The following is a 230686-nucleotide window of genomic DNA, read 5'->3' as shown; positions in this document are numbered from 1 at the left end:
AAATCCCTTGAAATATTCAAGGAAAAACAGGTGGATGGCATTATCCTATCAGCCATCCATACGACCGAACGGCATGTAGATTGGATAAAGGCAAATAAGATTCCTGTTGTAGTGGTGGGGCAGAAAATCACTGGGCATAATATTCCCTGGGTAGATGTGGACAACTATACGCCGATTACAGAAATGGTCAGGTATCTGGTCCGCTGCGGCCATGAAAAGATTGGCATGATCCATGGACCATTGCATGATGAATCAGCGGGCTATTCACGGTATAAGGGCTTTCTTGAAGAAATGGACCGCCACGCTCTTCCTGTCAATCACGACTATATCGCTGAAAGCAATTTTTCCTCCGGGGATGGATATGAGGCGATGGAAAACTTGCTTAGAAAACGGGATCTTCCGACTGCGATTCTTTGTGCATCGGACACGATTGCTATTGGCGCTAAAAACTGTGCAGAGGACCAGGGATACAGGGTGCCGGAGGATATCTCCATCGCGGGGTTCGACGATATTGAACTGGCAATTCTTGTGCGCCCTAAGCTGACAACTGTACGGGTCGACTTTGAAACGATGGGATCTAAAGCAATGGAGGCTTTACTGCAAAATATATCTCAGCCAGGCACCAGCAATCTGGAGCACTATGTTGATTATCGGCTCAGCATTCGGGACAGTGTCAAAAAACTCCTTTGACAGTATATGAGGCAGCATTGCATTTTTGGATATAAATTCTTTTAGGAAATCGTTTTCAAAAAAGCTTGTCAAAGTATTAAATACTTACTATAATTGTAAATGTAAGAGCTAGGAAAACCTTTTCACAAAATATGCAGAAAGAGAGATTATCGCTTTTATCTGCTAAACCATTCTCAAATAGAGGGGAAGTAAAAAAATGTTCAATTTCTCGAAATCAGGAATTTTCAAAAAGACGGCCGCTGCCGGAATGGCAGCCGCATTAACCTTTTCTCTAGCAGCCTGCTCAGGCAATTCAGCTGAAGAAGATTCAGGCTCAAAAGATGGCAAAGTCAACATTATTGTTACAAACGGCAAAGGTGAGATCGATGCCCAGTTCAAGCAGGCCGCAAAGGATTTCATGGCCGATCATAAGGATATCAATGTGCAGGTTGAGTCAGTGGCGGTCGGAGATGCTTTGAATGTGTATGATAAGCTTTCCGCTTCTGGGAAAACGGTTACATTGGCAATGTTCTCTCCTTATGATGCTACTCATAAATATAAAGATGTAGGAATCGATTTATCAGGTGAGAAATGGAACGAAGAAACAAGCGATGCAATCAAGGATGAAGAAGGAAATGTAATCGGTTTCCCATTCGCCCTCGAAGGAATGGGCCTTGTTTATAACCAGACAGTGGTCGAAAAAGCAGCAGGCGGCAGCTTTGATCCATTCTCAATCAATACACGCGACAAACTGACAGATCTTTTGGATAAAATCAAGGAATCTGGTGTGAAGCAGCCTGTGGCCTACCAGACTGAAGCCTGGTCAGTTGCGAATCATTACAGCTCTCTGTTTCTTAATCAGACAGAAGATCCGACAGAAACTTTGAAAGAAGTGCAAGCCGGAGATTTTGATTATAACAAGAATGAAGCTTGGAACGGCTATTATGACACATTGGATGTGCTGATTTCCGAGGATTACAACATGTTTGGTGCCCGCCCGACAGGCCAATATTATGATGCTGCGCACGTAGCGGTCGGAAAAGGCGATTCTGCGATGCTATTCAACGGAAACTGGGCTTTCGATTCTCTCAAAGCACTTGAAGGCACAAATTTCGGATTCATGCCTGTACCGGTTGACAACAATCCGGATAACCCGCTGAACAACAAGATTGCAGCTGGTCCTACACAAGCATTTGTCGTTAACAAGAAGGCTTCAAAAGAAGAACAGGATGCTGCAAAGGAATTCCTGAATTGGCTGGTATACGATGAAGCAGGACAAGATTTCATCGTTAATAAATCCCAAATCATTTCAGCATTCAAAAACAATCCTAACAAAGTAACCAACCCGCTTGGCATTGCCATCAGCGATGCACTTGCTGCCGGCAAGACAATGCCTTTCAGCACGAACTATATCAATACAGGGGACTGGACTACCATTCTTGGAGCTGAGGTTCAGAAGTATATTGCGAATCAAAGCAAAAGAGAAGATCTTGCAAAAGCATTCGAAACGTATTATAAGACACACCAAGAGTAATTCCAGACACAGCGAAAACAAAAAAGCAGGCGGAGAGTACCTTATCCTGCCTGCTTTTTTTACCTAACAGACAGGATGTGGAAGCATGAAAAGAAATAATAAATTGGGTGATATCGGCAATTCGCTTTTATTCCTGGGCCCTGTTTTCCTTTTTTTCTGTATCACCGTACTGGTCCCATTTGCATATGGCCTTTTCCTCACTTTCAATACAATGCAGACTCCGGCTGATCCGGTAGTATTTGCAGGCATGATGAATTATGTAGAAGCTGTCAAAGACACGGAATTTTGGAAATCGCTTTGGCTGACACTTAAGTTTGTATTGGCAACCGTGTTTTTTGTCAATTTGTTCGGCTTTGGTCTGGCGTACCTGGTTACTTCCGGCCTAAAGATCCAGAATTCATTAAGGACTGCTTACTTCACCCCGAATCTGATCGGCGGACTGGTCCTCGGTTATATCTGGCAGTTCATCTTTGTCCAGTCGCTTCCTTCATTAGGCTCAAAGCTTGGCATCGAATGGCTTGAGCTTGGCTGGCTCGGGGATCCGACAATGGCTTTCTGGTCGCTTGTCATCGTAACCATCTGGCAGACGGCAGGCTATATGATGATCATTTTCATCGCCGGATTGATCAGTGTTCCAAGAGAGCTGATTGAAGCGGCCAAAATCGATGGAGCCGGCCCGATGAGAAGGCTTCTGAATGTCACGCTGCCTTTGATGATTCCTTCATTCGTAGTGACAGGATTCCTTTCTTTAAAAAATGCATTCATGGTTTATGACTTGAATTTCGCACTCACAAATGGAGGCCCTTTTGGCAGCACGAAAATGGTATCCATGCATGTCGTCAACAAAGCCTTTATTGAATCCAACTATGGGACAGGACAGGCTGAGGCGATTATCCTGTTTGTGATTGTAGCCGCCGTAACCGGTTTTCAGGTTTATACCAGCAAGAAAATGGAGGTTGAGGCATAATGGCCAGACAAAAAATTGTCACTACCACTTTTCTCTACCTACTGGCAATCATTGCTTTAGTTAGTTTCATTTTTCCTTTTATTTTGCTCATCATCAACTCATTCAAAACCAATGGGGAAATCCTGACCAGTCCATTCGCCCTTCCGGAAAACTGGAATTTTGCCCATTTTGCTGATGTGATCAATATGATGAACTTTGGTGTCACATTCAGGAACTCGTTCATCGTTACCACCCTGAGCACATTGTTCATTGTCTTTTTCTCCGCCATGGCGGCTTACCATCTTGTGAGAAGGCCGTCCAAATTCAATAAAATCTTTTTCACCGTGCTGGTGGCATCAATGGTAATCCCGTTTCAGTCGCTCATGATTCCGCTGATTTATATCTATGGCGCGAAACTGCAGCTGATCGATGCGATTCCCATTCCGCTATTGATCATTTTCTACCTGGGATTCGGAAGCGCGCTTTCCGTATTCATGTTCCATGGCTTTATCAAATCGATCCCGATTGAAGTCGAGGAAGCAGCAAGAATCGATGGCTGTAATTCCCTGCAGATCTTCTTCCTGATCGTCCTTCCGATGCTGAAGCCTATCGCAGTAACGATTTCAATTTTGAACGTGCTGTGGATCTGGAACGATTACCTGCTGCCATCACTGGTGCTGAACAATGAATCTGTGTACACCATGCCGGTTCAGATGAAAGTATTCAACGGCACATATATGAATAACTGGGAACTGCTGATTCCGGCAATTCTATTGACCGTCATCCCAATTTTGATCATGTATATAATCGGCCAGCGTGCGATTATTAATGGCGTGATGCAGGGATCTATCAAGTAGATTGTTTCAAGCAATTTTATAAAAAGGCAGTATGTTTGGCTGAATGGCCATCTGTTTTTGGGAGTATATGTAAACAGGAATGATTATCCCGGAAACTAGGGAGAATCCCCGCAATTCTAGGGAGAAAAAATAGAAATCAAGGGTGAATCACCACATAAGTGGGTTGAATCAGCGTAAATTGGCGGGGGGATTTTTCAATATAAACCGGATCTGCCGGAATATAGTTGAATTCCCGCCGTAATCAGGCAGAATATCTGCTGATCATGCGGCAATACCATGATTCAGCGGGAGCCTCAGCGCTTTTTGCACATAAACCAAGCAGGCATTTGCGAGAAAAATTGCAGGTACAACGAAAGGATTGCAGCGAGATGAAAAAAACATGGTGGAAAGAAGCGGTAGCATATCAAATTTACCCGCGGAGCTTTATGGACAGCAATGGCGATGGCATCGGTGACTTAAAAGGGATCGTCGCCAAGCTTGATTACCTCAAAGACCTGGGGATTGATGTGATCTGGATCTGCCCGATGTATAAGTCGCCTAATGATGACAATGGCTACGATATTTCTGATTATCAGGATATCATGGATGAATTCGGCACAATGGAAGACTTCAATCTTCTGCTCGAGGAAGTCCATAAGCGCGGGATGAAACTGATCCTGGATCTGGTGATCAATCATACAAGCGATGAGCATCCATGGTTTTTAGAGTCCCGCTCTTCAAAAGATAACCCGAAAAGGGACTGGTATATCTGGCGCGACGGAAAAGATGGCAAGGAACCGAATAACTGGGAATCCATTTTCAGCGGTCCGGCGTGGAAATATGATGAGGAAACGAAACAATATTTCATGCACATATTCTCTGCACGCCAGCCGGATTTGAATTGGGAGAATCCTGAGGTAAGGGAAGCGCTGTATGACATGGTCAACTGGTGGCTCGAAAAGGGGATTGACGGATTCAGGATTGATGCCATCTCACATATCAAGAAAGAGCCCGGTTTCCCTGATATGCCAAACCCGGACAATCTGGATGTGGTCCCATCTTTTCCGAAGATGATGAATTTCCCCGGGATTGATGATTTCCTGACCGAGTTTGCTGATAGGACGATCCGCAATTATGATGTCATGACCGTTGGTGAAGCGAACGGAGTGGGCATTCCGGATGCTGACAAGTGGGTCGGCGAGGAAAATGGCTATTTTAATATGATTTTTCAATTTGAATTCCTTGACCTTTGGGATAAGGACACTAAAGATACTGTTGATGTCAGGGCGCTAAAGAAGGCATTGACCAAATGGCAGGAAGGCCTTGAAGGAAGAGGCTGGAATGCCCTGTTCATCGAAAACCATGACCAGCCGCGCCGTGTCTCATCCTGGGGCAATGACCAGCAGTACTGGAAAGAGAGCGCAAAAATGCTTGGGGTGCTTTATTTCCTGATGAAGGGCACACCGTTCATTTATCAGGGCCAGGAAATCGGAATGACCAATGTAAAGTTCCCTGCCATTGAAGATTATAACGATGTTGGAATGGTGAACTATTACAAAGTGGAAGCCGCAAAAGGCGTGCCACATGAGGAGATAATGGAAGTCGTCTGGAAACAGGGCCGCGACAATTCACGGACTCCGATGCAGTGGGATTCCTCGCATATGGCCGGCTTTACGGAGGGAAACAAAACGTGGCTGGGCCTTAACCCGAATTACCGTACCATCAATGTTGAAAGCCAGCTAAAGGATGAAGATTCGATTCTCCATTTTTATAAAAAGTTGATCACCCTCCGCAAAGAGAATCCAGTCTTTGTATATGGAGAGTACGAGCTTTTCCTTCCTGACCATCCGAATCTGTTTGTTTACACCAGGACAATGGGAAGCGACAAGGCCCTTGTGGTCTGCAATTTCCATGAAAAGCCTGAAAAAATGGAAGTGCCGGAGGCTATCCAATACGCTTCAAGTGAACTGGTTTTAAGTAACTATGATATTCCTGGACAGAAGCTGGAAAAGGAATTCACATTAAAGCCTTTTGAAACAAGAGTGTATTTCTTAAAGTAAGATGGGGGCAGCAGCTCCTTTCTTTTTTCCTGCTGAAAGAATGAAAGTATTCTCCTGTAGAAGGTTTAGTCACGGGGACTGCCTGGCGGCTGGGATTGGACAGGCTGCCTGAGAGAACGGGGCATGTCCATGGAAAAAGAAGCTTGTTCATACCAGTCACGGCAAAGCACAGCAATGGAGGAATACGATGCTTAAATTAAATGAAAAAATTGAGTTTCAGCCGAAGAGCAACGATATCTTAACAATAGGCGAGATCCTGATCGATATGATTTCGGAAGAATACAGCCAGGCAGACGAACCGGCCGTATATCATAACTATTTTGGCGGATCCCCGGCCAATATCGCCATGAATGTGAAGAGGCTGGGGATTCGTTCCCTGGTCGCATCGGCAGTGGGAGAGGACAGGCTGGGTACTTTCCTGATCAGCCATCTGCGTAAAACAGGGATTGACCCGGGACTTGTTCAGCGGGTGGATTCTTCCACCAGTATGGTTGTCGTCGCAAAAAGCAAAGGAACGCCGGATCCCATCTTTTACCGCGGAGCAGACTATCAGCTCCAATACACAGAAGAGCTTGAAAAGGCTTTGCTGGATTCAAAAATCGTCCACTTTTCCTGCTGGCCGCTTTCCATGGCACCGGCCTGCCATACTATTGAAAAAGTGATTGAAAAGGCGAGGAGCCAAAATATTCTGGTCTGCCTGGATCCGAATTACCACGAGATGGTGTGGAAAAAAGGCACGGAAGGAATTGAGTACGTTAAATCCATAATTGGAAAAGTCGATATTGTGAAGCCTTCGGAGGACGATGCGGAGCGGCTGTTCGGGAAAGACACCCATGAAAATCAGATCCGCAAATTCCTTGAACTTGGAGCCAAACTTGTCATCATGACGATCGGGAAAGACGGCGCGATTGTATCCAATGGCGAAGAAACTCTCCGCCTCAAGCCGCTGGCGACTGATGTAATTGATACAACCGGTGCAGGGGATGCATTCTGGTCAGGCTTTTATACGGCGCTTGTTAAAGGGTTTACCGTAAAGGAAGCCCTGGAGCTGGGTTCGGCAGCAAGCGCCTATAAATTGAAATTTACAGGTGCGGTCTGCAGCATGCCGCCGCTTGAACAACTAAAAGAATTGTACGGATTGTAGGAGGGGTAGACATGGCAGTTAAAAATCAAGTACAGCTTATTACGTATCCAGATTCCCTCGGCGGAGATCTGAAAATGCTTAATAAAGTCCTGACAGAACATTTTGCGGAAATTTTTAAAGGCGGAGTCCATATTCTGCCGCCTTTTCCTTCCTCAGGCGACCGGGGATTTGCACCCCTGACTTATCTTGAAATCGACCCGGCATTCGGCGGATGGGAGGATATCCGGAAGATCGGGGAACAATTCGATGTTCTGGTCGATCTGATGGTCAACCATATCTCGCAGAAATCCGAGTACTTCCAGGACTTTCTGGCAAAAGGGCGCAGCTCCAAATATGCCGATCTGTTCATCACCCTCGATAAGCTTTGGGAAGACGGAAAGCCTGTCCAGGAAGATATTGATAAAATGTTCCTCCGGAGGCCGCTTCCTTATTCAACTTTTACAATAGAGGAAACAGGAGAGCAGGAAACGGTGTGGACCACTTTTGGCAAAACAGATCCCTCCGAACAGATTGACCTTGACATCAAATCAGAGCAGGTCAGGCAGCTGTTAACCGACTACTTCACCAATTTCAAGGAGCAGAACGTGAAAATTGTCCGCCTTGATGCAGTCGGCTATGTAGTGAAAAAGCTTGGCACCAGCAGCTTCTTTGTCGAACCGGACATTTATGAGTTCCTTGACTGGATCATGGATCTGGCGGAATCCCTCGGCATAGAGCTCCTGCCCGAGGTTCATTCCCATTATTCGATCCAGTATAAGCTTGCCGAGCACGGCTTCTGGATTTATGACTTCATCCTGCCTTACCGCGTCCTTGAGACACTGATCAACAAATCAAGCAAGAACCTGGCTGATTACCTGAAAAACCGTCCGCACAAGCAGTTCACGATGCTCGACTGCCATGACGGCATCCCGGTTAAGCCGGACCTTGACGGGCTGATTGATACAAAAGAAGCGCAAGACATTGTAGATGTCTGCCTTGAAAGGGGATCCAACCTGAGCCTGATTCTTTCAGACGAGCATAAGGCGGAAGACGGATTTGATGTCCATCAGATCCGCTGCTCCTACTACTCTGTCCTGAACAGCGACGATGATGCCTATCTTGCAGCAAGAGCCATTCAATTCTTCACGCCAGGCGTACCGCAGGTGTATTATGTCGGCCTTCTTGCCGGTGAAAATGATGTGGAAAATGTAGAGCGGACCGGCGAAGGACGGGAAATCAACCGCCACAACTTCACTCTTGATGAAATTGAACAATCCTTGGAAAAGCCAGTTGTCCAAAGGCTTCTCAAGCTCATCCGCTTCCGCAATGACTATGAAGGATTCGGCGGCGAATTCAAAGTCCTCGACTCACCAGACAGCGAAATCCGCCTTTCCTGGCATAACGGCAGCAAACACTGCACATTGTTCATCGACCTGCAAACGAACAAGAGTATCATTGAGTATGTTGATGACAGCGGGGAAATGGTAGAGTATATCGTATAACATGAATACTAGGTACGCTAAGGCACCTGGCACCCCAAACAAAAGGCAGAGCTGCGGCTCTGCCTTTTGCCTTAGGATAGCGGAATGACAATGGGTAATGCGAATGGAGGCTGCTGAAAAGCGCCTCCTATTTTAGTACAGTTTCCCGCATATTATATTGGCTGGTACATTCATTAGATTGTTGACACCACTTATCTGAACATTTAGAATAATGTGTAACCGGTTACATAAAGTAATCGGCGGTATTTTAATGAATAATGTAACCGGTTACATATTTCAATCATAGAAACACGTTAATCGTCATAGTTGATAATAGAGGTGATGAGAATGAAGGAAGTCAGAATCCTTTCTCCATGCGGGATGCTGGGCTATGGTTTTCCGGAGAGCTCGTTCAGGCGGGGGATGGAAGCGGAGCCGCATGCAATTGTGGTGGATGCCGGTTCAACGGATGCGGGTCCCCATAAGCTTGGTGCCGGGGTTTCCATTGTGAGCAGGCGTGCGCTGAAAAAAGACCTGGAAATCATGATATCCCAAGGCGTCCCAGCCAAGGTTCCGATAATCATTGGCTCCGCCGGAGGTGCAGGGGCTAAGGTGCATGTAGAATCGACCTTGGAAGTGATTCGGGAAATCCTTGAAGAAAGAGGTTTTTCTGTGAAGCTTGCCGTCATTTGGGCGGATATTTCAAAGGAACAGGTCATAGAAGCACAGCAGAATGGAAAAGTCAGGGCGATGAGTCCCAATGTCCCGGATCTTACAGGCAAGAGAATTCAGGAAACAAACGGGATTGTCGCCCAGATGGGACATGAACCTATTTTAGAGGCATTGGAGGGCGGTGCCGATATTATTGTATGCGGCCGCGCCTATGATCCTTCTCCATTTGCAGCCGTCGGCATTTTTCATGGCAAGGATGCCGCGCTTTCCTATCATTTAGGGAAAATCCTTGAATGCGGAGCGCTTTGTGCGGAACCCGGCACGACTAAGGACAGCATTCTTGGCACCATCAAAGATGATTGCTTTACCGTCAGGTCATTGAATCCATCCCGCACCTGCACGAAGATTTCCGTAGCGGCCCATACGTTTTATGAAAAAGAGCATCCATTCCTGCTTCACGGCCCTGGTTTTTTACTTGATTTGGGTGATTGCCGATTTACGGAACTGGGTGAAGGAGAGGTTGAGGTATCGGGCAGCCGCTATATCCCGGCCGAACAGCATTTCATCAAGCTGGAGGGAGCAAGGAAAACGAGCTACCGGACGATTGTTTTTGCCGGCATCCGCGATCCGATTCTGCTTGAGAATATCCATGACATCGAGCTGCAGGTAGAAAAGCAGGTAAATGCCTACTATCCGGAGATTTCCCCGGAATCCTATCAGATCCGTTTTTATAACTACGGAATGGATGCTGTGCTTGGAAGCCGGGAGACAGAGGTGTTCAGCGGCCATGAAATCGGTGTGCTCCTTGAGGTAACCGCCGAAACACAGGAGCTTGCAAACAGCATTTGTGCGACAGCGCGGTCGACCTTTCTCCATTATGGGCATGAAGGGCGTAAATCAACGGCAGGAAACCTCGCCTTTCCGTTTGCCCCTAGTGATGTGGAGTGCGGTCCTGTCTATGAATTTTCCGTTTATCATTTAATGGAGATGTCCGAAAACCCTTTCAGGATCGAATTCAGGCAGGAGGGACCCTGATGGATAGCTTATATACATTGGCGAAGGTTCTCCGCAGCAAAAATTCCGGCCCGTTTGAACTGACATTGGATGTCCTTTTTGAATCGGAGGAGTCTTATGAAAGAGTAAAGAATTCAGGCAAACTGACGCCGGAGACCGTGTGCAGGCTTTATGGAATCAATGAGAATCAGCTGCGGCATTTTGTTTTTTTCGATCAGGCCCTCGGGATTAAGATCACCATTTTAAGAGAAATTTCCTCAGGATCAGCAGGCGACAGGGATGTGTATGGTGCCCAGCAGCATGCCCCGCTGATGAACTTACTAATAGATTAGGATGTTGAAATATGAAAAAAATTGCAGTGGTAGGCAGCCTGAACATGGACTATTTTGCAGAAACAGACCAGTTTCCGGCTGCAGGAGAAACAGTGATGGGCCGCGATTTCTTTATGTCACTCGGGGGGAAGGGCGCCAACCAGGCAATAGCGGCCGCACGCCTTGGAGGCAGGGTGTCGATGTTCGGCTCCATCGGAAATGACGAAAACAGCCGGCTGGTCAGGGAAAAAATGCTTTCTGAAAATGTGGACATTACTATGCTGCAGGAGGCGGATGCCCATACAGGCGTGGCCTTCATTGAAATCTGCCGTTCTGATAACCGCATCATCGTGATTCCCGGTGCCAATCAGCATACGGATATTTCCTATATTGAGAGAGTGGCAGATTCCCTGCTGGGCCACGATATCATTGTTCTTCAGCTGGAAACGCCGCTGTCTATGATTGAACATATCGTGCCCAGGCTTCATGACAAAGGGAAGGTTATCATCTTAAACCCGGCGCCCGCTCAAAAATTAAGTCCTGAGCTGATCGGACAATTAACCTATCTGACTCCTAATGAGCATGAATACAAAATGGTGCTCAGCACAGCTGAGACAAAAGAGGAAGCTCTTGCCCGATATCCGGAAAAGCTGGTCATTACTTGCGGTACAGAGGGCGTTAAATTCCATGACGGCAGCAGCATCGTCCATGTTCCGGCTCTGAAGGTGAAGGCCGAGGATACAACCGGAGCTGGAGACACCTTTTGCGGGGCCATGGCTGTCGGACTGTCCGAGGGGTGGACCCTGGAGGAGAGCATCAGGTTTGGGAGTGCGGCAGCGGGGCTTTCCGTCAGAAAAAAGGGGGCCCAGACCGGAATGCCGGCAAGGGCTGAACTGGATGTCTATATGAAGGGAGGGGAGCAGGATGGTGCAGGGAGTTTTTAAAAAGCTGAAGGCGGACTGGGTGCTGTATGCGATGCTGCTTCCTGCACTCGTTTACTTTGGCATATTCCATGTGATTCCCCTTATTGGCATGAAGCTGGCTTTTCAGGATTACCGGATTATCGGGGACAATGTCTGGGTGGGGCTGAAGCATTTTAAAGTGCTTTTCAGCTCGCCGGCATTTTTCGATGTCCTGCGGAATACAATCATCATTTCTACGATGAAGATGATATTCTTTTTTCCGGTTCCGATTATTCTATCGCTTATGATCAACGAAGTCCGGAACGGCCCATTCAGGAAATATGTCCAGTCTGTCGTCTATCTTCCGCATTTCCTGTCCTGGGTGGTCATTGCAGGGGTGTGGATCGCATTCCTGAGCCCGGTTGATGGGGGAGTGAATACACTCCGGAATTTCTTTCAGCTCCCATCGCTCGACTTTATGACGAGCAAAGACCATATCCGCTGGGTGCTGGTTTTCTCGGAAATGTGGAGAAGTGCCGGCTGGGATTCGATCATCTATCTTGCGGCCATCATGAAAATCAGTCCGTCGCTATACGAAGCGGCAAGGATTGACGGCGCATCCCGGCTGCAGCAGATGAGGTTCATCACGATCCCTGAGCTTTACGGGACCATCATAACCGTATTCATCCTGAATCTCGGATTCTTCATGAACGCAGGCTTTGACCAGGTGTTCAACCTGATCAACGATTCGGTCATTTCGGTTATCGACATCCTGGATACCTATGTGTACCGGATCGGGATATTGAATGGCCAATATGCTTATGCCACGGCGGCAAGTCTGTTTAAAGGCGTCATCGGTGTCGTGCTGATCCTGAGCACGCATTTTATCGCAAAAAAAGTCAGCGGAAAAGGAGTCTGGTAGGAGGTGGAGGACAATGAGAAAAATTAGCATATCCATGGTTATTATTTATACAGTTTTGATTATCATTTCGCTCCTGGTCCTTGTGCCGATCCTGAATCTGCTGGCCATGTCACTATCAGATCCGCTTAAGGTGCATGAACTGAAAGGCCTTGATATTCTGCCGAAAGGCTTCTCGCTCATCAATTATCAGGTGCTGTTCTCCAATCCGCTGATTGTAAAGAGCATTTTTAACAGCCTGCTGATCACCATCTGCGGTACAGCATTGAATCTGTTTTTGACAGCCATGGCTGCTTATGTGCTCGCCAGGACGAATTTTATCGGGAAAAAGCTGGTCATTCTATTTCTGATTGTTGTTATGGTATTTGAGCCGGGGCTGATTCCTGAATACCTGCTGGTCAAGGATCTTGGCCTCCTGGACAGCTATCTATCGCTGATCCTGTACAAAGCCATCAACGTATTTTATCTGTTCATCATGATGCGCTTCTTTGAGGATGTGCCGGACAGCATCCTGGAAGCGGCAAGGATTGACGGGGCAGGGCATTTTAAAATCTTTACGAAAATCATGCTGCCGCTCTCAAAGCCGGCACTTGCCACAATGGGGCTTTTTTACGGGGTATATCACTGGAATGAATATTTCCGGGCAACGATTTACCTGACTACCCCTGACAAATGGCCGCTTCAGGTGGTTCTGAGGCAGTTTGTCGTCGAGAGGGATAATACCTCCCTGCTTGGTGCGCAGAATGTTCTTTCCTACGATCAGATTGCTGCCCTGGATTTTGGATCGCTTCAGGCCGGAACGATCATCATCTCAATCGTTCCCCTGCTGATCTTTTATCCTTTGATCCTGAAATACTACGCGAAAGGAGCGCTTGAAGGGGGTGTTAAGGACTGATCATCCTTTTCCTGCAGCATACATTCCTATTAATATTCATTAAATGAAAGAGGGGGAAACACAATGAAGAAGTATTTGCTGTTATTCATGTCGCTCATGCTGATCCTGGTCACTGCCTGTTCAAAGGAATCCGATACGGGTGAAGAAGAATCAAAAGATGGTTCAACAACACTAAGGGTCGTCTATAAGGATGAAGGTCCATCCAATCCGGTTGCACAGAAGTATTTTGAAACACTTTCCAAAGCCTTGAAAGAGGATAAAGATATGGATGTAAAGTTTGAACTGGTAGAGATGCCGCAGGGGAATTATGCAGAAAAGCTGAATCTGCTCCTGATGAGCGGTGACATTCCTGATTTGATCTATTTCCAGGGTGGAGACCAGCAGATTGCCGACCAGGATCTCCTGGAGGATCTGGGCCCTTATATTGAGAAATCTGAAAATGTGAAAAATATCCTGGAGCCGCATAACGAGAAAAGGCTGGCTAATTATCCTTATCTTCTTTGGATCAAGCCTTTGGACAGCAAGACTCCGGTCATCCGCAAAGACTGGTTTGATAAAACAGCCGGATCTAAAGAGCTGATAGAAAATCCGACGATTGACAACTATTATAACTTCTTTAAGGAGCTTGTAGAAAACCCGCCTGGAGGAAGCAAGCCGGCGAATGCCATCACGGCAGCAGGAGATATCACAGAGCTTGACTATATTTTTGAAATGGCATTCGGCCTGAATCAGACATGGCTGAAGGAAGGCGATGGATATGTCTATTCGAAGGTATCTGACAAGGAAAAAGAGAAGCTGGAATTCTACAACAAGCTTTATGAAGAAGGGCTGCTTGATCAGCAGTATCTGACAAAGCAATGGGATACAAAGGAAAAAGCTTTCTATGATGGAGAAACAGCCGTAATCGTAGGCACCAATGGAAAGGTCATTGATATCTATGATGGAAAAATGAAGCAGGTCAACGGCGATGAAGCGAGCCTTGTCGTTCTCCCGCCGGCCAAAGGCGAGGACCAGGGCTTTACAGCAACCGATATCACAAAAGAATCGCGCGGAATGGCGATTTCATCACAATCCAAGCATAAAGATGCTGCGTTTGAGGTGCTCGATTATCTGGCCAGTGATAAAGGGCAGCTCCTGGACAGGATTGGATTTGAAGGAGAACATTATAACGCAACAGACAGCGGCATCGAGCTGACTGACAAATATTACAGTGAGTGGTATGCGAGGTTCTGGGAGCCGGCTGAATTCAACACTGAAAAAGCATTGAAAACACCGCTGCTGAGTGAGCCTGCACAGAAATCAAGAGACCTGGCCAATGAGTTTTATAAGGAAGACAATAGCTTCATCCTACCGGAGCAGTATATTTCCAACTGGGATGCGATGGAGAATCTTTATAAGGAATATGCCACAGATATCATTACCGGCAAGCGCCCTGTCAGCGATTTCGATAAGTTTGTGGACGAGTGGAACCAGGCGGGCGGAAAAGAAATCACCAGCTATGCGAATGAAAATATCAAGTAAGGAGACTTTCATGATATCTTTTCAAAAAAGAGTAATAGGCGCAATTTTCGGGGCTGCCCTGGGCGATGCCCTTGGAGCGCCTATTGAGAAGCTGAGCTATGAGCAGATCAAGGAAAAGTACGGGCGAGTCGAATCGCTTCGGACAGAATGGTACAAGGCAAACTCTCCCGAGATTAATCTCGGGAGAAAGCGCGGCAATGGGATCGTGACAGATGACACCCTTATGATGCGTGCTCTGATTTATGTCTATCTGAAGGAAAAAAGGCATCTTGATGCATATGATATGGGGAAGGAATTCATCAAGGAGATTGCATTCCGAAAAACGTATATTCCTGAATTCGGCAAAGAAGGGCTTATCATTGACAGGCTTTTTTATCCGGAAAAGCATATTTTTCTCCGCCATGTCCTGGCCAATTGCGAGCCGCGTGAAGGCGGCCATGGCAATATGGTCAACTGCGGTGCCGCCATGTACTGCACGCCGATAGGGATCGTGAATGCTGGCAATCCGAAGGCTGCCTATGATGAGGCGATCCTGTTTGCCATTGGCCACCAGGTCAGCTATGGACTGGAGGCAGCCGGGGTGTTTGCCGCCTGTGTGGCGAGGGCGTTCGAGCCTGGCGCCGGAGCGGCTGATATTGTTGAGACGGCGCTGCTGTATGCAAAGGACGGCACCCAAAAAGCAATCCGTGATCTGACTGAAGCGGCTTTTGAGCTTCGGTCAAAAGAAGCAGGGATGGACGAAGTGGTCCGGACGCTGCAGGAGAAAATGGCCCCATATTCGCCGATGGGAGATGATGTCCACCGGAAAATGGAGAAAGCTGGGCTAGCATCCAATCATTATACGCCAAGTCGCCTTTTCTCAATAGAAGAGCTGCCAATGGCACTGGCCTTTATTGTCCTGAATGACGGGAATTTCTATCATTCTGTTTATGACGGCATCAATTCCGGGCGTGATACCGATTCGATAGGGGTCATGGCAGGTGCGATCCTTGGGGCGATGCATGGAGAAGATGTTTTGGCCCAGCAGGATATTGAGCTGCTGGAAGAGACGAATAAGATGGACCTCATGGAGCTTGCTGATGAATTCGCCATGCTGGCTCAGGAGCTGATCCGGGAGGATATTCTGCTGAACGAAAAGAGACAGAGATTGCTTCAGCAATAGAAACGGGAGTGAGGAATTGATTTCTGACAACTATCTGCATAAGGTCTATGCCGGTTTTCTGGGTATGAATGCCGGCATCAGGCTGGGTGTCCCGGTGGAGCCGACAGAATGGACAGCAGAAAGAATCCAGGCCGTATATGGAGAAATCAAGGGGTATGTAAAGGACTACAAAACATTCTCGGCAGATGATGATGCTAATGGACCTGTGTTCTTTATCCGGGCGCTTTATGATGATGCTGCAGACAGGGAGCTGGAGCCGCAGGATGTGGGAAGGGCCTGGCTGAACTATTGCCGCGAAAATGTCGGGATGATCTGGTGGGGCGGAGAGGATATCAGCTCAGAGCACAGGGCATACATGAACCTGAAGAACGGCATCCCCGCCCCAAGGTCAGGATCTGCTGAAGAAAATGGAATCATTATGGCTGAGCAGATTGGCGGCCAGATATTTGTGGACAGCTGGGGACTTATTTTTCCCGGCAATATAGAGCGGGCTGCGCATTATGCCGAGATGGCGGCAAGTGTTTCCCATGATAAAAACGGGTTATATGGCGCCCGCTTCATGGCTGCATGCATCGCAAAGGCTTTTGAAACCGGAGCGGTAGATGAGGTGATTGAGGCAGGCCTGAGTGTCATACCTGATGATTCGCTGTACAGCAAGGTTGTGAATGCGGTCATGGACTGCCATCGGGAGAATCCGGATGATTTCCGTGCCTGCCTCCGCTACCTGCATGAGGACTGGGGATATGATAAATATACAGGAATCTGCCATATCATCCCGAATGCCGGAGTATGTGCACTTGCCCTTATATATGGAAAAGGCGATTTCGCAAGAACCATTGAGATTGCAGCCATGTGCGGCTGGGATACCGACTGCAACGCCGGGAATGTCGGTACGATCGTTGGTGTGATGAACGGCCTTGAGGGAATACCGGTCCATTACCGGAAGCCGATGAATGATTATATCGTCGCTTCCAGCGTATCCGGTTATCTTAATATCATCGATATGCCGACCTTTTCAAAGGAGCTGGCCCTCCTCGGATACAAAATGGCCGGCGAGACTCCTCCTGATGGGCTTGAGGCCAGGAAGGGAGAGGTGTACTTTGATTTTGCTCTTCCGGGTTCCACCCATGGATTCCGCACCAGCAATTCCTTCAAGATTCCGGCCCTCCGCCATCATTCCGGAATAGGGGGCGGCTCGCTTGAAGTCATCTTTGACCGTATGGTTGATGGGGACTTTGGAAAGGTTTTTTATAAGCCATATTACCGCCGGTCGGATTTCAATGATGAAAAATACAAGCCGGTCTTTTCCCCGCAGGCATACAGCGGGCAAACGGTGACTGCAGAGCTTTATCTTGATAAATGGCAGGGGTCGGGCATTTATATCACCCCTTATGTGAGGGACACCTCCACACAGGAAGACATCGTGATGGATAAGGTGCTGTTAAAGGAGGGGACATGGGAGAAGCTCGAGTTTATCATTCCGGATACAAAGGGCAGGATGATCGATGAAATCGGCTATAAAATTGAAAGCCCTTCCATATTGACTGCCCGCGCTTTCGGTGCCCTATATATCAGTTCATTCCATATCCATGCTAGCGCCGACTATGAAATCGATTTTTCCAGACTGGAAAGGGAGTTTCTCAGCCTTATGCCTTTTTCCCACAGCGGAGGAGAGTGGACGGTTGAAGGAAATTCCATCAGATGCATAAGTGAAGGTGACAGTGCTTCATTTACCGGGAATTATTACACCCGCAGCCTTGTGCTGACCGCAGAAGTTGAGCCGGTGAGAGGCGGCAGCCATCTTTTGCTGTTCCGGGCACCCGGAATAAAGCGCGGCTATTATGCCGGTTTTGACGGGGAGAATAAGGTTTCGCTCATTCTGAATGACTTCGGGCAAAAGCGTCTTCTGACAGTCCCTTATGAGTGGCAGCATGGAAAGCCGTATACATTCAGGGCAGAATGCAGGGGCAGCTCTATTAAATTTTATATCAACGGTCTGACTGTTCTGTCCTATCAGGATGAAACCCTTGATTATGGAATGTATGGCTTCGGCTGTATGGATGAAGGGGAAATGGTGGTCCATTCTTTTAAAGTGAAAGCAGAAGGATAATTTTTAAATAAGCGAAGCTCTTTTCATGTCTGCCTGTATTCCGATGGAATCCTGCAGAACGGAAAAGAGCTTTCCGCTAAGAGGGGAATAGCTCCATGAAAAAAAACAGCACCATCCGGGATGTTGCCAGTAAAGCCGGAGTTTCGGTGGCCACTGTCTCACGCTATATAAACAGCAGCGGATATATCAGCGGAAGGACCGGAGAGAAGATCCAGGAAGTAATGCTGGAGCTGGATTACCGTCCCAATGAAATAGCCCGCGGCCTGGCCAGGAAAAAAACGGATACCATTGCTTTGATCATCCCGGAGATCACCAATCCCTTTTTCCCGGAACTTGTTGTGTCGATTGAAAAAAAAACGAAGGAAAAGGGGTATTCGCTCATCCTGATTCATGCGGATGAAGAAAGCCTGCAGGACAGCGTCTTCTGGAGGAATCTTGAAAGCCGTTATATTGATGGACTGATCCTTGCCTCATTTCAATTCAGCCAAAAAATCCTCAATGAGCTGGATGCACTTCATGTTCCATTTGTCCGGATCGACCGGGCAGCCGACCATGATTCTCCTAACAGCATCGGGATGGATCACAGAAAGGGGGCAAGGCTTGCGGTCAGCCATTTGATTGAGAGCGGCTGTAAGAAAATTGCCCATATTAGCGGGCCGCATACATTTCCTCCTTCGATTGAACGCCTTCTGGGATATAAAGAGATACTGGCAGAGCAGCTGCCGGACGGGAGCCCCATCATTATGGAGGGGGATTTTACCCTGGAAAGCGGCAAATCTTTAACCGGAGCACTGTTGAAGCAGCACGGCGATATTGACGGCCTGTTTCTTGCCAATGATATGATGGCCATCGGTGCACTGAAAACATTGAAGCAGCTTGGGAAAAAGGTGCCGGAGGATATTGCCGTCATTGGTTTCGACGGAATCAAGCTTGGCGAAATGGTTGAACCTGAGCTGAGCACCATTGAACAGCCGATCTTCAGCATCGGGACAGTCGCTGCTGCCCGTTTGGTTGGAATGATTGAGAACAAAGGGGAATACGAAAGCCAGACCGTACTGGATGTCCGCCTCGTCATAAGGGAATCGACCAAAAGGAAGGTATAGGCGGGATGACGGAATATATTTGAGGAGGGTATGCATGGCCAGGAAGGTAAATATCGCAGCATTACTGATTCTTTTTGTATTGGCGTCCATCGCACCGGACGCATTTGCTTTTAAACAGAAGCAGGAAAGTGTCCAGATTACAGATTCCATTGCCTCACAAGCACTCATCCATGATGAAACCCTAAAGCAGCATAAGTTATCCTACAAGGTTTATTTGCCCGCAGGCTATGATAAAAAACGAAAAGAAGGCTATCCGGTCCTTTATCTGCTCCATGGCAGCAATGGGGATGAAGACAGCTGGGATGAATTTTGGCCTAAGCTGGATGAAATGATTGCAAAAGGGGTGATCGACCCGGTCATCGCCGTTGTCCCATCCACAGGGAACAGCTATTGGGTCGATTCCAAAAAGTATGGCCATTATGAATCAGCCGTTATCCAGGACCTTATCCCGATGATCGATAAAAAGTATCATACGAAAAAGGACCGCACAGGCCGCTATATCTCCGGCTATTCAATGGGCGGCTACGGGGCATTGAGATACAGCCTGACCTATCCGGATCTATTCTCCGGCACTGTGCTCCTCAGCCCGGCCATCCAGAACGGCGAACCGCCTGCTACTTCAGGAGCGGTGGAAAGGGGGAGCTTTGGAGATCCATATGATCCCGAGGCCTGGACCAGCAAAAATTACCCGACAGGCATCGACTCTTATGTGAAACAGCCGCACCGCCTACCGATCTACATCGTCACAGGAGATGATGATTGGAACCACTTGAGCGAGAAGGAAGATCTGCCGGCAGATGCTTACAAATATAATATGGAAGTCCAGGCTGTCCAGCTGTATCAGGAGCTGCACAGGAAAAACCTTTTTGCTGCCGATTTTGAAAAATGGGAGGATGTGCCGGCCAATCCTGCCGAACTCCGGATCATCAACGGCGGGCATGGGATGGATGTCTGGCTGAAAGGGTTTGAAGAGGGGCTGAAATATCTATTTGGGAAGCCGGAAGCACCGGAATTTTCACCCGTTTATGATGCTTCTCAATATATTTCCAAAAGGAAAGGAACCGTCACGTCCAAAATCCTTGGAGAAGTTGCTGGAGATGGCGGCGGTTCCCTTCCTTATCAGGTCTATTTGCCGTCAGGCTACGATGCTGAAGAAAATAAGCATTACCCCGTTTTATATCTTTTGCATGGAAGCTGGGGAGACGAAAAGAGCTGGAATAAGTTCTGGCCTATCCTGGATAAGAAGATAGAAAGCAAAGAAATCGGCCCTGTCATAGCGGTAGCCCCGATTACAGGGAACAGCTATTGGGTTGATTCAGAAAAATTTGGTGCTGTCGAGACTGCAGTGGTTTCAGACCTGGTAAATGAAATTGATGAGAACTATAAAACCATCGCATCGCGGGAAGGGAGAGGCCTTGTCGGTTACTCCATGGGAGGATATGGCGCTTTAAGATATGCTCTGACCTATCCGGATAAATTTGCCGCTGCCTCATTGCTGAGTCCTGCCCTCCAGCATGATGAGGCACCTGCAACATCCGGAGCTGTTGAACGGGGGTCGTTCGGTGAGCCGTTTGATCCGGCCACCTGGGATGCTCTTAATTATCCTGCCGCTCTTGAGCAATATGGAGAGCAGCCTTATGAAGTGCCAATCTATATTTATGCCGGCGATGATGACTGGAACCATGTGAGCGAAAAGGAAGACCTGCCTGAAGACTCCTACACATACAATATGGAGGTTCAGGCAGTCACCCTTTATCAGCATCTTCATCGCTCCAACGTTTTTAACCGCTCCTTCGAAAAGTGGGAGGAAGTCCCGGGGAGCCCGGCAGAACTCAGAATCTTAAACGGCGGGCATGATACAAATTTATGGGGCCTGGGTTTTGAGGAAGGCCTGGAATATATGTTTGATAATGGGCTGAGCGGAGCAGAAACGGGTAATTAGAAGAACGGGTTTGTAACCGGATTTGCAAAACGGACCGGCAGCATAATGCAGCTGCCGGTCCGTTTTTTGTTAACCGGGGATATTTACTGGTTTACCAGGTCGAGTTTTTCTTTAGAAGGCGTCTCATATTTTAAATTTTTCTGCATATATTCACTTCCATCTTTTCGAATGCTGCTTCTATACGCATATAAGTTTCCGCCAAGAGCATAATTGGTTGTATTCGCATCTTTAACAATCCCGTATACCCGAAATGTTTCTCCCTTATTTACATGTCTTGCAGGCACCATTTTTCCATCCTCATATTTAAAGATAGAAAATCCGGATTCCAGCGTGGTGACTCTTCCGACCTGCCCTTTTTTCAGTTCCATATCGCCCCACATAACAGGACTGTGGGAAACATTGTTCAATAATGCGAGCTTCCGTTTAGAAGGTGTCTCATATTTAATATAGCTGTCATTGTCATCACTATCATTTTGAATGACATACATGCTGCCGCCCAGCCCATATAACGGAATAAAACGGATAGTTTTAGTGTTATAAACACGGAATTCTTCGCCCGGCTTAAGCATCCTGACAGGTTCAATATATGATTTCTTTAACTGAAACAGCATAACCTCCTTCATGACTGTCACTTTACCGAGCTGGCCTTTTTTTAACTCTGTTTTTCCCCACATGACAGGAGCAGCAGAGGCTTGGCCGTTGAATGCAGTGAGTGAAAGGGCTAAAAGACAAAGCACCATCATCATTCTTATTTTCATTCTATTCCCTCCTTTTTCCATCTACTAAAAAGATAACAAATATAACTAGTAATTTACCAATATTTATTAGTGGTAAAATTATCTATTTTTGAACTTTTCATCCTTCTTATACGTAAAAGAATAGCAGGAAAAAAGAGAAGGAGGAAAATGTATGAAACTGCAAACTTATGGGAAGTGGATTTTAGCAGGAATGATCAGTCTGGGGGCTGTTTCGGAAGGCGCGATGCGCATGGGCGAACCAGTATATGCCCAGGCAGATCAGCAAGATAGCCATAAAGATAGGGCAAAGGAATTCCTTGCTCTAACTGATTCAGGCAAGTGGAACAATGCACAGGCACTGCTTGGAAGCAATCTTAAAGAATCTCTTTCGAGTGAGGTCTTACAGCAGCTCTGGACAGGGCTTCTCGCTCCATTTGGCAGATTAAAGGAAACCAGATTTAAGAAATATGAAGATAATGGGGTCCATACGAATGTCACTTTCTCTGCAGAAGCAGAAAAGGGTGCCTTTAGTATCATCATTCGTCTTGATAAAGAAGGGAACATCGATGACTTTTTATTTGATCCGATACAGCCGTCAAATGTTCCTGTCCCCGCCTATGATCAACAAAACTATATTGAAAAGGAAATTGTGATCGGAAGCGGCAAGTTCGCACTCCCTGGCTTGCTGACTGTTCCAAAAGGAAAAGGACCTTTTTCTGCTGTGGTTCTTGTCCATGGGTCAGGAGCCCACGATAAGGACGAGACAATGTATAACTTTAAACCTTTTAGGGATATAGCTGCCGGGCTGGCCAATGAAGGCATCGCTGTTCTCCGATATGATAAGAGGACCAGGGTGCATACGGTGAAATCTGCACTGGACCCAAAGTTCTCTCTTCAGGAGGAGACTGTTCTCGATGCGAATCTTGCAGTGGAGAGGTTGAAATCAATCCCGGAAGTGGATAAAAAACAGATCTTTATCTTTGGCCACAGCCAGGGAGCCTATGCATCACCCCTAATAGTTGAAAATGACAAAAAAGGTGATATAAAAGGCGTCATTAATGCAGCTGGGCCAGCAAGCAAATTTCAGGATTTGGTGATATGGCAGATGAAAGAGTCTGTGGCTCGGGCAAAGGAACTGAAAGCACCTGAAAATCAAGTACAAACCATGGAGAAGGAGCTGGAATTCTATACGAAGCAATTTAAAATCCTGGAAGATCCAAAGCATACAAAAACGTTGATTCCGCCAGGTTTCATGCTGCAGAATCCTTACTGGTGGTTCAGCCTGAGAGATTATAAGCCTGCGGATTTAGCTAAAACTCAGACTGTCCCCATGCTTTTTCTTCAAGGGGAAAAAGATATACAGGTGCCAATGTCTGAATATGAGGCACTTCAGCGGGAACTTAAAAATCTCGAAAATACTGAATTTAAATCTTATCCAGATATGTTCCACATGCTTGCTGACATCAGTGGGGAGCCTAATGGGATAACTGAATATATGAAGCCTGGAAATGTAGCAAAAGAGCTTATTCATGACGTTGCAAAGTGGATCAAGGAAGGCAGCATAGGTCCGAAAAAAGAGAAGCAGGGCAAGGAAGTATATTGGGATGGCTTACTTATGAAGAAAGGTCAGATTGGAAAAGTCACTATTAAGAAGCCTATTAATCTTTGGAAAAGAGAAGGCGGCAAGCTGGTGTTTGCCCGTGTGCTGGCTGCTGGAGTTCAATATAGGGTTTACCGCTATGATGATCACTTTGGTGGCCAGTATGGATTAGGGGGAGGATATTATGTTACAGATATGGAAGGGTATATCACCTATCAAACTCCATCCAAAGCAAAGCTGAAGGAATTAGAATAGACTATTTAAAGCCGTGACCGCCTTAACTTTGGCGGTCATGGCTTTTCTTTTGCACATCTGGGCCTTAAGCAGCTCCATCTGTTATATTACAAAAACACATTTCAGCATCATATTTTGTAACACAATTAGCAATCTATTGAAATATTCCTGTTACCTTTAACTGTTAACATGTTCCTATGAAAGAAGTTAAAGGAGAATCGGTTTGAAAAAAATACTATTAGCACTTACAGCATCTATTGTTTTGTCCTTTGGATTTTCAACCGCCACTCTTGCCTCTGGAAATACATATCAAGTTAAGAAAGGTGACACGCTTTGGGCAATCGCCAAAAAGTATCATGTCACAGTTCAGCAAATCAAGACCTGGAATAAGCTAAGTTCAGATATAATTAAAATAAACCAAAATCTGGCAATTTCAGCCTCTGCCCCAGCCAATTCTGTAAAGTCGGCCAAGGCTCCTGCACCTGCCAAAAAAGCTACTTATAAAGAAATCACTGTGAAAGCCACTGCATATACTGCCAGCTGCAAAGGCTGCAGCGGCATTACCGCCACAGGTTTAAATTTAAAGAAAAATCCCGGCCTTAAGGTAATTTCAGTAGATCCGAAGATTATTCCGCTCGGTACAAAAGTGTATGTACCCGGCTATGGAGAAGCTGTTGCTGCCGATAAAGGATCTTCTGTAAAAGGCAATAAGATTGATGTGTTCATTCCAAACCGCCAGCAGGCCCTGCAGTGGGGCAGCAAGACTGTTAAAATTAAAGTATACGCGAAGTAGTGAATCGAGAGCCTAATCAAGGCTCTTTTTTGTTTTTACAGGAAACTATTTTTCCAAGGATTCCTGTATCTTATATTTCCACGACCCAGACCAAACATTTTCATCAAACATAAAAATATCAATTTAGTATATTTTGGTTTTTTCACGTAACTTATTACCTAACTAAGCTAAAGGGGAAGTCACCACATTTAAGGAAGCAGTTATCAAGAAATATGGGGAAAAATATTCTGGATTATTCTGAAAATTAAACATAAAAAGATATCTAGTGAAATATTTGGAATAACAAAAGGTGCAAACAGTACCATTTAATATATTTTCCTCCCAAATTGTATTGGGAAAATTTTAGACATTTTTCTAATAATCTATCCATATCAGTCAATATAGGGATGCTGGGTATATTGGTTGATTGCTAGCCTTGATCTGCGAGACTAGAATTATCCCTAACACGTGTAGCAATGGATTAGCTGATCCTAAATAATAGCTGAAAAGGGGATAATTTTATGCCAAAAAAGTTAACAGCAATCGTACTTGGTACTTCCTTAGCCTTAAGTGCCGCATTTCCGGCAGCCACTGCCTACGGTCTATCTCCCTCAGAAAAACTGCAGAACCAGATGGAGCTTCAGCAGAAGCAGGATGAAAAAGGCAAGCATGCCCCTAAATTCATAGCAGGAAAGCTATCGAAAAAGAAGATTAAAAATAAGGATGAAGTCAAACAATTCATCCAGGAAAACAAAGACCTGTTCAAAGTGGATCCAGCCAAGGAACTGACATTGCTTGAAACACAGACAGATGATCTTGGGATGAAGCACTACAAATTTTCTCAGGCCATTAATGGAGTGCCCGTGGAGGGAGCTATCTTCAGGGTGCATACAGATAAAAATAATGATGTAACTGCAGCGACAGGGCAATTATTTGAAGATGCTTCCGAAAAGGTGACAAACACAAAAGCAGCAATCAGCAAAAAGGAAGCGGTTGATCTTGCCTGGAAAAATATCAATCTGACAGAAGCGGATACAAACGGCAGCAGCGATCAGGCTGTGCCTGCTGACCTCGAAAAAGCCGGCAAAAAGAGTGAAGTGAAAAATACGCATGTGAAAAATGACCTTGTCATCCATGAAAAGGACGGGGTGTACACTCTCGCTTATAAGGTCCAGCTGCAGTTCATCGAGCCGTACGGGGCGAACTGGCAGATCTTCGTCGACGCGAAAAACGGCAATATTGTTGAAGCCTATAATGCTGTGGCAGATGCGGCTGCAACAGGAACAGGCACTGGCGTGACCGGCGGCTCCAAAACATTGAATACTTATTCTTCTGGCGGAACTTATTACTTATATGATGTTACAAAGCCAATGAATGGAGTCATTGAGACCTTCACAGCCAATAACGGATCTTCCCTGCCAGGCTCGCGTTCCGCCGACAGCAATAATGCATGGACTGCGACCAATCAGAGGGCGGATGTGGATGCGCATTATTATGCCGGCAAGGTTTATGATTATTTTAAAAACACGCATAACCGCAACAGCTTCGACAATAACGGGGCAACCATCCGATCAACGGTCCATTACGGATCACGCTATAATAATGCGTTCTGGAACGGTTCGCAGATGGTGTATGGAGACGGTGATGGCTCCCAATTTACCTCTCTCTCTGGAGCCCTTGATGTAGTGGCCCATGAAATCACCCACGCGGTCACTGAAAGGACAGCCAATCTGCAGTACCAGTATCAGTCCGGTGCCCTGAACGAGTCCTTCTCCGATGTGTTTGGATATTTCCTTGATCCAGGCGACTTCTTGATGGGTGAGGATGTGTACACCCCAGGCCGTTCCGGCGATGCTCTCCGCAGCATGTCCAACCCGACATTGTACGGGCAGCCTGAGCATATGAACCAGTATGTGAACACAAGCTCCGATAATGGAGGCGTCCATATCAACAGCGGAATCCCGAATAAAGCTGCCTACTATACAATCAGCAGCATCGGCAAGGCCCAGGCCGAAAAAATCTACTACCGTGCCCTGACTGTCTATCTGACGCCGACGAGTAATTTCAGCTATGCACGCGCAGCGCTCCTGCAGTCTGCAGCTGACTTATATGGAAGCGGAAGCTCTGCTTATAATGCGGTGAGAACTGCCTGGGATAATGTTGGAGTCTATTAAAAATTTTTCGATAAGCATCGCAGATAGTTCACATACTTAAATAGAAAGAGAGCTGCTTCTAGTGAAGAAGCAGCTCTCTTTTCAGTGAAGGGAGGAATATGACGGAGGAAAAATATTAGAGGAACTGTAATCTTAACTGTCTTCCTTTAAAGGGGGCTGGATGGGACGGTCATCAGTATTTTCTAATGCGGCAAAGGAGCTTTTGGATGCAGAAGTGGCGGGATCACTGTAATGAACCAGGAAACCAAAAGCAGCAATCAGCAGAAACATATATTTTTTCTTCATACTAATGTAATTCCTCCCTGTATTTTGAGATGTAATGGATGGCCTGTTCGTACTCTCCGGTAAGGACCAGCTGCCTTGCAAGCATCTGATAGAATTCCAGAAGCTCATTTTCGTGCTCATGTGTCTTCTCGAGAAAGGGCAGAAGCCTTTCCTGCAAAAACTCAATAGCCTTGCTTTCATCCACAAAGATGGTGAGGTAATAATGGGCCATCAGTTCGTATTTTCTGGAGCTGACTTTCTGTGAGATCATTTTCAGTTTTTCAAAATGAATTCTGCTGTCATTATCGCCGAATTTATAAAGCGTCTCGGCATAGGCATACAGGCTGATCAAATAGTAGGGCGATTCGGCCGAATGAAGGTCCAGGCTTTTTTTGTAATACAATGAGGCCTTCTTCAGGTCATTTGTCCTTCTGTAAAGATAGCCCATATTATGATAAATCTGCGGCAGCAGGGCTGCTTCAATCTTCAAAGCCTCGATGTTCCGGAGCAGATGCCTGAAGCACTCAGCTGCCTCATTGTAAATGCCCGCATGCGTATAATTGATTCCCAGCAGCATCAAGGTGTGGAGGATCCGCTTAAAATTGAATTGGTCCGAAAAATGTGCCAAGGCTTTCTTTCCATAATGGACGGCTGCCCCGGACTCTTCCTTAATGCTTTTGACAAGTCCGAGATGGTAAAACAAATCACCGGCCCCGATAGCGCTTTCCTTCACTTTATCCTCAATCAGGCTGCTGAGGATTTTGTCTGCTTTTTCCTGCTGACCTGCCTGTATTAAAGATAACGCATTGAAGTAGCTGTATAAATAGGTTTCATGTTGGGAAAAATTCTTTTTTATCTTACTAAGATGGTCTTTCTGGGCCGCTGCTCCTTTTATGTCGCCAATGAAGATAAGATAGCGGAATTTCCAGAGAGAATAGTAGTTTATGTATGGAGTAAAGGTGATCAGCTCTTCTGCTTTATGCAGGGTTTGGAAAGCTTGTTCGGCCTCTTCCTTCTGATAGTAGGTGAGTTTGGTGATAAGATCCTCAATCTGGGATTCAATCTGTTCCTGTTTATCTTCTGCATGCTGTAAAGTGATGCCAAGCTTGTTCAGCAATAAGTTGATCGTGCCATCATGGGCTTCTTTTGAGTTGTTTTCTATTTTGCTGAGGTGGGAGATGGAGCAGATCCCCTGGGCCAATTCCCTTTGGGTCATCCCTTTTTTTGTACGGTAATACTTTATAAGCGCTCCGATTTTCATGCTTTTACCTCCTACTTTTCCCGTAGGATTAGTATACCAGCAAAGGGCTTCAAGTGTAAGAATATTCTATTAATCAAACGTTTGATTAATGGCGGGGGTGCGGATCTGGAAGGTTTGCGGGTCTTTGGAACTATCATACAATAATAGGTAAAAAGTTACAATTATGTAAAGTTGGGAAAATTTTTCAATCAGCGTTACATGGTACGGATGGTGCCCCGAAAAATCTGTAAAAGAATTGCCATGTGTTTAACATCTTTCTGTTATCTTATCCTGATAGAATGCTTATATAAGAAAAAAGCATTAAATTTTCAATGAAAATAACCAATAGACATTTTTTTACAAATGGTCTATGATTATACCATCTTTCTAGAAAAGGACACTATGGTGACAGAAATGGCTAAAGACGAACAATTTGTCCAAGTGATGCAGCATGCACTTGACAAGGCGCAGGCAGAACAGAAGCTCACTGTTGCTGAACTGATGGCAGAGATTACAGAAAAGCTGAAGCTGATGGTTAAGAAAAATGAATAGATAGCATTGGAGCGGCCCAGTTTTGGAAGCCGTTTTTTTTCTGTAATAAAATAACTGTTGCTGGGCAGCTACATTTTTTTGTGCAGACCTAAATTTTTCCACTGTTATACCGATATATCTATTAAAGCTACTATTTAAATAAGGGATAGGGGATTGTAATGGGGCAGAAAAAGAAGGATATTATCAAGAAAATAGCTGTATATATGCTGAATGTGGCAATTCAGGCGGCAGTTTCAGGCATCATTATCATAGCCATCTATTCACTGATTTTTAATGAGCCGATGATCTCGGCCAAAACGGCTGCACTGCTGGGGCTGATCATCATCGGGTTTGTGCTATCGGGTTTCATTAACTTTACTTCTTATGCCAAACCGTTCAATGAGATTCAGCGTTTTGTGGAACGGGTCAGCCAGGGGGACTTGTCACAGCCGGCTGACATCAAGGAGCTTGGTCCGCTGAAAAGCATCAGTGCACCGCTTGAGCATATGAGGAGCGGCCTTCAGGAACTTATCGCACGTGTAAAGGACACTGGAGGGAATGTGTCCGAGTCTTCTTATTCACTGGAGAAAAAAGTGGCAGAGACAAATGACAGCCTGCAGGGAATCAAGACACAGATCATGGAATTTCAGCATACAGTCTTTCAGCAGCTTCAATCGGCCAATGAAGTTGCTGTCACGATGGATGAGATGTCGGTTGGCGTCAGCAATACCGCTGAAACATCAAGCCTTGTCAATCAGGCATCAGCCGAGACCGCCAGCCTTGCGGTTTCAGGCAAGCAGCAGGTGCTTGAGGCAGCAGAAAAGATGCATGGCATCGATCAGTCCTTTAATTCACTGGAAGCTGCCATTAACGGATTTCTTGAAGGTTCCAGCAAAATTGCTATTATTACAAAGGAAATATCGGATATTGCCGGCCAGACAAATCTGCTGGCGCTGAATGCAAGCATTGAAGCAGCCAGGGCCGGGGAGCATGGAAAGGGGTTTGCTGTGGTCGCCCATGAAGTAGGGAATCTGGCCAGCCAGACCAATCAGTCGGCCTCCAATATATCCGCCATCATCCAGCAGCTCAAGGAGGATGCGGACGCCACATCGGCAGCCATGAAAAAGACCAATCAGGATGTTATCGGCGGCAAGCTCTCCATTGATGCTGTCGTGCAATCTTTTGAAAGTATCTTAGGCTCTGTTGATAATGTGAACGGACGCATCCAGGAAATATCGGCTGTCAGTGAACAAATGGCGGCAGGAAGCGAAGAAGTGGCCGCCAGCGTTGAAGAGCTATCCTCGCAATTCCAGCATGTCAACGAACGCCTGGTGGAAGTGGTCAGCCAGGTCGACGGCCAGACCGGAGATATGGAAACAGTTAAAAAGGAATCAGAGGCGCTTAATGAAATCGCAGCAGACCTTGATGGACTGCTTCAAAAATTTAAAATTGAAAGTTAAAGAAAGAGGACAGCGGCATTTGCCGCTGTCCTTTCTATATATACGAATTGCAGTACACTCTATCATTCATGCAGGTTCCCACATTTTAAGCGGGGACATACTGACTTTCTGGTACAGGTCGCTGATTTCTTCATGAAGCCTGGTGTCCTCAGAGGACAGCTTCATGAGGAGCTGCATATCGTTCAATGCTTCTGAAATTTCCCTCAGATGCAAGTGCTGCTTATAGGTTAGATTCAGCAGCCTGATGATGGATAGCTCCAATTCCCGGCGGTATTCGTCTGCCCATTTGGCCTTGAACTGCGGGAGCAGCTTTGGCGGAATTTTGCCAGCGGCTTTTGATTTCAAAATCTTCATGGCTGTCCAGTCCTCTGCTTCCAGTGCCTGTTTGAGCAGGCGGCTGAACTGCAGGGCGTCAATTTCAATATCCCGGTTCATTGAGATAATATTGTTTTCAATCGTGAATGGATCAAGAATCCCGCCTCCTTGGAATGTCTTTCGCAGGTGGGTCAGGCTGACTCGGAGCTGGTTCTGCGCGTTGGCAACCGGCAGCCCAGGCCAAAAGGCCTCTGCTACAATATTCCTTGAAACCGGGCCATGAAGGCACAAGTAAGCCAGGATTTCCTTTGCCTTGCGCTGGTTCCATTTCCCTTCAATCACTGTGTTGCCTGCTGTCACTTTAAATTCATCAAGCATACAGACTTGAATCTTATCTTCGTTTGGAGGAGGCGTCTCGAATGCTGCCTCTAATTGGAGAAGCAGCTTTTGCGTATAAGAACTCCCTGCGTCGGGCTTTACTTCTGCCATTGCTGCCGGCTGGGCTAAGAACTCCCTGCATTTGGACAGCGTCAATTCCGGCTGGTCCAGTTGAATCAGATGAGATGCAGAAGGGATGATGTACTTTCTGCTCTGCCTGATATAGTCGCTGCTCAGCATGACAAGGGAAGATGGATAGAAGTGGTCGAATTCCCCCGCTAAAAACAGTACGGGTATATTCATATGCTTAAAATTGATTATGGATGATCCGGAGATTAAATCCCTTGCTAAAAAATAGGTGTGCAAATCAAGCTTCGAGCAGGCTTCCTTCAAAAGAAAGTAATGAGGGCCGATAGATTTATAAAGAAGGTGGCTTATCCAGAAATCTGCCAGACTTTCTTTACCAAGAAGCGGCATGCTGTTTTCTGAAGGCGATTTCCTGATGCAATCAGCTAAATTTACGGCAGGGGTCGAAAAGACAATGAACGAAAGGATGCTGCCCGGGTTCAATTCCTGCCATTGGGAGCCGAAGTATGCCCCAAGGCCCTGCCCGATAAAGTGGAAAGAAGAGGATCCTGTCTCTTCCAGGATGGACTCAAAATCTTCATTTAAAGTATTCCAGTCCAGAATTCCCTCTGCAATGCTGCTGTGTCCGTGTCCCCTAAAGTCGAATGTTATAGTATGGTAGTCTGCCAACTGTGGAAGAATAAGCTTCCAAACAGTGCGGTCCAGACCCAGTCCATGTGCAAGGATCAATGTCTCTGCATCAGGATTGGCTGAACTATTCAACTCAAAGCTTATTCCTCGTTTAGTCGTATTCATGCTGCCCCTCCGATATTTCATTGTGGCAATAGCCATTTATAATATTATCGGCACATCTATCCCTTTTATTAGGAAAAATAAATATACTTCCTTCAGCAGTTAGATTCTTATTGCCTATATTTTATAAAAATTAAAATCTGCAATTGATATAAAGGGCCAAAAGTAATATGATAATAGTATGAAAATTGAAAAAGGCAAACTTGTTGAAAAATAAGGACGCAAAGCCTCGAGTCTAAGGCGCAAGCTATGATCGTCGGGCTGCCAGGGTGAATATGTGGATGGCTTTGAATTCTGTGCTTAGTACTTTCAGAGCTAATCGGCCGAACCTTTTGGCGCAGTTACTGGAAGGAAAGGATGGAGAAACATGAATTTTTTTGGCACAGCAGAGTTTTTTGAGGAGCAGCTGAAAAAGGCTGCAGAGAGCGGAAAGAATCTATCAGCGAGCATCTCCCAGATTGAGTATGAGCTGAACTTTAATTTCATCTGTACAGACAGCCTCCGCAAGGAATGCCTGGCCAACCTGATGGCTGCAGGCAGGAAACTGGATCGCCAGCTGTCATCATATAGCGAGAAACATGCTGCAGTTGTGTAGCATTAAAAGAGGGTGGAGGAACTAATTCCTTCACTCTCTTTTGTTATTCTGGACCTGTTTAGCCGGGTTATCTTTTGTGCTGGTTCGACAAATTTCGATTGGGGGGTTGTAACCAATCGAAAAAGGCACCATATCGATTGGTTTGAGTCTTACTTCATGAGGGTAGATATTCCCATCTTTACATTTTGTGAAATGCAAACTTATTGAAAAATAAGGACGCAAAGCCTCGGGTCTAAGGCTCTGCAGAGCTATGACGGCCGGGCTGCCGCAAATAGGGAGAAGTTGAGATGATGTTGCCGGAAAAGGTTGACAGGGATTGGCTTGAATTGATCTTAGAAGCAAAAAGCAGCGGGATTTCATTAGGGGAGATCCATAGCTTCATCAATGGCACTCACCTATATTGGAGCTCAGCAGAGAGCAAGAAGCAGGACGAAGAAAAACAATAAGCAGCAATTGACTATACATATGATAACTTAAGTGTTAAATCTTTGGATTTGACACTATTTTTATGAGCTAAACTTTTCGACAGAAAACAGCAATAATCGGAAGGCAGCGGTGCCAGCCTTTCTACGCCTCAAGACCTACCCCATCTTACAGTCCTGGTCTATGGAAAAGAGGAGTTTTATCGTGTATTGTTGAATTAAATAAGATGATCTTACTTTTTCTGTCAGTGCGGGAGATTGGGTGAAACCTATTGTCTTTATACGTATGTACAGGTAAAGCAGGATTTTATGTCAGGAGTCGATATGAATGAACCGGATTGTTTCGTTTCTTATAGGCACGGTACTGGCTGTCCCGTTCGCCGGGTCGGTCTGGACGGTCAGCTATTTCGGATTTGACCAGACGTTTTTCTTGTCGGGGCTGATAGCAGGCGGTGCGGCCGTGCTGGTGTATCTAACCGCATTCCAGATCGGGCGCGTCCGTTTCCTCAGGAAGCACGGGCTGACGCGGAGGGAATATAAGTATATTAAGACAAACCTTGCAGAAGGGAAAAAGAAAATTTCCCGACTGCACATGTCCTTGTTTGCGATCCGCCATCTTCCTTCTTTGAAGCAGCGGATTGAGCTGATGAGAATCACAAGGAAGATTTACAGGCTGACCAAGAAAGAGCCGAAGCGTTTTTACCAGGCGGAGCGGTTTTATTTTTCCCATCTTGATTCTCTTGTGGAAATGAGCGAGAAATATGTGTTCCTTTCCACCCAGCCGAAGAAGAACCTTGAAATCGACCAGTCGCTGCTGGAAACCCGAAGGACCATCAATGAACTCTCCCAGACGGTAGAGAAAGATTTGTATGAAGTGATTTCCGATGATATAGACAATCTGAATTTTGAAATAGACGTAGCAAAGAACTCGATTAAGACATGGAAGGAAAACCGATTACCTGAAGAAAGCAGGAGGCTGAAATGAGCGAACAAAACCCATCATTAACGAAAAAGACGGGCAGTCTTATGGATGATATCCTTGCCGACCCGTTTGGCGACAGTAACGGCGGACCTGCCCTCGAGCTTGCAAAGGAAGATAGACCGGTGAAGCTAATAGACGTGATCCCGGAAGAAAACCGGGCGCGGGCCTATCAGATCGCAGAGCAGATCGACCCGAGCAACCATCAGGCCATGATTGCCTATGGCACCCAGGCGCAGACAAAGCTGCTCACCTTCTCGCACAGCATGCTCGAGCATGTCCAGAAGAAGGATATCGGCGAGGTTGGTGATATCATCAATGACCTGATGAAGCGCCTCAATGATATGAACCCGGATGAACTGAAGCAGGGCAAGCAGTCTCTGTTTTCCCGCATGTTCGGAAAAATCTCCGATTCTGTCCAGGAGATTCTCTCCAAATATCAAAAAACAGGAGCGCAGATTGACCGGATCAGCGTAAAGCTGGACCGCAGCAAAAATGTCCTCTTGTCTGACATCCATATGCTGGAAAAGTTATATGACACGAACAAGGAATATTTTCACGCTCTCAATGTCTATATCGCAGCAGGCGAGATCAAGCTCGAGGAACTGCATGATCAGACAATCCCGCAGATGAGGAAGGAAGCGGAAACGTCAGGCGACCAGATGAAGTTCCAAGAAGTCAATGATATGCTCCAATTTGCAGACCGGCTTGACAAGAGGCTGTACGATCTGAAGCTGAGCCGGGAAATCACGATCCAATCCGCCCCGCAGATCCGCCTGATCCAGAACACAAACCAGGCCCTTGTCGAAAAAATCCAGGCTTCCATCAACACCGCCATCCCCCTTTGGAAAAACCAGGTGGCGATTGCCTTGACCCTAATCCGCCAGCGCCATGCTGTTGAAGCACAAAAGCAGGTCTCAAAGACTACCAATGAGCTGCTCTTGAAAAACGCGGAAATGCTGAAAACCAATACCATTGAAACCGCCAAGGAAAATGAGCGCGGCCTCGTGGACATTGAAACCCTCAAGAAAACCCAGGAAAACCTCATTTCCACCCTGGAAGAAACACTCAGGATCCAGGAAGAGGGCCGCAATAAGCGGCGCCAGGCAGAGAGTGACCTTGCCTCCATGGAAAATGAGCTGCGCCAAAAGCTGCTTGATATAAAAAGTTCGTAAGAAGCCTGCATTGCAGGCTTTTTTTTATTGAGTGAACAGGTTTATTTTCTAGAGAATGGGGTAATTATCCACAAGCCTTCGGAAAGTGGCGATTTTTGTATATAAATAATAGGGTCATAAGTCACTCATTATTGCTGGTAAAATACATATTTTCTTAAGAAATTTGACAAAATACCGCAAAATAGGACAAAAGTCTGTTAATATGGTTAAGGATTTACCGATATTAAAGCTGTATGTCTTTTCTAAAGGCAAAATCACTGAAAAGTGATGACGCAAAGCTATAGGGGCCTCTGCCAAACCGGCAACGCCAGCCAGCTGCCATCATACTAGAAGGAGTTATGAGTTGATGTCAAAATATTGGATGACACCTGAAGAAATTCAGAAGAAGAAAGCAAGAAACAAAACGCTATTATACATCTCTTTTTTTACAGCTACAGTTTTAATCAGTGCGATTGTGACCTTGCTTGCCAATCAAATTTAATGAACCACAGTAAAAGAATGGCCTCTTTGAGGTCATTTTTTTGTGGGGAAATACAGCTCGAGTGTGCTGCACACCCCTTCTCCCGCGTCTATAATAATCCGTCACCTTCCACTTTATTAATTGTCAAAATTTTTGTCGAATAAATCCTCCTAACTGTCCGGGCCTATAGTCAGTGTTCTGGCATAGAATTCGCATCGACTAGGTCCTCTTTGGTATAGACATCTATACACTTATTTCGCTAATCTAAAGATGTAATTATTAGAATTTTAAAAATAAAAGGAGGGCAGAGGGAAATCCGTTCAGTTCAGAGATGATAAAAGGAGGAATAAGATGAAGAATAAGTCTGTGAAAATGACATTGGCTGCGATCCTGAGCCTCAGCGCTGTGGCACCTGCAGTTATGGCAAGCGACAGTTCTGAAGCAAAAGAAAAAGCGGGTGATCTTGAAATGAGTTCTTCAAAGTTCATGCCTCCTGTTCCATTTCCATGGGACCATCCAGGCAAGTCATCACCGGTGCTTCACCCGGGATCTGCCAGGGGAGCCGGCATGGTAGAAGGGCCGCTCAATGAAATTGACGGAATCATGGAGGAAATGATTGATTCCAAGGTGATGCCGGGTGCCGTGGCGCTTGTGGCCCGCCGCGGCCATATCGTCAAGCATGAAGCATATGGAATGGCTTATCAGTACAAAGATGACGGAATGACAGAAGCTGATCAACCTATCTCCATGACGAAGGACACCATCTTTGACCTTGCGTCCATCAGCAAAATCTTTACGACGACAGCTGCCATGCAGCTGTATGAAAAAGGATTGTTCGGCCTTGACGACCCGGTGGCTGATTTTCTGCCGGAGTTTGCAGCAGGCGGCAAGGAAGAGGTGACCATCAGGCAGCTGATGACCCATACGTCAGGATTCACGGCATGGATCCCTCTCTATTCACAAGGAAACAGCCGCGAAGAACGGATCTCGATTGCCCTGCAATATCCGCTTGCCAATGAGCCGGGGAGCACTTATACATACAGCGATCTCAACATGATTGCCCTCGGAGCTCTTATTGAAAAACTATCAGGCAAGCGCCTTGATGAATATGTAAAAGACCATATTACCAAGCCTCTTGGAATGAAGGATACCATGTATAACCCGCCTGAAAATCTGAAGAATAGGATAGCAGCGACTGAATATCAGCCAGCTCTTGGGCGCGGCCTTGTCTGGGGCGAGGTTCATGATGAAAACGCCTGGTCGCTTGATGGCGTCGCCGGCCATGCAGGTGTCTTTTCTACAGCGGGAGACCTGGCGAAATTTGCCCATATGTACGTAAACGAAGGCACGTATGGGGGCAAGCGGATCTTGAAAAAGGAAACAGTCAGGATCCTGACGGAAAATCAGATCCCGCAATTCCCTGGTGATGACCATGGCCTCGGCTGGGAGCTGAACCAGGGCTGGCTCGGAGATGCGCTGACAGATAAGGACTCACTCAGCCATACCGGATATACGGGCACCTCGGTTGTCATTTCCCAGAAAAATGATACGATCGCCATCCTGCTCACCAACCGGGTCCACCCGACACGGAATACCGTTTCAACGAATCCTGCCAGAAGGGCATTTGCTAGACAGGTAGCAGACAGCATCCCAGTAAACATCCCTGGCAAAAAGCCGGCTTGGTTCTCGGGTTATGGAGATAACACAGAAAAGAGCCTGACAGCTGAAGTCAATCTGCATTCGCAGGCAGTTCTTTCTTTTGAAACCTGGCATCGGATTGAAGAAAACAGCGATTATGGCTATCTGGAAATCTCAGCAGACGGCACAAATTGGACTGAAGTCAAGTCCTTCACCGGAAACAGCGAGAGATGGAGTACGGTTAAAGCTGAGCTTCCTGCGGATACTAAGCTCATTCGCTTCCGCTATAAAACCGATGCAACCGTCAACGGCAGAGGCTGGTATCTGGATGATATAAAAATCTCGCCTAAGAAAGGCAAAGTCATAAAGCCTGAGTTTGCGAGTGAAGACTGGCAAAAGCGCAGTTATTAAAAGTTGAGGAGGAATGGCTTTGAAACAGCTCAAAACGATTATAATGACTTTTCTGGTTCTGATCCTTGGGTTCTCCGCCTGGCTGCAGCCTGCAGCAGCAGCGGGCAAGAATAAGGTGAAAGATCTTGTCCTTCTGCAGAACCTGCCGGAGTCAGAGGTGCAATTCAGCGGACAAATATTGCAGCTTAAAGCATTGCATGTCTATAAGGACGGCCATTTTCTAGGAGTCTCCAAGAATCTTGACTGGAAATCCTCCAATAAAACGGTCGCCAGGGTATCTAATGACGGAACTGTAACACTCTCAGGAAAAAATGGCCGCACTTTCATTACCGTAACAGATGGAAAAAATAAAGACCGCATCGCCATTGATGCTAAAAATCGCAAATCCGGGTTTCAGGCAGAAATCCGCAAGGAAAAATCAAAACGCTATCAGCTGGTCGATGATGCTGTCAAAGCAATGAAGCTTGAAGAAAAAGTCGGGCAGATGCTTATGCCGGATTTCCGGACTTGGAAAGGCCAGAATGTAACAGAAATCCAGCCGGAAATTGAAGCGCTGGTGAAAAAATACCATCTCGGCGGCGTCATTCTTTTTCGCGAGAATGTCGTGACAACCGAGCAGACAACCAAACTGGTTTCACAATACCAGGAGGCGTCGGAAAAATACGGGCTCCTGATGACGATTGACCAGGAAGGCGGCATTGTTACCCGCCTGCAGTCGGGAACTGATATGCCGGGCAACATGGCCCTCGGTGCTGCTCGTTCCCCTGAAACCGCTGAAAAGGTAGGGAAAGCCATCGGTGAAGAGCTTGCAGCCCTCGGCATCAATACCAATTTCGCGCCTGTCATGGATGTGAATAATAACAGTGACAATCCTGTCATCGGCGTCCGCTCTTTTGGGGAAAATCCGGAGCTTGTAGCTGAGATGGGCGTGGCTTATACAAAGGGGCTGCAGTCTGCAGGCGTCGCGGCAACAGCGAAGCACTTCCCTGGCCACGGCGACACAGCAGTCGATTCCCACCTTGGATTGCCAGAGGTCCCGCATGATAAAGAAAGATTGAAGGAAGTGGAACTGTATCCTTTCCAAAAGGGGATGGAAGCAGGCATTGATGCCATCATGACGGCTCATGTCACCTTCCCGAAAATCGATGATACAAAAGCCATTTCACAGAAAACGGGTGAAGAAATCGCCATCCCGGCAACCCTTTCCTACAAAGTTCTCACGGAACTGATGAGAGAGGAAATGGGCTATGAGGGAGTCATCACGACAGATGCGATGAACATGAATGCCATCGCAGAGCACTTTGGGCCGGTTGATGCAGCGGTCCGCTCCGTCAAAGCAGGAACGGACATTGTCCTGATGCCGGTCGGACTTGAAGCCGTTGCAGAAGGGCTGCTGACTGCCGTTAAATCAGGAGAGATTTCGGAAAAACGGATCGAAGCTTCCGTAAAGCGGATTCTGACCCTAAAGCTCAAACGGGGAATCATCAAAGAAGAAACACCGCAGGACCTGAGCGGAAAGATTGCCAATGCCCTTGAAGTCGTAGGCTCTGCCGAACATAAAGCGGTTGAAAAGGAAGCAGCGCAGAAATCAATCACGCTTGTGAAAAATGAAGGTGCCCTTCCGCTATCAGCGGCAGACAGCGATTCTATCCTCGTTATCGGAAACACCTATATCAATGATCTGGGGAAAGCAGTAAAAGCCCGGCACGCTAATACAGAAATCATAGCATCAGCTGACTACAGCCTCACGGCAGAACAGCTGGAAAAGGCCAAAAAAGCAAGTGCAGTCATCGTCGGCTCATACACATACAATGTTTCCGGCCGCTCGCCTGACAGCGCGCAAATGAAAATGATCAACAAGCTGATCAGCGAAACAGATGCACCGGTCATCACAGTGGCTATCCGCAATCCTTACGACATCATGGCCGTGCCAGGCACAGATGCCTATCTTGCACAGTATGGCTTCCGTCCGGCAAGCTTTGAAGCATCTGCAGCTGTCATTTTCGGAGAGTTCGCGCCGTCAGGGAAGCTTCCTGTGACCATCCCTTCGCTTGAAGGCGGAACTTTGTATGAATACGGCCATGGCTTGAGCTACTAAGGAGAAAAGGCAGGAAGAAGGTTATCTGCCGAAGTTCTTTTTCAATAGAAGGGTTTCGGTGCCGGGCTTTGAGCAAGGCACCGGAGCTTTTCAACAAACCAGGGAGGGGTAACATTGAAAAAACGCTTGATCATTATGCTGTCACTGATTCTTGTACTGTCCGCCCTGTCAGCCGCTGCTTTTGCGGATAACGGGAAGCATAAAGGAAGAGATAAGAAAGGAAAGAAATTCGAGCTGGGCATCGAGGTGCTGCTCGATGATCAGAAGGAACTGATAGAAGGAAAGCGTGTTGGTTTGATCACTAATCCAACCGGCGTCGATCAGGAGCTTAATAGTATTGTAGACCTGCTTCATAATGATCCTGAAGTAGAGCTTACCGCCCTGTACGGACCTGAGCATGGTGTTAGGGGAAGCGCGCAGGCCGGTGAATATGTCGAGTTTTATAACGATGAAAAGACGGGTCTTCCAGTATACAGCCTCTACGGGGCAACCAAAAAGCCGACCCCTGAAATGCTGGAAAACGTCGATGTCCTGCTGTTTGATATCCAGGATGTCGGGACCCGCTTTTACACCTATATCTACACCATGGCCTATGCAATGGAAGCCGCAAAAGAAAACGATATCCCATTCATCGTCCTTGATCGCCCGAACCCGCTTGGCGGCACTGAGGTGGAAGGGCCGGTATTGGAAACACCGTACAAATCTTTTGTCGGCAATTACGAAATCCCGCTCCGCCACGGAATGACCGTCGGTGAGCTCGCCAAACTGTTCAATGAAGAATTCGGTATTGGCGCAGACCTGACAGTTGTCAAAATGAAGGGCTGGAAGCGTGATATGTATTATGACGAAACCGGGCTCCAATTCGTCATGCCATCACCGAATATGCCGACATTGGATACCGCTCTTGCATATCCGGGAGCTGCCTTGATCGAAGGCACCAATGTATCGGAAGGCAGGGGGACGACCAAGCCGTTCGAGCTGATCGGTGCACCGTTCATCAATGCCGATAACCTGGCACAGCAGCTAAACAGCTTGAACCTGAAGGGAGTCAGCTTCCGTGCGGCATCTTTTACACCTTCCATCTCCAAGCATGCCGGCAAGCTGTCCCATGGCATTCAGATACACATTACAGATCCTGACGAATACCTGCCGGTCAAAACCGGACTTCATATCGTTAAAAGCATCCATGACCTGTATCCAGAGGATTTTGCATTCCGTGCAGAAGACAGCAAAGGCATCTCCTTCTTCGACCTTCTTATCGGAAATGGCTGGGTCCGTGATGCCATTGAAGAAGGAAAATCTGTTGAGTGGATTGAATTACAGTGGGAGGATGAGCTTAAAGACTTTAATAAAGTGCGTAAGGAATATTTGATGTACTAAGCTGGTGCCAGGCACCGCCGCTTGTGATGCGGCGGTGTTTTTGCGTTTTGCGGGGGATGGTGCCAAACACGCTCAGCTCTATCCGCTTTTATAACCTCCGAAACCGGGTAAAAATAATATAAAAATAATCATCGAGGACGTGATACTATGCCGCAGAAAGCCTACCTGATCAACACAAATCGGTCAGGCTGCCCGAATGGGAGGGATGAGAGAGATATGCTGGTTCATGCGAAGTGTGCGGCCTATTTTTCGCCGTGGAAAGAAAAGATTAAGAAGCTGCAGGAGGGGGATCTTGTTTTTTTATACAGCAACAAAAGGGGAATCATTGCACGGGGAGTAGCAACAGGAATTGTCCAGGCAGCCGATCATCAGGATGAGAACGGCGTCCACTGGGATGAGGAGTATTACATGAAGCTCCATGACTTCGATGTTCTATCTTCCCCTATGCCTGCGTCTAGAATCTGCCAGGCTGCCGGACAGAGAATCGTGTTTGGGCAGACTGTGACACCGGTGAAAGGTGAGAGCGGGAAAGCGATTTGGGATGAAATTACAAGGAATTATATGAACACATAGAATCTTCCTCAAGCCCTGGGAAGGTGCAAACCAAAATTAATAACCGGGTATAAGGCTTCATTTTATGCCCGGAAAATAAATAAAATAGCTTAGAAGCCGCTCCCGGTTTCTAAGCTATTTTTAAGGTTTATTCATCATCTGTATGTTTAGAACGTTCGCTGATAATTTTCAGTAGAAGGAATTTGTCCTGTGGGGATAGCATGGCCCAGCTTCCTGCTTTGATTTTCATTAGTACCACTCCTTGTTTTTTTGTTTGATAAAAAACGAATATTATGCGGCAGCTAGATGAGTTAACCAACAATGTAACAGCAAGACCTTTTTCTCTATAATATTTTCCCTGTATTCTTATTATCTTTATACCGCCATTTATTGTAAATGAAACAAAAGAAATCTTGACAAGAAACGACTCTATTCACGGAAGTTTTCTTATTTCCTGAGAAATAATTGTCTTATTGCCGGAGAGAATCCAAAATCAAGAAGATTAGTGGCCAATAGTATTAAGGCGTGTCGAAAAGAAATTATAAAAAACTTCCCGGCCGGGAAGTTTTTTAGGTATCTGATTATTCTTTTTCATCATGATTACTGAGAACCTCTGATAAGGTATCAGAGAAATCAGTGAACGCCCCGGTTATTCCCCAAGCGACCCCTTCTTCCATTTCATTCTGCTTATTAATGGTATACGGGTGTACAAGCAGCCCGTTTTCCCTCGCCTTCTTTACATACTCTTCATCAATCATACTATAATTCGGGCCGATGCCGGCTGCGTACTTCTGCCACTTCTTGATGTCACGATCTGTCAGCACAGCCTGTTCTTTGTATGAGACCAGCTGGATTAAAGGGATGTCTGGTTCTTCTCTGTGTATCCTATTCAGGCTTTTGCTGCTGAAAGACTGGATGATTACCCGGGGACTGTCCCTTTTGCTGCTTATCAGACCATGATCGCGCAGCAGCCTTAAGAGTTCCTCCTCCATTCCGGGATACAAATCAGGAGACTTGGTTTCAATATAATAGTTGACGCTTCCTCCGAAATGCTGAAAGATTTCCTCTAAAGAAGGGACCTTGAGGCGGGTGTATGCCGGATCTGCATATCCGGGATGCTTGCGGTTGAACCACGAACCGGCATCAAGCTGCTGCAGCTCAGCCAATGTAAAGGACTGGACGGCACCTGATCCGTCCGTCGTGCGGTCAACCGTTCTGTCATGCATGGCGGCAAGCTTGCCGTCCTTTGTCATCTGCAGATCGATTTCAATATAATCTGCGCCAAGCTGGGCGGCCATCTCATAGGAAGCGAGCGTATGCTCGGGGGCATAGGCCGAGGCACCGCGGTGGCCGATGACAATAAAGCTGTCTGATGGAGCGGTATAGTCTCTTTCTGCTGAAGAGCATCCAGCTGAGGATAGGAGAAGTATGCATATGATTACAATTTTTTTTGCCATGGACTGTCACCTGCTTTAAAAAGTCGTCACTGAATATAGCCAGTATAAACGTTTTTTTCTTCTTTTTATAGCATACCGGCAAAGGTCTGTTAAATAAACCCATGGGTTTTATAGGAATTAACTTAATATAAAAAATAGTTTGACAATTAACTATTTTTAAATGTAATATATTACTAAGTTAATATCTTGTGATGGAGAAATGGGAGGCTCACATATTTTGCTTAGGATTTAATCTAAGCATATTTGTGGCCTCTTTTTATTTGAATGGGAAAGGAGGGATGGCTATAACGGTCACTATATCAGCTTTGACCATTGTGGAAAGGCTGTTTCTGGCAGCACTACTCGGAGGCCTGATAGGCTGGGAAAGAGATTTAAGAAACAAGCAGGCCGGATTTAAGACCCATCTGCTCGTTTCAGTCGGTTCGGCTTTAATGATGATTTTATCCATTTACGGGTTCAATGAGACTATCGGCCATGTAAATGCCCGGTTTGATCCCGCCAGGCTGGCGCATGGTGTTATCAGCGGCATAGGATTCCTGGGGGCGGGAGCCATTCTGAAGCACTCTAATAACAGTGTATCAGGCATCACGACGGCAGCGACTTTGTGGGTGGTCGCGGCAATCGGGCTAAGTGTTGGGAGCGGCTTCTACCTTCCTGCCTACATAACCACAGGCATTGTACTTTTGAATGTGTTTGTGCTGAGAAGCCTGGAATTCAAGTTTCTCACTCCTTACAAGTTTTTTGTTTTTACACTGACTGTTTCGGAAGAAGCAAAGGTGCTTGGAAAACTGAATAAAGTGCTGAAAAATGAGAGCGCCTTCATCGAGGCGATCACGATGGCAGACGAATATTACTTCCTGGAGGAAGGCTATGTATCTCTTGATATCAGAATTAAAATATCTTCCCGCAAAAATATTCTCTCATTATATGAAAAACTATGCAGCCTTGAGGGGGTAAAGCAGGTCCAGCTTGATCATAGCCCGCTGTCAGAAAATCTTCGCAGGAAAGATAAAAATGTAAGCATTTAATTACGGCATCAAGAAAGGAATGGAAAGATGAAAAAAGTCGAATTGATTGATGTATCCAAGTCTTATGACCAAAAGACGGATGTGATCACCAATATCAATGTCACGATTGAGCCGGGAGAATTCTTTGTGCTTGTCGGGCCGTCCGGATGCGGAAAAAGTACGATGCTCCGCATGATCGCCGGGCTGGAGGAAATAACAGGAGGCGTTTTGGAAATCGGCGGGAAGGAAGCTAACCTGCTGCCGCCGAGCAAACGGGATATCTCGATGGTTTTCCAAAACTATGCCCTGTATCCGCATCTTACAGTGGAAGAGAATATTATTTTTGGTCTCCATGTTAAAAAGGTGCCAAAAACTGAACGGAAAAAACGGTGTGAAGATGTGGCAGCATTGCTTGGTTTATCGGAATACCTGAAACGGAAGCCGAGGGAGCTTTCCGGAGGGCAGCGCCAAAGGGTGGCACTCGCAAGGGCGATCGTCAACCAGGCCCCGATTTGCCTGATGGATGAGCCGCTTTCCAATCTGGACGCAAAGCTCAGGGCCCATATGCGCTCTGAAATCAGGCAAATCCAGCGGCGCCTTGGCATCACCATGATTTATGTGACACATGATCAGGTCGAGGCTATGACGATGGGTGACCGCATCATGATACTGCACGATGGGAAAATCCAGCAGATCGGAAAGCCGATCGATATTTATAATAATCCAGCCAATCCATTTGTGGCGACCTTTATCGGATCTCCGCCAATGAATATCGCAGAAGGCAGAGTATCAGGGGCAGGGGCAGCTATCGCTCTTGGAGATGATGCGGCGATAAATGTACCCGCAGCTGACCGGGGGCTCCTTTCAGGGGACCATGTTATTGTCGGCGTGCGCCCCGAGCACTTGAAGGCCGCTACCAAGGAAACACCTGCTGAAGAAAAAGTACAGGTTGAAGTAATCAATGTGGAAGTGCTGGGCAACGAAACGATTTTCTCCTTTACATTGGGGGGGAGTGAATGGATGGCCAAGTGGAACGGCCAGTGGCGGATCCAGATTGGCGACATCGTGCCGATTGCAATCAGCTATGACTCGCTTTGTTTCTTTGATTATGAGACAAAGCAGATTATCAAAACCCCTACGGATATTGAGAACCATATGATTGAAAAAGAGGTGCTGCTATGAAGGCGGAAGTCAGCAGCAATCCCGTCAGGCCAGCATCAGCACGAGGTGTGAAGCCTGGCTTATGGAAACGGTCCCTGAATGCGCGTACTGCCCTTTTATATCTATTTCCTTCCATTTTGCTGTTTTCAGTCTTTATATTCTATCCGATGTTCCGGACGATCTATTTAAGCTTCTTTTTAACAGACCAGCACGGGGCGGCTTCCCTTTTTGTCGGGATAGAGAACTATGCTTATCTGCTGGAGTCCGAGGCATTCCGCAACAGCGTTAAAGCTACAATATTATTCGTGTTATACACGGTTCCGGCCGGGATCATCATCGCTTTATTCCTGGCTTTGATTGCAAACGAGAAGCTGCGGGGCATCGGTTTTTTCCGGACAATCTATTCATCGACGATGGGGATATCGGTAGCGGCATCATCGGTGGTATGGCTTTTCCTGTTCCATCCAAGCGTCGGTATGTTCAACCGCCTGTTAAGCGTGCTTCATCTGCCGCAGGTACAGTGGCTTTTGGACCCGGACTGGGCATTGATTTCCGTAGCCATCTCGACCATCTGGCTGAATACCGGATTTTCTTTTCTTATCATTTTGGGCGGCCTGCAGAATATTGATGAGTATTTATATGAAAGTGCAAAAATCGATGGGGCCGGGTACTGGTATCAGCTTCGCAGGATTACGATTCCAATGCTGTCGCCGACTTTGTTCTTTATCATCACCATTTCGCTGATCAATGCTTTCCAGACATTCGGGCAGGTTGATATTTTAACAAAAGGCGGGCCTTCACAGGCGACCAACCTGATTGTGTATTCCATTTATAGAGAAGCATTCATCAACTACCAGTTCGGGACAGCAAGCGCACAGGCAGTCTTCCTGTTCATATGCATCCTGATCGTTACCATCCTGCAATTCAAGCTCGGAGAAAAGAAGGTGCATTATCAATGAGCATGAGCATGCCGAGAAAAATATTGTTGTATATCCTGCTGGTGCTGGCAGCTTTTCTCCTGTTTTTCCCAGTCCTTTACGCATTCATGATCTCTTTCATGACTGGCGGAGAAATCATGCAGGGCAAATTCTTCCCGAAGGCCTTTCATTTTGACAATTATGTAAAAGTATTCGAGCGGCTGCCGCTCATGAAATATCTGATCAATAGTTTTATCGTGTCTTTCAGTGTCATGCTCGGCCAGCTGGTGGTCTGCAGCATGGCGGCCTATGCATTTGTGTTCATTCCATTCAAGGGAAGGGACCTCATCTTTTTCTTGTTCATTTCAACCATGATGATCCCTTGGGAAGCAACCATGATCCCGAACTTCTTTACAATCCAGAAGCTTGATTGGATCAACACTTACCAGGGGATGACCATGCCTTTCTTTGCACTGGCGTTCGGGACCTTCCTGCTGCGGCAGCATTTCAAAACCATCCCGAAGGAGCTCCATGAAGCTTCGCTGGTTGCAGGTCTCAGCAGATTTGCCTTCTTCTGGAGGGTCATCCTGCCGGTTTCCAAAACCAGTCTTGTCACTCTCGGAGCCTACGGATTCCTAACAACCTGGAATATGTATCTGTGGCCGCTCCTTGTGACGACCAATGACCAGGTGAGGACTGTCCAAATCGGGCTCAAGCAGCTGCAGTCGCAGGAAGTGGCAACAGAATGGGGAGTTGTGATGGCGGGCGTCATCGTCGTCATCATCCCGACATTGATGCTGCTGTTCCTGGGGCAGAAGCAGCTTCAAAAAGGATTGACACAGGGAGCGCTTAAATAGGGTTTTACTGCCGGAGGCATGCACGCGCATGTTTAACCGGCAGCCATATATACAATATGAAAAAGAGGGGTGCAGGAATGAAAAAAGGGTTAAAGTGGTTCTTTATGTTTACAGCGATTTTCAGTTTGCTGCTTATGTCGGCGTGTTCGAACAATGAAAGTTCTTCTGGAGAAGGAAGCAGCAGCGGAAGCGGTTCCGGAGGAGAAACAGAGGACGGCAAGACAGAAATCACCTTCTGGCATGCGATGTCAGGTGCAGGACAGGAAACACTGGACAGCATTGTCGCGGACTTTAACAGCTCACAGGAAAAATACTCAGTGAAAGCTGAATTCCAGGGATCTTATGAAGAGCTTCTGACAAAGCTCCGCAGTGTAGGCGGCACTAAAGATGCACCTGCCATTACACAGGTTTTCGAAGTAGGGACGAAGTATATGATCGACAGCGGCTTTATTGAGCCGATGCAGACATTCATTGATAAAGATAATTATGATGTTTCCCAGCTTGAGGAAAACATTCTCAATTATTATACGGTGGACGATAAGCTGTATTCCATGCCTTTCAACTCTTCAACACCGGTCATGATCTACAATAAAGATGCCTTTAAAGAAGCTGGCCTTGATCCTGAAAAAGCGCCGGAAACATTTAATGAAGTGAAGGCGGCGGCGGAAAAGCTGACTAAAAAAGGAGAGCGCTACGGGTTTTCGATGCTCACTTACGGCTGGTTCTTTGAACAGCTGGTTGCAACACAGGGTGGCCTTTATGTGAATGAAGAGAATGGACGCGCGGGCGATGCAACAAAGTCAGTATTCAATGGGGAAGAAGGCTTGAGGGTCTTCAACTTCCTGGATGAAATGAATAAGGCCGGCACATTCGGCAACTACGGCACGAACTGGGATGATATCCGCGCTGCTTTCCAGACAGGAAAAGTGGCCATGTATATGGATTCCTCTGCAGGTGTCTCTGCAGCCATCAATAATTCCCCATTTGATGTAGGGGTAGCTTTCATCCCATATCCGGATGAAGTCGAAAGACAGGGTGTTGCGATTGGCGGAGCGTCGCTCTGGATGTCCAAAGGCATTGCTGAGAAGCAGCAGGAAGCTGGCTGGGAATTCATGAAATACCTGGCTTCACCTGAAGCACAGGCAAAATGGCATATCGGAACAGGCTATTTCGCAATCAACCCGGCAGCATATGAGGAAGACATCGTTAAGCAGGAATGGGAAAAATACCCTCAGTTCAAGGTGACAGTCGATCAGCTGCAGCAGACTAAACCATCTGTTGCGACACAGGGAGCACTGATTTCTGTATTCCCGGAATCACGCCAGCAGGTAGTAACGGCGCTTGAAGATCTGTATCAGGGCACAGCCCCTCAGGAAGCGCTTGACAAGGCGGCAGAAGGAACAGACAGGGCAATCGAAATCGCCAATAAAACAAAGAAATAAAACGGCAGGGGCAGCGCCCTATGTTTATGGCTGGTATGCTATAAATAATAGAGGGGCTGCCCCTATTTTAATTAGAGTGAATCGAGGTGCACAGTATGAAACACACAAAAATCTACGCCCACCGTGGCAGCAAGGGCACACATCCGGAAAATACGATGCCGGCCTTTGAAGAAGCTGTGAGGCTCGGAGCCGACGGCATTGAACTGGATGTCCATCTTTCCAGGGACGGCGAGCTGATTGTCATCCATGATGAGCAGGTCGACAGGACGACAGATGGCAAGGGCACTGTACGGGATATGCCGCTTGAAGACATCAAGAAGCTGGATGCCGGTTCATGGTTCAGGGAAGAGTTTGCGGGAACAAGGATTCCTGTGCTTGGCGAGGTGCTTGAGCTGCTGCAGGGAACAGGCATCAAGCTGAACGTTGAAATCAAGAGCGATGTGATTCCTTATGAGGGCATTGAAGAAAAAGTGCTTGAAGCGCTTGAAAAATATGATTATAAATCCGATGCGGTCATTTCATCTTTCAATCATTACAGCCTCCAGAGAGTCCATCAGCTGGATCCTGAAATTGAGACAGCCATCCTGTTCATGGAGGTGCTGTATGAACCCTGGAAGTATGCTGCAGGAATCGGGGCATCAGCATTGCACGTTTATGCGCCTGTCGCTTATGCGGAGATGAGCAGGGAAGCGGAACGGAACGAGTTTCCTGTTCGCGTGTTTACAATCAATAAGGAAGAGCAGATGCGAGAGCTGCTTGACCTTGGGGTGGACACCATCATGACGGATTATCCGGAAAAGGCAATGAAGGTTCGGGATGTGCGTTAAATAGACAGCCGCTGTTTTTTGGCGGCTGTTTTTTGTTTGGGATGCCAGTTACCACCACCAAAAAAAGGAGCCTGGCGTGCTGGTGCCATTCAGCTAGCCGGGCTTTTAAAAATGGGGTAAAACGATGATTAAACCTTGGTATAGCTCTACTATACGCTTCCTTCTATATGAAGTAGTTATCTATTGGTTAAAAAATGGTTACAGAAAGGTTACAGATCATTCGGGGCTTTCCAGGCTTCCTTTCAATCTCTCTTTAGCACCTTTGCGCCATGCTTTGACTGCGGATAAAGAAACCTTTTCCTTTGCGGCAATTTCCGGGACAGTCAAATCTTCCAGCACCGTATACAGCACCCATTTTGTCTGGTTGTCTGTCAGCTCTCCGCAATATGACAGAATCAATTTTTGCTCGAATGGCACTTCAGAATCAGCATCCTCAATATTTTCCCAGAATTCTTCCTTCGCATAAACCTTCTGTTCTTCCTCTTTATTAGTGCGGGTCATTTCTGACAGAAACTTGCCTTTGATGGTCGTGTACGCAAAATTGGTGAACCCGCCTTTTTCCGGTCTGAACTTTTCATGAGCCTCCCAAAGGGCAATCAAGCCGATCTGCAGAAATTCATCTTCATTTTTATAGATGGATAATGTGCGGATGATTTTCCGGATCATCGGCTGGTATTGTTCTGCAAGCATTTCAAAGTTTTCCATGAGAACTTTCCTATCGGGCGGCGCGCCAGCCAGGTATTCCCGGGTAAGTTCAGCATAATTGGGAAATAAATTGTGTGCGAATCAGGGAAAATTTCGTTTTTAACACTTTTTTATCTTAAAAATGATATTTTTTAAAATAAATTCGTATAAAAATCATGGGAAATAACAAAAAATGAATATAAATGGGTATTTTTCAGAAAATGAAGAAAACCTTCCTTAAAATAAGAAAGGTTTTGCGGGAGAATTCTTATTTCTGCTTATAGTCCCAAAGAATCTGCCAGCCATCCTCCATCTCGGCCGCAAACACATCCTGCACTAAATTGAAATTTCCGTATTTCCCTTTGTAAGTCTGGGTAACCGTGACGCTATAAACCCTGGGAAAGGTTTCCCCGCCGTCAGCCATCCTCCAGTTCTCAAGTTTCTCGGCTTTGCCAAGCTCATAGGAGAAGGTATTGACCCCGAAATGGTTCAAAAAGACGTGGGCCCGGTCCTGGATATAAGGCCCTTTATCAAATTTCTTTTTCATTTCCGGATGGAAAAGCTCCCAGGAAGCTGAAAAATCGCCTTTCTGCTCGTATGTATAAAACTCATCAACCGTACTGACGGCCCTTTTTTCTGCTGAAGGCAGGACGAGCCGGATCAGGAAGAAGAGGGCTGCACAGGCAATGATAATCACGATGAGCTTAATAGGGAATTTGTTTCGTTTTTTCATCGCACCCGGCCTCCTTTTAGACAAGTTATAAAAAGATATTCATCAGTGAGGAAAAATATCACCGGACAAATTTATCTTGTTAACATTCTCCAATAGTGAAACATAAGCAGAATAGTAAGGTATAATTTATACATAACAAAAGTGCTTAATTGCGGCTCATTTTTATGGAGGGGTAAATAGTGGAGGTTTTTATACGAAGCAAGCAAGGGGAGATGCTGGAGCTGATCGAGAGGCTCGTCAATATCGACAGCGGTTCCCACAATAAAGAGGGGGTAGATAGAGTAGGCTCTATCCTGAAGGAGGAGTATGAAAATCTCGGGTTCCAGGTCCAGGTCCACGAACAGGAGCAGTATGGCAATAATCTGATCATCAGGCACAAAAATGCGATTGACCCGAAAATCATTCTTGTTGCCCATATGGACACGGTATTTCCTGACGGGACAGCAGCCAAAAGGCCGTTCCGGATCGAGGGGAATAGGGCGCTGGGGCCGGGCGTGGCGGATATGAAATCCAGCCAGGCAGAGCTTTTATACGCCTTGAAGGCATTGATTGCGAGCGGGACAAAAGGATATGAAAATGTCCTGATCGTACTGAATACAGATGAAGAAATCGGTTCTCCGGCATCCAAGAAGCTGATCATCGAGCAGGCGGCAGGCAAGGAATATGCCCTGATCATGGAGCCTGCCAGGAAGGACGGTTCGCTTGTTTCCTCACGGAGGGGAGGCGGCCGCTACAAAGTGATTGTCAAAGGGCGGGCCGCCCACTCGGGGATTGAGCCGGAAAAGGGGCGCAGCGCGATTGAAGAGCTGGCTCATAAGATCATCCAGCTTCATGAGCTCAACGATCATGAAAAGGGGATCAGCGTCAATGTCGGGCTGATCGAAGGCGGATCTGCCGTCAACACGGTTTCGCCAAGCGCGGTCGCCCATGTGGACATCCGCATCACGGATATGGAGCAGGCGAGATTCCTCCAGGAAAAGATTGAGGAAATCTGCTCCCACACAGACGTGCCTGGCACAAGGGTGGAGGTCAAAGGCAGGATCAGCCGCCCGCCTATGGAGAAGAATGAGCAGAACGAATCGCTTCTTCATGTCATCCAGGAGGTTGGCAAGGAAATGGGCCTCGATGTCTCCGATACAGCGACAGGCGGAGGATCGGATGCCAGCTTCACCTCTGCCAACGGCGTTGCGACCGTAGATGGGCTTGGGCCTGTCGGTGGCAATGCCCACAGTGAAAATGAATATGTGGAAATTCCAACGCTTACGGAAAGGACGCTGCTTCTGGCGAAGACGATTCAGCGGCTTTCGGAATGAAAAAAAGGAGCCTTAGCTGGCTCCTTTAATTTATATTCAGGTGTGCTCGCAATTCTTCCTGGATCCGTGCCTGTTCTTCATCAGAAACAATTAAATACCAAATAGAATCAATTCTCTGTCCTTGTCCCTCAATAGTCATCTGCTGAATATTTTTACTGGCATCTTTATAGCCTTTTTGAATATCGACCATCTCACTGAATGTTAAATTGGTTTTGATATTCTTGCCCAAGGCGGAGAATATTTCATCGTAATTTGATAGAGACGAGATGCTTGCGCCTTCTTTAATAACCGCTTGTATAACCTGGCGCTGCCTTAGCTGCCGGCCAAAATCTCCCCGTGGATCATCATACCGCATCCGAGAAAATTTAAGAGCTTTATCTCCGTCTAGTGTAATGCTCCCTTTGGGGAAATGCACCTTTTCATAGATGAAGTCCAAATCATTTTCGACTGTGACACCGCCAACAGCATTAACGATGTCCTTAAATCCTTCCATATTGATTTTCATATAATAATCAATCGGAATATCCAGGAAGTTCTCGACGGTATTCATGGACATTTCTATTCCGCCGAAGGCAAAGGCATGATTAATTTTGTCCACTGTCCCATGTCCTGCAATTTCTGTTCTGGTGTCCCTTGGGATGCTCAGCATCTTTACCGAATTTGTTTCCGGGTTGACAGTCAGTACAATCATAGTGTCTGAACGGCCCTTATCATTTTCCCGCTCATCCACACCAAGCATTAGGACCGAAAATGGCTCCTTTTTTTCGAGTGTTACAACCTGCTCCCTCTTATCCGACTTTTCTCTCTTTATAGGCTGGTGCATAGTATCCACCGCTTTAGTTAATGAATGGTATATAGAATAAGCATAAGCACCGCCAGCTACAATTAACAGCCCAAAAACAATCCCTGCAACCTTCAGCCACGTACGGCCCTTTTTCTTCTTCCCAGTATTCATGATTTAGCTCCTTCTCTTGCAATATATAGCAATAAAAACATTATATTAAAAACCGCCTTATAATAATAGCAGTTTTTAAGAAGTATGTTTGGGTAGTGGGTCTAAAGTAGGGGTCTGGCCCTTTACAAAAAATATATATTTCAATTTTCAATGTTATGATATTATGGAATAGTTGCAATATTATCACTGGGGGGAAGTTAGCGTGAAGATTTCTAGTAAGAAGAAAGTGGCTGGGGTTGCACTGGCGTTAGGATTGATTATTCCACAGGCGGCACCGGCTATTACTTATGCAGATGTAGTGAATAATGATGTTGTAAAGCTGAGGATTTTGGAGACAACTGATATTCATACGAATATTGTAAATTATGATTATTACAAGGATGCTCAGACTAATGAATTTGGCCTTTCGAAAACTGCAACTCTAATAGAAGCTGCACGTAAAGAAGAGAAGAATACTTTACTATTTGATAATGGCGATCTTATTCAAGGGAGCCCCCTAGGCGATTATGCAGGACGCATCAAGCCGACAAAAGAGGGAGAAGTGCACCCTGCTATTAAGGCTTTGAATCTATTGAAATATGATGCTGCCACTGTAGGAAACCATGAGTTTAACTATGGATTGGATTTGCTTGATGAATCTTATGATGATGCAGAATTTGATTTGGTAAACGCCAATGTTTACCATGATGATAAAGATAATAACCCTGATAACGATAAAAACTATTTTACTCCATATAAAATCATGGATAAGCAGGTCACTGATGAAGATGGGGAAACTCATACAATTAAAGTAGGTGTCATTGGCTTTGTCCCTCCGCAGATTATGACTTGGGATAAAGCAAACCTTGAAGGAAAGGTCATCGTTAAAGATATTGTAAAATCTGCAGAGACTTTTGTACCAAAGATGAAGGCTGATGGTGCTGATATTATTGTTGTGTTATCGCATTCTGGTATTGATACTGCAGCTAACGAGGGCAACGAGGAAAACGCTTCATATTATCTAACTAAAGTTGAAGACATTGATGCTGTTTTAACTGGTCACCAGCATAAGAAATTCCCGGCAGCTGCAGGTGTGAAAGCTGACTTTGCGGATGGGAATGGCTTTGATAATGCAAAAGGCACAATAAATGGCGTGCCGGTAACAATGCCAGGTTCATGGGGAGATAACCTGGGTGTTATTGACCTGACTGTAGAAAAGAAAGATGGAAAGTGGGCTGTAACAAATTCAGCCGCTACACTTCGTGCTATTGCAGACAAAGACAAAAAGCCTTTGGTTGAAAGCAGCAAGGCTGTAGAAGAAGCTATCAAGGCTGAGCACCAAGGGACACTTGAATATGTGAGGGGTCCTGTTGGAAATACTGCTGCTGCTATTAACAGCTACTTTGCTTTGGTCCAAGATGATCCTTCTGTGCAAATTGTAACCAATGCTCAAAAGTGGTATGTAGAAAATGCTTTGAAGGATACAAAATATAAGGATCTTCCTATTTTATCTGCGGGCGCTCCGTTTAAAGCCGGCGGCCGGAACGGCTCCAGCTATTACACTGATATAGCTCCAGGAGAAATTGCAGTCAAAAACGTTTCTGATTTATACCTATATCCTAATACGGTACATGCTGTTAAGGTTAATGGCTCAGATTTGAAAGAGTGGCTTGAGTGGTCAGCCGGCCAGTTCAAACAAATTGATCCTAAAAAGACAGAAGCACAAGAATTAGTCAACGGTGATTTCCCAACTTACAATTTTGATATCATTGATGGTGTAACTTATGAGATTGATGTTACTGAACCTGCAAAATATGATTCTTCGCAGAATGTAGCAAATGCTAATGCCAATAGAATCAAAAACCTTAAGTTTAATGGGAAGCCAGTAACTTCGAATATGGAATTTATTGTGGCAACGAATAATTACCGTGCCAGCGGCGTAAAACTGCCAAGCAAAGAAATCGTGCTTGCAGCACCTGATGAAAATCGTCAGGCTATCATTGATTATATTGCCCAGACAAAAACGATAAATCCAACAGCAGACAAGAACTGGAGCTTTGCACCTATTAAAGGAGCAAACGGTGTAAAAGTATCATTCCAATCTTCGCCGAATGCCCAAAAGTATCTATCACAAGATGGAAATATCAAATATTTAAGCACGCTGGATACCGGCTTTGCTGAATATGAACTTACTATCCCTGCAATGAAGGATGAAAAGCCAGAAACCAAACCAGAAACACCTAATCCTGCATCCAAAGTATTCTGGGACGGCTTATTAATGAAAAAAGGACAGATTGGTAAAGTAACGATTGAAAAACCGATCAACCTGTGGAAGCGTGAAGGAGACAAACTTGTATTTGTCCGCATTCTAAAACCAGGCGAACAATACCGCGTTTATCGTTATGATAATAAATACGGCGGCCAATATGGATTAGGTGCTGATCACTATGTGACCAATATGAAAGGTTACGTCAAATATCAGACCCCATCTAAGGCGAAGTTAAAGGCATTGAACGGACAGTAATTTAAAAGAATAGGGTCAGACCCCTACTTTAGTAGGGGTCTGACCCTATTTAATTTCCCCGATCAAATCATTTTCCAGTAAGAACTTGGAGATATCCACTTCCTTTTTTAATCTTTCGTAGTTTGGTTTGCAAGCAGCCAGATCTACTGGTTCGTTTGTTTTAACATCAATGCACTTGCCCGATTCAAATCTGCCATCATGGGAAGCCAGGTAATCTAAACTGTCACTATAGAATGTGTAAGGAATTGTTTCATAATAGAAGCCTGCAAATCCAGGGACGGAAGTATCCAGGCTTCTGCCCATCTGGGCGAGCTGACTTTCTAATCCAAGCAAGCTGCTCAGTGTAGGATAAATATCTAACTGGCTTCCGACTGACTCGGTCCGTATTCCCTCTGTCTGTCCAGGATGATGGATGATGAGGGGAATATTGAACTGTTCTTTGGTGTCGAAGTCAATACCCAACAGTTTTTGTAATTCTGACCGGTCTTTTGGGATTGGGCCGTAATGGTCCCCGTATACTGCAAAAATAGTATCTTCCCAGAGACCTTCTCTCTTTAGATCTTCAATGAAGGTTCCTAAAGCTTTATCAAAGTAATGCACGGCCTGCAAATAATTCCCCGTATTGGTTCCCTCCATTGATCCAGGCAAGCTCATATATTCGTATTTGGAAGGAAGTTTAAAAGGACGATGATTCGTCAGACTGACAATAAAACTGTAAAAAGGCTTTTTGCTTTCCTTATAGATGGGGACCATTTGTTTGAATAAGCTTTCATCGGATATTCCAAGCTCAATAATTTCGTCTTCTTTCATCTTAAAATGATGGCGGTGATAAAATTCCTGATATCCTTGCTGGGAGTATGCCATCCCCCTATTCCAGAATTCCTTGGAATTTCCATGGGAGGCGCTAGTTGAGTATCCTTCCTCTTGCAGAATTTTCCCCAATGACCGGTAAGTGTTATTTGGATAGGTTTTGTATATTCCCAGGTCAGACATTGGATACAGAGAATTGTTTGCAGCAAATTCAGCATCTGATGTATTGCCCCTGCCAATTTGTAAATAAATATTATTGTAATAATGGCTGCTTTCAACCAGATTGTTCAGTACAGGGGTTACCTCTTGTCCATAAACGGATAGACCAATCGGAAAATCATTGAGGGACTCAGCTTGAACAATGATAAGATTTTTTCCGTTAAATTGCCCGAAATATGGCGAATCTTTTTGCTGATCCTGTCTTGTTTTAAAATAGCCCTTGATCTCGTCCAGTTTTGTCAATTCTTTCTCCGTTATTTCTTTTGCAAAGGCTTTACTGAGAAAAGTCTGGGAAACATCATAAATATGGGCTGGCAGTACGCCAGTCAATGAAGTTTTATACTGATCAGAGAAGGTGTCTTTTAATGGGTAATAGGCAGAGAACAGCAGAATGGCTATTCCTCCTAACCCAATAGCAGCACCTATCCTATTGTTTAGCGGGCCACCTGAATATTTTTGGTATAGGTAAAGCAGAAATAAAAATACAGGGAAATCCACCCAATACCAAACATCACTCCAATATAACAAGGAAATGATTGAATCCATTACATCCCCAAGCTGGCCAGCCTGGCCTATCAATTCAACATGGAGTATGGCATCATAATATCGTTCATATACAACATCTGAATATAAAAGCAGGGACAAGAGGAAATAAAGCGCTATTATAAGAGAATACTTTATTTTGGCTCTCTTCAAGGTAAAAAGGCAGCCAATAAAAAGACCAATTCCTGCAGCGGCAAGCAAGTTTAATTTCTTATGAGGGTTCAGTTCAAGTTCATGGATAAAATAAAACGACTTCATAAGCCAAAAAAGGCTGATCATGCCTATAATAATGGCAGCCATAATCAATGGCTGGTATTTTGCAAAGTATGGCCTCAAAGTACTTTCACCCTCTTGATGTTCAAGTTTACAATATCTTAACATAAAATTTACGGAAAATTATAAATAATTAAAGTGGTAATACGACAGCATTTTTAAGTGAGTCGAAATTTGGGGTCTGACCCCTACTTTAGTAGGGGTCAGACCCCAAATTTACAAAACATTCAACACAGCTTTACAGTTTTTATGTATAATTACTATTGGAATAATAAAAAAGATTTAGAATTTTGGGAGGTAGGAAATGAACATTCTTAAAAAAGGATTTGCTGTACTGACTGCTGCCTTTGTCATCGGTTCAGGTTTTGGGCCGGCGGTTTCTGCTAATGCGGAAGAGTCTGCTGCAGGGACAAAGAAGATCACGATTTTGCACACAAATGATTCCCACGGACGTGCGGTTGAAAGTGATAATGACGGCATGGGTTTTGCAAAGATTTCTACTCTGGTAAAGAAGTTTGAAAGTGAAAATCCGAATACACTTCTTTTGGACGCTGGAGATACTTTTCATGGAACGAATTTTGCTACCTTGAACAAAGGCGAGAGTATTGCGGAAATTATGAATAAAGTTGGCTATGATGGGATGGCAGCAGGGAACCATGATTTCAACTATGGATACCAAAGACTGCTGGAATTAGAAAAGAAAGTGGTTTTCCCGATTTTAAGCGCCAATGTTAAAAAGCAGGATGGAACACGCTTGTTGAAGCCTTATGAAATAAAAGAAGTTGATGGAATAAAACTGGGTATTTTTGGGTTGTCTACTCCTGAGACTCACTACAAAACGCATCCTAAGAATGTGGAAGGACTGACATTTACAGACCCTGCGGCGGAAGCAAGGGAAATGGTTAAAGAGCTGAAAGCGCAAAATGTAGATGCTATTATTGCGGTAACACATCTTGGCATTGATGAGTCCAGTACCGATACATCAATCAAGGTTGCGAAGGAAGCACCAGGCATTGATCTTATTGTTGATGGCCACAGCCATTCAGTTCTTGTAGAAGGACTCAAAGGAGAAAATGACACACTGATTGTTAGTGCAGGTGAATATACGAAGAATCTGGGAACTGTCGAATTGACATTTGAGGATAAGAAAATTGTCAGCAAAACAGCCAAGCTTATTAAAAAAGAAGAAACTGCTGACATCGTTCCTGATCCTGCAGTTGAAGAAGTAATTAAAAAGATTCAATCAGCTCAAGAAGAAATTCTTTCACAAGTGATTGGAAAAACCGCCGTCAAGCTGGAAGGAGAACGTGAACAGGTCCGAGCGGGAGAAACTAACCTGGGGAACCTCATTACTGATGCCATGGTTGATGTAACAGGGGCCGATATGGCAATTACTAATGGAGGCGGGATTCGTGCTTCCATCGATGCAGGGGATATAACAAAAGGTGATGTTATTACCGTACTGCCATTTGGTAATTATATTGTGACGAAGAAACTGAAAGGTTCGCAAATCAAAGCAGGCATTGAGAATGGCGTAAGTGCCTACCCTGATGTAAAAGGTGCTTTTCCGCATGTTTCAGGTTTGACTTTTGCTATTGATCCTTCTCAGTCTGCCGGCAGCCGTGTGCATTCAATGAAAATCGACGGCAAAGCTGTTGATATGAATAAAGAGTATGTAGTGGCTACGAATGACTTTATGGCAGCAGGTGGAGATGAGTACACTTCATTTAATGACAGCCCAATTCTTAATGAGTATCAGGCTCTCGATGAAGCATTAATTAACTATATTCAGAAAATCGGTACGGTAAATGCCAAAGTGGAAGGGCGCGTCGTTTCTGCCCCGCTTAATGAGGACAAACCGGTTGACAGTAAGCCTGCTCCTAAGATTTACTGGGATGGCCTGCTCATGAAAAAAGGGCAGATCGGAAGAGTAGTGGTGAAGCAGCCGATTAATCTGTGGAAACGCGATGCGAATGACAAACTTACATTCGTGCGAGTATTAAAGGTAGGGGAGCAATACAGGGTTTACCGCTATGACAACAAATACTTTGGCCAATATGGCCTGGGCGGCGGCTATTACGTAACGAATATGGGGGGCTATATAGGGTATGAAACGCCATCGAAGAAAAAGCTTGCTCAATTGATGGGACAATGATAAAAAAAGCTGCCGAAAGGCAGTTTTTTTTATTTATGGTGCCTTCCTTGTAAACTGGGCGGTAATTTCATTATAATGTTAATAAAAGGAAGGGTTGAGACAAATGGGAAAAAGAGTTGTTCTATTTGATTTTGATGGAACTCTGGCAGATACTCTGCCTATCTGTTTTGATGCTTTTAAGTATGTATTTAGGCAGTATGATAATAGAGACATTACTGAAAAAGAGATAATAGGAATGTTTGGCCCAACAGAAGATGAGATTATAGAAAGAAATCTTCAAAGTACAAATGAGATACAAAATGCAATTGCAGATTATTTTTCCTTCTATGAAAAAGGCCATGACAGGAATTTTCAATTAATAGAAGAAATTAAGGGTTTATTGGAATTATTAAAGGAACGCAATATGAAGCTTGGTATCATTACTGGAAAAAGCAGGCGGGGATTGGATATAACTTTGAGATGCCTGAAAATTGAGGACTATTTTGATATCTCAATAGCCGGTGATGAAGTATCGAAACCTAAGCCTGATGGAGAGGGTATCTTAAAAGCTTTGGAGTTTTTAGGGGTGGAACAGAATGATGTCATTTTTGTAGGAGACAGCAGGGCTGATATTGCTGCGGGAAGGCATGCACAGGTGGCAACAGCAGCGGCCCAGTGGTTTGATTCGGTCCAGTCAACTTCTTTTGATGAGGAGCCAGATGTACTGTGCAAATCCATCGGGGATTTAAAAGACTATGTGAATCGCGTGGCTGCATCTGTTTTATAGAGAGAAGAATTAAAGATTTGATGTCGACAAAAAAAGAACCGGTAAAACTGACGGTTCTTTTTTTTTGTGTGGTTAATTATGGAATATGCTTGAAAATGGTGACAAAGCAAACCTTACAATATATAGTAAACTAGTAATATTTTTATATAATATAAAGGGAGAGGAAAATGAGGAAATTAACAGCAGGGATTTTAGCAGTCTTAATAGTCTTTGGAGCATTTTTGCCGTTACATACAGCAGAAGCAAGCAGCAAAGTGAGCATCACGGGTAATTCCGTGTTGACCGCAAAGCAAATGGGGGATTATGTACTTTTAAAAAATCCAGTGCCCAGGTTAATGGAGATTGATATATACAGGCTGGCTGATTTGTTTTTGGCCATTGGACGGGCTGAAGGCATCAGGGGAGATATTGCATTTGCTCAGTCTCTGCATGAGACAGGCTATTTTAAATATGGAAATGATGTTGTTCCAGAGCAGAACAATTATGCCGGGATCGGAGCTGTTGGTGGAGGAGCAAGAGGCGCCTTTTTTCAGACACCAGAAGAAGGAGTGCGTGCTCAAATTCAGCATTTGAAGGCTTATGCCAATAAAGAACCGCTTGTGACCGAGAAGATCGATCCTCGATTTGATCTCGTTACTAGAGGCATTGCACCTAATTGGACTGATTTGAATGGCAGATGGGCAGTGCCGGGAACAGGATATGGAGAGAAAATTCTATCCATTTTCAATGACATGAGTTCAATCAATCTATCCATACCAAATGTGGATACTTCCATTACTTACGAATTGCCGATAGCCTCATTATACCTTAAAGCTGATCGTCCGTTAGTTGCGCCAAACGGCACTGTTCACAAGACCTTGCCCAAGAATTATTCTTACCGCATTTTTGGGACCATTGGCAATAATTATAATTTAGGCGGCGGTTATACCGTTGCTGCCAACAGTGCGAAAATGAATGTTTATATTGGCAGGCTGTACATCAAGAATACTAATGTATCTTTATACAAGCCGGACGGCTCTTTCCATAGAAAACTATCTGTCGGTGAAAATATCAGGGTCTATAGCTTTGATAATGCCCGATATTATGTAGGCGGAGGATATTATGTGGCTAAAAGCCAGGATGTTTCTTTTTATAAGGGGACCATTAAAATAACCGGGGATACCAACTTGTTCAACCGGGCAGGAGAAACTGTAAGAGTTCTGAAGAACGGCCAGCAGTTCAGGGTCTATGCCATTAATGGAAACGTCCTGGATCTCGGAGCAGGGCTCTTCATCACATACGATAAACGGAAACAGCAATATGATAATTTCTAAGGGGGGTCTGACCCCTCTTTTCTATGAAAATTAGACTATATTCCCCAACATTCGAGAGGATAGTGGAAATTATTACAATTGATAGGTTAGAATGAAAGTGTAACTAATGTTTGGAGGAACTGTAATGATATATTATGTGCAGCTGTTTAGGGGAATCCTCAATCCTTCTTTAGCTTTTTATCAGCTGGGGAAGGCAGAGGAGATAAGGGGGCTTGTAAAGCGGCTTATTCTGCTGAATTTAGCAGGTGCCATGATCTTTGCAGCCTATGGTTATATGGGGATGGGCCTGGAATTTTTACATAGGGAAATAACAAGTATTGGCAGTGCTGAATTTGAGGCGAAGAAGCTTTTTGCGATAATTGGGCAGACATGCTGGGGAATCATTTATACATGCCTGATATTGTTCCTGCAGGCTGTGCTTTTTTGGATATTCATGGATGTGGAATATAGAAAACTGTTGGTTGTCCAGTCATTTGTTTCAATCATATTTCTTGCTGAAAAAGTCCTGCTGCTGCCTATAACTGCGATTTTGGGCACAGGCGGGAAGTCTTCTCCATTCTCCTTGGGGGTAATCAGCCAATATGTATTCGAAAGCGGATTTCTTATCAAGTTATTCTCAATGGTTACCATATTTAGCATTGCAGTGATCATCTTTCAATATAAAGCTTTAAAATCAATTACTGAAAAAAGTCCCAAACTGATTTTAATCGTTGTCATTTTAATTAATCTGCTGTATTGGACAGTTACTGCAGTAGTATTCCAACTTCAGATAGAGAAGCTAATATAAGGGTGTTGATCGTATGGGAAGGCGGACAAAAAAATTGCTTGCCCTGCTCTGTGTCTTGGCCATTTCAGTTAATATGTATTTATTGCTGAAAGATGGGAGCAAGGCAGACCGGGCGGCTTACATAAGCAAAACTAATCAGTCAGCGAAAAAAGATATAATAGAGAAAGTAGACGTTCCTGGAGTGGTTTCACCGGCTGAGTCTACTCCATATTACTTTGATCAATCGCTTGGCACTTTTGGCGATTTCCTGGTGAAAGAGCAAGAAACAGTAGCAGCTGGAACTCCGCTTTTTGAATACACGGCAGATGATGTGTGGGCAGAAGTGGAGAAGCTTGAAGCAGAACAGGAAAAAACCGAACAGCAGGCAGAAAGCATAGAAGACCACATAAGCGAGCTGATTGCCTATAAAGCTACTGTTCAGTTCAGTGGAGAGGATGAGGAAAACTCATCTGCAGAAATTATCCACAATATTGAAAAGGATATATATGACAAAGAACTTCAGCGGGAATTGCTTATGGAAGAGGCATCCATGTATGAAAGGCAAATACAGTCCATCAGCAGCCGTGACAGTAAAGTTACAGTCCTTAGTAAAGCCGATGGAGTTGTACAGGATATCAATTATGAGCTTGGTGATCCTGCAGTCGTCATTAGCTCTTCAGCACCCAATGTAACGGGCGTAATAGAGGAAGCAGATCGTCGTAAAATAGAACAGGGCATGAAGGTGTCTGTGGGTGTTCCAGATAAGGATAGGGTAGAGGGGATGCTCCTTCAGGCAGGAGCATTGCCTGAGAATGAGATCTCTGTTGAAGAAAATAGCAAGTACCCATTTATCGCGGCACTGGATGAAACAGAAGGGCTTTTCATGGGGACGCATGTAAGTGTTTCAATTATCATAGAAGAAATCAGAGACGCGATCACAGTGCCGGAGACAGCTGTCTTTAAAGAGGAAAAAGAACATTATGTATGGGCAGTGATGGAAGACGGACTCCTTGAGAAAAGAAAAGTTGTCAAAGGGAAGAATATGGACGGAAGAGTTCAGATAACGGACGGGCTTGTAAATAAAGAGCTAATTGTTGTTCGTGCCAAGGATGTAGAAACAAATGAAGGGCCTATGTTCATTACACCTGCCCATCCTGGAGAAATCACTAAAAACTCCCTTAAACAGCTAGGGAAAAGTGAGGCTTTGCGTTATTTCCTTAAAGGCTTTACATCAAATTAGGGTCTGACCCCTACTAAAGTAGGGGTCAGACCCCATTTTTTTGCATAAAAAGATCACCCTATTATAAATAGGGTGATTAGAAAAGTGGAGATTTAGTATTGCGTACACAATTGTGTACACTGGGCTAACGAATACAATCGCCTTGAAACAATCGCTTTAGGACTGAAAGGCTATATGTATATTAAAACATATTTAGAATATTCCTGATTTCCTCCCTAAAAGAGGAATATATATATATAGTTTATATTTCCTTCCTTAAATTCCAAAGATTATAATAGAAAATAACTATAAGAATATTTGTTGGACGGTGGAAACTTTGGACTTCTCAGCTATTGGTGCAAAAATTAAAGAGCTTAGAAAAACACAGCGTTTGTCTCAAAAGGAACTAGCTGATGGAATCTGTACCCAGGCACAAATCAGTAAACTTGAGAATGGCGATGTTTATCCGTATGCTTCTACTTTATATTTTATTGCGGAGAAGCTGGGAGTAGATGTCAACTATTTTCTGCATATAGGCACAACCCCCCGGCTGGATTATGTAGAGGAAGTCTCCCGGCAGCTTAAACTGGCGAGACGGGTATTTAAATATAATGATATTAAGCAGATTGTTAAGGCAGAAGAAAATAATCCTTTATTTACACAAAATCCGGTATATCTGCAGCTGCTGCTATGGCATAAAGGAATTTATGAATATTACCTTCATAAAGATATGGAAGGGTCACTTGATTGGTTTGATAAGGCAATTGAACTTACTCAAGGGAAAAATTGGTCCGAGAGGGAAATTGAAATTTCGATAAGCAAGGGGATCATTCTTTTTGAAGAAAACCATTTAGATGAAGCGATGGCTTTATATGAAAGAGCTGAGGAACATTTGAACATACTGCCTATCTTAAAAGATGAAACTATTAAAATCAGACTCCATTATAATATGGCAAGAACCTGGACAAGGATGGGAGTGCTGCACAAGTCTATTCTTAGCTGCAATCATGGCATCGACTACTGTTTGGACTGCGATAATCTCTTTCTGCTCGGAGAACTGCATTATCATTTAGGCTATAATTATGAACTGCAGGAAGACTTTAAGAAAGCGAGAGACTATATGGAGAGAGCTTTAGTTATATTTGAGCTTCAAAAGGATAATAAATACGATGAATTTATTAGAGGCAAACTTCAGACCTGGGATAGCTGATAAAGAAAAAGAGAGGAGAAGGAGATAAATCATCATACGTAGTGGTTTACCTTCTTCTCTATATAAAAATATAGGGGGTCACAAAGCTGAGAGCATCCTTTTGTCTACATTGCTATAGAAATTTTGGATGCCAATTACACTTAGAAAATCTTTTATTTTCTCATAAGTAGCGGCTCGGAATTCCTCGACAACGGTAAAACTTTCAACAAAAGCTACCTTTTCTCCATTTTGCAGTTCAGTATGCACAAAATCAAATTGTTGTTTTTCTAGAGGAGTATAATTGCAGGTACATGTGTAGATTATTGCCTCGCCAACCTTCTGTGCTGCCTTCTTGAAATAAAAGGAGAACACGATAGCGCATTCATCATCAAGGAACATAGGCTGAATCTTCATATCAAGTTCCATGCAGATCACCTCCGGCTCTTTATATAAAGAATAACAGAAAAGTATTTATCCCCCGTTTCTTATGTGCCCCCTTTACCGGGAATTATTCCCCTTAAATCAGAAAGGAAGTACAAATTAGTACTGTATATATAACTGTAGGCATATTCCCAGAAGAATAATTAAAAGGAAGGAATATTATTCCTGTATTATATTCTTCCTATATTTTGTATATTATGTTTAAAATATCGTCATACAGGAGGAAAAATGAAAGGCTTTAAATTCCTTATTATCTCTTTTGTCTTATTAGTCACCTTATTATCCCCAGGTGATGCCTTTGGTCAAACCTCAGCTGAAAAAGCTGTAGGACGTGCAGAAGATTTGGCCAGGTCCCTTAAATGGCAGATATCTGTAGAAAGCAACAAACAGCTGGCAATGCCTGATATGATTTTGTTTAATAACACAAAATTTGCATATAAGAATGCCCTGGCAGAAGTAAGCAAGCTTCCAAAAGATAAAAGATCAAAATATCATACGCGATTGGATGCCAATGTCAAAGTCCATATTGATCGAAGCATTGCTTTTATTGATGCTCTTACGGGCGGAAAAAAGATTGAAACTCTCACCAAAGAGCTTGATTATTTAATTAGTGAAGAAATTTATATGATTCGTATGGATGATGCATATCATGAGGTATCAGCAGAAGTCAGGAAGCAGGCTGTCCTGTTATACAGGGTTTATGGCAAATCAACGAGGGAAGCCATCCTGGCAAAATATAAAAAACCGGCTGAAGCATTAAAAGAAAGAGTTTCTGTTTTTGTCACAGCAAAAGATATTGTTGATGCTGCAAGAGAAGAAATGCAAAAAGATGAGATAGATATATATTCAATGATAGGCTATCTTGGCGATGCAAATTTCTATTTGCCTAAAATTAAGCCAGACCATGCAAGGGATGCCCTGCAATCTGATATAATCAGTATGGCAAGAGAGCTGAGTGACATCAGCGAACCTCTTTTTGAAGGGCCTATGATTGCGTGGGTGAATACTGAAGATGGGTTTAAAGAAACATTATCTGTCCATTTTGATATGGGAGATCACATAGAAAAAGAATATTACAATCTTGAAAGTCCTCTTGAGTATAGGGGAACAGAACTTATCAGCTTTGATTTTTACGGATATGACTATACTGTCCTTCTTTACAAGGATGATCCGAACGAGTGGATCTCGCCTTCAATTTACACGCTTGATATCACCGCGATAGCTGAATAGGTTTACGTCAGCAGGAAGGCAATCTTCCTGCTTTTTTTCATCAATAAAAAAAGCTCCTTGTAAAGGAGCCAAAAAATGGGGTCAAGCGGAAAGGGCTAGAAATTAGTAGATTGTCGGAAGTTCTTGCGTCTGAACTGGACCGCCGTTTGATGGATTAGCAGTTCCTACAAAACCAAAGCAGACTACTAAACCGCAGACAAGTAAATAACCAAATAGTTTTCTTTTCATTTAACTTCCTCCTTTGTATAATTTGCGATAATCTTGATGTATAAGTAAGATTAATCTAATTAAAACATAATTTTAAAAGAGGTGTTTTCCTGATTTTCGTTATTGTCGCGTGTTTATAGGCTAAAAACATAGAAATAACAGATACAATTGAAAGATATTATAATTCTAGGAATATTTAGGGGGATAAATATGGACTTTTCAGCAGTGGGCAAGAAGATCAGGGAATTGCGCAAACTCATGGAGATGTCCCAAGAAGACCTGGCTGAGGGTATTTGTACGCAGGCGCAAATCAGTAAAATAGAAAAAGGCGATGTTTACCCATTTGCATCCACCTTGTATTTGATTTCTCAGAAGCTTGGTGTCGATGTTAATTATTTTTTTGATATCGGCATGACACCGAGAATTGATTATGTGCAGGAAGTGGCCAATCAGCTAAAGTTTGCTCGTAGGAATTCTGACTATGATACGATGAAACAAATCATTCATATTGAAGAAAAGAACCCGCTGTTTTCTCACAATAACCGCAATATGCAGCTCCTTATCTGGCATAAAGGAATTGTTGAGCATGCAGTTAATCACGACAAAGCAGGTGCACTATGTCTGCTGGAAGAAGCAATATATATGACTAAAGCAAATTCGAAAGCATGGTCGGAACGGGAAATAGAAATTTTGCTCAGCATAGGGGCTATCCACTTCGAAGAAAAGGAATATGAAAAGACAATGGATGTCTGCATTTCAGCCAAAGAGCATTTACAGCTGCTACCCTATGTGAATGACCACACTATATTTATCCGTTTATACTACAATATTGCCCGTACTTTTACTAGAGTAAAAAAGTACCGGGAATCCACTAATTATTGTAAGGAAGCCATTCGGAACTGCATCCAGAAGGATAATCTGTACCTTTTGGGCGAGCTTCATTATCACATAGGCTACAACTATGAGCTAATGGGAAAGATCCCTGAAGCTAAGAATTATATGAAGAAAGCACTGACTATATTTGAGCTGCAGGAAGATGAAAAGTATATGAAGTTTATTAATGATAAGCTGAGTAAATGGTAAAAAAAGAGGAGGGTCAGACCCCTACTAAAGTACGGGTTCTCACCCTCCTCTTTTTTTTTGTCGAATTTACATATAAATTAATATATGGAAATGTTTGCTATCTATAGATAGTATTGGTTACTATTAAATTAGTGTTTAGAAAGGGGGAGTTTGATGAAGAAGATAAAAAAACAGGCCATAACATTTGCAGCGGGTTTAGTTCTTGCTGCAGGGCCATGGGCATCCGTCCAAAGCATTTACGCAGATTCAAATATCAATCTAAAAGCCGGGGTGGCTGCTTACAAGGCCGAATCGCCCCAGCTTCAAAAGAAGCTGGAACAAACGAAACAAGCTGCTCTGAGTGAAGATACAATCCTCATTAAATACTCGAAACCGCTATCCGCTTCCGACCACCGGACTGCAGGAGGGACACTTGTAAAGCTGATTCCAGGACTGAATTATGCTGTCGTAAAAGTGAAAGATAAAAAGAATCTCAATAAAGCCATGAATAAGTATAGCAGCTTTAAGCAGGTAGACTCTGTTAATCCGAGCGCTTTATATAAGCCGCTTGCCATAACAGATCCTAAGATCAGTGAACAATATCACCTGAGCCAGCTTAAAGCCGCAGAAGCTCAGAAATTGGCAGGAAATAAACAGGTGACAGTGGCTGTAATTGACCAGGGAACGGACATGAACCACCCTGAATTAAAAGGAAAGCTCCTGCCGGGATATAATACAGTGAATCCTATGAACCAGGGGAGCCCCGACTACCATGGCACCCATGTTTCCGGCATCATTGCGGGTGCCAAAGATAATGGCATCGGAGGCTATGGAATTAATCCCAATGCCAAAATCCTCCCGATTGATGTATTTGATCGAGGATGGGGGGCGAGCGATTTTGCAATTGCCCAAGGTATTCTGCATGCAGTTGAAAAGGGAGCCAAGGTTATTAATATGAGCCTTGGGGGACCAATGAAATCTCCCGTTATAGAAGAAGCTGTAAACAAAGCATTGGAAAAAAATATCACCGTTGTAGCAGCTGCTGGAAATACAGGAGATGACACCTTGAGCTATCCGGCAGCATACGAGGGGGTTATCAGCGTAGGATCTGTCAACAGCAAAAAGAATCTCTCGGATTTCTCAACCTTTGGCCCTTCAGTAGATGTAGTAGCTCCGGGTGACGAGGTATACAGCACCTTATATGATTATGAAAAGAAGTCTACCTTCACTAAGCTGAGCGGTACATCTATGGCTTCGCCTATGGTTGCAGGAACTGTTTCCCTGCTCCTATCCAAATATCCTGAGTTAACCCCTTCGCAGGTTGAATATGTTTTGGAACATACTGCAGATGATTTGGGTGAAAAGGGATTTGATGTGAAATACGGAAATGGATTGATAAACCCTGTACGGGCGCTGCAGTTTAATGTGAAAAACATTCCTAACCTGTCCAGTAAAGCCTGGAGTGAGAAAGAAATCATAGAAAAAGCCGAGAAAGTGGAACTGAATGCCAATACAGCATTTACGGGCACCTTTACAAAACCTTTTGAGGAAAAATGGCTGCAAACGGAAGTTAGGATAGGTGACAAGATACAATTTGAATTGGATGGCGCATCCCAATATGATTATAAGCTTATGATTTATTTAAATTCTCCTGAAGGAAAACTGAAACTGGACATTAATAAAGTGAGGGAAGGGAAGCAGGAAGGTAAATATATCGACATTCCTCACTCCGGAACACTTTCTTTTGGGGTCAAGGATGTAAACGGCAGCTATGATGACTCTGGAAAAAATACTTCAAATTATCAACTGAATGTGAAAAAGCTTAAAGATTTGCCAAAAGATGAGTCTTCAAGCGAAAGCCCAATTGAGATTCAGCTTCCATATGACTCAAAGGGAAAAAATTACACTTTACTGGCAGCGGGCCAGGAGAAGGATGATGATTTTTACTCTTTTTCTGTTGAAGAAGAGCAGCTTGTGAGAATCAGCCTCTCAGCTATTCCAGGAGTCGATACGAGTATCGGCGTATATGAAATTGGAAAAGATATGATTGATCTTGAGGGTATGTCTAAAGAAGAACAGGAATCCTTGAAGAAGGAAATAGCAAAGAGCCAGGAAGAAGGGGAACCTGTTTATTATTCTAATAATAAAGGAAAAAGTGAGGGAGAAACTTTATCTTTTATTGCAAGACCTGAAATGGAATATAAAGTGAAGGCTTCCAATGAGGCGGTCAATTATTTCGGCATCTATGATTTTATTATGAATGAAGAAATGATGGATGAAGAACAAAAACCGGAATTTTCATTGACTCCCTATAATATAAAAGTAGAGGGGAAAGTACTTCCTCCTGATGAAGATGGCCTTCCAATGTTTCCTCCTGATGGAGAAGACATGGGTGGGACAATAGAATCCCAAAGAGAAATTATTTTTGAGGAATACAACCCTGAAGAAGAGTTTGATTATGTGCAAACTATCAAAGATGGAGCGTTGCCTTCAGAAATTGGACAGGCAGTAACAGGTTATCTTCAATCAATGGAAGATGAAGACTGGTATAGTTTCACACCGGGGGAAACAGGCATCTATGAATTTAATTTTGATAATAAATCAAATCTGCCTTTAGTAGAAATCTATCAAATTGAGACAGATAAGGATAAGGAAGGCAAGGAGCATTCTTATTTAAGCTGGATCGGCACCAATATGGATTACAGCTGGTACCCGGGGAAATTGGAAGAAAAGCTTTATACCGGGATGGAAAAAGGTGAAACCTATTATTTGAAAGCAGCAACTGATTACATGGCGGGTTCAGTTTCTTTTGATCCCTACCAGTTTAATTCTAAACTATTAGTCTCTAATCCTGGTGATAAATATGAGAACAACAATGAATTGGATAATATCAAGGACCTCCCATCCGCTGCATTCGAAGCCAATTTTGCCATGCCTAATGATCAGGATATCTTTTATTTTGAACCAAAGAAAACGGATATCTATGCAATGACCATGGAAATGAAAACTGCTTCGGAAGCAATAAAAGCAAAATATCCTAAACAGCTGTTTGGCAGCTACTTTGGATATATGGCTGTAATTGAGGATGTAAACAAGGATAGGAAACTGGACGATGAGGAATATGCGAGATCACAATATCTTGAAAGAGGTTCAATGAATGGGACCACTTATGGCTCCTTTAAAGCCGAAAAGGGAAAAAGCTATATCATTCTTGCTTCTGCATATTTCGAGGGAGTCCTTCCGCTTTCTTTAAATCCTTATAAGCTTACCTTGGCACCCGTAAACAAAGCCGATGAAGATAAAGGATCTGTCGTCAAAGGCAACATTCCTTCCAAGCCGCTTTCTCTAAAAAAGAAAAGCGACAAAGCACTGGAAGCAGCCGGCTACTTAAATGCAGGTGTACCGTATGGCGATGAGGACTGGTACGAGCTGAAGCTTGATAAAAACGCTTCAGGAACATTAGAATTTGTCACAGGCATGGAAGCGGATGGCGTTATATCACTATACAAGAACGGGAAACTGCTGGCCACTTCAGACCACTATGCGGCCGGTGATACAGAGATACTGGCATTCAGCCTCAAAAAAGGCACCTACCACATTAAAGTGCGCGATACATTCGGAAATGCGACTCTGGCACCGTATAAATTGAAAGTAAATAAAAATTAAATCTTGAGGGTCTGACCCCTACTAAAGTAGGGGTCAGACCCTCATTTAAGAGGTGAAAAGATGGCGAGAAAACCCAGAGTCTGGTTCCCCGGGGCAACCTATCATATTATTAGCAGGGGCGTTAGAAAGCATCCTTTGTTTTATGATGAGCAGGACCGGAAAGTTTACTTGAATCAACTGGAAAAAGTAATGGATAGATACCCTTGTAAGATTCATTCATATTGCCTTATGACGAATCACATACATTTGCTCTTGGAGACAGGCTCACACTCTCACTCAAAGATTATCAAGCTTCTCCACACCCGTTATGCTATCTATTATAAGTCTCGGCATCAAGTGTCAGGACATGTTTTTGAAAGCCGATTTACTGGAAAACTGATTGATTCCTTAACCTATTTCTTAGAGGCAAGCAAATATATACACAGAAACCCCTTGGAAGCCAATCTAATTGAAAGCAGCACCAATCCACTATGGAGCAGCTTGCATTATTATAAAGAAAACTCCACCTCCCCCATTTTAACCACCAACAGAATCCTCTCCTATTATCCTAATCCTCCTTTAAAAAACTACCTGCTTTTCATTGAAGAAAAAAAATAATGTTATAAATCTCCTTGAAGGGAATAGATTAGTAGTAGTCTAAATCTGGAGGAGAAAAATGTGAAAAAAATTGCCCTGATTATTCCAATCCTATTATTCGCCTTTATTGTAAACTGCAGCAATGCCCACGCTGATAACAATAAGGGGCCATCATATATGCCCGATAAAAGCAGGATCTATGAATATGCCTACTATGAGGGGCGAAGCAAACAAACATTTAAAAGGCAGGAGGGGAATAAAGCGTATTGGAAGAATATTTATACTTATGGCGGAGATCATGAATCGGAAATTATGTATAGAGAAGATGAGAATGGGCTTTTTGCCGAGAATGTAGATACTAAGTTTTCCTTCCTGGAATTAAAATATCCTATTTTTCTGGGGCAAAGATGGAAGGAAGACTATAATGGCATCCCGCTTACTGTTGAAATAATCGAGATTGGAAAAACAATAAAAACACAAGCCGGAACTTTCACAAATGTAGTTGTCACAAAGGACAGTGAGGGAACATACAGATATTATGCTGAGAATGTAGGACTAGTATTGACTGATCAGCCGGACTTGGAGTACAGCAGTCCTTTGTATGAGGAACTAATTAGCTTAAAAAAGAACCCTGGCCAAGTGGTCTATTGGGATGGACTGGAGCTTAAAAGCGGACAAATTGGAAGGGTGAAAATAAATAAAAGTATAAATCTGTGGAAAAGGGAAGGGGACTCACTTAAATTCGTCCGTATTCTAAAACCTGGAGAAGTGTACAGAGTCTACTCTTATGATTCCAAGTATGGTGGCCAATACGGTGTCGGAGCAGGCTACTATGTCACTAACATGAAGGCGCATATCAAGTACGAAACACCTTCTAAGAAATTGTTGAATTAGGTGGGGTCAGACCCCTACCAAAGTAGGGGTCTGACCCTTTCTTTTTAGCAGCAAAAAGATTAATATTGAACTTAAAGGAAGGGAGAAATCATTATGAAAAAATTCATTGCTGCATTTGCATTTCTAGCACTTCTGCTTTGTGTTTCTCCTGATTCAAATGCGTCTGCGTCTGTCCTATGGGATGGTATGGAATTAAAAAAGGGGCAGATTGGCAGAGTGACAGTTAATGAACCTATAAATCTGTGGAAGAGATCTGAAAGCGGGCTTGTTTTTATAAGGATACTCGAGAAGGGCGAACGTTATAGAGTGTACCGGATGGATTCGGCTTATGGCGGCCAGTTTGGTCTTGGAGGCAATCTTTACATAACTAACATACCAGAAAGAGTTAAATATGAAACACCGTCGGCGGATAAGAGAATGCTGCTGGGATGTGAAAACTCTTGCCTCATCAAGCAGATAGTTTCTCTCCCGCAGGAAAGCTATAACAAAGGGGAGGCAGATGAAATTCTTCAGCGCCTGAAGACATTGCCTATGCCTCTACTTCAGCAAGTATACCTAAATAAAATCTCTATTCTTTTAACAAATGGACCTATTACAGACACCAGTGAATTCGGCTATTTGAAAGGCATCACACCCCGGGGATGGGAAGGAACGAATAAAACCTGGGACGACATCCCTGGTATAGGGGGAACTAAAACAGTTGCCATAAGAATCGGCTACAGCCATAGAGGATCCGGCCATGGATCGATTAACCTCGAACTTCACGAACTGGCCCATTCCTTGGATAGCATTGTAAAAAACCAGATATCATCCGGTAAAGTATTTACGTCCATATGGCAGAAAGAAAAGGAAAACCTTTTTCCTAAGGAAAACTATTACACGGGTTATGCCGAAGAATATTTTGCTGAATCCTTTGCTATGTATTATCTGGATGAAAGCTCCAACAAACTTCTAAACAAGAAAGCGCCAAGGACGTATGAGTTTATTAAAAGTATTAAGTGGCAATAAAGCTCAAAAAAACTGCACCCTTTCAGGGTGCAGTTTTTTTGGGGTCAGACCCCTACTTTAGTAGGATAAGAGGGGAAGATTGGAAGTTTTTGTCCAATTAGTTGGTATTTTGTCATATAATGATAATGTAATATTTAAAAGGAGAGGAATAATGCGGAAAAAATGGTTTGTTAATGTAGTTGTAGCTGCCGCACTGATTATGGGAATGCATTCGCCGGCCGAGGCCAATTCCAATAAGGTGTATTGGGATGGTTTGCTTATGGTAAAGGGGCAAATAGGAAAGATAAAGGTCATTAAGCCTATTAATCTCTGGAAACGGGTTGGAGATAAGCTGGTTTATGAAAGAGTATTAAAGCCTGGGGAGCAGTACCGTGTCTACAGGTATGATAATCTTTTCGGAGGCCAGTATGGACTTGGCGGAGGTTATTATATAACGAAGATAGCAGGGTATGTGGACTACAGGACCCCTTCCAAAAGAAAGCTTGCTGAGCTTGAAGCAGCGGAAGGCGGAGGCAACGCACCGGCGCCTGTATCAAAACTGTCAATTGGTAAAGTCACCAGCCAAAACTCCAAAACGATAGCACCAGGGGTTACACAGACAGAATTGGCTGTCGACAGCAATCGCGGAAAGCAGAAGATTTATGCTGTAGAATATGATGGGAAAACAGAAAAAATTGCAATGGAAACAGCCTTGGCTAATGACCAGCTGTTCGGCTTTGAACAGGTCTCCAAGCAGGCTAACAGAAATCAGGCCCCAGCCAATCATGTAGTTGCAGGGATCAATGGGGATTATTTTGACAGCAATGGACATCCTGTTGACCTAATGGTACATAAGGGTAACATTGTAACGACAAGCCAGACGCCGCTCCTTCAACTAGCTGTGTTTGGGGTCACCAAGGACAGCAAGCCGCTGATCGGAAGTCCCGACCTGAAGTTGTCGGTGCAAATCAATGGGCAGTCACCGTATACAATTAACTCTGTAAACAGAAAGAGGCTTGCCAACAACCTTGTCCTGTATACACCTTTTTTTGCAAGCTCTACTAAAACCAATGAGCTTGGAACTGAAGCAGTGGTGAAAATCGATTCAGGGCAGCTGAACGGGCATAGTGTATTGACTGGTACCGTAACAAAAGTCATCCAAGGTGCCGGGGACCAGAAACTGAACGAGGGAGAATTCATTCTCTCCGGCCATCATCTTGCCAGTCAATATCTGGCGACAGTGAAGGCGGGCGATAAGGTAGAGGTAAGCGCGTTATTCGACTCAGCTGATTGGAACCAGGTCGAAGAGGCGATCAGTGGAAGGTACCATCTTGTAAGGAACGGAAAAGTTATTCCGCAGACCGTTGCAGGTGTGCATCCCAGATCTGCTATCGGTATTAAAGCAGATGGAAGCATCGTGACGGCAGTTATTGATGGGCGTACTTCACAAAGTGTCGGTTTAAGCCTTACTGAAGTGGCTGCTTTGATGAAAGACTTAGGAGCAGTTAATGCGTTCACTTTTGACGGTGGAGGATCTTCCACCCTCGTCTCCAGAGAATATGGAGACAGCCAGGTAACGATTCAGAACAGTCCTTCAGATGGCAGGGAAAGATCAGTGTCTAATTCCCTGCTGTTTATCAGCAAATATCTGAACGGTCCTCTTAATCAGCTGATCCTGTCACCGGAAGAAGTGACCCTGTTTGCGGGCGCGACATATACCCAAAGCAATATGGGGATGACTATTAAAGGAATGGACCGCTTTTATAATGCAGTACCGGTACCCCAGCCCGTAGCATTCACCTCGCCGGCATTAAGGAAAAATGCGGATGGCAGCTATACAGCATTAGGGAATACTGCCAGCAGCGAAATGACTGTAACCGCTGGAGGGATCTCCGGAAAAGTCAAAGTCAAGATCATCAATACTCTTGATCAGCTGCTAGTTCAGGAGAAAGATATAATTGTCGAAAAGAATAACTCTTACAAAATAATGCCTCAGGGTATTTACAAGGGCAAGGCTGTACTGACAGATCCTTCTGCTTTTAAATGGAGCGTTTCACCCAATATTGGAACAATAACAAATGGGGAGTTTAAAGCAGGAAATGCCAATGGAACGGGGACCATTACCGTTAGCCATGGGAAATTATCAGCTAGAATCAATGTGACAGTCGGCACTCCTGAGCCAATCCTGCTTGAAGGCTTTGAATCAGGGTTTGGAAATTATAAAGCCTCAGGAGCAAGATATAAAAGTGTAAGTGCAGAGTCTTCTGCCGCACAAAGCAAGACAGGAAAATACGCTGCAAAGCTTGCATATGAGTTCAATGGTACATCAGGCACTTCAGGTGCATATATTGATGCGGCCAGGCCAATCCAGATAAAGGGCTATCCTAAGAAAATTGGAATGTGGGTTTTCGGCGACGGCAATGGGCATTGGCTGAGAATGCAGCTTAGCGATGGAAAGAATAAAGATATCCAGCTTGATTTCACAAAAGATCTGAACTGGACTGGCTGGAAGTATGTCGAAGCAGCGGTTCCGCAAGGTTTGGCACTCCCGCTGTCAATTGACACACCAGTACGCTACATGGAAGTCAGCGATTCTAATAAAAATGGTGGAATTATCTATATAGACCAGATTCAGGCAGTATATAAATAGGGTCTGGCCCCTTACTTAGCACCCCTGTTGGCTTGTGGGTCTAAAGTAGGGGTCTGACCCCTTTTTTCATTGGTTTGATTTGTATCAGGGGTTATGGTACTCTATTACAAGCGATAATGTTTTGTTTTCATTAAATAGATATTAATTTACAGAACCCTTTTTCTTTGGAGGGAAAAGAATGTCATTAAGACCAAGCCATAATAACATTGATGAAATCAGGAAGCAGTTTGAGAAGGAACCTCCCAAAATAATTGGAGGCTATAAGCGCCAGGTCTGGGCTCAAAAGGCTTTGGATAAAACAGCGAATGATAACATTGAGAAAGAGCCGAAAGGGTTCTTGAGCGCCAAAGCGGTCCTGGAAGCTAAAGACGGCACATTTTACCCGGCATTTCTGTTAATTGATTCTAAAAAGAGCGGCAAAATACAGGACGCCTTTTTCCTGTCAGAAGTGAAGGATCAATTTAACCTTATTCCCCTGGAACTTGCGCTGGAATATGTGGACAAGGACGCCGGCGATATGATGCCGTTCAGATACAGAACCCTTGAACAAATTAAGGGTGATCGCTATCAAAAGAACTGGCCTGATTTCTCATAAGTAAAAAAGGGGCCTGACCTGATGGCTGAGGATATTATCTTCAGCCGGGTCAGGCCTTTTGTTATAGTTTCATTCCCTTTAGAAAGTTCATACTTTTGCCGCTTGAGTGAACAATCTGTGATTGGTATGTTTCAATCAGCAAAAAGATGTCTATAGAAAAAAGAAAAATGATAGGGGGATTATTTTTGAAAAGGCTAGTATTATTGTTTGCCTTATTCGCCTGCGCCATTTTCGGGTTCCAGTTACATGCTTCTTCTGCCGAAAGCTGTCCTGATAAAGTCATGTGGGGAAAGACCGAACTGAAACATGGGCAGATCGGAAAAGTGACCATTTTAAATAATGTACAAAGCTATTCGATGAACAGCAGCATAAAACCGGCAAAATTGCTATTGAAAGAGGCAGAATATCGTGTCTATTCTTATAAAAATGGATACTATGGTTTAGGCGGAGGGCTATTTGTCAAGAAAGACAGCAGTGTTCTTTATCAGACTCCTTCAAAGGCTAAGCTGAGTCTGCTGAACTGCCAAAATGATGATGTTTTTTCGGTCAGCGGCATAACGGTAGGCACTGCCAAGGCGGATGTGGAAAGGCTTCTGGGCAAAGAGAAGGATAGGCAGCTCAATGAATACAGTTCCCAGTGGTATGTATATCACCAAAATTATAAAAATTTCATTCTTGTTTCCTATGATAAGGCTAATAAGGTTGAAGGTTTTTACACTAATTCCGGACAGCTAAAGAGCGGATCGGGTATTACGGTTGGCTCTTCCAAGGCCGATGCGAGGAATAGTCTGGGAAGCCCTATAAGCTATATTGTTAAAGGATATACCCGCTACAATTTTGAACAAACTGCAGAAAAAGATTATTTCTCTATCAAAGGAAATATAGCTGCAGTATTTTACGATGTCCACAATGCTGGAAAGGTAACAGCAGTCCAGGTATTGAAACAGGAAATGGAAGAGAGGAAGCAAGGGTTCTTTGGTCCTCCTACGGTCAGCCTTCAGCTTGCTTTTGAACGCACAATGTTTGATTTAACCAATAGCATACGTGTAAGGAATGGGCTCGGAGCTGTGACGAGAGATACACTTGCTGATCGTTCTGCACGCAAGCACAGCGAAGATATGGCCGATCATAACTTTTTTGCCCATAATAATCTTCGGGGAGAAACCCCATTTACGAGAATGACGAGAGAAGGAGTGCGCTACTCCTCTGCAGGGGAGAATATAGCGATGGGTTATTATAGCAGTATATTTGCCCATGAAGCTCTGCTGAATTCTATGGGGCACAGAAAAAACATTCTTGACCCAAAGTGGAGAAAACTTGGGATTGGTGTTGCTTTTACAGATAAAGAAGGACTTCCTTACTATTCACAAAACTACTTTACTCCTAAATAGGAACAAAGAACCCTCTAATTCTATTCATTTGTAATATAAATGAAATATTAGAGGGCTTTTTTAATATAATTGAAATAAGAAAATAACAGAAAATAAGGTAAAATTACCTTCATAGAGATAAAAATTGACAGCATTTTTATCATTTTGGGGGTACATATGAGAAGATTAGCGAAATTAGTTCTATCTGCAAGTTTAGTTTTGCCCATTTTTGCAGGGGCGGCAAATGCACAAGCATCCAGTTTAAACGAAGATATTGTGAGCTACAGCAAAAATTTTATAGGAATTCCTTATGTATATGGGGGGGCAACAACTTCAGGCTTTGACTGTTCCGGATTTTTGAGCTATGTATACAACCAATACAATGTTGATCTTCCCAGGATTTCTTCAGATCAGTTTTCTGCAGGCGCACCTGTTGAGAAAAGTGACTTGAAGCCCGGGGATGCCGTGTTCTTTGAAACATATAAACCGGGTCCATCTCACTCAGGTATATATATTGGGGACAGCCAGTTTATCCATGCTGACGCCACCAAAGGAATTTCAATCAGCAGCATTGAAGATCCATATTACTGGAAGAGCAGATATCTGGGTGCCAAAAGATACGTCCAGGATGCTCCGAAAGCAGCTTCCCTTCATGCTGATGGAAATTTCCGCGGCCTTGCTGTTAAGAGCGGCCAAATCGGCATAGTGGAAGTCAAGAAACCTATTAATCTTTGGAAACGAAACAGCAGCAATAAATTAGAAATGGTCAGGATTCTGAAACCTGGCGAAAAATACCGTGTTTATGTTTATGATACAATGTACGGAGGCCAATACGGACTCGGAAGCAGCATGTATATTACAAATATGCCGGAGCATATTGACTACTACGAACTATAAAAATTTCATGCCTCCTTGTTTGGAGGCTTTTATTTTGAGGAGGAGACTATTTTGAATAATAGAGTGCAAAAACTGATAGCTGGAATGCTAGTGTTATTGATGGCATTTTCTCTTATTCCCAAAAATACCCTGGGAGCGTCAAACTTAAACGCTTATATGACTGATGCAAAAAACAAGGCCACCGTTCTGAAATGGGCTATTTCAATTGAAGGATCCGGGGATGGCAAGACAAGGCCATGGAAGCAGTATAATGATGCTAAGGACTCTCATGCAAAGGCTCTGGCAATGATTAATTCAAGCAAGCCTGCAAATGCTGCATCACTAAGAAGTACACTTGAAAAAGAATCAATGCTTCATATAAATAGAGCTATGTCTTATATCGACGCCATTACAGCTGGTGAGAAGATTACAGAGAAGAAGAATCAACTCTCAGTTCTTATAAAATCAAACAAAGTAAACGAAGAACTTGAAGCTGCCTATCATTCTTTATCTTCAGAGATAAGGAAACAGGGAGTACTCCTTGATCGAGTATATGGACAGTCGACGAGGGATCTGATCAGAAACAACTACAAAAACAGTGCTGAAACAGTCCGCAACAGCATTAAGAATGCCATTACTGTCAAAATGGAACTGGATGAAATGGAAGCTGCTCTTGCAGCTGGCGACAGGGCAAGTGCCATGGAATACTTTAATGACGTTAAACTGCTCCTTCCGTCAGTAAAACCTGATGCGCACCGTGAAAATTTGAAATTAAGATTCAACGAGCTGGGTAAGAAATATAGCTTGGGAGATACTGATGTACCTGAAAAGGTAGAGTTGTCTGTCCAGGATATAAAAAAGGCCCTAACAGCCGAAGCTAGAAAGCATGGTATTCCGCCAGAGGTGTTAAAAGCGATAGCCATTACGGAGAATCAAGACTTCCGGCAGTTTAACGACGATGGCAGTCCCTTTGTGTCACTGGACGGCGGTATCGGGATCATGCAGGTAACATTGGGAGAAGGTGACAGCGAATATAATCTCCAACGCTTGCAATATGACACTTTATACAATATTGAAAAGGGTACTGAAATATTACTGTCAAAATGGGACTACGGCGGCAGCCGGACTCCTATCATTAATGGCAACGAAAAAGATATTTTGGAGAACTGGTATTTTGCTATATTGGCATATAACGGCCTATCGTTCACCAATGATCCCGCGCGTGCTGCCGGCCAGACTTATCAGGAAAAAGTGTTTGAGAACATGGGGAGATACGGGCAGGTTCATCCTTCCCTTATACCTGAGGCACAGCTATCTATCACTTATCCAAACGGTTTAATGGATTTCAAAGGAAAGATGCTTTACCAGACTGCCAGCAAAACAAAATCGACAGAGCTGTACAAGGCTGGGGATGTTGTGACTTTATCCAGCGAAGGGAATCTTAGGCAGCAGCCTTCCACTGACGGTAAGGATGATCCTCACCCGGCTGGGACGAAGGTCATTATCCTGGACGGCACGTTTGAAGATATCAAGAACAACCTCAATCTTTTTGCATGGTACAAAGTCCAGATCCTGGGGACCAATAAGGTCGGGTATATTGCATCATTAAATTTAAAATAAGACTTAAAGGCCTGTCTTTTCAATAAGACAGGCCTTCTGGTTATAATTACCACAAACTATTTAAACTTTTCTTCCCTTAAGATCGTCTAAAATTTGTAAAATAAACAAAGTATTGATATTCCTGTAAATTATTGCGGGAGGGGGAGAAAATTGAATAAAAAAGAAATCATTACTGATCTGATGAACCGCTATGGTACAGAAGTCCTTCACCTTGCCTACTCTTATGTGCGAAACAGGCAGACAGCAGAGGATTTGGCACAGGAGATATTTATAAAATGTTATGAAAAGCTTGATTCCTTCAAAGAAGAATCAGCTTTGGAGACTTGGATGTACAGGGTGGCAGTCAACCACTGCAAAGATTACTTAAAAAGCTGGTATAACCGCAAAATCCATGTGACTGATTATATATCTTCATTTTTCACATCGAGCCAATCAGGAGCTGAAAACGAATATATCCAAGAAGCTGAACGGAATGAGCTTGTTGATGCTGTTTTCAGGCTGCCTGTTAAATATCGGGAGGTCATTTTCCTTTACTATTTCAGGGAACTGTCTCAGAAAGAAATCAGCGAGGTTTGCGGCTTGAATTTGAATACAGTTAAATCCCGCATGCTCAAGGGGAAAAAGCTGTTAAAAAATATCGTTGAGGACAGGGGGGAGGACTACTTTTATGGAAAAGGAAATGAGCAGGATCAAAAGTCAAATGCTTGAAAGCGAGTTAGAAGGATTTGAATTCACAAATGAAATGAAGAGAACTGTGTTAAACGAACTAACGACCCGTAAAAGAAATAAACAGGCACCAATAAAGAGGATGGTCCCAATATTTTTGAGCGGGGCTTTCGCAGTTGCATCAGCGGCAGGGATTTTTGCTTATATTTCAGACGGCACCGGCAATCCTACAACCGATTCTGTTCATATAAAACAGCAGGCAGCAGAAGAGAAAAAGCCTATTTTGGTGCCGCCGAAATATATTCCGGAATCATACACTCATAAGCATGTACATGCTGGTGATGATGAACTTTATGAACATGTTTATGAAAATAGCTTAAATAAGGCAGAGTTTTTTGCTTATAAAATGCAAAAAAAGCATCCTGTTAAAGATGAAAAGGCTGTTACTGAGGAAATACAGCTTGCCAGCGGCCTGACAGGGACTTTCTATCAATTCACTGATAAACATTCACTTATCCTATGGGAAGATGAGGGATTTTATCAGGCAGTAGAGCAGGAAGGCAATCTTTCTAAGGAAGAAATGCTTAAAATTACTGCATCCATTTTAGAGCAAAAAGGGTTTGATTCTTTGATCCCTGAAAATAACATAGAGAAACCTAATACGAGTGAGCCGCCGAATAAACCGCATAATGAGGATCATAGCAAGGCCGCTGTTCAGGAAAGCAATGAAGAAGAGGAAGACACTGCTGAAAAGGAAATAAAGGCTGTAGAAGCCCCTAAGAAAGATTCCCCGGAACAGCAGGAGAAGGATACTCCTGTAAAAGGCCCGGATGTTTTGAAGATTTTTTCTCAAATAAGGTCCATTGAGGAAAAGATTTATACAAGTGAGACGACGGAGGATTATAAAATGACTTCATACAATTCCTTGGATGACTTGTTCAGTGAATTTAATGGAGTCATGAAAAAAGAACTTGCAGCTTACCATTACGGCTATGTATTTTATGAACAATCAGACGGAGTGTATATAAATCATACAGAGCCACCGATGATGTTTTGGGATTTTTTGCCTTATGAGACTGAAAAAATAAACGAACGCCAGTATAAAATTATACAATACCAGGAAAGCGATGTGGATGGAAATAATGATTTTGTAGCAACAATCGATTATATTAATAATGAATGGATCGTAACTTCTATAAAAATAGTTCCAAAGTAGGGGTCTGACCCCACAGCCAATAAAAAAAGTCATTTCCCCCAAGGGGAAATGACTTTTTTTATTGGCTCGGCACATATGCCTTCCATTTGCTGAGGTCAATCTGCTCTTTTTTGATCGCTTCTTCAGGGAATACGAAGGTCCATGGTTTGCAGGTATGAGGCTTTACTTCAAGATTATTGAGCGCAAAGCCTGCCTGGGCAACGATTTCGTTTGAAGCATCTTCGAGTGCAAGCGGGAGATGTTCAAGGAAGATGCTCCTGTTGCTTGCATTACGGACCAGCAGGGTCACTGGGATGCTTCTGTTTTCGGATTGCCTTGCCTCAAGGCCCATGAAGTTCACTTCCCCTTCCTTCAAAGGAGGAAGGTTCTTGACGAACTCCTGCAATTTATTCTTTTGGTCATCACCCAGCGACTCTTTCCAGCTCTCCTCAAGATCAAGCTCGAGGCCGGCAAGTGATTTTTGCTTCAGTTCAAAAACAAGCTTCCAGCTCTTAGCAGGAATGTCCTCTGTGAGTTTGTTTTCATTATTGAAAAGGAATCTCCAAGGCCTGCTGGTCTGTGGAGGAAGTTCTCCGAATAAATCCATTTCAAAGCTTTTCCGTGCCAGCGGCTTGCCTTCTTCATCTACAATGACCAAATCCATGATTTCAAAAGAAACCGGCTTGGGAAGCGTGCTCTGCAGAAAAGCTGTCACAACAAAGCCGTCCTCGTATTCATAAAGATTGATGCCATTGATCGAGAGCTGATTGGGCTGAAGCCCGGGCAATTTTTGGTGATTATATTGGAACACATACTTTTCCTGGGGAGTAAGCTCCCATTCCGGATGGTAGGATAATTCCGTTTTAATACCCGTTCCTTCTTCGGGATTAGTGTTTGGGTCTCCGCCTTGCCCGCCTTGAGCAGGGACATCTTCTGGCGTTTGCTCTGCATGTTTCTTTTTCTTGCTGAATAATCCCATAATCGTCTCCTCCCTGTTGTTAAACTCTATTCTTCAAGAAATTGCCTGATATAATATTGGGCCTGCCTGCTGTACTTTGCATCAAGTTCTGCGAGGAAGTGCATAAACTCATCAAAGCTTTCCATTTCATAAAGCCTGTATGGATCTTCCTGGCCGTAGCCTCGGATATTGATGCCTTCACGCATTTGGACCATAATATCCATATGGACAACCCAGGAGCGGTCCAGGGTCTGAAGCATCATGAGTTTGATCTGATTCTGGAATTCTGCATGATCTTCCAGTGAATCCAAAACCTTAGTGTATTCTTCAAACAGCTCGTCCAGTTTGACTTGAATTTCTTTCTTTTCAAGTCCTTCCAGTGAATTTTCCGCAAAAGGGATTTCTCCCAGGATCATGGCCAGTTCTTCATACAGACCCCCGATGGCCCAATCTTCCGGCAGCTGGATCTCAGGGCAGTACTGGTCGACCAGCTTTTCTAAATGCTTTTTCAGAGATTCTTTCAGTGTTTCATTAAAACTGCTTGCTTCCAGTATATAATCCCGCTTTTTGTAAATGATCTTACGCTGCTGGTCTACAACGTCGTCCAGCTTCAATAAGTGATTACGGGCAGAGAAGTGGGAACTCTCAACTGTTTCCTGCACTTTGTTTACAAATTTAACCGGATTCGGCGAGATGACCAGGCCGCTGCTGTCCGTCTTGATCTTCTTTTTCCACTTATCATATTCTTCTTTGTCATAGCTGTTGAAAATGTCGTCCTCAAGGGAAATGATGAATTGAGTGGAGCCTGGGTCACCCTGGCGACCGGATCTTCCCCTTAGCTGCATATCAATCCGTGCGCTTTCATGCAGCTCTGTCCCAATAATATGCAGGCCGCCTAGATCCTTCACAGTTTCATCGAGAAGGATGTCGGTTCCGCGCCCGGCCATATTGGTGGACAGCATCACCTGCTTTTTCTGACCCGCTTTAGAAATGATCTTTGCTTCGTCTTCTTCTGTTTTCGCATTCAGGATCCGATGTGGAATCCCGGCTACAGTCAAATGTTCAGACAGTTTTTCAGATTGCTCAATCGATGTTGTCCCGATCAAAACAGGGCGTCCGAGCGTATTGAGCCTGTCCACTTCAGAAACGATCTTGGATGCCTTGGACTGGTAATCTGCATATACGAGAGGGTCTTCGTCTATACGGGCGTTAGGCATATTGGTCGGAATCGCTACAACTTTGAGGTAGTAAGTTTCAAAGAACTCTTTTTTTGCAGGCAAGGCACTGCCTGTCATGCCGGAAAGTGTTGCATAGATCCTGAAATAGTTCTGGACAGTTATAGAAGCTTGTGTCTGGTTTTCTTCCTTGACGGTTACGCCTTCCTTTGCCTCGATGGCCTGGTGGAGCCCGTCGCTGAATGTCCTGCCCTCCATAATGCGTCCTGTGAACTGGTCAACAAGGAGGATTTCGTCTCCTTTGACTATATAGTCGACATCTTTTCTCATGACTACATGGGCACGGAGGGATTGCATGATGTTGTGCAGAAGTTCACGGTGTTCTGCATCATACAGATTTTCCAAGCCGAAGGCCTTCTCAAAGGCAGTGGCCCCTTCATCTGTAAGATTGATCTGTTTTGTTTCAGGATAGAAGTCATATTCTACACCTGCTTTGAAGTCTTTAACGACTTCAGAGGTAATGTAAAATAGCTCTGTTGCGATATCAGATTTGCTTGCGATGATAAGCGGGGTCCGTGCTTCATCAATAAGGATGCTGTCAATTTCATCCACAATTGCATAGTGAAGGGGACGCTGGACCTTTTCTTCTATATTGGAAACCATATTATCGCGGAGGAAGTCAAAGCCGAATTCTGTACCGGTACCATAGGTGATATCCGCTTCATAGGCCTGCCGCTTTTCCTGCTCGCTGATCTGCGAAATATTCAGCCCGGCTTCCAGTCCCAAAAATGTAAATACCTTGCCCATTTGCTCAAAGTCCCTTTTCGCAAGATATTCGTTTGCAGTAATGACGTGAACCCCTTTGCCTTCCAACGCCTTCAAGTAACTTGGCAGGGTTGCGACAAGTGTTTTTCCTTCGCCGGTCTGCATTTGGGCGATGCCGCCCTCAAGCAGGACCAGCCCGCCAAGGAGCTGGACTTCATAGTGACGTAATCCCAGCACCCGTTTGGCAGCTTCCCGCACGATGGCGAAAGCCTCTTCTTTTATATCTTCGACAGTCGCACCGCCGGCGAGTTTTTCTTTCAGATATGATGTCGATTCTTTCAATTCATTGTCAGACAGCGCTTTGATTTTTTGCTCAAGCCCGTTTATATTAGTTACGTGTTTATATAGACGTTTGAGTTCAGCGGAATCTTCATTAAATATTCTTTTCATTAATGAAATCATGTTGCTCTCTCCTAAGCTTTATTTCTAGCTAAATTATACCATATTATGTAGTATAATATATTTTTATGGCAATTCCTCAGTTAATTTTTGACATAATCTCTTATAATGTTTGAGATTGTAACTTTTTTTTTGTTTACGCGTCTATATTAGAGGGAATTTCCATTTGAGGTCGAAATTTTATAGAGACTTGAGGGCTGTTTGAGGTGATAATAAGAGGGAAAGAAGGAAATGCACTTCGTCGAAATATTTAGGAAAATGAAAATAATTGAATTCTTTACGAAATGTGATACGATGATTCTGATTGAATTTAAGGCACCATATAAATCTTCTAAAAAGGTGGATTTCTTTGGATATTAAATATATAGCCGCTTTTATAGCCGCTTTTACTGTTTCAATATTGATTACGCCGATGGTGATAAGATTTGCACATAAGATTGGGGCGGTCGATAAACCGAATCAGAGAAAAGTCCACTCCAAAATCATGCCGCGCCTTGGAGGGCTCGCCATTTTCATCGGGGTTCTTGCAGGCTACTTTGTCGGTGGCCTTCATAACGAGAAGATAACGGGAATTTCAGTTGGTGCAATCATTATCATCGTTGTAGGGATTCTGGATGATAAATATGAGCTTTCTGCGAAATATAAGCTTGCAGGCCAATTGCTTGCAGCAGCTGCCGTGGTTGGAAGCGGACTAACGATCGACCTTTTGACGATTCCTTTTGTCGGTACATTTGATCTCAGTTTCTGGACCTACCCAATTACAGTCATCTGGATAGTTGCCATAACCAATGCCATTAATCTAATTGATGGACTCGACGGTTTATCTGCCGGTATATCGTCCATTGTTATCGCAACGATTGCCCTGCTTGCAGGTATCGCAGGCAAGCCGATGATATTGATGATGTCTCTGATCCTGCTTGCGAGCACACTTGGATTTCTGTTCCATAATTTCCATCCGGCCAAAATTTTTATGGGGGACACTGGAGCGTTATTCCTGGGATATTCAATTTCCATCTTGTCCCTGCTCGGATTGTACAAAAGTGTGACTCTGTTCAGTTTTATTGTTCCGATCATCATTTTAGGTGTTCCCATTTTTGATACAGCTTATGCAATATTAAGAAGAATTGTTAATAAAAGACCGATCTCTTCGCCGGATAAGTCCCATTTGCACCACAGGCTGCTGGCACTCGGCTTATCACACCGCACAACGGTGCTGACTATTTACGCATTTGGTATTCTTTTCAGCGTAAGTGCCATACTATTTACAACACAAACACTATGGGGCAGTTTACTCATAATATTTGGACTGCTGCTCATAACTGAAATACTGGCAGAAACCATTGGACTTGTTCACGAAAGATACAAGCCTGTGATCAAGATTTACCGTAAAGTTACTGGCAGACAATAAAAAAGGCCGTTTGTGGACGACCCGCAAACGGCTTTTTATAAGGAAAAAATGATTTTAGATATGCTCCCTGATATCTTTGCTTTGCTGTTTTTCTTAATTTGTCATAAATGGATATCGATTTATGTCTAATTTTGACTTTCATTGTGATAAAATAAAAATCGTATTTCAAACGCAAAAATGGAGGAATTCTTTTATGAAAATCCCTATGCTGGATCTTAGTGAACAATACCAAGGCTTAAGAGATGAAATGCTGAAGGTTCTCGATGAAGTGATGAGCTCTTCCCGATTCATCCTTGGCGATAATGTGAAGAAACTTGAAAAAGATGTAGCTGAATATAGCAATGTGGCACATGGTATCGGATGCGGAAATGGAAGTGACGCCATACATATAGCCCTGCAGGCAGCCGGGGTGAAGGACGGAGATGAGGTCATTACCACTCCGTTCACTTTCTTCGCTACAGGCGGCGCGATTGTCCGTGCGGGAGGGAAGCCGGTTTACGTAGATATTGACCCGGTCACTTTCAATATTGACCCTGCAAAAATCGAAGAAGCCATTACGGATAAAACAAAGGCGATCATTCCTGTCCATCTGTATGGTCAAATGGCAGATATGGAGAGCATCCGTGAAATTGCCGACAAGCATGGCCTTGCTGTCATTGAAGACGCTGCCCAGGCAATTGGAGCCAAGCAAAATGGAAAGACTGTTGGGGAGCTCGGTACAGCTGCAACTTACAGTTTCTTTCCGACAAAAAACCTTGGCGCCTATGGCGATGCTGGCATGATTGTTACCAATGATGATGAGATTGCCGAAAGCTGCAGGGTTATCCGCGTGCACGGAAGCAAGCCTAAATACTACCATCATGTTCTTGGGTACAACAGCCGTCTTGATGAGCTGCAGGCTGCGGTTCTGAATGTGAAATTCCCTCACTTGAATGACTGGAGTGAAATGAGAAGGGAAAGAGCCGCTTACTATACTAAGCTCCTGAATGAAAGACTTGGAGAGCTTGTAGCGACTCCAGTTGAGAAGGAAGGCAATTATCATGTATTCCACCAGTACACAATCCGGGTGGATAAACGTGATGAGCTGCAATCTTTCTTGAATGATGAAGGGGTGGCAACGATGATTTATTATCCCCTGCCGCTGCATGTCCAGCCTGTATTCCAAAACCTTGGCTATAAAGAAGGGGATCTGCCTATTTCCGAGAAGGCAGCTGCAGAAGCACTCTCACTGCCGATGTTCCCTGAACTGAAGCCAGAGCAGCAGGAATATGTAGTAGAAAAGATTGCTCAATTCTTCAACAAATAATATAGGAGGAACGTCGCCGGCAGGGGGCGTTTCTTTACTTGCTCAAAAAAACACACATACATTCTTGCAGGACTGACGAAAGAAGGGGTGCTCTGATTGGCAGAACAAAAAAAGTTCGTTTTATATGAGTATTTATTATTTTTCTGGACAAAGAAATGGTCTTTCCTGATCATTCCCATTATTTTCGCTTTGATTGGATTTGCTGCTTCCTATGTTATTTCCACAGATGCGAAGTATACAGGCAATGCGACTGTGTTTACAGGTTCCATTAAGCAGAAGGCTTTAACTAATCCTGACAATATTATTGCGAATTTTGGTGAAGGTGTAGATGGTGAAATCGACGCCTTTGTTTCCAGTGACAGCTACGTGAAGATTAAAATTAAGCAGGATGACCGGGATGAGCTTGAAAAGGATCTTACTGCCATGGCTGAAAGGATTGAAAGCGCACTGGTTAAGGACTATAACTTCCGGAAAGAAGTGACGGAGGAATATAGCGCTAAGCTTGAAGACAGAGCTAGTAAGCTAAAAGATTCCATTAATGCAATGCAACCTATGCTTGAGAGGGACCTTCCGCTAACTCAATATCAAGATTTAACACTGAGTTATACTGCTGCTCAAAGTCAGAGGTCGGAGGCAATTGTAGCGCAACAGCGAGTAGAAAATGATCTTTCTTCCTTTGAACCACCATCAGTAATCGTCAACAACATAAGCCAAGCAGACACAAACAAAACTGAACTAACCATTGCAGGCTTAATCCTGGGTGTCCTTTTCACCCTTGTATTCCTTATCTTTTGGAAATATATCATCGAAGCAAGGAGATATTACAATCATGATTAACTTTGCCATTGTAGGGATGGGCCATATTGCGAAAAAGCATATGGATGCCATTGAAAATGCTGAGGGAGCAAACTTGTTTGCAGTATGTGACACAAACCCTGGCCGTCTTGAGGAAGTACAAAAAGAAAATGTTAAAAAATATACAGACCTGAACGAAATGCTTGCTGAAAATCCGGAAATCCATGTTGTAAACATCTGTGTACCTTCCGGGCTGCATGCAAGACTAACTAAAATTGTCGCAGAGCATAAAAGGCATATCATCGTTGAAAAGCCAATGTCATTAAAGCTTCAGGACTCAATCGACATGATCGGCTATGCAAAGGAGAATGGAGTGAAGCTGGCGGTTGTCCATCCGAACCGTTTCCGTCCTGCTGTCCAGCTTCTTAAGGAACAGATGGATGCCGGTGCTTTCGGAAAGCTTAGCCATGCAAATGCGACTGTCCGCTGGAATCGTAACCAGGCTTACTTCGACCAGGCAGAATGGCGCGGAACGAAAGAGTTTGACGGCGGCGTGCTTATGAACCAGGCAATCCATGACCTTGACCTAATGCTTTGGCTGATGGGACCGGTTGAGTCTGTACAGGCAATGGCAGCAACCCGTCTTCGGAAAATTGAGACTGAGGATGTAGCCGCTGCAGTGGTCCAATTCAAAAACGGTGCATTGGGCGTCATTGAAGCAGCCACAACGATCTATCCAAAGAACCTGGAAGAGTCACTTTCCATTTTCGGTGAAACAGCGTCTGTAAAGATCAGCGGCAGGACTGCGAACTTTATTGAGACTTGGGATATCGAGGGTGTGAGTGAGGAAGAAAGCCAGGCAGCCAAGGAACAGGTGAAGGCCGATCCTTTCGGGAAACCAGGGCACCAGTGGATCATCGAAGATATGGTCCAGGCTGTGCAAGAAAATCGTAACCCAATTGTAACTGGCGAAGATGGTTTGGCTCCGGTAAAATTAATACTGTCTATTTTAGAATCCGCTGAAACCGGAAAAAAAGTCTTTATTCAATAAAGGAGAAGAATATAATGAATTCTTATGAATCTTTAATTAATAAAATTGAAAATAAAGAAGCTGTCATCGGCGTTGTGGGCCTTGGTTATGTCGGATTGCCGCTTGCTGTTGAAAAAGCTAAAGCAGGCTATAAAGTCATCGGTTTTGATGTGCAGGCATCCAGGGTTGAACAAGTTAATATGGGGATCAACTATATCGGGGATGTAGTGGACCAGGATCTGGCAGATATGATCAAGAGCGGCCAGCTTGTTGCTACAACAGATTATGCCCGCATCCAGGAAGTTGATGCAGCAGCCATCTGTGTGCCTACTCCTCTTGATGTCTATCAGCAGCCGGATACATCATATGTTGAAAGTTCTTCCAAAGAAATCGCTAAGTATGCACATGAAGGCATGCTGGTTGTTCTCGAATCAACTACGTACCCTGGCACGACTGAGGAAATTGTGAAGCCGGCCCTTGAAGAAAAAGGTCTGGTAACAGGTGAAACTGTATTCATCGCATACTCCCCAGAGCGTGTAGATCCGGGTAATAAGCAATTCAAAACGAAAAACACGCCGAAAGTTGTCGGCGGAATCACTGAAAATTGTACAAAAGTGGCAGCTTCACTTTACCGCAATGTACTTGAAGGTGATGTACATGAAGTATCAAGCCCTGCCATTGCAGAAATGGAAAAGATTTTTGAAAATACGTTCCGCCATATCAATATTGCATTGTCCAATGAAATGGCGATCCTCTGCGAGAAAATGGGGATTGATGTTTGGGAAGTGATAGATGCTGCAAAGACAAAGCCTTACGGATTCATGGCATTCTATCCTGGACCGGGACTTGGAGGCCACTGCATCCCGATCGATCCTTTCTATCTGACTTGGAAGGCCCGTGAATACAACTACCATACAAGGCTGATCGAACTAGCCGGTGAAATCAATAACAGCATGCCTGAGTATGTTATTACACGTTCCATGCAGGTCCTTAATGAAGATGGAAAAGCTCTCCGCGGTGCCAAAGTGGCAGTACTTGGGGTTGCTTATAAAAAAGACATCGATGATGTGCGTGAGTCCCCAGTCCTGAAAATTGTTGAACTGCTGGAGCATCATGGTGCTGATTACAAAGTTGTCGATCCTTATGTATCTTCATTTAAAGCCTGCAGCAAAAAAATTGAGACGGTCGAGATGACTAACGAACTTCTTAATGAAGCTGATCTTGTCCTTGTCACAACTGACCACAGCGATTTTGATTATGCTGCCATTGCGAAGGAAAGCAAAGTGATCTTTGATACACGCAATGCACTGAAAGATGTAGAGAAGCCAAACAAATACATTAAACTATAATCAATACCTAAAGGGAGATCTGTTATGAATTTTATCGATTCTTCAGTAACATTGGATGCATCCGTTAAGGTTGGCTATTTTTCAGTAATCGAGAAAGACGTCAAGATTGGGAAAAACGTAATCGTCGGTAATAGGGTAACGATACATGAAGGTACTACTATTGGCGATCATACAACGATCGCTGACGGTGCAGTGGTGGGGAAGCCGCCGAAACCGGCAAAAACAAGCACAGTTAAATTGAACGGCGACATTCCTGCCCTTGCCATTGGCGAAGAAGTGACAATCGGTGCAAACTGCGTCATTTACAGGGGTGCTGTGATCGGAGCAAATACTTTGATTGCTGATTTAGCAAGCGTCAGGGAGAATGTCGAAATTGGCGATTATGTGATTGTCGGCAGAGGAGTCACTGTTGAAAACTATGTGAAGATTGGAACACGCACAAAGATCCAATCCAACTCTTATATCACTGCCTATACTACCCTTGAGGAGCAAGTCTTTATTGCTCCTTGTGTCACGACGACCAATGACAACTTCATGGGGCGGACAGAAGAGCGCTTTGATAAAATCAAGGGTGCTACAGTGAAAAAAGGAGCCCGCGTTGGCGGAGCCTCCATCATTCTTCCAGGAATCACAATTGAAGAAGAGACCTTCGTAGCAGCCGGAGCATTAGTGACAAAAGATACTGAGCCAAAGGCGCTTGTTAAAGGCGTTCCGGCAAAATTTGTACGCAATGTAGAAGACCGGGAGCTGTTATAGGGTGCTCGCCCAGATTAAGCGTTTAGGAGCGGATTCGCTCCTTTACGCATTTATGAACGTAGGAACAAAGCTGATCGCTTTTATCATGCTGCCAATTTACACTTCTTTTCTGCCTGATCCTGCAGACTATGGAGTGCTGGATTATTTAGACCGGATCACTTCAATGCTCACTTTCATTGTTATCTTTGGAACTGACTCGGCTTTAGCTTATTATTATTTTGATACTGAAGATAAAAAGAAAAAGCTGCAGTATGTCAGGACAGTGATGGGCTTCAGGCTAATGGTCGTTTTGATCACAGGGCTTGCAGTTCTGGCTGCAGGGCCTTGGCTGTCTAAGGTGATGCTGGATGATCCGAGCCTGTTTTATCTATTGTACATAGCCGCAGGCGTGCTGCTGTTCGATACTGTGATTGCGCTTGTATTGACAGTGCTGCGATATGACTTTTTCACAAAAAAGGTTGTCATCACGACGGTTCTCAAGATGCTGCTGATCGCTTTGCTGTCATATGCTTTCCTAAAGTTCATTTCTCCTTCAGTTGAGGGGATTCTGTATGGCAGGCTTGCCAGCGGAGCAATAATCATCTTTCTGCTTTTAAAGCCCAGCATCCGGTACCTTAAAGTCTCATTTAACAAAGATATATTTAAGGAAATACTTAAGTATGCTGCACCGCTTGTTCCTGCATCACTGGCATTCTGGGTGATCGTCAATGCCAATGTATTTTTTCTGAAAGAATTTGCCTCATTCAAAGAAGTGGGGATTTACGGAACGGCGATTAAATTTGCAACCCTGATCACTCTGCTGACAAGCGGGGTTCAGATGGCATGGAGGCCGTTTTCCATGTCGCTTAAAGAAAAAAAGGACAGTCCGGTCCTCTTTTCAAAGCTTTATTATGCTATCCTGCTGGTTGGCGGTTTCGGCATCCTGTTTGTGGCAACCTTCATGCCATGGATTATTACTCTTTTAAGTGATAATTATCATGAGGCCTACAAATATGTTGCTGTATTATCTGCAGTAACTTTTCTGAATTTCTACTATATGATCATTTCGGTGGGAATTTTCTTTACCAAGAAGACAAAGCTTATATCGTATGCTTTTGGTATGGCAGCCGTCATCAATATTGGGCTGAACTTCTTGCTGATACCGGCTTTCTCTATATGGGGAAGTGTTGCAGCTTATTTGGTTTCGTATCTGATAGCGATTACTTATATCTTTTATAAAAGCCAGCAGCTGTATTTTATACCGGTGTCATTTGCAAAAATGGCATTTTTATTTTTGTCGGCACTTGCATCTGTCTTTGCCATTGTCTATATTCAGGAAGGCGGCCTGCCCTCCATCTATATCCTCTATATATGGGGCGCTTACGTAGCCACCATTCTCCTGTCACGTGTTGATAAGGATCTCAGAGGAAAACGTGCGAAGGAAATTTTACAGTAGATAGGTGATCACGAAATGGACCATCATATTCTCATTCATAATAAACATTTAATAAAAGAAGTGGAATTCCCTTTTGGCATCGTCCACTTCGGCGGCTATATACAATATGGGGGTAAAGTTTATACAGCAGACAATCTTCTGGATATCTGCAGTGTTCCAACCTTTTTCCTTGAGCACCTGGCAGAACTCCGAGGGGAATTTGCCATGATCTTCAATTCGGGAGATGGCCTTATTGCCCTTGCAGACCGGAAACGGAGCATCCCATTATTTTATGGCAAAGAAGGAGACAGCTGGCTGATTACAGATAAAATTTCCGGCCATAACGGGACAAGCTATAATGAAACCTCAGTTAAAGAATTCATCTTGACAGGTTTTACTGCAAATGACCGGACTCTCTATAACGATTTCTATCAGGTGGAAGCAGGGTCTTATGTTAAAATAGCAGAGGATGGAAGTATCGGGAAGAAAGAGTACTACCAATACTACCACCACCCGAAAAACAAGACCCTTGAAGAATTCAGCCAGGAGTTGAAGGAACTATTTTACAAGGTCTTTGAAGATCTTTCAAAACGCATCCAGGGCAAAACGCCTATCCTGCCGCTAAGCGGGGGGTATGATTCCCGGATCATTGCCCTTCTCCTTAAGGAGTTCGGCGTCGAAAATATTAAGTCGTTCACCTATGGAAAGCAGGGCAATAAAGAATCGCTTGTGAGTAAAGAAATAGCCGGCAAGCTTGGATTTGATTGGACTTTCATTGAATACAAGAAAGAAAACTGGGAAAAGTGGTATCAATCCGAAGATTGGAAGAGTTATGTCGATTTTTCCGTAAACGCATCATCTATGGCGCATTTGCAGGATTGGCCGGCAGTAGCCCAGATTGTCAAAGAAAATGATGATCAATATGTATTCATCCCAGGCCACTCTGGTGATTTCATAGCGGGAAGCCACTTAGCCTACGAGATAACGGAGGACAGGAAGTTTTCCCAGGATGATGTGGTAGATTTCATTCTCCAGAAGCATCATAAACTATGGGATATGGGCCGTGGAATCAAAGAGAACGGATCAGATGTAGCCGCAGAAATAAAAAAATCATTCGGGAGCCTTCCATTTCAGTCCAATGAAGAGGCCAGTGCATTATTTGAATACTGGGACTGGAAAGAGAGACAGGCGAAGTTCATCATCAATTCTGTCAGGGTTTATGAGTACTACCAGAAAGACTGGGAAATCCCTCTTTGGGACGACCGCCTGATGGATTTCTTCCTCAAGGTCCCTGTGAGCCTGCGTTTTAAAAAATATTTATACGACTATACGCTGCATTTAATGTATCCTGATTATTTTCCAAAGCCCGCCCAGCCGGCTGGGAAGGAATCTTCTCTGAAAGAAAAGTATGGAGCATTCTACCACACTGCAAAGAAGCTGTATAACAAGAAGAAGCTTTACCAGCAATATTATACAGAACCGATGGAATGGTATGGGATTTATGAAAGCTATCCGAAATACTTGGCTGAGCTTTCCTTTAAGCAGGATAGGATAAAATATACACAGCCTTATAATATAAATTCGTTTTTGGTTAAAGACTATATTAAAAGCCTGAAAGGTGATTCCTGATGAAAGTACTTACTATCCTTGGGGCCAGACCCCAATTCATTAAAGCTGCTCCTGTGTCGCGCGCACTTAGCCGCCATATGGATGAAATCATCGTCCATACCGGACAGCATTACGATGCCAATATGTCTGATATCTTTTTTGAAGAGCTCCATATCCCGAAGCCGCATTATCAATTAGGGGTTGGTTCTGGAAACCATGGAAAGCAGACAGGCGAAATGCTGGCAAAGATTGAAGAAATCCTATTAAAAGAAACACCTGATTATCTGATGGTATATGGAGACACAAATTCAACTCTTGCGGGTGCGCTGGTTGCCGCTAAGCTGCATGTACCGGTCATTCATATTGAGGCAGGTTTGAGAAGCTTCAATAAGAAGATGCCTGAAGAGGTAAACCGCATCATGACCGATCATGTGTCTGAATTCCTTTTCTGCCCGACCGATACAGCTGTTGAAAACCTGAAGAATGAAAACATTACCCGAAATGTCTTCAATATCGGTGATGTGATGTATGATGCAGTGCTGTATAATCGCGAATTGGCAGCAGAGAAATCTGCAATCCTTACAGAAAACAGCCTGACCGAAAAAGGCTATCACCTGATTACTATACACCGTGCAGAGAACACAGATGATATTGATAATATGAAAAACATCCTTGAAGCATTCTCACAGATAGATGAAGTGAAGGTTTGGCCAATCCATCCGCGGACAAAGCACAAGCTTGCTTCTTATGGAATCAGCCTTGAAGATATCCCTAACCTGAAAGTTATCGATCCTGTTGGCTACCTGGATATGCTGACATTAGTGGCCAATTCTAAAAAAATCGTTACAGATTCAGGCGGTGTCCAGAAAGAAGCCTACTTCATGAAGGTTCCTTGCGTAACAGTCAGGGAACAGACTGAATGGGTTGAAACCCTTGCGGGGGAGGCCAATATCCTGACAGGGACAGATACTGCCAAGATTGTGGATGCAGTCAATAAAAAGGTGGAACCGCAATACAAAGAAGTTTTTGGAGATGGAAAAGCTTCCGAAAAAATTGCTGAGCTGATCAGCAAAAGATAAAGTAGGTGTCCATTCATGCTCGCAATTTTGATTTGGCTGTCAGTCTCACTCATTTCGGTAAGCCTGTTTTACAGGATATCCGGAAGTTTGTCGCTTTTTAAGCCAAATTTAAACTCGCTTATCTTTTATTATTCTTTATTTGTATCGTGCTATATCGGCAGCCTGCTGATCGTTTTGGATATCGACCATTACTATATGCTCAATAAGCTTAGGGTGTACCGGGAATTCTACAGATGGATTGGTTTTGGTGCGGTATCCTTCGTAATGGTCATGCTGCCGCTCACGATGTTTATCGTAAGCAAGCTGGCCGGGTTTGATGCGAAACAAGAATTCAATGCCTATATAAGCAAACCGATAGAGATTGGCATCAATCGAAAGAGAGACGAATTTTATCTCATTTTTCTTGCGCTATCTGTCATTTGCATGCTGGCTGTCATGTATACATTGCTGAAAACGGTACAAGTTCCGCTCATAGAGCTGCTGAAAGGCAATTTTACTGAGCTTGGAAAGCTAAGGATTGAAGCAGCCCGAAACTTCAGCGGCAATGTATATGTGCGGAACATATTCGCCATTGCCTTGACACCTTTGCTTTCTTTAATCGCTTATGTATATGCGGCAAAAACAAAGCAGCTCAAATGGATTTTTCTGTTTATGTCGCTGTTTGTATTTGCCGTATTGATCAGCGTATATGACCTGGCCAAATCGCCGATCTTATTTTACGCGATCATGTTTATTTTTGTGAGGATATACAGCGGCACGCTTGTTCTGAACAGGTGGAAAATCTACCTTTATGGAATCAGCGGAGGAACTTTGGTTATTTTGATGTATATGTTTATCCAGGGAGTCGATGACCTGGGTTCTTATTTCTCTTATTCATCCGGTCCAATCGGCAGGATCATCCTTGCACAGATTGCCCCGACCTTTCTGCATTTGAATTATTTTGGCAGTGAGGCCATCCCATTCCTTAATGGAAGCAGCCTTCCATCCATCCTGATCGGCTGGTTTGATATGGAGCAGGTCAGGTCTGCAAGGCTGGTTATGGCCAACGCATTCCCGGCGAGGGTTGCCGATGGCACCGGCGGCGTGCTCAATACTCTATATATTGCAGAAGCGTTTGCTAATTTCGGCTATATGGGCATCTTGCTTGGAACAATGTATGTAGGTATATTCGTGCAGCTCTTGTACATTGTGTTTATAAGGCTGCCTAAAAATCCTGTGCTTTTGTGCCTTTTCATTTATTTCTCAATCAATATCCCGCGAACCTTGGTCGGAGGATTTACAGATTTTCTCTTTAATCCTATTTGGATATTTATCACATTCTTATTTGCCGGCATCCTCCTATTCATTAAATTAAGGGAAGATCTCGCTTCCTTTTATCTTAAGAGGAAGTCTGGCAACCAATTATAAGGGAGAAGCTTTATGAAATCAGTTTTGCTATATTATCCATTCAAGCTGGCGGAAAACGCCAACAGCGGATCCAAACTGCGTCCAATAGAAATTCATCGGGCATTTAAACAGTGGGGGGAAAGAGAAAATGTAGAAGTCCTTCTTCTGTCCGGCACATCAGCCGAAAGAAATGCCCTGTTTGAAGATTGGAAACAGCAGGGGAAGCTGGATGATATCTGGTTCTGTTATATGGAAAACCAGACCATCCCATTTTGGCTTACAGATCCCGGCCATAAACCCGATAAGCCATTTGTGGATACAAAGGTGATGAAATTCCTTAAAAGCCGGCGTGTTCCAGTTGGCGTTTTTTACAGAGATGTGTATTGGAAGTTTGATGAGCTTTACCCTTTAAAAGGGGTTAAAAAAGCTGTTATGAAAACAATATACAGGATGGAAGAGAGATTCTACAATAAATATTGCCAGGCTATCTTCCTGCCAAGTGATGCAATGGGTGCTTATGTGGACATCCCCAGGGAAAAGATAGCACTTCCTCCCGGAGGTAAATACAGGGGTTCCGATAAGGGTGCAGTTCGCAGCTCAGGAGTCAAAAAGGGCTTATATGTCGGAGGAATTAATAATGAGGATTACGGGCTGTTCCTACTTCTCGAAGCTATGGATCTTGCCAACCGTGAGCAGGAAATCCTTAACCTGACGATTGTCTGCAGGAAAGATGAGTTTGAAAAGCTCTCCGAAAAGAAAAAAAAGCTTATTATGAAGAAAAATGTACAGGTCAAGCATATAAGCGGAGATAAACTGGATGAGCTGTACAAAGAAATGGACTTTGCATTTATTCCAAGGTATAAAAGCACTTACAATGATTTTTCAGTGCCAGTTAAGCTTGTCGAGTATTTATCCAACGATCTTCCGCTTGTAGCCACAAATTGCGAGGCGCAAAAGCAGATCATAGAAGAAGATGGCTATGGGATCATCTGTGAAGATAACCCGGAATCTATGGCAAGGGCCATAAAGAATATGTCTGAGAAGTCGGACAGCCTCAGGGAAAATATCAGGAATAGCTTTATGAGGAAACATTCCTGGCTGGCAAGAGTAGAAAAAGTCAAGAACACGCTGGTAAAGGAGGAACTATGAGAGTATTGATTTTGGCGCCCAGCCGTTCCATCCATACACATAAGTGGGCATTATACTATAAGAACAATGGGATTGACGTAAGGGTGGCAACCTTTCCGGACCATTATTCCGAGGAAAATGCCCGGGAGATAGATACAATTGTCCTGCCAAAGCTTCTGCCGGGCAAACTGTCATACTTTTCAAGCGTGTTCGCCGTAAAGAAAGCGATCAGGCAATTTAAGCCCGATATCCTTCATGCCCATTATGTTTCGAGCTATGGGCTCGTCGGTGCACTTGCTGATTTTAAGCCGTTTTACGTGTCGGTCTGGGGAAGGGATATTTTCCAATTCCCTCAGCAGGGATCCATCAATAAAAAGATTGTGGATTACACGCTCCAAAAAGCAAGTGTCATCTGTTCCACCAGCCATATTATGGCGAAGGAAACGAATAAGTATACAAATAAAAAAGTATTTGTTACGCCATTTGGAGTCGACATGAAGAAATTCCGTCCCATTGAAGGACTGCGCACACCTGATGCCATTACCATCGGGACAGTTAAAGCTTTATCAGATAAATATGGAATAGGCGATCTCATCACCGCTTTTGCTGAAATCCATAAAAAGAATAAGAATACAGAGCTGCTCATCGTGGGAGATGGTCCGCAAAGAGCAGAATACGAGGAGATGGCAGAACGGCTTGGAATTTCTTCGGCCACGACTTTTACTGGCAGAGTACCGAATGATGCTGTACCAGAGTATATCAATAAAATTGATGTCTTTGCAGTTCCTTCAACAGAAGACAGCGAAAGCTTCGGTGTTGCGGCAGTAGAATCAATGGCCTGCGGCGTCCCTGCGGTTGTTTCAAATGTAGGGGGCCTTCCCGAGGTGGTAATCGAGGGCAGGACAGGCTATGTCGTGCCGAAGGAAAATCCGGAAGAATTGGCTAAGGCAATCTTTGCGCTTATAGATAATCCTGAAGAGCGGCGCAAAATGGGTGATGCCGGAATTGTCCATGTAAAGGAGAATTATAATTGGACAGATAATGCCGATGGTATGCTGAAACTATACGAAGAGACACTGTCAAAGGGGATGAATTCATGATAAAAAAAGCTGTAATTCCTGCAGCCGGGCTTGGGACAAGATTCCTGCCTGCAACAAAAGCACAGCCGAAGGAAATGCTGCCGATCGTGGACAAGCCAACTATTCAATACATTATTGAGGAAGCTGTAGAGTCGGGAATTGAAGATATCATCATTGTGACCGGCCGGAATAAACGCGCGATTGAAGACCACTTCGACAAGTCGGTCGAGCTTGAAATGCTGCTGGACCGGACAGGCAAGGAAGAAATGCTGGAGGTTGTTGAAAGAATCTCAAACCTGGTGGATATCCACTATGTCAGACAGAAGGAGCCGCTCGGTCTCGGCCATGCCGTTCTTTGTGCAAGGAAGTTCATCGGCAACGAGCCTTTTGCTGTCCTGCTGGGCGATGATATAGTCGACAGTGAGGTGCCTGCCCTTAAACAGATGATTGATCAATATAATACTGTACAATCAAGCATTCTGGGCTGCAACGAGGTCCCGCGGTCTGAAGTGAATAAGTATGGAATTGTCGATTATTCAGATCAGTCCGGCCAGCTGTATAAAGTCAAAAGCCTTGTAGAAAAGCCGGCAGTAGAAGAAGCTCCTTCCACACAAGCCATCGTCGGGCGCTATTTGCTGACTCCGGCCATATTTGATATGCTGGAAACCATCAAGCCTGATAAAAAGGGTGAAATCCAGCTTACCGATGCCATAGACAAGCTTCTGGAGTCCGAATCAATCTATTCTTACATCCTTCAAGGCAACCGCTATGATGTCGGGGACAAATTCGGCTTCCTTCAGGCTTCCATTGATTATGCATTAAAAAGGCCGGATCTAAAGGATAAGCTGGAGAGTTACCTTAAGCAAATCATAAGAAAATAATGGGGTTAAGTTAATGAAAGTAATCTATCTTTGTCAGCATTTCCCCCCTGAAACCGGGGCTCCCCAAATACGGGTATATGAAGTGAGCAAAGAGCTGCTCAGCCGCGGGCACCAAGTGGAAGTTCTCACTGCTTTCCCGCATCATCCCTGGGGAATCATTCCTGATGAATATAAAGGGAAATTTTATATGTATGAAGAATGGGATGGCATCCCTGTCCACCGCTCCTGGATTTATCCTTCACCAAAGGGCAGCTTCTGGAAAAGGCTTGCATCTTATTTTTCTTTTACCTTCAGTGCTTTTTATTCGATTATCAAATCAAAGCCTACTGACGTCATCATCTGTAATTCACCGCCGCTGTTCCTGGGCATTACCGGTTATATCGGAGCCAAGCTGAAACGGGCGAAATTTGTATTCAATGTGGCTGACATATGGCCGGAATCAGCAGTGGAGCTTGGAATATTAAAGAATAGATCCTTTATCAGGCTTGCCGAAAAGCTGGAAAAGTTCCTGTACAAAAAGTCATGGAAGATTGCTACTGCGACTGAAGGGATACGCGATTATATGATCAATAAAGGCAAGAAACCGGAAGATGTCTTCCTTTTGCCTAACGGGGTAAATACTGACACGTTTATACCTCTTCCCAAAAACATGGAGCTGATCAATGAACTTGGTTTAGCAGGCAAAAAGATCTTTATGTATGCCGGCGCCCTTGGTTATGCACAGGGACTGGACTCTGTCCTCCGTGCTGCAAGCATCCTGAAAGAAACTGATCCTGATGCCCATTTTGTTTTTGTAGGGGATGGACAGGAGAAAGACAAACTGCTTGCCTTAAAAGAAGAGCTTAGCCTTCATAACGTGACGTTTTATGGATCTGTTCCCGTATCAGAAATGCCTAATATGTTTTCGATAGCTGACTATAGTGTTGTGTCGCTGCGCAATATTGAGCTTTTTAAAGGGGCAAGGCCTTCGAAGATCTTCCCTGCGATTTCCACAGGTACGCCCGTACTGTACTGCGGGGATGGAGAGAGTGCGGCAATCCTGGAAGAACATGATTGCGGCAGGATTGCCCCGCCTGAAAATCCAGAGGGGATAGCTGCTGCTGTTTCCGAGCTTATGAATGTTTCGGAAAGCCAATACGAAATCATGAGCACCAATGGACGAAGGCTGGCAATTGATGAATATTCATGGAAAAGCATCGTGGACGAGCTTCTTGCTAGGATCTCGGATGCTTCCAAGGAAAAAGCCAATTCCTGAGTGGAATTGGCTTTTTTCTTATTTTGAAACCGTTGTTCCTTTAAAATAATGGGTTAATATCTGTTCGGCTGTCCAGCCTCGTTCTGCATATCCCTTTGCCCCGTATTGGCTCATGCCGATCCGGTGGCCCCATCCTTTTCCGGTAACCGTGATGGAGGTGACCCCGGAGCCGCCTTCATTCGAGACGATGCCTCCAGAGGTCTGAATAGAAACGTGTGACCCATCCAGAGATATTTGCCCGGAGGCTGTCTGAACGCTCTGGCCTTTCAAGTCTGTCACAGTTTCAGTGCCAGTGGAAGTCTGGACCGATAAAGCCTGCTGTCCGCCTGTTAATTCGATGTCAAACCAGTTGGAATAAAGCATATTGTAGACACTGGAGTTGGACAGCGGGAACAGCTTCCTGATTACTGATTCGTTTCCGGTGACTGTTTTGTCGCCGGCAGAGGTTTTTACTGTTACTGCACTGACCTCGCCATTAGCCCCGGATTTGGTGAGCTGGACATCATATAGTACGACTGAGCTCCCAGTAAATCCAAATGAAGCAAGAATTTGAGAAGGGGCGAACGTTTCGGTCCAATTTTTGAATACTGATGTTTCATAAGGATCATCTACAGAAACAAGATAAGGGAAGTTCTTTTGGTCGGAATTCCAGACATCGCCGACATTGGCCGTTTTACCTCCGCTGGTCGAGAAAAAGAAGGTCTGGATTGGCTTTCCATTATATTTTACCAGGAGCCCGTCTGTTTCCTGGATGGCTGTATTGGAACGCCCATCTTCACCTGAATAGCCTCTGTAAACCTGACTTGTTGCTGTAGTTGTCAGCATCATCATATTTGCCGCATAACTTCTCGCAGCAATTGCCTGTGCTTTTAGTGCTTCTTTATGCCAGGAAGCAGGCATTTCATTTGGAACGACTCCTTTCAGGTAGTCTTCCATATCCAGATAATTGACTATTTGTATACTGCTTCCACTTGGCGCAAGGGAAAAGCTGCCTCTGTATGATATCCCATTGCTCAACTTTCCAATTGAGGTGCTGTTTCCCGTGATTTCCTCAAGGTTGAAACCTGTGCTTGAAGATTGGGTGAAACTGCCGAATGAGGCTGTGATGCCTTTTGTATCCTTTTTGAATGAAATAGAAGTATGGGCCGGAATGCTTGTAATAATGCCGGTATCCTTGTTTTTAAGCTGATACTCCCCATTTGTTGTGATTGTGGGGCTGGCTGCCAGCTGAACTGAAATCTTCACTTCATTTGCATATGTAACAGCCTCGGCTGCTTTTGCTGCAGGAGCTTGAGCAAAGCCGGACAGCGAAAAAGCGAGAATGATTGCCAAAAGCTTTTTCACTTTATCTCACCTCGCCAAGATTCGCAATCATCCAGCCTTTCACTCCTGCGGAAGTTTCAACATTGTACCATTTCTCGCCTTTTGCATTGGTGAAAGCAGAGATGTAATTTAACACAGCTCCTTTAGGCAGCAGCTGGAGGACTGAGTAGCTGGTTGTGGCACCTTTTCTCAGATTAACTTCCCCTGTTGTAACAACCTGGCTTGGCGCAGCCGAAGATGGCCTTGATGTGGAAACGTCACTGGAGTGAACCCATCCTTTGACTGTGGCAGAAAGCTCAACACGATACCATAATCCGCTGGAAGAAGTGAAGGAATCAATGACCTTGAGAGAGCTTCCGCTTGATTTTACTGCAATGACCTTATAGTCTCTTGTAGCCCCGGAATGGATATTAACACTGCTCTTGTTCGCATAAACGGCAGAAGGCAGGCCTGAAGCAGGCGGCTGTGCGGCAGGAGGAGGAGTTGTAGGTGCTGCAGGTGTTCCCCCTTGTGCCAGCTGAGCTTTCAGAGCATTGATTTCCTGCTGCTGGGCATTCAACTTCGTTTCCAGTTCACTCACCTTTGACTTGACAGGATTAAGCTGGGAAGTGACCCAATCAACACTCGCAAGTACAACATTGCTTGCAGCATCTATTCCTTTTGGCGAAGAAAAGGCCGCCCCGGTACCTATACCGATAGTTAAAACACCGGCAGCAATTATTTTTTTTGTATGTTTCATCATTGACCCCCTGGTATGTTTATTAAAAAATGATTGGGGGTACAGGTCTGTAGCCCCAATCATTCTCGTAAACTTATAGCTTAGAAGTTATTAAAATATTGTTCGAGCCCTTTAGTGATCCCGACAGCTGCTTTCGTGCGGAAAGCAGTAGTTTTTAATAATGCTTCCTCGCTTGGATTGGAAAGGAAAGCAAGTTCTACCAATACGCTTGGCAGCTCATTCATTCTATTAACATAGAAGTTCTGCTCTTTAACTCCGCGGTTATAGGTGCCCAGTGAAGATACCATGCTCTTTTGCACAGCTTCGCCGAGCGTCTTGCTTCGCGGACCGTTGAAATTGACTGTCGAGTTGTAATAAGTAGTTGATCCTCTGGAACTTGAGGAGAAAGAATCTCCGTGAATGCTGATAAATGCATCAGCTTCAGATTTATTTGCTATCGAAGTCCTTTCAGACAACTCCAGGAAAATATCTGTGCTTCTTGTCAGGATCGGAATGGCGCCGTACTTTTCCAGTTCTGCCTTCAGCAGAAGGGCAGTTCCCAGATTCACGTCCTTCTCCCTTAATCCTGTAGGCCCGATAGCCCCAGTATCTTTGCCGCCATGTCCTGCATCAATGATGATTTTCTTGCCTAAAAGCCCGTTGGGGATGACTTTTACCGATACTTTGTCTTTATAATCCCTTAATGTAAATGTGTAGCCTGGCTCAAAGGTAAGCACCACTGATTCCTGGGCACCGGAAGCAAAGGTTTCAACAGACTTGATGCCTTGAATGCTGCCTGATGGAAGTTCTACATCTGTCATTCCTCCGGTCAGTTTAAGTCTGTTGGAAGAAAGGACAGAATAAGAGATGTCAAAACTCATCGGCTTCTGCCATGTTAAATAAGTATCTGCTCCTGAAGAAGTAACAGACGGGGCAAACAGGCCTTTTGAAGAAACAGTCGATGTCTGTGCTTCAAGGACCCATCCTCTGGTGCCGCTGCTGTTTTCCGCGTTGAGCCATCCGTTCAGTTTTCCAAGTACAATCAGAGATTCGTTGGCTTTTAGATAAGAGCTTACCGCATATTTGGAATTTGCTCCCTTGCGCAGGACAGCACCGCTCTTGGCAAACGCATACTGGTGGTCATTCAGGGAAGATACAAGCTCATTAGCAGGTGTCCAGCCGGTTCTTCCGGTGGAGCTTTTTATATTGAGCCATTGCTCTCCATTTGCATTGACGAATGAGCCAAGGATTGTAACATTGCTGTTGTAAGCAAGCCGTTCTGTAACTTTATATTGATAAGTGGCCCCAGAGTAAAGGGCAGCATTCCTGGTTCCTACAATCTTTGTGCCGCCGATAGGGGCAGGAGCAGAAGGCTGCTGCTTTGAAACGACGGATTCATGTACCCAAACAGACTGGTTCGAGCTCGTCAAAGCTTTATACCAGACAGCATTGGATGAATCAGTGGCTGTTGCGATCCCCTTAAGGCTTTCTCCTTTTTTAGCCTGTCCGGCTACGGAATAGCTTGTCGATGGGCCGCTGCGCAGGTTAGCTACATCAACACTTACATATAAATTAATATTTAACGACTGTTCACTGCTGACAGACTCTGCCCGGACCCATCCCATAAGGGAGGAGCTGACTTCAATCCTCAGCCATGCATCGCCGCTGCTATGGACAAAGTGATCTATCACTTTTACTTTTTGATTGATTGTGAGCTTGGCAGCAGATGCATAAGTATCTGTTGCCCCTTTTCGAACGTCTATACCGCTTGCCTGGCTATATACATAGCTACCAACGGCTGGAAGCACCGGATCTGATGGGCTTGGAGGCTTCACAGTGCTGAAAGCCGATTCAGGCACCCAGCCTTTTACTGAGCCCAGATCCACTCGATGCCATTTCTCTCCGGCGGCATTGGTAAAGCTGTCGATTACTTTGACTTGCTGATTCTTCGCAAGGTATGCAACAGCAGCATATGAATTTGTTGCGCCTTTTCTTACAGGTGTATTATCAGCCTGGACAGTTTTAGTTTCCGCTGCTGGAGGGGGAGGCTTAACCTCGGAAGCAGGTGAGACATAGTCTTTAATTACCCAGCCTGTTGCCGTACCGGTTTCGATCCTGTACCAAAATTCTCCATTGGCATTTTTGAAGCTGTCAATTACTTTGACAGAGGTTCCCTTGGACAGCTGGGCAGCCACTGCATAGGAAGTGGTGGCTCCTTTTCTGATATTGACTTTATCTCCGCTGATCACACCCATTTTGCCGTTCTCTATCAAACCGGCTTGAGGGGCAGTGAAGTGGGCGGCTAAGCCCCATCCTTTTTCAGCTCCAAGATCGACGCGATACCAAAGTTCCCCGTTGGCATTTGTAAACTCATCCACTACCGTTACGTTTTTACCGGTAGTGAGGCTTGCGACTAGGGGATAAGAACTAGTAGCTCCTTTGCGGATATCTACCTTTTGATCTACAGACATACTAGCAGGAAGATTGGCAGCTTTAGCATCTTCAGCCTGCATGAGGATTGGAAACAAAGCAGCAGTGGCAAGAACTGAAGAAGCAATTATTTTTTTCACGTTTTTACCTCCATGGACAAAATATTGGTTCATATCCTATTCTATCGAAAATTGTCAAATCTTCCAACCCATAGAAGGAAATAGAAATTAGGAAATTGGTAGGGAATTTATACCAATATATGAAAGCGCAAAAAAAACCGGCTCATACAGAGCCGGTCAGGATTAAGGCTGGCTATTATATTCTGATGCTGTATCAGAGCTGTTAGAACTGCTCTGATATGGAGTGCTGCCATCCAGCGCAGTGTTCAGGGTATTGCTTAACTCTGCAAGGGAATCTTCGTATGGAATATAGTAATATGCATCATTAATATATTCATCATAGCCTTTTATGGAAAGGTTCTCGATCGGTGTGGTTCTTATTTGTGAATATAGCTTTACAAAGCTGACAAATTTTGACGGCGGTATATTCGTTTTGACGTTATTGCCGAGATCATCCATAATATCGTCGATTTTTGTAATAGAGCTAAAAGAAGTCCCTTTATCAACGATCTCCTTGATTACCTGCTGCTGCCTCTCATTGCGCCCCATATCCCCTTTTGGATCTGTTTTGCGCATTCTCACATAGGCAAGTGCTTCATTTCCGTTCAGATCCATCTCACCTTCATGGAAGGTTTTCCACTTCAGGCTTTCTGTAAGCTGCGCCTTAAATGTAAACGGAACATCGACTGTTACACCTCCGAGCGTATCAACGATATCCTCAAATCCATCGAAGTTGGTTGTGACATAGTAATCAATCGGCACATCAAGCAAATCCTGGACAGCATTAACTGTTGTTTCTATTCCGCCATTTCCAAATGAATGGGTTATCTTTGTTTTGTATCCGATCTCGGGGATATAGAGCCTTGTATCCCGCGGGATGCTTAGTACGTATACTTCTTCAGTCTGCGGATTTACGGTTACGAGCATCAATACATCAGAGCGCGCCCCGCCTTCCTGTGTTTCGAGTCCGACGAGAAGGACATTGAATGGATCCTTTGTCACCTGCACTTCTTCTTCCCTGTGGGTGGCTACCTTATCGGGGTTCAGCTCCTGGTATATATCATCAGTGGCCTGTTTTGCATTGCTTAAAATATCATAAGCGAAATAAGATCCGCCGCCCAAGACAATTAAAAGTATTATAAGGACAAAGATACGCCAGAAGCGCAGCTTTTTCTTTCTCCTCGTAGATCTAGATTTAGCCATATAGTAATATCCCTACTTTTTATTGTGATTAGTTCCAAATATCTATGCAATAGTTTATTTTACAGAAAACTTCAAACTTCGTAAATGAAAATTAAGCGTAAATCATGAAACATCTTCCTCCAAGTAAAGCAGCTCCCCTTCCTCCAGCCGGCATTGGCCATTTGAGAGGTCGATGAACCAATTTCTGTAGGCGTCTACAGACTGCTGTTCGACAAAAACAGCTATTTCCACCTTGTCGAGATAATGGATCTCTTTAATTTGGTATACAGAGGAGCGGAGTTCATTTTCGATTTTACCGAGCAGGGTATAATCTATGAAAGCCCTCATAATCCTCATCAGCTTGCGTTCTACCATGCCTGTTTCTGTTATACCTTCAGAAGCTGACTTGCCATATGCCCTGATAAGGCCTCCCGCCCCTAATTTTATTCCTCCAAAATAGCGTGTCACAACCACTACAGTATCTTTTAAATGTTTCTTTTTTAGAACTTCAAGGATAGGAACCCCGGCTGTTCCGCTCGGTTCTCCGTCATCATTCGCTTTTTGGATCAGGTCATTCTCGCCAATCATATATGCAGAGCAATTATGGGTTGCATCATAATGCTTCTTTTTAATGGATTGGATAAACTCCAAAGCTTCTTCCTCTGATTCTGCCCTTGATACATGGGAAATGAATCTTGATTTCTGGATTACGATTTCATGTTCTCCGCCATTCTTGACTGTTAAGTATCTTTCCAGCATATTAGCTTCCTTTCTGCTCTTAATTTATATTCTGCTGCAGAACCTCTATATTCCCTTTATAATGCCCTGTCCCTTATTATAATTCGACAATATCCGCTGAATTTCTTTTTATTCCGATTGTAATAAAACTTTAATATAGGCGTCTTTTTTGCATGTTATAATAAACATTATTCAAAATTACTTTTCAACTATTGCAGAATAGTATTTGTGAGGTCCTATATCCGGTGAATTAGATTCTGGACTACTCTATTTCTATTATAAAATACTAATAATGCTTTTAGGAAAGTAGGATATTAGGCGCAGTTTTCTTACATAAGCTATGTCTATTTACCGAATTTTAGCGTATTTGGTATAGTTTTCATACGTAAAATATAGTATATCTTTCTAATTCACGCTAAAATAGTGACAGAATGCCGGAAGGGTTTTCATTTGACCAGCTTCATGCCTAGCCGCTGTACTTGGGCAATAGCTTGTTCTAAACATATGTCTTTCTATATAAAGAAAGGAATGGACCTGCTATCGTTTTGCCGCGCGTATAGTCATAAGCTGACTGGGCAATGGAGGTACTTAGATGACAAGAAAAAAAATCGACACAGTCACTCTTGATCTAATTCTGGAAAAAATGATCGACACTGTAGGCAATAGTAAAGATGAGATATTCAGAATTGGGGAAAAGTGCAGACAGGACTATGAAACTTTAGCGGAAGAACTCAAAGAAGTTAAACAATTAGTTATAGAGACAATAGATAACGGGGACAGGCTGGAAGGGCAGACGAGGTTTGCCAGGAAACGGCTTTCGGAAGTAAGCATGCATTTCAAGGACTACACGGAGTCGGAAGTCCGTGAAGCATATGAAAAGGCACATCAGCTGCAGATGGAATTGTCGATGAACAGGCAGCAGGAGAAGCAGCTCAGGGATCGCCGCGATGATATTGAAAGAAGGCTGCTGGGCATTACGGAAACCATAGAACGGGCAGAAAAGCTTGTTTCACAGATATCGGTTGTCATGAATTATATGATGAGCGATCTTAAGCAAGTTGGCGAGGTTCTGGAAGACGCGAAGCTAAAGCAGGATTTTGGGCTGAAGATCATCGAAGCCCAGGAGGAAGAGCGCAAACGCCTCTCAAGGGAAATCCATGACGGCCCGGCCCAGATGATGGCCAATGTGATGATGCGCTCCGACCTTATCGAACGGATATACCGGGAGCGGGGCGGTGACGAAGCGCTCAGGGAAATCCGGAGCCTGAAAAAAATGGTCAGAAATGCTTTATATGAGGTCAGGAGGATCATCTATGATCTCAGGCCGATGGCTCTTGATGACCTTGGGCTCGTTCCTACTCTGAAGAAGTATCTTCAGACCATTGAAGAGTACCATAAAGATACAAAAATCCAATTTATCAATATTGGAGAAGACAGAAGGCTTCCTTCCAATTATGAAGTTGCCTTGTTCCGGCTGATACAGGAGTCTGTACAGAATGCACTTAAGCATGCCAAGAGCAAAGAAATCATTGTGAAGCTGGAACTGTCCAAGGCAGGCATTACCGCTGTCATTAAGGATAATGGCCAAGGCTTCAATCCAGACCAGCGCAAAAATGAATCCTTCGGCATCATCGGCATGAAGGAAAGAGTCGAGCTGCTGGAAGGGCAAATTTCGATCGATTCCAAAATAGGCACCGGAACGGTCGTGCTAATACAAATTCCTTTTAATCAATAATAGATAAATATAACAGGAGATTTAGGGAGGCGTAACACAATGACTACAAAAATCGTCATTATAGATGATCATCAGCTATTCAGAGAAGGGGTAAAGCGAATACTGGATTTCGAAAAAACTTTCGAGGTTGTAGCTGAAGGCGATGATGGCACAGAAGCTGTAGGCCTGGTTGAGGAATATAATCCTGATGTCGTGATCATGGATATCAACATGCCCACAATCAACGGTGTGGAAGCGACAAAGCAATTAGTGGAGAAATACCCGGATGCAAAGGTCATCATCCTTTCCATCCATGATGATGAAAACTATGTAACACATGCACTGAAAACGGGAGCGAGCGGTTATCTGCTGAAGGAAATGGATGCCGACGCGCTTGTTGAAGCGGTCAAAGTGGTGGCTGACGGAGGCTCTTACCTGCATCCGAAGGTAACCCATAATCTGGTCAAAGAATACCGCCGCCTGGCATCTGATGAAAACGGCAGCGGCGAAGGATATACTCAGATGGAAATCCGCCGTCCGCTGCATCTGCTGACACGCCGGGAATGCGAAGTCCTTCAGCTTCTTGCTGACGGAAAAAGCAACCGCGGCATTGGCGAAGCATTGTTCATCAGTGAAAAAACAGTTAAGAACCATGTGAGCAATATCCTGCAGAAAATGAATGTAAATGACCGCACCCAGGCTGTTGTTGTAGCCATCAAGAATGGCTGGGTTGAGGTAAGATAGTGGGGGGCACGCTGAGGCGTGCTCTTTTTTATGCTGTCATTATAATGTAATGTAAACTTCGGAAAATAGTTGTTTACAAAATATGTAATTATATGTTAAAAATAGGTTAAAAGTAATGGATGGAGGGTTTTAATAGATTATGACCAGCCTGCTGCTTTTATCAGATGAGAATTTGTTCAAAGTTTTCGAGGACGCCCTGCTTTGTGATGTGGACAATGACTTTCTTGAACTGATCGCCGATGAAATCAACCGGAGGCAGCTTTCTCATCTTCTGCCGCTAGCCGCCAATTACTAGCTTCTTTCAGCTTTACCCCTTTTAAAAAATCTGTCCCCCTAATATTAAGCTTTCTTTTCTCCCTAGGATTTTCCCTTGTTTTCATATAAAATATAAATTGGACATATAGTAGAGAAAAAACAAAGGATGGTACTCTTTATATGAGAACAGCCGTAGTAACAGACAGTACTGCATACATCCCGAAGGAATTGCGGGATCGACTGAACATACATATGATCCCTCTCAGCGTGATTTTCGGAAACGAGACATACGAAGAAGAGGTAGAAATTACAGCCGAAGCCTTCTATGAAGAAGTGAAGCATAAGGAACTGCCGACGACCTCACAGCCTTCGACAGGCCAATTCGTCGAGCTGTTTGAAAAATTGGCGGCCGACTATGATGCGGTCATCAGCATCCATCTGTCGAGCGGCATCAGCGGCACCTATCAGGGAGCCGTCACCGCAGGGAGCATGGTTGAAGGAATCAGGGCGTATCCATTTGATTCCGAAATCAGCTGCATGGTTCAGGGCTTTTATGTCATTGAAGCGGCAGAAATGGCCGCGGCAGGCAAGGATCCGCAGGACATCATGGCCCGCCTGGAAGAAATGAAACAGACGGTGCGTGCCTACTTTATGGTGGATGACCTTTCCCATCTGCAGCGCGGCGGCCGCCTTTCAAGTGCCCAGGCGCTGATCGGCAGTCTGCTTCAGGTCAAGCCGCTTCTTCATTTCCAGGACAAAGTCATCGTGCCATTCGAAAAAATCCGCACCCGCAAAAAAGCGATGAAGCGGATTGCTGACCTTCTTGGAGAAGCTGCATCAGGCGGCGGGGAATACCGCGCCGTCATCATCCATGCGAACCGCGAGAAGGAAGCTGACGAGTGGAAAGCAGAGCTGGAAAAAGAGCTGCCGAACGTCGAATTCATGATCGGCTACTTCGGCCCGGTCATCGGCACACATCTTGGCGAAGGCTCTATGGGGCTTGGCTGGTATAAGAAATAAAAAATGCCGCTCCGAGGTTTTCGGAGCGGCTAGTTTTTACTTTGTTAATGCATCAGTCAGGTTAGGCACGATTTGCTTTTTACGTGAAACAACACCCTGCAGGACAGCTTTCTCATCAGCAAGCACCACATTGAATGCTTTCTCGACAGCAGCTGCTTCCTTGCCAAGCGCAAGCGCGACAGAATCGTTCGTCAGGATGTTAGTTGCAACAAACAGGAACAGATCCAAGCCTTTTTCCTCGATTGTGCTGTTGATTACCGCACGCAATTCTTCTTCAAGCGCAAACACATCGTTTGTATCAACGGCGTTCACCTGCGCCACTTCCACTTTAGCAGAACCCATCTGGAATTCCTTCGCATCCAGGCTGACAAGCTGTGCAGCAGACTTATCGCTCAGATCGGCACCAGCCTTCAGCATTTCAAGGCCATACTCTTCCGCATCCACACCCGCGATTTCCGCAAGCTCATGTGCAGCTTTCACATCTTCGTCTGTGCAAGTCGGTGATTTGAACAGAAGGGAGTCAGAAATGATGGCGGACAGCATCAGGCCAGCGATGTTTTTTGGAATACTCTTGCCGTTTTCCTTGTACATTTTGTTCAGAATCGTTGCAGTACAGCCGACAGGCTCGCAGCGGTAGTACAAAGGATCGCTTGTTTCAAAGTTGGCGATGCGGTGGTGGTCGATCACCTCAGCCACACGCACACTTTCAATTCCGTCTGCACTCTGCTGGCGTTCATTGTGGTCTACAAGAATGACAGTTTGCGCTTCGTCAGACACATTGCTGATCAGGCGGGGGGCTTCAGCGCTGAACTTTGTCAAGGCGTGTTGAGTTTCGCCGTTGATTTCGCCTAGGCGCACGGCTTCAACTTCCTGGCCAAGTTGAGTTTTCAGGTCTGCGTAAGCCAAAGCTGAGCAGATTGTATCTGTATCTGGGTTTTTATGTCCGAAAATTAAGGTTTTTTCCATATGTAGATCTCCTTTTTTAGGTGGATTCTTCATGGTTTATTATAGAGGAAATTGAGGGGGGAATCTAGGGGAGAGTTTGGGGTGTGGCGGGTTGGCAGGAATGGAGGGAAGTGTGGAGAGAGCTGCAGTTTGAGGCGGGGTGCTGTTGATAAGAGCGGAGGAGTCGGAGTTGCTAATATATGGGGAAAGTTGCTAGTAAAAATGGAAAGTTGCTAATATATGGGGAAAGTTGCTAATAAAAGAGAAAAGTTGCTAATATATTGGAAAAGTTGCTAATAAAAGGGGAATGCAGCATCTCGCGGGGAAGGCTGCCCCGGGGCGAGGTCGCAAATATATCGAGAAAGTCGCAAATAAATGGTTTGAACTCGCAAAAAATATGAAAAAGTCGCAAATAAAACTTAAAACTCGCAAATATCCCGCAAATAAACAGGAAAGGATGATTAGTTTGAAGTTCAAAATCCAAGAAGGGCGCCTCATCCAGGACCAAAATGGCACTCCAATCTCCAAACTCGCTGAAATTCCGGTCATTCCGCTCAATCCATCCTTCAAACCGGATGAAAAACTGGCCGAAATGCTCACCGGCAAACAGCTCCTCACAGACGAACTCCCCTTCACGCCACAAGAAATCGACCAGCACTACCAAAACGGCTACCTCATCTACCGCCCAGGCATCCTCCTCACCGGAAAAAAACCTCAATGTGCCCGCTGTGGCAACACCCAAACTCACCTTTTCGCCAAATTCCCCTGTGCCAGATGCGGTGAAGACTGCCTCTACTGCCGAAGCTGCATCATGATGGGACGGGTCAGCTCCTGCACACCGCTCGCCAGCTGGCAAGGTCCAGAACCACCCCAGCCCCAGCCAAAAACCTACCTGGAATGGTCAGGCAATCTATCCGACGGCCAGCAGACTGCCTCCGACCGCACAGCACAAGCTATCCATCAAAACAAAGAACTCCTGGTCTGGGCGGTATGCGGAGCCGGAAAAACAGAAGTCCTTTTCGCAGGCGTTGACCTTGCCCTACAAGCCGGAAAAAGAGTCTGCCTCGCCACACCACGGACAGATGTGGTCCTCGAACTCACTCCGCGCCTGAAAAAAGTATTCCCTGAAATAACGGTTGCATCCCTCTACGGCGGCAGCGAAGACCGCCATCTCTACGCCCCGCTCACCATCGCCACCACCCACCAGCTGTTCCGCTTTTACCAGGCATTCGACACTGTCATCCTGGACGAAGTCGACGCTTTCCCTTATTCAGTTGACTCAACCCTGCAATACGCCGTCCAGCAGGCAAGAAAGCCTGTGTCCTCTATGATCTATCTAACCGCCACACCTAACCAAAAATGGCAGAGAGACTGCTCCTCCGGTAAAAGGGACCATGTCACCATTCCAGCACGCTACCACCGCCATCCGCTCCCTGTCCCGGAATACCGCTGGTGCGGGAACTGGGAGAAGCTTTTAAAAAAAGATAAGTTGCCCGCGCCGCTCATCAGCTGGATCAGCCACCGCATCCAAGCCTCCAAACAGATCCTCCTGTTCTTTCCCCGCATCGACATCATGGAAGCAGCACTGCCGCTGATACAAAAGCTCCACCCACAAACTGATTCCGTCCATGCCGAAGATCCCGACCGAAAAGCCAAGGTCCAAAAAATGCGCAATAAAGAAACGCAGATTCTCTTAACCACCACCATCCTTGAAAGAGGCGTCACCTTCCCAAATATCGACGTAGCTGTTATCGGCGCTGAGCACCATGTCTTCACCGAAAGCGCCCTTGTCCAAATCTCCGGCCGCGTCGGCAGGAGCGCAGATTTCCCCAGCGGCACCATCACCTTTTTCCACTTCGGCAAAACAGAAGAAATGATCAAAGCCAAAAACCAGATTACAGGTATGAACAGGGAAGCGAAACGAAGGGGGCTAATATTGTATGAATCTTTTTCAAGCTAATCATTGCCTTATCTGTCATAAAGAGATTGATGTGGAAATCGGCTGGCACGAGCTGTTTACACGGACGGAGGAGAAGGTAATATGCAGGGAGTGTGAAGATAGCTTTGATGAGTTAAAGGGAATGTTATGCAGAGTCTGCGGGAGGCGGCTGCAGGAGCTTGATCCCCAGTTCGTTAATGGCGATATCTGCTATGACTGCATCCGCTGGGAAAAAGACCCCGAATGGGAAGGCGCCCTCAGCCGGAATATCTCTCTTTACGCCTATAACGGCTTCCTCCAGGAGCTGATTGCCCGCTATAAATTCAGAGGGGACTATATTTTGGCCAACGTGTTTAAACAAAAGTTAAAAAGAAACATAGAAACTCTCAAGCCAGACCTAATCATCCCCATCCCGCTCAGCCCCGAGCGCCTCTACGAGCGCGGCTTCAATCAGGCCGATGCCCTCATCATCGCAGCGGGCCAAAATCCATCCCATATCCTCACCCGCAACCACACCGAAAAGCAGTCCAAAAAATCTCGCGAAGAAAGAATCCATCTCCATAAAATTTTCAATATAAGCACATCCGCCACATTCAAAGCTAAAAATATCCTCCTCATTGACGATATATATACTACAGGAAGCACCCTCCGTCATGCCGCCCTCCCTCTGAAACAGGCGGGGGCGGCTAACATCATGTCTCTTACAATTGCAAGAGGGTGACCGTTACCATTATATAAGTGTTGATTAGGAGAGAACTGATATGGCTGAACTGGCAAATTGCCCCTACTGTGACAAAGTTTTTGTGAAAAGTCAATTCCGTGATATATGCAATGACTGCTGGAAGGAAGAGGAGCTGAAGTACGAAAATGTTTATCAGTATATCCGCAAAAGAGAGAACCGTACGGCTACAATGCAGCAAGTTGTCGATGCAACCGGGATAGAAGAGGCGTTAATTTTAAAATTCATCCGCACAGGCAAGCTGAAGCTGGCTCAATTCCCGAATCTCGGCTATCCTTGTGATAAATGCGGTGCTTATATCCGTGAAGGGAAGCTCTGCCAGAAGTGTGCGACAGAGCTGCGGAAGGATATTAACACCCTTCATGCTGAAGAGGAACGGAAAAAGCAGATGGCTCTTAAGGAGAAGCAAGGCACCTATTTTTCAATCAATGACAAGTAAAGAATATAGGCAAAAAGATGCATTTTCTTCCTTTTTGCTCTTTTTATTAAAAAAACTACCGGCATAGCCGATAATAGAGGAAAGACTAGTTCGGTCGAAAGCGAGGGAAAACAATGAAGATTAATAATTTCGGACCTTCAGGAATTAACCCGTACAAACGCCAGCAGAACAAGCTGGACACTGCCAATGCCCAGGCGAAGAAAGCCGCGGACAAGGTGGAGATCTCGTCTGCAGCCAAGGAAATGCAGCAAACCTCCAAGATCGATCAGCAGCGCCAGGCAAGAGTTGAGGAGCTGCGCGTCCAGGTCGAGAACGGCAATTATAAAGTAAACCCAAAAGAAGTGGCGAAAAGCCTGCTTGATTATTATACAAAGAATTAAAGAAGGGAGGGTACTTCATGTCCGCTGAAGCATTGTTCGAGAGTATGACAAAGCTCATTAAGCTCCATAAAAGCCTTTCAGAGCTGTCAGCCCGGAAAACCGACATCATTAAGGCGGGGGACACTGAAGCCCTCAGCCAGATTTTAAAAGAAGAACAGACCCATGTGGCTGCAATCAAAAGGATTGAAAATGACAGGCAGAAAACGGCAGCGGCCCTGGTGCCGGGGAAAGCGACTCCAACGATCTCAGATTGTCTGGAAGTGCTCAGTCTCCCGGACCAGGAAAAGCTGGCCGGTTTGACGGAAGAGCTGGCAGAAGACATCCTTCATATAAAAGAAGCCAATGACCTGAACCAGCAGCTGCTGGACCAGAGCTTGCAGTATCTGAATGTATCCATGAATCTGATGAGGCCGCAGCCTGAAAATATTAACTATGGACCGGCAGCCGGCCAGCAAAGCAAACAGCTTCCTTCTCAAGGGCTGTTTAACTCGAAAGCCTAAGAGAGGGAGGAATCACCATGCGTTCAACCTTTATGGGACTCGAAACAGCCCGCCGCGGCATGTTCACCCAGCAAAGCGCCTTATATGTAACAGGCCACAATATCGCCAACGCCAACACGCCGGGCTTTTCCCGCCAGCGCATCAACTTTGAGCAAACATCGCCGTATCCGGCAGCATCGATGAACCGCCCGCAGATTCCGGGACAGATGGGGACAGGGGTGGAAGCAGGATCGGTGCAGCGAATCCGTGAAGGGTTTCTTGACCTGCAATACCGTGTTGAATCCAATAAAGTCGGCTATTACAGCTCTATGAGCGAATCGCTCACCAAAATGGAAGAGATCATGAACGAGCCGTCCGAAAGCGGTCTTCATGCGACTATGGAAAAGTTCTGGAATTCTATTCAGGATATTGCCAGCCACACAGAAAACACTGGTGCACGCGATGTTGCGGCAGCAAGCGGCCAGATGGTGGCTGATACACTAAACTATTATTCTAACTCTCTATCGAGAGTACAGCAGGATATCGGCAGTGAAATCGGCGTCAAGGTAAAAGAAATCAACGGCCTCGTTTCGCAAATCAATGAGCTCAACAACCAGATTGCCAGCGTCGAGCCGAACGGATATCTGCCGAATGACCTTTACGATGAGCGCGACCTATACGTTGATCAGCTTTCACAGCTGGTCAATATAAAAGTGACCAATGTAAAACCTGACAATTACGGTCATGCAAAGGATATTTCAGAAGGGCTTTATAAAATTGAAATTGTTGGGGACGATGGGAAGTCATTTTCTCCGGCTGCGGTGCTTTTGGATGTTACGAAGGAAGAGGGCCTTAAGGATCCAAACCTGCTTGAAGTTTTTGATATTACAGATGCTGATAACGAAGACTTGGAACTAATCAGTGGTCTGATTACTGAAGTACGGGTTGGCGGTGCGGCATTGCCAAGCTTTAATTTTTTCGGTGAGCTTTCCGGCTTGATAAAGAGCTACGGGTATAAAAGTGGGGAGAAGACTGTCGGATATTATCCGGAGATGCTGCAGAAGCTGAATGATTTTACGACGGCTTTTGTGATGGAGTTTAACAAGATTCATGCAGGGGGATTTGATTTGAATGGGGAAAATGACCCTGAAAGAGATTTCTTCGAATTAGATAAGGATCTGGGGGATAATCCAGCTCAACAAATCAAGGTAAATAAAGATATATTAAATGACACCAGTCTGATTGCTGCAGCAGGAAGTAGCACGGGTGGATCAGGCGACAATGCCAATGCCCATAAACTAGCAGCTATTAAAACTAAAGCATTCGGCAGCTTCTCTACTAAAGATGATGCCGGATTCCCGGACACCATGACTTCCGGAAATCTCGACACCTACTACTCCGGCATCATCGGCCGTCTCGGAGTAGATTCTCAAAGCGCTCAAAAGAATGCAAAAAATTCTTTAGTACTGGCGGACTCGGTCGATAAAAGCCGCCAATCAGTCAGTGCCGTCTCACTTGATGAAGAAATGACCAACATGATTAAATTCCAACATGCCTACAACGCGGCAGCACGTAATATTACAGTAGTGGACGAAATGCTCGACAAAATCATCAACGGCATGGGCGTCGTCGGAAGGTAAGGTGAAAGAATATGCGTGTAACGCAATCAATGCTATCCAATAATATGCTCCGCAACCTGAGCAACAGCTATTCAAAGCTCGGCAAGCTTCAGGATCAGATTGCAACACAGAAAAAATTCACAAAGCCTTCTGATGATCCCGTCTCTGCTATGCTGGCAATGAACTATCGGACAGATTTAAACCGGGTTGAACAGTTCCAGCGTAATATCGGGGAAGCGAAGAACTGGATTGATAGTACGGATGATGCACTGGATAAGGGGATCATGGCACTGCAGAGAATCAGGGAATTAACCGTTCAAGCCAGTAATGGGACTCTTGAAGGCGAGCAAAAGAAAAACATTATGGAAGAAATAAAGCAGTTAAAGGAACATTTGACTAATATAGGCGAAACCCAAGTAGGCGGAAAGTATATCTTTAATGGAACACAGACTAACGTAAAGCCAGCAGAAGATGGCACGTTTGGTGAGGGAGCCATCAACCTTGAGGTCTTTTCAAATATAAAAATTCAAGTAAATATGAGTGGCAATGAAATCTTTGGTGATATGTTAAAAGACAGCGGTGATATTCAAGGCCTCATCAACGCTTTAAATGAAGATAGTCCTGAAATCGGCGGCTATCTTGAAAAAGTCGATAAGTATATTGATCAAATGCTTGCTGGCAGGGCGAGGATCGGTGCCAAACAAAACCGCATCGAATTAATGGATGACCGTCTCCAGCAGCAGGAAGTCTTCTCCACCCGCATCCTGTCCGACAATGAAGATGTCGATATGGAAAAAGTGATCATGGAGATGACCACCCAGGAAAGCGTCCACCGTGCAGCCTTAAGTGTTGGCTCACGGATTATCCAGCCGACGCTTGTGGACTTTTTAAGATAAAAATGAAAGCTATCCCAGTGATAGCTTTTTTTCATAGAAAGGAGAAGAGCAGATGAATGTCCCTCAAATAAGACTTGAATCTACCTTTATACGCCTTGGTCTCAATATTGAAAAGCCTGTCCAGGAAATTCAGCAGCCGCAGGCGATTCAGTCGATTGAACAGCCGCAGGCCAAACTGGAAATAGAAACGATTCCAGGAAGGTTGACCATTGACCAGACAAAAGCAAGGGAAGATGTTGATCTGAAGTCGCTCAGTGTCCGGGTGGCTGAGTTTGCTCAAACCGGCTATCAGGATTGGCTTTCCGGTTTAGAGAGAAAAGCGGCAGAAGGCAGTGAACTGATGAAGATTGAAAACGGAGGAAATCCTATCCCCGGACAGGCCAAGGCAAACAGCGAAGGGCCGGAAAAGCAGTTCAATATCGGCTGGCTGCCGTCCCACTTCAGTGTGAAGCTGCAGTATGAACCTGCCCAGGTCAAAATAAACGCCACACCGCAAAAGCCGATCATTAGCGCAGAAACCCAAAAGCCGATTCATAATTATACACCTGGGAAAGTCACTCCCGAAGTGCTCAAAAAAAATAGTCTGACAATCGACTTTGTCAGCAATGAATAAAGGAATGTGGTGAAGATATGAAGCTACAAACGAAGTTCCATGGGGAAATTGAAATAAACGAGAAACAAGTCATTCATTTTAATGCTGGGATACCTGGGTTTATTAACGAGAAGGAATTCTGCATTCTTCCGATAGAGGAAACGCCTTTATTTATATTGCAGTCGGTAAAGTCTGCAGAAACAGCCTTCATCCTGACAGATCCATTCAGCTTTTTCATGGATTATGAATTTAATCTGCCAGAAGAGGTGACCGACGCCTTATCCATTTCATCTGATAAAGACGTTGCTGTATTCGTCATCTTAACCGTCCAGGAGTCCTTTGAAAAAACAACCGCAAACCTTCAGGCGCCAGTCATCATTAATCAGATAGAAAAACTAGGCAAACAAGTCATCCTAAATGGAACTTCCTACACAACAAAGCATCAGCTCATAACCAAGGGGGGGAGATAAATGCTCGTCCTCACCCGCAAAACAAAAGAGTCTATCATGCTAAATGATGACATTGAAATCGCCATTGTTTCTATTGACGGAGACCAGGTTAAACTCGGCATCAACGCTCCTAAAAACGTAGAGATACATAGAAAAGAAATCTATCTCTCCATCCAGCAGGAAAATAGCAGCGCAACCAAAACAGAAAGCGAACTGCTGGGCAGTCTCACGTCCTTCTTTAAACAAAAATAACTAAAAAACTTTTATTTTTTGTTAAACATTGTCTAAACCGGCCGATATTAACTATGTAACCAGCTAACCTAAAGGCGGCCGACTTTAGATCAGCTGAAAAATGAACCACATGGATGTGGGACAAACACTCAAGGAGGAAGAAAGTAATGAGAATTAATCATAATATTGCTGCCCTTAACACATATCGTCAGTTGAATAGTGCTTCAACTGCACAAGGAAAGTCAATGGAGAAGTTATCTTCAGGTCTTCGTATTAATAAAGCTGGAGATGATGCAGCTGGTCTGGCAATCTCTGAAAAAATGCGTGGGCAAATTCGCGGTTTGGACCAGGCCTCTAGCAATGCACAAGATGGGATTTCATTGATCCAAACAGCTGAGGGTGCATTACAAGAAACTCAGAATATTCTACAGCGTATGCGTGAGCTTTCTGTTCAATCAGCTAATGATACAGCTACAGATAATGACCGTTCAGAAATTCAAAAAGAAGTATCGCAATTAAAGAAAGAAATAACTCGTATTTCGGACACAACAGAATTTAATACTAAAAAGTTGTTAAATGGTGATCTCGAAAGTCAAAAAACAGCACAAGGTACTAAACTTCAATCGGTAGCATTAAAAACTGGTGGAACGTCAATTACATCGGTTGCTGCTGCAACAACACAATTACAGTCGCTTACCGATGATAGTGGAAATAATTTAGGTCTACGTGGTGGAGATGTTATCAACGTTACTGGTATTAAAAACGGAACAGCTATCTCTACAACATTTACTGTAGCAGGTAATACGACAACTTCTGCTGTACTTGAGGGTGCAACTGCTACTGAAACTTCAGCGGCTTTGACTAATGGAGACACTATTGCTTTTGAGTATGATGGCCAAGTTTATAGCGCGAATATTGGAACAGCAACAGTTGCAGTTGGGGGAGCTCTTTCTGATGTAGCTACAGGACTTCAAACTGCCCTGCGTAGTGCAATTGGTGGGGGAACCGATATAACAGTTTCTAGTAGTTCAACTTCTGGTGTCTCGAATGATAATTTAACTTTTGCTTCAACATCAGGAAAAGATATCAAAATATTGGCGACAGGTACTAATACTACTGATGCAAACTTAAAAACTGCACTAACAAGTGGAGCAACAAATGCAACTACAACTAACTTAGATGACTTGCTGACTTCTGTGGCTAATATGGCAGGTGCAGGAAGCACAGCTACGGTATCAGGTGGAAAGCTTGATATTACTGGAGTTGCAGGTACGGCAAATGCTTTATCAAATATCAAGATGGAAGTTGACGGCAGAGCTTTATTTAATAACAAAATGAGTTCCTTACAGGAAACTCAGCAAGCACAAGATAATAAAGTTGATTCTTCTTTATCTTTGCAAATTGGAGCTAACCAAAACCAAACTATGTCTGTTGACGTTAATGAGATGAGTGTACAATCTCTTGCTTTGTCTTCAGTGGATGTATCAACTCAACAAGGTGCTCAGACTGCAATTACAGTTGTTCAAAATGCTCTTGACAAAGTTTCTACTGAGCGTTCAAAACTAGGAGCATTCCAAAACCGTTTAGAGCACTCTATCACTAACTTAAACACTTCTTCTGAAAACCTAACTGCTGCGGAATCTCGTATCCGTGACGTAGATTATGCTTTAGCTGCCTAAGCAGTGACAAGCACAGTCGTCCTGGCTGGTAACGGCTAGAGATCATAATTGGGTGAATTGCTGGAAACCCCTTAGAGCTTTTCTTGCCACAACGTAGTTGGAAACGACAAGCGTGATGGCTTTAACAAAAGAAGAGATTGGGCAATCAGCAGCCGAGCTCCTGTCTTGAAAGAGTGGAGAAGGTTCAACGACTAGGATAGACCATCTAAGGCGAAAGCTATGGTGATGAAATCCGTAGGTGAAACAATGGTCATCAGCATTGTGAAACCGAAGTGCCCAACCCCTACTAAATCCCAGAGGGTGAAGATATAGTCTAGTCATTTATGAAAGTAAATGTTCGCACGATGGCGAAAGAAATGATGAACCAAACTAAGAATTCTATTCTTTCTCAAGCAGCACAAGCAATGTTGGCTCAATCTAATCAAATGCCTCAAGGAGTATTACAACTTCTAAGATAATGATTAAAGGGCGTCTAGCTTGGTAACGAGCTAGAGTATAACTGGGTGAATTGCTGGAACTTCCTAAAGCTACATCAACCACAACGTAACTGGAAATAGTAAGCGTGAAGGTTTGAAAATGATGAAGATGAAACAATGGATAATCAGCAGCCAAGCTCCTGTGAGGAAACTCTGGGGAAGGTTCAACGACTAGAGAACACGGTCTAAGGCAAAAGCTATGACTATGAATTTCGTAGGGCAGCAAATGCTGTTCGAAGTGCCCAGCTCCATGAAAACATGGATGAAGATATAGTCTATTCTGTAATCGAAAGGTACAGTCGCAAAGCAAGCGAACCAACAACCACAAGGAGTTCTACAACTTCTTCGTTAATTTTAGACGTTTTGAAAGAGGCTCTAGTTTACTAGGGTCTCTTTTTATGTATATACTGAAAAAAATAGTCTGATTTTTTAAAATTTAATAGAAGGGAATGAATGAGATGTATGAAGAAAAGAGAGTAGAAGATATTAAAAATGTACTGAAGAAGGATTTAGGATTTTATAAGCTTGTCTTTCAAAAGGAGGTCGCCGAAGATTTATATTATATTGCTTATGATAGTAAGGGTATAGAGGATAGAATTAGGGTAAAACCACAATTAGGGACAGTTTATACATGGGTACAAGGAAATTGGAGACCTGTTAAAGGCTATAAATTTGAGTAAACTTTCTTCACGTTTGGAGCACATGGGGAAAGTCGATTGTGCCCCGAAAGCCCATTTGTTCATAGCTAAGACAACTAGAATAGATAAGTAATAATCGAATGTTCAGACATATATTATATCCATAGAATGTACGTTTGTTCCATAAACACTGTTTGTTCAGGGGCTATTTCTATTTTTGTATTGGGTGCCTGTCACTCCCCGGATAATCTTGTTTCATAGATATGTTTCTCAGAAAGTTTGTATAGCTGCTTAAGGTAGGGGGCTACTTCACATTTAGTGAATAAGGGTTTTGGTCCAAAATCTTGATGTTTTTCTGCGCCCCATTGCTATAATAGGCCCCAGGAGCATTCAAGTGTTATAGTAAATATATTTAATTCCAAGGATTCGGTTCTTGCTGGAGTCCTTTTAATTGTTTGAAATGAAACCACAATTGAACAATCGTGCTCTTTTGTAGACCTGTACAGGACTGTATCTTATTGATGATTGTCATGTAGCTACCGGGTAATGCTATTTGAAAGCCTTTTAGAAGAATGTTTTCATTTTTCCTCGAAAAGTGATCCTTCATAATAGTAAAGTATGCGATATCATTTTCAAGTAAGTTCTTGAGGTGATTTAGGCTCCTGCATAGTGCCTCAACAATTTCTTTGGTAGGCTTATTGTTTATAAAATGACCAGGGAGATATATGGTGGTTCTCTTATTCTTCTGTATTGTCTCATATGAAGGAAAAAACAGCTTTCTGTTCATAGATGGATGAATAAAAGGGCGAACTAATCTGAGGAAGTAATAGATCTGAGGAAGGTCATAAAGCAGTAAACGATTTTGTTTATCAGAGCTGAAGGTTATGCCGAATTTTGAACTGATCAATTTTCTTAGTTCATTATTCTCCCTAATACTAAAGGACTCGGAAGAAAGAATAACCTTCTTCAACTTGCCATTCTCAACTTTTAAATGCCCGTCATCCTGATACCACCATGCGAGGCATTCTGGAGTGAGTGTGTCAGCAAGAAACTCAAAAGGAATGACCTTCTTTTTGCCATTATACCAGAGGGGCTGCATCACAGTGGACAGCTCAGAGGTTAAGGATTGAACATAGTAGCTTTCAGAATAGCCTTTTGCTAATCTGGGATCAATCACTTTTTTATACACGGGAGCGTTTAAGCGCAGTGGATCTTTAAGCTGAGTATAGCAATAATAGCACCAGTCCTGATCTTTCAGACAATGCATAAACCGAAAACGCGGCTTTCGTTTGGGCTGAATGCTAAATCCGCCATCTCCTAAAAGCTTTCCTGATAGTAATGACAGATGCCTATGAGAATATTTACTCATCATGCCTTCTATTTTCATGGGTATACCTCCTCAATGAGAGAATATATGTTCTGTTAAAATTATAACAAATTCTTCTTATCACTTAAAAAAATTTTACTTCTGCCGATATAATTACCATGAACAAAGAATAGGGGGAACCTCCATGATTGAGAGGCTTTCAGGACAGAGCGTCGCCTATTCAGCCAGAACTTCATCTCAAGAAAATATAGACACTCAAACAATAAAAGTACAGTTAAATACGGATAGTTTTCTAGAAGAAACACTTGGAACATTTGAAGTGAAGAAAGAGAAGTTGGATAATATTATTGAAGGAATGAACGAGTTCCTGCAGCCTTCCAATACTTCGCTTAAATTTGAGCTCCATGAAAAGCTAAATGAGTACTATGTAACGATTGTTGATGATATTACTCATGAAGTTGTAAAGGAGATTCCTTCAAAAAAGATGCTTGATATGTATGCGGCCATGACAGAGTTTGTCGGGCTGATGGTCGATAAAAAGATATAGGTTGGTGAAATTATGGTACGAATTGGCGGCCTGGCAAGCGGGATGGATATCGATCAGCTGGTAAGTGATTTGATGAAGGCTGAAAGGATGCCTCTTGATAAAATCAATCAGAAAAAGCAGTATACTGAATGGCAGCGTGATGATTACCGTTCAATGAATACAAAACTGCTGGAATTGGATCAGCTGATTTTTGATGGAATTGGGAAGCAAGGTTCCTACATAAAGAAAAGTATCAGCAGCACGAATCCGGATGCAGTGGGAATAAAAAATATTAATTCAACTACAGACTTTTCCGGTTCTATAGAAGTAACACAGCTGGCACAGCCTGCGAATATGTTCAGTAAAGGTAAACTAACTATAAATCCTTCTAAGAAACTTAGTGATCTAAACTTAACTAATCCGCAGAAAATTTCTATAAGAGCAATCAATAAAGATGGGATCCTCGAAGAGAAAGGATACGAGTTAACCTTTAATCCTTCAACTGAAACCCTAGACAGTCTAATTAGCCAAATAAACGCAAATTCCGGAGTAACAGCTTTTTTTGATAGCGTTACAGGGAAAATCTCTTTGACTGCTAAAAATACTGGGAATATTCCTGACGATCCTCTCACTCCTGACAAAAAAGGAGCAGAGATTGTACTGACTGGAAATTTATTTACCACTCTAAACTTAGATTATAACAATGAAGAATCTCAGATGAACAATGTGGGAAATGAAGGAGTTAATGCGGAGTTTATATATAATGGACTGTCTACATCCCGTCCTTCAAATACCTTCCAAATAAACGGAGTAGAAATTACTCTGAAAAATAAAACGACCGAGCCAGTTACCTTCTCTTCCAGCCCCGACGTCGACGCCATCATGGACACCATCGTCAAATTCGTCGACAAGTATAACGAAGTAATCGAAGCATTAAAAGATAAAACAGGCGAGAAGCGTTTCCGTGACTTCCAGCCTTTAACCAGCGAACAGCGCAAAGACATGGAAGAGAAGGACGTTGAGCTGTGGGAAGAGAAAGCAAAGAGTGGTACATTAAGAGGCGATTCCATTCTGGCCAGCAGTCTGAATAAAATGAGAAGCGACCTGTATAGCCCGGTCAGCGGTTTGTCAGGTTTCAGCCAGCTAGCTCAAATCGGCATTACCACGACCAGTAATTACCTGGATGGCGGAAAGCTTACTATAAATGAAGATGACCTCCGAAAAGCAATCTCAGAGAATCCGAATGGAATCTATGAGCTGTTCCAGAAAGAAGGCTCTAAGATTTCGGAAAAGGGACTTGCCCGGAGATTAAGGGATTCAATTAAATCAACGATGACCGATATCGAGTCAAAGGCCGGAAAAGCGTCAAGTGTTAATAATACCTTTACCATTGGTCAGCTTTTAGACGGCTTTGATAAGCAAATCACTCGTTTCGAGGATCGGTTGACCCAAGTAGAAAACCGCTACTGGTCCCAATTCACCGCCATGGAAAAAGCCATCCAGCGCTCAAACGAGCAGATGGCGTACCTGATGCAGCAATTCGGAGGATAATTACAGCCGCTGGGAATACAGTTTTGAAAGGAAGTGTCCTACATGGCCACAAAAAATCCATACCAATCATATCAGCAGAATTCAGTTACGACGGCTTCGCCTGGGGAGCTGACGCTGATGCTTTATAATGGCTGTCTGAAGTTCATTCTTCAGGCGAAGAAGGCAATTGCTGATAAGAATATTGAAGCAAAGAATACGAACATCCAGAAATCGCAGAACATCGTCAGGGAATTGATGGTGACGCTCAATATGGAGCTGGAAGTGTCTCAGAATATGATGTCGCTCTATGATTATATGAACCGCCAGCTGATTGAGGCGAATTTGAAGAGTGACGCAGCCATCCTTGACGAGGTGGAGAGTCTTGTGACTGAGTTCCGCGATACATGGAAAGAGGTTATCCAGGTGAACCGCCAGAAGCAGTTCAGCCAGGCGGGGCAGATTTAATGAGCTCTGTTGAACGGCTGTATGCTTTAACGGCCGGGCTGATTGAGAAGCTGGAGCAGGGAAACGACCGTGATGAAAAGATAGGCTGGATTGAAGAAGCTCTCGAAGAGCGGGAGCAACTGATGAAGGAGGTCCAGCCGCCGTATTCAGAAGGAGAAAAGGCCCTCGGAAAAAAGCTGCTGGACCTCAATATCCGACTGTCGCAGCTGATGCAGAAGGAAAAGGCTCTGATTCAAAAGGATATCAAGGGTCTCTCCATCAAGAAAGAATCGAATAATAAATATGTGAATCCATATCAGTCGATGGCAACGGACGGTATGTTTTACGATAAACGAAAATAGGTGGCTTCTATGATCAAACTCGAAGAAAATCAGCATATATTAATGAAGGAATATCAGGACCTGCTAGTAACGGTCGAAGAGGCACTTGAATACATCGTGGCGAGCTTTGATAATCTGGAGAAGACTGAAGGCGACCGTTTGCTTTTGGATGTATTCCAGGCGCTGCCTCATATTGCAAGTACCAGTGAACAGCTGAGCAGGCTGTTTGAAAAAGAGTCTCCGGCTCTTGAAGGAGCTTTAGCCTCATTTCATAAGGTGGCGGAAAAAGCTGCTATGCTGGAAGGGAACTTCGGCAGCCTTGAGAAAAAGCAGCAGATAATCCGTGAACATCTTTACCCGGCTTATACAGACTGGAGCCAGAAGGTCCAGAAGGAGCTTAAGCCTTATACACAATCCTGACCGCTTTCATTGAGCGGTCTTTTTTCTTTTTCATGGGCGGGGGCTGTGAGGCAGCTGAATCGACAAGCATTCGACAAATGTTTTCATTATATCTCAATGTTTTTGCAGGACTTTTCTGGGGTACAGTAGAATTATATTTACATAGTCTTAATAATATCTAAGACTAGGCTTTTTCAGGAAAAGGCGCCTTAAGGGCTGCGGCTGCCTGCGAAAAGTTCTACTGTATAATGAAAAGGAGGAGTTCATCTATGAATTATAACATTCGTGGTGAAAACATTGAGGTAACTCCAGCGATTAGAGAATACGTAGAGAAGAAGATTGCGAAACTGGAAAAATATTTTACTGAAACTCCTGATGCAAATGTACATGTAAACTTAAAAACGTATAATAATAACCGCTCCAAAGTGGAAGTGACCATTCCGATGCAGAATCTGGTGCTCCGCGCTGAGGAGGATCATGAAGATATGTATGCGGCGATCGATTTGATTGCGGATAAGCTGGAACGGCAGATCCGCAAGCATAAAACAAAAGTGAACCGCAAATTCCGTGAGAAGGGCAGCCCGACTGCGATGTTCTCTTCTTTTGATGAGCCGGGTGCACCGGTCCTGGAAGAAGAGGATACTGATCTTGAGGTTGTCCGCCAGAAGAGCTTCGATTTGAAGCCGATGGACAATGAAGAGGCGATCCTGCAGATGAATCTTCTCGGCCACAGCTTCTATGTATTCACCAATGCGGAAACGAACCGCACCAATGTAGTTTATAAGCGCAAAGACGGCCGCTACGGCCTGATTGAAGCTCAATAAGAATAAAGAGACCCTGCTCCACATCGGAGCAGGGTCTTATTATGGTTAGAAGACTTATGCAGCGTTGCGGTTTCTTTTTTTCCCGCACCTGACACATTGATCATTATAATAGCTGTATTTATGGTTCTTTAAAAAGAAACAAAAGAGGGCTTTAAACTTCAAGTTCGTTCACTCCTTCGAATGTTATACCCTCTACTATACTATAAAACCATGGAAAAAACCTTCTTTTATACTAAATAAATTACATATAGTGGATAAAAATTCTTTATAAAGAAAATGTCAATATGTTCTTTATGTCGAATCTTGGGAAGTTTTGAAAGCAGGCTGCACGAGCTATACCCGCGGCGGATTTTTAACCTCCAGCGCGGATACAGCCTGATACCCGGTTTCAATGATACTTACAAGTACCGCAGCCATAATAATCTGTTTAATTTTCCTTATATTCACTGTTTCCTCCGTTAAGCCTGAACAATAGTAATTTCATCTAAATCCGCACTTTTGACGCCTTCGTTAAAGATCATCCGCGTTTTAAAGCGGTAGGAGCGCTTTTTCCCGGAGAGCTGGAGTGTTTCCGGCAGAGTGAAGTGGAACGGCATATGGTTGCACTCATCCGATTCGATTCTTTTCGAAGTCAGGATGGTGGCAGAGTCTATGACGTTTTCTCCCGTCTCATCGGTCACCACCAGGTCGCACTCGATCCGCTTGATCTGCTGGTCAATCGTGCCTCCCTCAATATTGAAATAGCCGGAGATGCTCTCGCCCGGATGATAGCTCAGCTTTGGCAATATAAGGTCAATCCTCGCCGACCCGACACCTATCAATGACATATATTTTCGTAAAAGCAACATAAATCTCTCCTATTGTTTTTTTTGTTTTATTATTTTGTTAGTCTTTGGATGTCCTGTTTAAACTTCATTTTGGAAACTTCTTTTTTACATTCCCTGCCCCTTCTGGCATTCCAGCCACAAAGCTCTTTTCTTTTCATATGCACGCCCGCAAGGTTTTACCACACTTGTCTGCCAAAAAAGGCGCATGTCCCGCAACGGAAAAAGGCCTTTGCCATGCTGGGATTATCCAGCGCGGCAAAGGCCTCTTTGAGTGCATAAATAAAGACCTTTGCCGTTCAGGCAAAGGTCTGGCTAACAGAATCGTGTCTGCCAGCAAAGCCGAGAGCGGATGCTCTGTAATGACGACTATGCTGTAAAAGCTACTCCCCTTTGTGGGAGACGTGCTATGAATTTATAGATTTATTGTACAAAATATCGCTGGAAAAATCAATTATTTTCTAAAGGTGTACTCGTTTTTTTCAGATTAAGAAATGATAGAGGCCTCGTCCAGCATTGTCCTGCCCGGCGGAACAGAATCCCGGACAGGCGGAAGCATTGCTGTCCTGTAATGAAATAAAGTAAATGGATAGGCAAAGGGGTTATAGCGCGTTATAATTAGAAAATAATAATAATTAGGGCAGCCCTCCTTGCACTATGCCGGGAGGGCTGCCGGATGCCTGTTCATCGGGCATGCCGGAAAGGATGAATAAGGTGATTCAGCTATGAAGCATGCAGACATATTCTTAGCCTTTTTCAGGGTAGGAATCCTGGGCTATGGCGGCGGCCCGTCCTCTATTCCGCTCGTCCATAAAGAAGTTGTGGAAAAATACAAGTGGATGGATTCAGATGAGTTCGGCGATGTGCTCGCGCTCGGCAATGCGCTTCCGGGACCGATTGCCACGAAAATGGCGGGCTATATCGGCTACCGGGTTGCAGGGGCCTGGGGGATGCTGAATGCGGTCATCGCGACAATCGTGCCGACGATCATCCTGATGGTGCTTCTCCTGACCGTGCTGAATTCCTACAAAGACCAGCCTTGGGTGCAGGGGATGTCAACGGCGGTTATACCTGTTGTTGCCGTCATGCTCGCCACTTTGACTTGGGATTTTGTGAAAAAGTCGGTCAAATCGAATCTCGGCTGGGGATGGACGCTGCTTTTTGTGGCCGGAAGCCTGGTTTTATTGGAGGTCCTGAACGTTCATCCCGCAATCATAATCATTGCTTTATTGCTCGGGGCGCTTCTTAAAAGGGATTCAGCAGGCAAAAATGCGAAAAAGGAGAAAGACCCAGCATGATTTATATCCAGATATTTTTAGCTTTTTTCATTCCCGGGATCCTTGGCTATGGCGGTGGCCCTGCCTCCATTCCGCTTGTCGAGAATGAAGTGGTCGACCGCTACGGCTGGCTCAGCACAAGTGAGTTCAGCGAGATGCTTGCATTAGGAAACACGCTTCCCGGCCCGATCGCCACAAAGATGGCCGGCTATATCGGCTATGATCAGGGCGGAGTTCTTGGTGCAGTTGTCGGCGTCTTTGCCACAGTTGCTCCGTCGCTCATCCTGATGATCGGCCTTCTCGGGCTGCTGATGAAATACAAGGAATCGCCGCGGGTCAAACGGATGACGGTCGTCATCAGGCCGGTCATCGCCGTCCTTCTCGGTGTCATGACGTACGACTTCCTGTTTTCCTCTTATGAAGGTGCCGGTTTTTGGCAGACTCTCTTCATCGGGGGCGTCAGCCTTGTGCTGATGGAGAAGTTTAAAGTGCATCCGGCGTATGTTATTGCCGGGGCGCTAGTGTATGGCGGAGTATTTTTGGGATGATAGAGAAAAAAGAACCAAATCCGAAAATGGATTTGGTTCTTTCTTTTGCGGCGCCTGCTTTCAATTAACTTACCTTAAACTTCCCAAGCTCCCGCTTCATTTCCTCTGTCAGATCTTCAAGTGCTGTGACTTTTTCGCCTACCTGCTCGAAGGAACGGAGCTGGGCGTCGGTGGATGCAGAAATCTCTTCTGTCCCGGCTGCCGTTTCTTCTGTAACAGCAGATACATTTTCAATCGCCGCAATGACCTGCTGGCTCATGCTTGCGGATTTTTCCGTGCCTTCCGCAAGTGTTGTAAGCTGGTCATAAATTCCGGCCACATGTCCGGCTATGGTGAAAAAGCTGTCTTCTGTTTCTTTGATGGATCCTAGCTGTTCGCCGGTCAGTTTGCTGCCCAGCTCTGTTGCATTCAGTATGGTAGAAACGCCCTGCTTAATGCTTGATACCATGCTGGTGATCAGGACAGTGGCTTTTGAGCTGTCGTCTGCCAGCTTCCGGACTTCTTCAGCAACTACGGCAAAGCCTTTGCCTGCCTCGCCGGCGCGGGCTGCTTCAATGGCTGCATTCAGTGCAAGCAGATTGGTCTGCTCAGCAATTTCCCTGACCGTGTTGGCGGCGTTTTCGATTTTGCCGGTATACTCGGCGAATTCCTGGACGGAAGATTTGATTCCTTCTGATGAGCTGGAAAGCTGTCCGGCAAAAGCTGCCTGCTTTTCCAGTGACTTGCGTCCGGCGTCGATGGAGCCCATTGCCTCCATGCTCGCCTGGAGCGAGCTCTGGCTTTCCTGCTGGACCACTGTAAAGTTGTCGCCCATGCTGCGCATAAGCTCTGCGGTTGACTGGATATCCTCGGAAATCGCCTGGCTTCCTTTGGCAAGCTCTTCGGTGGAAACAGCAACCTGGCTGCTGCTTTCTGTCACACTCTCCATATAACCGGATACTTCCTTTGAAAAAGTGGACACTTGCTTTCCTACATCATCTATCGATTCAACGGTTGATTTTACATTGACGATCATGTCGGCAAAAGCTGAGCGCAAAAGGTCTATTTCAAATCTGCTTGCCGGTTTTGCCTTTTTGATCTCGATGGTCAAATCTCCCTTAGCGACTCTTCCTGCCTGTTGGACGATTTCATTGAGCGGCAGTGTGATCTTTTTGGCTGCCAGCCATGAAAAGCCTCCGGACAGAAGAATCAGCAGGATGCTGGCGATCAGGGATGATGTGACAATAAAGCCGATCTGTTTTTCCATCTGGGCTGTCTTGGCTTCATACCACTCTTCTGCTTGCTTGTCCAAAAAGTAGAAATCATTCATGATGCCTGCGATGCGGATGGACTGCCGCTTGATTTCCGGCTGGTTCCCGCCTTTAAGGGCATCGCCTGCTTCTTTTGCTAGGATGCTGAATTTACTTTCTGCTTTTGTGAAAGTGGCTTTCTGGTCTGCTTCATTTATGGCAGATTTCAGCTGCTTCAATTCTTTTTCAATATTCCCGAGCATTCCGGAAGCTTCCTGTTTATTAGCGTCAGTGCCGGTCGCCGCTGCGTTAGCTAACGACTGCCTGGCACTGACAAAGTCGCCGTTCAGGGCTTCTATTTGCAGAAGGATCTCTACATCTTCCCTGGAGGAGTTCTGAAGCTCAAGGATCTGGCTGATCATATAACCGATGATTACAGTTGATAAGATAAGGGGGATGATGGCAATCATCATCAGTCGGTTGCGCAATCTCATGGTGCAGCCTCCTTTATGGTTTAGTAGAATTTACAATAATGTCGCCGGCAATGATTTCATCTTTGGCGGCAGTTAGGGCCTTTTTCTGTTCTTCCGAGAATGGGAAGGCACGCAGTTCTGCAAGGCCGACACCGTTTTCAGCCAGGCCGAGGACAAAGGAATGCTGTTCAATTTTTCCTTTTTCTTTTAAAAGCTTAGCGATGTCATAGACGGCAACATCGATATTCTTCAGCATACTGGTGACAATGGCTTTTTCCGCAACGAAGAACTGATCAGAGTCGACTCCTGCTGCGTGAACCTTTTTTTCCTGGGCCTTCTGGAGCGCACCATAGCCAGTAAACCCGGCTGCAGGATAAATGAAATCTGCTCCTTTGCTAATCTGTGCTTCCGCAATCTTGCCTCCAAGCTCAGCATCGCTGAATGAGCCTGCGTATTCGGTCAAAATCTTGATATCGGGTTTTACATGCATGGCACCTTGGATGAAGCCCTGCTCAAAGTGGTGGATGACTTCTGCGTCCTCACCGCCGATGAAGCCAATCGTGTTCGATCGGCTTGCCATGGCTGCTGCCATTCCTACCAGGAAGCTGCCTTCGTGCTCCTTGAATGTGATCGAAGCGATATTCGGCAATTCTGATACGGCATCAATCAGCAGGAATTGCTGTTTTGGATATTTTTTTGCGATGTTCTCAAGCGCCTCCTGTGCTGTAAAACCGAGACCGATGACAAGGTCATTTTTTCCCTCGACAAGCTCTGTCAGCTTCTCCTCTAAATCCCCGTCTGGCGCTTCTTTATAATCAAACAGGACGCCCATCTCATCTCGTGCCCTTTCCAGGCCGCGAAAGGCCGAGTCATTGAAGGAATCGTCCCCCAATCCTGTTTCCGACATTAAAATGCCAATCTTATATTCCTTTTCCTGCTTTTCCTCTGCTGCATCACCGGGCAGCGAGCATCCTGCCAAAAGTAGAATGCCCAGCAGAAGCAGGCCTAACTTTTTCACCAATTCCATTCACCTCTATCAAAAAATTCTCACGTGAAGTATATCGACAGATTGTGACATTTATTTAGAAGGAAGAAAAAGGAGAAAACGTTTAGAGAAGCGAAAGAATATAAAGAGAGATTTTTAGGAGGAATGCAATATGACTTTTTCAATCATTGGCTATGATCCGAAGGAAAAGGAATGGGGGATTGCGGTCCAGTCCAAATTTTTGGGTGTCGGTGCGGTCGTGCCTTTTGCTAAAGCAGGCGTCGGGGCGGTGGCGACGCAGTCTTATGCGAATACAGCTTACGGGCCGCAGGCGCTCCAACTGATGGAGCAGGGGAAGACCGCGCAGGAGGCAATTGAGCTCATTACGGCTGAAGACCCTGACAAGGAACTGCGCCAGGTCGGAATCGTCGACTTTCAGGGGAATGGGGCCACTTTTACAGGAAAAGGCTGCTATGACTGGGCCGGCGGGACTGCAGGTACCCATTTTGCAGCGCAGGGCAATATTTTAGTAGATGAAAATACAGTAAAGGCGATGGCTGATACTTTTACCAGCAGTGAAGGCACTTTGGCTGAACGGCTGCTTGCCTCTCTTAACGCCGGCCAGGGAGCAGGCGGGGACAGCCGCGGACAGCAGTCGGCAGCTCTATTGGTGGTAAAAGAAAAGGGCGGGTATGGCGGCTTTAATGACCGCTATATCGATCTGCGTGTCGATGACCATCCTGACCCGATCACTGAACTGATCCGAATCTACCATCTGCAGCAGCTTTATTTTGCACCGAGCAAAGAGGGCAGGGTTGCTGACATTGAAGGAGATGTGGAGGCAGAATTGGGCAGCCAGCTCGTGAGGCTCGGCTATCTCAAAGAAAAGGCATCTGGCGGGGAGTTATACAAAGCGCTGAAGACCTATATACATACAGAAAACTTTGAAGAGCGCGAGCAGGTTGAGGGGAAAATAGATCTGGATATACTGGAATATATGAAGAGACAAGAATAGCAGCTGCCGTTTGGCGGCTGTTTTTTATAAGTGGTTCCAATTTTTCAGGGATTATGCTACAAAGAAGATAGAATGATTGTGCGGAAGGAGAGATAGATATTGAGCGGAAGAATCAATAGGAATGATCCTTGTTCATGCGGCAGCGGGAAGAAATATAAAAAATGCTGCGGCAGCAAGGATGTGATTGTGATATCGGACAGGATGGAGGGTGAAATCATTGCTCTCCAGGGAGAAGCGATCGAATTCGCGAAGCAAGTATATGGCGAACAGCTCCAGGAGTCTTTTGAATTGGAGGATCTTCCGTACATTGATAAGGAAGAAAGAGAGTTCTATGAATTTGTCCACGCGTTCTGGTTCACAGCTTTTGGAGAGCTCGATTCCGGCGAGAGGATCATGGATTTATTTATAGAAGAAATGCTCCCGGTTTTAAAGAATTCCTACCTGAAGGATATCCTGCAGAAATGGGACAAGCCGTTTGCCTTTGCCGGCGTGATCAAGGAGCGGGCCGATAACAAGCTTCTGATTGAGGATGCGCTGAGCGGACAAGCTTTTACAGTGGCAATCCTTGAATCTTACAAAGATATAGAGGCAGGCCGTTTTGCATTCGGCATGCTGCTTCCTTATCTGGATCATCACGTATTTTTCCCGGCGCCGTTTGAACTGGACGGGGAACACAATGATCAATATATGGAGTTTATTTTAAAAGAATATAAAACAGCAAGGATGGACGATCCGCAGGAATTTCTGCAGGAGTTCTTCCTTGAGCTGATGGAAGAAGCGCCAAGGGCTGCTATGACTTTTGAGTGGCCGAATGAAGGGGCAGCGGAGGTTGCTGATTTATTTGTGGAAGATATGGAGAAGGAAGGCGAGGATGGCACGATCATTAATCTGGGGGTCATGCTCTGGATGAAATATATCGAAAAGACCGGCAAGAAGCCGAAGAAGGCCGGGATTTATGTGGCGGGCCTCCGCTATCTTGTCGGCACTCTGGCCAATCCGTCAGGCCCTGCGTATACTCAAAAACAGCTGGGAACTCTCTACGGTGTTTCTGCAGCCAGTGTCTCGAATGCTTATGGGGAAATCTATTATGCCAGCGAAGACGTGCTGGAGGAAATTTTAGAAAATGAGCTTCAGGAGCGGGCTTCCCTGATGGGATCAGAGATGATGATTCAGGATTTGATGGCTCTTGTCGGGGAGCAGGAGTTTGAGAACGAAGAGGAATTGGATGACTTCCTTCAGGGACTCATGAATAAACCGCTGCCGAAAAAAGCTTCGGCCACCAAGAAGGGTAAAGCTCAGGATATCATGTATGAAGCATTCGAAGCTTCCGGGGCAAAAAGATACAAGCTTGCCGAGAAAGCGCTGGAGCTGAATCCCCTCAATAGTGATGCCTATAATATCCTTGCTGAAAAGGAAGATCTTCCGGAAGCGGCTAAGCTGTTTAAAAAGGGGATGGAAGCTGGACAGAAGGATCTCGGGGAAAGCTTTTTCGAGGAAAACAAAGGCCACTTCTGGGGCTTGGTTGAAACGCGGCCATTTATGAGGGCTAAAGCCAATTATGCACAGGCGCTTCATGAGCTTGGCAGTCTGCCGGAAGCGATTGGGCATTTTGAAGAGCTGCTGGAGCTGAATCCGTATGATAATCAGGGTATCAGGTATATGCTGTTCCCGGCTTACTGTGAGAGCAGGCAATATAAGAAAGCACAGAAGCTATTGAAAGCTTATCCGGAAGAAATGGCTGCAGGCCTCTTCAATCAGGTTCTGCTGGAGCTGCTGGAAAAAGGCTTTACAAGCAAAGCGGCTGCGCTGCTGAAGAAAGCAAAGAAGCAGAATCCATATGCAGCCGATTATCTTTCAGGGAAAAAGAAAATGCCGCGCGAGGTTCCGGACTATTACAGCTGGGGCGACAAAAATGAGGCTATCGCCTATGCGGGCGGCCACCTTCATTTATGGAAGGAAATTCCCGGAATTCAGACGTGGCTGCAAAATAACTAAAAAGGATGCGACATATTGAATATATTTTTCGGATGGCTGTTTAAAAAGAATTACCGCAATCTGAGCGACCTGATCTCTCTTGGCGCGCTCCTGCTCTTAGTAAGGCTGATTGACTTTGGACCGGTGCGGGAAAATATTTATCTGCTCATTCCAGTGCTGGTGGTGCTATTTGTCCTGGTGCGGGTGCTGGAAACCATTACAGCCAGATTCCTCGGCGACCAGAATAAGAAGCTGGAGTACAGCACGTTTGCTTTTTCGGTGCTGGGGATTGTGGTTGTTACATCTTTGCTTAGGTTTTGATTGGGCCGGTGCTCCTTGGTTGGGGGTGCCGGTTTTTTTTTGTGGGGAATTGGAATTATTTGTATTTTTAGTAGAATCATGTGTAATTTATGTAGAATCATTGTGATTATTGGTAGAATGACAGGAATTTTTTGTAGAAAAAACAAGATTTTTTGTATAATCCCCGTTGGTAAGCTGTATTGGAGCTTAATCTCTGGTTCAACAACTGTGATCATGATTCAGAAATTGGTCAATATCATAAAAATTATGCTCATCAGTCTCAAAATCAAACTACATACCTTAAAATCAACTCACATTTCCATAAATTAATATCAATTTGCCAGCCTGGCACCCTAAAATTCATGCATCCCATTTACAGCATACTTCGTGCACTTTCTCACAATTGTTGTCACTCTATAGAGGAAGTGGTAGAATTAAGGAGGAAACCTGCGATTTTTTGCAGGAGGAGATAGCTGCTGTAATAGCGAAAGGTACAGGAGCGGCAGTTGCATGAGTTGCTGCTGTTTTATTTTTCATTAAAAGCTCTGAGGCCAATTGATGAGCCCATATCCAATATAAAGGAGCGTTTTTGATGCTTGGGATTTTAAACAAAGTTTTCGATCAAAATAAACGCGATTTAAAGAAACTGTCGAAGAAGGCGGAGCAGATTGATGCCCTGGCTTCAAATATAGATAAGCTAACTGATGACCAGCTGCGTGACAAGACAGCTGAGTTCAAGCTGCGCCTGGAAAAAGGCGAGACGCTTGATGACATCCTTGTCGAAGCATTTGCTGTTGTCCGCGAGGCCGCGAAGCGTGTACTTGGCCTTTACCCTTACCCTGTCCAGCTGATGGGGGGCGTGTCCCTTCATGAGGGGAATATTTCCGAGATGAAAACCGGTGAAGGTAAGACGCTGACAGCAACCATGCCGGTGTACCTGAATGCCCTGGCAGGAAAAGGCGTTCACGTGGTAACGGTCAATGAATACCTGGCCAGCCGTGACGCGACGGAGATGGGCCGTCTTTATGAATTCCTGGGCCTCACTGTCGGACTGAACCTGAACGGACTTTCAAAAGAAGAAAAGCAGGCTGCCTATGCGGCAGATATCACATATGGCACAAATAATGAGCTTGGCTTTGATTATCTGCGCGACAATATGGTCCTTTATAAAGAGCAGAAGGTCCAGCGTCCGTTGTATTATGCGGTAATCGATGAAGTCGACAGCATCCTGATCGATGAGGCGCGTACACCGCTCATCATTTCCGGCTCTGCGCAAAAGTCTGCCCAGCTTTACATCCAGGCAAATGCTTTTGTCCGCAACCTGAAAAGGGAAGACGACTATACTTATGATGAAAAGACAAAGGGAGTCCAGCTGACAGAGGATGGTATGACGAAGGCGGAGAAAGCTTTCGGCATCGATAATCTTTTCGACATTTCCCATGTGGCGATCAACCACCATATCACACAGGCTTTGAAGGCGCATGCGAGCATGCATCTTGATGTCGATTATGTTGTCCAGGACGGCGAGATTGTCATCGTTGACCAGTTCACAGGCCGTTTGATGAAAGGGCGCCGCTACAGCGACGGCCTGCACCAGGCGATCGAAGCGAAGGAAGGCCTGGAGATCCAGAACGAAAGCATGACGCTTGCGACGATTACATTCCAGAACTATTTCCGGATGTATGAAAAGCTGGCCGGTATGACGGGTACAGCGAAGACGGAAGAAGAAGAATTCCGCAATATCTACAATATGTATGTAACGGTGATCCCGACGAACAGGCCGATTGCCCGTGATGACCGTGCTGATTTGATTTATGCGAGCATGGACGGCAAGTTCCGCGCGGTGGTCGAGGATATTGCCGAGCGCAACCAAAAGGGCCAGCCGGTTCTTGTCGGTACGGTGGCCATCGAGACGTCTGAAATCATCTCTAAATATCTGACAAAAAAAGGCATCCGCCACGATGTCCTGAATGCGAAAAACCATGAGCGCGAGGCGGAGATCATTGCCCATGCCGGTGAAAAAGGTTCTGTTACCATCGCCACGAATATGGCGGGACGCGGTACCGACATCAAGCTTGGCGAAGGCGTGAAGGAAGTCGGCGGCCTTGCGGTCATCGGTACGGAAAGGCACGAAAGCCGCCGGATCGATAACCAGCTCCGCGGACGTTCCGGACGCCAGGGAGATCCGGGTGTGACTCAGTTCTATCTTTCCATGGAAGATGAATTGATGCGCCGCTTCGGGTCTGACAACATGAAATCGATGATGGAGCGCCTTGGCATGGATGACACTCAGCCGATCCAGAGCAAGATGGTGTCAAGAGCGGTTGAATCTGCACAGAAACGCGTTGAGGGCAATAACTTTGATGCGCGTAAGCAGCTTCTTTCATATGATGATGTATTGCGCCAGCAGCGTGAAATCCTTTATGCACAGCGGAATGAAGTGCTTGAGTCCGAAAACCTCCGTGAAATCGCCGAGAAGATGATCAGTGCTGCCCTGCAGCGAAATGTGGATGCTTTTGCCCCAGCTGTCGAGGATGAAGAGAACTGGAATCTGGAAGGCCTGCTTGATTATGTGAACGGCAACCTTCTCAATGAAGGCGACCTTACTGTCAACGACCTGCGCGGCAAGGATACAGAAGAAATCTTTGAAGCCATCTATGCGAAGGTGAAAGAGCGCTATGATGAAAAAGAAGACATACTGGAAGAACAGATGCGCGAGTTTGAAAAAGTGGTAGTGCTCCGTGCTGTCGACAGCAAGTGGATCGACCATATCGATGCGATGGACCAGCTGCGCCAGGGGATCCATCTCCGCGCCTATGGCCAGATCGATCCGCTGCGCGAATACCAGCATGAAGGCTTTGCAATGTTTGAGAACATGATTGCCAGCATTGAAGAAGATGCGGCCAAATACATCATGAAGGCAGAGATCCGCAATAACCTTCAGCGTGAAGAAGTGGCCAAGGGCCAGGCGGTCAACCCGAAGGAAAACGAAGGCGGAAAAGTGAAGAAAAAGCCGGCCGTCAAGCAAATGGATATCGGCCGCAATGACAGCTGCATTTGCGGAAGCGGCAAAAAGTACAAAAACTGCTGCGGCAAAGAGGCTTAAGCATAAGAACAGAAGAGGGCCGGTGAAGCTCGATCAGCTTTGCCTGCTCTCTTTTTTCCTGATACACTGTAAAAAAACTATTAGAGGTGACTGGAATGGAATTAGCAGACATTCGCAACGAGTTAGAGAGAACAGCTAGAGTATTAGCGGACTTTAGGGGGTCTCTTTGACTTAGAAAACAAAGAGGCGCGCATTGCAGAGCTTGATGATGAAATGCTGCACCCGAATTTCTGGGATGACCAGAAGGCGGCGCAGGTTGTCATCAGCGAATCGAATGCACTCAAGGATCAGGTCCATGAATTTCATGACCTGTATGAAACATTTGAAAACCTGGAGCTTACTTATGAGCTGGTAAAGGAAGAAAGCGACGAAGAACTCCAGAATGAGCTTTCCGAAGAGCTGACCGAGCTGAGCAAGCGCCTTGCGGACTTTGAGCTGCAGCTTTTGCTGAGCGAGGAATATGATAAAAATAACGCCATCCTTGAGCTTCATCCTGGAGCCGGCGGTACAGAGTCGCAGGATTGGGGTTCCATGCTGCTGCGCATGTACACGCGCTGGGCAGAGAAAAGGGGCTTTAAAGTTGAGACGCTTGATTATCTGCCAGGCGATGAAGCCGGGATCAAGAGTGTAACCCTTGCGATCAAAGGGCATAATGCCTACGGCTATTTGAAGGCGGAAAAAGGCGTTCACCGCCTCGTCCGGATTTCACCGTTCGATTCTTCAGGCCGCCGCCATACATCCTTCGTCTCCTGTGAGGTTATGCCGGAGTTCAATGATGAAATCGAAATCGATATCCGTACAGAAGATCTGAAGATCGATACGTACCGGGCGAGCGGCGCCGGCGGTCAGCATATCAATACAACTGACTCTGCGGTCCGCATCACCCACTTGCCTACCAATGTAGTGGTGACTTGCCAGACCGAGCGCTCTCAGATCAAAAACCGCGAGCACGCCATGAAAATGCTCAAAGCCAAGCTTTATCAAAAGAAAATTGAAGAGCAGGAGCAGGAGCTGCTGGAAATCCGCGGCGAGCAGAAGGAAATCGGCTGGGGAAGCCAAATTCGCTCATACGTATTCCATCCGTACAGCATGGTCAAGGACCACCGCACAAGCACGGAATCAGGAAACGTCCAGGGTGTGATGGACGGCGATCTCGATCCGTTCATCAATGCTTATCTGCGTTCAAGACTGAGCTTATAATATTGAAGGAAAATCCATTGCCGGATCCGGCAATGGCTTTTTTAATGTGGAATATGTGTGGGGTTATTGCTGAGGAATGTAAGGAGCTTTCTATACTTTTATTGTCTTTTTCAGCTGGTTGATCTCCTTATCATGAACACCGGTTTTCTTGCTTAAGTACTCAATATCAATTTTCGCTGCGTTCAGTTCATTGGAAACTACCTGGTACAGCTTTTCATGAGTATCAAGCTTTGTTTCAATCTTTTTGAAATGGCTTCTCATTTCGGTGGTAAGATTGTCGAACCTTTCATCCGTAGCATCGAACCGCTTGTCCATGCCGTCAAGCCTTACTTCTACTGAATCCAGCCTATTCTCCACAGAATCGAGCCTGCTTTCAACAGAATCAAGCCTTGTCTCTACATTCGTTAGTCTATTTTCAATAGAGTCCAGCCTTTTATCGACACCATCAAACCGGCTGTTCATCTGCGCCCCTAGGTTCGCCATCTGCTCCTGCATGCTGACCAGGATTTGTTCGAGTGACTTCTCCATGTTTTTTCACCTCCTTTTCGACATTATACCACTTTTCAGTCTGCCGGAACCCTTTTTGTATATTTTTGTAAAATGGACAGAAACTATAAAAGCATTCATTAGTTTATCTGCAATCTGCAGTTTCATACCCTTCTGCTCCACTCCTTTAATACGTCACTTTATTGGCATTTACAGCCTTTTTTCAACATGCTATACTCACTTTCGGCTGTGAAAAGCCTCTGGAAGAAAAAAAGTAAACAGGAAACTTTCGACAAATATCGGGAGGTGCCTGTCACCAATAAAGGATGGGATGCAAGTGAGCAAAAGAAAGAGGGGAAGTACATATAATCCGGGGGCGGAGCGGGCGCTTGAGTATTTGTTTGTGCTTGTGGGCTCCGGGATTGTGGCAGTGGCGTTCAATGTATTTTTGCTGCCTAACCGGATTGCTTCCGGCGGAGTAAGCGGGATCAGTACGATTTTGGACGCATTGGTCGGCTGGGAGCCGGCTTATGTGCAGTGGGCATTCAATATCCCGCTGTTCATCGCAGGCCTGGTATTCTTAGGCAGGCAGTTTGGCGCAAAGACTTTGGCCGGAACCATATTCCTGCCCTTAGTCGTATTTATGACGAGCCGTGCTGAGCCATGGACACAGGATCCGCTTCTTGGCGCTCTTTTCGGCGGAATCGGGGTCGGCCTCGGGCTTGGGATTGTATTCCGGGGGAAGGCTTCAACGGGAGGAACCGATCTGGCAGCACAGATCATCAATAAATATACGGGGCTTACCCTTGGGACATGTGTGGCCATCATTGATGGCATGATCGTCCTGTCTGCAGCGGTCATCTTTGATATTGAAAGAGGTTTATATGCACTTATTGCCCTTTATGTGACAACCAAGACGATCGATTTGATCCAGGTCGGCTTCAGCCGTTCGAAAATGGCCATGATCATTACGGACAACCAGGCAGCTGTCAGGGAAGGCATTTTGAATAAAATTGACCGCGGAGTGACAAAACTATCAGCATATGGCGGATATACCGACCATGAACGGCCAATCCTGATGTGTGTCGTTGATCAGACGGAGTTCACGAAATTGAAACAACTCGTCAAGACCATAGATCCTCAAGCGTTTATTATAGTAATGGATGCATCTGAAGTGCTCGGCGAAGGCTTCAAGCGCGCCTAGGCTGCAGATGTCCGGTTACACCGGATTCAGGGAGGTATGCAGGATGAAGAAGAAATGGATGATGATTTTTATGGGGGCATCCTTAGTCCTTGCGGCATGCGGCGGCGGGGAAGAAGCGAGTGAAGGCAGCGAATCGGCAGGAGCGGGCGACCCGCAAAAGCTGTTCACCCAGAAATGCTCCAGCTGCCATGGCGACAATCTGCAGGGCGGAGTTGGACCGAGCCTTGAGAAGATCGGGTCACAGCTTTCACAAGAAGAAATTGAAAAGACGATTGCAGAAGGTAAAGGTGCCATGCCGCCAAGGCTTCTTGAAGGCAAGGATGCCGCTGCGGTGGCAGAATGGCTTGCCGCTAAAAAGTAAGAACAAAGAACCGATGTCCTACTTTAGTAGGGGGTCGGTTCTTTTATTTTTGAAAACAAGAAGGTTTTTCCAATGTTTTTGTCGTATTTTAACACATTACGTTTCCCCTTTTTAGGAATAAAGAATCATTTTTTATACAAATGAAAAGAAACTGTAATATTTTTTTCCGTTATTTTGACAAAGTATGATGTTATAATGGGTTGAGTGAGAATACGAACAAGCTGCTTTTAGTAGTTTTGTGTTTAATTTTGTCACGTTTTTATAAACACTGTTGTCGAATTGCTGTCGATTTATGGCGAAAAGTTAATTCTATTCTTAACACTAAACTACAGGTGATATAAATGATCGAAATGCAAGACGTATATAAGAAGTATTCCAACGGAGTAACTGCTGCCAACGGGATAGACGTACGGATCAAGCAAGGAGAGTTTGTATATGTTGTAGGTCCGAGCGGGGCCGGCAAATCCACCTTCATCAAAATGATGTACAGGGAAGAGAGGCCGACATCCGGTACGATTACGATAAATGGCGTGAACCTTGCAACGCTGAAGCCGAACAGAGTTCCGCTGCTCCGCCGAAACATCGGCGTCGTATTCCAGGATTTTAAGCTGCTTCCTACTTTGACAGTCTATGAAAATGTCGCATTCGCCCTTGAAGTGATCGAGGAGCAGCCAAAATATATTAAAAAACAGGTCATGGAAACCCTTGAGCTGGTCAATCTGAAGCATAAGGCGCGCATGCTGCCGACTGAGTTGTCAGGCGGGGAGCAGCAGCGTGTATCCATTGCCCGCTCCATCGTGAATTCGCCGAAGGTAGTCATCGCGGATGAGCCTACCGGGAATCTTGATCCCGAAACCTCATGGGAAATCATGAATATCTTTGATGAAATCAACACGAGGGGCACTACCGTCGTGATGGCGACGCACAACAAAGAAATTGTCAATACAATCAAGCATCGCGTAATTGCCATTGAAGGCGGAAGAATCATACGTGATGAGCAGAGGGGGGATTACGGTTATGAAAGCTAGGACCCTTCGCCGTCACATCAGGGAGAGTTTCAAGAGCCTCGGCCGGAACGGATGGATGACCTTCGCCTCCGCCAGTGCGGTGACCGTCACTCTCATCCTGGTCGGTGTGTTTTTCGTTATTATGATGAATCTCAATCAAGTGGCTACCACCATTGAAGAGGACGTGGAAATCCGCGTTCACATCGATGTTGCTGCAAATGAGCAGGATCAGCAGGTTTTACGGAATAAAATTGAACAGATACCCGAAGTGGGAAGCGTCGAATTTTCAGCCAAGGAAGAAGAATTGACCAATCTGATAGACAGTCTTGGAGATGAAGGCCAGGCCTTCAAGCTTTTTGAACAGGACAATCCGTTGAACGATGTATTTATCGTAAAAACGAAAAACCCGGAAGATACAATGAAGGCGGCAGAGCAGATCGAGAAGCTGCAGTATGCCACAAAGGTTAAATACGGGCAGGGACAGATCGAAAAACTGTTCGGCTTTATCAATACAAGCCGGAATGTCGGCCTGGTCCTGGTAGTGGGCCTGCTGTTCACCGCCATGTTCCTGATCTCGAATACGATTAAAATCACAATCGTTGCAAGAAGAAAAGAAATTGAGATTATGAAGCTGGTAGGGGCGACCAATGCCTTTATCCGCTGGCCGTTTTTCCTTGAAGGACTGTGGCTGGGAGTACTGGGGGCGATCCTTCCGATCGTGCTGGTGGCAACCACTTACAATTATGCCTATGATTATATCTCGCCAAGGCTTCAAGGCCATTTCATCCAGCTGCTGGAGTTCAATCCATTTGTCTACCAGGTATCCGCTCTCCTCATTCTGATGGGAGCATTGATCGGAGTCTGGGGCAGCCTGATGAGTGTCCGTAAATTCCTTAAAGTATAAAAGAAAAGATGCATGGAAGGGCCCTGCAGGGGGGAACCATACTCCGGGCCCTTTATGCGTCATAGAATAGACGCTTGAATAGTATGAAAAGTTTCAAAAACATATAGAAGACGATCTAACCCGTACATATGGCCCCATTGGAAAGGAGAAATCGGAACTTGAAAAAATCAATAGCAGCGTTTTCTTTTGCCGCGGCTGTCGGCCTGGGAAGCATCTTTGGAGGCATCCCTGCCAGCCAGGCATCAGCGAGCAAAATCAGTGATCTAGAAAGCAAGAAGAATCAAATCCAGGAACAGCGCTCCGGCAATGACAGCAAGATTAACAGCGCAGATTCAGAGATTAATAGACTTCAGGGTGAGCAGGACCAGGTAAGCAAGGAGCTTGAGCGCCTGAGCCTCTCCATTTCCGATACAGAAACGAAAATCAAGGAAAAAACAGCACAGATTGCTACAACGAAAGAAGAGATTGAAAAACTGAAGGCCGAGATCGTGGTCATCATTGACAGGATTAATAAAAGAAACGAAATGCTTAAGGACCGCGCCCGCTCCTTCCAGATAAATGGCGGGATGGTCAGCTATCTGGATGTCTTGATGGGAGCGCAGAATTTCAGCGACTTCATTGACCGTGTGGGAGCTGTTGCTACGATTGTGGAAGCAGACCAGGATATCCTGCGCGAGCACCAGGCAGACAAGAAGCTGCTTGAGGAAACGCAATCAAAGGTGGAAAGCGAGCTTGCTTCCTTAGAGAAGATGCGCACCGATCTTGAGGCCATGAAAAAGCAGCTGAATGCCCAGAAAGCTGAAAAGGACAAGCTGATGGCCAGCTTAAAGAATCAGGAAGAACATAAGCATGCTGAAAAGCTGAATCTTGAAGAAGAAAATGAACTGCTGGCTGCCCAGGAAGCTGCCATCAAGCAGGCAATCGAGCTTGAGAAGAAGCATCAGGCAGAATTGGCGAGGCAGGCTGAGCTTGAGCGCCAAAGGCGTGCGGCTGCAGCGGCGGCTGCCAAGAAAAACAGCTCATCAGGAAGCAGTAATAGCAGCAGCAGTAGCAGCAACAGCGGCGGTGGAGGCGGCGGCCCAGTATCTTCCGCACCTTCGATTTCAGGAGGCAACTTCACGAAGCCTGCTGCAGGTGTTGTGACTTCCGGACTTGGACAGCGCTGGGGATCCTTCCACGCGGGTGTGGACATCGCTAAAAGCGGGACAGTCCCAGTCGTGGCAGCGGCCAATGGCGTTGTTATCAGATCATATTATTCCAGCAGCTATGGAAATGTCGTATTCATCTCCCATTCTATAGGGGGACAAGTATACACAACTGTTTATGCACATTTAAGCAGCCGTTCAATCGGCACCGGAGCGACTGTCTCAAAAGGGCAGCAGATCGGCATCATGGGCAATACCGGTGATTCACAAGGCCAGCATTTGCATTTTGAACTGCACAGGGGCCCTTGGAATGCAGCCAAATCCAATGCAATCAATCCGATCGGCATCGTGCCGATGTAATAATGAAAAAGGAAGAAGCTATTAAGCTTCTTCCTTTTTTAATGCATATAAATATCAATCCGTTTGCTTTACAGGGGCTATTTCAAGTCCTTCCATACTGAGTGCTTCAGTGATGGCATGCTTGAGTGTGGCAAAACAGTGCTGGTCATTAAGCGTGATATTCCGCTCTGTCAGCTGCATGCTGATCTGCGGGGAGATGCCTACGATGAAAGGCTGTACCCCCATCAGGGTGGTTGTTTTTGTCAGGTTATTCAAAAGCTGCAGTATGTAGTCATCGACTGAGTTGATGCCTGTTATATCGACAATCAATGTGGAAGGTTTGTGCAGCAAAAGGCCAGTCAGGACTTTTTCAATCAGCTGTGAAGAACGATTTTCCTCAAACTTGCCCATAAGCGGGAGGACAGTGATGCCGTCTATCACAGGAATCAGCGGTGAAGAAAGATCATTCACAAGCTCGCTCAATTCTTTTGTACGCTGGTCTACCTTTCTTTCAAGCTCAAGAATTGCCTGCTGTTCTTTTTGGCGGATGCTATCGTGAATGTTTTCCTTTGGTGTAATTTTTGAGGGAAAATAGCTGATTTCTGTATATGGGCTTCCTTCAAAAGGACTGGCTGTGATTTCATACCATATGCTTGTAGCAAACAGGCCAGACAGCACACCTGCCCAGTGGCCCGGGATAAACGCCCCTGCCTTGTTTTTGCCCTGTGCACGAACTACTCTTGTTTCCCAGTCATTCCTAAGCCGTAGAGCAGCTGTTCTCTTTTCTGCGGAGTAAGAAGTGATCTCTACCTGTCCCCAACCCGCACCATTATAAACATGCGGCAGATAAGCCAAAATAGAATCCAGAGTCCGGCCGGATTCTTTATAGAATCGGCTGACATCTTCGCCTGTCCTGTATCCCGCTGTTTCAAGCACAAGCCTGGCAGAGTCATCCCCGGCCACTTCTTCAATCGTATTAAGGAAGGTCTTCAGCGTGGTTTTGATCCATAAAAGGACCGCATCATCTCCTTCAAAAGCAAGGGAGCCGCCGTCTTCATTCCAATGGATGGTCGTTTGTCCCATTTTGAATTCGTTATTTGTCATTTCCTCCAAAAAGCTTCCTCCTTCAGCCAGTAAGTTATCATAAACGTCGTTTCCATTTTAACCTTTAGCGAGGGGTAATACCATAAAAAAGAGAAAGAACGTTATTTTGAGACATAGCGGCAAATGGGAATCCATCATAACCTGTCCATTCTTATCATATAGTGGAATATCAAGCTTAACAGGCTTATGAAAGGAAGATAGCTATGAATCGAAGAGTGATCGCTTTTTTTATGGCCGGATCACTGCTGGCCGGATCGGGAGGGACGTATGCAGGGATGCAGTGGTTCTACCATTCACAAAAAGAGGCCGGCCTGGAGCCGAAAGCGGGGTTGGAAGGCAAGGAAGAGTCAGGGAGCGCTGGAACGGAGGAGCTTGGGAAGGTTGGCCAGGCGTATGAGCTGATCCTCGGAAGCTATGTGGAGAAGGTAGAAGGGGATCAGCTTGTAGAGGGGGCCATCCAGGGGATGCTTTCGACGCTGGATGATCCTTATTCGGTATATATGAACGAAGATACGGCCAGGCAATTCAGTGAAACGCTGGAATCATCGTTTGAAGGGATCGGAGCGGAAGTAAGCATGGTGGAAGGCAAGGTGATCATTGTCTCTCCTTTTAAGGATTCTCCGGCAGAAAAGGCCGGCCTGAAGCCGAACGACCAGATACTGAAGGTGGACGGCGAAAGCGTTGATGGACTTGATTTATATCAAGCCACTTTGAAGATCCGCGGCGAAAAAGGGACTCTTGTGATGCTGGAAGTACGAAGGCAGGGACTTCAGCAGCCGCTTTCCATAAAGGTAAAAAGAGATGAAATTCCGCAGATCACCGTTTATGCTGAAATGAAAAAAGAAAATGATAAAAATATAGGCCATATTGAAATCACAACTTTTTCAGAGGATACAGCGAAGGAATTCGGCAAGGAGCTGAAAAAGCTTGAAAAAGAAGGCATGGATGGCCTGATCATTGATGTGCGCGGCAATCCGGGCGGACTGCTGTCCAGCGTCGAGGAAATTCTGAAGGGCCTCGTCACTAAAGAAAAGCCGTATGTGCAGATTGAAAAAAGGAACGGAGATAAAACCAGATACTTCTCGGAGCTTGAGAAAGAAAAAGACTATCCGGTAGCGGTTCTGATTGATAAAGGCAGCGCCTCGGCGTCTGAAATTCTCGCCGGAGCGCTGGAGGAAGGGGCAGGCTATCCGCTCATAGGGGAATCCACCTTCGGAAAAGGAACAGTCCAGCAGCCGGTACCGATGGGGGATGGCAGCAATATTAAACTGACGCTGTTCAAGTGGCTGACTCCTGATGGAAACTGGATTCATAAAAAAGGGATCAAGCCGACCATCGAAGTCATCCAGCCGGAGATCTATCATACCCATCCGCTCAATCTGGAGAAGCCCCTTGTGCTCGATATGAATAATGAGCAGGTGAAAAATGCACAGATCATGCTTGATGGGCTCGGGCTGTCGCCTGGCCGGAGGGACGGCTATTTCAGTGAAGCGACCGAAACGGCAGTCAAAGCCTTTCAGCAGCACCATGGGCTGAAAGCAACAGGCAAGGTCGACAGCAAAACCGCCGCTGAACTTGAGAAGGCGATCATTGCTGAAACTAAAAAAGAAGAAAATGATATACAGCTGCAGGCCGCCATCCGCTATCTGGTGACAGGCACCTCCCGATAATTGTCGAATTTTATCAATGGGCGGCAGTCATCAGTAATATTCGCAATATCGAATATTACTGGTGCCTGCCGCCCTGTTTTTTTGATAGAATAGAAGTAATAGAAACTTTTACGCTAGAGGTTGGTGGGAGGATTTGATTCAGGAGTGGCTTTTGGAGCTGGCAAAGGGTGCGGGGAAGCTTTTGCTGAATCCCGTGTTTTATTATCTGTTCTTTGTAGCGGCGCTGCTTGGCGTTTCCCGAGTGAAGCGCGAGCGCAACAATTTTCATATCAGGGTGGAAAATGCCTACTTTGAGCTTCGCCAGCTGATTCCGGCTGGACTAGCAGCAGGTCTGGTTCTTTCCGTGATTACTCTTGGAACCGGCATGGTGATTCCGGTAGAGCTTGTGTGGCTGGCAGCTGCATTCACCATTCTTTGGAGCCTGACAGGAAGGGTCCGGCTGCTTTCCCCGGCTTACACAGTGGGAGCAGCATTTTTCGCCAGCATCTATTTCATTGACAAGGGCTTTAGTATCCCGCTCATTAAAGCGACAGGCAATTGGACGGATGGCATGCTCTTCCCCGCAGGTGCGTCTCTGCTCGCACTGCTGATGATAGGCGAAGCTGTCCTGATTCTGCGTAACGGCGCCCGGGCAACATCACCCAAGCTTATTAAAAGCAAGAGGGGGCAGACGATCGGTGTCCATGAAACAAAAAGGCTTTGGCTGCTGCCGGTATTTTTGCTCGTCCCTGGCGATGCAATCTCAGCGATGTTTGGCTGGTGGCCGTTGTTTTCAATCGGGGGCAGCTCTTACGCGATTCTCTTAGTCCCGTTTTCAGTTGGGTTCTTTCAGCAGGTCCAGGGAATGCTCCCGGATACGGCTGTCAAGCGGACGGGAAGAAGGCTTCTCGTGTACTCGATTTTCCTTTTCCTGCTCTCGGCAGCCGGCTATTGGTATCCGCTGGCATCAATCGGGGTTGCTGCACTGGCTGTGATTGGCCGAGAATTCATCACATACCGCCAAAAGGCATATGACCGGAACCAGCCTTTCTTTTTCTCAAGAAGGAATGAGGGCCTTGTTGTTCTCGGAGTCAAGCCGGGCACGCCCGCAGAATCGATGGGCCTTAAAACCGGTGAACTGGTTTCAAAGGTGAACGGACTGCAGGTACATGATGAAAATGATTTATACAATGCCCTGCAGCGCAACGGAGCACACTGCAAACTGGAAGTCTTCGACGTAAATGGACAGATCCGCTTTGTCCAGAAGGCATTATATGAGGGCGACCATCATGAGCTAGGCATCCTGTTTGTGCAGGATGAGTGGAAGAAAGATGAACGGGCCGTTTGATGGCCGAATAAAAAGCCGGCTGCTTTTTAACGCAGCCGGCTTTTTTGCATAGACTCCAGTCTCCCTGCTGGTATACACTGGAATTAAAAGATTAAAAAGGAAAAGGGGTTGTCCTGCTCATGATCAAATTCGGCGTCATCGGCACAAACTGGATCACGGAAAAATTGGTGCTTGCAGGGAAAGAGCTGGAAGATTTTCAGCTGGCGGCAGTGTATTCGAGGACACGGGAAAAAGGAGAGAGTTTCGCGGAGAAGTATGGTGCAGCTCATATATTTACAGATTTAGAGACTATGGCAAGTAGTGATGTGATAGATGCGGTGTATATTGCAAGTCCCAATTCGCTTCATAGTGGGCAGGCAGAGCTGTTTTTGCGGAATGGGAAGCATGTGCTTTGTGAAAAGCCGGCAGCTTCGAACACGGCTGAGCTGAAAAGGATGATTCAGGCTGCTAAAGAGCATGATGTACTGTTCATGGAAGCAATGAAAACGACATTCTATCCGAATTTCGAGCAAATCAAAGAGCACCTGCCAAAGATCGGGAAGGTGAGGCAATACTTTGCCCACTATTGCCAGTATGACTCCAGATATGAAGACTACAAGGAAGGCAGGCAGGCGAATGCCTTTGATCCGAAACTGTCAAACGGAGCTTTGATGGATGTCGGCGTGTATGCCATCTATCCGATGCTGGTTCTTTTCGGAAAGCCAAAGAGCCTCCAAGCAAGCGGATACCTGCTGGAAACCGGGTCAGATGCGTCCGGAAGCATTGTTTTTACCTATGATGGTATGGATGCGGCTGTCCTTTTTTCAAAAATCACTGATTCCTCACTGCCGGCCGAAATACAGGGTGAAAAGGGCTCGATAAAGATAGACCGTATTTCCTCAATGGACGTGGTGGAGCTGCAGCTCCGCAATCAGGAGCCGGAAGTCATCTCCGCAGCACAGAATAAAAACAGCCTTTTCTATGAGCTCCAGGAATTTATCCGTCTCGTCAAGGCGGGGGAAACAGAATCAGATATAAACACATTCCAGAACAGCCTGCTGGTCATGGAAATGCTGGATGAAGCCAGGAAGCAGATGGGAGTCGTATATCCGGCAGACCTTTAAACGGTTTCTGGCCCTTTATAAGATATAGAACACTAAAGGTCTGCTGAGTGATGTAAAGACTCCTCAGCTTAATGGATTTTCTTTTTCCAGCCGGCTTCCTGGCTCATGACAGCAATCAAAATATATTGAATATAACAGAGATCATTGTGATTCTTCTTGTGGATTAGCTGAAGCTGATTCAGCAGTTCGTATAATTGTTTTTTGTTCAGCCGGTCAAGGAGCAGGGTGATCGCCTTTGTACGACTGATTGTTACAGGTTCTTCGGAAGTATTGATGCTCATATCTTTGAAAGGGGTAATATAAAGATTCAGCAGATCTTTTATTTCAAAGGTTGTTAGCTGATTGTCACTATAAGAGCTGGTGTCTTGCATATCCTATTCCGCCTTTCAGTTCGTTTTATTATCTCTTTACCCTTGTATAGATTGAATATGATAAAAATTATGATATTACTTAAATATAGTAAAATATCAGTAATAAAAGCCCTGTTCTTGAAATGAAAGAACAGGGCTTTTGTCATTATTGTGTTTAAATTTTAAAGTGGCTGATAAGATTTCTGAGTTCATCGGCCATTGATGAGAGTGATTTTGATGAAAGTGCGATTTCCTCCATTGAAGCTAGCTGTTCTTCTGTCGAAGCGGCAACTTCTTCAGTGCTGGCGGAATTTTGTTTAGCGATACAAGATAATTGTTCGGCTGATTCTGTAAACTTATCTATGCCAAATGAGATTTGTCTGATTGTATGTGTCACCTCTTCTACCTGAGGGGTAATTTCCCTTGATTTCTTTAAGATTTGATTGAATTTGAGAGATGCCTTTTCTGAAATGGCTAGCCCCTCTTCAGTATTTTTAGAAACATCCGCCATAACTGTGACTGATTTCTCCGTATCATGTTGTATGCTTTTGATGATCTCAGAAATCTGCTTTGCAGATTTCTGGGTCTGTTCAGCCAGCTGTCTTACCTCATCAGCTACGACAGCGAAACCTTTGCCGGCTTCCCCTGCCCTCGCGGCTTCAATTGCAGCGTTTAAGGCCAGGAGGTTTGTCTGGTTGGAAATGCCGCTAATAACTTCTAAAATATTCCCTATTTCATTAGACCGCTGTGCCAAGGACTGGATGACGGCATTTGAATCTTTGACAGACCGATAAATGCTTTTCATCTGGAAAAGATTATGCTTGACCGATTCTTCCCCTGCCCGAGCTTCCATTTCTGCCTCTTTTGATAAGCCGAGGACGACAGAAGAGTTTTCTTTTATATGTTCAACACCTTGGTTGATCTCTTTTAAAATAACTGAGTTGCCTTCCATTTTTCCCGATGTCTGCTCAGCCCCGCCCGCAATCTCCTGAATGGCTGAAGCGACATGTTCTGTTGCTGATGCAGTCTGTTCAGCGCTCGCCGTAAGCTGTGCAGATGAAGAAGCTACATGGGCAACTGAATCCCTGACATTTGACACAATATTACTCAGCGAGTCAATCATATGATTAAAGCTTACGGCAAGCTGGCCAATTTCATCTTTCCTGTGAAGGGTGATGCGATTGGTCAGATCCCCATCGGCAATGGTTTGTGCTTTCGCAGCCAATAGGCTCAGCGGACTCGTTATGGACCTGGTTATCATAATAATGATTATTCCAAAGATGAATATGGACGCTCCCAATACAGCCGCCAGGCTAAATAAAATTGGCTGGGCCGCATCATTTATTTCGCCGTTATACATTGTCCCGACAATTTTCCATCCAGTAAGTTTATTGGTAGCGAATGTCATTCTCTTTTCTTGTCCGCCCAAAAGATAGAAAAACTCGCCTTTGTCCATATCATAAATCTTGTTTTTCCAGCTTTCGGTCGCCTGTGTTCCGGCCTCTTTGTCAGGATGGACGAGGTATTTTCCGCTTGCGTCCAGCAAAAGCACATAGCCTTCCGCTCCAATCCTGCCGCCCGCTGTCTCAGCAAGCATTGCAAGATCGATATCAATGCCAATTACCCCGCTTCCGTCCTTGTTGGTCCTGGCAAGTGAGATAGTGGTTCCGCCTGTATTTACGTCTGTATAGGGCTCGGTGATGATAATTTCTCCTTTGTTCTTCATTGCATCCTGATACCACGGTCTTTCTTTAGGATTAAAGTCAGCCGGCAGATCAATTTTGGGTGATATAGTAGTTTCCCCGGTATCCGTACCCACATAGATGGCTGAAGCTTCTTTATGAAGCTCTGTATACTGGTCAAACTTTGCCTGCAATGCTTCTTTATCTCCGAAGTTTTCACGAAGAATGGTGGTGGAGAAGTAAGCAAGATCATTTTCTTTGGGTGTGAAAATATTATTAATATTTTTGTTTATAGCGCTAATGCTTTCATCAGCGGCGGAAAGGATACTTTTTTCCAGTTCCTTTTTCGCTGACAGGTATGAAAATGTGCCTATTAAGATGCCCGGAATGATAAGGACTAAGGCAAAAGCCAACAGCAGTTTCTTTTTTATAGTTAACCCAGACTGCTTGAAATCTCTTTTTTCTTTCACTTTTTATCTTCCTCTCCTACTATTTTCCTATGGTGCAGTATATATATCGGCAGTTAAAAGTTAAAATTTATAAAATTTATTAAATATTATAACAATTAAATATATTAATTAGTTTTGTAACATACTGATCCACTTGTTCCGATATAAACTCTGATAGTCTTATGAATAAGAAAGACAGACAGGGGATATTGTCATGAAACTCATTTTGAAGACATCTCTGGTGGTCGGCAGTGCCATTGTCATATTTTTAGCTGTTATATTCTTATATATATGGCCCATGCACCTAAAAGACGCCAATGAAATGGACCACCGCACTTTAATAAAAGAGCTAAATAGAATAGAAAGTCATCTGGATCTTCAAATAGACTCCATAAATAGAACGAATTTGGACTGGGCTGTCTGGGATGATACCTTTCAATTCTTGAAAGGGGAATATGAAAAATATCCTCAAGTCAATTTGATGCCTGAAACCTTTGAGAATAACCAAGTGAATTTCATGATTTTTCTGGATGATTCTGGTGCAAATGTCTACCAGTCAGCCTATGATCTGAAAAACCAGGAGCCTTTCTTGCTTCCTTTAGAATTCTCAGAGGTATTCAGGAGGGAGGATAAGGATCAGGGGGTTATAAAAACAAAATTGGGATTGGCGTTTTACTCTTACCAGCCTGTTTATACAAGTGACGGAAACGGTCCTGCTGCTGGAGTGCTGATAATGGGGAAGTTCCTGGATCAGGCTTATGTTAATAAGATGAGGAAGGATCTGGACCTGGATCTAAACCTGTCCTTCAGTGAACAGAAAATAAAACAAGGCAAGGAAATGTCGGTAGAGCCTTATAGCGAAACAAAATTAAAGGGGCTTCTGTTCATAAAAGGATCTGAAGAGAATTTTGGCTATAGTATAAGTCTGCTGATGGACCGCGAATTTTATCAGCAGAAATGGTCAAGTATGGTGCAGCAGTGCTACTATATCGTCGGATTTTCCGCCGTCCTGCTGCTTTTGGTCTTGTTTCTGCTGGACCGTTTCATCCTTTCCAGGGTAGCTAAGGTGTCCGGAGATTTAAGAAGAATACAGGAGCGGCGGAATATAGGCCTGAGGCTGTCCATCAGCTCAAAACACAAGGACGAGATTACGAATCTTGAGCATTCCATCAATAAGGTTCTTGCTTCACTTGAAGAGAAGAACGTGGAGATAACAGATCTTGCTTATATTGACCAGTTAACCGGCCTTCCCAATCAGGCCTATCTGTTTGAACATTATTCGAAAAGCCTGAATGGCATGGAGGCGGTGTTCTTCTTTGATCTGGATGGCTTTAAGCGGATCAATGATACGTTGGGACACCAGGCAGGCGATATTTTTCTGAAAGAGATTGCCGAAAAAGTAAAGGGGCTAGCCGACGAAAAGAATGGCCTTTTTGCCAGACTGGCAGGCGATGAATTTGCCCTGCTAGTACGCATCCAGGACAGGAATGAATTAGAGTCAATTGCCCGCCGGATCCTTTCTCAGGTTGGGAAGGAGTACGATGCATTCCAGTATAAGGCCTTTACAACAGCCAGTGTGGGAATTTCCGTTTTTCCTGAGGATGGAGCTTCACTGGAAACACTTCTCCAAAAGGCCGATATTGCCATGTACGAGGCAAAAAGCAAAGGGAAGAACCAGTATATATTTTATGAGGATATCCCAAATGACAGCTACTATAGCAATCTCCTGGAGTTGGAGCAGGATTTGAAGTTTGCTGCAGAACGTGAAGAGCTTGAAATCTATTATCAGATGATTATGGACAAAGAAGGGAAACAGGTGGTTTGTGTCGAAGCACTTCTCCGCTGGAATCACCCATCAAAGGGACTGATCTCTCCAGATAAGTTCATCCCGATCGCTGAGGAAACGGGACTGATCAACGTGATAGGCTCCTGGGTGCTGGAGGAAGCCGTCAAGCAGGTTGGAAAATGGCATAAAGCCGGCTTAAAAGATCTCAGTTTGGCCATTAATCTGTCTAAATCGCAAATGAAGGATGGGCGCTTCATTGAAAAATTGGATGAAGTGCTATCGTGCTATCAGTTTCCGCCTGGACTCCTGCAGATTGAAATCACTGAGAGCGATGTGAGCGATTATAAGAAAGAGCTTCTTCCTTTTGTCGGAGCTCTCAGGCAAAGGGAGGTTAAAATCGCTCTGGATGATTTCGGCGTTGGAACTTCCTCGCTGATTTTCCTCAAAGATCTGCCAGTCGATATGATAAAAATCGACCGGAGCTTTGTTGGAAAGGTTCCTTCCCACGCTTTTGATACCGTGCTATTGAAGGGCATCTACAAAATTCTAAGTGAGCTGGGGCTTGACTGTGTGACAGAAGGCGTAGAAACAGAGGAGCAGCTGCAATATGTAAGGAAAAACAGCTCATCCAAGCTTCAGGGCTATTATTTCAGCAAACCTAAGCCGGCTATGGAACTGGAAAAGCAGCTGTACGAATTGACAGCGGGAGTGGAAAAAAGACCGGCTTTTAAATGATCAAAGAAAGAAATGGAGGAAGTCAAGTGAATGCAGAAGGAACAGTAATACATCTGAATATAAAAGACCGAAAAACCGCTGAGGAGGTCTTGAGCATCCAGATCCCCTCCTATCAAGCAGAAGCAAAGCTGACAGGTATTGAAGCTATCCCGCAGCTGCTGGATACAGCAGAAAGCCTGATGGCCTCCAATGAAAGCTTCATCGGAATGAGCATCGAAGGACGACTGGCAGGTGTTCTTGCTTATGAAGAAGCTGGAAATTGGGTAGAAATCTGCCGCCTGACCGTTCATCCATCGTTTTTCCGGAGCGGCATTGCAAAGGGATTGCTTGCTCATGTAACCAGTGAATTGACCGGAAGAAAATGGAAGGTAATGACAGGGAAAGGGAATATTCCAGCCCTTCAATTGTATAAAAGGTTCGGTTTTAAAGAAAAAGGGGAGCTGGTGCCTGAACCCGGCGTGCAGCTGACTGTCCTGGAAAAAGAATAAGCAAAACCTATCACACATGATAAAATTTTCAATATTTTTCCTGTTGTCTCCCTGCCTTATAATTAATTAATAAGGAGGGGGGGGGCCAAGTGCCAATCAATTTTCATGATAAGAATAATCAGAATACCTATTCTTCCCGGAAAGCTGATCCAACTTGGATAAATACGGTTGGGAAAGAAGTTGATTTAAGGGGAAAACGGGTTCTCGACATCGGCTGCGGAGGGGGAATCTATTCTCGTGCTCTGGCTGATATGGGGGCATCACATGTGACAGGGCTGGATTTCTCGCGTGAGCTCCTTGAGGTTGCAGGCCGGGCTTCGGAGAGTTATCCGCAAATCGGGTTTGTGCATGGAACTGCCTGCGAAACCGGCCTGGGAGGAGAAGCTTATGATATGGTGCTCGAAAGGGCAGTCATCCATCACCTCGGCCAGCTACCGGCCGCCCTTGCTGAATGCTTCAGGGTGCTGCGCCCAGGCGGATTCTGCCTGATTCAGGACCGGACGCCAGAGGACTGCCTGCTTCCCGGCAGCAGAACTCATATCAGGGGGTTCTTTTTTGAGAAATTCCCCGAGCTTGCGGAGAAAGAGATATCCCGGAGATACAGCAGTTCAGCTGTACAATCAGCGCTGGAGGAGGCAGGATTCTCCTCCGTCAAAGAAATTTCCTTATGGGAAGTAAGGAAGAGGTACAACGATATCAGCAGTTTGCGCAATGATCTTCTAGAAAGAACAGGCCGCTCCATCCTGCATGAACTGAATGACAGCCAGCTGGCTGAGCTCGTAGAGCACATCGAAGCTAGTCTGTCTGCGGCGGGTGAAATCACTGAGGAAGACCGCTGGACCATCTGGCTGGCGGTGAAATGACAAAATCGGGATTTTACTGTAAAATATATACAACTCAAGGTGGGAGGGCGGTATTTTGAAATTCAGAATGAAGCGGAAGAAAGACAAGAAAAAGAATAGCAAGCTAGAAGTGATTGATGTTGCCATTGACTTGATTGAGCCGATTTTCCTTCTTTCCCGGTTTCTCATCCGTTCGCTTGTTAAGTTTGTGCAGTGAACCGGATCCTGGATATCTCCATAAACAAAGAGAAGCACAGATGCCTATGCTTCTCTTTTGCATTTTAAAAATTCGCCACTGTTATGCTTAATTCCTCAGCGGAGTCTGACAGCTTTGCTGCAGCGCTGCTGATTTCGGAAAGCAGGCCGGTGAGAAGCTCGATATCCTTTTCAATCTGGCGGCTCTTATTTTTACTTTCAGCGCTTGCCGACAGGATTTCTTTGAAGACATTCCCGGTGTTTTCAATTTCTTTATTCCCATTCACAACAATTCCATCAATCGTTCCAATCTGCGAAATCACCTCTGAAATTTGCCTGATTGTCGCGTTCAGCAGAGATGTGATATTGGAGGAGGAATCCTTCGTCTGTTCTGCCAGCTTTCTGACCTCATCGGCAACAACAGCAAATCCCTTGCCGTGCTCGCCTGCCCTTGCGGCTTCAATGGCAGCATTAAGGGCGAGCAGATTGGTCTGGTCCGCAATGCTTGTAATCACTCCGGCAATCTCGCCAATCTGGTTCGAGGTTTTTTCCAGGCTGCTGATGGTGCTGGTGATTTCATTCACATTGCTTTTCAGCTCATGCATATTTTCCACAACCCGATCCAGCTGGTCACGCCCCTTGGAAGAACGCGATTCCATTTCAGTCGATGAAATGGCGCCGTCTTTAGCATTGCCTGAGATTTGCTGTGACTGGTGTACAATCTGTTCTACCGAAGCGCCTGTCTGCTCTGACATGGCAGCCAGATTTTCAACGATTTCGCCGACGTACCCTTTCAGATCTCTTTTAGCTTGGGCTTCTGTTTCAGCTGCAATGCCTTCCATTGTTTTTTGCATAATGGAGATGCAGAGCTGTATTTCCAGGTTAAAGATTTTTGTTACAGCAGTTGCAATTCGATGCTGATCGTATGCCGTCAATGTCAGCTCCTTGATGATGGCTTCAAGCATGCCTTTCATCAAAAGCTGGTAGACAGAGATGTACCAATGAAACTTTACGCCAATTTTTACATAAGCTTGTCCTGCAATCGTCCGGCGGTCAATGAATTCTTTGTTGATGACGCCATCGAGCAGACTTAAGACATATTGATGGCTCATTTCTGTCGTTACCCCGATTTGGGACGTGTCAGTAATTTTTCGAACCTCTTCATGATTAAATTTCATTCCCTCGGAGTATATATCTGCAATATGCTTTTCCATCATAGGGCGGATCCCCCTCAGGATGGCAAGGTCATCGGCTGTTAATCCCATTAATTGAAGCTGCATCTTTAAATCTTCGTCAAAATCGGCATCCAGTATGACATATTCCATTTCTCTTTGAATCATGCTGTCAAGATCAAACGATTTCGGTTTTGCTGTTTTCGTAAAGATCACTTGAAACACTCCCATTTTATATATCTATTATCCTAGTTTATATCGGCTGCTTAGCAGGAGTTTTTACATAGGTTTCAATGAAGTGCCATAGATTTTTAAGAAGGGACCTGCAGTTTGGAGCCAAGTTTTCCAGTGAATATAAGCAAAAAGCCCCCGGCAGGCATGCCGGAAGCTTTAATCAGACGACGGGGATCAGCAGCTTAACGATGGTCCCTTCATTTTCTTTGCTTGTAATATATATGTTGCCTCCGTGGCTTTTGATGATCCGGTTGCAGATCATAAGCCCGAGGCCAGTCCCCTTTTCCTTCGTACTGTAGAACGGTTCACCGAGCTTCGGCAGCCTTTCTTCGGGGATGCCGATCCCTTCATCCTTCACGCTGATCATCGCAAAGCTGTTGTCATGCCTGACTTCAATGCTGATCTTTCCGCCATGGGGCATGGCTTCAATCGAATTTTTGATAACATTGATGAGCACCTGCTTGATTTTATCAATCTCACAGCGGACACTGATTTCAGATAGGGAGTATTTCACATCGATCATGATGTTATAAATGAGCGCCTGTGTGTTTAAAAGGGTGACGACGCTTTTAACGATATTGACCAGATTGGTTTCCTGAACCTCTGTCACGACTGGCTTGGCGAGAACAAGGAGATCATTGACGATTTCTTCTATCCGTTCGAGCTCGGAAAGGATGACATCCGCATATTTTTCTGTTTTCCGCTCAGTAAGAAGCTGGGTAAAGCCTTTGATTGCGGTAAGCGGGTTTCTGATTTCATGGGCGATTCCTGCGGCAAGCTGCCCGACGACAGAGAGCTTTTCTGCATTATGGAGCTTTTCTTCGGTCTTTTTCTGGCCGGTCACGTCCTTGATGATGATCTGGAACAGTTTTCGGTTCTTAAAAACAGTGGGAATCAGCTGGATGGCGGCCTTTCGGGTGTTCCCGTCACTCCTGATGAGGTTCAATTCAAAGCTGACGGTCTGGTTCGCCTGGTAAAAATCCTTCAAATAGCCATGGTCAGAAGCTGATATATAGTCATACAAAGAGGCGCCGATGATTTCCTTGCTTGAAGTGAAGCCAAACACTTTCTTGCCTTCATCATTCATATAGGTCCATATACCTTTCTCGGTTGTCATGCCAATAGTATCCCGGCTGTATTCGACCAGGAAGCGGTATTTTTCCTGTGTTTCCATGTTTTCCTCTTCCATATTGACACGTTCGGTCATATCCCTGGAAATGCACATGGCTTCCTGGCTGTCGCCGAGTGTGCTGATACTGGTCTCAAGCCAGATATAGTCGCCTTCCTTGCGGCGGAACCGGAACGAAATACGTGAGCTGCTGCCCGGGGATAGCCCGCGGAATTCTTTTGTGAGGATATCTTTGTCTTCGGGGTGGCAGTAGGCAAGAATGCAGTCTTTGTAAAGCTCTTCCTGCGTGTAGCCCAAAAGGGTGCTGCAGGATGGGGACACATATAAGAAAATGCCCTCTTTCGTATGCCGTGAAATCAGGTCTGCCGAATGCTTCAGAGCCAGTTCGAGATTTTTTGCTTCAACTTTGTCCACAAATAATTCAGATTGATAGTCTCTGTTTGTTGCAATCAAACCGTTCTCCCTCCCGGAATGCAGTTCATTTTGCTCTTTTCCACTATTATACATTAGACAAGCTGGCAGAAATATAGGAGTAAACTCCCTCTTCTTGTATGGAGACTGGGGGAAATGTTGATAACTGGATAGGAAAATGTGGAAAACCTGCTTTATCCACAGCGGGAGGAGGACATTTTTTCCGAAAATCCAAAAAAGTAAGTAAGGGCTTTCAGGATTTGTGGATAAAAATTTTTAACCACATATCTGAAAAAAGGGTTTGACAGAACTTTGAAACGCGTGTAAAGTAAAAAACAATTAATTAAGCAAACAAACTTAATACGATAGCTTCTTATCCAGAGAGGTAGAGGGACTGGCCCTATGACACCTCGGCAGCGGACTGATGAACCGTGCCAATTCCAGCAGGCAGATTGCCTGAAAGATAAGAAGAGGACTGACGCTTATTATTCTGCCCTCTTCTTCTTGAAGAGGGCTTTCTTGTTTTTCAGGAATAAAAGTGCGGGGTGCTGCATAGCTATTGTATTAAATCCAATTAATTATATAGGAAAACCATAATTTCTTATCCAGAGAGGCAGAGGGACTGGCCCTATGAAGCCTCGGCAGCGGACTCTTATGAGTACTGTGCCAATTCCAGCAGGTGTGAGCCTGGGAGATAAGAAGAGACAATGCTGATGATGCATGCCCTCTTCTGTTCTCAGGAGAGGGTTTTTTAATGTTAAGAAAGTATATTTTTTCAACTTTGATTACTGTCTAGCTCCAGCGCCTACCCCCTCGAGGTCACAAGCCACTCCTCCCAAAAAGGCAAAGAACGCCTTTCCGGGAGGCCTGTCTTGTGCTTGTCGGGGGTGACCAAGGCGCTTGCGCATTTCTTATTTGATACGGAGGGAGAAACAAACATGATAGAATTCCAGGATCTCAAGAAAGTGTATGAAAGCGGAGGCCAGCAGGTTGCAGCACTGAATGGGATAGATCTTGCAATCGACAAAGGAGAAATCTTTGGTGTAATCGGCTTCAGCGGAGCGGGGAAAAGCTCGCTGATCCGCTGTGTGAATCTGCTCGAAAGGCCGACCTCAGGCAAGGTGATCGTCGATGGCCATGATCTTACATCGCTTTCGCCAAAAGAGGTAAGAGAGGTAAAGCGCAATATCGGCATGGTTTTTCAGCACTTCAATCTGCTGAACTCGAAGACGGTGTTTGCCAATGTAGCCATGCCGCTTACCCTGGCAAAGCTCCCTAAAGAGCAGGTACGCAAACGGGTAGCTGAACTTCTTGAGTTCGTGGGACTTGCCGATAAAGCTGATAATTATCCTGATCAGCTTTCAGGCGGCCAAAAGCAGAGAGTCGGGATTGCAAGAGCACTTGCTACACAGCCTTCAATCCTGCTGTGCGATGAAGCGACCTCGGCCCTTGATCCGCAGACAACAAGCAGCATTTTGCAGCTATTGAAAAAAATCAATGCGGAATACAATATCACCATCCTGATCATTACCCATGAAATGACGGTCATCAGGGAAATCTGCGACAGGGTGGCGGTGATCGAGGCAGGAAAAATCATTGAGGAAGGCTCGGTGTTCGATGTATTCTCGGCACCAAAAACACAGACAGCCCAGAACTTTGTCAGTTCTGTCATGAATGATTCAATCCCGGATTCCGTCAAGCAGCTTGTAGAAAGAAACAATGGCAAGGAAAGAATTTTCCGGATCAATTTTGTCGGCCAGTCAGCCGGCCAGCCGCTGCTCTCCAAGCTTGCCAAGAAATTCGATATTGATATAAACGTGCTGTTCGGAAATATAACCGAGCTTCAAGGCATCCCGTTTGGGAACCTTGTTGTCGAATTCCAGGGAACCGACCAGGAAGTGCAGCGCGCCCTTATGTACATTCATCAGGAAAAAGTCTCAATCAAGGAAGTGAAAGCACATGCTAGTTGATCACACGCAAATCATAGAAGCACTTATTGAAACCATTCAAATGGTGGCCTTCTCGCTCCTTTTTTCCACCATCCTGGGATTGCCGCTCGGAATCCTGCTGGTCATCACGAGAAAAGGCCATCTGCTGGAGAATCTGCCCATTTTCAACGTATTGAATGGAATCATCAATATATTCCGCTCGGTCCCATTCATCATCCTGATGGTTGCAATCATTCCGGTGACGCGGCTGCTGGTAGGAACCTCAATCGGGACGGCAGCGGCTGTCGTACCGCTCGTATTCTATGCCGGCCCGTATATTGCAAGATTGATTGAGAACTCGCTCCTCGAAGTTGACCCGGGTGTCATAGAGGCAGCGGAAGCGATGGGGGCGACACCCGGGCAGATCATCTTTAAATTTCTCGTACCGGAAGCGCTCAGTTCACTGGTCCTCGCACTGACCATCGCGACCGTCGGACTTGTCGGCGCATCCGCCATGGCAGGGGCTGTCGGCGGCGGCGGTCTTGGCGATTTGGCCATTACTTACGGCTATCAGCGCTTCGACACAACGGTCATGATCATCACAGTCGCCATCCTGGTCATCATGGTCCAGGGGCTGCAGAGCTTCGGCAATATTTTATCTAAAAGAATCAGAAGACGATAACTAGGAGGAAACATCCATGAAAAAATTATTATTAACGGCAATCATTCTGGCGCTGGCGGTTTTCAGCGCAGCCTGTTCATCATCAACAAGCGGCAAGGAAAAAGAAAAAGAAGTGAAAATCGGTGTCAGCGGGTCAGACAACCGCATCTGGGATTTCGTAGCCAAGAAAGCTGAAAAAGAAGGAATCAAGGTGGAAATCGTCCGCTTCTCGGATTATGTCCAGCCAAACATCGCCCTTGCAGAGGGAGAGCTTGATGCGAATGCCTTCCAGACTATTTCTTATTTCAACGCTTTTAAAAAGGAACATGATCTGGACCTTTCGCCAATCGCGACAACCGTTATTGCACCTATGGGAATCTACTCTGAAAAGTATAAAGATGTAAAAGATATCCCTGAAGGCGGAAAAATCGCCGTGCCGAACGAAGCAACCAATATGGGAAGATCCTTCCTGCTTCTGCAGGAAGCCGGCCTGATCACACTGCCTGAAGACTTTGACGGAAATGGCAGCATCGACAAAATCGTTGATAATCCAAAGAACCTGGAAATCGTCCCTGTAGTGGCAGGCCAGACACCGCGTGTCCTTCCAGATGTTGCGGCTTCCATCATTAATAATGGAATCGCTGTGGATGCCGGCTTCAATCCTGTTAAAGATTCCATCTTCCATGAAAATGCAACAGCAACACCATATATCAACATCATTGCCGTTAGAACTGAAGACAAAGACAATGAAACATTGAAGCGCCTCGGAGAACTTTACCAGGAAGACGATGTAGCCGAGTTCATTGAAAAAGAATATAAAGGCAGCACCATCCCGACATTCGTTCCGCTCAGTGAAATTGGAGAATAAAAACTGGTGCATGGCACCGCTAATAGGAGGAGATCATTATGGCAGCACCCGCTAAATCTGTAACCGAATTAAAGGAAAGAATCAATCAAAGTGTGGAATCGGGAAGGGAGCTTTATCTTTCAACAAGCCACCAGATCCATGAAAAACCGGAAATTGGCAACCAGGAATTTTTCGCATCCGGGCTTCTCTCAGGAATTCTTGAAGAAGAGGGCTTTGAGCTGGAGCGCGCTGTTGCCGGCCATGAGACAGCATTCTCTGCTAGGAAAAAATCTTCCAAGCCGGGTCCATCCATTGCTTTTCTTGCTGAATATGACGCTCTGCCTGGAATCGGCCATGCCTGCGGCCATAATATCATTGGCACAACCAGTATTGCGGCTGCCATTGCCTTAAGCAAGGTGGTGGAAGAAACAGGCGGAGAGGTCGTCGTATTCGGAACACCAGCCGAGGAAGGCGGCCCGAACGGCAGTGCAAAGGGCAGCTTCGTCAAGCATGGCCTGACAGAGGGAATCGATGCAGCGCTGATGATCCATCCCTCAAGCAAGACTGCATTAACAAGCTCTTCCCTAGCGGTGGATCCGCTGGACTTTGAGTATATCGGCAAGCCTGCCCATGCCGCGGCTTCACCGCACGAAGGAATCAATGCCCTTGATGCGGTCATCCAGCTTTTCACCGGCATCAACGCCCTGCGCCAGCAGCTGAAGGATGATGTGCGGATCCACGGCATCATTACTCATGGAGGCGACGCGCCAAATATCATCCCGGAATATGCAAAAGCGCGATTCTTCATCCGGGCAGCGACAAGAACATACTTAAATGAAGTTACAGAGAAGGTTAAGGCGGTGGCAGAGGGTGCTGCCCTGGCAACAGGCGCCAAGCTGAATGTGATTGCATTCCAGAATGAAGTCGACAATCTTCTATTAAATAGAACATATAATGAAGCATTCCGTGAAGTCATCGAGGAACTGGGCGAGGAAGTTGATCTGTCAGGCAGGGAAGGAATCGGTTCTACAGATGCGGGCAACATCAGCCAGCAGGTACCTACGATCCACCCTTATATCAAGATCGGCAGCGATGACCTTGTTGCCCATACCGTACCATTTCGTGAAGCTGCACGCTCGGAAAAAGGCGATGAAGCCCTGCTCACAGGTGCAAAGGCGCTGGCACAGACGGCATTCCGGCTAATCACTGAGCCTGAACTGCTTGCTTCTATCAAAGAAGAGTTCGCAAGGAACAAAGAAGCGCAAAAATAAAGGATGGAGCTGCCAATGTGGCGGCTCCACTTTTCATTCGACTATTGATTTTTGTTGAGGCTTTCCTGTGCCATCCGTATTAATTCTTTCACCATGCTGCCGCCGATCGGGCCGCCGACTTTGCCTGCCTCGCGCGATGATAGCCTGCCGTTATATCCCGGCTGAAGCGGAACGTCCTTTTCCCTGGCCACCTCATATTTTACTTCCTCCGGCGCATCTGCGCTGACTTTATAGCCCTGGTTAGCCATGACACGTGCCTTCAATGTGTCGAGGGCTTCGCGGGATTCTGGTACAAGAGGGCGCCTTCTTCTTCTGGACATCATGCAAACCTCCTTTCCGTTCATTATGGTTAGTATTTTGCAAACAGCCTTTTTCTAAGCGAAGCTTCGGCCATATAATCAGCAGCAAACAGAATCCGATGAATGAACAACAATGCCCTAAGCTAAAAAATACAGCGGATTTTTTTGAAATTGCTTGTATCATATAGTTTGAACCGCTATTCTAATGTTATACTTGTCCGCAATTCATAGTGAATCTATCATAAAGAAGGTGTGAAAAAGTGGCGCTAAAGTATCTTTCAGCTCTGCTGCTGCCCGGACTGCTGGTCATGCTGTTTACAAGGGTGACATATAATCATGTGATCGGGCTCATTCTGACTGTCGCCCTGATTGCCGCCTCCGTCTATAAAGGCTACACAGACAGCTGGGGGCTTATTGTTGTTGATGCCTTTTCTTTGACAGCCGGTTTCTGGTATGCGCAAACCATGAAACAAAGAGCGAAAAAGCGAGCTTAATTTAATTATGCCTGTCATAAACCTGCCGGAGCTGGATCCGGCAGGTTATTTTATTTTATTGCTGTGTGAGGCACGATTTCACACGAATGCCAGGATCAACATGGAACATTGACAGATCCTATTTTTCAAAGGCGATTGTCCAGCCAGAGATTTCAGTCCGTCGATATATGCTTCCCTCTCTCGACATATTCCGCGGGAAATATTCCAGCAATAACAGGCCGCAGCACTAATCAATCAAACGTTTGATTAACTATTATTCGGCAGGAACAGCGCTGTTTTGTGCTGGAAATATTTATCCCCCAATACGGAACGCTAGTACAAAAACGAATATCCGTTCGCATATTCCTGGTTTCTTTCAGGTGCTTTGTGGTAGAATGAGGATATGAGTTTTTCAGCTTCGTACAAGGCTTCAGACCTTTTTCTTCTATAATATATCTTCAGCAGGAATCATCACGTGCATTTAGGACCGTCTATTAATTAAAAGAAACAGGATCTCCAGGAGCAAGGTGCTTGCTTTCTGGTATGCCTGTCTGCAAATATAGATAAAATGTTAAAATCAACTTCTTGAACAGGAGGCTTTTTTTGTGAAGGACCAATTTGAATTAGTCTCAAAATATTCGCCGCAGGGCGATCAGCCGGAAGCCATCAGCAGGATTACCGAGGGCATCCGCTCCGGCAAACGCCATCAGACGCTGCTCGGTGCAACTGGAACCGGAAAGACGTTTACCATCTCCAATGTGATCAAAGAGGTCAATAAGCCGACATTGGTGATTGCCCATAATAAAACACTGGCCGGCCAGCTATACAGTGAGTTCAAGGATTTTTTCCCGAACAATGCTGTAGAGTATTTTGTCAGCTATTATGATTACTACCAGCCTGAGGCTTATGTGCCGCAGACAGATACATTCATTGAAAAGGATGCCAGCATCAATGATGAAATTGATAAGCTGCGCCACTCGGCGACATCTTCGCTGTTCGAACGCAAGGACGTCATCATCATTGCCAGTGTTTCCTGCATATACGGCCTCGGTTCGCCGGAAGAGTACAAGGAGCTTGTGCTCTCCTTAAGGACGGGGATGGAGATTGAGCGAAACCAGCTCCTGCGCCGCCTGGTTGATATCCAGTATGAACGGAACGATATTGATTTCCGGAGGGGGACATTCAGAGTCCGCGGAGATGTGGTTGAAATCTTCCCTGCATCAAGGGATGAGCATTGCATGAGGGTCGAATTTTTCGGTGATGAAATTGACCGGATCCGTGAAGTGGATGCACTTACCGGAGAAATTATGGGCGAGCGGGACCATGTTGCCATCTTCCCGGCCTCCCACTTCGTTACGCGCGAGGAAAAAATGAAGATTGCCATAGAGAATATCGAAAAAGAATTAGAGGGGCGCCTGGAAGAGATGCGGGAAAACGGCAAGCTCCTTGAGGCCCAGCGCCTGGAACAGAGGACACGCTATGACCTGGAGATGATGAGGGAAATGGGCTTTTGCTCAGGGATTGAAAACTATTCCCGCCACCTGACTCTCCGTCCGGCCGGATCAACGCCTTATACGCTGATTGATTATTTCCCGGATGATTTTTTGATGGTCGTAGACGAATCACACGTAACGATCCCTCAGGTAAGGGGAATGTTCAACGGGGACCAGGCCAGGAAGTCAGTCCTTGTGGATCATGGATTCAGGCTGCCTTCCGCGATGGACAACAGGCCGCTCACTTTTTCTGAATTTGAAAAGCATATCAATCAGATTGTATATGTTTCTGCTACGCCGGGCCCGTATGAAATGGAGCATACGCCTGAAATGGTCCAGCAGATCATCCGGCCGACCGGTCTTCTTGATCCGACAATCGAGGTGCGCCCGATTGAAGGCCAGATCGATGACCTGATTGGCGAAATAAATGAACGGGTAAAGAAGAATGAAAGGGTACTGATCACGACATTGACGAAAAAGATGTCAGAGGATCTCACCGATTATCTGAAGGAAATCGGCATAAAGGTACAGTATCTCCATTCAGAGATCAAGACGCTCGAGCGGATTGAGATCATCCGGGAGCTGCGCCTTGGAAAATATGATGTACTGATCGGAATCAACCTCCTGAGGGAGGGGCTCGACATTCCGGAGGTTTCCCTTGTCGCCATTCTTGATGCGGATAAAGAGGGCTTCCTCCGTTCGGAAAGGTCCCTTATCCAGACAATCGGGCGAGCTGCCCGGAATGCATCCGGCCATGTCATCATGTACGCAGACAAAGTCACCAATTCAATGGAGCTGGCCCTGAGCGAGACGAAAAGGCGCCGGGACATCCAGGAAGCTTATAATGAGGAGCACGGCATCACACCGCAGACGATCCAGAAGGAAATCCGCGACGTGATCCGCGCCACCCACGCTGCCGAGGAGCAGGAAGATTACGCTGCACCAGCCAAACCGGCAAAAATGACGAAGAAAGAACGCGACAAACTGATTGCCAATATGGAAAAGGAAATGAAGGAAGCAGCCAAGGCGCTCAACTTCGAGCGGGCTGCCGAGCTTCGTGATCTATTATTAGAGCTGAAAGCGGAAGGATGACGAACTGATGGCAATGGAAAAACTGATTGTAAAAGGCGCCAGGGCCCATAACCTGAAGGATATTGATGTCACCATCCCGAGGGATAAGCTTGTGGTGCTGACGGGGCTTTCCGGATCCGGGAAGTCATCCTTGGCCTTTGATACGATATATGCTGAGGGGCAGCGGCGGTATGTGGAATCCCTTTCCGCCTATGCGCGCCAGTTCCTCGGCCAGATGGATAAGCCTGATGTCGATGCCATTGAGGGGCTGTCGCCGGCAATTTCCATCGACCAGAAAACAACGAGCAGGAACCCGAGATCAACGGTCGGCACCGTGACGGAAATCTATGATTATCTGCGGCTCCTGTTCGCCAGGGTCGGCCGTCCTACATGCCCGATTCACAATGTGGAGATTTCCTCCCAGACAATCGAGCAGATGGTCGACAGGATCATGGTATATCCGGAAAGAACGAAGATGCAGGTCCTTGCCCCGGTCGTTGAGGGCAGGAAGGGGACCCATGCCAAGGTTCTCGAGGATGTTAAGAAGCAGGGCTATGTCCGCGTCCGGGTCAACGGCGAAATGCACGACTTGGGCGAAGACATTGTTCTGGAAAAAAATAAAAAGCACAGCATTCAAGTGGTCATCGACCGTGTGGTTGTGAAAGAGGGCGTGGCAGCAAGGCTGGCAGACTCTCTTGAAACAGCGCTTAAACTTGGCGAAGGAAAAGTCATCATTGATGTAATCGGGGAGGAAGAGCTGCTTTTCAGCGAAAACCACGCATGCCCGCATTGCGGCTTCTCTATCGGCGAGCTTGAGCCGAGGATGTTCTCCTTCAACAGCCCATTCGGCGCATGCCCATCCTGTGACGGACTCGGCAGCAAGCTTGAAGTGGACGTGGACCTTGTCATCCCTAATCGGGACTTGTCATTAAGACAGCATGCCATCGCACCTTGGGAGCCGACAAGCTCACAGTATTACCCGCAGCTGCTTGAAGCAGTCAGCAGCCATTTGGGTATTGACATGGATATGCCCGTACAGGATATACCGAAGCATTTGCTTGATAAGCTTCTTTATGGAGCAAAAGGGGAAAAGATTTATTTCCGCTATGAAAACGATTTTGGGCAGGTCAGGGAAAACTTCATTGAGTTCGAGGGAGTTATCCGCAATGTGGAAAGGCGCTTCAAGGAAACAAGCTCCGACTACATCCGGGAACAGATGGAAAAATATATGGCCCAGCACGCTTGCCCGGCCTGCAAAGGAAATCGCCTGAAGCAGGAAAGCCTTGCTGTCCTGATTGCAGGGGAGCATATTGGGAAAATTACATCACTGTCCATCGAAGAGGCTGAAGACTTTTTTGAAAATGTCATCCTTTCTGAGAAAGAACGCCAGATTGCCAATCTGATCTTGAGGGAGATAAAAGAAAGGCTCGGATTCCTCATCAATGTTGGCCTGGATTATCTGACATTAAGCCGGGCAGCGGGCACGCTGTCAGGGGGAGAAGCGCAGCGCATCCGTCTTGCGACTCAGATCGGCTCCCGCCTTACCGGTGTCCTGTATATCCTGGACGAGCCATCAATCGGCCTTCATCAGCGCGATAATGACAGGCTGATCGATACGCTTAAAAATATGCGTGATATCGGGAACACACTCATTGTCGTTGAGCATGATGAAGACACGATGATTGCAGCCGACTACCTGATTGACGTTGGTCCTGGGGCAGGCGTCCACGGCGGCCAGATTGTGTCCCAGGGTACGCCGGCAGAGGTGATGGATGATCCGAATTCCCTGACCGGACAATACTTGTCAGGGAAGAAATTCATCCCGCTGCCGATTGAGCGGAGAAAAAGCGACGGCCGCTTCATCGAAATCAAGGGTGCACAGGAAAACAATCTGAAAAACGTAAATGCCAAATTCCCGCTCGGCATCTTTACTGCGGTCACAGGTGTATCTGGATCAGGAAAAAGTACACTGATCAACGAGATCCTCCATAAAACCCTGGCGCAAAAGCTTCATAAAGCCAAAACAAAGCCAGGCGAGCATAAAGATGTCAAAGGGATCGAGCATCTTGACAAGGTCATTGATATTGACCAGTCGCCGATCGGGCGTACACCGCGCTCCAATCCGGCAACTTATACTGGCGTCTTTGACGATATCCGCGATGTTTTCGCCTCTACTAATGAAGCCAAGGTCCGCGGATACAAAAAAGGCCGTTTCAGCTTTAACGTGAAAGGCGGCAGATGCGAGGCATGCCGTGGAGACGGTATCATCAAGATTGAGATGCACTTCCTTCCTGATGTGTATGTCCCTTGCGAGGTATGCCATGGAAAACGCTATAACCGTGAAACCCTTGAAGTGAAGTATAAAGGGAAAAATATTTCGGATATCCTGGATATGACAGTTGAGGATGCACTCGATTTTTTCGAAAATATTCCGAAGATCAGCCGCAAGCTCCAGACAATCTATGATGTTGGCCTTGGCTATATCACACTCGGCCAGCCGGCAACCACATTGTCCGGAGGAGAGGCGCAGCGGGTTAAGCTGGCTTCCGAGCTGCACCGCAGGTCAACCGGCCGCTCTTTTTATATCCTGGACGAGCCGACGACCGGACTCCATGTTGATGATATTGCCAGACTGCTCACTGTATTGCAGAGGCTTGTTGAAAACGGAGATACAGTCCTGGTCATCGAGCATAATCTCGATGTTATCAAGGCAGCCGATTATATAGTGGATCTCGGGCCAGAGGGCGGCGATAAAGGCGGGACCATCATTGCCCAGGGCACACCGGAAAAAGTGGCTGAAGCAGAAGGCTCCTATACCGGCAAGTATCTTAAGCCCATCCTGGACAGGGACCGCATCCGAATGCAGAAACTGGTCAAAGAAAGAGAAACAAGCGTTTCAAAAGCATAACCCAAAAGGCGAGTACTGCATTTTTTGCAGGGCTTGCCTTTTTGCTTTTATGCGGGTTGGGGATTCCCTGTTTGAAATTGCCAGATTGCCTGCCGCTGAATCGGGTAAAGAATCTTAATTAGAAAAGGAAGGTTCTTTATGAAAAAGTATATTTTAATTATGATCGGCTTTATACTGCTTATTGGTTTTGCTGTTGCCATCCAGGCTGAAAAGACTGTTTCGCATGATGGCGGGAAAGAAATCGTGGCGATCGGTGATTCCCTTACCTATGGATATGGCGACAACAGCGGTGAAGGCTATACCGGCAGGCTTGAGGAAAGATTGGACAAGATTTATGAGGGAAACATCGATGTTGAAAACTTTGGCATCTACGGACAAGATACGCTAAACGTCAAAAGGCAGCTGACTACTCCGGCAGTCTTAAAAGAGGTGCAGGAGGCAGATGCAATCATTATTTTTATCGGCACAAATGACATGCTTCATGCCAATGGCGGCGATCTGGCTCCCCTTCACCGTGAAAAACTTCAGCAGGCGGAAAACACCTACAGGAAAAACATAGAGGAAATCCTTCAGTGGACGGAGCGGAATAATCCTGAAAGTCCAATCCTTCTGCTGGGCCTATATAATCCCTATCCTCGAAATGAAAAGATCGGCAATATCATAGATAGCTGGAATCAGAATATAAAAGCAGCAGCTGCTAACCATCCCCATGTCAGCTGGGTTCCTACCGATGATCTTTTTGAGGGCAGGGAAAAGAAGCTTTATTTTTATGATTCCCTTCACCCCAATGCCCGGGGCTATGAACTGATTGCAGCCCGGGTGGCGCAGGAATATGCCAGGTTATAAGGAGATTGACACCACTCTGTAAACGAAAAGAAAAAGTACTGTAAACTGCAGACCTTATAATAGTGAAAAAGAGTTTACAAGGGGGTACGGCGATGCATACTTATATTGAAGATTCCCTGAATGAATGGAAAGAGGATATTTCCAAGGTGCTTGACCAGATTAATCAGGACTATGAAGAGGTCAAGAGGGAACTGCAGGTGTATACATATAAATACGGGATAACAAAGCAGGTGATACAATCAACGGTCAATGATGAGATTATTGAAACAATCCGGGAGCAGTATCATAGGCCATTTGAGGAGAAATATAATGAACTGAAGGGGTCAATCAGGGATCTTGAAGAAAAGCGCAAGGTATTTCAGATGTTCGTCCATAAAATCGATGAAGTAAGCAGGAAGGGAGCGGCGGCAAAAACCGTTTAGGCTGGCTCTCAAAGGGGCACTGGAATTCAGTGCTTTTTTTGTGAAATCCGGGGCAACGACGCCGTTGGTTTGGGCCAGTTGCTAATAAAAAGTGAAAGTTGCTAATATATGGGGAAAGTTGCTAATAAAATTTAAAAGTTGCTAATATTCGGGGAAAGTTGCTAATAAATTGAAAAAGTTGCTAATAAATATTACTCCAGGTATTACGCTACTGTAAGCGTACATTAATTTGTCCTCTTTTCGGATTAATTTTACGAATGTAGTCCGAATATCTTTCATTTCTTGCCATTTTTGAAAAATTCCGATTCTCTTCAATATTTTCAGCTTCGGTGAAACTTTTATAGCACCTGTGCGTAAGTATTAACAAGGAGTTGAAAATGATGGATTCTAAAAAGGTGCTTTCGGCATTAAGTTATTTTAGTGTGTTTTTTGCAGGATTTATTTTTCCGCTCGTGGTTTTCTTTGCATCTGAAAATCCTTTTGTGAAAATGCATGCTAAAAAAGCGTTTTTGTCGCATCTGATCCCTTTGATTGCCCTGCCGGTCATTTTTCTGGCAATCCCTTTCGAGCTGTATTCCGATCCTAATGAAGTTCCGGTCTTTTTCCTGATTGGAATTGGCCTTTCCGTAATTCTTAGCTTGATTGTCGTAGTCTGGAATATTGTAAAGGGCGTAAAGATATTGGCTGCAAAAGAATAGTGTTCAACTATAAAGAGGAGGCAATAGTATGAAAGATGAGAGAAAAAGAATTTTGAAAATGGTCGAGGATGGAAGCCTGCGCGCTGATGAGGCACTGCTTTTGCTCGAGGAGCTTGAAAAGGCGTCTAAAACAATGGAGAAAAAAGAAGAAAAGCTTCATAGCGAATGGGGAAACCAGACCTATTTTGAAGAAGCTAAGAAACAGCAGCAGGACACAGCCCAATATAAATTTCACTATGCCAAGGAAAAAATCATTGAGTTTGTGGACACTGCTTTCCAAAAGATTAAGGATGCCGACCTGGATTTCAATTTCGGCCCTGCTTTTGAAATATCTCATGTGTTCCAGCAAAACGATGTCAGATTATCCGAAGTTGAAATGGAAGTGGCGAACGGGAAACTGGTCCTGATTCCCTGGGAACAGAATGATGTCCGCATCGACTGCCGTGCAAAGGTTTACCGCGGTGAAACCCATGATGAAGCCCGACAGAACTTTTTAAAAGATGTCCTTTTTACGGCCGACAATGGACGGCTGCTGTTTTCGGCACAGCAGAAGTGGATGAAGGTAGAAGCTGAGGTCCATATTCCAAAGGAACAGTATGACAGCATCCGGATCAGGATGTTCAATGGGCCGGTGGAAGGCAGCAACCTGGCTGTGAAAAAGCTGAAGGTCAAGTCAGCGAATGGAAAAATCATTTTAGAGAATCTCGAGGCGGGCCAACTTGAAGCTGAGGCAGGAAACGGCCAAATTACGGTTACTAACAGTAAGGTGGACCATATTGAAGCAGAAACGGTTAATGGGGCGATTAAAGTAGCGGGAGATTGTAAAAGCGCCAATCTTCAATCATTTAATGGCAATATCCAGGTTCATGTCAAAGGGGAGCGCTGTGAGCGCCTTGAAGCTGAAGCTGTCACAGGGACTGTTGACGTGTATCTTCCATCCGGGACACCTGTCAATGGTGATCTGAGAACCAATCTTGGAGGCTTCCAGCTTGAACTGGATGGAATCCAGGTGGTGGAGGAAAAGTCAGAGATGGTGCAGAAAATGCTCAGGTTCCAGTCTGTTAAAGATCCGGCCGCTGCCATTGATTTAAGGGCCAAGACCAAGACTGGTTCAATTGCTGTTAAAACTGGTGATTTTGTTAAATAATATAAAAATAAGCTCAGGCCAGAAGCGATGCTTCTGGCTTTTATCCATAAAAGAGGTGATGGACCGTGAGATGGCTGCTCGGCATTATAATCAATGCTGTATTATTTGCTGCTTTGGCAGGATTTTTCCGTGATTCGTTTTATTTAGAAAGTTTTGGCGCCGCCTTGGGGGCAAGTTTCATTTTGTCTCTGCTGAATGTTTTGGTGCGGCCGATTCTTATTGTCTTGACGATGCCTGTGACTCTATTGTCGCTCGGCTTGTTCTTGTTTGTTATCAATGCAGTGACTTTGCTGCTGACTGATGGGATTATGGGGAGTTCTTTTGAGATTGATGGGTTTGGGATGGCTTTGCTGGTGGCTGTTATTATGTCGGTTGTTAATTTGGTTATTCAGAAGACGGTTATGGATAGGAAGGAAAACTAGTCAAAGAGTGTTGCTTCTTAATGAAAGCCCGGCCTTTTATGAAAATAGTTGGGTTGCTGCTGTTAGTGGGGCTGTTGATCTGCGTTGCAGGCACTTCGCTTTCCGCGGGGCGGAGTTGAGCCTCCTCGAGCTGTACGCTGTGGGGTCTCAACTTTTCCGCTATTTCCCGCAGGAGTCTTCGTGCCTTCCACTCCGATCAACAGGGTTTTTAAAATTTATTTGCATAAGACCATAGGGTGAGAACCTAACGCTCTCTTTGAACGGGGCTGTTGATCTGCGTTGCAGGCACTTCGCTTTCCGCGGGGCGGAGTTGAGCCTCCTCGCGCTGCGCGCTGTGGGGTCTCAACTTTTCCGCTATTTCCCGCAGGAGTCTTCGTGCCTTCCACTCCGATCAACAGGTTTTTAAAACTTTTTGGCAACTTTACAAACCTGGCTGGCCAACAATCCATTAATGCCTTAAGCTGGTATAAAAAAAATCATATAAACAAAAGGGGTACGGAAGCAATATGCCGTACCCCTTTTGTTTATAAATAAGAACGGGTCTCCCTATGAAGATTTCCACCCAATGTTCTGTTTTCTTAGGAGTAAGTAATAAATGCCGGAACGCCGTTTTCTCTTAGTCTCCCGGCGAGGGATTGGGCGTTTTTTAGTTGGGAGAATGCTCCGGCCTGGACTGTGTAGAGGCCTCGGGCTGGTTTGTAGAAGGAGAGTAGTGCCACGGCGATGGTTTCTCCGCAGAGCTGCTGGTATTCTTTGGATTGCAATAGTCCGCATTCTTGTTTGTTGGTCATGAATCCGCATTCGACGAGTATGGCTGTCATGCTGGTTTTTCTTAATACATGGAAGTCGGCGGTTTTGACTCCGCGATTGGTTAGGCCGGTTTCTTTTACGAGCTGTGCCTGTACGGAGTGGGCGAGTTTTACTGCTTCTGCAGGGCGGGAGGTGTGGACGTATGTTTCGATTCCGTTTGCGCTGTTCCACCCTGTTCCGTGGGCGTTGGCATGGATAGAGATATAGCAGTCTGCTTTCCATCGGTTGGCCATGCCTGTTCTTTCGGATAACGGGATGTCCCATTCGTCGGAATGGGAGTCCATGACGGTGAATCCGGCCTGTTCGAGGAGTTTGCGGCAGTAGTGGGCGGCCTGGCGGTTGAATTCGTATTCCCGGAAGCCGTCGGGGCTTCTTTTTCCCGGGGTTTCGTAGCCGTGTCCTGCGTCGAGTATGATTTTCATTCTTTTCCCTCCCTAAATGATTTGTTCATTTACTATATAGGGGGAAATGGGGATTTAGGACATGGTGGGATGAAAAAAATACAGAGTTTCTTATTGGTGGGCTTAAGTAAAAGAAAGGGAACCCAATTTTGTCTTTGACCAGGGGCTGTTGATCTGCGTTCCAGGCACTCCGCTTTCCGCGGGGCGGCGCTGAGCCTCCTCAGAGCAAGCTCTTGCGGGGTCTCAGCTCTGCCGCTGCAATCCCGCAGGAGTCTGCGTGCCTTCCACTCCGATCAACAGGGTTTTTAGAATTTGTGTGTAAAAGACCAAAGGAAAAGATAATGCTCTCTTTGAACAGGGGCTGTTGATCTGCGCTGCAGGCACTTCGCTTTCCGCGGGGCGGCGCTGAGCCTCCTCAGAGCGAGCTCTTGCGGGGTCTCAGCTTTGCCGCTGCAATCCCGCAGGAGTCTTCGTGCCTTCCACTCCGATCAACAGGGTTTTTAGAATTTATTTGCATTAGCAAAAGGGAGACCTTAGCTCTCTTTGAATGGGGCTGTTGATCTGCGCTGCAGGCACTTCGCTTTCCGCGGGGCGGAGTTGAGCCTCCTCGCGCTGCGCGCTGTGGGGTCTCAACTTTTCCGCTATTTCCCGCAGGAGTCTGCGTGCCTTCCACTCCGATCAACAGGGTTTTAGTAATTTTATAGGATCTCAAAATATTTTAAAGAAATTGATATGTCCTAACGAATAGCAATATTTAGCCTTTTAATACTTATACATAACCGCTAAACCCTCACACCCTCCGCATCGTATGAATAAATTTATACCGGTCGGCGCGGTAGGCGGATTGGACGAATTCGAATGGGGTGCCGTCCTGCAGCCGGGTTGTGCGGAGTATGAGGAGGATGGGAGAGCCTTCTTGTATGGAGAGAAGTCCTGCCTCCCGGCTCCTGGCGCCGGCTGCTTCGATTTCCTGTTCTGCTTCTGCGATGGACAGGGAGAGGCGTTTTTCGGCAAATTCGTAAAGAGAATTGCTTAAGTCCTCTTCTGTCAGGCCGGGCATGAGCGCTTCAGGGATATAGTTGGTTTCCAGTGCCATGGGGAGTCCGTCGGCCAGGCGGATCCTGGTGATTTCATAGACCGGGCTGCCCTCGGCAATCTGGAGGCGGGAGGCAATGCCGCTTGGAGCGGGCAGTGTCTGGAAGGATAGTGTCCGGCTGCTCGGCTTCATCCCGCGCATCAGCATGTCTTCCGTAAAACTTGTAAGTCCCTGCAGCTCCTGTTCAACTTTTTGTTTATTGACGAATGTGCCGCGGCCTTTTTCCCGATAAAGCAGGCCCTCCCTGACCAGATTGCTGATGGCCTGCCTGACGGTCATCCTGCTGATCTGAAATTGCTCGGCATATTCCCGTTCGGATGGTATGGCTGCTTCTTCCTGCAGGGCGCCTTCCCTGATTTGCTTTTTCAGCTGTTCTTCCAGCTGGTGGTAGATGGGTATCGGTGAATTTTTATCAATCATAAGAATGTCTCCTTATACCTTTTGCAGTGCCTCTGCGTCAGCCACGATTGTCACGTGCGGATGCAGCTGGAGGGCGGATGCAGGGAATTGTTCATCAGGCTTTCCGTTCAATAAGTGGTATACGGCATCGGCCTTTGCCACGCCTGAAGCAAGCAGCAGGATTTCCCTGCTGTCCAGTATGGAGGAAATGCCCATCGTGATGGCCTGGTTCGGAACTTCTTCTATGCTGGAAAAAAAACGGCTGTTCGCTTCGATTGTACTTTCATCAAGGTCTACGACATGGGTCCTGCTTGTGAAGGGGGTCCCTGGTTCATTGAAGCCGATATGGCCATTCTGCCCGATGCCGAGCACCTGGAGGTCAATGCCTCCGAGCGCTTTAATTTGTCTGTCATAGCGCCTGCATTCCTCTTCCAGGTCAGCAGCAAGCCCATTCGGAATATAAGTCTGGTGCGCAGGTATGTCAATATACTGAAACAGATTTTCCTTCATAAAAGTGTGATAGCTGTTCTTATCTTCCTTAGGCAGGCCGATATATTCATCAAGATTAGCTGTATGGATATTTTTATAAGAAGTCCGGTTTTCCTTATAATCCGATGCTAAGCAATCGTACAGCCCTTTCGGCGTGCTGCCGGTTGCAAGGCCCAGTGTAAGGGAAGGAGCCGATTTAATTTTTTCCAGGATAATCTGGCAGGCAATCGAGCTCATATCCTGGTAGTTCTTTGCTTGGATGATTTTCATCATTCTACCTCCAAATGGTTATATGCGATTTCTCCGCGGCAGATCGTCAGTATGACGTCCATGTTTTCGTTCAGTACAGTAAGATCTGCGTCTTTTCCTTCTGCAATGCTGCCTTTGCGGTCAAAAACTTTCAGCTGCTTTGCAGGATTTTCGCTGGCCAGCTTGACTGCCTCGGCTAATGTGATATCCGCAAACATGGTCATATTTTTGACAGAGTCTTTCATTTTGAGGATGCTGCCGGCAAGTGTGCCGTCCTCAAGCAGGGCCATTCCATCCTTGACAGTGACATCCTGGCCGCCGAGATCATAGGTGCCGTTTTTCAGGCATTTTGCTCTCATAGAATCGGTGATCAGCACCATTCCATCCATTCCTTTGCTGTTTAATGCCAGCTTGATCATTTCAGGCCGGACATGGACTCCGTCCGCGATCATTTCAACGATCAGCTCTTTGAAGAGCAGGGCAGCGCCGGCTGTACCCGGTTCACGGTGATGAAGTCCTTTCATGCCATTGAAGAGGTGGGTGACATGGGTTGCGCCTGCTTCAACAGCTTCTTTGACTTCTCCGTAGTCTGCATCAGAATGTCCGATGGAAGCGACAACGCCTGTTTCGGCCAGATGGCGGACCAGCTCTTTGCCTCCCTCTAGTTCAGGGGCCAGGGTGACCAGCTTGATCAGCTGTCCGGCTTTTTCCTGCCAGGTTTTGAATAACTCGACATCACTTTTCAGGATATGCTCGAGCGGCTGGGCGCCTTTTCGTTTTTCGTTGATGAATGGGCCTTCCAGATGGATGCCGAGCATTTCGGCCTCTGCTCCTCCCGGCCGGTATGCCGCTGCATTGGCCAGTGCCTGTTCGATCAGTGACTTTTCCTGAGTGATGGTGGTCGCGAGAAAGCTTGTCGTTCCTTCGGCGGGAAGCGTACGTGCTATCGTCTGCAATGCATCGGGGGTGCTGTCCATCGTATCGGCCCCGCCTGCTCCGTGGATATGAAGGTCGATAAAGCCGGGCGCCAGTACTGCGCCGGCATCCAGCTCTATCGTCTTGTCTGCAGGCTGGCTGCCAAGTTCTTCCGCAGGGCCGAAGCTTTTAATCTTGCCGTCTTCAATCCATACAAATCCTTTCTCGATTATTCCATCCTCTGTCAGCACTCTGCTGTTTTTTAAAAGTAGGGAAGTCATGTATCGCATCTCCGTTCTGTATCCTGTTATTTTATAATTCCATCATAAAATAAACACATATAGTTGTCTATACCAATTGCGTTTCCGTTATGTAAGGTTTTTGAAAAAATCAGATAGCACAATTTGGTTCTGCGGGGAAAAATGCTACAATAAGATGAAACTTTATTGTCTAGTTTCTCCAATTGAAAGAAACCATTCATTATAATATACCTTAATAGGCGCATTCCGCAAAAGGAGGACAACAGCGTGGCAAAAGTGCGAACAAAAGACATCATTGAGAAATTTAATTTAGAGCTGATCAGCGGGGAGGAAGGGATCAGCCGTCCCATTACAACAAGCGATATCTCCAGGCCCGGACTAGAAATGGCCGGCTTTTTCGACTACTACCCTGCAGAGCGGATCCAGCTCATAGGGAAGACGGAGATGAGCTTTGCGGAGAAGCTGAGTGATGCTGACAGGCAGAACCGGATGGAATCGCTCTGCACCGATATCACGCCAGGCATCATCATTACTAGGGATATGGAAGTGCCGGAAGGGCTGATCGAGGCTTCAGAAAGGGAAGCGGTGCCTGTTATGCGTTCCAAGCAGAAAACGACGCGGTTCTCCGGCCTTTTGACCAATTTCCTCGAAAGCAAGCTGGCTCCTACGACCGCCGTGCACGGCGTGCTAGTTGATATATATGGGGTGGGAGTCCTGATTACGGGCAAGAGCGGCGTCGGTAAAAGTGAAACGGCCCTTGAGCTGGTGAAAAGGGGACATCGCCTTGTTGCCGATGACTGCGTGGAAATCCGCCAGGAAGATGAAGACTATCTTGTCGGGACTTCTCCTGAGCTGATTGAGCATTTGCTTGAAATCAGGGGGCTTGGGATCATTAATGTGATGACATTATTCGGTGCAGGTGCTGTCCGGAGCAATAAGCGCATTTCCCTCGTCATGAACCTTGAGCTTTGGGATCAGAAAAAACAATATGACCGACTGGGCCTTGATGAAGAGAAAATGAAGATCATTGACACCGATATCACAAGGCTTACCATCCCGGTCCGCCCTGGGCGGAACCTTGCTGTCATCATTGAAGTGGCCGCGATGAATTTCCGGCTGAAGCGAATGGGCGTCAATGCCGCGGAACAATTCACAAGCCGCCTCTCTGATGTGATAGAGGACGGAGACAACGACTAGTATACCCATATAAATAGAGAGTTTCTGTAAGGGGATTCTGCAAAAAAGGAGAATGATTATGGAAGAGAATATCCAGCCTCTAGATCCGATTGCTTTTTCGCTCGGTCCCATCCAGGTCCACTGGTACGGGCTGATCATCGGTACGGGGATTGCGCTTGCTTTATGGCTGGCCATGCGCGAAGGGGAAAAGCGCGGGCTGCAGAAGGAATTGTTTGCCGATCTGATGCTGTGGGCGATCCCGATTGCGATTTTATCGGCAAGATTGTATTATGTTATTTTTCAATGGGATTATTATGCTCAAAACCCAGCTGAAATTATTAAGATTTGGCATGGCGGCATCGCCATACACGGGGCGCTGATAGGCTCAGTCATCACTGCTTATGTTTTTGCGAAGAAGAAAGGCATCTCTTTCTGGCAGCTGGCTGACATCACTGCGCCGAGCATCATCCTCGGCCAGGCCATCGGCCGCTGGGGCAACTTCATGAACCAGGAAGCCCATGGCCGGGAAGTGACGCGTGCGTTTTTGGAAAATCTTCATCTTCCGGAGTTCATCATCAATCAGATGTACATAAACGGAACCTATTACCACCCGACCTTCCTGTATGAATCATTGTGGAATATAGCTGGATTTGTCATCCTGCTGTCTTTAAGAAAAGTCAATCTGCGCAGGGGCGAGCTTTTCCTTACGTATGTGATCTGGTACAGCATCGGCCGCTTCTTCGTTGAAGGCATGAGGACGGACAGCCTGATGCTGACTGAGAGCCTGCGCATGGCGCAGTTTATTTCCATCGTCCTCGTCATCGGGGCCATTCTGCTCATCATCTTCAGAAGAACGAAGGGCTATGCAGACAAAAGGTATTTGGATAAGAGCGCTTAAGTTTTATAGTATAAAAACAAAGGGGAGAGAGAAACATGCTGTTCGGCACGCTTAAACGAGGAGTAGCTGCAGGGCTCAAAACGACATGGTCACTGGGGAAAATCATTTTCCCTGTCACGCTGGTCGTAGCGCTGCTTCAATATACGCCTGTGCTTCCCTGGGTCATCAAATTGATAACGCCGCTGATGGGACTGCTGGGACTTTCCGGCGATGCGGCCATTCCGGTGGTGCTGGGAAACTTCCTGAACCTGTACGCAGCCATCGGAGCCATCCTGACACTGGATCTTTCGGTGAAAGAGGTATTCATCATCGCGGTGATGCTGTCCTTCTCGCATAATATCCTGATTGAATCGAGTGTGGCGCTGAAGGTGGGCGTCAAGCTCTGGATCATCCTACTTGTCCGCTTCGGCCTGGCCATCTTATCTGCCGTGGTTATCAATCTTGTATGGCGCGGCGGGGGAGAGCTTGCCCAGTACGGGCTTATCTCTGCCAAGGAAGAGCAGGTATCAGGCATTTCTGCCATTCTTGCAGAAGCTGTCACCAAGGCCGGGCTGGGAATTTTGCAGCTGGCCATTATTGTCATTCCGCTGATGATAGGGATTCAGCTGCTGAAAGATCTGAAATGGCTGGATGTTTTTTCGAAATGGATGGCGCCTGCAACAAGGGCGCTGGGAATGAAAGAAAACACCTCGACCACTTTGGCCGCCGGCCTGATTTTTGGCCTGGCATACGGGGCGGGTGTCATGATACAGGCTGTCAAAGAGGACGGAGTCAGCAGGAAGGATGTTACGATCGCGTTTATCTTTCTGGTCGCGTGCCATGCGGTAATCGAGGATACACTTATTTTCCTGCCGCTCGGCATCCCGGTGCTGCCGCTGCTTTTCATACGCCTCGGTACAGCCATTGTGCTGACATTGGCAGTCGCCTTCTTCTGGAACCGCCGACGCTCTGAAATGGCCAGCAATAGAAAGGAAGCTGCTTTGTGAACACAAACATAAATACGATTTTATTTGATCTGGATGGAACACTGATCGACACAAATGAACTGATCATCGCCTCGTTCCTCCATACGCTTGAAGGCTATTACCCGAACAGATATAAGCGGGAAGATGTGCTTCCATTCATGGGTCCGACCCTTCATGAGACCTTCGCCGGCATTGATGAAAACAGGGTTGAAGAAATGATCGGCAAATACCGTGAGTTCAATCTTGCCAACCACGATGCTCTTGTCAAGGAGTTCGAGGGCGTGTTCAGCACGGTCAGGACATTGAAGGAATCAGGCTACAAGCTTGGAATCGTCACGACGAAGGTAATGCCTGTTGTGGAAAAAGGGCTGAAGCTGACGAATCTGGACCAGTTCTTTGAAGTTGTCGTGGCATTGGACCATGTCGAAAAAGCTAAGCCAGATCCGGAACCGATCTACAAGGCACTCGATCTTCTCGGCTCCCGTCCGGAGGAAGCAATCATGGTCGGCGATAACCACCATGACATTCTTGCCGGGCATAATGCAGGCACCAAGACAGCTGCTGTGGCCTGGTCCGTGAAGGGCAGGGAGCATCTGATGCAATTTAAGCCTGATTTTATGCTTGAAAATATGGCAGATCTCCTCGATATCCTGGAGGATTATAAAGGATGAGGAAGACAGTCAGGCATCCGGTTGAGGGCGCCAATTCTCTCTGGCATGTGTACAAAACGGTCCCGTTCGCGAAGGTTGTAAAAAATTTCATTGTCATACAGCTGGCCCGGTACACTCCATTCCTCGGATTGAAAAACTGGCTGTACCGCACATTCCTGAAAATGAAGGTCGGAGATCAGACTTCGTTTGCGCTTATGGTCATGCTGGATGTCATGTTTCCTGAAAAGATTAGTGTCGGCCGGAATACAGTCATCGGCTATAACACGACCATCCTGGCACACGAGTATCTGATCCGTGAATACCGCCTCGGCGAGGTGAAGATCGGCAGCGAGGTCATGATCGGCGCCAACTCAACCTTATTGCCCGGAATTACAATCGGCGACGGAGCGATTGTTTCCGCCGGTACCCTTGTCCACAAGGACGTCCCCGCCGGCAGCTTCGTCGGCGGGAATCCGATGCGAGTCATTTATACAAAAGAAGAAATGCAAAAGCGCTGGCAGGATGATCCCATCTACGGCCAGGCTGAGTGAGAAAAAGGCTTCATTGACTTCGGTTGGTGGAGCCTTTTTTTGAAGGAGGGGGCAGATGAAACCTGGAAAGCTGCAAAAATGGACACTCGCAAATCTATCGGTAAAGCCGCAAATAAAATTGGAAACTCGCAAATCAGGCTCAAAACCCGCAAATAAATTGGTTCCCGCAAATAAAACTAAAATCCCCCAAATAAACCCGCTGGCCCCTGGCCAATCACCCGCCCCGAAACCCTCAATCAGCCGCACAAACGGCTTTTCTGCAGATACATCACCGCGTTTTTCAGAAAATAAGCATTAATGGTTGACGCGTGATGGAAACAGCGATAAACTACTAATAACTTCAATTTGTTACCTTATTAGCGAACTAAAGGATTCGGAACTTTTTGATTCAGAGGTGGAATATGATGAGCCGTTTATTTATGTTTGAGAAACCATTAGGCATGCGCGATACTTTGCCTGAAATATATGAAACGAAAAGCAGGGTCCGCTCTGCCATTGAAGATGAAATGAAGAGCTGGGGCTATCAGTTTATGGAAACGCCAGCACTTGAATATTATGAAACCGTCGGTTCGGCTTCGGCCACCGTTGATCAGCAGCTGTTTAAGCTATTGGATCAGCAGGGCCATACACTTGTGCTGCGGCCGGATATGACAGCCCCGATTGCCCGGGTGGCTGCATCAAGGCTGCTAAAGGAAGATCTTCCATTAAGGCTTGCTTATTCAGCCAATGTGTACAGGGCGCAGCAGAGGGAAGGCGGACGTCCGGCCGAGTTTGAGCAGATCGGCGTCGAGCTGATCGGTGACGATTCAATCAGTGCGGATGGCGAAGGCCTGGCACTTCTCATCAGCTCGCTGAAAAAAGCGGGCCTGGAAGACTTCCGGCTTTCTGTCGGCCATATCGGCTTTGTGCAGGAGTTTTTCCGGCAGGTCCTTGGAACAGAAGACAGGGCCAATGAATTGACGCGTTACCTTTATGAAAAAAATTATGTCGGATACCGGGAGCATGTGAAGAATCTCCCGCTGTCTTCTATAGATAAGCAGCGTCTCCTTGATTTCCTTCAGCTCAGGGGCGGGCGCGAAGCTATTGAGCGAGCGTTCGGCCTGATTGAAAATGATAAAGGCAGGGAAGCGATCGTCCAGCTTGAACAGCTTTGGGACACAATGGCCGATTTTGGCGAAGGTGAAAAAATCAAGCTCGATCTGACGCTCGTCAGCCATATGAGCTATTACACCGGCATCTTATTTGAGGTATATGCGGGGAATGTCGGCTTTCCGATCGGCAATGGGGGCCGCTATGACCTCCTGCTGAAAAAGTTCGGCAAATCCTCAGGGGCGACAGGCTTTGCCATCCGCCTGGACCGCCTGCTCGAGGCACTTGGCGGAGCAGGGGAAAAAGAGCCGCTTCATTGCATCATTTTCAGCGCGGAGCGCCGGCGCGAGGCGTATGAAAAAGCGAAGGATATGCGGAAATCAGGCATCAAGGCTGTGCTTCAGGACATCAGCGGCGTCAAAAACCTCGATGCATGCACAAGCCAGTATGATGATATTACCTTTTTAGTAGGAAAAGCCGGAAAGGAGGAGCAGCAATGAAGGACCTGCTGACAATTGCGATGCCGAAAGGGCGGATATTTGAAGAAGCTGCAGAGCTGCTTCGCCAGGCCGGCTTCGATCTGCCGCCCGAGTTTGATGATTCGCGCAAACTGATCATTGATGTGGAAGAAGAAAGGTTTCAATTCATCCTTGCCAAGCCGATGGATGTCCCTACCTATGTAGAGCATGGGGTAGCGGATCTCGGGATTGCCGGAAAGGACGTTATGCTGGAGGAAGAGCGTGATGTCTATGAGCTTCTCGATCTGAAAATCAGCGCCTGTTATCTTGCCGTAGCAGGAATTCCAGGTACGAAAATGAATGAAGTCGCTCCGAAAGTGGCGACAAAATACCCGAATGTTGCCGCGGCTTATTTCCGTGAGCAGGGAGAACAGGTTGAAATCATTAAGCTGAACGGCTCGATTGAGCTTGCTCCGCTGATCGGACTGTCCGACAGGATTGTCGATATCGTTTCAACAGGCAGAACGCTCAAGGAGAACGGACTTGTCGAGTACGAGCAGATCGTCGGCATCACGTCCAGGCTGATTGTCAATCCGGTCAGCTACCGGATCAAGGACGAGCGGATCAGCGAAATTGTCGACAAGCTGAGCAGGGTCGTGAATGAACAGGCAGCTCTGTAGTTTGCTGTATCAGGGAGGGAGAATGTGATGAAAATCATTCAAATATCAAAAGAAGTTTCTATTAAAAGGTCGGTTGACAGCGGCACGGAAGAACAAAGAAATGCTGTTAAAAGCATCATTGCCGAAGTGCGCAAAAATGGTGACGAAGCAGTCCGCCATTTTACGGAAAGGTTTGATGGGATCCATCTCTCCTCCTTTGGGGCATCAGCTGCTGAAGTAGAAGAAGCCTACAGCACGATCGACCCTTCCATCCTCGAGGTGATCAAGGAGGCTGCAGCCAATATACGCAGCTTTCACGAGAAGCAGCTTCGGCCTTCCTGGATGACGACGGATGAAAATGGGACGATGCTTGGCCAGAAGGTTACACCCCTTGATTCAGCAGGCTTGTATGTTCCGGGAGGCACTGCTGCCTACCCTTCCTCGGTTCTTATGAACGTGATCCCGGCAAAAGTGGCAGGTGTCAGGCGGATCGTCATCACCTCCCCTCCAGGCCGGGACGGAAAGCTCCCAGCTGCAGTACTTGTGGCTGCAAAGGAAGCAGGAGCTGAAGAGGTCTACAAAATCGGCGGTGCCCAGGCAATTGCAGCATTGGCATATGGCACAGAAACCATTCAGCCTGTAGACAAAATCACAGGTCCGGGCAATATTTTTGTCGCCCTCGCTAAAAGGGAAGTATTCGGAGATGTGGATATCGACATGATCGCCGGCCCAAGTGAGATTGCGGTGCTGGCAGATGATACGGCTAAGGCAAATGAAGTAGCTGCAGATTTGCTGTCACAGGCAGAGCATGATCCGATGGCCTGCAGCGTTCTTGTCACGACATCCGCAAGCCTGGCGGAAAAGGTGTCCCAAGAGGTGGAACGGCAGCTTGCAGATCTGCCGCGCCGGGAAATTGCCGGGAAATCGATTGAAGACTTCGGTGTGATTTATTTGGCGGAAACAATGGAAGAAGCCGTTGAAACGGTGAATATTCTGGCACCGGAGCATCTAGAAGTACTGACAGAAAACCCGATGGAGCTTCTCGGCCAGATCAGGCATGCAGGGGCCATCTTCCTGGGCCGGCACAGCCCTGAACCTGTCGGGGACTATTTTGCCGGCCCGAATCATGTATTGCCGACGAACGGGACAGCCCGTTTTTCCAGTCCGCTCAATGTGGAGGATTTTCAGAAAAAATCGAGCATCGTTTATTATAGTAAAAAATCGCTTCAGGAAAATGGAGCGAAAATTGCTGCCTTTGCCAGGCTTGAAGGCCTGGAAGCCCATGCGCGGGCAATCGAAGAGCGCCTGAATAACAAGGAGGAAAAGTAAATGGCAAGAACCGCATCTGTTGAACGGAATACAAATGAAACACAAATCTCATTATCCCTCGATATCGATGGGGAAGGCCAGTCCAGCCTGGAGACGCCCGTCCCATTCATGACGCATATGCTTGACCTTTTTGCCAAGCACGGGCAATTCAACCTGACCATTGATGCAAAGGGCGACACTGAAGTGGATGACCACCACACCACCGAAGATATCGGCATCTGCCTCGGCCAGGTGCTGAAGGAAGCGCTTGGGGATAAAAAAGGCATCAAGCGCTATGGAAATGCATTTGTGCCGATGGATGAAGCATTAGCGCAGGTCGTCGTTGACCTGAGCAACCGTCCTCACCTCGAAATCAGGGCAGATTTCCCGAGCCAGAAGGTCGGCACCTTCGACACTGAGCTTGTCCATGAATTCCTCTGGAAGCTCGCCCTCGAAGCAAGGATGAATCTGCATGTGATCGTCCACTATGGCCAAAATACACATCATATCATCGAAGCGATCTTCAAGGCACTTGCAAGGGCGCTTGATGAAGCGACGACAATCGACCCAAGAATAAAAGGAGTTCCGTCAACGAAAGGGATGTTATAAGATGATCGGCATCATTGATTATGGAATGGGAAATCTGTTCAGCGTCAGCAAAGCGCTCGAGCGGCTTGAGGTCCCGTACTTTTTATCAGAGGACCAGGAAGAGCTGAAAAAGGCGGACGGGCTGATCCTCCCTGGAGTCGGCAGCTTCAAGGATGCGATGGACCGGCTGAATGCTACGGGGCTGACAGGGATGATCCGGGAGTATACGGCTTCCGGAAAGCCTTTGGCAGGCATCTGCCTTGGAATGCAGCTTTTGTTCGAAAGCAGTGAAGAAAACGGCTATTCAGAAGGCCTCAACCTCCTGCCGGGTAAGGTTGTCCGCTTTCCAGGAGAAGATGAGCAAGGAGAAAAATACAAGGTCCCGCATATGGGCTGGAACAGGCTTGAGTTCATAAACTCTTCACCGATTCTGAAGCATGTGGAAGAAGGCTATGTCTATTTTGTCCATTCCTATTATGCAGAGCCGGGCGATCATGATGTCGTCATTGCAAGAAGCTTCTATGATAAGGAAGTTCCTGCAGTTGTCGGCAGGGACAATGTCTTCGGGATGCAGTTCCACCCGGAAAAAAGCAGTTCCCTTGGGATGGAGCTGCTGCGGAATTTCACTAAGATAGCCAGCAAAGGAGGAGAGTCCCAATGAGCTTTACAATCTATCCGGCAATCGATATGAGAGCAGGCAAATGTGTCCGCCTGCTGCAGGGGGATTATGAGAAGGAAACGGTCTACGGCGATTCTCCGTTCGATATGGCAAAATCATTCGCAGATGCAGGCGCACAATGGATACATATGGTGGACCTTGATGGTGCAAAAGATGGAAAGCGTGTGAATGACTCTTTTGTCATAAAAGCTGCGCAGGAGCTTGATGCCAAAGTCCAGATAGGAGGGGGGATCCGGACAGAGGACGATATTGCCCACTATCTCAATAATGGAGTTTCCCGTGTGATCATCGGCAGCATTGCTGTCTCCGATCCTGAGTTCGCTATAGAAATGATCCGCAAGTACGGTGACAAGATTGCGGTCGGACTTGATGCAAAGGATGGCTATGTTGCGACACATGGCTGGCTCAATACTTCCGGTGTAAAGGCGGTTGAGCTTGGGAAACGGTTTGCTGATGCGGGAGCAGAGACCTTTATTTTCACCGATATAGCTACAGATGGGATGCTGTCAGGGCCGAATGCGGAAGCTGTAAGGGAGCTCGCAGCAGCAACCGGAAAAAGCGTCATTGCTTCAGGGGGCGTAAGCAGCCTTGCTGATTTGGGAGCACTGCAGGAGTATGAGGCTGAAGGCGTTTCCGGCGCCATTGTCGGGAAAGCAATTTATGAAGGCCGATTCACTGTTGAACAGGCACTGAAAGAGGTGGCCCGCTGATGCTGACGAAACGAATCATTCCATGCCTGGATGTGAAGGAAGGGCGGGTTGTAAAAGGAATTCAGTTCGTGCAGCTCCGCGATGCCGGCGATCCGGTCGAGCTGGCCCGGTTTTACGACCAGCAGGGAGCTGACGAGCTGGTTTTCCTTGATATCTCTGCCTCCCATGAAGGCAGGAAGACCATGACTGAAGTCGTGAAGGCAGTCGCTTCAGAACTGGCCATCCCATTCACGGTCGGCGGCGGGATCAATGCACTTGAGGATATGAAAAGAATCCTCAGGGCAGGCGCTGACAAGGTTTCCTTGAATACAGCAGCTGTAAACAATCCGGACTTGATCAGGGAAGGAGCAAGCTTCTTCGGGTCACAGTGCATTGTGGTCGCCATTGATGCGAAGTATGATTCTGAGCTTGGCTCCTGGAGAGTGTATACTCATGGTGGCCGCAAAGAGACGGACCTTGAAGTGATTGAATGGGCAAGGCAGGCTGTTGAACTTGGCGCCGGTGAAATCCTGCTGACCAGCATGGATGCCGACGGCGGAAAGAACGGCTTTGACCTTGATTTGACAAAAGCAGTGAGCGAGGCGGTCAGCGTTCCGGTCATCGCATCCGGCGGGGCAGGCAACAGTGCCCATTTTGCTGACGCTTTTATTGAAGGGAAAGCTGATGCTGCCCTTGCTGCTTCGATTTTCCACTATAAAGAAACATCAGTCAGTGAAGTAAAGCAATTTTTAAAAGAAAAAGGGGTGACGGTCCGATGAATCCAGAACAACTGAAATTCGATGAAAACGGGCTGATTCCGGCGATTGTCCAGGACCGGAAAACGAAGGAAATATTGACTTTGGCCTATATGAACCGTGAATCTCTGTCTCTTTCGATTGAAAGCGGAGAAACATGGTTTTACAGCAGATCCCGCCAGGAGCTTTGGCATAAGGGGGCAACCAGCGGAAATACGCAGAAAATCGCAGAAATCAAATATGACTGCGACCAGGATGCACTTGTTGTGCTTGTAGAGCCGGCTGGGCCGGCATGCCATACAGGCGCTGTCAGCTGCTTCCATGAGACTGTCTATCAAGCAGAAGGCTTTTCAGATGTTGGGCAAGACAGCTACAGCATTCTGGCCGAGCTGGAGCAGGTGATTGAACAGCGGGAAAAAGAGCGTCCGGAAGGTGCCTACACCACCTATCTGTTTGAAAAAGGCGTAGATAAAATCCTGAAAAAGGTTGGCGAGGAATCCGCAGAGGTCATCATCGCGGCTAAAAACCACGACCAGGAAGAGCTCAAATGGGAAAGCGCCGATCTGCTTTACCACCTGCTCGTCCTATTGCAGGAGCAGAAGCTGCCTTTCAAGGAAGTGCTTGGTGTGCTGAAAGCACGTCATGAAAAAGGATGACTTAGAGGAGGGCAGCCTGAGGGGGGTTGCCTCTCTTTTTTTGTGTGGGTTGTGGAAAAAATTGTAAGTGGGAATGAATATTGCGGGAACTAGGTAGAAAAACAGTAAATTGGGGTAGAATCATTCGGAGATTAGGTAGAATAACGCCAAATATAGGTAGAATCAGGCGGAATCTAGGTAGAATGATGCCAAGTATAGGCTGAACCATGTAGGTTCTTAAGTAGAATATTAGAAAAATATCAGCACAAACCTCCGGAACTGCAGCAGAAATCTGGCCTGGACTCAAAAACATCCCCCATATTTGGCAGAAACCAGCAAAAGGCAGGCCCAAACTGAGCTGAGCGACAGGGATTATGCCCTGATTTCACCGCTTCCGGCACAGCGCCGATTGAATGCCGTTCACTGAAAAATACTAATCTCATTCTGCTCTTCTCCGGCGGCTTGCACATGTGATATACTACTGTAGTTAAGGCTGGCGCAGGTGTGCGAGTGATTTGCCTGCTGCCTAGAGATGAGGGATTACATGAGCAAGGACTCAAAAGCAAGACAACCGATGGGGAAACTACTTACATTCATCCCGACTGGCGAATATTATTTTTCAAAAGGTGTCAAATCTTTTCACCGCCGGGATTTTCATAAAGCAAGCAAATATCTGCAGCGTGCGATGCAGCTGGAGCCGGGTGAACCGATGATTGTCTGCCAGCTGGCGATCGTGTACACAGAATTGAATGAATACCAGAAATCGAATAAGCTGCTGCATCTGGTCCTGGAGGAGCTTGACGAGGAAATGGCTGAATGCCATTACTTCCTTGCCAATAATTATGCCCACCTTGGGTACTTCAAGGATGCTTATCAGCATGCCAATACGTATATAGAGCTTGAGCCGGACGGGGAATTCATTGAGGATACGGAAGACCTTCTGGAGCTGCTCACACTGGAGGCTGAAGATCTGGATGAAGAGCTGTATGAGCAGGATGATCTGATCACCAAGCAGGAGCAGGCAAGAGAGCTTCTTGAATCAGGGCACTTCCCGAAGGCAGTGGAAATCTTGAGCACGGTGATTGAGGATTATCCGGAATACTGGTCTGCCTACAATAACTTGGCGCTTGCCCATTTTTACCTGGGAGAAGTGAACAAGGCGAACGATATCCTTGATGATGTGCTTGTGCGCAATCAGGGCAATCTTCATGCGCTCTGCAATAAGCTCGTGTTTGCCTATTATCAGCACGATCTTGATGAAGTGAAGGTTCTAATAGAAACTTTGAAAAAGATCCAGCCTCTTCTGATCGAGCATCAGTTCAAGCTGGGGGCGACCTTTGCGCTTGTCGGTGAATACAAGCCGGCCTTCAAGTGGCTGCGCAAGCTTCACAAGTCAGGCTATGAGGGGGATGGCGCCTTTTATTACTGGCTTTCTTATTCTTCCTATTTTACGGGGAAAGAGGACCTGGCCAGGAACTTCTGGAAAAGGGTGCTGGAATACAGCCCTGAGAAGGCGGGCCTTGAGCCATGGAACGAAGATAAGCCGGAAACGGCCGGTTTCGAAGACCATCTGGATTCTATCTATAAAAAGATGAACAGTGAATATGCGGAGGAACGCTTATTTGCTCTTTTCCTTGCTTCAAAATCAGGCAGCAAAGACCAGATCCTTGCAAGCAGGGATGTAAAGCAGAATCCAAGATTCACTGGCGCTGACCGTGAATACGCAGCATTGATCGAAATGGATGCCGGTGATAAAAACAGCGCAAGAATCGCCCATGAAACGGCGGAGCTTCTTTATCAGCACCACAAGCCGATCGGGACAGTCGAAGCGGGGTTGTATCTGGCATGGTTCACTGTATTCACTAAAGCCGAAGAGCAGGGCCTTCTTGCTAAAAATGCAAAAGCATGGGCAGGTGCCGTGGAATATGTCTGGAGAAAGCAGCGCAGTGAAAAAGTCTCGCAGCAAAGCGTCGCAGCTCAGTACGGACTTTCTGCTTCCACACTGCAGAAGTATGTAAAATCAGTCAGCAGCATCCTGAATTGAGCAGATTCATGGACTGTATCCTGATTGTTTTATAGGATATGGTTAGTAAGGAAATACTATTGAAACAACCGCTGTTTTTCTTGGGAATAAACGCACTGCTCCCTCAGTTCCTTCTGCCTGCCAAGGCTGGTAAAGGCAATTTTGCAGGGCGGTAATATGATAAAAGAAAAAGCATTTCTCGGGGGAATCAGCAAAGTCCTAGTGAAGGAGTGGAGCAAGATGACAGAAGAAAAAATTTATGATGTCATCATCGCTGGCGCAGGGCCGGCCGGAATGACAGCTGCTGTGTATACATCCCGCGCCAACCTGTCTACATTGATGATTGAACGCGGCGTGCCGGGAGGGCAAATGGCCAACACAGAAGAAGTCGAAAACTATCCTGGTTTCGATCATATCCTGGGCCCTGACCTGTCCACTAAAATGTTCGATCACGCCAAGAAGTTCGGCGCCGAATATGCATATGGCGATATCAAAGAAATCATCGACGGTGAAGAATACAAAACCGTTATTGCAGGATCAAAACAATACAAAGCCCGCGCTGTAATCATTACAACGGGTGCTGAATATAAAAAAATCGGTGTTCCGGGTGAAAAAGAGCTCGGCGGCCGCGGTGTATCTTATTGTGCTGTCTGTGATGGCGCGTTCTTCAAAGGCAAAGAGCTTGTCGTTGTCGGCGGAGGGGATTCAGCTGTCGAGGAGGGCGTCTACCTGACCCGCTTCGCGGAAAAGGTGACCATCGTCCACCGCCGCGATGAGCTGCGCGCACAGGCAATCCTTCAGCAGCGCGCCTTTGACAATGAGAAGGTTGATTTCATCTGGAACTCTACAATAAAAGAAATCAATGAGAGCGAAGGCAAGGTAGGAAGTGTAACGCTTGTTTCTACTGAAAATGGGGAAGAGCGCGAATTCAAGGCAGATGGCGTATTCATCTACATTGGCATGGTGCCATTGTCCAAACCTTTCCAAAGCCTTGGCATCACCAATGATAACGGCTATATCGAAACGAACGAACGCATGGAAACAAAGGTTCCCGGCATTTTCGCTGCCGGCGACATCCGCGAGAAAATGCTTCGCCAGATCGTGACAGCAACAGGCGACGGCAGCATCGCCGCCCAAAGTGCCCAGCACTATGTGGAAGAACTGATGGAATCTTTAAAGGCGAAAGCTTAATAATGGTTGAAAAGAGCGTCCGTTTTTAAAATGGGCGCTCTTTTCATTCTCTGTCTGGGGCAGGTCAGCGGCATGCCGGAGGTTCCTATAAAAAAATCAAAAGATGCCGCTTCCAACCTGATGCGGCAATAGGCCATAAGCCGCATGGTACAAGGGTTTCGGGCATCTTTTTACCAAAGAAATAAAAAGTCATTTTGTTTTAATCGTACTGTAACAGTAGTGCAATAAACATCGGGTAATATAGGAATAGAAATTGACCCCCTTTTAAGATATAATCCTTTGTGCAGCACAGGCATACATAGCCTGTGCTCTTTTTTTTGGGGCGAAGGCAAGACGCCTTTGCATTTCAATTTGTCCAGCTCCGGCGGCTAGAGCCTCGAGTCATAAGCCACAAAAGAATTAAAGGCAAAGAACGCCTTTTATTCTTTTGCGTCTTATGCTTGTCGGCTCTGGGCGAGCCGCCTCCGCATTTCATTTTTTCATTTCATTGTGGGTGCATGACAAAAATAGTATAATAAAAAGAATATATTCGACAGGACTGCCTTTGCGGCGGTCAGGAGAAGGAAATGCTGAGGTGAGGCTGTTGCAGCGGGTCACGAATTGTGTGCTGTTGAAGGGAAATCAAGTATTGCTTTTGCAAAAACCGAGACGTGGCTGGTGGGTTGCGCCCGGAGGAAAGATGGAGCCGGGTGAATCGGTCCGGGATTCCTGCATCAGGGAATTTCGCGAGGAGACAGGCATATACTTAAGAAACCCGGGCTTGAAGGGGATTTTTACCTTCATTATGAAAGACGGGGATAAAGTGCTTTCTGAATGGATGATGTTTACTTTCCTTGCACGGGAGTCTGATGGCATCAATCTGGATGAATCGGAGGAAGGAAAGCTGGCCTGGCATGATTTTGATGATATCAAGAAGCTGCCAATGGCTGCAGGTGATTATCACATCCTTGAATATATGATTCATGGAAATGGAATTATTTACGGGACGTTTACTTATACGCCGAATTTTGAGCTTTTAAGCTACCGGCTGGACCCGAGCTAAATAATATAGATTACAGGGGGAGAATAGGAATGAGCAGCGGTGCGGCTATAGACACACAAATGGTCATTATAACAGGTATGTCAGGAGCAGGGAAAACAGTGGCGATCCAGAGTTTTGAGGATCTTGGCTTTTTCTGTGTGGATAACCTGCCTCCGACTCTGCTTCCGAAATTTCTTGAACTGATGAAGGAATCAGGGAATAAGATGAATAAGGTTGCACTGGTCATGGACCTTCGCGGCAGGGAGTTCTTTGATCATTTATTCAAGGCGCTGGACGATTTGGCCGAAACTTCATGGGTGGCTCCGCAGATTTTGTATCTGGATGCAGATGATTCTACATTGGTCAGGCGCTACAAAGAAACGCGGCGCTCCCATCCCCTTGCTCCATCAGGTCTGCCTCTTGAAGGCATCAAGCTTGAAAGGGAGCTGCTGGAGGAGCTGAAGGGAAGGGCCCGGCTGATATACAAAACATCCAACATGAAGCCGCGGGAACTGAGGGAGAAAATCCTTGATGAGTTTTCTGTCAACCGGAAGACAACGTTCACGGTCAATGTGATGTCATTCGGCTTTAAGCACGGCCTTCCGATTGACGCAGATCTTGTGTTTGATGTACGTTTTCTGCCGAACCCCCATTACATCGAGAGCATGAGGCCGAAAACCGGCTTGGACGAAGATGTGTCGACGTATGTTTTGAAATGGAATGAAACCAATAAATTTCTCGAAAAGGTTACAGACCTGCTGAGCTTCATGCTCCCTCACTATAAGCGCGAGGGCAAGTCCCAGCTGGTGATCGCGATTGGCTGCACAGGCGGCCAGCACCGTTCTGTAGCGCTCGCTGAGTATATTGCCCGCTTTTATGAAGCGGATTACCATACACACATCACTCACCGCGATATCGAGAGGAGAAAGGATAAAACAACATGACAGGTACAGAACAGCCTAGAATCGTCATCATAGGGGGAGGCACCGGTCTCCCGGTCCTCCTGCGCGGCTTGAAAAAGCATCCTGCAGATATCACGGCCATCGTGACGGTGGCCGATGATGGCGGGAGCTCGGGGCGCCTCCGGAACGAACTGCAGATTCCTCCCCCTGGGGATATTCGAAATGTTTTAGCTGCACTGTCGGACGTGGAGCCGCTCATTGAGGAAATGTTCCAGCACAGGTTCAGCACTGCGAATGAGCTTTCCGGCCATTCACTCGGCAATCTGATCCTTGCTGCCATGACCTCGATCACAGGCAATTTCACTCATGCCATCCAGGAAATGAGCAAGGTCCTGAATGTAAGGGGAAAGGTGCTCCCGGCCGCTGACCAGAGTGTCGTCCTTCATGCCGAGATGGAGGATGGATCGATTGTTTCCGGAGAATCAAAGATTCCATACTCGGGGAAAAGGATCAAAAAAGTGTTCCTCAGCCCGGGGGATATCAATGCCCTGCCGGAAACCATCCAGGCCATCAGGCAGGCTGACCTTATCATCATCGGGCCTGGCAGCCTTTACACAAGCATTCTTCCTAACCTCCTCGTTCCGAACCTGGGAAGAGAGGTCTGCAATGCGAAAGCCAAAAAAGTATATATCTGCAATCTGATGACACAGGCCGGGGAGACGCTTGATTTTACGGCGAGCGACCATGTGAAGGCAATATATGACCATATGAACTGTTCTTTTATCAATACGATACTTGTCAATAATGAAGATATTCCGATAGAAATACAGGAGCGGTACAGCGAGGAGCTGGCCAAGCCTGTCCATTATGATGTTGCCAACCTGCAGGGGCTGGGCCTCGAGGTGGTCCACGGCGAGATTGTCAGCCTGGACGGAGGCGTCATCCGCCATGATACACAGGAAGTGGCAAATATTTTATTTTCTTTACTAATAAATGAAACCAGCAAGCGATATAAAGCGTAAATATAAATGTGCAAGCGTTTGTCTGGGCGGGGGGTGAAGGTATGTCTTTCGCTTCGGAAACGAAAAAGGAATTAACCAACCTTGAAGTTAAAGACTGCTGCGGAAAAGCTGAATTATCAGCGCTAATTCGGATGAACGGGTCACTCTCTTTTTCCAGCCGGAAATTAATTGTGGATATCCAGACAGAGAATGCCGCGATAGCGAGAAGGATTTATACACTGACGAAAAAGAATTACACCGTTCAAGTAGAGCTGCTTGTACGAAAGAAGATGCGCCTGAAAAAGAACAATGTTTATATTGTAAGGCTGGCGCAGCAGGCGCAGGAAATACTCGCCGACCTGAAGATCCTTAAAGCGGGATTTGATTTTACACATGATATTTCTGAGGAGCTTGTGAAGAAAAAATGCTGCAAGCGCTCCTATCTGCGCGGCGCCTTCCTTGCCGGCGGATCGGTGAACAACCCTGAAACATCTTCTTATCACTTGGAAATTTTTTCACTATACAAAGAGCATAATGATTCTTTGTGTGAATTGATGAATATATTTGGCTTGAACAGCAAGACGCTTGAAAGAAAGAAAGGCTTTATCACGTATTTGAAGGAAGCGGAAAAGATCACCGAATTCCTGAACATCATCGGTGCCCACGGAGCGCTGATGCGCTTTGAGGATATCCGGATTGTCAGGGATATGAGGAACTCGGTGAACAGGCTTGTAAACTGCGAGACCGCCAATCTTAATAAAACAATCGGGGCGGCCCTCAGGCAGGTTGAGAATATCCGTTATATCAAGGAAACTGTCGGGCTTGATATACTCCCGGAAAAGCTCAGGGAAATAGCAGAGCTCCGGGTGGCCTATCAGGATGTGACCCTGAAAGAGCTTGGGGAAATGGTTTCAGGCAGCCATATCAGCAAATCAGGCATTAATCACCGCCTAAGAAAAATAGATGAAATAGCAGAAAAACTGCGTTTAGGCGAATCTATAAAAGGCAATTAGAAATAAGATAATATGGGAGGTTAGAGAGAAATGGTTGAAAAACAAGTGGAAGTAAAGCTGCGGACCGGCCTGCAGGCCCGTCCTGCCGCCCTGTTTGTTCAGGAGGCAAACCGATTTTCCTCAGATATCTTTTTGGAGAAAGACGGAAAGAAGGTCAATGCAAAAAGCATCATGGGCCTTATGAGCCTGGCAGTCAGCTCAGGCTCAGTTGTAAACCTGGTGGCTGATGGAAGTGATGAAGAGGAAGCACTCGATGAGCTTTCGAAATATATCCAGCAGGAAAGCTGAAAAATCTGAAAAGCACCCTTGGCATTTATGCCGGGCGCTTTTTCTTTTTGCAGCAAAAAAAGAGAGCTGATCCTGTCAGCTCTCTTTACTCTTTTACTTGTCTTTCTTTTCTTCCAGGACATTGCGGGTGATGATCTGGTCGATCAGCCCGTATTCCAATGCTCTCTCAGCTGTCATGAAATTATCGCGGTCAGTATCTTTTGCGATCACTTCAAGCGGCTGGCCTGTACGTTCTGAAAGGATCTGGTTCAGCTTTTCGCGAAGGAAAAGAATGCGCTTTGCGGCAATTTCAATTTCCGTTGCCTGGCCCTGCGCTCCGCCCAGCGGCTGATGGATCATGACTTCACTGTTTGGAAGGGTATAACGCTTGCCTTTCTCGCCTGCTGCCAAAAGGAATGCACCCATGGAAGCGGCCATCCCGATGCAGACTGTGGAAACCTTCGGACGGATGTACTGCATCGTATCATATATCGCCATACCGGCAGTGATGCTGCCGCCAGGGCTGTTGATGTACAAAGTGATATCCTTTTCAGGGTTCTCTGCTTCCAGGAATAGCAGCTGCGCTACAATGGAGTTAGACACATTATCATCGATCGCACTTCCAAGCATGATGATGCGGTCTTTCAGAAGGCGTGAATAAATATCATATGCGCGCTCGCCCCTGTTTGTCTGTTCAATAACTGTAGGGATTAAATTCATTTGTCAGTTCCTCCTTCAAGATAAAGATCCAACATACAACGGATTAAAGCATGTTCTTCCATAAGAAGAAATATTTTGGGTTCTGTATGTAATCATTATGATACACTCATGGTCAATAAAGGTCAAACAAATCGCTTATGGAAATCCAATATATGCTGCAATCATTTTATTCTCTCTTTTGCAGGATATACCTGCTTAATGCCGTATAATAATTGCATTGATAAAAATTTCCTTATCCATAACCATCATACCCACCTCTTCTTTTTTTAAACAAACACGATGTAAATCGGAGCAGTGGTATGGACATGTAAATCAGATGATTTTGGAGGCTGCCGTTTTGTCAAAAAAGAAACAATCATTTTTTCACAACAAGCTGCGCCTGGCTGGGCTGGGCCTGATCATCCTGGCGCTTGCAGGGTTTGCTGCCTATAATTATGCCTCATCCGGAAAAGGAGAGCGTGCTGCAGAAGAAAGGACTGCTGATTCCAAAGGGGAAAAGGATTTGAAAAAGCTCTTTCCCGACAATATGGAAGAAACAGCTGTCCAGCAGGCCATCCATGATATGAGCCATCAAAAAGTAAAGGCCGAAAGCAAATGGGGTGCCCTGCAGATCACTCCTGACAGGATCAGCAGGCTGATGAATGTGGTCGAAGCCAATGAAATGAACTACCAGCATTCAGATTTATATCTGGATATCCTTGAAAGATGGAGTAAAGGCGACTTTTCGTCTGCAGCCAGGGACCATAACAGCATCTGGAAGCTTCAGGGCGGGACTGTCGGAGAAGCCAAAGGGCTCCTGAGCGAGGAAGAGGAACAAAAGTATATTGAGAAAAAGTTCAAATAAAAAATGGCTGCCTCAAGTCAATTGATCTTTTAGCATTGACAATAAGCTGCCGGTTTTAGTATTATATACTAGTGTCTTATAAAAGACATTAGATATTGCCCTCGTGGTGCAACGGATAGCACGTAAGATTCCGGTTCTTGAGATGTGGGTTCGATTCCTGCCGAGGGCGTACCAATATATCAATGAGTTCCTATGTTTGTATGAGTTTTATACGAGCATAGGAACTTTTTTTGTTTGAGTGCTTTTCATTCGTGTATACCACGCAATGACTAAAAAGATAACGCCTTTTTATTATTATTTCTCCTATATTAAAGAATGCGATACTTTTGTTTAATGAAATATTTGTAAAAATAGTCAGTCAGATATATACTTGGGATCCATTTATGAAACTTTTTAGAGGGGATATGTGAGATAGTAGCAATTAAAGGATCTTACACCTTCATTATTGTTGAGAATCCAAATTCTTTTGGAGATGATTTTTGTAATATTACTTTTGGACAAAAAAAAATATCAAAGCCTATATCACTTTGATACTTTTATATCCATAAGGTCCTGTTTTTTTGACAAATTGGGAATTAGAGGATTAGGCAGCAGTTAAAATTATACTTTTACGATACAGGTTCACCATCTTTGCGAATTACTTCATCAATTATTAGTTGTTTATCATCGAATTGTTTACTATCCTCTGAGTGTTTTTCTTCATATGGTTTTTCAATATATCTGATAAACCTAAATGATGATATTGGATCATCTAAAATTGCGTTTACAATTGCTTGTTTAGAATCGATATTTAAGTGACTCAATTCTTCCCATTGCCTTGAAAAATCATTAACTACCCTTAACGGTATTCTAACTTCAAAGAATGTATCATCCTTTAAAATTACATGTGTAAAACGATCGTTGTTATCAACAATTTCCTTAACGTTAACAGCATTTAATAAGTCACTCCAAGAAATATTTTTGATTAATAAATCATGTCTTCTCATGGTGATTTGATAAAGAAAGTCAATCATACGTCTGTATTTAATTGCACCTTTTGCAGTTTCTTTTAAGTCTGAACTTGAAATAGAGGTCATAATAGCAGTTTTAATATCAGCGATTTGATTTGCTAAATAATCCATTCTTTTTTCATCTAATTGTTTGTTTCTTTGTTCTGCTAACAATCTCTGAAAAAGTCCTGACCACTGTTTTCTTAAATATGATTCTATATCTTCCATTCTTGAAAAAGGTGTAATACTATTGTTTTCATTTCTTAGTCTTAGGAAGTTAATAAACTCAAAGATATAATTTGCGGTGTCAGGCTTATCTATTGAAGGGAAGATTATAGAGTTTATTATCCCCTTATCTTTATTTTTTTCGTAAACTAAGTGATCATGATTTACACTACTATCAATAAACGTAAAGATGGGAATTTCATTTTCAATTGCTTTTAAGACTTCTAATTGAGTAATAGACATACTTTCCTTTTCTTCAAAAACTGCTTGTCCACTACTTAACTCCTTCAATATATCAAAGTTAAGTTCTTCAAATGCTTTTGGTATGGCTTTTCCTCCAAAACGTGAACCTATAATTAAAATTAACATATCACAGTTCTCAACTTCTTTTAAACAACTGGTATGAGTATGGGAGCGTGGATCATAAAGTATATCTGCGTAATCACTCATAACAGGTTCATAACCGAAGTTAGAAACGAATCCTCTTAACTGGGATCTAACTACATTTAAATCATAACAAGTTGATGAAATAAATATTTTAGGATTTGCCATGTTTATCCCTCCATTAAATGATAGGAATAATTATACAACTAATTTTCTAAAAACAGGAGAGTTGAAAAGGAAAAAATGCCATTATATGTTGCTTTTCATTTTTAAATGAAGAGTTTAGTACGATTGGCGACACTATTCTCCTTAAGATATTATCTCACTATAAAATTCAATTTTAACTAATCTATTTAACTTAATGAAATATCGATTTTTATTAACACAAATATAAAAAGTAAAGGACATAACTAGCTACTAACTACGTTATACACTAACTTTTGTAAGTATATAGTATAATGGACACATACAATTATTAGGAAAATGGTGATAACAGTGAATAGCAACTTTTCATTTTACCAAGGGAAATGGGATGTACTTGCTAATTTGGGTGAGACAGCTGAGAGAAATGTATATCATGATCCCCATACAACAGTAATGAAACTGCGATTGTTCGCTGAAACATTGACTAAGTTTATTCTTGCTGCTGAAAATATTAAAGAAGCATATGGTACAACACAAGTAGATCGCATTAACACTTTGAGACGGGAAAGGTTACTTGAGCCTGAAATAATTGATATATTAGAAGCTCTGCGTCGCAAAGGGAATGTAGCGATGCATGAAGCGGATTATGGAAAAGTAGAGGAAGCAAAGGCTTTGTTGCAATTAACGTTCCGCTTGTCTATTTGGTTCATGGAGGTATATGGTGATTGGGACTTTCAAGCATCAGAGTATATAGAACCTCTAGAACAAACAGAACAGAGTACAGAAACACTTCAGAAAGAATATGCGGAGAAAGTCAAAAGGCTTGAAGAAGAATTAGAAGCGATTCGTCAACAGGCGCAAGTGGAACAAGAAGAGGTAAAAATCGAGCGTAAAAAGATTTCCAAAAACTTTATGCGTCGACAGCAATTAACTGAAGCTGAAACACGTACGATTATTGATGGAAAACTACGTGCTGTTGGGTGGGAAGTAGACACAACTGCACTGAATCACCAAAAGAATGGAACGCTGCCAGAGAAAAATCGAAACATGGCAATTGCTGAATGGAAGGTGGATGGCGGCAGGGTTGACTATGCGTTATTTATTGGCTTAAAGCTTGTTGGCTTTATTGAAGCTAAGGCAAAAAAGAAAACGATCCCTGGTGCATTAGAAAGCCAAACCAAAGTGTATGCAAAAAATGTGGTACAAGTCGAAGATGAAGTCATCACACCTACAACTGGTGATTATAAAGTGCCGTTTTTATACGCAACGAATGGTCGACCATACTTGAGGCAACTTCAAGAAGAGTCAGGCATCTGGTTTTGGGATTCACGTAAACCGTTGGAGCATGCTCGCCCACTAGAGGGATGGCACTCACCTGAGGACTTGCAGCTTCTTCTTAGTCAAGATGATAAGGATGCAAATAAACGATTAGAAGAAGAGGATATTACGAAGTTTGGCTTGCGACATTACCAGCAGAGTGCTGTACTCACAGCTGAAGAGGGATTAAAAGAAGGGCAACGAAGAATGCTCATTGCGATGGCAACGGGAACTGGGAAAACTCGTACAGCTATCGCTCTAATGTATCGCTTAATTAAGTCCAAAAAATGTCGCCGGATTCTTTTCCTTGTAGACCGTAATTCATTGGGGAAACAGACAGAGGACGCACTTAAGGATACAAAAATTGAAGGGTACTCATTTGCTGATATATACGATGTAAAGTCTTTAGAAGACATGTCTCCAGAAATTGAAACAAAGGTGCAAATTGCAACAGTACAGGGACTGGTTCGGAGACTTTTCTATAGCGATAACGAAAAGCTTCCAAGTGTAGGCCAATATGATTTTATTATTGTAGATGAAGCACATCGTGGTTATACAAGTGATAGAGAAATGTCAGAAGAAGAATTAGAATTCCGTGATCAAAATGATTATATCAGTCAATATCGACGTGTAATTGATTATTTTGATGCGGCAAGTTTAGGACTTACTGCAACACCTGCTCTTCATACAACAGAGATTTTCGGTATGCCTATTTTTAAGTATTCTTATAGTGAAGCGGTTCTGGATGGCTACTTAGTTGACCATGAACCACCATATCTGTTTAAGACGGAACTTTCACAAGTCGGCATTACTCTTGAAAAAGACGAAGAAGTTGAAGTGTATGATGTGGATAAAGGCGAGATTCAACTAGAAAAAATGGAAGATACCGTTCATTTCGAGGTTGAGCAGTTTAATAAACGAGTGATTACTGAACCTTTTAATCGAGCAGTTCTAAACAAATTGGTCGAATACATTGACCCGACAGGAAAAGAGAAAACCCTTATCTTTGCAGCTACTGATCAACATGCGGATTTGGTTGTTCGGTTACTAAAGGAAGCCTTTAAAGAGCGTGGCGATGAAATTGAAGATGATGCCATTATGAAAATTACTGGCTATATCTATAAGCCATTAGATGCCATTAAAAGGTTTAAGAACGAGCGGCTGCCAAATGTCGTTGTAACGGTTGATTTACTTACCACAGGCATTGACGTTCCACCAATAACAAATATAGTATTCTTACGGCGTATACAGTCTCGTATTCTTTATGATCAAATGCTTGGACGTGCAACCCGTCTTTGTCCCGACATAGGAAAAACACACTTTAACATTTACGATGCAGTGGGCATCTACGATAAATTGCAAAGCTATACAGAAATGAAACCTGTTGTAAAGAAACAAAATTACAGTATCGGTGAACTATATGAATCACTTGCCAATGCTGCCACAGAAGATGAAGCTTCGTTTTATCGTGACCAATTGGCAGCGAAAATTCAGCGTCGCAAGCAAAGGTTAAATGAAGAAGGAAAACAAAAGTTTGAAGAACTGTCGAATGGAAAAAATGTGGATGAGTGGGCGAAAGAAATTCAGTCGTATACGCCACAACAAGCAAAACAGCACAACATGTTATTTGAATATATGGAAGCCTATCGGGTAAAAGGCGAGAAACGATATATCTCCAACAAAAAGGATGAAGTAACAGATGTGGTTAGGGGATACGGTGAAGGAAACAAGCGACCTGAAGATTATCTAGAAGGTTTCGTTCGTTTTATCCAAGAAAATATTAATGATATTCCCGCTCTACATCTTATTTGCACACGACCGAAAGATTTAACAAGGCAGGATTTACGAGAACTTATTACCATTCTAGAAACAAAAGGTTTTAAGCAATCTCATTTACAAACAGCTTGGAAACAGACAAAAAATGAAGACATTGCAGCAGATATTATTAGCTTTATTCGTCAAGCTGCATTAGGTGAAGCACTAGTTGCCCATGAAGCACGTATTAAACAGGCGATGCAAAAAGTATATTCACTCCATGATTGGACTCCAAGACAGAAGAAGTGGTTAGAGAGAATCGAAAAACAGTTACTTCAAGTACCAGTTCTTGCTCCAACAGCAGAAGAGGCATTCTCAGAAGAGCCATTTAAAACTTCTGGTGGCTACAAATTGCTGAAGCGTGAGTTCGGTGACTATATTGATACTGTTGTTACCACTATAAATGAGAACCTTTATATTAGTTAACAATGTGCCTCTTCATAGGGGCATTTTTTAAGTTATAATAGATAAGTTACTCTAGCTTTGATTTTCACTTTAATTAGGTTTGAATGAGAATTCAAAATTAAAATATACTCGGAGTTAGCGGGAGGCTAAAAAAATGAACAACCAAGAAATCGTTCAAAAACTATGGAATTTATGTAATGTGTTACGAGATGATGGGATTACCTATCAGCAATATGTAACAGAGTTGACCTACTTATTATTCCTCAAAATGATGAAGGAGCAGGAAACAGAAGGCGTGATTCCAGAAGGATATCGATGGGATGATTTGTTAGATAAAGAAGGCTTGGAATTAAAGACATTTTATCAGCGATTGTTACTTGAATTAGGAAGCAGTGAAAATGAGAGGTTGCGTTTAATATACAGTGATGCTTCTACAAGTATTGCTGAGCCGAAAAACTTAGAAAAAATTATCAAATCCATTGATGCCCTTGATTGGTACAATGCAAAAGAAGAAGGACTAGGCAATCTTTATGAGGGTTTATTAGAGAAGAACGCTAGTGAAAAGAAGTCGGGAGCGGGACAATACTTTACTCCGAGAGTATTGATTGATGTGATGGTACAGCTTATTGATCCAAAAGTTGGAGAACGATGCAACGATCCTGCTTGTGGAACATTCGGTTTCATGATTGCAGCAGACCAATATTTAAAGAATCTAACAGATAATTATTATGACGTAGTAGAAATGGCAGAGTTTCAGAAGAAAGAAGCCTTTACAGGAATGGAACTTGTAAAAGACACGCATCGTCTTGCGTTAATGAATGCTTTGCTTCACAACATGGAAGGACGTTTGGAACAAGGAGATTCTTTGTCTGGGAATGGAAAATGGATGAAGAACTTTGATGTTATCTTAACAAATCCACCGTTTGGTACAAAAAAGGGCGGAGAACGTGTATCTCGTGATGATCTAACGTTTGATACTTCTAACAAACAGTTGAATTTCTTGCAGTTAATTTATAACGCTTTAAAAGATGATGGAGAAGCACGGGCAGCGGTTGTATTGCCAGATAATGTGTTATTTGAAAGTGGTATTGGTTCGCAAATACGTCGTGATTTGATGAATAAATGTAATCTGCATACTATATTACGCTTACCGATTGGGATTTTCTACGCTCAAGGTGTTAAGACAAACGTATTGTTCTTTACAAGAGGAACAACTGACCAAGATAATACGAAGAATGTATGGGTATATGACCTTCGCACAAATATGACTTCATTTGGAAAACGTAATCAGTTAACAATGGCTCATTTTGAAAACTTCATGAAAGCATATGTGGCAGAAGATCGTTTTAAAGTAGAAGATGAGCGTTGGAATGTGTTTTCACGCAAAGAAATTGCGAAGAAGGAAGACAGTTTAGATATTGGATTGATTGATGACGAGTCATTATCATTATATGAAAATTTACCAGACCCGATTGAAACAGCAGAAGAAGCAATAAAAAAATTACAACAAGCCATGGGTTTATTAACTGAAGTTGTTGAAGAATTAAGAACAGTTGAAGAGGATGAGGTGGTCATAAGGTGAGTAAGAAACAAAGGACCATCGAGGAATTAATAGAAGATGCAGTATTATCAAAAGAAGGAAATCAGTTTGAAGTTCCTAATAATTGGGTGGTAGCGAAGACAAATACTGTTGTAGATGTAAGAGATGGGACGCATAATACTCCTGTATATCAAGACGAAGGTATTCCATTAATTACATCAAAAAACTTAAAAAGTGGGAAACTTGACTTCACAACAGCTAAGTTTATAAGTGAAGAAGCACATCTTGAAATATCAAAACGGTCAAATGTTGAAGTAAATGATATATTATTTGCAATGATTGGAACAATTGGTAATCCAGTTTTAATTGAAAAGACTTCTCATGAATTTAGTATTAAGAATGTAGCATTGTTCAAACCAAATATTCAGAGCCTAGATAGTAAGTATTTCTACTACTTTTTACAATCACCAACATATATGAATTATTTGAAAAAAAATGAGAAGGGGAGTACACAAAAATTCGTTCCTTTAAATGTATTAAGGAATGCCCCTCTTTACATTCCCCCTCTAAACGAACAAAAACGGATTGCTAAGAAAGTGGAGCGGCTTTTAAGTAAAATTGAAGAAGCAAGGCAGTTGATTGAAGAAGCGAAGAAAACATTTGAACTTCGTCGAGCAGCTATTTTGGATAAGGCGTTTCGTGGGGAATTAACTAAGAAATGGAGAAAAGCAAATCATAAGGAATTATCAGTTACTGAAGTGGTTCAAACAGACAAAACGTTAATTGATCTACCCTTTAACTGGGAATGGGTTGAGCTGAATACAGTATGCGAAAAAATTACGGATGGTACACATCATAGCCCAAAATCCTATCCGTCTGGGGATTATATGTATATAACAGCCAAGAATATCAAAAAACAAGGTATTCTGTTAGATAATGTTACTTATATATCAAAAGAAGTTCATCAAGAAATATACAGTCGCTGTGATGTAAAGAAAGGTGATGTACTTTACATTAAAGATGGGGCTACTACAGGAATAGCAACGATTAATAATCTGTCTGAGGAGTTTTCGCTCCTATCTTCTGTTGCATTATTAAGACCTAAGAAAGATATTCTGTTATCGAAATATTTAATGTTCTGTCTTAATTCCCCAACTATGAAGAGTAGCATGTTAGGGATGATGTCTGGGAATGCAATTACCCGTTTAACTTTAAAAAAAATTAAACAAGGTATAATCCCATTACCTCCATTTGAAGAACAGAAAAAGATTGTATCTATTTTAGAAAAAGTGACTGCAATTGATGAACAATTAGACCATTTTAGTAGTGTTGAAGATAATATTATGAATTTAACGCAGTCTATTCTCTCTAAAGCATTTAGAGGTGAACTTGGAACAAATGACCCGAGTGACGAAAATGCAATTGAATTACTAAAAAAGGTATGACAAGAACATGTAAGATAATTAAAAAATGACATCCAGTTAGTGAATGTCTTTTGCAACGAAAAAATAGGACGGTAGATTTCTCTTCCGTCCCTCATTTTGTTATTTATTCATATTTTAATAGTTCATCAAGGATGTGGTACTTTAATTGAGTTTGTACTGATTCAGGGTTTAAGTACTTTGCCATGTCGTTAAAGACTCCGTCAATGTCTGCTAGATTAGCATCAGTATAAATTAGTACAAAAATACCGTACTTCTTAAAATAGTCCTTATGCTTCTCCATTTCTCTTTCAAAGTTCTGTTGTGCTTCAGCATTGATTTCTTTTTGTAATTTCCCCTTTGTGCCTTTCAAGTAACCGTGTGTTGACCAAGGTGATAATTCAAACCCATATTTATTCAAGGTCTTTGGATCAATAACCGTGAAATCCAGACGATATTTGTGTTTATCCGCAATCCCGTCATACCTAAATTCTGGTATTAGCAAAGGAACGTTCTCTGGGTTTTCAGAATTTCTAACTAAATCACAATACCTTGCAGCAATTCCCAATTCATACTCCGAACCCGAAGCTCGGACCATTGTATTCTTAAAGAAAGATAGATATTGTTCAATATCGTGGAATTCGATTTTTTCCTCTACAAAAGGAATAACAAGACCCGTTTCTAATATATGTCCAATAGTCCAGTAATTCTTCTTGAAATGTCTTATTTCACTTTGGTCATTTTCCCAATTTCCATTCCTAAATCGTGGAGTAACCAATAGTCCATAGGAAGCATTTTTTTGACCTATCCACATTGTTGCTTCTTCTATTCTTGGACGCTTCTTAGAGAGAGCAGTATAATTCCTCAAATAAGTTCTCTCTAAGAACGTAAATGTATATTCACGCACTATTTTGTGTTTTTGTATTAATAGAAGTAAGTCGTAAACTTTACTCCCCTGTTTTTTGTCACCTATAAAGTCTAGGGTTCTGATTAATCCTTCCATCCATAAAGCAACGAAATGGTCTGGGTCTGAGATTACTTCATTATTTATATCCATGAACTCAGCATGTTTCCCACCAATTTTTGCATTTAGTTGGAGTTGATTAAATCCTGTGACTTCCAATACCTCAGGTAACATTTGCTTTAACTTTTTGGTTCTCACAGTTAATTCTTTACTGATAGCGGTATAAGCCATTTGCAACCCACCCTGTAATCATCTATTTAAATAATAGATGAAACATTTAATGTTTTCAACGAATTCTGATATCTAACAGTGAACAATTTTAATCATGGTGTGTAATATAATTTAGATAACACCTCCTTTTACTAGAAAAAACAGTAGAACTTACTATTGGATAAGTATCTTACCATAGTTCTTTTAACTCAAAAGTGAAATTGTTTGCATGGAGGAGTTTGATTCAGTATCATTATTTATAGGGATAACACGCAATGAAAAACACTCAAACAAACCTAAACCATTGATATAACTACTTCTAAGGGACTTTTTAGCGGATTGTGGTGCAACGGATAGCACGTAAGATTCCGGTTCTTGAGATGTGGGTTCGATTCCTGCCGAGGGCGTACCAAAAGCCTCCTGCCTTTTATAGGGCCGGAGGCTTTTTTCGTTTGAAAGATGCTATACAGCTTCGCGGGATGAACATCATGGAAGCACCTGCCATAGGCCGGAATGCGAAAAGCTTCTGCTTTCTTTATATATATTCCCATTCAACATTCTCCTCCCATCATGTAAAATAGAAGAAGGGGGAATGGCAATGAACATGAATGCAGGTTTATTTCAGCAGCAGTCGCTTAAATTGGCGATGACACAGGAGTTGTCCCAGGCGATTGCGCTCCTTCAATATTCTGCGCTTGAGCTTACGGCTTTTTTGGAGAGCAAGGCGCTGGAGAATCCCCTTATGCAGGTAGAGACAGAAACGGTAAGGGCGATGGATCCGCGCCGCGACAGAGTAAGAGGCACGTACAGCAAGCTGAAAAAGGATGACAGATCCTGGATTGAGCAGATCAGGGCAAAAGACAATCTCCTTGAGGATTATTTGATTTCACAGCTTGAAATAAAATATATATCACCTCTGATGGACAAGATCATCAGAAGGATTATTGCCAGTATAGATGAAAACGGTTACTTTCGTGAAAGTATTGCAGATATTGCGGATGAGCTTAGAGTCAGTGAGGAAGAAGCTGCAGAAGCGCTTGCGGAGATTCAGCTTTTGGAGCCGGCTGGCATTGGGGCGCGGACACTTCAGGAATGCCTTTTGCTTCAGGTGCAGCGGCTTTTGCGGCCGGATGATTTGGCTGAAGTGATGATTGAAGAGCATTTTGAATGGTTTGCCGATAAAAAGTGGAAGCAGCTCGCCTCACTCCTTGGTGTGGAGCTGAAGGATATCCAGCGCGTCTCTGATTTAGTCAGATCGCTCAATCCGAGGCCTGCTGCGGCTTTTTCAAAAGAAAGCGCCGGTTATATTGTCCCTGACGTGGCTGTCAGCTGGGACGGCAGCTCTTTCCTGATCACCGTCCAGGATGAGCAGCTCCCGAAGGTCAGCTTTAACAGCCAGTATTATGAAAACTTTAGGAACAGCGGCGATAAAGAGGTCAGGAAATACCTCCAGGACCGTTCGCAGGATTATAATTGGATCGTCCGCAGTTTGGAACAAAGGAAAGAAACGATCAAAAGAGTTACAATGAAGCTGGTAGAAAAGCAGCAGGGTTTTTTCATTGAAGGGCCTTCCAAGCTGAAGCCAATGACAATGAAAGAAATCGCGGATGAGCTGGAGATCCATGAATCGACTGTAAGCCGGACGGTCCGTGAAAAATATATTCAGACAGCTTATGGCACATATGAGCTGAAGACCTTTTTTACAAGCACGGTGAAAACAACCGGGACCGACGGTGCATCTTCAGCAGGTGTGAAGCAGAAGATATCTGCTATGGTGGAAGCTGAAAATAAGCTGAAGCCTCTTTCTGACTCAGAGATTATGAGCATCCTGGAGAAGGAGGATGCTATCGTCATTTCAAGGCGGACGGTCGCCAAATACAGAGACCAGCTGGGTATACCATCGTCAGCGAAACGCAAAAGATATGAATGAAGAAAGAAGGAACTGCAGTGAAAGCTCGGCATATGCGATTATATACAAGAGAAGGCTGCCATTTGTGCGATAATGCAAAGGAATTAATCCTGAATCTCCAGGCAGAGCATGATTTTGAACTAGAGGAAGTAGATATCAGCTCCAGCGATGATCTGACAGAACGGTATGGGCTGATGATTCCGGTTGTGGAACTGGACGGGGAAGAGGTCCAGTTTGGGCAGATTGATCAAATAACGCTGTATGAAGCGCTTACAGTAAAAAACGAAGCTTAATCAGTTGAATTTGCAAATCACTCCTGCTAAAATGAAATTGTAACAGGGGTGATTTTTTTTGGTTCAAGCGGGACATAATATGTCTATGCGGGACAGAAATTGACCACGTTAGAGCATTCCTATGTGGAATACTTCTAAAAAAGGGGCATGCGATGGACTCATTGATCGATGTACAAAAAAGATTATTGCCTGATTTACTTACTGTTATGCAAAAACGCTACCAAATTCTTCAGTACATAGGTTTTATGCAGCCGGTGGGCCGAAGAAGTCTGGCAGTGAGCCTTGGATCGACGGAAAGAGTGCTTAGAAGCGAGGTTGATTTCCTAAAGAATCAAAATCTTATCTCTGTAGCAAGTTCAGGTATGAATCTGACAGCCGAAGGCAAGGATTTACTGGAAAGACTTGAAAGCATAATGAGAGACATAACGGGTATAGACATACTGGAAGCAAGGCTGAAAGAAATGCTTGGCGTCCGGCAGGTGATTGTGGTTGCCGGCAGCAGTGATGAATCACCATGGGTGAAAAGCGAGCTTGGCAGGGCCTGCGCGGCCAGTATGAAACAGCGGCTGAAGGGCAAGAATACGGTTGCTGTAACGGGCGGATCGACCATGGCATCCGTGGCGGAGATGCTGACGCCCAATCTTTTTGACGACGAATTGCTGTTCGTCCCTGCACGGGGCGGCATCGGCGAAGAGGTCAAAAACCAGGCGAATACAATCTGCGCCATGATGGCGGAGCACACAGCTTCCCGCCATAAATTCCTTCACGTACCGGATCAGGTAAGCAAGACGATGTACGAGACAATCATGAAGGAACCCGTTATTAATGAAGTATTGAATCTGATACAATCCGCTGGAATGGTTTTACATGGAATTGGAGACGCTATAACAATGGCGGAGCGCCGTAAAACGACACCGGAGGACTTATTGAAGATTCAGGAGCGTAAAGCAGTAGGCGAAGCATTCGGCTATTATTTCAATGAAGCGGGCGAAGTGGTCCACAAAGTGCAGACCATAGGGCTGCAGCTCAAGGATCTTGCCCATATCGAGCATGTCATTGCAGTTGCCGGAGGTTCTTCGAAGGCAAAGGCCATCAGGGCCTATATGAAGCAGGCGCCGTCCTCAACGATCCTGATCACAGACGAAGGCGCAGCAAAACAGTTGTTAAAAGGGTAATCCCCTTTAATATAAAACTAACAAATATCCCCACTATTCAAAGGAGGAAATATTAACATGGCAGTTAAAGTTGGTATTAATGGATTTGGAAGAATCGGGCGCAACGTATTCCGCGCAGCACTTAAGAACTCAGAAGTAGAAGTGGTAGCGGTAAACGACCTTACGGATGCAAATATGCTTGCACACCTTTTAAAATATGATACAGTTCACGGCACACTTAACGAAGAAGTTTCTGTAGACGGAGATTTCCTGGTTGTAGGCGGCCAAAGAGTGAAGGTTCTTGCAGAGCGCGATCCTGCCCAGCTTGGATGGGGCGACCTTGGCGTTGAAGTAGTAGTAGAATCTACTGGACGCTTCACAAAGCGCGACGATGCAGCTAAACACTTAGAAGCAGGCGCGAAGAAAGTTATCATCTCAGCTCCGGCTTCTGACGAAGATATCACAATTGTTATGGGTGTTAACCATGACAAATACGATGCAGGCAGCCACCACGTGATTTCAAATGCATCTTGTACAACAAACTGCTTAGCGCCATTTGCTAAAGTATTGAACGACCAGTTCGGAATCAAGCGCGGTATGATGACTACTGTTCACTCATACACAAATGATCAGCAGATCCTTGACCTTCCGCACAAAGACTACCGTCGTGCGCGTGCAGCTGCAGAAAACATCATCCCAACTACAACTGGTGCTGCAAAAGCAGTTTCCCTTGTATTGCCTGAACTGAAAGGCAAGCTGAACGGCGGAGCTATGCGTGTTCCAACTCCAAACGTTTCACTGGTTGACCTTGTTGCTGAGCTTGACAAAGACGTTACAGCTGAAGAAATCAACGCAGCTTTCAAAGCAGCTTCAGAAGGCGACCTTAAAGGAATCCTTGCTTACAGCGAAGAGCCGCTTGTATCAAGCGACTACAACGGAAGCCCGGCTTCTTCTACTATTGATGCATTGTCAACAATGGTTATGGAAGGCAGCATGGTAAAAGTAATCTCTTGGTATGACAACGAGTCCGGCTACTCTAACCGCGTTGTAGACCTTGTAGACTACATTGCAAAGCAAGGCCTTTAATAGGCAGGATTAAATCAATAAAAATGCTATTGTTTTGCTCCCGGATTAACTCCGGTAACCGAAGCTTTCCTCTAAAACCCTGTTTTATTGGATAAAAAAATAGCGAACATCTATAATGATGGGGAAAAGGGGAGCGGGAAACAATTCCCTCTCCCTTTTCTTTTGAACACTATCATAATCTGGGAGGTCCTTTGCCGTGAACAAAAAAAGCGTAAAAGACATTGATTTAAAAGGTAAACGCGTTTTTTGCCGTGTGGACTTTAACGTGCCGATGAAAGACGGCTCCATTACGGACGAAACCCGCATCAAAGCAGCTCTTCCTACCATTCAGTACCTGACTGAACAGGGAGCTAAAGTCATTCTGGCAAGCCACCTTGGCCGTCCAAAAGGCCAGGCAGCAGAAGAACTGCGCCTTACACCAGTTGCCAAGCGCTTATCAGAGCTGTTGGGCAAGGATGTCAAGAAAGCAGATGAAGCCTACGGTGAAGCTGTCCAGGGGATGGTATCCGAAATGGCAGAAGGCGATGTTCTCCTTCTTGAAAACGTCCGCTTCTACCCTGGTGAAGAAAAGAATGATCCTGAGCTGGCAAAGGCGTTTGCAGAGCTAGCGGATTTGTATGTGAATGACGCATTCGGCGCTGCCCACCGTGCCCACGCTTCAACAGAAGGCATTGCACACCACCTTCCGGCTGTTTCCGGCCTGCTGATGGAAAAAGAGCTGGAAGTGCTCGGCAAGGCTATGTCCAACCCGGAGCGTCCGTTTACGGCAATTGTCGGCGGAGCGAAGGTGAAGGACAAAATCGGCGTCATCGAAAACCTGCTTGATAAAGTGGACAATCTGATCATTGGCGGAGGACTTGCGTATACTTTCGTTAAAGCACAAGGCCATGAAGTCGGAAAATCCCTTCTTGAAGAAGATAAAATCGAACTTGCCAAATCCTTTATGAAGAAAGCAGACGAAAAAGGCGTTAAATTTTACATGCCTGTCGATGTTAAAGTTGCGGATGATTTCTCAGAGGATGCCAATATTAAAGAAGTTTCCATTGAAGAAATCCCTTCAGACTGGGAAGCCCTTGACATTGGTCCAAAAACGGCTGCCATCTATCAGGATGTTATTAAAACAAGCAAGCTTGTCATCTGGAACGGCCCTATGGGTGTATTCGAACTCAATGCGTTTGCAGGCGGAACGAAAGCAGTAGCCGAAGCCCTTGCTGAATCCCAGGATACATATTCGGTAATCGGCGGCGGAGACTCTGCGGCTGCAGTCGAAAAATTCAACCTTGCTGATAAAATGAGCCATATCTCAACAGGCGGCGGAGCTTCCCTCGAATTCATCGAAGGAAAAGAGCTTCCTGGTGTAACGGCTTTGAATGATAAATAAGCAAAAGATGTGAAAGGAAGTGCCGGAATGCGTAAATCAATTATTGCAGGTAACTGGAAAATGCATAAAACACTGCCTGAAGCGAAAAGCTTCTTAGAGGAAATCAACGGCCTTGTTCCTTCAAAGGAAAATGTTGATACAGTCGTTTGTGCTCCAGCTTTATTTTTAGAGCGACTTGTTGAAAGTGCAGAAGGCCATGACGTCGCAATCGGCGCCCAAAACATGCACTTTGAAGAAAGCGGTGCTTTCACAGGTGAAATCAGCCCGAAAGCCCTTCAGGACATCGGTGTATCATATGTAGTGCTTGGCCACTCTGAGCGCCGTGAAATGTTCAATGAAACAGACGAAGCTGTAAACAAAAAGACTTTGGCAGCATTCAACTACAACCTGATTCCGATCGTTTGTGTCGGCGAATCGCTCGAACAGCGCGAAAACGGCGAAACAACGGAAATCGTCGGCAGCCAGGTGAAAAAAGCCCTTGCCGGCCTGACAGAAGACCAGGTGAAGCAGACTGTTATTGCTTATGAACCTATCTGGGCGATCGGCACAGGCAAATCCTCCACTTCCGCGGATGCAAATGAAGTTTGCGCCCATATCCGCCAGGTGGTAGGAGAGGAGTTCTCAAGCGCGGCAGCTGAGGCAGTCCGCATCCAGTATGGCGGAAGCGTTAAGCCGGAGAACATCAAGGAATATATGTCACAGCCTGATATCGATGGTGCACTGGTCGGAGGAGCAAGCCTTGAGCCAAAGTCATTCCTTCAATTACTGGAGGCAGGCAAGAATGAGTAAATCCCCTGTAGCACTGATCATCCTGGACGGCTTTGCCCTTCGCGGTGAACGGATGGGAAACGCAGTTGCTCAAGCGAACAAACCGAACTTTGAGCGTTTTTGGAACAAATATCCCCACTCCACTCTGCAGGCAAGCGGAGAAGCAGTCGGCCTTCCTGAAGGGCAGATGGGGAATTCTGAAGTAGGACACCTTAATATCGGTGCCGGAAGGATTGTCTACCAGAGCCTGACAAGGGTGAACGTGGCCATCCGCGAAGGCGAGTTTGAAAAAAATCAAACCTTTTTGGACGCGATCAACCATGCGAAGGAGAACGATAAAGCTCTCCATCTGTTTGGCCTTTTATCTGACGGCGGTGTCCACAGCCATATCCAGCATCTGTATGCCCTGCTGAAGCTTGCGGCTGGTGAGGGACTGAAAAAGGTATATATACACGGTTTCCTTGACGGCCGGGACGTTGGTCCGAAAACAGCCGAGAAATATATCAAAGAAGCACAGGAAAAAATGAAGGAATATGGAGTAGGAGAATTTGCGACCATCTCAGGGCGCTATTATTCCATGGACCGCGACAAGCGCTGGGACCGTGTGGAGAAATCCTACCGCGCGATGGTGTACGGAGACGGACCATCTTACTCCGATCCGCTTGACCTTGTCGAAGACAACTATAAAAACGGAATTTTTGACGAGTTCGTCATTCCTTCCGTCATCACAAGGGATAACGGTGAGCCGGTGGCAACCATTGAAGACAATGACTCGGTCATTTTCTACAATTTCCGCCCGGACCGTGCGATCCAGATTTCCAATACATTTACAAACAAAGATTTCAGATCTTTTGACAGGGGCCCTGGGCACCCGCAAAATCTGCACTTTGTCTGCTTCACCCACTTCAGCGAAACCGTTGACGGCTATGTAGCGTTCAAGCCTAACAATCTGGACAATACGATCGGCGAGGTTTTGGCCCAGAATAATCTTAAACAGCTGCGCATCGCTGAAACAGAAAAATACCCGCACGTAACTTTCTTTATGAGCGGCGGGCGCGAAGACAAGTTCCCGGGCGAAGAACGGATTCTCATCAATTCGCCAAAAGTGGCAACTTATGATCTTCAGCCTGAAATGAGTGCATATGAAGTAACAGATGCTCTGTTGAAGGAAATAGAAGCTGATAACTTCGATGCCATCATCCTGAACTTTGCCAATCCTGATATGGTCGGGCACTCCGGAATGCTCGAGCCTACCATGAAAGCAATTGAAACTGTGGATGAATGCCTTGGCCGCATTGTTGACCTGATCATTCAAAAAGGCGGAAATGCCATCATCACAGCTGACCACGGAAATGCAGACGAAGTTGTCACACTTGAAGGCAATCCAATGACAGCCCACACCACTAATCCGGTGCCTGTCATCGTAACAAAAGAAGGGGATGAGCTGCGCGAGGATGGAATCCTTGCCGACCTTGCCCCGACCATGCTTGACCTGCTCGGAGTTGAAAAGCCGGTAGAAATGACCGGTACAACGATTTTAAAAAAATAATCCAATTTTAAGGAGAGATATTACATGCCATTTATCCAGCACGTATATGCCCGCGAAGTATTAGATTCACGCGGTAACCCAACAGTAGAAGTAGAAGTATTAACAGAATCAGGATTCTTCGGAAGAGCGATCGTTCCTTCCGGAGCATCTACAGGTGAGCACGAAGCAGTTGAGCTTCGCGACGGCGACAAGTCCCGCTACCTTGGAAAAGGTGTCCAAAACGCAGTGGACAATGTAAACAACCTGATCTCTGAAGCGATCATCGGCATGGATGTTACAGACCAAGTCGGAATCGACCGCATGATGATCGAGCTTGACGGTACTGAAAACAAAGGCAAATTGGGCGCTAACGCAATTCTTGGCGTATCCATGGCTTGTGCGCACGCTGCAGCTGAATCTGTAGGCCTGCCATTATACCGCTACCTAGGCGGATTCAACGCGAAGCAGCTTCCAACACCAATGATGAACATCATCAACGGCGGTTCACATGCTGACAACAACGTTGACTTCCAGGAATTCATGATCCTTCCTGTAGGAGCTCCTACTTTCAAGGAAGCGATCCGCATGGGTGCTGAAGTATTCCACGCACTTAAGAAAGTTCTTTCAGGTAAGGGCCTTAACACAGCAGTTGGCGACGAAGGCGGATTCGCTCCAAACCTTGGTTCTAACCGCGAAGCACTTGAAGTCATCATCGAAGCAATCAAGAGTGCCGGCTATGAGCCAGGCAAAGACATCCTTCTTGGCATGGACGTTGCTTCTTCTGAGTTCTACAACAAAGAAACAGGCAAATACGATCTTGCAGGCGAAGGCCGCACAGGCTTATCTTCAGAAGATATGGTTAACTTCTACGAAGAGCTGGTAAACGAATTCCCAATCCTTTCAATCGAAGATGGACTGGATGAAAACGACTGGGAAGGCCACAAGCTTCTGACTGACCGCATCGGCGGAAAAGTTCAGCTTGTCGGAGATGACCTTTTCGTAACAAACACTAAGAAGCTTGCACAAGGTATCGAGCAGGGCGTTGGCAACTCCATCCTGATCAAAGTGAACCAGATCGGTACACTGACTGAAACTTTCGAAGCTATCGAAATGGCTAAGCGCGCAGGCTACACTGCAGTAGTATCTCACCGTTCAGGTGAAACAGAAGATGCCACAATCGCTGACATCGCTGTTGCCACAAACGCAGGCCAAATCAAAACCGGTTCTATGAGCCGTACAGACCGCATCGCGAAATACAACCAGCTTCTTCGCATCGAAGACGAGCTTGGGGAACTGGCAGTATACGATGGATTGAAATCTTTTTATAACCTGAAGAAGTAACTCTTTTTGGGAGGAGACACCAGCCTGGGGGCTGGTGTTTTTTTTGGTTTTGTGGTTTTGCTGGCTGGTGCATGAAGCCCGAATTGAGATTAGTGAGCCCCTTTAGGGCTAGTTGCTAATAAAAACCAAAAGTTGCTAATATATCCTGAAAGTTGCTAATAAAATGAAAAAGTTGCTAATAAATTAGAAAAGTTGCTAATATACGGAAAAAGTTGCTAATAAACGCTTTTACCCATTCTTCCAATCTGCAGGTGCGCTATATTTGCGGCCTTTTCCTCTTCCTGAGACCACTAAATTCGAGCCTGCCAGTATATTTGAAGCTGTATGGACGGATTCCACCCCCGCAAACTCCCGAAATCTCCCATTCGTAATCTCCTTACCAAACAAAAGGAAGTAATCCCTCAAGGCAGCGATATGGGCAGACTTGTCCTTGGCCCCGCATTTCGGGCACAGCCACGTCCCGTATGCTCTTAAAACCGGAATATGGCCGCAGCTGCCGCAATGGACGCCCATCCTGACCTTGCCTGAGCTGACTCTCATTTTGGACAAAATATCAATTTCTTCAGGTGTATGGTGTTTGATCAACAGTTTAGAAGTCTTTCTCAGCTCTTTAGCATCCAGGAGCGCTTGCTGACAGCGCCCGTTCAGTTCTTCTATCTTCCCAAGCAGGCGGTGGCTGTGGATGACTGTACGGCTGATGGCTGGAGAGTTCGCTTTGAGGACAGTGGAGGGTTTGCTGATGACCACAAGGGCTTCGGCGCGGAGAGGGATGCTGCGTTCCGCAAACCAGCGGACCAGCTGTTTTTTATGATGTTCTGCCTGTGCAATAGGATCGGCGAAGCCTTCTTCTTTTTCATCATGGGTGCGGATCATCTGGCTGAATTGCTTATCAAACACAAGGGTGCCGAGTATGTTTTTAACCTCCAGGATAAGAGCGAAGTGAGCATGCAGGACGAGGATGTCAATTTGAAAAAAGCTGCCGGATAGGCCGAGTCGTAAATCATGCAGGACTAGATACTCTTTTTCCGGCAGCATCTGCAAGTAATAATCCAAGGACAATTCACCATAATAGCCGGCCCAGCGTTTCGCGAGATCTTCCTTGACACGGAGCCAGTCGGGACTCCCTTCCTCCAGGCGCCGCAGCAGAGCTTCCAAGGCTGTAATCCGCTCTGGTACTGTAAGTTCTTTAACGATCATATTTTCCTCCTTATTAAAATGTATCATTCTTTCTAATTCGTCCCCCTTGCCCTGTCCTCCTTCTTGAGCTGCTAACTAAATCCCCCCTCGCCCTCACCAATCAACATTGCTATTGTCCAATCCGCCAAAATATGATAAATTAAGAATAATGTGATTGTACGTTTCAGGAGGTGGGCTTCATGTACACATTGTTAATTACGCTTTTGGTTATCGTTTCCATTGCTCTTATAGTTGTTGTACTTCTTCAATCAGGGAAAAGTGCGGGTCTTTCCGGCGCGATTTCCGGCGGTGCCGAGCAGCTTTTCGGCAAGCAAAAGGCGCGCGGGCTTGATCTTATACTCCACCGCGTTACCATCGTGTTGGCTGTATTGTTCTTTGTTTTGACGATTGCTGTCGCTTATTTTGTAAAATAATGAAGCTGCTGCCTGGCCCTGAAGGTCAGGTTTTTTATTTGCCGCAAAGCGGAATATTTTTCCTTTATTGAGGGGCAAGCCGTTTTATTGGATTGTTGTGCGCTGCTTTGCTAAAAATAAGGAAGCTGAACTTATTAAAGAAATCATTTACATAGCAAAAGGAGTTTTCAAAATGAAGATTGTTGCACCAAAACCATTTACCTTTGAAGGCGGAAAAAGGGCCGTCCTGCTTTTGCACGGCTTTACAGGCAATACTGCGGATGTCAGGATGCTGGGCCGCTTCCTGCAGACCAAGGGGTATACTTGCCATGCTCCCCAGTATAAGGGCCATGGGGTGCCTCCTGAGGAGCTTGTCCATACCGGGCCTGAGGACTGGTGGAAGGACGTTATGGAAGGATATGAGCTGCTGAAGGGCGAGGGCTATGAAGAGATTGCGGTTGCCGGGCTTTCGCTGGGCGGGGTATTTTCCTTGAAATTAGGTTACACTGTTCCTATAAAGGGTATCGTTCCAATGTGTGCACCCATGTATATTAAAAGTGAGGAAGTCATGTACCAGGGCATCCTTCATTATGCCAGCGAATATAAGAGGCTTGAAGGCAAATCACCTGAACAGATTGAACAGGAGATGGCTGAATTCAGAAAAACTCCGATGAAGACACTTAAAGCGCTGCAGGAGCTGATCGCTGATGTGAGGAATTCTGTGGATATGATCTACTCCCCAACCTTTGTGGCGCAGGCACGCCATGATGCCATGATCAATACCGACAGCGCCAACATCATTTTCAGCGAAGTGGAGAATGATAATAAAAAGCTGAAATGGTATGAGGAGTCCGGTCATGTCATCACATTGGATAAGGAAAAGGACCAGCTGCATGAGGATGTATATCAGTTCCTGGAATCGCTGGATTGGACTGTTTAAATCCTTTATTTAGGAGGGATAGTATAGATGGAAAATAATATTAAGCAAATCGTGGATAAGCTTCTCCACTTTATGAAAGATGAAGCATACAAGCCTCTGACCGTCCAGGAGATGGAAGAGGCATTCGGAATCGAGGATTCTTCCGATTTTAAAGACTTTGTGAAGGCGCTCGTTGTTATGGAGCAGAAAGGCCTTGTTGTCCGGACACGCAGCAACCGCTACGGCCTGCCGGAAAAAATGAATCTGATCAAAGGGAAACTGTCCGGCCATGCGAAGGGCTTTGCTTTTGTGATACCGGAAGAGCCCGGCCTGGATGATATCTTCATCCCGCCGAATGAGACGAATAATGCCATGCACGGCGATATTGTCCTTGCCAGAGTATCTTCTGAATCTTCCGGACAGCGGCGCGAAGGGACAGTCGTCAGGATTCTCGAGCGCGGCGTCCAGCAGATTGTCGGGACTTATGTAGAAAGCAAGAATTTCGGCTTTGTGCTTCCTGATGACAAAAAGTTCGCCAGCGACATTTTCATCCCTAAATCAGCCTCCAAAGGGGCAATAGAAGGGCATAAGGTCGTTGTCAAGCTGACGACGTATCCGGAAGGGCGCAAGAGCGCTGAAGGGGAAGTCATTGAGATCCTCGGCCATAAAAATGATCCGGGCGTCGATATCCTGTCTGTCATCCATAAGCACGGGCTGCCGATGGAATTCCCGAAAGAAGTGCTGGAGCAGGCGAATGATACACCTGACAGCATTGATGAAAGTGAAATCAAGAACCGGCGCGACCTGCGCGATCAGACAATTGTAACCATTGATGGCGCTGATGCAAAGGACCTGGATGATGCTGTCACTGTTACGAAGCTTGAGAACGGTAACTACAAGCTCGGAGTACATATTGCCGATGTGACTTATTATGTGCGCGAGAACACGGCGATCGACCAGGAAGCGGAAGAAAGGGCGACAAGTGTGTACCTGGTAGACCGGGTCATCCCGATGATCCCGCACAGGCTTTCCAATGGCATCTGTTCCCTTAATCCGCAGGTGGACCGCCTGACCCTTTCTTGTGAGATGGAAATGGACAGCTCCGGCGAAGTGGTCAAACATGAGATTTTCCAGAGTGTCATCAAAACAACAGAGCGCATGACCTATACTGACGTCAATAAGATCCTAACGGATAAAGACGAAGAGCTGATGAACCGTTATGAACCGCTTGTTCCGATGTTCCAGCTTATGGAGGAGCTTGCAGGCGTACTCCGCAAGAAGCGGATGGGCCGCGGCGCCATCGACTTTGATTTTAAAGAGTCAAAAGTTCTTGTAGATGAAGAAGGGAAGCCGAGCGATGTTGTCCTCCGCGAGCGTTCTGTGGCAGAACGCCTGATTGAGGAATTCATGCTTGCGGCAAATGAAACGGTCGCCGAGCATTTCCACTGGATGGATGTGCCGTTCATCTACCGTATCCACGAAGATCCGAAGGAAGATAAGCTGAGAAGATTCTTTGAGTTTATTACAAACTTCGGCTATATCGTGAAAGGCACCGCCAACTCCGTGCATCCGCGCGCCCTCCAGGAAATTATCGAAGAGGTGCAGGGAACACCTGAGGAAATGGTGATCTCCACTGTTATGCTGCGTTCGATGCAGCAGGCGAAATATAATCCGGAGAGTCTTGGCCACTTCGGGCTGTCGACTGAGTTCTACACTCATTTCACTTCCCCGATCCGCCGTTATCCGGACCTGGTTGTCCACAGGCTCATCCGCACCTACCTAATTGAAGGCGATCTGAGCCAGGCCACAAGGGAGCGGATGAATTCAAGGCTTCCTGATATTGCCGACCATTCCTCCAATATGGAGCGCCGCGCGGTGGAAGCTGAAAGGGAAACAGATGAGCTGAAAAAGGCCGAATATATGGCTGATAAAATCGGCGAAGAATATGATGGCATCATCAGCTCGGTTACAAACTTCGGCATGTTCGTCGAATTGCCGAACACAATAGAAGGGCTGATCCATGTCAGTTATATGACGGATGATTATTACCGCTATGATGAGCGCCATTTTGCTATGATCGGCGAGAAGACCGGCAATGTGTTCCGCATCGGGGACGAAATTACTGTCCGCGTCATCAATGTCAACAAAGATGAGCGCTCCATCGACTTTGAAATCGTCGGCATGAAAGGCCCGCGGAAGCGTGATGACCGCGAGTCGCCGAGAGTGTTCAAGACGGGCAGCACAGAAAAGAAACCACGCAGAGGAAAAGCCGGCGAAGGCCCGAAAGGACGCGGCGGCAGCTCACAAGGCAAAAGCAGCGGCGGCCCTGGCAAGAAGGAGAAAAAGCATTTCGAAAATGCACCAAAAGCGAAGCGTAAGAAAAAGAAACGGTGACGAGCCGAAACCGGGAGAGCCATCCAAGTGGCTCTCCTTTCCGATATAAGGTCATGATTGTTGCAGGGAGAGAATTTTGGTAAAATCATTGTAAGAGATTGAGGGGGAAGTTCATATGCCAAAGGGAACGGGCAAAGTTATCGCCCAGAATAAAAAAGCGTATCATGATTATTTCATCGAAGAGACATACGAAGCGGGAATCGTCCTGCAGGGTACAGAAATCAAGGCGATCCGCGGAGGAAGGGTGCAGCTGAAGGATTCTTATGCACGAATCATCAATGGGGAGATATTCCTTATCGGCATGCATGTCAGCCCTTATGAACAGGGAAACCGCTATAACCATGATCCGCTCCGGACAAGGAAGCTGCTGCTGCACAATAAAGAGATCGGCAAACTGATCGGCGAAACGAAGGAAGCCGGTTTTTCTATCGTTCCATTAAAGCTGTACTTGAAAAATGGCTTTGCGAAAGTTTTGATCGGCCTGGCGAAGGGTAAGAAGAATTATGATAAGCGTGAAACGTTAAAGAAGAAAGAAGCAAGCCGCGATATCGAGCGGGCATTCCGCGAGAGTCAGAAAATGTAAATCCAGGACTTAACAATTGATATTCGCGCTGTATATGCTATAATAAGTATTGTAGCAGCGATGCTACTGACTTACGCTCTTCTATTTCGAGCGCTCCCGGCGTCAAAATCGCGTGGCAGAATAAGATTCGCACCGACTCTTTTGCGGAAAATGATGCTTATGCTCATTTGCCCGATATGGGGACGTTACGGATTCGACAGGGATAGTTCGAGCTTAGGTTGCGAGTCGAGGGGATCGGCCTCGTTAAAACGTCAACGCCTATAACTGGCAAACAACAAAACAACTTCGCTTTAGCTGCCTAATAGCGCTTAGCGGTTCCTCCCTCCATCGTCCATGTGGTAGGGTAAGGGACTCACTTTAAGTGGACTACGCCGGATTTCGCCGTCTGAGGATGAAGGAAGAGAATAACCAGACTAGCTGCACGGACGCCTGTCAGCAGGCATAAGATGCAGCGAATTGCAAATATGCTGACTACACTCGTAGAAGCTTAAGTGGCGATGTTTCTGGACGTGGGTTCGACTCCCACCGTCTCCACCATACATACTTTGGTGGATTAAATTTCAAATTATAAAGCCTGAATTTTCCCGATGGGAGATTCAGGCTTTTTTATTGTTGAAATAATCCCCCCATACCTTCTTCGAATTACAATACATGTGCCAATTTCCTTATGAAGGCCATCAAAATAATGGGCAACCATACATATTAGCCAACTTTATAGAAAAAATATCCATAAAATTAGTAAAAATTGCTCATATTTTTCCAAAAATGTATTATTATACAAAAGAGGCAAAAAATTAGTTTGAAAGGGGACTTTATCTTTGACTTTTTATTCTATCCTGCTTACAGTGCATATCATTGCCGCGGTGTGCGGCCTGGGCGCTGCTTTTGCGCAGCCCATTATCTCGAAGGCTCCAAAGACTGTTTCACAGGCAAGACTTTGCATTTCGATTAATGAGAGAGTCGAGAAGCTCGCAAAATACGGAAGTATTATACTATTGATTACCGGTTTGATTTTCGGAGCTTTGAATCCGGCTTTATTTAAGCAGGTCTGGTATATCATTTCTATTATCATCTTTATTTCCGTACAGCCTATTGTTGCGGCTGTCCTGCCGAAGAAAGTCAAAGCGCAGCAGGAGCTTCTTGCAAATCATCATGAAAAGGACGAATCACTGCCTGAATCTTACCACCGCATAAACAAGGAACAGCAGCCTTTCACCGTTTATACACATCTGGCAGCAGTGGTTTTAATAGTATTAATGGTGCTGAAGCCATTTTAAAAAAATTCCTCCTGCTTAAATATTTTTATTTTGCTGGATTTCTTGCTATTCTACAATAAACAGAAGATCCAGGACGTGATAGATTGAACATTTTTGGCAGCAATCTCGGGAAAAAAATTAAAGATTTAAGAGTTTCAAGAGGCCTCAAGCAGAGTGAACTGTCAGAAGGCATCTGTACCCAGGCACAGATCAGCAAAATTGAGCGGGGGGATATCATCCCGCTTTCTTCCACTCTCTACCTTATTGCAAGAAGGCTGGGGGTGGATATCTCCTATTTCTTCGGGATGAATGGAATTGCAAGCAATGAGTATGTTGAGGATGTGATGGAACAGCTCTATGCTGCCAGGAAGGAGCTTGATTATGATGAGCTCCGGAGAATTGTGGCTGTTGAAGAAAGAAATCCGCAGGTGCTTGAAAATCCTGAGTATCACCAGGTTGTTCTCTGGAATAAAGGAATCTACACTTTTTATTTGGAAAAGAATTTCGAAAAAAGTATTTCAATATTACAAGAAGCTATCGATTTGACCCATATAAATGCCTCTATCTGGACGGAATCAGAGCTTGAGATTTATATCAGCATGGGCATCTTCCACTATGATATAAAAGAATTCCAGCAGTGCTATGATTTGCTTGTAGAAGCCTCGCGGATTATTAATGAACTGCCGCAGCTGCAAAACAAGGACCTGAAAACAAAGGTACTGTATAATCAGGCAAGAAGTTTATGGGCGCTCCACCAATATAATAAGGCAATAGAATACTGCTATAAAGGCATTGACTGGTGCGTGAAGGCTAATCTGCTGGATTATTTTGGGGAACTTAATTATTATCTGAGCATAAGTTATGAAGGCTTAAAGAATTACAATCAGGCACTTGCTTATTATGATATAACTATTAGTATCTTTAAAGCGCAGAAGGATGATAGATTCGTTTCTTTCATTGAGAGCAAAATCGCGAATATAAGAGAGTTAGCTAAGGACTCTTGACAGTCCGGTAAAAAGGACCTGCCTCCCCGCAGGTCCTTTCCTTATTAAGAGCGCAATCCCCTATTCCAAACCTCTGCTTTAGCCAGCGCAATCTGGTCTTCCTTTACCTCGCCGGGCTTGACGCCGGCGCCGATGATATAGTCGGCGAATTCCATGCCGACAAATTCAAATATATATTCGAATTGCTGGATGAGCGGAAGTCCCTTGATTTTTGCGCTTGTGCCGCCTGTTACGGCTACATAGGCTTTTTTCTTGGCAAGTTCTTCTTTTAAATTGAAGCGTTCGTCACGAAGGTACTGGGACCATCTATCAAAAAAGTTCTTCATCGGGCCGCTCATTCCGTACCAGTACAGAGGAGTGGCAAACAGGATGACATCATGGCTGAAGATCAGCTCGATCAATTCATCATAGTCATCATGGACCGGGTCAAAGCCGCCTTCAGCATGACGCTGGTCGTGGATTGCTTCAATATGCTTATCGGCCAGGTGGACAATAGTATGGTCTGTTCCTTCAAGGATTTTTCCTGCCAGATATTCTGAATTGCCATTTTTGCGGGTACTTCCCAGCAAGCATAAAGTTTTCATCGTCGCATGCTCCTTCACTTGTGTTCTTTTATGCTTAAGTTTAACACGGAAGCTCGCTGTTTTCGATGTAAAGCAAGTTTGAGGATAGAAAGAAGCGATTTGTATATAATGGGGGCAGGAGGATGATGAGAATGGCAAATATGATCAAAACAGAAAAAGAATTCAGAGAGAAAATCGGCAGCGGGGAAGCGGTCACAGTGAAGTTTTTTGCTGACTGGTGCCCGGACTGCAAAAGGATGGATATGTTCATGCCGAGTGTGCTTGAGGAATTCCAGGAGTTCCCTTTATTTGAGCTGAACAAGGATGAGCTCCCGGACCTGGCTGCTGAATATAATGTAATGGGCATTCCGAGCCTGCTGGTATTCAAGAACGGCGAAAAGCTTGGACATCTTCACAGCGCGAATGCAAAAACACCAGAACAGGTATCCGAATACCTGGAAGAGTATTACAGCAAATAAACAAAACAAAGCCAGGAGGATCACTCCTGGCTGATTTATTTTTAAAGCTGTGCTGAAATGCATCAGAAATAAAGTTACCCGCGCATGAGCCCCTGATCAATATGGAAAACTAACAAAGCCATTTTTAAAGAATATAGAAAATTGATGAGAATGGCTAAAAATGCTATGGTTTGGAAAACGGGGAATCAGGGTAGTTAATAGAGCTAATGTATAGGGATGGTTAAATTTTCCGGTACAGAAGCTGCAGGCAGCTCAAAAAAGGCGATAATATGAATGGGGCCTATACATACAGTAAGCAGGAACAATGAAAAGGAGAGAAGCCATGATAGAGTTTGAGGGTGTGACAAAAGAGTATCCAGGCGGAACAATGGCGGCAGAGTCCCTGGATTTTACGATAAAAAAAGGAGAGTTCTTTGTGCTGATCGGGCCGAGCGGCTGCGGGAAGACAACGACGCTCAAGATGATCAACAGGCTGATCGATCTCACGAAAGGCACGATCAGGATAGAGGGGAAAAGGATCAGCGAGTATGATATCCACGAATTAAGATGGAGCATCGGCTATGTGCTGCAGTCAATCGCGCTTTTTCCGCATATGACGATCGAAGAAAATATAGCCGTTGTCCCTGAATTGAAAAAGTGGGAGCGGGAGAAGATCCGTAAGCGGGCGGCAGAGCTGCTGACTATGGTCGGGCTCGAGCCGGAGGTGTATTTGACGAGGAAGCCGAGCGAGCTTTCCGGCGGGCAGCAGCAGAGGATCGGCGTCATCCGCGCCCTTGCAGCCGACCCTGAAATCATTCTGATGGACGAGCCCTTCAGTGCACTTGACCCTTTAAGCAGGGAAAAGCTGCAGGATGATCTTCTTGATTTGCAGCGCAATATTAAGAAGACGATTGTGTTTGTGACGCATGACATTCAGGAAGCTCTTAAACTGGGTGACAGGATTTGCGTCATGAAGGAAGGAAAGATTGTGCAGCTGGCTTCGCCTGAGGAAATCATTGAAAAACCGGCAGATGACTTTGTGCGTGAATTTATCGGTGCACAGGCCGGAGCAGGCCGCGAGATTACAGCTGAAAAAATGATGAAAGCCGGATATGCCGAAAGTGTGTCTGCTGAAGCGGTCGCAGCTTCGGCCAGTTTAAAGGAAGTGCTGGAACTGCTGACTGACAGGGAAGAGATACCT

At 45.3% G+C, this 230686-nt stretch carries 203 protein-coding genes, 2 tRNA genes, 1 other RNA gene, 5 pseudogenes and 5 riboswitches (2 of these 216 cut by a window edge); of the genes and pseudogenes, 171 read left to right on the top strand and 40 right to left on the bottom strand.

Annotated elements, in window-relative coordinates:
* From AC4E8B_RS21875 to AC4E8B_RS21795, 17 genes are all read left to right on the top strand, one after another.
* Positions 1-690 carry the 3' portion of a LacI family DNA-binding transcriptional regulator gene (locus AC4E8B_RS21875; RefSeq protein ID WP_490215558.1) on the top strand. 315 nt of this gene lie to the left of the window's left edge, so only the last 690 of its 1005 coding nucleotides appear in the window; its start codon lies off the left edge, out of view; its stop codon occupies positions 688-690.
* Between the two features lie 196 nt (positions 691-886).
* Positions 887-2203: an ABC transporter substrate-binding protein gene (locus tag AC4E8B_RS21870; protein WP_490215556.1), complete on the top strand. Its 1317-nt coding sequence runs from the start codon at positions 887-889 to the stop codon at positions 2201-2203.
* A gap of 85 nt (positions 2204-2288) precedes the next feature.
* Positions 2289-3170: a carbohydrate ABC transporter permease gene (locus AC4E8B_RS21865; protein WP_490215554.1), complete on the top strand. Its 882-nt coding sequence runs from the start codon at positions 2289-2291 to the stop codon at positions 3168-3170.
* Positions 3170-4006, top strand: coding sequence for a carbohydrate ABC transporter permease (locus AC4E8B_RS21860; RefSeq protein WP_490215553.1), 837 nt, complete (start codon positions 3170-3172; stop codon positions 4004-4006). The genes AC4E8B_RS21865 and AC4E8B_RS21860 overlap by 1 nt, the downstream gene beginning before the upstream one ends.
* Positions 4007-4374: 368 nt before the next feature.
* Positions 4375-6045, top strand: coding sequence for a glycoside hydrolase family 13 protein (locus AC4E8B_RS21855; protein ID WP_490215552.1), 1671 nt, complete (start codon positions 4375-4377; stop codon positions 6043-6045).
* A gap of 187 nt (positions 6046-6232) precedes the next feature.
* Positions 6233-7189 (top strand): carbohydrate kinase family protein, encoded by a 957-nt coding sequence (locus AC4E8B_RS21850; RefSeq protein ID WP_490215550.1) that lies wholly within the window; start codon positions 6233-6235, stop codon positions 7187-7189.
* An 11-nt stretch (positions 7190-7200) separates the two neighbouring features.
* Positions 7201-8670 carry a sucrose phosphorylase gene (gene gtfA / locus AC4E8B_RS21845; RefSeq protein ID WP_490215549.1) on the top strand — a complete coding sequence of 490 codons (1470 nt, stop codon included), beginning with the start codon at positions 7201-7203 and terminating at the stop codon, positions 8668-8670.
* 321 nt (positions 8671-8991) lie between these two features.
* Positions 8992-10356, top strand: a complete 1365-nt coding sequence (locus tag AC4E8B_RS21840; protein ID WP_490215547.1) for an acyclic terpene utilization AtuA family protein — start codon at positions 8992-8994, stop codon at positions 10354-10356.
* Complete coding sequence (locus AC4E8B_RS21835) at positions 10356-10667, top strand: DUF4387 domain-containing protein (protein WP_490215546.1); 312 nt, start codon at positions 10356-10358, stop codon at positions 10665-10667. The genes AC4E8B_RS21840 and AC4E8B_RS21835 overlap by 1 nt, the downstream gene beginning before the upstream one ends.
* An 11-nt stretch (positions 10668-10678) precedes the next feature.
* Complete coding sequence (locus AC4E8B_RS21830; RefSeq protein WP_490215545.1) at positions 10679-11590, top strand: ribokinase; 912 nt, start codon at positions 10679-10681, stop codon at positions 11588-11590.
* On the top strand, positions 11571-12470 hold the full coding sequence (locus AC4E8B_RS21825) for an ABC transporter permease (RefSeq protein WP_490215543.1): 900 nt from the start codon (positions 11571-11573) through the stop codon (positions 12468-12470). The genes AC4E8B_RS21830 and AC4E8B_RS21825 overlap by 20 nt, the downstream gene beginning before the upstream one ends.
* Before the next feature lie 13 nt (positions 12471-12483).
* Complete coding sequence (locus AC4E8B_RS21820; RefSeq protein WP_490215542.1) at positions 12484-13362, top strand: carbohydrate ABC transporter permease; 879 nt, start codon at positions 12484-12486, stop codon at positions 13360-13362.
* Positions 13363-13425: 63 nt separating this feature from the next.
* A complete protein-coding gene (locus tag AC4E8B_RS21815) occupies positions 13426-14883 on the top strand; it encodes an extracellular solute-binding protein (RefSeq protein ID WP_490215540.1) in 1458 nt (485 codons plus the stop codon).
* 10 nt (positions 14884-14893) lie between these two features.
* Positions 14894-16045: an ADP-ribosylglycohydrolase family protein gene (locus AC4E8B_RS21810; RefSeq protein ID WP_490215539.1), complete on the top strand. Its 1152-nt coding sequence runs from the start codon at positions 14894-14896 to the stop codon at positions 16043-16045.
* 16 nt (positions 16046-16061) lie between these two features.
* Positions 16062-18155 carry an ADP-ribosylglycohydrolase family protein gene (locus AC4E8B_RS21805; protein ID WP_490215538.1) on the top strand — a complete coding sequence of 698 codons (2094 nt, stop codon included), beginning with the start codon at positions 16062-16064 and terminating at the stop codon, positions 18153-18155.
* A gap of 95 nt (positions 18156-18250) precedes the next feature.
* Positions 18251-19258, top strand: coding sequence for a LacI family DNA-binding transcriptional regulator (locus tag AC4E8B_RS21800; RefSeq protein ID WP_490215537.1), 1008 nt, complete (start codon positions 18251-18253; stop codon positions 19256-19258).
* A 34-nt stretch (positions 19259-19292) separates the two neighbouring features.
* On the top strand, positions 19293-21200 hold the full coding sequence (locus AC4E8B_RS21795; RefSeq protein WP_490215536.1) for an alpha/beta hydrolase: 1908 nt from the start codon (positions 19293-19295) through the stop codon (positions 21198-21200).
* An 83-nt stretch (positions 21201-21283) separates the two neighbouring features.
* Here AC4E8B_RS21795 and AC4E8B_RS21790 read toward each other — a convergent pair whose 3' ends face one another.
* Positions 21284-21958, bottom strand: coding sequence for a hypothetical protein (locus AC4E8B_RS21790; RefSeq protein ID WP_490215535.1), 675 nt, complete (start codon positions 21956-21958; stop codon positions 21284-21286).
* Positions 21959-22109: 151 nt separating this feature from the next.
* Between AC4E8B_RS21790 and AC4E8B_RS21785 the strand changes: the two genes are divergently transcribed.
* From AC4E8B_RS21785 to AC4E8B_RS21775, 3 genes are all read left to right on the top strand, one after another.
* Entirely contained in the window at positions 22110-23792 is a 1683-nt protein-coding gene (locus AC4E8B_RS21785; protein WP_490215534.1) for an alpha/beta hydrolase, read from the top strand.
* A 202-nt stretch (positions 23793-23994) separates the two neighbouring features.
* A complete protein-coding gene (locus AC4E8B_RS21780) occupies positions 23995-24564 on the top strand; it encodes a 3D domain-containing protein (protein WP_490215533.1) in 570 nt (189 codons plus the stop codon).
* A gap of 500 nt (positions 24565-25064) precedes the next feature.
* Entirely contained in the window at positions 25065-26717 is a 1653-nt protein-coding gene (locus AC4E8B_RS21775) for a M4 family metallopeptidase (RefSeq protein WP_490215532.1), read from the top strand.
* 132 nt (positions 26718-26849) lie between these two features.
* Here the strand turns inward: AC4E8B_RS21775 and AC4E8B_RS21770 are convergent, their stop codons facing one another.
* The gene (locus tag AC4E8B_RS21770) at positions 26850-27002 is read right to left on the bottom strand and encodes a hypothetical protein (protein ID WP_490215531.1); all 153 of its coding nucleotides are present in this window, start codon (positions 27000-27002) and stop codon (positions 26850-26852) included.
* A 1-nt stretch (position 27003) separates the two neighbouring features.
* The gene (locus AC4E8B_RS21765; RefSeq protein WP_490215530.1) at positions 27004-28242 is read right to left on the bottom strand and encodes a helix-turn-helix domain-containing protein; all 1239 of its coding nucleotides are present in this window, start codon (positions 28240-28242) and stop codon (positions 27004-27006) included.
* 342 nt (positions 28243-28584) lie between these two features.
* Here AC4E8B_RS21765 and AC4E8B_RS21760 point away from each other — a divergent pair, with 342 nt between their 5' ends.
* Complete coding sequence (locus AC4E8B_RS21760; RefSeq protein WP_490215529.1) at positions 28585-28773, top strand: YwzD family small protein; 189 nt, start codon at positions 28585-28587, stop codon at positions 28771-28773.
* A gap of 158 nt (positions 28774-28931) precedes the next feature.
* A complete protein-coding gene (locus tag AC4E8B_RS21755; RefSeq protein WP_490215528.1) occupies positions 28932-30212 on the top strand; it encodes a methyl-accepting chemotaxis protein in 1281 nt (426 codons plus the stop codon).
* Positions 30213-30278: 66 nt separating this feature from the next.
* Here the strand turns inward: AC4E8B_RS21755 and AC4E8B_RS21750 are convergent, their stop codons facing one another.
* Positions 30279-31787 (bottom strand): alpha/beta hydrolase, encoded by a 1509-nt coding sequence (locus AC4E8B_RS21750; RefSeq protein WP_490215527.1) that lies wholly within the window; start codon positions 31785-31787, stop codon positions 30279-30281.
* A 183-nt stretch (positions 31788-31970) separates the two neighbouring features.
* Positions 31971-32053, top strand: a riboswitch (cyclic di-GMP riboswitch).
* 98 nt (positions 32054-32151) lie between these two features.
* Here AC4E8B_RS21750 and AC4E8B_RS21745 point away from each other — a divergent pair.
* The 9 genes from AC4E8B_RS21745 to AC4E8B_RS21705 all read left to right on the top strand — a co-directional run bounded on the left by AC4E8B_RS21745 (position 32152) and on the right by AC4E8B_RS21705 (position 41515).
* Positions 32152-32379 (top strand): hypothetical protein, encoded by a 228-nt coding sequence (locus AC4E8B_RS21745; protein WP_490215526.1) that lies wholly within the window; start codon positions 32152-32154, stop codon positions 32377-32379.
* 183 nt (positions 32380-32562) lie between these two features.
* A riboswitch (cyclic di-GMP riboswitch) is annotated at positions 32563-32649 on the top strand.
* Positions 32650-32666: 17 nt separating this feature from the next.
* Entirely contained in the window at positions 32667-32825 is a 159-nt protein-coding gene (sinI, locus tag AC4E8B_RS21740) for a DNA-binding anti-repressor SinI (protein ID WP_490215525.1), read from the top strand.
* A gap of 304 nt (positions 32826-33129) precedes the next feature.
* A complete protein-coding gene (locus AC4E8B_RS21735) occupies positions 33130-33786 on the top strand; it encodes a 5-bromo-4-chloroindolyl phosphate hydrolysis family protein (protein WP_490215524.1) in 657 nt (218 codons plus the stop codon).
* Positions 33783-34955 (top strand): toxic anion resistance protein, encoded by a 1173-nt coding sequence (locus AC4E8B_RS21730; RefSeq protein ID WP_490215523.1) that lies wholly within the window; start codon positions 33783-33785, stop codon positions 34953-34955. Before AC4E8B_RS21735 ends, AC4E8B_RS21730 begins: the two co-directional genes overlap by 4 nt.
* A 237-nt stretch (positions 34956-35192) precedes the next feature.
* A riboswitch (cyclic di-GMP riboswitch) is annotated at positions 35193-35278 on the top strand.
* Between the two features lie 23 nt (positions 35279-35301).
* Positions 35302-35436: a hypothetical protein gene (locus AC4E8B_RS21725; protein ID WP_490215522.1), complete on the top strand. Its 135-nt coding sequence runs from the start codon at positions 35302-35304 to the stop codon at positions 35434-35436.
* Between the two features lie 330 nt (positions 35437-35766).
* On the top strand, positions 35767-37464 hold the full coding sequence (locus AC4E8B_RS21720; RefSeq protein ID WP_490215520.1) for a serine hydrolase domain-containing protein: 1698 nt from the start codon (positions 35767-35769) through the stop codon (positions 37462-37464).
* A 13-nt stretch (positions 37465-37477) separates the two neighbouring features.
* Positions 37478-39562, top strand: coding sequence for a glycoside hydrolase family 3 protein (locus AC4E8B_RS21715; protein WP_490215518.1), 2085 nt, complete (start codon positions 37478-37480; stop codon positions 39560-39562).
* A gap of 114 nt (positions 39563-39676) precedes the next feature.
* A complete protein-coding gene (locus AC4E8B_RS21710; protein ID WP_490215517.1) occupies positions 39677-40942 on the top strand; it encodes an exo-beta-N-acetylmuramidase NamZ family protein in 1266 nt (421 codons plus the stop codon).
* A 147-nt stretch (positions 40943-41089) separates the two neighbouring features.
* Positions 41090-41515 (top strand): hypothetical protein, encoded by a 426-nt coding sequence (locus AC4E8B_RS21705; protein ID WP_490215516.1) that lies wholly within the window; start codon positions 41090-41092, stop codon positions 41513-41515.
* Positions 41516-42075: 560 nt separating this feature from the next.
* On the opposite strand, the gene AC4E8B_RS21700 is transcribed toward AC4E8B_RS21705, so the two are convergent.
* On the bottom strand, positions 42076-42951 hold the full coding sequence (locus AC4E8B_RS21700) for a glycerophosphodiester phosphodiesterase (RefSeq protein ID WP_490215514.1): 876 nt from the start codon (positions 42949-42951) through the stop codon (positions 42076-42078).
* A gap of 278 nt (positions 42952-43229) precedes the next feature.
* Here AC4E8B_RS21700 and AC4E8B_RS21695 point away from each other — a divergent pair, with 278 nt between their 5' ends.
* The 6 genes from AC4E8B_RS21695 (at position 43230) to AC4E8B_RS21670 (ending at position 49162) form a co-directional block, all read left to right on the top strand.
* A complete protein-coding gene (locus tag AC4E8B_RS21695) occupies positions 43230-43979 on the top strand; it encodes an MgtC/SapB family protein (RefSeq protein WP_490215513.1) in 750 nt (249 codons plus the stop codon).
* A gap of 27 nt (positions 43980-44006) precedes the next feature.
* Entirely contained in the window at positions 44007-45140 is a 1134-nt protein-coding gene (locus AC4E8B_RS21690) for an ABC transporter ATP-binding protein (RefSeq protein WP_490215512.1), read from the top strand.
* Complete coding sequence (locus tag AC4E8B_RS21685) at positions 45137-46078, top strand: carbohydrate ABC transporter permease (protein ID WP_490215511.1); 942 nt, start codon at positions 45137-45139, stop codon at positions 46076-46078. Before AC4E8B_RS21690 ends, AC4E8B_RS21685 begins: the two co-directional genes overlap by 4 nt.
* Before the next feature lie 2 nt (positions 46079-46080).
* Entirely contained in the window at positions 46081-46893 is an 813-nt protein-coding gene (locus AC4E8B_RS21680; protein WP_490219830.1) for a carbohydrate ABC transporter permease, read from the top strand.
* A gap of 77 nt (positions 46894-46970) precedes the next feature.
* Positions 46971-48335: an ABC transporter substrate-binding protein gene (locus tag AC4E8B_RS21675; RefSeq protein WP_490215510.1), complete on the top strand. Its 1365-nt coding sequence runs from the start codon at positions 46971-46973 to the stop codon at positions 48333-48335.
* 95 nt (positions 48336-48430) lie between these two features.
* Positions 48431-49162, top strand: coding sequence for a glycerophosphodiester phosphodiesterase (locus AC4E8B_RS21670; protein WP_490215509.1), 732 nt, complete (start codon positions 48431-48433; stop codon positions 49160-49162).
* Between the two features lie 216 nt (positions 49163-49378).
* Here AC4E8B_RS21670 and AC4E8B_RS21665 read toward each other — a convergent pair whose 3' ends face one another.
* A complete protein-coding gene (locus AC4E8B_RS21665) occupies positions 49379-49867 on the bottom strand; it encodes a sigma-70 family RNA polymerase sigma factor (protein ID WP_490215508.1) in 489 nt (162 codons plus the stop codon).
* A gap of 247 nt (positions 49868-50114) precedes the next feature.
* Complete coding sequence (locus AC4E8B_RS21660) at positions 50115-50579, bottom strand: hypothetical protein (protein WP_490215506.1); 465 nt, start codon at positions 50577-50579, stop codon at positions 50115-50117.
* Positions 50580-50758: 179 nt separating this feature from the next.
* Between AC4E8B_RS21660 and AC4E8B_RS21655 the strand changes: the two genes are divergently transcribed.
* Positions 50759-51892, top strand: coding sequence for a M20 family metallopeptidase (locus AC4E8B_RS21655; RefSeq protein WP_490215505.1), 1134 nt, complete (start codon positions 50759-50761; stop codon positions 51890-51892).
* A 25-nt stretch (positions 51893-51917) separates the two neighbouring features.
* On the opposite strand, the gene tagU is transcribed toward AC4E8B_RS21655, so the two are convergent.
* Positions 51918-52847: a polyisoprenyl-teichoic acid--peptidoglycan teichoic acid transferase TagU gene (gene tagU / locus AC4E8B_RS21650; protein WP_490215504.1), complete on the bottom strand. Its 930-nt coding sequence runs from the start codon at positions 52845-52847 to the stop codon at positions 51918-51920.
* A gap of 202 nt (positions 52848-53049) precedes the next feature.
* Here tagU and AC4E8B_RS21645 point away from each other — a divergent pair, with 202 nt between their 5' ends.
* Positions 53050-55350 (top strand): bifunctional 2',3'-cyclic-nucleotide 2'-phosphodiesterase/3'-nucleotidase, encoded by a 2301-nt coding sequence (locus AC4E8B_RS21645; protein WP_490215503.1) that lies wholly within the window; start codon positions 53050-53052, stop codon positions 55348-55350.
* Positions 55351-55395: 45 nt separating this feature from the next.
* Here the strand turns inward: AC4E8B_RS21645 and AC4E8B_RS21640 are convergent, their stop codons facing one another.
* A complete protein-coding gene (locus tag AC4E8B_RS21640) occupies positions 55396-57201 on the bottom strand; it encodes an LTA synthase family protein (protein WP_490219828.1) in 1806 nt (601 codons plus the stop codon).
* 298 nt (positions 57202-57499) lie between these two features.
* On the opposite strand from AC4E8B_RS21640, the gene AC4E8B_RS21635 reads away from it, so the two are divergent.
* From AC4E8B_RS21635 to AC4E8B_RS21610, 6 genes are all read left to right on the top strand, one after another.
* The gene (locus tag AC4E8B_RS21635) at positions 57500-59350 is read left to right on the top strand and encodes a bifunctional metallophosphatase/5'-nucleotidase (RefSeq protein ID WP_490215501.1); all 1851 of its coding nucleotides are present in this window, start codon (positions 57500-57502) and stop codon (positions 59348-59350) included.
* 103 nt (positions 59351-59453) lie between these two features.
* Positions 59454-60116 carry an HAD family hydrolase gene (locus AC4E8B_RS21630; RefSeq protein ID WP_490215500.1) on the top strand — a complete coding sequence of 221 codons (663 nt, stop codon included), beginning with the start codon at positions 59454-59456 and terminating at the stop codon, positions 60114-60116.
* A gap of 167 nt (positions 60117-60283) precedes the next feature.
* Positions 60284-61429, top strand: coding sequence for a glucosaminidase domain-containing protein (locus AC4E8B_RS21625; RefSeq protein WP_490215499.1), 1146 nt, complete (start codon positions 60284-60286; stop codon positions 61427-61429).
* A gap of 124 nt (positions 61430-61553) precedes the next feature.
* Entirely contained in the window at positions 61554-62216 is a 663-nt protein-coding gene (locus AC4E8B_RS21620) for a hypothetical protein (RefSeq protein WP_490215498.1), read from the top strand.
* Between the two features lie 13 nt (positions 62217-62229).
* On the top strand, positions 62230-63435 hold the full coding sequence (locus tag AC4E8B_RS21615; RefSeq protein ID WP_490215497.1) for an efflux RND transporter periplasmic adaptor subunit: 1206 nt from the start codon (positions 62230-62232) through the stop codon (positions 63433-63435).
* Between the two features lie 307 nt (positions 63436-63742).
* The gene (locus AC4E8B_RS21610) at positions 63743-64624 is read left to right on the top strand and encodes a helix-turn-helix domain-containing protein (protein ID WP_490215496.1); all 882 of its coding nucleotides are present in this window, start codon (positions 63743-63745) and stop codon (positions 64622-64624) included.
* Between the two features lie 78 nt (positions 64625-64702).
* Here the strand turns inward: AC4E8B_RS21610 and AC4E8B_RS21605 are convergent, their stop codons facing one another.
* Positions 64703-65029 (bottom strand): hypothetical protein, encoded by a 327-nt coding sequence (locus AC4E8B_RS21605; protein WP_490215495.1) that lies wholly within the window; start codon positions 65027-65029, stop codon positions 64703-64705.
* Positions 65030-65272: 243 nt separating this feature from the next.
* Between AC4E8B_RS21605 and AC4E8B_RS21600 the strand changes: the two genes are divergently transcribed.
* Positions 65273-66274, top strand: coding sequence for a hypothetical protein (locus AC4E8B_RS21600; RefSeq protein WP_490215493.1), 1002 nt, complete (start codon positions 65273-65275; stop codon positions 66272-66274).
* 102 nt (positions 66275-66376) lie between these two features.
* Here AC4E8B_RS21600 and AC4E8B_RS21595 read toward each other — a convergent pair whose 3' ends face one another.
* Entirely contained in the window at positions 66377-66502 is a 126-nt protein-coding gene (locus tag AC4E8B_RS21595; RefSeq protein ID WP_257964205.1) for a hypothetical protein, read from the bottom strand.
* A gap of 147 nt (positions 66503-66649) precedes the next feature.
* Between AC4E8B_RS21595 and AC4E8B_RS21590 the strand changes: the two genes are divergently transcribed.
* The 12 genes and pseudogenes from AC4E8B_RS21590 to AC4E8B_RS21535 all read left to right on the top strand — a co-directional run bounded on the left by AC4E8B_RS21590 (position 66650) and on the right by AC4E8B_RS21535 (position 82659).
* Positions 66650-67564, top strand: coding sequence for a helix-turn-helix domain-containing protein (locus AC4E8B_RS21590; RefSeq protein ID WP_490215492.1), 915 nt, complete (start codon positions 66650-66652; stop codon positions 67562-67564).
* A 153-nt stretch (positions 67565-67717) separates the two neighbouring features.
* Positions 67718-71209 carry a S8 family peptidase gene (locus AC4E8B_RS21585; protein ID WP_490215491.1) on the top strand — a complete coding sequence of 1164 codons (3492 nt, stop codon included), beginning with the start codon at positions 67718-67720 and terminating at the stop codon, positions 71207-71209.
* A 60-nt stretch (positions 71210-71269) separates the two neighbouring features.
* Positions 71270-71806, top strand: a complete 537-nt coding sequence (locus tag AC4E8B_RS21580) for a transposase (RefSeq protein WP_490215490.1) — start codon at positions 71270-71272, stop codon at positions 71804-71806.
* Between the two features lie 609 nt (positions 71807-72415).
* Positions 72416-72679: pseudogene (locus tag AC4E8B_RS21575) on the top strand (bifunctional 2',3'-cyclic-nucleotide 2'-phosphodiesterase/3'-nucleotidase); the annotation flags it as partial.
* Positions 72680-72772: 93 nt separating this feature from the next.
* Positions 72773-73687, top strand: coding sequence for an anthrax toxin lethal factor-related metalloendopeptidase (locus AC4E8B_RS21570; protein WP_490215489.1), 915 nt, complete (start codon positions 72773-72775; stop codon positions 73685-73687).
* A 151-nt stretch (positions 73688-73838) separates the two neighbouring features.
* Positions 73839-76316 carry a phosphodiester glycosidase family protein gene (locus AC4E8B_RS21565; protein WP_490215488.1) on the top strand — a complete coding sequence of 826 codons (2478 nt, stop codon included), beginning with the start codon at positions 73839-73841 and terminating at the stop codon, positions 76314-76316.
* A gap of 178 nt (positions 76317-76494) precedes the next feature.
* Positions 76495-76911 (top strand): hypothetical protein, encoded by a 417-nt coding sequence (locus AC4E8B_RS21560; RefSeq protein WP_490215487.1) that lies wholly within the window; start codon positions 76495-76497, stop codon positions 76909-76911.
* 185 nt (positions 76912-77096) lie between these two features.
* Entirely contained in the window at positions 77097-78302 is a 1206-nt protein-coding gene (locus AC4E8B_RS21555; protein WP_490215485.1) for a CAP domain-containing protein, read from the top strand.
* A gap of 255 nt (positions 78303-78557) precedes the next feature.
* A complete protein-coding gene (locus AC4E8B_RS21550; protein WP_490215483.1) occupies positions 78558-79178 on the top strand; it encodes a C40 family peptidase in 621 nt (206 codons plus the stop codon).
* 51 nt (positions 79179-79229) lie between these two features.
* Entirely contained in the window at positions 79230-80777 is a 1548-nt protein-coding gene (locus AC4E8B_RS21545; protein WP_490215482.1) for a hypothetical protein, read from the top strand.
* 150 nt (positions 80778-80927) lie between these two features.
* Positions 80928-81485 (top strand): sigma-70 family RNA polymerase sigma factor, encoded by a 558-nt coding sequence (locus tag AC4E8B_RS21540; protein WP_490215481.1) that lies wholly within the window; start codon positions 80928-80930, stop codon positions 81483-81485.
* Positions 81445-82659, top strand: a complete 1215-nt coding sequence (locus AC4E8B_RS21535; RefSeq protein ID WP_490215479.1) for a DUF4367 domain-containing protein — start codon at positions 81445-81447, stop codon at positions 82657-82659. The genes AC4E8B_RS21540 and AC4E8B_RS21535 overlap by 41 nt, the downstream gene beginning before the upstream one ends.
* Before the next feature lie 58 nt (positions 82660-82717).
* Here AC4E8B_RS21535 and AC4E8B_RS21530 read toward each other — a convergent pair whose 3' ends face one another.
* Complete coding sequence (locus tag AC4E8B_RS21530; RefSeq protein ID WP_490215478.1) at positions 82718-83617, bottom strand: accessory Sec system S-layer assembly protein; 900 nt, start codon at positions 83615-83617, stop codon at positions 82718-82720.
* Between the two features lie 26 nt (positions 83618-83643).
* Complete coding sequence (gene secA2, locus AC4E8B_RS21525) at positions 83644-85998, bottom strand: accessory Sec system translocase SecA2 (RefSeq protein ID WP_490215477.1); 2355 nt, start codon at positions 85996-85998, stop codon at positions 83644-83646.
* Between the two features lie 346 nt (positions 85999-86344).
* Between secA2 and AC4E8B_RS21520 the strand changes: the two genes are divergently transcribed.
* The 14 genes from AC4E8B_RS21520 (at position 86345) to AC4E8B_RS21455 (ending at position 102469) form a co-directional block, all read left to right on the top strand.
* Entirely contained in the window at positions 86345-87403 is a 1059-nt protein-coding gene (locus AC4E8B_RS21520) for a glycosyltransferase family 4 protein (protein WP_490215475.1), read from the top strand.
* 193 nt (positions 87404-87596) lie between these two features.
* Positions 87597-88709, top strand: a complete 1113-nt coding sequence (locus AC4E8B_RS21515) for a DegT/DnrJ/EryC1/StrS family aminotransferase (RefSeq protein ID WP_490215473.1) — start codon at positions 87597-87599, stop codon at positions 88707-88709.
* Between the two features lie 96 nt (positions 88710-88805).
* Positions 88806-89546: a hypothetical protein gene (locus AC4E8B_RS21510; RefSeq protein WP_490215472.1), complete on the top strand. Its 741-nt coding sequence runs from the start codon at positions 88806-88808 to the stop codon at positions 89544-89546.
* A complete protein-coding gene (locus AC4E8B_RS21505) occupies positions 89539-90555 on the top strand; it encodes a Gfo/Idh/MocA family protein (protein WP_490215471.1) in 1017 nt (338 codons plus the stop codon). Before AC4E8B_RS21510 ends, AC4E8B_RS21505 begins: the two co-directional genes overlap by 8 nt.
* A gap of 14 nt (positions 90556-90569) precedes the next feature.
* On the top strand, positions 90570-91883 hold the full coding sequence (locus AC4E8B_RS21500) for a nucleotide sugar dehydrogenase (RefSeq protein WP_490215469.1): 1314 nt from the start codon (positions 90570-90572) through the stop codon (positions 91881-91883).
* Between the two features lie 24 nt (positions 91884-91907).
* Positions 91908-92639, top strand: a complete 732-nt coding sequence (locus AC4E8B_RS21495; protein WP_490215468.1) for an acyltransferase — start codon at positions 91908-91910, stop codon at positions 92637-92639.
* Between the two features lies 1 nt (position 92640).
* Positions 92641-94074 (top strand): lipopolysaccharide biosynthesis protein, encoded by a 1434-nt coding sequence (locus AC4E8B_RS21490; protein WP_490215466.1) that lies wholly within the window; start codon positions 92641-92643, stop codon positions 94072-94074.
* A 15-nt stretch (positions 94075-94089) separates the two neighbouring features.
* On the top strand, positions 94090-95682 hold the full coding sequence (locus AC4E8B_RS21485; protein WP_490215465.1) for an asparagine synthase-related protein: 1593 nt from the start codon (positions 94090-94092) through the stop codon (positions 95680-95682).
* Complete coding sequence (wecB, locus tag AC4E8B_RS21480; protein WP_490215463.1) at positions 95682-96740, top strand: non-hydrolyzing UDP-N-acetylglucosamine 2-epimerase; 1059 nt, start codon at positions 95682-95684, stop codon at positions 96738-96740. Before AC4E8B_RS21485 ends, wecB begins: the two co-directional genes overlap by 1 nt.
* 15 nt (positions 96741-96755) lie before the next feature.
* Positions 96756-98147 carry an O-antigen polymerase gene (locus AC4E8B_RS21475; RefSeq protein ID WP_490215462.1) on the top strand — a complete coding sequence of 464 codons (1392 nt, stop codon included), beginning with the start codon at positions 96756-96758 and terminating at the stop codon, positions 98145-98147.
* 12 nt (positions 98148-98159) lie between these two features.
* On the top strand, positions 98160-99275 hold the full coding sequence (locus AC4E8B_RS21470; protein WP_490215461.1) for a glycosyltransferase: 1116 nt from the start codon (positions 98160-98162) through the stop codon (positions 99273-99275).
* Positions 99272-100354, top strand: a complete 1083-nt coding sequence (locus tag AC4E8B_RS21465) for a glycosyltransferase (protein ID WP_490215459.1) — start codon at positions 99272-99274, stop codon at positions 100352-100354. The genes AC4E8B_RS21470 and AC4E8B_RS21465 overlap by 4 nt, the downstream gene beginning before the upstream one ends.
* A complete protein-coding gene (gene galU, locus AC4E8B_RS21460; protein ID WP_490215457.1) occupies positions 100351-101214 on the top strand; it encodes a UTP--glucose-1-phosphate uridylyltransferase GalU in 864 nt (287 codons plus the stop codon). The genes AC4E8B_RS21465 and galU overlap by 4 nt, the downstream gene beginning before the upstream one ends.
* A gap of 13 nt (positions 101215-101227) precedes the next feature.
* A complete protein-coding gene (locus AC4E8B_RS21455; RefSeq protein ID WP_490215456.1) occupies positions 101228-102469 on the top strand; it encodes a glycosyltransferase family 4 protein in 1242 nt (413 codons plus the stop codon).
* An 18-nt stretch (positions 102470-102487) separates the two neighbouring features.
* On the opposite strand, the gene AC4E8B_RS21450 is transcribed toward AC4E8B_RS21455, so the two are convergent.
* From AC4E8B_RS21450 to AC4E8B_RS21430, 5 genes are all read right to left on the bottom strand, one after another.
* Complete coding sequence (locus AC4E8B_RS21450; RefSeq protein ID WP_490215455.1) at positions 102488-103813, bottom strand: SpoIID/LytB domain-containing protein; 1326 nt, start codon at positions 103811-103813, stop codon at positions 102488-102490.
* Between the two features lies 1 nt (position 103814).
* Positions 103815-104534 (bottom strand): SH3 domain-containing protein, encoded by a 720-nt coding sequence (locus AC4E8B_RS21445; protein WP_490215454.1) that lies wholly within the window; start codon positions 104532-104534, stop codon positions 103815-103817.
* 77 nt (positions 104535-104611) lie between these two features.
* Positions 104612-107080 (bottom strand): N-acetylmuramoyl-L-alanine amidase family protein, encoded by a 2469-nt coding sequence (locus AC4E8B_RS21440; RefSeq protein WP_490215452.1) that lies wholly within the window; start codon positions 107078-107080, stop codon positions 104612-104614.
* A gap of 162 nt (positions 107081-107242) precedes the next feature.
* Entirely contained in the window at positions 107243-108262 is a 1020-nt protein-coding gene (locus tag AC4E8B_RS21435; protein ID WP_490215451.1) for an LCP family protein, read from the bottom strand.
* A 102-nt stretch (positions 108263-108364) separates the two neighbouring features.
* Positions 108365-109000, bottom strand: a complete 636-nt coding sequence (locus AC4E8B_RS21430; protein ID WP_490215450.1) for a YigZ family protein — start codon at positions 108998-109000, stop codon at positions 108365-108367.
* Between the two features lie 571 nt (positions 109001-109571).
* On the opposite strand from AC4E8B_RS21430, the gene AC4E8B_RS21425 reads away from it, so the two are divergent.
* From AC4E8B_RS21425 to AC4E8B_RS21410, 4 genes are all read left to right on the top strand, one after another.
* Positions 109572-110714, top strand: coding sequence for a sensor histidine kinase (locus AC4E8B_RS21425; protein ID WP_490215449.1), 1143 nt, complete (start codon positions 109572-109574; stop codon positions 110712-110714).
* 39 nt (positions 110715-110753) lie between these two features.
* Positions 110754-111437: a response regulator gene (locus AC4E8B_RS21420; RefSeq protein ID WP_490215448.1), complete on the top strand. Its 684-nt coding sequence runs from the start codon at positions 110754-110756 to the stop codon at positions 111435-111437.
* Between the two features lie 139 nt (positions 111438-111576).
* On the top strand, positions 111577-111732 hold the full coding sequence (locus AC4E8B_RS21415) for a sporulation histidine kinase inhibitor Sda (protein ID WP_490215446.1): 156 nt from the start codon (positions 111577-111579) through the stop codon (positions 111730-111732).
* A 140-nt stretch (positions 111733-111872) separates the two neighbouring features.
* Positions 111873-112712: a DegV family protein gene (locus AC4E8B_RS21410; protein WP_490215444.1), complete on the top strand. Its 840-nt coding sequence runs from the start codon at positions 111873-111875 to the stop codon at positions 112710-112712.
* A 36-nt stretch (positions 112713-112748) separates the two neighbouring features.
* Here AC4E8B_RS21410 and AC4E8B_RS21405 read toward each other — a convergent pair whose 3' ends face one another.
* Entirely contained in the window at positions 112749-113678 is a 930-nt protein-coding gene (locus tag AC4E8B_RS21405; RefSeq protein WP_490215443.1) for a manganese-dependent inorganic pyrophosphatase, read from the bottom strand.
* 436 nt (positions 113679-114114) lie between these two features.
* Here AC4E8B_RS21405 and AC4E8B_RS21400 point away from each other — a divergent pair, with 436 nt between their 5' ends.
* The 14 genes and pseudogenes from AC4E8B_RS21400 (at position 114115) to AC4E8B_RS21335 (ending at position 124255) form a co-directional block, all read left to right on the top strand.
* A complete protein-coding gene (locus tag AC4E8B_RS21400) occupies positions 114115-115617 on the top strand; it encodes an ATP-dependent helicase ComFA (protein WP_490219827.1) in 1503 nt (500 codons plus the stop codon).
* The gene (locus tag AC4E8B_RS21395) at positions 115598-116317 is read left to right on the top strand and encodes a ComFC family protein (RefSeq protein WP_490215442.1); all 720 of its coding nucleotides are present in this window, start codon (positions 115598-115600) and stop codon (positions 116315-116317) included. Before AC4E8B_RS21400 ends, AC4E8B_RS21395 begins: the two co-directional genes overlap by 20 nt.
* Before the next feature lie 40 nt (positions 116318-116357).
* Positions 116358-116774, top strand: coding sequence for a TIGR03826 family flagellar region protein (locus tag AC4E8B_RS21390; protein ID WP_490215440.1), 417 nt, complete (start codon positions 116358-116360; stop codon positions 116772-116774).
* 113 nt (positions 116775-116887) lie between these two features.
* Positions 116888-117154: a flagellar biosynthesis anti-sigma factor FlgM gene (flgM, locus tag AC4E8B_RS21385; protein ID WP_490215438.1), complete on the top strand. Its 267-nt coding sequence runs from the start codon at positions 116888-116890 to the stop codon at positions 117152-117154.
* Positions 117155-117171: 17 nt separating this feature from the next.
* Positions 117172-117654 (top strand): flagellar protein FlgN, encoded by a 483-nt coding sequence (locus AC4E8B_RS21380; RefSeq protein WP_490215437.1) that lies wholly within the window; start codon positions 117172-117174, stop codon positions 117652-117654.
* 17 nt (positions 117655-117671) lie between these two features.
* Positions 117672-119273: a flagellar hook-associated protein FlgK gene (gene flgK, locus AC4E8B_RS21375; RefSeq protein ID WP_490215436.1), complete on the top strand. Its 1602-nt coding sequence runs from the start codon at positions 117672-117674 to the stop codon at positions 119271-119273.
* Between the two features lie 11 nt (positions 119274-119284).
* Entirely contained in the window at positions 119285-120148 is an 864-nt protein-coding gene (gene flgL, locus AC4E8B_RS21370; RefSeq protein WP_490215435.1) for a flagellar hook-associated protein FlgL, read from the top strand.
* Between the two features lie 52 nt (positions 120149-120200).
* Positions 120201-120761 (top strand): DUF6470 family protein, encoded by a 561-nt coding sequence (locus tag AC4E8B_RS21365; RefSeq protein WP_490215433.1) that lies wholly within the window; start codon positions 120201-120203, stop codon positions 120759-120761.
* Between the two features lie 17 nt (positions 120762-120778).
* Entirely contained in the window at positions 120779-121210 is a 432-nt protein-coding gene (gene fliW, locus AC4E8B_RS21360) for a flagellar assembly protein FliW (RefSeq protein WP_490215432.1), read from the top strand.
* Entirely contained in the window at positions 121211-121441 is a 231-nt protein-coding gene (gene csrA / locus AC4E8B_RS21355; protein ID WP_490215431.1) for a carbon storage regulator CsrA, read from the top strand.
* A 113-nt stretch (positions 121442-121554) separates the two neighbouring features.
* Positions 121555-121941: pseudogene (locus AC4E8B_RS21350) on the top strand (flagellin N-terminal helical domain-containing protein); the annotation flags it as partial.
* 684 nt (positions 121942-122625) lie between these two features.
* Positions 122626-123087, top strand: a pseudogene (locus AC4E8B_RS21345) (flagellin); the annotation flags it as partial.
* Positions 123088-123443: 356 nt separating this feature from the next.
* Positions 123444-123557: pseudogene (locus tag AC4E8B_RS21340) on the top strand (flagellin); the annotation flags it as partial.
* Positions 123558-124024: 467 nt separating this feature from the next.
* Positions 124025-124255: a hypothetical protein gene (locus tag AC4E8B_RS21335; RefSeq protein ID WP_490215429.1), complete on the top strand. Its 231-nt coding sequence runs from the start codon at positions 124025-124027 to the stop codon at positions 124253-124255.
* 370 nt (positions 124256-124625) lie between these two features.
* On the opposite strand, the gene AC4E8B_RS21330 is transcribed toward AC4E8B_RS21335, so the two are convergent.
* Complete coding sequence (locus AC4E8B_RS21330; protein WP_490215428.1) at positions 124626-125600, bottom strand: endonuclease; 975 nt, start codon at positions 125598-125600, stop codon at positions 124626-124628.
* A 124-nt stretch (positions 125601-125724) separates the two neighbouring features.
* Here AC4E8B_RS21330 and flaG point away from each other — a divergent pair, with 124 nt between their 5' ends.
* The 6 genes from flaG (at position 125725) to hpf (ending at position 129604) form a co-directional block, all read left to right on the top strand.
* Positions 125725-126087, top strand: coding sequence for a flagellar protein FlaG (flaG, locus tag AC4E8B_RS21325; protein ID WP_490215427.1), 363 nt, complete (start codon positions 125725-125727; stop codon positions 126085-126087).
* 12 nt (positions 126088-126099) lie between these two features.
* The gene (locus AC4E8B_RS21320) at positions 126100-127617 is read left to right on the top strand and encodes a flagellar hook-associated protein 2 (RefSeq protein ID WP_490215425.1); all 1518 of its coding nucleotides are present in this window, start codon (positions 126100-126102) and stop codon (positions 127615-127617) included.
* 42 nt (positions 127618-127659) lie between these two features.
* A complete protein-coding gene (gene fliS / locus AC4E8B_RS21315) occupies positions 127660-128061 on the top strand; it encodes a flagellar export chaperone FliS (RefSeq protein WP_490215424.1) in 402 nt (133 codons plus the stop codon).
* Entirely contained in the window at positions 128061-128402 is a 342-nt protein-coding gene (gene fliT / locus AC4E8B_RS21310) for a flagellar protein FliT (RefSeq protein WP_490215422.1), read from the top strand. The genes fliS and fliT overlap by 1 nt, the downstream gene beginning before the upstream one ends.
* A 9-nt stretch (positions 128403-128411) precedes the next feature.
* Positions 128412-128801, top strand: a complete 390-nt coding sequence (locus tag AC4E8B_RS21305; RefSeq protein WP_490215421.1) for a DUF8042 domain-containing protein — start codon at positions 128412-128414, stop codon at positions 128799-128801.
* A gap of 248 nt (positions 128802-129049) precedes the next feature.
* The gene (gene hpf / locus AC4E8B_RS21300; RefSeq protein WP_490215420.1) at positions 129050-129604 is read left to right on the top strand and encodes a ribosome hibernation-promoting factor, HPF/YfiA family; all 555 of its coding nucleotides are present in this window, start codon (positions 129050-129052) and stop codon (positions 129602-129604) included.
* Between the two features lie 458 nt (positions 129605-130062).
* On the opposite strand, the gene AC4E8B_RS21295 is transcribed toward hpf, so the two are convergent.
* Entirely contained in the window at positions 130063-130452 is a 390-nt protein-coding gene (locus AC4E8B_RS21295; RefSeq protein ID WP_490215419.1) for a sporulation protein, read from the bottom strand.
* Between the two features lie 701 nt (positions 130453-131153).
* Between AC4E8B_RS21295 and AC4E8B_RS21290 the strand changes: the two genes are divergently transcribed.
* Positions 131154-131726 (top strand): chromate transporter, encoded by a 573-nt coding sequence (locus tag AC4E8B_RS21290; protein ID WP_490215417.1) that lies wholly within the window; start codon positions 131154-131156, stop codon positions 131724-131726.
* Complete coding sequence (locus AC4E8B_RS21285; protein ID WP_490215416.1) at positions 131723-132253, top strand: chromate transporter; 531 nt, start codon at positions 131723-131725, stop codon at positions 132251-132253. Before AC4E8B_RS21290 ends, AC4E8B_RS21285 begins: the two co-directional genes overlap by 4 nt.
* A 64-nt stretch (positions 132254-132317) precedes the next feature.
* Here the strand turns inward: AC4E8B_RS21285 and AC4E8B_RS21280 are convergent, their stop codons facing one another.
* The gene (locus AC4E8B_RS21280; protein ID WP_490215415.1) at positions 132318-133976 is read right to left on the bottom strand and encodes a methyl-accepting chemotaxis protein; all 1659 of its coding nucleotides are present in this window, start codon (positions 133974-133976) and stop codon (positions 132318-132320) included.
* 13 nt (positions 133977-133989) lie between these two features.
* Positions 133990-134982, bottom strand: a complete 993-nt coding sequence (locus AC4E8B_RS21275) for a BMP family lipoprotein (RefSeq protein WP_490215414.1) — start codon at positions 134980-134982, stop codon at positions 133990-133992.
* 130 nt (positions 134983-135112) lie between these two features.
* On the opposite strand from AC4E8B_RS21275, the gene AC4E8B_RS21270 reads away from it, so the two are divergent.
* The 5 genes from AC4E8B_RS21270 to prfB all read left to right on the top strand — a co-directional run bounded on the left by AC4E8B_RS21270 (position 135113) and on the right by prfB (position 142535).
* Positions 135113-135955, top strand: coding sequence for a DUF1028 domain-containing protein (locus AC4E8B_RS21270; RefSeq protein WP_490215413.1), 843 nt, complete (start codon positions 135113-135115; stop codon positions 135953-135955).
* A gap of 99 nt (positions 135956-136054) precedes the next feature.
* Positions 136055-137950, top strand: coding sequence for an SEC-C metal-binding domain-containing protein (locus tag AC4E8B_RS21265; RefSeq protein WP_490215412.1), 1896 nt, complete (start codon positions 136055-136057; stop codon positions 137948-137950).
* Between the two features lie 15 nt (positions 137951-137965).
* Positions 137966-138250, top strand: coding sequence for a hypothetical protein (locus tag AC4E8B_RS21260; protein ID WP_490215410.1), 285 nt, complete (start codon positions 137966-137968; stop codon positions 138248-138250).
* A 571-nt stretch (positions 138251-138821) separates the two neighbouring features.
* A complete protein-coding gene (secA, locus tag AC4E8B_RS21255; RefSeq protein ID WP_490215409.1) occupies positions 138822-141335 on the top strand; it encodes a preprotein translocase subunit SecA in 2514 nt (837 codons plus the stop codon).
* 95 nt (positions 141336-141430) lie between these two features.
* Positions 141431-142535 (top strand): peptide chain release factor 2 gene (prfB, locus tag AC4E8B_RS21250; protein ID WP_490215408.1). Its coding sequence is split into 2 segments (ribosomal slippage): positions 141431-141502 and positions 141504-142535, totalling 1104 coding nucleotides; the frame shifts between segments, so codons are not numbered across the junction.
* Between the two features lie 90 nt (positions 142536-142625).
* On the opposite strand, the gene AC4E8B_RS21245 is transcribed toward prfB, so the two are convergent.
* Positions 142626-143063: a hypothetical protein gene (locus AC4E8B_RS21245; protein ID WP_490215406.1), complete on the bottom strand. Its 438-nt coding sequence runs from the start codon at positions 143061-143063 to the stop codon at positions 142626-142628.
* Between the two features lie 289 nt (positions 143064-143352).
* Here AC4E8B_RS21245 and AC4E8B_RS21240 point away from each other — a divergent pair, with 289 nt between their 5' ends.
* The 5 genes from AC4E8B_RS21240 (at position 143353) to AC4E8B_RS21220 (ending at position 148002) form a co-directional block, all read left to right on the top strand.
* Positions 143353-144225, top strand: a complete 873-nt coding sequence (locus AC4E8B_RS21240; RefSeq protein ID WP_490215404.1) for a YitT family protein — start codon at positions 143353-143355, stop codon at positions 144223-144225.
* 43 nt (positions 144226-144268) lie between these two features.
* A complete protein-coding gene (cccB, locus tag AC4E8B_RS21235; RefSeq protein ID WP_490215403.1) occupies positions 144269-144586 on the top strand; it encodes a cytochrome c551 in 318 nt (105 codons plus the stop codon).
* A 341-nt stretch (positions 144587-144927) separates the two neighbouring features.
* Positions 144928-145614, top strand: a complete 687-nt coding sequence (ftsE, locus tag AC4E8B_RS21230; protein WP_490215401.1) for a cell division ATP-binding protein FtsE — start codon at positions 144928-144930, stop codon at positions 145612-145614.
* Complete coding sequence (gene ftsX, locus AC4E8B_RS21225; protein ID WP_490215399.1) at positions 145604-146497, top strand: permease-like cell division protein FtsX; 894 nt, start codon at positions 145604-145606, stop codon at positions 146495-146497. Before ftsE ends, ftsX begins: the two co-directional genes overlap by 11 nt.
* Positions 146498-146655: 158 nt before the next feature.
* The gene (locus tag AC4E8B_RS21220) at positions 146656-148002 is read left to right on the top strand and encodes a murein hydrolase activator EnvC family protein (RefSeq protein WP_490215398.1); all 1347 of its coding nucleotides are present in this window, start codon (positions 146656-146658) and stop codon (positions 148000-148002) included.
* 54 nt (positions 148003-148056) lie between these two features.
* Here the strand turns inward: AC4E8B_RS21220 and AC4E8B_RS21215 are convergent, their stop codons facing one another.
* The gene (locus AC4E8B_RS21215; RefSeq protein WP_490219825.1) at positions 148057-149085 is read right to left on the bottom strand and encodes an STAS domain-containing protein; all 1029 of its coding nucleotides are present in this window, start codon (positions 149083-149085) and stop codon (positions 148057-148059) included.
* Positions 149086-149288: 203 nt separating this feature from the next.
* Between AC4E8B_RS21215 and AC4E8B_RS21210 the strand changes: the two genes are divergently transcribed.
* The 3 genes from AC4E8B_RS21210 (at position 149289) to AC4E8B_RS21200 (ending at position 153185) form a co-directional block, all read left to right on the top strand.
* A complete protein-coding gene (locus tag AC4E8B_RS21210; RefSeq protein ID WP_490215396.1) occupies positions 149289-150755 on the top strand; it encodes a S41 family peptidase in 1467 nt (488 codons plus the stop codon).
* Positions 150756-150906: 151 nt separating this feature from the next.
* A complete protein-coding gene (locus AC4E8B_RS21205; RefSeq protein WP_490215395.1) occupies positions 150907-152082 on the top strand; it encodes a PDZ domain-containing protein in 1176 nt (391 codons plus the stop codon).
* A 119-nt stretch (positions 152083-152201) separates the two neighbouring features.
* Positions 152202-153185 (top strand): Gfo/Idh/MocA family protein, encoded by a 984-nt coding sequence (locus AC4E8B_RS21200; RefSeq protein ID WP_490215393.1) that lies wholly within the window; start codon positions 152202-152204, stop codon positions 153183-153185.
* Positions 153186-153253: 68 nt separating this feature from the next.
* On the opposite strand, the gene AC4E8B_RS21195 is transcribed toward AC4E8B_RS21200, so the two are convergent.
* Complete coding sequence (locus tag AC4E8B_RS21195) at positions 153254-153556, bottom strand: hypothetical protein (RefSeq protein WP_490215391.1); 303 nt, start codon at positions 153554-153556, stop codon at positions 153254-153256.
* 154 nt (positions 153557-153710) lie between these two features.
* A complete protein-coding gene (locus AC4E8B_RS21190; protein ID WP_490215390.1) occupies positions 153711-155687 on the bottom strand; it encodes a methyl-accepting chemotaxis protein in 1977 nt (658 codons plus the stop codon).
* A 193-nt stretch (positions 155688-155880) separates the two neighbouring features.
* Between AC4E8B_RS21190 and AC4E8B_RS21185 the strand changes: the two genes are divergently transcribed.
* The 4 genes from AC4E8B_RS21185 to AC4E8B_RS21170 all read left to right on the top strand — a co-directional run bounded on the left by AC4E8B_RS21185 (position 155881) and on the right by AC4E8B_RS21170 (position 159734).
* A complete protein-coding gene (locus tag AC4E8B_RS21185) occupies positions 155881-158187 on the top strand; it encodes a bifunctional diguanylate cyclase/phosphodiesterase (protein ID WP_490215389.1) in 2307 nt (768 codons plus the stop codon).
* Complete coding sequence (locus AC4E8B_RS21180; RefSeq protein WP_490215388.1) at positions 158184-158675, top strand: GNAT family N-acetyltransferase; 492 nt, start codon at positions 158184-158186, stop codon at positions 158673-158675. The genes AC4E8B_RS21185 and AC4E8B_RS21180 overlap by 4 nt, the downstream gene beginning before the upstream one ends.
* 89 nt (positions 158676-158764) lie before the next feature.
* A complete protein-coding gene (locus AC4E8B_RS21175) occupies positions 158765-159538 on the top strand; it encodes a methyltransferase domain-containing protein (protein ID WP_490215387.1) in 774 nt (257 codons plus the stop codon).
* Between the two features lie 55 nt (positions 159539-159593).
* Positions 159594-159734 carry a hypothetical protein gene (locus AC4E8B_RS21170; protein WP_490215385.1) on the top strand — a complete coding sequence of 47 codons (141 nt, stop codon included), beginning with the start codon at positions 159594-159596 and terminating at the stop codon, positions 159732-159734.
* A gap of 64 nt (positions 159735-159798) precedes the next feature.
* Here AC4E8B_RS21170 and AC4E8B_RS21165 read toward each other — a convergent pair whose 3' ends face one another.
* The 3 genes and pseudogenes from AC4E8B_RS21165 to AC4E8B_RS21155 all read right to left on the bottom strand — a co-directional run bounded on the left by AC4E8B_RS21165 (position 159799) and on the right by AC4E8B_RS21155 (position 162700).
* Positions 159799-160317 carry a methyl-accepting chemotaxis protein gene (locus AC4E8B_RS21165; protein ID WP_490219823.1) on the bottom strand — a complete coding sequence of 173 codons (519 nt, stop codon included), beginning with the start codon at positions 160315-160317 and terminating at the stop codon, positions 159799-159801.
* A gap of 246 nt (positions 160318-160563) precedes the next feature.
* Positions 160564-161037: pseudogene (locus AC4E8B_RS21160) on the bottom strand (protoglobin family protein); the annotation flags it as partial.
* A gap of 241 nt (positions 161038-161278) precedes the next feature.
* Complete coding sequence (locus AC4E8B_RS21155) at positions 161279-162700, bottom strand: PAS domain S-box protein (protein WP_490215384.1); 1422 nt, start codon at positions 162698-162700, stop codon at positions 161279-161281.
* A 328-nt stretch (positions 162701-163028) separates the two neighbouring features.
* Positions 163029-163128: riboswitch (SAM riboswitch) on the top strand.
* A 128-nt stretch (positions 163129-163256) separates the two neighbouring features.
* Positions 163257-163359: riboswitch (SAM riboswitch) on the top strand.
* Positions 163360-163596: 237 nt separating this feature from the next.
* Between AC4E8B_RS21155 and AC4E8B_RS21150 the strand changes: the two genes are divergently transcribed.
* Genes AC4E8B_RS21150 through AC4E8B_RS21135 form a run of 4 tightly spaced genes read left to right on the top strand, consistent with a single transcriptional unit; the run spans position 163597 to position 167365 of the window.
* Complete coding sequence (locus AC4E8B_RS21150; protein ID WP_490215382.1) at positions 163597-164628, top strand: methionine ABC transporter ATP-binding protein; 1032 nt, start codon at positions 163597-163599, stop codon at positions 164626-164628.
* Entirely contained in the window at positions 164618-165268 is a 651-nt protein-coding gene (locus AC4E8B_RS21145) for a methionine ABC transporter permease (protein WP_490215380.1), read from the top strand. The genes AC4E8B_RS21150 and AC4E8B_RS21145 overlap by 11 nt, the downstream gene beginning before the upstream one ends.
* Before the next feature lie 16 nt (positions 165269-165284).
* The gene (locus AC4E8B_RS21140; protein WP_490215379.1) at positions 165285-166115 is read left to right on the top strand and encodes a MetQ/NlpA family ABC transporter substrate-binding protein; all 831 of its coding nucleotides are present in this window, start codon (positions 165285-165287) and stop codon (positions 166113-166115) included.
* A 38-nt stretch (positions 166116-166153) separates the two neighbouring features.
* Positions 166154-167365 (top strand): M20 family metallopeptidase, encoded by a 1212-nt coding sequence (locus tag AC4E8B_RS21135; RefSeq protein WP_490215377.1) that lies wholly within the window; start codon positions 166154-166156, stop codon positions 167363-167365.
* Between the two features lie 41 nt (positions 167366-167406).
* On the opposite strand, the gene AC4E8B_RS21130 is transcribed toward AC4E8B_RS21135, so the two are convergent.
* On the bottom strand, positions 167407-167685 hold the full coding sequence (locus AC4E8B_RS21130) for an alpha/beta-type small acid-soluble spore protein (RefSeq protein ID WP_490219822.1): 279 nt from the start codon (positions 167683-167685) through the stop codon (positions 167407-167409).
* A gap of 239 nt (positions 167686-167924) precedes the next feature.
* Here AC4E8B_RS21130 and AC4E8B_RS21125 point away from each other — a divergent pair, with 239 nt between their 5' ends.
* The 8 genes from AC4E8B_RS21125 to AC4E8B_RS21090 all read left to right on the top strand — a co-directional run bounded on the left by AC4E8B_RS21125 (position 167925) and on the right by AC4E8B_RS21090 (position 177144).
* Positions 167925-168158, top strand: a complete 234-nt coding sequence (locus tag AC4E8B_RS21125; RefSeq protein WP_490215375.1) for a CsbA family protein — start codon at positions 167925-167927, stop codon at positions 168156-168158.
* Positions 168159-168742: 584 nt separating this feature from the next.
* Positions 168743-170722, top strand: coding sequence for an excinuclease ABC subunit UvrB (gene uvrB, locus AC4E8B_RS21120; protein WP_490215373.1), 1980 nt, complete (start codon positions 168743-168745; stop codon positions 170720-170722).
* Positions 170723-170729: 7 nt separating this feature from the next.
* Positions 170730-173609: an excinuclease ABC subunit UvrA gene (uvrA, locus tag AC4E8B_RS21115; RefSeq protein WP_490215372.1), complete on the top strand. Its 2880-nt coding sequence runs from the start codon at positions 170730-170732 to the stop codon at positions 173607-173609.
* A gap of 138 nt (positions 173610-173747) precedes the next feature.
* Positions 173748-174455, top strand: a complete 708-nt coding sequence (locus AC4E8B_RS21110) for a DUF459 domain-containing protein (RefSeq protein ID WP_490215370.1) — start codon at positions 173748-173750, stop codon at positions 174453-174455.
* Positions 174456-174547: 92 nt separating this feature from the next.
* Positions 174548-174877, top strand: a complete 330-nt coding sequence (locus AC4E8B_RS21105) for a hypothetical protein (RefSeq protein WP_490215369.1) — start codon at positions 174548-174550, stop codon at positions 174875-174877.
* Positions 174878-175257: 380 nt separating this feature from the next.
* Positions 175258-175575: a magnetosome magnetite crystal formation protein family gene (locus AC4E8B_RS21100; protein WP_490219821.1), complete on the top strand. Its 318-nt coding sequence runs from the start codon at positions 175258-175260 to the stop codon at positions 175573-175575.
* A 28-nt stretch (positions 175576-175603) separates the two neighbouring features.
* Complete coding sequence (locus tag AC4E8B_RS21095; protein ID WP_490215367.1) at positions 175604-176722, top strand: DUF4097 family beta strand repeat-containing protein; 1119 nt, start codon at positions 175604-175606, stop codon at positions 176720-176722.
* A gap of 65 nt (positions 176723-176787) precedes the next feature.
* Complete coding sequence (locus AC4E8B_RS21090) at positions 176788-177144, top strand: phage holin family protein (RefSeq protein WP_490215365.1); 357 nt, start codon at positions 176788-176790, stop codon at positions 177142-177144.
* Positions 177145-177722: 578 nt separating this feature from the next.
* Here AC4E8B_RS21090 and AC4E8B_RS21085 read toward each other — a convergent pair.
* From AC4E8B_RS21085 to nagA, 4 genes are all read right to left on the bottom strand, one after another.
* Positions 177723-178376, bottom strand: coding sequence for an N-acetylmuramoyl-L-alanine amidase (locus tag AC4E8B_RS21085; protein ID WP_490215364.1), 654 nt, complete (start codon positions 178374-178376; stop codon positions 177723-177725).
* A 769-nt stretch (positions 178377-179145) separates the two neighbouring features.
* Positions 179146-179871 carry a GntR family transcriptional regulator gene (locus AC4E8B_RS21080; protein ID WP_490215363.1) on the bottom strand — a complete coding sequence of 242 codons (726 nt, stop codon included), beginning with the start codon at positions 179869-179871 and terminating at the stop codon, positions 179146-179148.
* Between the two features lie 12 nt (positions 179872-179883).
* The gene (gene nagB / locus AC4E8B_RS21075; protein ID WP_490219820.1) at positions 179884-180609 is read right to left on the bottom strand and encodes a glucosamine-6-phosphate deaminase; all 726 of its coding nucleotides are present in this window, start codon (positions 180607-180609) and stop codon (positions 179884-179886) included.
* On the bottom strand, positions 180609-181784 hold the full coding sequence (gene nagA / locus AC4E8B_RS21070) for an N-acetylglucosamine-6-phosphate deacetylase (RefSeq protein ID WP_490215361.1): 1176 nt from the start codon (positions 181782-181784) through the stop codon (positions 180609-180611). Before nagA ends, nagB begins: the two co-directional genes overlap by 1 nt.
* Before the next feature lie 246 nt (positions 181785-182030).
* Here nagA and hprK point away from each other — a divergent pair, with 246 nt between their 5' ends.
* The 21 genes from hprK to AC4E8B_RS20965 all read left to right on the top strand — a co-directional run bounded on the left by hprK (position 182031) and on the right by AC4E8B_RS20965 (position 200302).
* Positions 182031-182960: an HPr(Ser) kinase/phosphatase gene (gene hprK / locus AC4E8B_RS21065; RefSeq protein WP_009793047.1), complete on the top strand. Its 930-nt coding sequence runs from the start codon at positions 182031-182033 to the stop codon at positions 182958-182960.
* 58 nt (positions 182961-183018) lie between these two features.
* Positions 183019-183837, top strand: a complete 819-nt coding sequence (gene lgt, locus AC4E8B_RS21060) for a prolipoprotein diacylglyceryl transferase (RefSeq protein WP_490215359.1) — start codon at positions 183019-183021, stop codon at positions 183835-183837.
* 35 nt (positions 183838-183872) lie between these two features.
* Positions 183873-184823: a nucleoside recognition domain-containing protein gene (locus tag AC4E8B_RS21055; protein ID WP_490215357.1), complete on the top strand. Its 951-nt coding sequence runs from the start codon at positions 183873-183875 to the stop codon at positions 184821-184823.
* Entirely contained in the window at positions 184820-185473 is a 654-nt protein-coding gene (ppaX, locus tag AC4E8B_RS21050) for a pyrophosphatase PpaX (protein ID WP_490215355.1), read from the top strand. The genes AC4E8B_RS21055 and ppaX overlap by 4 nt, the downstream gene beginning before the upstream one ends.
* A complete protein-coding gene (locus AC4E8B_RS21045) occupies positions 185470-186003 on the top strand; it encodes an acyltransferase (protein WP_490215354.1) in 534 nt (177 codons plus the stop codon). The genes ppaX and AC4E8B_RS21045 overlap by 4 nt, the downstream gene beginning before the upstream one ends.
* A 55-nt stretch (positions 186004-186058) precedes the next feature.
* Positions 186059-186301, top strand: a complete 243-nt coding sequence (locus tag AC4E8B_RS21040) for a hypothetical protein (protein ID WP_490215353.1) — start codon at positions 186059-186061, stop codon at positions 186299-186301.
* Between the two features lie 106 nt (positions 186302-186407).
* Entirely contained in the window at positions 186408-187592 is a 1185-nt protein-coding gene (locus AC4E8B_RS21035; protein ID WP_490219818.1) for an ATP phosphoribosyltransferase regulatory subunit, read from the top strand.
* Positions 187589-188230, top strand: coding sequence for an ATP phosphoribosyltransferase (gene hisG, locus AC4E8B_RS21030; RefSeq protein WP_490215352.1), 642 nt, complete (start codon positions 187589-187591; stop codon positions 188228-188230). The genes AC4E8B_RS21035 and hisG overlap by 4 nt, the downstream gene beginning before the upstream one ends.
* 27 nt (positions 188231-188257) lie before the next feature.
* Positions 188258-189538 (top strand): histidinol dehydrogenase, encoded by a 1281-nt coding sequence (gene hisD, locus AC4E8B_RS21025; RefSeq protein WP_490215351.1) that lies wholly within the window; start codon positions 188258-188260, stop codon positions 189536-189538.
* On the top strand, positions 189539-190126 hold the full coding sequence (gene hisB / locus AC4E8B_RS21020; RefSeq protein ID WP_490215349.1) for an imidazoleglycerol-phosphate dehydratase HisB: 588 nt from the start codon (positions 189539-189541) through the stop codon (positions 190124-190126).
* Between the two features lies 1 nt (position 190127).
* A complete protein-coding gene (gene hisH, locus AC4E8B_RS21015; protein ID WP_490215348.1) occupies positions 190128-190766 on the top strand; it encodes an imidazole glycerol phosphate synthase subunit HisH in 639 nt (212 codons plus the stop codon).
* Positions 190763-191494: a 1-(5-phosphoribosyl)-5-[(5-phosphoribosylamino)methylideneamino]imidazole-4-carboxamide isomerase gene (gene hisA, locus AC4E8B_RS21010; protein ID WP_490215346.1), complete on the top strand. Its 732-nt coding sequence runs from the start codon at positions 190763-190765 to the stop codon at positions 191492-191494. The genes hisH and hisA overlap by 4 nt, the downstream gene beginning before the upstream one ends.
* Positions 191494-192252, top strand: coding sequence for an imidazole glycerol phosphate synthase subunit HisF (gene hisF / locus AC4E8B_RS21005; RefSeq protein WP_490215345.1), 759 nt, complete (start codon positions 191494-191496; stop codon positions 192250-192252). The genes hisA and hisF overlap by 1 nt, the downstream gene beginning before the upstream one ends.
* On the top strand, positions 192249-192884 hold the full coding sequence (gene hisIE / locus AC4E8B_RS21000; protein WP_490215344.1) for a bifunctional phosphoribosyl-AMP cyclohydrolase/phosphoribosyl-ATP diphosphatase HisIE: 636 nt from the start codon (positions 192249-192251) through the stop codon (positions 192882-192884). The genes hisF and hisIE overlap by 4 nt, the downstream gene beginning before the upstream one ends.
* A 523-nt stretch (positions 192885-193407) precedes the next feature.
* Entirely contained in the window at positions 193408-194907 is a 1500-nt protein-coding gene (locus AC4E8B_RS20995; RefSeq protein ID WP_490215342.1) for a tetratricopeptide repeat protein, read from the top strand.
* 219 nt (positions 194908-195126) lie between these two features.
* The gene (gene trxB, locus AC4E8B_RS20990) at positions 195127-196077 is read left to right on the top strand and encodes a thioredoxin-disulfide reductase (RefSeq protein WP_490215341.1); all 951 of its coding nucleotides are present in this window, start codon (positions 195127-195129) and stop codon (positions 196075-196077) included.
* A gap of 583 nt (positions 196078-196660) precedes the next feature.
* The gene (locus AC4E8B_RS20985) at positions 196661-197119 is read left to right on the top strand and encodes an 8-oxo-dGTP diphosphatase (protein WP_490215339.1); all 459 of its coding nucleotides are present in this window, start codon (positions 196661-196663) and stop codon (positions 197117-197119) included.
* A 29-nt stretch (positions 197120-197148) separates the two neighbouring features.
* Positions 197149-198042: an RNase adapter RapZ gene (rapZ, locus tag AC4E8B_RS20980; protein WP_490215338.1), complete on the top strand. Its 894-nt coding sequence runs from the start codon at positions 197149-197151 to the stop codon at positions 198040-198042.
* Positions 198039-199022, top strand: coding sequence for a gluconeogenesis factor YvcK family protein (locus AC4E8B_RS20975; protein WP_490215336.1), 984 nt, complete (start codon positions 198039-198041; stop codon positions 199020-199022). Before rapZ ends, AC4E8B_RS20975 begins: the two co-directional genes overlap by 4 nt.
* A gap of 41 nt (positions 199023-199063) precedes the next feature.
* On the top strand, positions 199064-200014 hold the full coding sequence (gene whiA / locus AC4E8B_RS20970) for a DNA-binding protein WhiA (RefSeq protein WP_490215335.1): 951 nt from the start codon (positions 199064-199066) through the stop codon (positions 200012-200014).
* A gap of 30 nt (positions 200015-200044) precedes the next feature.
* On the top strand, positions 200045-200302 hold the full coding sequence (locus tag AC4E8B_RS20965; RefSeq protein WP_490215333.1) for an HPr family phosphocarrier protein: 258 nt from the start codon (positions 200045-200047) through the stop codon (positions 200300-200302).
* 93 nt (positions 200303-200395) lie between these two features.
* Here AC4E8B_RS20965 and clpP read toward each other — a convergent pair whose 3' ends face one another.
* Positions 200396-201001, bottom strand: a complete 606-nt coding sequence (gene clpP, locus AC4E8B_RS20960; RefSeq protein WP_490215332.1) for an ATP-dependent Clp endopeptidase proteolytic subunit ClpP — start codon at positions 200999-201001, stop codon at positions 200396-200398.
* A gap of 337 nt (positions 201002-201338) precedes the next feature.
* Here clpP and AC4E8B_RS20955 point away from each other — a divergent pair, with 337 nt between their 5' ends.
* Entirely contained in the window at positions 201339-201845 is a 507-nt protein-coding gene (locus AC4E8B_RS20955; protein ID WP_490215330.1) for a DUF6241 domain-containing protein, read from the top strand.
* Positions 201846-201942: 97 nt separating this feature from the next.
* Positions 201943-202014, top strand: a tRNA-Arg gene (locus AC4E8B_RS20950).
* Between the two features lie 439 nt (positions 202015-202453).
* Here the strand turns inward: AC4E8B_RS20950 and AC4E8B_RS20945 are convergent.
* A complete protein-coding gene (locus tag AC4E8B_RS20945; protein ID WP_490215329.1) occupies positions 202454-203611 on the bottom strand; it encodes a DUF4062 domain-containing protein in 1158 nt (385 codons plus the stop codon).
* 327 nt (positions 203612-203938) lie between these two features.
* Between AC4E8B_RS20945 and hsdR the strand changes: the two genes are divergently transcribed.
* From hsdR to AC4E8B_RS20930, 3 genes are all read left to right on the top strand, one after another.
* Positions 203939-207145 carry a type I restriction-modification system endonuclease gene (hsdR, locus tag AC4E8B_RS20940; protein ID WP_490215328.1) on the top strand — a complete coding sequence of 1069 codons (3207 nt, stop codon included), beginning with the start codon at positions 203939-203941 and terminating at the stop codon, positions 207143-207145.
* A gap of 133 nt (positions 207146-207278) precedes the next feature.
* Positions 207279-208706 (top strand): class I SAM-dependent DNA methyltransferase, encoded by a 1428-nt coding sequence (locus AC4E8B_RS20935; protein WP_490215326.1) that lies wholly within the window; start codon positions 207279-207281, stop codon positions 208704-208706.
* Positions 208703-210109, top strand: a complete 1407-nt coding sequence (locus AC4E8B_RS20930) for a restriction endonuclease subunit S (protein WP_490215325.1) — start codon at positions 208703-208705, stop codon at positions 210107-210109. The genes AC4E8B_RS20935 and AC4E8B_RS20930 overlap by 4 nt, the downstream gene beginning before the upstream one ends.
* Before the next feature lie 103 nt (positions 210110-210212).
* Here the strand turns inward: AC4E8B_RS20930 and AC4E8B_RS20925 are convergent, their stop codons facing one another.
* The gene (locus tag AC4E8B_RS20925) at positions 210213-211280 is read right to left on the bottom strand and encodes a hypothetical protein (RefSeq protein WP_490215324.1); all 1068 of its coding nucleotides are present in this window, start codon (positions 211278-211280) and stop codon (positions 210213-210215) included.
* Positions 211281-211599: 319 nt separating this feature from the next.
* Between AC4E8B_RS20925 and AC4E8B_RS20920 the strand changes: the two genes are divergently transcribed.
* The 9 genes from AC4E8B_RS20920 to eno all read left to right on the top strand — a co-directional run bounded on the left by AC4E8B_RS20920 (position 211600) and on the right by eno (position 220719).
* Positions 211600-211671: transfer RNA gene (locus AC4E8B_RS20920), tRNA-Arg, on the top strand.
* Between the two features lie 186 nt (positions 211672-211857).
* The gene (gene rpoN, locus AC4E8B_RS20915; protein WP_490215323.1) at positions 211858-213189 is read left to right on the top strand and encodes an RNA polymerase factor sigma-54; all 1332 of its coding nucleotides are present in this window, start codon (positions 211858-211860) and stop codon (positions 213187-213189) included.
* A 32-nt stretch (positions 213190-213221) separates the two neighbouring features.
* Positions 213222-213461 carry a glutaredoxin family protein gene (locus AC4E8B_RS20910; RefSeq protein ID WP_490215322.1) on the top strand — a complete coding sequence of 80 codons (240 nt, stop codon included), beginning with the start codon at positions 213222-213224 and terminating at the stop codon, positions 213459-213461.
* 152 nt (positions 213462-213613) lie between these two features.
* Entirely contained in the window at positions 213614-214636 is a 1023-nt protein-coding gene (locus AC4E8B_RS20905; RefSeq protein ID WP_490215321.1) for a sugar-binding transcriptional regulator, read from the top strand.
* A 57-nt stretch (positions 214637-214693) separates the two neighbouring features.
* Positions 214694-215701 (top strand): type I glyceraldehyde-3-phosphate dehydrogenase, encoded by a 1008-nt coding sequence (gap, locus tag AC4E8B_RS20900; RefSeq protein WP_490215319.1) that lies wholly within the window; start codon positions 214694-214696, stop codon positions 215699-215701.
* A gap of 196 nt (positions 215702-215897) precedes the next feature.
* Positions 215898-217082 carry a phosphoglycerate kinase gene (locus AC4E8B_RS20895; RefSeq protein WP_490215318.1) on the top strand — a complete coding sequence of 395 codons (1185 nt, stop codon included), beginning with the start codon at positions 215898-215900 and terminating at the stop codon, positions 217080-217082.
* Between the two features lie 27 nt (positions 217083-217109).
* Entirely contained in the window at positions 217110-217871 is a 762-nt protein-coding gene (gene tpiA / locus AC4E8B_RS20890) for a triose-phosphate isomerase (protein ID WP_490215317.1), read from the top strand.
* Positions 217864-219399: a 2,3-bisphosphoglycerate-independent phosphoglycerate mutase gene (gene gpmI, locus AC4E8B_RS20885; protein WP_490215316.1), complete on the top strand. Its 1536-nt coding sequence runs from the start codon at positions 217864-217866 to the stop codon at positions 219397-219399. The genes tpiA and gpmI overlap by 8 nt, the downstream gene beginning before the upstream one ends.
* 24 nt (positions 219400-219423) lie before the next feature.
* Positions 219424-220719 carry a phosphopyruvate hydratase gene (eno, locus tag AC4E8B_RS20880; RefSeq protein WP_490215315.1) on the top strand — a complete coding sequence of 432 codons (1296 nt, stop codon included), beginning with the start codon at positions 219424-219426 and terminating at the stop codon, positions 220717-220719.
* Positions 220720-220947: 228 nt separating this feature from the next.
* On the opposite strand, the gene AC4E8B_RS20875 is transcribed toward eno, so the two are convergent.
* Positions 220948-221916 carry a nuclease-related domain-containing protein gene (locus tag AC4E8B_RS20875; RefSeq protein WP_490215314.1) on the bottom strand — a complete coding sequence of 323 codons (969 nt, stop codon included), beginning with the start codon at positions 221914-221916 and terminating at the stop codon, positions 220948-220950.
* Between the two features lie 179 nt (positions 221917-222095).
* Between AC4E8B_RS20875 and secG the strand changes: the two genes are divergently transcribed.
* The 7 genes from secG (at position 222096) to AC4E8B_RS20840 (ending at position 228464) form a co-directional block, all read left to right on the top strand.
* Positions 222096-222329, top strand: a complete 234-nt coding sequence (gene secG / locus AC4E8B_RS20870) for a preprotein translocase subunit SecG (RefSeq protein WP_490215312.1) — start codon at positions 222096-222098, stop codon at positions 222327-222329.
* A gap of 172 nt (positions 222330-222501) precedes the next feature.
* The gene (locus AC4E8B_RS20865) at positions 222502-223248 is read left to right on the top strand and encodes an alpha/beta hydrolase (protein ID WP_490215311.1); all 747 of its coding nucleotides are present in this window, start codon (positions 222502-222504) and stop codon (positions 223246-223248) included.
* 27 nt (positions 223249-223275) lie between these two features.
* Complete coding sequence (rnr, locus tag AC4E8B_RS20860; RefSeq protein WP_490215310.1) at positions 223276-225621, top strand: ribonuclease R; 2346 nt, start codon at positions 223276-223278, stop codon at positions 225619-225621.
* Between the two features lie 115 nt (positions 225622-225736).
* On the top strand, positions 225737-226204 hold the full coding sequence (gene smpB / locus AC4E8B_RS20855) for an SsrA-binding protein SmpB (RefSeq protein ID WP_490215309.1): 468 nt from the start codon (positions 225737-225739) through the stop codon (positions 226202-226204).
* A 178-nt stretch (positions 226205-226382) separates the two neighbouring features.
* Positions 226383-226741, top strand: a transfer-messenger RNA (tmRNA) gene (ssrA, locus tag AC4E8B_RS20850).
* A gap of 281 nt (positions 226742-227022) precedes the next feature.
* On the top strand, positions 227023-227481 hold the full coding sequence (locus tag AC4E8B_RS20845) for a DUF2269 domain-containing protein (protein ID WP_490215308.1): 459 nt from the start codon (positions 227023-227025) through the stop codon (positions 227479-227481).
* 83 nt (positions 227482-227564) lie between these two features.
* Complete coding sequence (locus AC4E8B_RS20840) at positions 227565-228464, top strand: helix-turn-helix domain-containing protein (RefSeq protein ID WP_490215307.1); 900 nt, start codon at positions 227565-227567, stop codon at positions 228462-228464.
* Positions 228465-228508: 44 nt separating this feature from the next.
* On the opposite strand, the gene AC4E8B_RS20835 is transcribed toward AC4E8B_RS20840, so the two are convergent.
* A complete protein-coding gene (locus AC4E8B_RS20835) occupies positions 228509-229048 on the bottom strand; it encodes a flavodoxin family protein (RefSeq protein WP_490215305.1) in 540 nt (179 codons plus the stop codon).
* Positions 229049-229179: 131 nt separating this feature from the next.
* On the opposite strand from AC4E8B_RS20835, the gene AC4E8B_RS20830 reads away from it, so the two are divergent.
* Positions 229180-229506 carry a thioredoxin family protein gene (locus tag AC4E8B_RS20830; RefSeq protein WP_490215304.1) on the top strand — a complete coding sequence of 109 codons (327 nt, stop codon included), beginning with the start codon at positions 229180-229182 and terminating at the stop codon, positions 229504-229506.
* Between the two features lie 322 nt (positions 229507-229828).
* Positions 229829-230686 carry the 5' portion of an osmoprotectant update ABC transporter ATP-binding subunit OpuFA gene (opuFA, locus tag AC4E8B_RS20825; protein WP_490215302.1) on the top strand. It continues 99 nt past the right edge of the window, so the window shows 858 of its 957 coding nt (coding positions 1-858); its start codon is at positions 229829-229831; its stop codon lies beyond the right edge, outside the window.

Source organism: Bacillus sp. SRL543 (genome assembly GCF_984799205.1).
Note: the sequence above shows the minus strand (reverse complement) of the source record. Positions and strands in the feature narration are given on the sequence as shown.

What these genes read in the sequence shown, in the direction of transcription:
- AC4E8B_RS21675 (WP_490215510.1), top strand. Translation starts at nt 46,971, where the DNA reads ATGAAAAAAGGGTTAAAGTGGTTCTTTATGTTTACAGCGATTTTCAGT.
- fliT (WP_490215422.1), top strand. Translation starts at nt 128,061, where the DNA reads ATGAGCTCTGTTGAACGGCTGTATGCTTTAACGGCCGGGCTGATTGAG.
- AC4E8B_RS21820 (WP_490215542.1), top strand. Translation starts at nt 12,484, where the DNA reads ATGAGAAAAATTAGCATATCCATGGTTATTATTTATACAGTTTTGATT.
- AC4E8B_RS21585 (WP_490215491.1), top strand. Translation starts at nt 67,718, where the DNA reads ATGAAGAAGATAAAAAAACAGGCCATAACATTTGCAGCGGGTTTAGTT.
- AC4E8B_RS21600 (WP_490215493.1), top strand. Translation starts at nt 65,273, where the DNA reads ATGAAAGGCTTTAAATTCCTTATTATCTCTTTTGTCTTATTAGTCACC.
- AC4E8B_RS21100 (WP_490219821.1), top strand. Translation starts at nt 175,258, where the DNA reads ATGGATTCTAAAAAGGTGCTTTCGGCATTAAGTTATTTTAGTGTGTTT.
- AC4E8B_RS21615 (WP_490215497.1), top strand. Translation starts at nt 62,230, where the DNA reads ATGGGAAGGCGGACAAAAAAATTGCTTGCCCTGCTCTGTGTCTTGGCC.
- rpoN (WP_490215323.1), top strand. Translation starts at nt 211,858, where the DNA reads ATGAACATGAATGCAGGTTTATTTCAGCAGCAGTCGCTTAAATTGGCG.
- hisH (WP_490215348.1), top strand. Translation starts at nt 190,128, where the DNA reads ATGATCGGCATCATTGATTATGGAATGGGAAATCTGTTCAGCGTCAGC.
- AC4E8B_RS21770 (WP_490215531.1), bottom strand. Translation starts at nt 27,002, where the DNA reads ATGAAGAAAAAATATATGTTTCTGCTGATTGCTGCTTTTGGTTTCCTG.
- AC4E8B_RS21215 (WP_490219825.1), bottom strand. Translation starts at nt 149,085, where the DNA reads ATGACAAATAACGAATTCAAAATGGGACAAACGACCATCCATTGGAAT.
- AC4E8B_RS20830 (WP_490215304.1), top strand. Translation starts at nt 229,180, where the DNA reads ATGGCAAATATGATCAAAACAGAAAAAGAATTCAGAGAGAAAATCGGC.
- AC4E8B_RS21790 (WP_490215535.1), bottom strand. Translation starts at nt 21,958, where the DNA reads ATGAAAATAAGAATGATGATGGTGCTTTGTCTTTTAGCCCTTTCACTC.
- AC4E8B_RS21840 (WP_490215547.1), top strand. Translation starts at nt 8,992, where the DNA reads ATGAGAATGAAGGAAGTCAGAATCCTTTCTCCATGCGGGATGCTGGGC.
- AC4E8B_RS21140 (WP_490215379.1), top strand. Translation starts at nt 165,285, where the DNA reads ATGAAAAAATTATTATTAACGGCAATCATTCTGGCGCTGGCGGTTTTC.
- tpiA (WP_490215317.1), top strand. Translation starts at nt 217,110, where the DNA reads ATGCGTAAATCAATTATTGCAGGTAACTGGAAAATGCATAAAACACTG.
- AC4E8B_RS20945 (WP_490215329.1), bottom strand. Translation starts at nt 203,611, where the DNA reads ATGGCAAATCCTAAAATATTTATTTCATCAACTTGTTATGATTTAAAT.
- AC4E8B_RS21445 (WP_490215454.1), bottom strand. Translation starts at nt 104,534, where the DNA reads ATGATGAAACATACAAAAAAAATAATTGCTGCCGGTGTTTTAACTATC.
- AC4E8B_RS21415 (WP_490215446.1), top strand. Translation starts at nt 111,577, where the DNA reads ATGACCAGCCTGCTGCTTTTATCAGATGAGAATTTGTTCAAAGTTTTC.
- sinI (WP_490215525.1), top strand. Translation starts at nt 32,667, where the DNA reads ATGATGTTGCCGGAAAAGGTTGACAGGGATTGGCTTGAATTGATCTTA.
- trxB (WP_490215341.1), top strand. Translation starts at nt 195,127, where the DNA reads ATGACAGAAGAAAAAATTTATGATGTCATCATCGCTGGCGCAGGGCCG.
- AC4E8B_RS21455 (WP_490215456.1), top strand. Translation starts at nt 101,228, where the DNA reads ATGAAAGTAATCTATCTTTGTCAGCATTTCCCCCCTGAAACCGGGGCT.
- AC4E8B_RS21320 (WP_490215425.1), top strand. Translation starts at nt 126,100, where the DNA reads ATGGTACGAATTGGCGGCCTGGCAAGCGGGATGGATATCGATCAGCTG.
- whiA (WP_490215335.1), top strand. Translation starts at nt 199,064, where the DNA reads ATGTCTTTCGCTTCGGAAACGAAAAAGGAATTAACCAACCTTGAAGTT.
- AC4E8B_RS21560 (WP_490215487.1), top strand. Translation starts at nt 76,495, where the DNA reads ATGTCATTAAGACCAAGCCATAATAACATTGATGAAATCAGGAAGCAG.
- AC4E8B_RS21110 (WP_490215370.1), top strand. Translation starts at nt 173,748, where the DNA reads ATGAAAAAGTATATTTTAATTATGATCGGCTTTATACTGCTTATTGGT.
- AC4E8B_RS21670 (WP_490215509.1), top strand. Translation starts at nt 48,431, where the DNA reads ATGAAACACACAAAAATCTACGCCCACCGTGGCAGCAAGGGCACACAT.
- hisF (WP_490215345.1), top strand. Translation starts at nt 191,494, where the DNA reads ATGCTGACGAAACGAATCATTCCATGCCTGGATGTGAAGGAAGGGCGG.
- AC4E8B_RS21620 (WP_490215498.1), top strand. Translation starts at nt 61,554, where the DNA reads ATGATATATTATGTGCAGCTGTTTAGGGGAATCCTCAATCCTTCTTTA.
- hisIE (WP_490215344.1), top strand. Translation starts at nt 192,249, where the DNA reads ATGAATCCAGAACAACTGAAATTCGATGAAAACGGGCTGATTCCGGCG.
- AC4E8B_RS21625 (WP_490215499.1), top strand. Translation starts at nt 60,284, where the DNA reads ATGAGGAAATTAACAGCAGGGATTTTAGCAGTCTTAATAGTCTTTGGA.
- flaG (WP_490215427.1), top strand. Translation starts at nt 125,725, where the DNA reads ATGATTGAGAGGCTTTCAGGACAGAGCGTCGCCTATTCAGCCAGAACT.
- AC4E8B_RS21580 (WP_490215490.1), top strand. Translation starts at nt 71,270, where the DNA reads ATGGCGAGAAAACCCAGAGTCTGGTTCCCCGGGGCAACCTATCATATT.
- AC4E8B_RS20835 (WP_490215305.1), bottom strand. Translation starts at nt 229,048, where the DNA reads ATGAAAACTTTATGCTTGCTGGGAAGTACCCGCAAAAATGGCAATTCA.
- AC4E8B_RS21425 (WP_490215449.1), top strand. Translation starts at nt 109,572, where the DNA reads ATGACAAGAAAAAAAATCGACACAGTCACTCTTGATCTAATTCTGGAA.
- AC4E8B_RS21130 (WP_490219822.1), bottom strand. Translation starts at nt 167,685, where the DNA reads ATGTCCAGAAGAAGAAGGCGCCCTCTTGTACCAGAATCCCGCGAAGCC.
- AC4E8B_RS21470 (WP_490215461.1), top strand. Translation starts at nt 98,160, where the DNA reads ATGAAATCAGTTTTGCTATATTATCCATTCAAGCTGGCGGAAAACGCC.
- AC4E8B_RS20935 (WP_490215326.1), top strand. Translation starts at nt 207,279, where the DNA reads ATGAACAACCAAGAAATCGTTCAAAAACTATGGAATTTATGTAATGTG.
- AC4E8B_RS21775 (WP_490215532.1), top strand. Translation starts at nt 25,065, where the DNA reads ATGCCAAAAAAGTTAACAGCAATCGTACTTGGTACTTCCTTAGCCTTA.
- secA2 (WP_490215477.1), bottom strand. Translation starts at nt 85,998, where the DNA reads ATGATTTCATTAATGAAAAGAATATTTAATGAAGATTCCGCTGAACTC.
- AC4E8B_RS21665 (WP_490215508.1), bottom strand. Translation starts at nt 49,867, where the DNA reads ATGGAAAACTTTGAAATGCTTGCAGAACAATACCAGCCGATGATCCGG.
- AC4E8B_RS21760 (WP_490215529.1), top strand. Translation starts at nt 28,585, where the DNA reads ATGGTCTATGATTATACCATCTTTCTAGAAAAGGACACTATGGTGACA.
- AC4E8B_RS21185 (WP_490215389.1), top strand. Translation starts at nt 155,881, where the DNA reads ATGAAACTCATTTTGAAGACATCTCTGGTGGTCGGCAGTGCCATTGTC.
- AC4E8B_RS21365 (WP_490215433.1), top strand. Translation starts at nt 120,201, where the DNA reads ATGAATGTCCCTCAAATAAGACTTGAATCTACCTTTATACGCCTTGGT.
- nagB (WP_490219820.1), bottom strand. Translation starts at nt 180,609, where the DNA reads ATGAAAATCATCCAAGCAAAGAACTACCAGGATATGAGCTCGATTGCC.
- AC4E8B_RS21505 (WP_490215471.1), top strand. Translation starts at nt 89,539, where the DNA reads ATGATTAACTTTGCCATTGTAGGGATGGGCCATATTGCGAAAAAGCAT.
- fliW (WP_490215432.1), top strand. Translation starts at nt 120,779, where the DNA reads ATGAAGCTACAAACGAAGTTCCATGGGGAAATTGAAATAAACGAGAAA.
- AC4E8B_RS21855 (WP_490215552.1), top strand. Translation starts at nt 4,375, where the DNA reads ATGAAAAAAACATGGTGGAAAGAAGCGGTAGCATATCAAATTTACCCG.
- AC4E8B_RS21605 (WP_490215495.1), bottom strand. Translation starts at nt 65,029, where the DNA reads ATGGAACTTGATATGAAGATTCAGCCTATGTTCCTTGATGATGAATGC.
- AC4E8B_RS21280 (WP_490215415.1), bottom strand. Translation starts at nt 133,976, where the DNA reads ATGAGATTGCGCAACCGACTGATGATGATTGCCATCATCCCCCTTATC.
- AC4E8B_RS21500 (WP_490215469.1), top strand. Translation starts at nt 90,570, where the DNA reads ATGAATTCTTATGAATCTTTAATTAATAAAATTGAAAATAAAGAAGCT.
- gtfA (WP_490215549.1), top strand. Translation starts at nt 7,201, where the DNA reads ATGGCAGTTAAAAATCAAGTACAGCTTATTACGTATCCAGATTCCCTC.
- AC4E8B_RS21405 (WP_490215443.1), bottom strand. Translation starts at nt 113,678, where the DNA reads ATGGAAAAAACCTTAATTTTCGGACATAAAAACCCAGATACAGATACA.
- AC4E8B_RS21680 (WP_490219830.1), top strand. Translation starts at nt 46,081, where the DNA reads ATGAGCATGCCGAGAAAAATATTGTTGTATATCCTGCTGGTGCTGGCA.
- AC4E8B_RS21040 (WP_490215353.1), top strand. Translation starts at nt 186,059, where the DNA reads ATGAAACCTGGAAAGCTGCAAAAATGGACACTCGCAAATCTATCGGTA.
- AC4E8B_RS21150 (WP_490215382.1), top strand. Translation starts at nt 163,597, where the DNA reads ATGATAGAATTCCAGGATCTCAAGAAAGTGTATGAAAGCGGAGGCCAG.
- AC4E8B_RS21720 (WP_490215520.1), top strand. Translation starts at nt 35,767, where the DNA reads ATGAAGAATAAGTCTGTGAAAATGACATTGGCTGCGATCCTGAGCCTC.
- ftsE (WP_490215401.1), top strand. Translation starts at nt 144,928, where the DNA reads ATGATCGAAATGCAAGACGTATATAAGAAGTATTCCAACGGAGTAACT.
- AC4E8B_RS21865 (WP_490215554.1), top strand. Translation starts at nt 2,289, where the DNA reads ATGAAAAGAAATAATAAATTGGGTGATATCGGCAATTCGCTTTTATTC.
- AC4E8B_RS21135 (WP_490215377.1), top strand. Translation starts at nt 166,154, where the DNA reads ATGGCAGCACCCGCTAAATCTGTAACCGAATTAAAGGAAAGAATCAAT.
- AC4E8B_RS21270 (WP_490215413.1), top strand. Translation starts at nt 135,113, where the DNA reads ATGACTTTTTCAATCATTGGCTATGATCCGAAGGAAAAGGAATGGGGG.
- AC4E8B_RS21465 (WP_490215459.1), top strand. Translation starts at nt 99,272, where the DNA reads ATGAGAGTATTGATTTTGGCGCCCAGCCGTTCCATCCATACACATAAG.
- cccB (WP_490215403.1), top strand. Translation starts at nt 144,269, where the DNA reads ATGAAGAAGAAATGGATGATGATTTTTATGGGGGCATCCTTAGTCCTT.
- AC4E8B_RS21045 (WP_490215354.1), top strand. Translation starts at nt 185,470, where the DNA reads ATGAGGAAGACAGTCAGGCATCCGGTTGAGGGCGCCAATTCTCTCTGG.
- galU (WP_490215457.1), top strand. Translation starts at nt 100,351, where the DNA reads ATGATAAAAAAAGCTGTAATTCCTGCAGCCGGGCTTGGGACAAGATTC.
- AC4E8B_RS21530 (WP_490215478.1), bottom strand. Translation starts at nt 83,617, where the DNA reads ATGGGATTATTCAGCAAGAAAAAGAAACATGCAGAGCAAACGCCAGAA.
- AC4E8B_RS20875 (WP_490215314.1), bottom strand. Translation starts at nt 221,916, where the DNA reads ATGATCGTTAAAGAACTTACAGTACCAGAGCGGATTACAGCCTTGGAA.
- AC4E8B_RS21330 (WP_490215428.1), bottom strand. Translation starts at nt 125,600, where the DNA reads ATGAAAATAGAAGGCATGATGAGTAAATATTCTCATAGGCATCTGTCA.
- AC4E8B_RS21810 (WP_490215539.1), top strand. Translation starts at nt 14,894, where the DNA reads ATGATATCTTTTCAAAAAAGAGTAATAGGCGCAATTTTCGGGGCTGCC.
- secA (WP_490215409.1), top strand. Translation starts at nt 138,822, where the DNA reads ATGCTTGGGATTTTAAACAAAGTTTTCGATCAAAATAAACGCGATTTA.
- gap (WP_490215319.1), top strand. Translation starts at nt 214,694, where the DNA reads ATGGCAGTTAAAGTTGGTATTAATGGATTTGGAAGAATCGGGCGCAAC.
- flgK (WP_490215436.1), top strand. Translation starts at nt 117,672, where the DNA reads ATGCGTTCAACCTTTATGGGACTCGAAACAGCCCGCCGCGGCATGTTC.
- AC4E8B_RS21595 (WP_257964205.1), bottom strand. Translation starts at nt 66,502, where the DNA reads ATGAAAAGAAAACTATTTGGTTATTTACTTGTCTGCGGTTTAGTAGTC.
- AC4E8B_RS21435 (WP_490215451.1), bottom strand. Translation starts at nt 108,262, where the DNA reads ATGGCTAAATCTAGATCTACGAGGAGAAAGAAAAAGCTGCGCTTCTGG.
- AC4E8B_RS21180 (WP_490215388.1), top strand. Translation starts at nt 158,184, where the DNA reads ATGATCAAAGAAAGAAATGGAGGAAGTCAAGTGAATGCAGAAGGAACA.
- flgL (WP_490215435.1), top strand. Translation starts at nt 119,285, where the DNA reads ATGCGTGTAACGCAATCAATGCTATCCAATAATATGCTCCGCAACCTG.
- AC4E8B_RS21240 (WP_490215404.1), top strand. Translation starts at nt 143,353, where the DNA reads ATGCAAGTGAGCAAAAGAAAGAGGGGAAGTACATATAATCCGGGGGCG.
- AC4E8B_RS21565 (WP_490215488.1), top strand. Translation starts at nt 73,839, where the DNA reads ATGCGGAAAAAATGGTTTGTTAATGTAGTTGTAGCTGCCGCACTGATT.
- AC4E8B_RS21335 (WP_490215429.1), top strand. Translation starts at nt 124,025, where the DNA reads ATGAATGAGATGTATGAAGAAAAGAGAGTAGAAGATATTAAAAATGTA.
- AC4E8B_RS21275 (WP_490215414.1), bottom strand. Translation starts at nt 134,982, where the DNA reads ATGGAATTGGTGAAAAAGTTAGGCCTGCTTCTGCTGGGCATTCTACTT.
- AC4E8B_RS21210 (WP_490215396.1), top strand. Translation starts at nt 149,289, where the DNA reads ATGAATCGAAGAGTGATCGCTTTTTTTATGGCCGGATCACTGCTGGCC.
- AC4E8B_RS21835 (WP_490215546.1), top strand. Translation starts at nt 10,356, where the DNA reads ATGGATAGCTTATATACATTGGCGAAGGTTCTCCGCAGCAAAAATTCC.
- AC4E8B_RS21750 (WP_490215527.1), bottom strand. Translation starts at nt 31,787, where the DNA reads ATGAATACGACTAAACGAGGAATAAGCTTTGAGTTGAATAGTTCAGCC.
- AC4E8B_RS21695 (WP_490215513.1), top strand. Translation starts at nt 43,230, where the DNA reads ATGGCTATAACGGTCACTATATCAGCTTTGACCATTGTGGAAAGGCTG.
- AC4E8B_RS20965 (WP_490215333.1), top strand. Translation starts at nt 200,045, where the DNA reads ATGGTTGAAAAACAAGTGGAAGTAAAGCTGCGGACCGGCCTGCAGGCC.
- AC4E8B_RS20995 (WP_490215342.1), top strand. Translation starts at nt 193,408, where the DNA reads ATGAGCAAGGACTCAAAAGCAAGACAACCGATGGGGAAACTACTTACA.
- csrA (WP_490215431.1), top strand. Translation starts at nt 121,211, where the DNA reads ATGCTCGTCCTCACCCGCAAAACAAAAGAGTCTATCATGCTAAATGAT.
- tagU (WP_490215504.1), bottom strand. Translation starts at nt 52,847, where the DNA reads ATGAATACTGGGAAGAAGAAAAAGGGCCGTACGTGGCTGAAGGTTGCA.
- hisA (WP_490215346.1), top strand. Translation starts at nt 190,763, where the DNA reads ATGAGCTTTACAATCTATCCGGCAATCGATATGAGAGCAGGCAAATGT.
- AC4E8B_RS21245 (WP_490215406.1), bottom strand. Translation starts at nt 143,063, where the DNA reads ATGGAGAAGTCACTCGAACAAATCCTGGTCAGCATGCAGGAGCAGATG.
- AC4E8B_RS21535 (WP_490215479.1), top strand. Translation starts at nt 81,445, where the DNA reads ATGGAAAAGGAAATGAGCAGGATCAAAAGTCAAATGCTTGAAAGCGAG.
- AC4E8B_RS21800 (WP_490215537.1), top strand. Translation starts at nt 18,251, where the DNA reads ATGAAAAAAAACAGCACCATCCGGGATGTTGCCAGTAAAGCCGGAGTT.
- rnr (WP_490215310.1), top strand. Translation starts at nt 223,276, where the DNA reads ATGGAAAATAATATTAAGCAAATCGTGGATAAGCTTCTCCACTTTATG.
- AC4E8B_RS21145 (WP_490215380.1), top strand. Translation starts at nt 164,618, where the DNA reads ATGCTAGTTGATCACACGCAAATCATAGAAGCACTTATTGAAACCATT.
- AC4E8B_RS21635 (WP_490215501.1), top strand. Translation starts at nt 57,500, where the DNA reads ATGAACATTCTTAAAAAAGGATTTGCTGTACTGACTGCTGCCTTTGTC.
- AC4E8B_RS21660 (WP_490215506.1), bottom strand. Translation starts at nt 50,579, where the DNA reads ATGAAAAAACGAAACAAATTCCCTATTAAGCTCATCGTGATTATCATT.
- secG (WP_490215312.1), top strand. Translation starts at nt 222,096, where the DNA reads ATGTACACATTGTTAATTACGCTTTTGGTTATCGTTTCCATTGCTCTT.
- AC4E8B_RS21380 (WP_490215437.1), top strand. Translation starts at nt 117,172, where the DNA reads ATGTCCGCTGAAGCATTGTTCGAGAGTATGACAAAGCTCATTAAGCTC.
- AC4E8B_RS21730 (WP_490215523.1), top strand. Translation starts at nt 33,783, where the DNA reads ATGAGCGAACAAAACCCATCATTAACGAAAAAGACGGGCAGTCTTATG.
- AC4E8B_RS21700 (WP_490215514.1), bottom strand. Translation starts at nt 42,951, where the DNA reads ATGGCAAAAAAAATTGTAATCATATGCATACTTCTCCTATCCTCAGCT.
- AC4E8B_RS20975 (WP_490215336.1), top strand. Translation starts at nt 198,039, where the DNA reads ATGACAGGTACAGAACAGCCTAGAATCGTCATCATAGGGGGAGGCACC.
- hisG (WP_490215352.1), top strand. Translation starts at nt 187,589, where the DNA reads ATGAAGGACCTGCTGACAATTGCGATGCCGAAAGGGCGGATATTTGAA.
- eno (WP_490215315.1), top strand. Translation starts at nt 219,424, where the DNA reads ATGCCATTTATCCAGCACGTATATGCCCGCGAAGTATTAGATTCACGC.
- AC4E8B_RS21080 (WP_490215363.1), bottom strand. Translation starts at nt 179,871, where the DNA reads ATGATTGATAAAAATTCACCGATACCCATCTACCACCAGCTGGAAGAA.
- AC4E8B_RS21400 (WP_490219827.1), top strand. Translation starts at nt 114,115, where the DNA reads ATGATTAGTTTGAAGTTCAAAATCCAAGAAGGGCGCCTCATCCAGGAC.
- ftsX (WP_490215399.1), top strand. Translation starts at nt 145,604, where the DNA reads ATGAAAGCTAGGACCCTTCGCCGTCACATCAGGGAGAGTTTCAAGAGC.
- AC4E8B_RS20865 (WP_490215311.1), top strand. Translation starts at nt 222,502, where the DNA reads ATGAAGATTGTTGCACCAAAACCATTTACCTTTGAAGGCGGAAAAAGG.
- fliS (WP_490215424.1), top strand. Translation starts at nt 127,660, where the DNA reads ATGGCCACAAAAAATCCATACCAATCATATCAGCAGAATTCAGTTACG.
- AC4E8B_RS21705 (WP_490215516.1), top strand. Translation starts at nt 41,090, where the DNA reads ATGCCGCAGAAAGCCTACCTGATCAACACAAATCGGTCAGGCTGCCCG.
- AC4E8B_RS21735 (WP_490215524.1), top strand. Translation starts at nt 33,130, where the DNA reads ATGAACCGGATTGTTTCGTTTCTTATAGGCACGGTACTGGCTGTCCCG.
- AC4E8B_RS21755 (WP_490215528.1), top strand. Translation starts at nt 28,932, where the DNA reads ATGGGGCAGAAAAAGAAGGATATTATCAAGAAAATAGCTGTATATATG.
- clpP (WP_490215332.1), bottom strand. Translation starts at nt 201,001, where the DNA reads ATGAATTTAATCCCTACAGTTATTGAACAGACAAACAGGGGCGAGCGC.
- AC4E8B_RS21850 (WP_490215550.1), top strand. Translation starts at nt 6,233, where the DNA reads ATGCTTAAATTAAATGAAAAAATTGAGTTTCAGCCGAAGAGCAACGAT.
- AC4E8B_RS21745 (WP_490215526.1), top strand. Translation starts at nt 32,152, where the DNA reads ATGAATTTTTTTGGCACAGCAGAGTTTTTTGAGGAGCAGCTGAAAAAG.
- AC4E8B_RS21430 (WP_490215450.1), bottom strand. Translation starts at nt 109,000, where the DNA reads ATGCTGGAAAGATACTTAACAGTCAAGAATGGCGGAGAACATGAAATC.
- AC4E8B_RS21485 (WP_490215465.1), top strand. Translation starts at nt 94,090, where the DNA reads ATGGACCATCATATTCTCATTCATAATAAACATTTAATAAAAGAAGTG.
- AC4E8B_RS21390 (WP_490215440.1), top strand. Translation starts at nt 116,358, where the DNA reads ATGGCTGAACTGGCAAATTGCCCCTACTGTGACAAAGTTTTTGTGAAA.
- AC4E8B_RS21420 (WP_490215448.1), top strand. Translation starts at nt 110,754, where the DNA reads ATGACTACAAAAATCGTCATTATAGATGATCATCAGCTATTCAGAGAA.
- AC4E8B_RS21410 (WP_490215444.1), top strand. Translation starts at nt 111,873, where the DNA reads ATGAGAACAGCCGTAGTAACAGACAGTACTGCATACATCCCGAAGGAA.
- AC4E8B_RS21515 (WP_490215473.1), top strand. Translation starts at nt 87,597, where the DNA reads ATGAAAATCCCTATGCTGGATCTTAGTGAACAATACCAAGGCTTAAGA.
- rapZ (WP_490215338.1), top strand. Translation starts at nt 197,149, where the DNA reads ATGAGCAGCGGTGCGGCTATAGACACACAAATGGTCATTATAACAGGT.
- AC4E8B_RS21305 (WP_490215421.1), top strand. Translation starts at nt 128,412, where the DNA reads ATGATCAAACTCGAAGAAAATCAGCATATATTAATGAAGGAATATCAG.
- AC4E8B_RS21195 (WP_490215391.1), bottom strand. Translation starts at nt 153,556, where the DNA reads ATGCAAGACACCAGCTCTTATAGTGACAATCAGCTAACAACCTTTGAA.
- AC4E8B_RS21055 (WP_490215357.1), top strand. Translation starts at nt 183,873, where the DNA reads ATGCTGTTCGGCACGCTTAAACGAGGAGTAGCTGCAGGGCTCAAAACG.
- AC4E8B_RS21095 (WP_490215367.1), top strand. Translation starts at nt 175,604, where the DNA reads ATGAAAGATGAGAGAAAAAGAATTTTGAAAATGGTCGAGGATGGAAGC.
- AC4E8B_RS21640 (WP_490219828.1), bottom strand. Translation starts at nt 57,201, where the DNA reads ATGATCAGCCTTTTTTGGCTTATGAAGTCGTTTTATTTTATCCATGAA.
- flgM (WP_490215438.1), top strand. Translation starts at nt 116,888, where the DNA reads ATGAAGATTAATAATTTCGGACCTTCAGGAATTAACCCGTACAAACGC.
- AC4E8B_RS21290 (WP_490215417.1), top strand. Translation starts at nt 131,154, where the DNA reads ATGAAGCATGCAGACATATTCTTAGCCTTTTTCAGGGTAGGAATCCTG.
- AC4E8B_RS21825 (WP_490215543.1), top strand. Translation starts at nt 11,571, where the DNA reads ATGGTGCAGGGAGTTTTTAAAAAGCTGAAGGCGGACTGGGTGCTGTAT.
- AC4E8B_RS21685 (WP_490215511.1), top strand. Translation starts at nt 45,137, where the DNA reads ATGAAGGCGGAAGTCAGCAGCAATCCCGTCAGGCCAGCATCAGCACGA.
- AC4E8B_RS21395 (WP_490215442.1), top strand. Translation starts at nt 115,598, where the DNA reads ATGAATCTTTTTCAAGCTAATCATTGCCTTATCTGTCATAAAGAGATT.
- AC4E8B_RS20925 (WP_490215324.1), bottom strand. Translation starts at nt 211,280, where the DNA reads ATGGCTTATACCGCTATCAGTAAAGAATTAACTGTGAGAACCAAAAAG.
- AC4E8B_RS21815 (WP_490215540.1), top strand. Translation starts at nt 13,426, where the DNA reads ATGAAGAAGTATTTGCTGTTATTCATGTCGCTCATGCTGATCCTGGTC.
- AC4E8B_RS20905 (WP_490215321.1), top strand. Translation starts at nt 213,614, where the DNA reads ATGGACTCATTGATCGATGTACAAAAAAGATTATTGCCTGATTTACTT.
- AC4E8B_RS21085 (WP_490215364.1), bottom strand. Translation starts at nt 178,376, where the DNA reads ATGAAAATCATACTCGACGCAGGACACGGCTACGAAACCCCGGGAAAA.
- AC4E8B_RS21200 (WP_490215393.1), top strand. Translation starts at nt 152,202, where the DNA reads ATGATCAAATTCGGCGTCATCGGCACAAACTGGATCACGGAAAAATTG.
- AC4E8B_RS21630 (WP_490215500.1), top strand. Translation starts at nt 59,454, where the DNA reads ATGGGAAAAAGAGTTGTTCTATTTGATTTTGATGGAACTCTGGCAGAT.
- AC4E8B_RS21475 (WP_490215462.1), top strand. Translation starts at nt 96,756, where the DNA reads ATGCTCGCAATTTTGATTTGGCTGTCAGTCTCACTCATTTCGGTAAGC.
- AC4E8B_RS21165 (WP_490219823.1), bottom strand. Translation starts at nt 160,317, where the DNA reads ATGCATGAGCTGAAAAGCAATGTGAATGAAATCACCAGCACCATCAGC.
- AC4E8B_RS21860 (WP_490215553.1), top strand. Translation starts at nt 3,170, where the DNA reads ATGGCCAGACAAAAAATTGTCACTACCACTTTTCTCTACCTACTGGCA.
- hisD (WP_490215351.1), top strand. Translation starts at nt 188,258, where the DNA reads ATGAAAATCATTCAAATATCAAAAGAAGTTTCTATTAAAAGGTCGGTT.
- uvrA (WP_490215372.1), top strand. Translation starts at nt 170,730, where the DNA reads ATGGCAATGGAAAAACTGATTGTAAAAGGCGCCAGGGCCCATAACCTG.
- AC4E8B_RS21495 (WP_490215468.1), top strand. Translation starts at nt 91,908, where the DNA reads ATGAATTTTATCGATTCTTCAGTAACATTGGATGCATCCGTTAAGGTT.
- AC4E8B_RS21830 (WP_490215545.1), top strand. Translation starts at nt 10,679, where the DNA reads ATGAAAAAAATTGCAGTGGTAGGCAGCCTGAACATGGACTATTTTGCA.
- AC4E8B_RS21765 (WP_490215530.1), bottom strand. Translation starts at nt 28,242, where the DNA reads ATGAAAATCGGAGCGCTTATAAAGTATTACCGTACAAAAAAAGGGATG.
- hpf (WP_490215420.1), top strand. Translation starts at nt 129,050, where the DNA reads ATGAATTATAACATTCGTGGTGAAAACATTGAGGTAACTCCAGCGATT.
- AC4E8B_RS21795 (WP_490215536.1), top strand. Translation starts at nt 19,293, where the DNA reads ATGGCCAGGAAGGTAAATATCGCAGCATTACTGATTCTTTTTGTATTG.
- gpmI (WP_490215316.1), top strand. Translation starts at nt 217,864, where the DNA reads ATGAGTAAATCCCCTGTAGCACTGATCATCCTGGACGGCTTTGCCCTT.
- wecB (WP_490215463.1), top strand. Translation starts at nt 95,682, where the DNA reads ATGAAAGTACTTACTATCCTTGGGGCCAGACCCCAATTCATTAAAGCT.
- AC4E8B_RS21870 (WP_490215556.1), top strand. Translation starts at nt 887, where the DNA reads ATGTTCAATTTCTCGAAATCAGGAATTTTCAAAAAGACGGCCGCTGCC.
- AC4E8B_RS21570 (WP_490215489.1), top strand. Translation starts at nt 72,773, where the DNA reads ATGAAAAAATTCATTGCTGCATTTGCATTTCTAGCACTTCTGCTTTGT.
- AC4E8B_RS21785 (WP_490215534.1), top strand. Translation starts at nt 22,110, where the DNA reads ATGAAACTGCAAACTTATGGGAAGTGGATTTTAGCAGGAATGATCAGT.
- AC4E8B_RS21285 (WP_490215416.1), top strand. Translation starts at nt 131,723, where the DNA reads ATGATTTATATCCAGATATTTTTAGCTTTTTTCATTCCCGGGATCCTT.
- nagA (WP_490215361.1), bottom strand. Translation starts at nt 181,784, where the DNA reads ATGACTTCCCTACTTTTAAAAAACAGCAGAGTGCTGACAGAGGATGGA.
- lgt (WP_490215359.1), top strand. Translation starts at nt 183,019, where the DNA reads ATGGAAGAGAATATCCAGCCTCTAGATCCGATTGCTTTTTCGCTCGGT.
- AC4E8B_RS21690 (WP_490215512.1), top strand. Translation starts at nt 44,007, where the DNA reads ATGAAAAAAGTCGAATTGATTGATGTATCCAAGTCTTATGACCAAAAG.
- AC4E8B_RS21715 (WP_490215518.1), top strand. Translation starts at nt 37,478, where the DNA reads ATGGCTTTGAAACAGCTCAAAACGATTATAATGACTTTTCTGGTTCTG.
- hisB (WP_490215349.1), top strand. Translation starts at nt 189,539, where the DNA reads ATGGCAAGAACCGCATCTGTTGAACGGAATACAAATGAAACACAAATC.
- AC4E8B_RS21295 (WP_490215419.1), bottom strand. Translation starts at nt 130,452, where the DNA reads ATGTTGCTTTTACGAAAATATATGTCATTGATAGGTGTCGGGTCGGCG.
- AC4E8B_RS20910 (WP_490215322.1), top strand. Translation starts at nt 213,222, where the DNA reads ATGCGATTATATACAAGAGAAGGCTGCCATTTGTGCGATAATGCAAAG.
- AC4E8B_RS21105 (WP_490215369.1), top strand. Translation starts at nt 174,548, where the DNA reads ATGCATACTTATATTGAAGATTCCCTGAATGAATGGAAAGAGGATATT.
- smpB (WP_490215309.1), top strand. Translation starts at nt 225,737, where the DNA reads ATGCCAAAGGGAACGGGCAAAGTTATCGCCCAGAATAAAAAAGCGTAT.
- AC4E8B_RS21035 (WP_490219818.1), top strand. Translation starts at nt 186,408, where the DNA reads ATGAGCCGTTTATTTATGTTTGAGAAACCATTAGGCATGCGCGATACT.
- AC4E8B_RS21725 (WP_490215522.1), top strand. Translation starts at nt 35,302, where the DNA reads ATGTCAAAATATTGGATGACACCTGAAGAAATTCAGAAGAAGAAAGCA.